Annotated in this window: 217 protein-coding genes, 9 tRNA genes and 1 other RNA gene (2 of these 227 only partly in view); 80 read left to right on the forward strand and 147 right to left on the reverse strand. The window is 70.7% G+C overall.

What is annotated here, in order from left to right:
- From KV097_RS10330 to selD, 3 genes are all read right to left on the reverse strand, one after another.
- Positions 1-237, reverse strand: partial view of a 4Fe-4S dicluster domain-containing protein gene (locus tag KV097_RS10330; RefSeq protein ID WP_220344291.1) — the start only. Its footprint begins 723 nt before the window's first position; 237 of the gene's 960 nt are visible here — the first part of the coding sequence; its start codon is at positions 235-237; its stop codon lies off the left edge, out of view.
- Positions 234-3,482, reverse strand: coding sequence for a formate dehydrogenase (fdh, locus tag KV097_RS10335; RefSeq protein ID WP_301022415.1), 3,249 nt, complete (start codon positions 3,480-3,482; stop codon positions 234-236). The genes KV097_RS10330 and fdh overlap by 4 nt, the downstream gene beginning before the upstream one ends.
- A 91-nt stretch (positions 3,483-3,573) precedes the next feature.
- Entirely contained in the window at positions 3,574-4,569 is a 996-nt protein-coding gene (selD, locus tag KV097_RS10345; protein WP_220344289.1) for a selenide, water dikinase SelD, read from the reverse strand.
- A 233-nt stretch (positions 4,570-4,802) separates the two neighbouring features.
- Here selD and KV097_RS10350 point away from each other — a divergent pair, with 233 nt between their 5' ends.
- Positions 4,803-6,236, forward strand: a complete 1,434-nt coding sequence (locus KV097_RS10350; protein WP_220346650.1) for a hypothetical protein — start codon at positions 4,803-4,805, stop codon at positions 6,234-6,236.
- 29 nt (positions 6,237-6,265) lie between these two features.
- Here KV097_RS10350 and KV097_RS10355 read toward each other — a convergent pair.
- A tRNA-Sec gene (locus KV097_RS10355) sits at positions 6,266-6,360 on the reverse strand.
- 75 nt (positions 6,361-6,435) lie between these two features.
- Here KV097_RS10355 and selA point away from each other — a divergent pair.
- The 3 genes from selA to KV097_RS10370 all read left to right on the forward strand — a co-directional run bounded on the left by selA (position 6,436) and on the right by KV097_RS10370 (position 10,346).
- Complete coding sequence (gene selA, locus KV097_RS10360; RefSeq protein ID WP_308289398.1) at positions 6,436-7,782, forward strand: L-seryl-tRNA(Sec) selenium transferase; 1,347 nt, start codon at positions 6,436-6,438, stop codon at positions 7,780-7,782.
- Positions 7,783-7,814: 32 nt separating this feature from the next.
- Complete coding sequence (locus KV097_RS10365) at positions 7,815-9,602, forward strand: SelB C-terminal domain-containing protein (RefSeq protein ID WP_220365816.1); 1,788 nt, start codon at positions 7,815-7,817, stop codon at positions 9,600-9,602.
- A gap of 222 nt (positions 9,603-9,824) precedes the next feature.
- The gene (locus KV097_RS10370; RefSeq protein WP_220365817.1) at positions 9,825-10,346 is read left to right on the forward strand and encodes a hypothetical protein; all 522 of its coding nucleotides are present in this window, start codon (positions 9,825-9,827) and stop codon (positions 10,344-10,346) included.
- An 8-nt stretch (positions 10,347-10,354) separates the two neighbouring features.
- On the opposite strand, the gene KV097_RS10375 is transcribed toward KV097_RS10370, so the two are convergent.
- Positions 10,355-10,963, reverse strand: coding sequence for a TetR/AcrR family transcriptional regulator (locus tag KV097_RS10375; protein ID WP_220346647.1), 609 nt, complete (start codon positions 10,961-10,963; stop codon positions 10,355-10,357).
- A gap of 122 nt (positions 10,964-11,085) precedes the next feature.
- Here KV097_RS10375 and KV097_RS10380 point away from each other — a divergent pair, with 122 nt between their 5' ends.
- Positions 11,086-13,278, forward strand: coding sequence for an ABC transporter permease (locus KV097_RS10380; protein ID WP_220365818.1), 2,193 nt, complete (start codon positions 11,086-11,088; stop codon positions 13,276-13,278).
- Positions 13,279-13,310: 32 nt separating this feature from the next.
- On the opposite strand, the gene KV097_RS10385 is transcribed toward KV097_RS10380, so the two are convergent.
- Positions 13,311-15,920, reverse strand: a complete 2,610-nt coding sequence (locus tag KV097_RS10385; protein WP_220365819.1) for a hypothetical protein — start codon at positions 15,918-15,920, stop codon at positions 13,311-13,313.
- Positions 15,921-16,008: 88 nt separating this feature from the next.
- Between KV097_RS10385 and ligD the strand changes: the two genes are divergently transcribed.
- Complete coding sequence (gene ligD, locus KV097_RS10390) at positions 16,009-16,896, forward strand: non-homologous end-joining DNA ligase (RefSeq protein ID WP_220344286.1); 888 nt, start codon at positions 16,009-16,011, stop codon at positions 16,894-16,896.
- A 10-nt stretch (positions 16,897-16,906) separates the two neighbouring features.
- Here the strand turns inward: ligD and KV097_RS10395 are convergent, their stop codons facing one another.
- Entirely contained in the window at positions 16,907-17,866 is a 960-nt protein-coding gene (locus tag KV097_RS10395) for a MerR family transcriptional regulator (RefSeq protein ID WP_220365820.1), read from the reverse strand.
- A gap of 246 nt (positions 17,867-18,112) precedes the next feature.
- Here KV097_RS10395 and KV097_RS10400 point away from each other — a divergent pair, with 246 nt between their 5' ends.
- Positions 18,113-18,367: a WhiB family transcriptional regulator gene (locus KV097_RS10400; RefSeq protein ID WP_308289415.1), complete on the forward strand. Its 255-nt coding sequence runs from the start codon at positions 18,113-18,115 to the stop codon at positions 18,365-18,367.
- Positions 18,368-18,499: 132 nt separating this feature from the next.
- Here KV097_RS10400 and KV097_RS10405 read toward each other — a convergent pair whose 3' ends face one another.
- Both KV097_RS10405 and KV097_RS10410 read right to left on the reverse strand, forming a co-directional pair.
- A complete protein-coding gene (locus KV097_RS10405; protein WP_308289399.1) occupies positions 18,500-21,457 on the reverse strand; it encodes a bifunctional [glutamine synthetase] adenylyltransferase/[glutamine synthetase]-adenylyl-L-tyrosine phosphorylase in 2,958 nt (985 codons plus the stop codon).
- Between the two features lies 1 nt (position 21,458).
- Positions 21,459-22,796, reverse strand: coding sequence for a glutamine synthetase family protein (locus KV097_RS10410; RefSeq protein ID WP_220344283.1), 1,338 nt, complete (start codon positions 22,794-22,796; stop codon positions 21,459-21,461).
- 73 nt (positions 22,797-22,869) lie between these two features.
- On the opposite strand from KV097_RS10410, the gene KV097_RS10415 reads away from it, so the two are divergent.
- Positions 22,870-24,630 carry an NAD+ synthase gene (locus KV097_RS10415; protein ID WP_220365821.1) on the forward strand — a complete coding sequence of 587 codons (1,761 nt, stop codon included), beginning with the start codon at positions 22,870-22,872 and terminating at the stop codon, positions 24,628-24,630.
- Between the two features lie 54 nt (positions 24,631-24,684).
- Here the strand turns inward: KV097_RS10415 and KV097_RS10420 are convergent, their stop codons facing one another.
- Positions 24,685-26,379 carry a M14 family zinc carboxypeptidase gene (locus KV097_RS10420; protein WP_220365822.1) on the reverse strand — a complete coding sequence of 565 codons (1,695 nt, stop codon included), beginning with the start codon at positions 26,377-26,379 and terminating at the stop codon, positions 24,685-24,687.
- A gap of 239 nt (positions 26,380-26,618) precedes the next feature.
- Here KV097_RS10420 and panB point away from each other — a divergent pair, with 239 nt between their 5' ends.
- Positions 26,619-27,494, forward strand: coding sequence for a 3-methyl-2-oxobutanoate hydroxymethyltransferase (gene panB / locus KV097_RS10425; protein WP_220365823.1), 876 nt, complete (start codon positions 26,619-26,621; stop codon positions 27,492-27,494).
- 36 nt (positions 27,495-27,530) lie between these two features.
- On the opposite strand, the gene KV097_RS10430 is transcribed toward panB, so the two are convergent.
- Together KV097_RS10430 and KV097_RS10435 are read right to left on the reverse strand one after the other, a co-directional pair.
- Positions 27,531-28,337, reverse strand: coding sequence for a thioesterase family protein (locus tag KV097_RS10430; RefSeq protein ID WP_220365824.1), 807 nt, complete (start codon positions 28,335-28,337; stop codon positions 27,531-27,533).
- Positions 28,338-28,399: 62 nt separating this feature from the next.
- Positions 28,400-28,606, reverse strand: coding sequence for a hypothetical protein (locus tag KV097_RS10435; protein WP_220365825.1), 207 nt, complete (start codon positions 28,604-28,606; stop codon positions 28,400-28,402).
- 79 nt (positions 28,607-28,685) lie between these two features.
- Here KV097_RS10435 and map point away from each other — a divergent pair, with 79 nt between their 5' ends.
- Complete coding sequence (gene map / locus KV097_RS10440) at positions 28,686-29,534, forward strand: type I methionyl aminopeptidase (RefSeq protein ID WP_220344277.1); 849 nt, start codon at positions 28,686-28,688, stop codon at positions 29,532-29,534.
- Between the two features lie 77 nt (positions 29,535-29,611).
- A complete protein-coding gene (locus KV097_RS10445) occupies positions 29,612-29,953 on the forward strand; it encodes a DUF3817 domain-containing protein (RefSeq protein ID WP_220344276.1) in 342 nt (113 codons plus the stop codon).
- A 3-nt stretch (positions 29,954-29,956) separates the two neighbouring features.
- Here KV097_RS10445 and rnpB read toward each other — a convergent pair.
- Positions 29,957-30,356: RNase P RNA component class A (gene rnpB, locus KV097_RS10450), an RNA gene on the reverse strand.
- A gap of 253 nt (positions 30,357-30,609) precedes the next feature.
- On the opposite strand from rnpB, the gene KV097_RS10455 reads away from it, so the two are divergent.
- On the forward strand, positions 30,610-31,191 hold the full coding sequence (locus KV097_RS10455; protein WP_220344275.1) for a TMEM165/GDT1 family protein: 582 nt from the start codon (positions 30,610-30,612) through the stop codon (positions 31,189-31,191).
- Between the two features lie 19 nt (positions 31,192-31,210).
- Here KV097_RS10455 and KV097_RS10460 read toward each other — a convergent pair whose 3' ends face one another.
- Positions 31,211-32,653: an RNB domain-containing ribonuclease gene (locus tag KV097_RS10460; RefSeq protein WP_220365826.1), complete on the reverse strand. Its 1,443-nt coding sequence runs from the start codon at positions 32,651-32,653 to the stop codon at positions 31,211-31,213.
- A gap of 77 nt (positions 32,654-32,730) precedes the next feature.
- Here KV097_RS10460 and KV097_RS10465 point away from each other — a divergent pair, with 77 nt between their 5' ends.
- Complete coding sequence (locus KV097_RS10465; RefSeq protein WP_220346637.1) at positions 32,731-33,492, forward strand: YaaA family protein; 762 nt, start codon at positions 32,731-32,733, stop codon at positions 33,490-33,492.
- Between the two features lie 131 nt (positions 33,493-33,623).
- Here the strand turns inward: KV097_RS10465 and KV097_RS10470 are convergent, their stop codons facing one another.
- From KV097_RS10470 to KV097_RS10505, 8 genes are all read right to left on the reverse strand, one after another.
- On the reverse strand, positions 33,624-34,766 hold the full coding sequence (locus tag KV097_RS10470; protein ID WP_220365827.1) for a bifunctional RNase H/acid phosphatase: 1,143 nt from the start codon (positions 34,764-34,766) through the stop codon (positions 33,624-33,626).
- Between the two features lie 2 nt (positions 34,767-34,768).
- Positions 34,769-35,611: a zinc ribbon domain-containing protein gene (locus KV097_RS19770; protein ID WP_220365828.1), complete on the reverse strand. Its 843-nt coding sequence runs from the start codon at positions 35,609-35,611 to the stop codon at positions 34,769-34,771.
- The gene (locus KV097_RS10480) at positions 35,581-36,732 is read right to left on the reverse strand and encodes a Nif3-like dinuclear metal center hexameric protein (RefSeq protein WP_220365829.1); all 1,152 of its coding nucleotides are present in this window, start codon (positions 36,730-36,732) and stop codon (positions 35,581-35,583) included. The genes KV097_RS19770 and KV097_RS10480 overlap by 31 nt, the downstream gene beginning before the upstream one ends.
- Before the next feature lie 10 nt (positions 36,733-36,742).
- A complete protein-coding gene (locus KV097_RS10485) occupies positions 36,743-38,257 on the reverse strand; it encodes a hypothetical protein (protein WP_220365830.1) in 1,515 nt (504 codons plus the stop codon).
- Positions 38,258-38,533: 276 nt separating this feature from the next.
- Positions 38,534-38,608, reverse strand: a tRNA-Val gene (locus tag KV097_RS10490).
- Positions 38,609-38,738: 130 nt separating this feature from the next.
- A complete protein-coding gene (locus KV097_RS10495) occupies positions 38,739-39,200 on the reverse strand; it encodes a peroxiredoxin (RefSeq protein ID WP_220344268.1) in 462 nt (153 codons plus the stop codon).
- A 9-nt stretch (positions 39,201-39,209) separates the two neighbouring features.
- Positions 39,210-40,835, reverse strand: a complete 1,626-nt coding sequence (locus KV097_RS10500) for an AMP-binding protein (protein ID WP_220365831.1) — start codon at positions 40,833-40,835, stop codon at positions 39,210-39,212.
- A 117-nt stretch (positions 40,836-40,952) separates the two neighbouring features.
- Positions 40,953-41,372: a DUF3052 domain-containing protein gene (locus KV097_RS10505; RefSeq protein ID WP_220344266.1), complete on the reverse strand. Its 420-nt coding sequence runs from the start codon at positions 41,370-41,372 to the stop codon at positions 40,953-40,955.
- A gap of 250 nt (positions 41,373-41,622) precedes the next feature.
- Here KV097_RS10505 and aceE point away from each other — a divergent pair, with 250 nt between their 5' ends.
- Complete coding sequence (aceE, locus tag KV097_RS10510; RefSeq protein WP_220344265.1) at positions 41,623-44,385, forward strand: pyruvate dehydrogenase (acetyl-transferring), homodimeric type; 2,763 nt, start codon at positions 41,623-41,625, stop codon at positions 44,383-44,385.
- 161 nt (positions 44,386-44,546) lie between these two features.
- Positions 44,547-45,650: a phosphatase PAP2 family protein gene (locus KV097_RS10515; RefSeq protein WP_220365832.1), complete on the forward strand. Its 1,104-nt coding sequence runs from the start codon at positions 44,547-44,549 to the stop codon at positions 45,648-45,650.
- Positions 45,651-45,683: 33 nt separating this feature from the next.
- Here the strand turns inward: KV097_RS10515 and KV097_RS10520 are convergent, their stop codons facing one another.
- Positions 45,684-46,679, reverse strand: a complete 996-nt coding sequence (locus tag KV097_RS10520) for an alpha/beta fold hydrolase (RefSeq protein ID WP_220344263.1) — start codon at positions 46,677-46,679, stop codon at positions 45,684-45,686.
- Positions 46,680-46,756: 77 nt separating this feature from the next.
- On the opposite strand from KV097_RS10520, the gene KV097_RS10525 reads away from it, so the two are divergent.
- The 3 genes from KV097_RS10525 to KV097_RS10535 all read left to right on the forward strand — a co-directional run bounded on the left by KV097_RS10525 (position 46,757) and on the right by KV097_RS10535 (position 49,199).
- Entirely contained in the window at positions 46,757-47,950 is a 1,194-nt protein-coding gene (locus KV097_RS10525) for a helix-turn-helix domain-containing protein (RefSeq protein WP_308289400.1), read from the forward strand.
- Positions 47,951-48,315: 365 nt separating this feature from the next.
- Positions 48,316-48,573 (forward strand): acyl carrier protein, encoded by a 258-nt coding sequence (locus KV097_RS10530; RefSeq protein WP_220344261.1) that lies wholly within the window; start codon positions 48,316-48,318, stop codon positions 48,571-48,573.
- A gap of 80 nt (positions 48,574-48,653) precedes the next feature.
- Complete coding sequence (locus tag KV097_RS10535; protein WP_220365833.1) at positions 48,654-49,199, forward strand: hypothetical protein; 546 nt, start codon at positions 48,654-48,656, stop codon at positions 49,197-49,199.
- 11 nt (positions 49,200-49,210) lie between these two features.
- Here KV097_RS10535 and KV097_RS10540 read toward each other — a convergent pair whose 3' ends face one another.
- A complete protein-coding gene (locus tag KV097_RS10540; RefSeq protein ID WP_220344259.1) occupies positions 49,211-49,708 on the reverse strand; it encodes a DUF3145 domain-containing protein in 498 nt (165 codons plus the stop codon).
- Between the two features lie 161 nt (positions 49,709-49,869).
- Here KV097_RS10540 and KV097_RS10545 point away from each other — a divergent pair, with 161 nt between their 5' ends.
- Positions 49,870-50,535, forward strand: coding sequence for an SDR family oxidoreductase (locus KV097_RS10545; protein WP_220344258.1), 666 nt, complete (start codon positions 49,870-49,872; stop codon positions 50,533-50,535).
- An 18-nt stretch (positions 50,536-50,553) separates the two neighbouring features.
- On the opposite strand, the gene KV097_RS10550 is transcribed toward KV097_RS10545, so the two are convergent.
- Both KV097_RS10550 and KV097_RS10555 read right to left on the reverse strand, forming a co-directional pair.
- The gene (locus KV097_RS10550; protein ID WP_220344257.1) at positions 50,554-50,820 is read right to left on the reverse strand and encodes a hypothetical protein; all 267 of its coding nucleotides are present in this window, start codon (positions 50,818-50,820) and stop codon (positions 50,554-50,556) included.
- A 96-nt stretch (positions 50,821-50,916) separates the two neighbouring features.
- A tRNA-Ile gene (locus tag KV097_RS10555) sits at positions 50,917-50,991 on the reverse strand.
- Between the two features lie 64 nt (positions 50,992-51,055).
- Between KV097_RS10555 and KV097_RS10560 the strand changes: the two genes are divergently transcribed.
- Positions 51,056-51,811, forward strand: a complete 756-nt coding sequence (locus tag KV097_RS10560; protein WP_220344256.1) for a PIG-L deacetylase family protein — start codon at positions 51,056-51,058, stop codon at positions 51,809-51,811.
- Between the two features lie 66 nt (positions 51,812-51,877).
- Here KV097_RS10560 and KV097_RS10565 read toward each other — a convergent pair.
- The 5 genes from KV097_RS10565 to KV097_RS10585 form a co-directional block, all read right to left on the reverse strand.
- Positions 51,878-51,950 (reverse strand) — tRNA-Asn (locus KV097_RS10565).
- 62 nt (positions 51,951-52,012) lie between these two features.
- Positions 52,013-52,528, reverse strand: a complete 516-nt coding sequence (locus KV097_RS10570; RefSeq protein WP_220344255.1) for a hypothetical protein — start codon at positions 52,526-52,528, stop codon at positions 52,013-52,015.
- 18 nt (positions 52,529-52,546) lie between these two features.
- Positions 52,547-53,410 (reverse strand): sigma-70 family RNA polymerase sigma factor, encoded by an 864-nt coding sequence (locus KV097_RS10575; RefSeq protein ID WP_220346595.1) that lies wholly within the window; start codon positions 53,408-53,410, stop codon positions 52,547-52,549.
- Between the two features lie 118 nt (positions 53,411-53,528).
- Positions 53,529-55,469 (reverse strand): DNA primase, encoded by a 1,941-nt coding sequence (gene dnaG / locus KV097_RS10580; protein WP_220365834.1) that lies wholly within the window; start codon positions 55,467-55,469, stop codon positions 53,529-53,531.
- 54 nt (positions 55,470-55,523) lie between these two features.
- Entirely contained in the window at positions 55,524-56,810 is a 1,287-nt protein-coding gene (locus tag KV097_RS10585) for a deoxyguanosinetriphosphate triphosphohydrolase (protein WP_301021765.1), read from the reverse strand.
- Positions 56,811-56,948: 138 nt separating this feature from the next.
- On the opposite strand from KV097_RS10585, the gene KV097_RS10590 reads away from it, so the two are divergent.
- Positions 56,949-57,926 carry an alpha/beta hydrolase fold domain-containing protein gene (locus tag KV097_RS10590; RefSeq protein WP_220346593.1) on the forward strand — a complete coding sequence of 326 codons (978 nt, stop codon included), beginning with the start codon at positions 56,949-56,951 and terminating at the stop codon, positions 57,924-57,926.
- Between the two features lie 24 nt (positions 57,927-57,950).
- On the opposite strand, the gene mutM is transcribed toward KV097_RS10590, so the two are convergent.
- The 9 genes from mutM to KV097_RS10635 all read right to left on the reverse strand — a co-directional run bounded on the left by mutM (position 57,951) and on the right by KV097_RS10635 (position 66,140).
- Positions 57,951-58,802 carry a bifunctional DNA-formamidopyrimidine glycosylase/DNA-(apurinic or apyrimidinic site) lyase gene (gene mutM, locus KV097_RS10595; RefSeq protein ID WP_220344251.1) on the reverse strand — a complete coding sequence of 284 codons (852 nt, stop codon included), beginning with the start codon at positions 58,800-58,802 and terminating at the stop codon, positions 57,951-57,953.
- A gap of 15 nt (positions 58,803-58,817) precedes the next feature.
- Complete coding sequence (rnc, locus tag KV097_RS10600) at positions 58,818-59,654, reverse strand: ribonuclease III (protein ID WP_220344250.1); 837 nt, start codon at positions 59,652-59,654, stop codon at positions 58,818-58,820.
- A gap of 10 nt (positions 59,655-59,664) precedes the next feature.
- Complete coding sequence (gene rpmF / locus KV097_RS10605; RefSeq protein ID WP_220344249.1) at positions 59,665-59,850, reverse strand: 50S ribosomal protein L32; 186 nt, start codon at positions 59,848-59,850, stop codon at positions 59,665-59,667.
- Positions 59,851-59,852: 2 nt separating this feature from the next.
- On the reverse strand, positions 59,853-60,440 hold the full coding sequence (locus KV097_RS10610) for a DUF177 domain-containing protein (RefSeq protein ID WP_220344248.1): 588 nt from the start codon (positions 60,438-60,440) through the stop codon (positions 59,853-59,855).
- A gap of 125 nt (positions 60,441-60,565) precedes the next feature.
- Positions 60,566-61,048: a pantetheine-phosphate adenylyltransferase gene (gene coaD / locus KV097_RS10615; protein WP_220344247.1), complete on the reverse strand. Its 483-nt coding sequence runs from the start codon at positions 61,046-61,048 to the stop codon at positions 60,566-60,568.
- A complete protein-coding gene (rsmD, locus tag KV097_RS10620) occupies positions 61,041-61,607 on the reverse strand; it encodes a 16S rRNA (guanine(966)-N(2))-methyltransferase RsmD (protein ID WP_220346592.1) in 567 nt (188 codons plus the stop codon). Before rsmD ends, coaD begins: the two co-directional genes overlap by 8 nt.
- On the reverse strand, positions 61,604-62,317 hold the full coding sequence (locus KV097_RS10625) for a DinB family protein (RefSeq protein WP_220365835.1): 714 nt from the start codon (positions 62,315-62,317) through the stop codon (positions 61,604-61,606). The genes rsmD and KV097_RS10625 overlap by 4 nt, the downstream gene beginning before the upstream one ends.
- A complete protein-coding gene (gene recG / locus KV097_RS10630) occupies positions 62,314-64,527 on the reverse strand; it encodes an ATP-dependent DNA helicase RecG (protein WP_220365836.1) in 2,214 nt (737 codons plus the stop codon). Before recG ends, KV097_RS10625 begins: the two co-directional genes overlap by 4 nt.
- The gene (locus KV097_RS10635) at positions 64,527-66,140 is read right to left on the reverse strand and encodes a DAK2 domain-containing protein (RefSeq protein ID WP_220365837.1); all 1,614 of its coding nucleotides are present in this window, start codon (positions 66,138-66,140) and stop codon (positions 64,527-64,529) included. The genes recG and KV097_RS10635 overlap by 1 nt, the downstream gene beginning before the upstream one ends.
- Before the next feature lie 126 nt (positions 66,141-66,266).
- On the opposite strand from KV097_RS10635, the gene rpmB reads away from it, so the two are divergent.
- Positions 66,267-66,452 carry a 50S ribosomal protein L28 gene (gene rpmB / locus KV097_RS10640; protein WP_220344242.1) on the forward strand — a complete coding sequence of 62 codons (186 nt, stop codon included), beginning with the start codon at positions 66,267-66,269 and terminating at the stop codon, positions 66,450-66,452.
- Positions 66,453-66,568: 116 nt separating this feature from the next.
- Here rpmB and KV097_RS10645 read toward each other — a convergent pair whose 3' ends face one another.
- Positions 66,569-67,537, reverse strand: a complete 969-nt coding sequence (locus KV097_RS10645) for a thiamine-phosphate kinase (RefSeq protein WP_220365838.1) — start codon at positions 67,535-67,537, stop codon at positions 66,569-66,571.
- 141 nt (positions 67,538-67,678) lie between these two features.
- Between KV097_RS10645 and KV097_RS10650 the strand changes: the two genes are divergently transcribed.
- Both KV097_RS10650 and KV097_RS10655 read left to right on the forward strand, forming a co-directional pair.
- Positions 67,679-67,915: an Lrp/AsnC family transcriptional regulator gene (locus KV097_RS10650; RefSeq protein ID WP_220344722.1), complete on the forward strand. Its 237-nt coding sequence runs from the start codon at positions 67,679-67,681 to the stop codon at positions 67,913-67,915.
- Entirely contained in the window at positions 67,894-68,376 is a 483-nt protein-coding gene (locus KV097_RS10655) for a DUF3515 domain-containing protein (protein WP_301021760.1), read from the forward strand. Before KV097_RS10650 ends, KV097_RS10655 begins: the two co-directional genes overlap by 22 nt.
- 21 nt (positions 68,377-68,397) lie before the next feature.
- Here KV097_RS10655 and KV097_RS10660 read toward each other — a convergent pair whose 3' ends face one another.
- Positions 68,398-69,522, reverse strand: coding sequence for a D-alanine--D-alanine ligase family protein (locus KV097_RS10660; RefSeq protein ID WP_220365839.1), 1,125 nt, complete (start codon positions 69,520-69,522; stop codon positions 68,398-68,400).
- 37 nt (positions 69,523-69,559) lie between these two features.
- Here KV097_RS10660 and KV097_RS10665 point away from each other — a divergent pair, with 37 nt between their 5' ends.
- Complete coding sequence (locus tag KV097_RS10665; RefSeq protein WP_220365840.1) at positions 69,560-70,627, forward strand: PLP-dependent aspartate aminotransferase family protein; 1,068 nt, start codon at positions 69,560-69,562, stop codon at positions 70,625-70,627.
- A 28-nt stretch (positions 70,628-70,655) separates the two neighbouring features.
- Here KV097_RS10665 and KV097_RS10670 read toward each other — a convergent pair whose 3' ends face one another.
- Together KV097_RS10670 and KV097_RS10675 are read right to left on the reverse strand one after the other, a co-directional pair.
- The gene (locus KV097_RS10670; protein ID WP_220344238.1) at positions 70,656-71,657 is read right to left on the reverse strand and encodes an NAD(P)H-dependent glycerol-3-phosphate dehydrogenase; all 1,002 of its coding nucleotides are present in this window, start codon (positions 71,655-71,657) and stop codon (positions 70,656-70,658) included.
- A gap of 5 nt (positions 71,658-71,662) precedes the next feature.
- Positions 71,663-72,433, reverse strand: coding sequence for a 1-acyl-sn-glycerol-3-phosphate acyltransferase (locus KV097_RS10675; protein ID WP_220344237.1), 771 nt, complete (start codon positions 72,431-72,433; stop codon positions 71,663-71,665).
- Between the two features lie 70 nt (positions 72,434-72,503).
- Here KV097_RS10675 and cofC point away from each other — a divergent pair, with 70 nt between their 5' ends.
- Entirely contained in the window at positions 72,504-73,127 is a 624-nt protein-coding gene (gene cofC, locus KV097_RS10680; RefSeq protein WP_308289402.1) for a 2-phospho-L-lactate guanylyltransferase, read from the forward strand.
- Between the two features lie 5 nt (positions 73,128-73,132).
- Entirely contained in the window at positions 73,133-73,324 is a 192-nt protein-coding gene (locus tag KV097_RS10685; protein ID WP_220365841.1) for a hypothetical protein, read from the forward strand.
- A 51-nt stretch (positions 73,325-73,375) separates the two neighbouring features.
- Here KV097_RS10685 and KV097_RS10690 read toward each other — a convergent pair whose 3' ends face one another.
- From KV097_RS10690 to leuC, 3 genes are all read right to left on the reverse strand, one after another.
- Positions 73,376-74,194: an HU family DNA-binding protein gene (locus KV097_RS10690; RefSeq protein WP_220365842.1), complete on the reverse strand. Its 819-nt coding sequence runs from the start codon at positions 74,192-74,194 to the stop codon at positions 73,376-73,378.
- Between the two features lie 194 nt (positions 74,195-74,388).
- Positions 74,389-74,988: a 3-isopropylmalate dehydratase small subunit gene (leuD, locus tag KV097_RS10695; RefSeq protein ID WP_220365843.1), complete on the reverse strand. Its 600-nt coding sequence runs from the start codon at positions 74,986-74,988 to the stop codon at positions 74,389-74,391.
- A gap of 23 nt (positions 74,989-75,011) precedes the next feature.
- Positions 75,012-76,418 carry a 3-isopropylmalate dehydratase large subunit gene (gene leuC, locus KV097_RS10700; protein ID WP_220365844.1) on the reverse strand — a complete coding sequence of 469 codons (1,407 nt, stop codon included), beginning with the start codon at positions 76,416-76,418 and terminating at the stop codon, positions 75,012-75,014.
- Positions 76,419-76,523: 105 nt separating this feature from the next.
- Between leuC and KV097_RS10705 the strand changes: the two genes are divergently transcribed.
- Positions 76,524-77,243, forward strand: a complete 720-nt coding sequence (locus KV097_RS10705; RefSeq protein WP_220344231.1) for an IclR family transcriptional regulator — start codon at positions 76,524-76,526, stop codon at positions 77,241-77,243.
- A 35-nt stretch (positions 77,244-77,278) separates the two neighbouring features.
- Here KV097_RS10705 and KV097_RS10710 read toward each other — a convergent pair whose 3' ends face one another.
- Entirely contained in the window at positions 77,279-77,980 is a 702-nt protein-coding gene (locus tag KV097_RS10710; protein WP_255559408.1) for a VOC family protein, read from the reverse strand.
- A gap of 78 nt (positions 77,981-78,058) precedes the next feature.
- Here KV097_RS10710 and KV097_RS10715 point away from each other — a divergent pair, with 78 nt between their 5' ends.
- The gene (locus KV097_RS10715; protein ID WP_220365846.1) at positions 78,059-78,280 is read left to right on the forward strand and encodes a hypothetical protein; all 222 of its coding nucleotides are present in this window, start codon (positions 78,059-78,061) and stop codon (positions 78,278-78,280) included.
- Between the two features lie 39 nt (positions 78,281-78,319).
- On the opposite strand, the gene KV097_RS10720 is transcribed toward KV097_RS10715, so the two are convergent.
- The 11 genes from KV097_RS10720 to KV097_RS10770 form a co-directional block, all read right to left on the reverse strand.
- Positions 78,320-78,799 (reverse strand): methylated-DNA--[protein]-cysteine S-methyltransferase, encoded by a 480-nt coding sequence (locus tag KV097_RS10720; protein WP_220365847.1) that lies wholly within the window; start codon positions 78,797-78,799, stop codon positions 78,320-78,322.
- Positions 78,796-80,286, reverse strand: a complete 1,491-nt coding sequence (locus KV097_RS10725; protein ID WP_220365848.1) for a DNA-3-methyladenine glycosylase 2 family protein — start codon at positions 80,284-80,286, stop codon at positions 78,796-78,798. Before KV097_RS10725 ends, KV097_RS10720 begins: the two co-directional genes overlap by 4 nt.
- A 76-nt stretch (positions 80,287-80,362) precedes the next feature.
- Entirely contained in the window at positions 80,363-81,271 is a 909-nt protein-coding gene (locus KV097_RS10730; protein WP_220365849.1) for an SDR family NAD(P)-dependent oxidoreductase, read from the reverse strand.
- Between the two features lie 106 nt (positions 81,272-81,377).
- A tRNA-Glu gene (locus KV097_RS10735) sits at positions 81,378-81,450 on the reverse strand.
- 44 nt (positions 81,451-81,494) lie between these two features.
- Positions 81,495-81,566, reverse strand: a tRNA-Gln gene (locus KV097_RS10740).
- 262 nt (positions 81,567-81,828) lie between these two features.
- Positions 81,829-83,322 (reverse strand): glutamate--tRNA ligase, encoded by a 1,494-nt coding sequence (gltX, locus tag KV097_RS10745; protein ID WP_220344225.1) that lies wholly within the window; start codon positions 83,320-83,322, stop codon positions 81,829-81,831.
- The gene (locus KV097_RS10750; protein WP_220344224.1) at positions 83,315-84,094 is read right to left on the reverse strand and encodes a fumarylacetoacetate hydrolase family protein; all 780 of its coding nucleotides are present in this window, start codon (positions 84,092-84,094) and stop codon (positions 83,315-83,317) included. The genes gltX and KV097_RS10750 overlap by 8 nt, the downstream gene beginning before the upstream one ends.
- Positions 84,095-84,150: 56 nt before the next feature.
- Positions 84,151-84,513, reverse strand: coding sequence for a YchJ family protein (locus KV097_RS10755; RefSeq protein ID WP_220365850.1), 363 nt, complete (start codon positions 84,511-84,513; stop codon positions 84,151-84,153).
- Positions 84,510-85,229 carry an isoprenyl transferase gene (locus tag KV097_RS10760; protein WP_220366019.1) on the reverse strand — a complete coding sequence of 240 codons (720 nt, stop codon included), beginning with the start codon at positions 85,227-85,229 and terminating at the stop codon, positions 84,510-84,512. Before KV097_RS10760 ends, KV097_RS10755 begins: the two co-directional genes overlap by 4 nt.
- Before the next feature lie 62 nt (positions 85,230-85,291).
- Complete coding sequence (recO, locus tag KV097_RS10765; protein WP_220344222.1) at positions 85,292-86,020, reverse strand: DNA repair protein RecO; 729 nt, start codon at positions 86,018-86,020, stop codon at positions 85,292-85,294.
- Between the two features lie 90 nt (positions 86,021-86,110).
- On the reverse strand, positions 86,111-86,500 hold the full coding sequence (locus KV097_RS10770) for a helix-turn-helix domain-containing protein (protein WP_220365851.1): 390 nt from the start codon (positions 86,498-86,500) through the stop codon (positions 86,111-86,113).
- Between the two features lie 104 nt (positions 86,501-86,604).
- Here KV097_RS10770 and KV097_RS10775 point away from each other — a divergent pair, with 104 nt between their 5' ends.
- Both KV097_RS10775 and KV097_RS10780 read left to right on the forward strand, forming a co-directional pair.
- On the forward strand, positions 86,605-87,492 hold the full coding sequence (locus KV097_RS10775; RefSeq protein ID WP_220365852.1) for an alcohol dehydrogenase catalytic domain-containing protein: 888 nt from the start codon (positions 86,605-86,607) through the stop codon (positions 87,490-87,492).
- A 36-nt stretch (positions 87,493-87,528) separates the two neighbouring features.
- A complete protein-coding gene (locus KV097_RS10780; RefSeq protein WP_220365853.1) occupies positions 87,529-89,160 on the forward strand; it encodes an MFS transporter in 1,632 nt (543 codons plus the stop codon).
- A gap of 50 nt (positions 89,161-89,210) precedes the next feature.
- Here the strand turns inward: KV097_RS10780 and leuA are convergent, their stop codons facing one another.
- Entirely contained in the window at positions 89,211-90,926 is a 1,716-nt protein-coding gene (gene leuA, locus KV097_RS10785) for a 2-isopropylmalate synthase (RefSeq protein ID WP_255559409.1), read from the reverse strand.
- A 193-nt stretch (positions 90,927-91,119) separates the two neighbouring features.
- Between leuA and KV097_RS10790 the strand changes: the two genes are divergently transcribed.
- The 3 genes from KV097_RS10790 (at position 91,120) to KV097_RS10800 (ending at position 93,502) form a co-directional block, all read left to right on the forward strand.
- A complete protein-coding gene (locus KV097_RS10790; RefSeq protein ID WP_220346575.1) occupies positions 91,120-91,620 on the forward strand; it encodes an NAD(P)H-dependent oxidoreductase in 501 nt (166 codons plus the stop codon).
- 34 nt (positions 91,621-91,654) lie between these two features.
- A complete protein-coding gene (locus KV097_RS10795) occupies positions 91,655-92,506 on the forward strand; it encodes a septum formation family protein (protein WP_220365854.1) in 852 nt (283 codons plus the stop codon).
- A gap of 84 nt (positions 92,507-92,590) precedes the next feature.
- Positions 92,591-93,502 carry a septum formation family protein gene (locus tag KV097_RS10800; protein ID WP_220365855.1) on the forward strand — a complete coding sequence of 304 codons (912 nt, stop codon included), beginning with the start codon at positions 92,591-92,593 and terminating at the stop codon, positions 93,500-93,502.
- Between the two features lie 13 nt (positions 93,503-93,515).
- Here the strand turns inward: KV097_RS10800 and era are convergent, their stop codons facing one another.
- The 7 genes from era to hrcA form a co-directional block, all read right to left on the reverse strand.
- Positions 93,516-94,433, reverse strand: coding sequence for a GTPase Era (gene era, locus KV097_RS10805; protein ID WP_220344215.1), 918 nt, complete (start codon positions 94,431-94,433; stop codon positions 93,516-93,518).
- Positions 94,430-94,786, reverse strand: coding sequence for a cytidine deaminase (locus tag KV097_RS10810; protein WP_220344214.1), 357 nt, complete (start codon positions 94,784-94,786; stop codon positions 94,430-94,432). Before KV097_RS10810 ends, era begins: the two co-directional genes overlap by 4 nt.
- Before the next feature lie 23 nt (positions 94,787-94,809).
- Positions 94,810-96,117, reverse strand: coding sequence for a hemolysin family protein (locus KV097_RS10815; protein ID WP_220344213.1), 1,308 nt, complete (start codon positions 96,115-96,117; stop codon positions 94,810-94,812).
- Positions 96,114-96,608, reverse strand: coding sequence for an rRNA maturation RNase YbeY (gene ybeY / locus KV097_RS10820; protein ID WP_220346572.1), 495 nt, complete (start codon positions 96,606-96,608; stop codon positions 96,114-96,116). Before ybeY ends, KV097_RS10815 begins: the two co-directional genes overlap by 4 nt.
- On the reverse strand, positions 96,589-97,581 hold the full coding sequence (locus KV097_RS10825) for a PhoH family protein (protein WP_255559410.1): 993 nt from the start codon (positions 97,579-97,581) through the stop codon (positions 96,589-96,591). The genes ybeY and KV097_RS10825 overlap by 20 nt, the downstream gene beginning before the upstream one ends.
- Positions 97,582-97,699: 118 nt before the next feature.
- Positions 97,700-98,845 carry a molecular chaperone DnaJ gene (gene dnaJ / locus KV097_RS10830; RefSeq protein ID WP_220344211.1) on the reverse strand — a complete coding sequence of 382 codons (1,146 nt, stop codon included), beginning with the start codon at positions 98,843-98,845 and terminating at the stop codon, positions 97,700-97,702.
- A 17-nt stretch (positions 98,846-98,862) separates the two neighbouring features.
- Positions 98,863-99,882, reverse strand: coding sequence for a heat-inducible transcriptional repressor HrcA (gene hrcA, locus KV097_RS10835; protein WP_220344717.1), 1,020 nt, complete (start codon positions 99,880-99,882; stop codon positions 98,863-98,865).
- A 122-nt stretch (positions 99,883-100,004) separates the two neighbouring features.
- Here hrcA and KV097_RS10840 point away from each other — a divergent pair, with 122 nt between their 5' ends.
- A complete protein-coding gene (locus KV097_RS10840; protein ID WP_220366020.1) occupies positions 100,005-100,859 on the forward strand; it encodes a DUF3097 domain-containing protein in 855 nt (284 codons plus the stop codon).
- A 12-nt stretch (positions 100,860-100,871) separates the two neighbouring features.
- Here the strand turns inward: KV097_RS10840 and KV097_RS10845 are convergent, their stop codons facing one another.
- From KV097_RS10845 to KV097_RS10855, 3 genes are read right to left on the reverse strand one after another with little or no spacing between them, the layout of a single operon-like run.
- On the reverse strand, positions 100,872-101,924 hold the full coding sequence (locus KV097_RS10845; RefSeq protein WP_220365856.1) for an ABC transporter permease: 1,053 nt from the start codon (positions 101,922-101,924) through the stop codon (positions 100,872-100,874).
- A complete protein-coding gene (locus KV097_RS10850; protein ID WP_220365857.1) occupies positions 101,921-102,820 on the reverse strand; it encodes an ABC transporter ATP-binding protein in 900 nt (299 codons plus the stop codon). Before KV097_RS10850 ends, KV097_RS10845 begins: the two co-directional genes overlap by 4 nt.
- Positions 102,817-103,209, reverse strand: coding sequence for a GntR family transcriptional regulator (locus KV097_RS10855; RefSeq protein ID WP_220344208.1), 393 nt, complete (start codon positions 103,207-103,209; stop codon positions 102,817-102,819). Before KV097_RS10855 ends, KV097_RS10850 begins: the two co-directional genes overlap by 4 nt.
- A gap of 92 nt (positions 103,210-103,301) precedes the next feature.
- Between KV097_RS10855 and hemW the strand changes: the two genes are divergently transcribed.
- Positions 103,302-104,528: a radical SAM family heme chaperone HemW gene (gene hemW, locus KV097_RS10860; RefSeq protein ID WP_220344207.1), complete on the forward strand. Its 1,227-nt coding sequence runs from the start codon at positions 103,302-103,304 to the stop codon at positions 104,526-104,528.
- A gap of 69 nt (positions 104,529-104,597) precedes the next feature.
- Here hemW and KV097_RS10865 read toward each other — a convergent pair whose 3' ends face one another.
- The 5 genes from KV097_RS10865 to lepA all read right to left on the reverse strand — a co-directional run bounded on the left by KV097_RS10865 (position 104,598) and on the right by lepA (position 110,626).
- Positions 104,598-106,433, reverse strand: a complete 1,836-nt coding sequence (locus KV097_RS10865; protein WP_220365858.1) for a long-chain fatty acid--CoA ligase — start codon at positions 106,431-106,433, stop codon at positions 104,598-104,600.
- 151 nt (positions 106,434-106,584) lie between these two features.
- Positions 106,585-107,514 carry a TIGR01777 family oxidoreductase gene (locus KV097_RS10870; protein WP_220365859.1) on the reverse strand — a complete coding sequence of 310 codons (930 nt, stop codon included), beginning with the start codon at positions 107,512-107,514 and terminating at the stop codon, positions 106,585-106,587.
- Positions 107,511-108,167 (reverse strand): TetR/AcrR family transcriptional regulator, encoded by a 657-nt coding sequence (locus KV097_RS10875; protein WP_220365860.1) that lies wholly within the window; start codon positions 108,165-108,167, stop codon positions 107,511-107,513. Before KV097_RS10875 ends, KV097_RS10870 begins: the two co-directional genes overlap by 4 nt.
- Positions 108,168-108,244: 77 nt before the next feature.
- The gene (locus KV097_RS10880) at positions 108,245-108,745 is read right to left on the reverse strand and encodes a GNAT family N-acetyltransferase (RefSeq protein WP_220365861.1); all 501 of its coding nucleotides are present in this window, start codon (positions 108,743-108,745) and stop codon (positions 108,245-108,247) included.
- Positions 108,746-108,751: 6 nt separating this feature from the next.
- Complete coding sequence (gene lepA, locus KV097_RS10885; protein WP_220344202.1) at positions 108,752-110,626, reverse strand: translation elongation factor 4; 1,875 nt, start codon at positions 110,624-110,626, stop codon at positions 108,752-108,754.
- A gap of 93 nt (positions 110,627-110,719) precedes the next feature.
- On the opposite strand from lepA, the gene KV097_RS10890 reads away from it, so the two are divergent.
- From KV097_RS10890 to rpsT, 3 genes are all read left to right on the forward strand, one after another.
- The gene (locus tag KV097_RS10890) at positions 110,720-111,094 is read left to right on the forward strand and encodes a YccF domain-containing protein (RefSeq protein ID WP_220344201.1); all 375 of its coding nucleotides are present in this window, start codon (positions 110,720-110,722) and stop codon (positions 111,092-111,094) included.
- Positions 111,095-111,195: 101 nt separating this feature from the next.
- A complete protein-coding gene (locus tag KV097_RS10895; RefSeq protein ID WP_220344200.1) occupies positions 111,196-111,420 on the forward strand; it encodes a DUF6458 family protein in 225 nt (74 codons plus the stop codon).
- A 211-nt stretch (positions 111,421-111,631) separates the two neighbouring features.
- Positions 111,632-111,892, forward strand: coding sequence for a 30S ribosomal protein S20 (gene rpsT, locus KV097_RS10900; RefSeq protein WP_220344199.1), 261 nt, complete (start codon positions 111,632-111,634; stop codon positions 111,890-111,892).
- 74 nt (positions 111,893-111,966) lie between these two features.
- Here rpsT and holA read toward each other — a convergent pair whose 3' ends face one another.
- The 4 genes from holA to KV097_RS10920 form a co-directional block, all read right to left on the reverse strand.
- Entirely contained in the window at positions 111,967-112,947 is a 981-nt protein-coding gene (gene holA / locus KV097_RS10905; protein ID WP_220365862.1) for a DNA polymerase III subunit delta, read from the reverse strand.
- Positions 112,948-112,990: 43 nt separating this feature from the next.
- Entirely contained in the window at positions 112,991-115,360 is a 2,370-nt protein-coding gene (locus tag KV097_RS10910) for a ComEC/Rec2 family competence protein (RefSeq protein WP_220365863.1), read from the reverse strand.
- 5 nt (positions 115,361-115,365) lie between these two features.
- Entirely contained in the window at positions 115,366-116,433 is a 1,068-nt protein-coding gene (locus KV097_RS10915) for a ComEA family DNA-binding protein (RefSeq protein WP_220365864.1), read from the reverse strand.
- 89 nt (positions 116,434-116,522) lie between these two features.
- Complete coding sequence (locus KV097_RS10920; protein WP_220365865.1) at positions 116,523-117,380, reverse strand: DegV family protein; 858 nt, start codon at positions 117,378-117,380, stop codon at positions 116,523-116,525.
- 520 nt (positions 117,381-117,900) lie between these two features.
- Between KV097_RS10920 and KV097_RS10925 the strand changes: the two genes are divergently transcribed.
- From KV097_RS10925 to araA, 8 genes are all read left to right on the forward strand, one after another.
- Entirely contained in the window at positions 117,901-118,875 is a 975-nt protein-coding gene (locus KV097_RS10925) for an ABC transporter substrate-binding protein (protein ID WP_301021690.1), read from the forward strand.
- Positions 118,876-118,954: 79 nt separating this feature from the next.
- The gene (locus KV097_RS10930; protein WP_255559412.1) at positions 118,955-120,535 is read left to right on the forward strand and encodes a sugar ABC transporter ATP-binding protein; all 1,581 of its coding nucleotides are present in this window, start codon (positions 118,955-118,957) and stop codon (positions 120,533-120,535) included.
- Entirely contained in the window at positions 120,528-121,556 is a 1,029-nt protein-coding gene (locus tag KV097_RS10935; RefSeq protein WP_301021688.1) for an ABC transporter permease, read from the forward strand. The genes KV097_RS10930 and KV097_RS10935 overlap by 8 nt, the downstream gene beginning before the upstream one ends.
- Positions 121,553-122,569 carry a galactofuranose ABC transporter, permease protein YjfF gene (gene yjfF, locus KV097_RS10940; protein WP_220365866.1) on the forward strand — a complete coding sequence of 339 codons (1,017 nt, stop codon included), beginning with the start codon at positions 121,553-121,555 and terminating at the stop codon, positions 122,567-122,569. Before KV097_RS10935 ends, yjfF begins: the two co-directional genes overlap by 4 nt.
- Positions 122,566-123,594, forward strand: coding sequence for a LacI family DNA-binding transcriptional regulator (locus KV097_RS10945; protein WP_301021687.1), 1,029 nt, complete (start codon positions 122,566-122,568; stop codon positions 123,592-123,594). The genes yjfF and KV097_RS10945 overlap by 4 nt, the downstream gene beginning before the upstream one ends.
- A complete protein-coding gene (gene araB, locus KV097_RS10950) occupies positions 123,591-125,270 on the forward strand; it encodes a ribulokinase (RefSeq protein WP_220365867.1) in 1,680 nt (559 codons plus the stop codon). The genes KV097_RS10945 and araB overlap by 4 nt, the downstream gene beginning before the upstream one ends.
- A complete protein-coding gene (locus KV097_RS10955) occupies positions 125,267-125,965 on the forward strand; it encodes an L-ribulose-5-phosphate 4-epimerase (RefSeq protein WP_220344191.1) in 699 nt (232 codons plus the stop codon). Before araB ends, KV097_RS10955 begins: the two co-directional genes overlap by 4 nt.
- On the forward strand, positions 125,962-127,458 hold the full coding sequence (gene araA, locus KV097_RS10960) for an L-arabinose isomerase (protein WP_220365868.1): 1,497 nt from the start codon (positions 125,962-125,964) through the stop codon (positions 127,456-127,458). The genes KV097_RS10955 and araA overlap by 4 nt, the downstream gene beginning before the upstream one ends.
- On the opposite strand, the gene KV097_RS10965 is transcribed toward araA, so the two are convergent.
- Positions 127,434-128,090 (reverse strand): MerR family transcriptional regulator, encoded by a 657-nt coding sequence (locus tag KV097_RS10965; protein WP_220365869.1) that lies wholly within the window; start codon positions 128,088-128,090, stop codon positions 127,434-127,436. The two genes, araA and KV097_RS10965, sit on opposite strands and share 25 nt — an antisense overlap.
- 106 nt (positions 128,091-128,196) lie before the next feature.
- On the opposite strand from KV097_RS10965, the gene KV097_RS10970 reads away from it, so the two are divergent.
- On the forward strand, positions 128,197-128,610 hold the full coding sequence (locus tag KV097_RS10970) for a hypothetical protein (protein ID WP_220365870.1): 414 nt from the start codon (positions 128,197-128,199) through the stop codon (positions 128,608-128,610).
- Here the strand turns inward: KV097_RS10970 and leuS are convergent, their stop codons facing one another.
- The 3 genes from leuS to KV097_RS10985 form a co-directional block, all read right to left on the reverse strand.
- The gene (leuS, locus tag KV097_RS10975) at positions 128,611-131,088 is read right to left on the reverse strand and encodes a leucine--tRNA ligase (RefSeq protein ID WP_220346561.1); all 2,478 of its coding nucleotides are present in this window, start codon (positions 131,086-131,088) and stop codon (positions 128,611-128,613) included.
- 168 nt (positions 131,089-131,256) lie between these two features.
- The gene (locus KV097_RS10980; RefSeq protein ID WP_220365871.1) at positions 131,257-131,541 is read right to left on the reverse strand and encodes a hypothetical protein; all 285 of its coding nucleotides are present in this window, start codon (positions 131,539-131,541) and stop codon (positions 131,257-131,259) included.
- 12 nt (positions 131,542-131,553) lie between these two features.
- Positions 131,554-133,269, reverse strand: a complete 1,716-nt coding sequence (locus tag KV097_RS10985) for a sodium:solute symporter family protein (protein ID WP_220365872.1) — start codon at positions 133,267-133,269, stop codon at positions 131,554-131,556.
- Positions 133,270-133,416: 147 nt separating this feature from the next.
- Here KV097_RS10985 and KV097_RS10990 point away from each other — a divergent pair, with 147 nt between their 5' ends.
- Together KV097_RS10990 and galE are read left to right on the forward strand one after the other, a co-directional pair.
- Entirely contained in the window at positions 133,417-134,547 is a 1,131-nt protein-coding gene (locus KV097_RS10990) for a sorbosone dehydrogenase family protein (protein ID WP_220365873.1), read from the forward strand.
- Positions 134,548-134,557: 10 nt separating this feature from the next.
- Positions 134,558-135,538 carry a UDP-glucose 4-epimerase GalE gene (gene galE, locus KV097_RS10995; RefSeq protein ID WP_220365874.1) on the forward strand — a complete coding sequence of 327 codons (981 nt, stop codon included), beginning with the start codon at positions 134,558-134,560 and terminating at the stop codon, positions 135,536-135,538.
- 52 nt (positions 135,539-135,590) lie between these two features.
- On the opposite strand, the gene KV097_RS19775 is transcribed toward galE, so the two are convergent.
- From KV097_RS19775 to KV097_RS11015, 4 genes are read right to left on the reverse strand one after another with little or no spacing between them, the layout of a single operon-like run.
- Positions 135,591-136,265, reverse strand: a complete 675-nt coding sequence (locus KV097_RS19775) for a TrkA family potassium uptake protein (RefSeq protein WP_220365875.1) — start codon at positions 136,263-136,265, stop codon at positions 135,591-135,593.
- Between the two features lie 13 nt (positions 136,266-136,278).
- Entirely contained in the window at positions 136,279-137,649 is a 1,371-nt protein-coding gene (locus KV097_RS11005) for a potassium transporter TrkG (protein WP_308289403.1), read from the reverse strand.
- Between the two features lie 10 nt (positions 137,650-137,659).
- On the reverse strand, positions 137,660-138,694 hold the full coding sequence (locus KV097_RS11010) for a LacI family DNA-binding transcriptional regulator (RefSeq protein WP_220344180.1): 1,035 nt from the start codon (positions 138,692-138,694) through the stop codon (positions 137,660-137,662).
- 15 nt (positions 138,695-138,709) lie between these two features.
- A complete protein-coding gene (locus KV097_RS11015) occupies positions 138,710-140,416 on the reverse strand; it encodes an alpha-amylase family glycosyl hydrolase (protein ID WP_220365876.1) in 1,707 nt (568 codons plus the stop codon).
- Between the two features lie 195 nt (positions 140,417-140,611).
- On the opposite strand from KV097_RS11015, the gene KV097_RS11020 reads away from it, so the two are divergent.
- From KV097_RS11020 to KV097_RS11060, 9 genes are all read left to right on the forward strand, one after another.
- Positions 140,612-141,868, forward strand: a complete 1,257-nt coding sequence (locus KV097_RS11020) for a maltose ABC transporter substrate-binding protein (RefSeq protein ID WP_220365877.1) — start codon at positions 140,612-140,614, stop codon at positions 141,866-141,868.
- 85 nt (positions 141,869-141,953) lie between these two features.
- The gene (locus KV097_RS11025) at positions 141,954-143,588 is read left to right on the forward strand and encodes an ABC transporter permease subunit (protein WP_220365878.1); all 1,635 of its coding nucleotides are present in this window, start codon (positions 141,954-141,956) and stop codon (positions 143,586-143,588) included.
- Entirely contained in the window at positions 143,588-144,469 is an 882-nt protein-coding gene (locus KV097_RS11030) for a sugar ABC transporter permease (RefSeq protein WP_220344176.1), read from the forward strand. Before KV097_RS11025 ends, KV097_RS11030 begins: the two co-directional genes overlap by 1 nt.
- Before the next feature lie 113 nt (positions 144,470-144,582).
- Positions 144,583-146,556 (forward strand): M13-type metalloendopeptidase, encoded by a 1,974-nt coding sequence (locus tag KV097_RS11035; RefSeq protein ID WP_220365879.1) that lies wholly within the window; start codon positions 144,583-144,585, stop codon positions 146,554-146,556.
- The gene (locus KV097_RS11040; protein ID WP_220365880.1) at positions 146,553-147,821 is read left to right on the forward strand and encodes an MFS transporter; all 1,269 of its coding nucleotides are present in this window, start codon (positions 146,553-146,555) and stop codon (positions 147,819-147,821) included. Before KV097_RS11035 ends, KV097_RS11040 begins: the two co-directional genes overlap by 4 nt.
- A gap of 71 nt (positions 147,822-147,892) precedes the next feature.
- The gene (locus KV097_RS11045; RefSeq protein ID WP_220366022.1) at positions 147,893-148,840 is read left to right on the forward strand and encodes a glutathione S-transferase family protein; all 948 of its coding nucleotides are present in this window, start codon (positions 147,893-147,895) and stop codon (positions 148,838-148,840) included.
- A 112-nt stretch (positions 148,841-148,952) separates the two neighbouring features.
- Positions 148,953-149,522 (forward strand): hypothetical protein, encoded by a 570-nt coding sequence (locus tag KV097_RS11050; protein WP_220365881.1) that lies wholly within the window; start codon positions 148,953-148,955, stop codon positions 149,520-149,522.
- A 22-nt stretch (positions 149,523-149,544) separates the two neighbouring features.
- On the forward strand, positions 149,545-150,378 hold the full coding sequence (locus KV097_RS11055) for a CDP-alcohol phosphatidyltransferase family protein (RefSeq protein WP_220365882.1): 834 nt from the start codon (positions 149,545-149,547) through the stop codon (positions 150,376-150,378).
- 42 nt (positions 150,379-150,420) lie between these two features.
- Positions 150,421-151,620 (forward strand): CDP-glycerol glycerophosphotransferase family protein, encoded by a 1,200-nt coding sequence (locus KV097_RS11060; protein WP_220365883.1) that lies wholly within the window; start codon positions 150,421-150,423, stop codon positions 151,618-151,620.
- Here KV097_RS11060 and KV097_RS11065 read toward each other — a convergent pair.
- The 4 genes from KV097_RS11065 to KV097_RS11080 are packed head-to-tail and all read right to left on the reverse strand — an operon-like array spanning position 151,571 to position 158,742.
- Positions 151,571-152,836 carry a polysaccharide pyruvyl transferase family protein gene (locus KV097_RS11065; protein WP_220365884.1) on the reverse strand — a complete coding sequence of 422 codons (1,266 nt, stop codon included), beginning with the start codon at positions 152,834-152,836 and terminating at the stop codon, positions 151,571-151,573. The genes KV097_RS11060 and KV097_RS11065 overlap by 50 nt on opposite strands.
- A gap of 20 nt (positions 152,837-152,856) precedes the next feature.
- On the reverse strand, positions 152,857-153,861 hold the full coding sequence (locus KV097_RS11070; protein ID WP_220365885.1) for a glycosyltransferase family 2 protein: 1,005 nt from the start codon (positions 153,859-153,861) through the stop codon (positions 152,857-152,859).
- Positions 153,858-157,352 carry a CDP-glycerol glycerophosphotransferase family protein gene (locus KV097_RS11075; RefSeq protein ID WP_220365886.1) on the reverse strand — a complete coding sequence of 1,165 codons (3,495 nt, stop codon included), beginning with the start codon at positions 157,350-157,352 and terminating at the stop codon, positions 153,858-153,860. Before KV097_RS11075 ends, KV097_RS11070 begins: the two co-directional genes overlap by 4 nt.
- Positions 157,345-158,742: a bifunctional cytidylyltransferase/SDR family oxidoreductase gene (locus tag KV097_RS11080; RefSeq protein WP_255559542.1), complete on the reverse strand. Its 1,398-nt coding sequence runs from the start codon at positions 158,740-158,742 to the stop codon at positions 157,345-157,347. The genes KV097_RS11075 and KV097_RS11080 overlap by 8 nt, the downstream gene beginning before the upstream one ends.
- 144 nt (positions 158,743-158,886) lie before the next feature.
- On the opposite strand from KV097_RS11080, the gene KV097_RS11085 reads away from it, so the two are divergent.
- Together KV097_RS11085 and KV097_RS11090 are read left to right on the forward strand one after the other, a co-directional pair.
- On the forward strand, positions 158,887-159,702 hold the full coding sequence (locus tag KV097_RS11085) for an ABC transporter permease (protein ID WP_220365888.1): 816 nt from the start codon (positions 158,887-158,889) through the stop codon (positions 159,700-159,702).
- 2 nt (positions 159,703-159,704) lie between these two features.
- Positions 159,705-160,568, forward strand: a complete 864-nt coding sequence (locus KV097_RS11090; RefSeq protein WP_220365889.1) for an ABC transporter ATP-binding protein — start codon at positions 159,705-159,707, stop codon at positions 160,566-160,568.
- A gap of 6 nt (positions 160,569-160,574) precedes the next feature.
- Here the strand turns inward: KV097_RS11090 and KV097_RS11095 are convergent, their stop codons facing one another.
- Genes KV097_RS11095 through KV097_RS11110 form a run of 4 tightly spaced genes read right to left on the reverse strand, consistent with a single transcriptional unit; the run spans position 160,575 to position 163,746 of the window.
- A complete protein-coding gene (locus KV097_RS11095) occupies positions 160,575-161,459 on the reverse strand; it encodes a glycosyltransferase family 2 protein (RefSeq protein ID WP_301022502.1) in 885 nt (294 codons plus the stop codon).
- 43 nt (positions 161,460-161,502) lie between these two features.
- On the reverse strand, positions 161,503-161,925 hold the full coding sequence (locus KV097_RS11100; protein ID WP_220365890.1) for a hypothetical protein: 423 nt from the start codon (positions 161,923-161,925) through the stop codon (positions 161,503-161,505).
- Between the two features lie 49 nt (positions 161,926-161,974).
- Positions 161,975-162,592 (reverse strand): FMN reductase, encoded by a 618-nt coding sequence (locus KV097_RS11105; protein WP_220365891.1) that lies wholly within the window; start codon positions 162,590-162,592, stop codon positions 161,975-161,977.
- A complete protein-coding gene (locus KV097_RS11110; RefSeq protein WP_220344161.1) occupies positions 162,589-163,746 on the reverse strand; it encodes an LLM class flavin-dependent oxidoreductase in 1,158 nt (385 codons plus the stop codon). Before KV097_RS11110 ends, KV097_RS11105 begins: the two co-directional genes overlap by 4 nt.
- Before the next feature lie 95 nt (positions 163,747-163,841).
- Here KV097_RS11110 and KV097_RS11115 point away from each other — a divergent pair, with 95 nt between their 5' ends.
- The gene (locus KV097_RS11115; protein ID WP_255559413.1) at positions 163,842-164,384 is read left to right on the forward strand and encodes a DinB family protein; all 543 of its coding nucleotides are present in this window, start codon (positions 163,842-163,844) and stop codon (positions 164,382-164,384) included.
- 3 nt (positions 164,385-164,387) lie between these two features.
- Here KV097_RS11115 and KV097_RS11120 read toward each other — a convergent pair whose 3' ends face one another.
- Both KV097_RS11120 and sigK read right to left on the reverse strand, forming a co-directional pair.
- On the reverse strand, positions 164,388-165,113 hold the full coding sequence (locus tag KV097_RS11120; protein WP_220344160.1) for an anti-sigma factor domain-containing protein: 726 nt from the start codon (positions 165,111-165,113) through the stop codon (positions 164,388-164,390).
- On the reverse strand, positions 165,110-165,709 hold the full coding sequence (sigK, locus tag KV097_RS11125) for an ECF RNA polymerase sigma factor SigK (protein WP_220365892.1): 600 nt from the start codon (positions 165,707-165,709) through the stop codon (positions 165,110-165,112). The genes KV097_RS11120 and sigK overlap by 4 nt, the downstream gene beginning before the upstream one ends.
- 127 nt (positions 165,710-165,836) lie before the next feature.
- Here sigK and KV097_RS11130 point away from each other — a divergent pair, with 127 nt between their 5' ends.
- Together KV097_RS11130 and KV097_RS11135 are read left to right on the forward strand one after the other, a co-directional pair.
- Positions 165,837-167,390, forward strand: coding sequence for a molybdopterin-dependent oxidoreductase (locus KV097_RS11130; protein WP_220365893.1), 1,554 nt, complete (start codon positions 165,837-165,839; stop codon positions 167,388-167,390).
- 29 nt (positions 167,391-167,419) lie between these two features.
- Positions 167,420-168,100 carry a fasciclin domain-containing protein gene (locus KV097_RS11135; RefSeq protein WP_308289404.1) on the forward strand — a complete coding sequence of 227 codons (681 nt, stop codon included), beginning with the start codon at positions 167,420-167,422 and terminating at the stop codon, positions 168,098-168,100.
- A gap of 83 nt (positions 168,101-168,183) precedes the next feature.
- On the opposite strand, the gene KV097_RS11140 is transcribed toward KV097_RS11135, so the two are convergent.
- From KV097_RS11140 to KV097_RS11155, 4 genes are all read right to left on the reverse strand, one after another.
- On the reverse strand, positions 168,184-168,816 hold the full coding sequence (locus KV097_RS11140) for a TetR/AcrR family transcriptional regulator (RefSeq protein WP_220365895.1): 633 nt from the start codon (positions 168,814-168,816) through the stop codon (positions 168,184-168,186).
- A 39-nt stretch (positions 168,817-168,855) separates the two neighbouring features.
- Positions 168,856-169,539, reverse strand: a complete 684-nt coding sequence (locus KV097_RS11145; RefSeq protein ID WP_220344155.1) for an ABC transporter ATP-binding protein — start codon at positions 169,537-169,539, stop codon at positions 168,856-168,858.
- Positions 169,536-170,666 (reverse strand): ABC transporter permease, encoded by a 1,131-nt coding sequence (locus KV097_RS11150; protein ID WP_220365896.1) that lies wholly within the window; start codon positions 170,664-170,666, stop codon positions 169,536-169,538. The genes KV097_RS11145 and KV097_RS11150 overlap by 4 nt, the downstream gene beginning before the upstream one ends.
- A gap of 76 nt (positions 170,667-170,742) precedes the next feature.
- Entirely contained in the window at positions 170,743-171,309 is a 567-nt protein-coding gene (locus KV097_RS11155; protein ID WP_220365897.1) for an HhH-GPD-type base excision DNA repair protein, read from the reverse strand.
- An 87-nt stretch (positions 171,310-171,396) separates the two neighbouring features.
- Between KV097_RS11155 and KV097_RS11160 the strand changes: the two genes are divergently transcribed.
- Complete coding sequence (locus tag KV097_RS11160) at positions 171,397-171,930, forward strand: methyltransferase domain-containing protein (RefSeq protein ID WP_220365898.1); 534 nt, start codon at positions 171,397-171,399, stop codon at positions 171,928-171,930.
- 44 nt (positions 171,931-171,974) lie between these two features.
- Here the strand turns inward: KV097_RS11160 and KV097_RS11165 are convergent, their stop codons facing one another.
- The 3 genes from KV097_RS11165 to KV097_RS11175 all read right to left on the reverse strand — a co-directional run bounded on the left by KV097_RS11165 (position 171,975) and on the right by KV097_RS11175 (position 174,963).
- Positions 171,975-172,502, reverse strand: a complete 528-nt coding sequence (locus KV097_RS11165) for a Dps family protein (protein WP_220344150.1) — start codon at positions 172,500-172,502, stop codon at positions 171,975-171,977.
- Between the two features lie 85 nt (positions 172,503-172,587).
- Positions 172,588-174,261 (reverse strand): serine/threonine-protein kinase, encoded by a 1,674-nt coding sequence (locus KV097_RS11170; protein ID WP_220365899.1) that lies wholly within the window; start codon positions 174,259-174,261, stop codon positions 172,588-172,590.
- 81 nt (positions 174,262-174,342) lie between these two features.
- Complete coding sequence (locus KV097_RS11175) at positions 174,343-174,963, reverse strand: LysE/ArgO family amino acid transporter (RefSeq protein WP_255559415.1); 621 nt, start codon at positions 174,961-174,963, stop codon at positions 174,343-174,345.
- Positions 174,964-175,032: 69 nt separating this feature from the next.
- Between KV097_RS11175 and KV097_RS11180 the strand changes: the two genes are divergently transcribed.
- Complete coding sequence (locus KV097_RS11180; RefSeq protein ID WP_220365900.1) at positions 175,033-175,908, forward strand: LysR family transcriptional regulator ArgP; 876 nt, start codon at positions 175,033-175,035, stop codon at positions 175,906-175,908.
- A gap of 7 nt (positions 175,909-175,915) precedes the next feature.
- Here the strand turns inward: KV097_RS11180 and KV097_RS11185 are convergent, their stop codons facing one another.
- Positions 175,916-176,305, reverse strand: coding sequence for a nitroreductase family deazaflavin-dependent oxidoreductase (locus KV097_RS11185; RefSeq protein WP_220365901.1), 390 nt, complete (start codon positions 176,303-176,305; stop codon positions 175,916-175,918).
- Positions 176,306-176,364: 59 nt separating this feature from the next.
- Here KV097_RS11185 and KV097_RS11190 point away from each other — a divergent pair, with 59 nt between their 5' ends.
- Together KV097_RS11190 and KV097_RS11195 are read left to right on the forward strand one after the other, a co-directional pair.
- On the forward strand, positions 176,365-176,589 hold the full coding sequence (locus tag KV097_RS11190; RefSeq protein ID WP_220344146.1) for a hypothetical protein: 225 nt from the start codon (positions 176,365-176,367) through the stop codon (positions 176,587-176,589).
- A gap of 4 nt (positions 176,590-176,593) precedes the next feature.
- Positions 176,594-176,890: a zf-TFIIB domain-containing protein gene (locus KV097_RS11195; RefSeq protein ID WP_220365902.1), complete on the forward strand. Its 297-nt coding sequence runs from the start codon at positions 176,594-176,596 to the stop codon at positions 176,888-176,890.
- A gap of 6 nt (positions 176,891-176,896) precedes the next feature.
- Here the strand turns inward: KV097_RS11195 and KV097_RS11200 are convergent, their stop codons facing one another.
- Positions 176,897-178,297 (reverse strand): MFS transporter, encoded by a 1,401-nt coding sequence (locus KV097_RS11200; RefSeq protein ID WP_220365903.1) that lies wholly within the window; start codon positions 178,295-178,297, stop codon positions 176,897-176,899.
- A 937-nt stretch (positions 178,298-179,234) separates the two neighbouring features.
- Here KV097_RS11200 and KV097_RS11205 point away from each other — a divergent pair.
- Positions 179,235-180,044 carry an MBL fold metallo-hydrolase gene (locus tag KV097_RS11205; protein WP_220365904.1) on the forward strand — a complete coding sequence of 270 codons (810 nt, stop codon included), beginning with the start codon at positions 179,235-179,237 and terminating at the stop codon, positions 180,042-180,044.
- Between the two features lie 16 nt (positions 180,045-180,060).
- Here KV097_RS11205 and KV097_RS11210 read toward each other — a convergent pair whose 3' ends face one another.
- The 14 genes from KV097_RS11210 to KV097_RS11275 all read right to left on the reverse strand — a co-directional run bounded on the left by KV097_RS11210 (position 180,061) and on the right by KV097_RS11275 (position 192,106).
- The gene (locus tag KV097_RS11210; protein ID WP_220365905.1) at positions 180,061-180,834 is read right to left on the reverse strand and encodes an MBL fold metallo-hydrolase; all 774 of its coding nucleotides are present in this window, start codon (positions 180,832-180,834) and stop codon (positions 180,061-180,063) included.
- Between the two features lie 103 nt (positions 180,835-180,937).
- Positions 180,938-181,013 (reverse strand) — tRNA-Ala (locus KV097_RS11215).
- A gap of 41 nt (positions 181,014-181,054) precedes the next feature.
- Positions 181,055-181,756: a histidine phosphatase family protein gene (locus tag KV097_RS11220; protein ID WP_220365906.1), complete on the reverse strand. Its 702-nt coding sequence runs from the start codon at positions 181,754-181,756 to the stop codon at positions 181,055-181,057.
- Positions 181,753-182,211 carry a ribosome silencing factor gene (gene rsfS / locus KV097_RS11225; protein ID WP_220346543.1) on the reverse strand — a complete coding sequence of 153 codons (459 nt, stop codon included), beginning with the start codon at positions 182,209-182,211 and terminating at the stop codon, positions 181,753-181,755. Before rsfS ends, KV097_RS11220 begins: the two co-directional genes overlap by 4 nt.
- The gene (nadD, locus tag KV097_RS11230) at positions 182,208-182,879 is read right to left on the reverse strand and encodes a nicotinate-nucleotide adenylyltransferase (RefSeq protein WP_220344137.1); all 672 of its coding nucleotides are present in this window, start codon (positions 182,877-182,879) and stop codon (positions 182,208-182,210) included. Before nadD ends, rsfS begins: the two co-directional genes overlap by 4 nt.
- On the reverse strand, positions 182,879-183,034 hold the full coding sequence (locus tag KV097_RS11235; protein ID WP_220344764.1) for a hypothetical protein: 156 nt from the start codon (positions 183,032-183,034) through the stop codon (positions 182,879-182,881). The genes nadD and KV097_RS11235 overlap by 1 nt, the downstream gene beginning before the upstream one ends.
- A gap of 65 nt (positions 183,035-183,099) precedes the next feature.
- Positions 183,100-184,359 (reverse strand): glutamate-5-semialdehyde dehydrogenase, encoded by a 1,260-nt coding sequence (locus tag KV097_RS11240; RefSeq protein ID WP_220365907.1) that lies wholly within the window; start codon positions 184,357-184,359, stop codon positions 183,100-183,102.
- A 17-nt stretch (positions 184,360-184,376) separates the two neighbouring features.
- On the reverse strand, positions 184,377-184,730 hold the full coding sequence (locus KV097_RS11245) for a hypothetical protein (protein ID WP_220344134.1): 354 nt from the start codon (positions 184,728-184,730) through the stop codon (positions 184,377-184,379).
- A gap of 109 nt (positions 184,731-184,839) precedes the next feature.
- Positions 184,840-185,928 (reverse strand): glutamate 5-kinase, encoded by a 1,089-nt coding sequence (gene proB, locus KV097_RS11250; RefSeq protein ID WP_220365908.1) that lies wholly within the window; start codon positions 185,926-185,928, stop codon positions 184,840-184,842.
- A gap of 9 nt (positions 185,929-185,937) precedes the next feature.
- Positions 185,938-187,449: a GTPase ObgE gene (gene obgE / locus KV097_RS11255; protein ID WP_220365909.1), complete on the reverse strand. Its 1,512-nt coding sequence runs from the start codon at positions 187,447-187,449 to the stop codon at positions 185,938-185,940.
- A gap of 148 nt (positions 187,450-187,597) precedes the next feature.
- On the reverse strand, positions 187,598-187,852 hold the full coding sequence (rpmA, locus tag KV097_RS11260) for a 50S ribosomal protein L27 (RefSeq protein WP_220344131.1): 255 nt from the start codon (positions 187,850-187,852) through the stop codon (positions 187,598-187,600).
- 21 nt (positions 187,853-187,873) lie between these two features.
- Positions 187,874-188,182 (reverse strand): 50S ribosomal protein L21, encoded by a 309-nt coding sequence (gene rplU / locus KV097_RS11265; protein ID WP_220344129.1) that lies wholly within the window; start codon positions 188,180-188,182, stop codon positions 187,874-187,876.
- Between the two features lie 142 nt (positions 188,183-188,324).
- Positions 188,325-191,138, reverse strand: a complete 2,814-nt coding sequence (locus KV097_RS11270) for a ribonuclease E/G (protein ID WP_220365910.1) — start codon at positions 191,136-191,138, stop codon at positions 188,325-188,327.
- A gap of 194 nt (positions 191,139-191,332) precedes the next feature.
- Positions 191,333-192,106, reverse strand: a complete 774-nt coding sequence (locus tag KV097_RS11275) for a TIGR03936 family radical SAM-associated protein (protein WP_301022401.1) — start codon at positions 192,104-192,106, stop codon at positions 191,333-191,335.
- Between the two features lie 64 nt (positions 192,107-192,170).
- Between KV097_RS11275 and KV097_RS11280 the strand changes: the two genes are divergently transcribed.
- Positions 192,171-193,370, forward strand: coding sequence for an MFS transporter (locus KV097_RS11280; protein WP_220344125.1), 1,200 nt, complete (start codon positions 192,171-192,173; stop codon positions 193,368-193,370).
- On the opposite strand, the gene KV097_RS11285 is transcribed toward KV097_RS11280, so the two are convergent.
- The 7 genes from KV097_RS11285 to KV097_RS11315 all read right to left on the reverse strand — a co-directional run bounded on the left by KV097_RS11285 (position 193,339) and on the right by KV097_RS11315 (position 201,632).
- Positions 193,339-193,821, reverse strand: coding sequence for a GNAT family N-acetyltransferase (locus tag KV097_RS11285; protein ID WP_220365911.1), 483 nt, complete (start codon positions 193,819-193,821; stop codon positions 193,339-193,341). The genes KV097_RS11280 and KV097_RS11285 overlap by 32 nt on opposite strands.
- On the reverse strand, positions 193,821-195,773 hold the full coding sequence (locus KV097_RS11290; protein ID WP_220344123.1) for a TIGR03960 family B12-binding radical SAM protein: 1,953 nt from the start codon (positions 195,771-195,773) through the stop codon (positions 193,821-193,823). The genes KV097_RS11285 and KV097_RS11290 overlap by 1 nt, the downstream gene beginning before the upstream one ends.
- A gap of 110 nt (positions 195,774-195,883) precedes the next feature.
- Complete coding sequence (gene rodA / locus KV097_RS11295) at positions 195,884-197,092, reverse strand: rod shape-determining protein RodA (protein WP_220365912.1); 1,209 nt, start codon at positions 197,090-197,092, stop codon at positions 195,884-195,886.
- A complete protein-coding gene (gene mrdA, locus KV097_RS11300) occupies positions 197,089-199,230 on the reverse strand; it encodes a penicillin-binding protein 2 (protein WP_220365913.1) in 2,142 nt (713 codons plus the stop codon). Before mrdA ends, rodA begins: the two co-directional genes overlap by 4 nt.
- A complete protein-coding gene (mreD, locus tag KV097_RS11305) occupies positions 199,227-199,742 on the reverse strand; it encodes a rod shape-determining protein MreD (RefSeq protein WP_220365914.1) in 516 nt (171 codons plus the stop codon). Before mreD ends, mrdA begins: the two co-directional genes overlap by 4 nt.
- A gap of 2 nt (positions 199,743-199,744) precedes the next feature.
- On the reverse strand, positions 199,745-200,593 hold the full coding sequence (gene mreC / locus KV097_RS11310) for a rod shape-determining protein MreC (protein ID WP_220365915.1): 849 nt from the start codon (positions 200,591-200,593) through the stop codon (positions 199,745-199,747).
- A gap of 4 nt (positions 200,594-200,597) precedes the next feature.
- The gene (locus KV097_RS11315; RefSeq protein ID WP_220344118.1) at positions 200,598-201,632 is read right to left on the reverse strand and encodes a rod shape-determining protein; all 1,035 of its coding nucleotides are present in this window, start codon (positions 201,630-201,632) and stop codon (positions 200,598-200,600) included.
- A 107-nt stretch (positions 201,633-201,739) separates the two neighbouring features.
- Between KV097_RS11315 and KV097_RS11320 the strand changes: the two genes are divergently transcribed.
- Entirely contained in the window at positions 201,740-202,423 is a 684-nt protein-coding gene (locus tag KV097_RS11320; protein ID WP_220365916.1) for an NIPSNAP family protein, read from the forward strand.
- Between the two features lie 13 nt (positions 202,424-202,436).
- On the opposite strand, the gene KV097_RS11325 is transcribed toward KV097_RS11320, so the two are convergent.
- From KV097_RS11325 to KV097_RS11345, 5 genes are read right to left on the reverse strand one after another with little or no spacing between them, the layout of a single operon-like run.
- Complete coding sequence (locus tag KV097_RS11325; RefSeq protein ID WP_220365917.1) at positions 202,437-202,991, reverse strand: phosphotransferase; 555 nt, start codon at positions 202,989-202,991, stop codon at positions 202,437-202,439.
- Positions 202,988-203,269 carry a hypothetical protein gene (locus tag KV097_RS11330; protein ID WP_220365918.1) on the reverse strand — a complete coding sequence of 94 codons (282 nt, stop codon included), beginning with the start codon at positions 203,267-203,269 and terminating at the stop codon, positions 202,988-202,990. Before KV097_RS11330 ends, KV097_RS11325 begins: the two co-directional genes overlap by 4 nt.
- Before the next feature lie 13 nt (positions 203,270-203,282).
- Positions 203,283-203,693: a nucleoside-diphosphate kinase gene (gene ndk, locus KV097_RS11335; RefSeq protein ID WP_220365919.1), complete on the reverse strand. Its 411-nt coding sequence runs from the start codon at positions 203,691-203,693 to the stop codon at positions 203,283-203,285.
- Positions 203,694-203,729: 36 nt separating this feature from the next.
- Positions 203,730-204,068 carry a DUF4233 domain-containing protein gene (locus tag KV097_RS11340; RefSeq protein WP_220344114.1) on the reverse strand — a complete coding sequence of 113 codons (339 nt, stop codon included), beginning with the start codon at positions 204,066-204,068 and terminating at the stop codon, positions 203,730-203,732.
- The gene (locus tag KV097_RS11345) at positions 204,068-205,411 is read right to left on the reverse strand and encodes a folylpolyglutamate synthase/dihydrofolate synthase family protein (protein WP_220344113.1); all 1,344 of its coding nucleotides are present in this window, start codon (positions 205,409-205,411) and stop codon (positions 204,068-204,070) included. Before KV097_RS11345 ends, KV097_RS11340 begins: the two co-directional genes overlap by 1 nt.
- 88 nt (positions 205,412-205,499) lie before the next feature.
- Here KV097_RS11345 and KV097_RS11350 point away from each other — a divergent pair, with 88 nt between their 5' ends.
- From KV097_RS11350 to KV097_RS11360, 3 genes are read left to right on the forward strand one after another with little or no spacing between them, the layout of a single operon-like run.
- Complete coding sequence (locus KV097_RS11350) at positions 205,500-207,638, forward strand: MMPL family transporter (RefSeq protein WP_220365920.1); 2,139 nt, start codon at positions 205,500-205,502, stop codon at positions 207,636-207,638.
- A gap of 55 nt (positions 207,639-207,693) precedes the next feature.
- Positions 207,694-210,315 (forward strand): valine--tRNA ligase, encoded by a 2,622-nt coding sequence (valS, locus tag KV097_RS11355; RefSeq protein ID WP_220344111.1) that lies wholly within the window; start codon positions 207,694-207,696, stop codon positions 210,313-210,315.
- Positions 210,316-210,326: 11 nt separating this feature from the next.
- Positions 210,327-210,764: a GNAT family N-acetyltransferase gene (locus KV097_RS11360; RefSeq protein WP_220344110.1), complete on the forward strand. Its 438-nt coding sequence runs from the start codon at positions 210,327-210,329 to the stop codon at positions 210,762-210,764.
- A 14-nt stretch (positions 210,765-210,778) separates the two neighbouring features.
- Here KV097_RS11360 and KV097_RS11365 read toward each other — a convergent pair whose 3' ends face one another.
- The 8 genes from KV097_RS11365 to KV097_RS11400 form a co-directional block, all read right to left on the reverse strand.
- On the reverse strand, positions 210,779-211,918 hold the full coding sequence (locus KV097_RS11365) for a trans-acting enoyl reductase family protein (RefSeq protein ID WP_220365921.1): 1,140 nt from the start codon (positions 211,916-211,918) through the stop codon (positions 210,779-210,781).
- 37 nt (positions 211,919-211,955) lie between these two features.
- On the reverse strand, positions 211,956-213,230 hold the full coding sequence (clpX, locus tag KV097_RS11370; protein ID WP_220344108.1) for an ATP-dependent Clp protease ATP-binding subunit ClpX: 1,275 nt from the start codon (positions 213,228-213,230) through the stop codon (positions 211,956-211,958).
- A gap of 111 nt (positions 213,231-213,341) precedes the next feature.
- On the reverse strand, positions 213,342-213,977 hold the full coding sequence (locus tag KV097_RS11375; protein WP_255559416.1) for an ATP-dependent Clp protease proteolytic subunit: 636 nt from the start codon (positions 213,975-213,977) through the stop codon (positions 213,342-213,344).
- A gap of 44 nt (positions 213,978-214,021) precedes the next feature.
- Positions 214,022-214,612: an ATP-dependent Clp protease proteolytic subunit gene (locus KV097_RS11380; protein ID WP_220344707.1), complete on the reverse strand. Its 591-nt coding sequence runs from the start codon at positions 214,610-214,612 to the stop codon at positions 214,022-214,024.
- 143 nt (positions 214,613-214,755) lie between these two features.
- The gene (locus KV097_RS11385; RefSeq protein ID WP_220344107.1) at positions 214,756-215,229 is read right to left on the reverse strand and encodes an SRPBCC family protein; all 474 of its coding nucleotides are present in this window, start codon (positions 215,227-215,229) and stop codon (positions 214,756-214,758) included.
- Positions 215,226-216,461, reverse strand: coding sequence for a triacylglycerol lipase (locus KV097_RS11390; protein WP_220365922.1), 1,236 nt, complete (start codon positions 216,459-216,461; stop codon positions 215,226-215,228). Before KV097_RS11390 ends, KV097_RS11385 begins: the two co-directional genes overlap by 4 nt.
- 123 nt (positions 216,462-216,584) lie before the next feature.
- Entirely contained in the window at positions 216,585-217,958 is a 1,374-nt protein-coding gene (gene tig / locus KV097_RS11395) for a trigger factor (protein ID WP_220365923.1), read from the reverse strand.
- Positions 217,959-218,021: 63 nt separating this feature from the next.
- Positions 218,022-218,095, reverse strand: a tRNA-Pro gene (locus KV097_RS11400).
- 181 nt (positions 218,096-218,276) lie between these two features.
- On the opposite strand from KV097_RS11400, the gene KV097_RS11405 reads away from it, so the two are divergent.
- Together KV097_RS11405 and KV097_RS11410 are read left to right on the forward strand one after the other, a co-directional pair.
- Positions 218,277-218,347, forward strand: a tRNA-Gly gene (locus KV097_RS11405).
- 502 nt (positions 218,348-218,849) lie between these two features.
- Entirely contained in the window at positions 218,850-219,026 is a 177-nt protein-coding gene (locus tag KV097_RS11410; RefSeq protein ID WP_220344104.1) for a hypothetical protein, read from the forward strand.
- Between the two features lie 21 nt (positions 219,027-219,047).
- Here KV097_RS11410 and KV097_RS11415 read toward each other — a convergent pair whose 3' ends face one another.
- From KV097_RS11415 to KV097_RS11440, 6 genes are all read right to left on the reverse strand, one after another.
- Positions 219,048-219,917, reverse strand: a complete 870-nt coding sequence (locus tag KV097_RS11415) for a zinc finger domain-containing protein (RefSeq protein ID WP_220365924.1) — start codon at positions 219,915-219,917, stop codon at positions 219,048-219,050.
- A 3-nt stretch (positions 219,918-219,920) separates the two neighbouring features.
- The gene (locus KV097_RS11420) at positions 219,921-220,403 is read right to left on the reverse strand and encodes a ribose-5-phosphate isomerase (RefSeq protein WP_220346518.1); all 483 of its coding nucleotides are present in this window, start codon (positions 220,401-220,403) and stop codon (positions 219,921-219,923) included.
- Between the two features lie 4 nt (positions 220,404-220,407).
- Positions 220,408-221,313: an alpha/beta hydrolase gene (locus KV097_RS11425; RefSeq protein WP_220365925.1), complete on the reverse strand. Its 906-nt coding sequence runs from the start codon at positions 221,311-221,313 to the stop codon at positions 220,408-220,410.
- Between the two features lie 46 nt (positions 221,314-221,359).
- Positions 221,360-221,965 (reverse strand): DsbA family protein, encoded by a 606-nt coding sequence (locus tag KV097_RS11430; RefSeq protein WP_220365926.1) that lies wholly within the window; start codon positions 221,963-221,965, stop codon positions 221,360-221,362.
- 77 nt (positions 221,966-222,042) lie between these two features.
- Positions 222,043-223,182: a glutamate--cysteine ligase gene (locus KV097_RS11435; protein ID WP_220365927.1), complete on the reverse strand. Its 1,140-nt coding sequence runs from the start codon at positions 223,180-223,182 to the stop codon at positions 222,043-222,045.
- Positions 223,183-223,206: 24 nt separating this feature from the next.
- A complete protein-coding gene (locus tag KV097_RS11440; protein WP_220346515.1) occupies positions 223,207-223,644 on the reverse strand; it encodes a DUF3224 domain-containing protein in 438 nt (145 codons plus the stop codon).
- Between the two features lie 66 nt (positions 223,645-223,710).
- On the opposite strand from KV097_RS11440, the gene KV097_RS19780 reads away from it, so the two are divergent.
- A complete protein-coding gene (locus KV097_RS19780; protein WP_220365928.1) occupies positions 223,711-224,517 on the forward strand; it encodes a helix-turn-helix domain-containing protein in 807 nt (268 codons plus the stop codon).
- 9 nt (positions 224,518-224,526) lie between these two features.
- Here KV097_RS19780 and KV097_RS11450 read toward each other — a convergent pair whose 3' ends face one another.
- Positions 224,527-225,423 carry an SMR family transporter gene (locus tag KV097_RS11450; protein WP_220365929.1) on the reverse strand — a complete coding sequence of 299 codons (897 nt, stop codon included), beginning with the start codon at positions 225,421-225,423 and terminating at the stop codon, positions 224,527-224,529.
- 55 nt (positions 225,424-225,478) lie between these two features.
- On the opposite strand from KV097_RS11450, the gene KV097_RS11455 reads away from it, so the two are divergent.
- The 3 genes in view from KV097_RS11455 to pepN are tightly spaced (at most 56 nt apart) and all read left to right on the forward strand, a layout consistent with a single transcriptional unit that may run on beyond the window.
- Entirely contained in the window at positions 225,479-225,724 is a 246-nt protein-coding gene (locus KV097_RS11455; protein ID WP_220366026.1) for a helix-turn-helix domain-containing protein, read from the forward strand.
- Positions 225,721-225,993 carry a hypothetical protein gene (locus KV097_RS11460; protein WP_220365930.1) on the forward strand — a complete coding sequence of 91 codons (273 nt, stop codon included), beginning with the start codon at positions 225,721-225,723 and terminating at the stop codon, positions 225,991-225,993. The genes KV097_RS11455 and KV097_RS11460 overlap by 4 nt, the downstream gene beginning before the upstream one ends.
- A 56-nt stretch (positions 225,994-226,049) precedes the next feature.
- Positions 226,050-228,172: the 5' portion of an aminopeptidase N gene (gene pepN / locus KV097_RS11465; protein WP_220365931.1), read on the forward strand. 424 nt of this gene lie beyond the right edge of the window; the window shows 2,123 of its 2,547 coding nt (coding positions 1-2,123); the start codon lies at positions 226,050-226,052; its stop codon lies beyond the right edge, outside the window.

Raw genomic sequence — 228,172 nt, forward strand, 5'->3', positions numbered from 1 at the left:
CCGCCACTGGTTCGCGTTGAGCGAGTGGCTGTTGTCGTAGGACGAGCCGAGCATGTCGAAGTGGTCGGCGGGGACGTCGTTCCACTCCTTGCAGGCCACCTCGCAGGCCTTGCAGCCGATGCAGATGCTGGTGTCGGTGAAGAACCCCTTGCGCTTCGGGCGGTCCTCGCCGTACCCCGCCTCCTCCGAGGGATCGAGCGGCCCCCACAGGTCGTTCTCCCGGAACAGGCTCGTCATGACTGACTCTCCTTCGTGTCCTCGACCGCGTGGGCGGTGGTGAGACCTGCATCGTTCTGGTAGTCCATGACCAGCCGTCGCAACGCCGGTCCCGTCGGCCGCCGACCCGGGCGTACGTCGCAGGTACCCACCTTCGACTCCTGGATGAGGACGTTGGGGTCGAGCGAGATCCCGATCAGGTCGTTGGCCGAGTCGCCCGTCACCAGACCGCCCTCGCCCCAGTGGTACGGGAGCCACACCTGGTGCACCGTCCTGCCCTCGACCTTGAGGGGCGTGAGCCGATCGGTGACCAGCACGCGCGCCTCGATCGCAGAGCGGGAGGTGATGATCGTCGCCCAGCCACCGGGCTCGAGGCCGCGCTCGTCGGCGAGCTCCGGCGAGACCTCGATGAACATCTCCGGCTGCAGCTCGGCCAACCGTGCGACGAAGCGGCTCATCCCTCCGGCGGTGTGGTGCTCGGTGAGCCGGCTGGTCGTGAACACGTACGGGTAGACCTCGCTGTGACCCTGCGACGGCGACGGGTTCGAGGGGTTGTCGGGCCGGACGTACTCCTTGCTCGTCGGGTTGGCCTGCTGGGCGTAGAACGGGTTGCGGAACGGGGACTCGACCGGCTCGTAGTGGGTCGGCATCGGACCGTCGATGAGACCCTGCGGCACGTAGAGTGCGCCCTTCCCGTCGCCCTGCATGATGAACGGATCGTTGCCCGCGAGTCCCTCGACACCGGCAGCGCCGTCCGGCGGCCGGTACGACGGCGGCTTGGTCTTCTCGAAGTCCGGCACGTCGTGCCCGGTCCACTCTCCGGCATCCTCGTCCCACCAGACGTAGGCCTTGCGCTCGCTCCACGGCTTGCCGCTCGGGTCGGCCGAGGCCCGGTTGTAGAGCATCCGCCGGTTCGCGGGCCAGGCCCAGCCCCACTCGGGTGCCACGAAGCTCTGGTCGCTCCCCGGCTTGCGGCGGGCGGCCTGGTTGACGCCGTCCTTGTAGACGCCGGTGTAGATCCAGCAGCCGCCGAGCGTCGAGCCGTCGGCCTTCATCTCGATGAAGCTGGACAGCGGTCGACCGGACTCCACCTCGAAGCCGTTGATCTCCATGAGCACCGCCTCGGCGCTCGGCTCCACCAGCGGACCGTGGGTCGGGTAGTCCCACGCGAGCTGCTGGATCGGCAGGTCGCGCTCCTCGGTCGAGTCCGCGTAGCGCTCCCGGACCATCCGGCCGAGGTGGTAGAAGAACCACAGCTCCGAGCGGCAGTCGTCGGGCGGCTCGACCGCCTTCTCACGCCACTGCAGCATCCTCTGGGTCTGGGTGAAGGTGCCCTCCTTCTCGACGTGGGACGCAGCCGGCATGAGGAACACCTCCGTCCGGCACTCCTCGGGCACGATCTCGCCGGTGGCGACCTCCGGAGACGTCTTCCAGAACGTGGCGCTCTCGATCTCGAAGAGGTCGCGGACCACCACCCAGTCCAGGTTGGCCATGCCCAGGCGCTGGGCGCGCCCGTGCGCCGACCCCACGGCCGGGTTCTGGCCGAGCAGGAAGTAGCCCTTCACCTTGCCGTCGATCATGTCCATGACGGTGCTGTAGGTGCCGTGGTCGCCGGTGATCTTCGGGAGGTAGTCGAAGCAGAAGTCGTTCTCCGGCGTCGCCGCGTCTCCGAAGTAGGCCTTCAGGAGGTTGACCCCGTACGCCGACGCGTTGGCCCAGAAGCCCTTGGCGTCCGGCTGGCTGACGGCCTCGATCCACTGCTCCAGGCTCTGGTGTTCCACGGCGTTGGGCATCGGCAGATAGCCGGGGAGGAGGTTGAACAGGGTCGGGATGTCGGTCGAGCCCTGGATGCTCGCATGCCCGCGCAACGCCATGACACCGCCGCCGGGCCGGCCCATGTTGCCCAGCAGCAGCTGGAGGATGGCCCCGGTCCGGATGTACTGCACGCCCACGCTGTGCTGGGTCCACCCGACGCTGTAGACCAGCGCCGTGGTGCGGTCCGGGTTCGAGTTCGCGGTCCACGCCTCGCACACCTCGCGGAACTGCTCCTCGCTCACACCGCACGTCCGCGCCACCATCTCCGGCGTGTAGCGGGCATAGTGCCGCTTGAGGACCTGGTAGACGCACCTCGGGTCCTGAAGCGTCTCGTCGCGCGGCGGATTGGCCTTCACGCCGCTGCCGTGGGACTCGTGCTGCAACGCGCTGGCGGTCTCTCGCTGCATCTCGGGGTTCTGCTCGTCGTCGGCCGCGGGCTCGTCGCCGGCGTACTGCCAGGACGTCGGGTCGTACGTCCGCGTCTCGGGGTCGTACCCGGAGAACAGCCCGTCGAGGTCGTCGGTGTCCTGGAAGTCGTCGCTGACGATCGCCGCGGCGTTGGTGTAGTTCACGACGTACTCACGGAAGTCCAGCTCGTTGGAGAGCACGTAGTTGACGATGCCGCCGAGGAAGGCGATGTCGGAGCCCGCTCGGATCGGCACGAAGGTGTCGGCCAGCGCGCTGGTCCGCGTGAACCGCGGATCGACGTGGATGATCTTCGCACCCCTCGCCTTAGCCTCCATCACCCACTGGAAGCCCACCGGGTGGGCTTCGGCCATGTTGGAGCCCTGGATGATGATGCAGTCAGCGTTGGCGAGGTCCTGGAGGAAGGTGGTGGCGCCTCCACGCCCGAACGACGTCCCCAGACCGGGAACGGTGGCGGAGTGTCAAATGCGCGCCTGGTTCTCGATCTGGATCGCGCCCATCGCGGTGAACAGCTTCTTGATGAGGTAGTTCTCCTCGTTGTCGAGGGTCGCCCCTCCGAGGCTCGCGATGCCGAGCGTGCGGCGGACCCGCTGTCCGCGCTCATCGACGTCCTGCCACGTGTCGTTGCGGGCCTTGACGACCCGGTCGGCGATCATCTCCATCGCCGTGTCGAGCGCGAGGTCGGTCCACTCGGTCGCGTACGGCGCGCGGTACTTGATCGTGGTCTGCCGCAGCGGGCTGGTGACGAGGTTCTTGCTCGCCGCGCCCTTCGGGCACAGCCGACCGCGGTTCACCGGGCTGTCCGGGTCACCCTCGATCTGGATGACCTTCTCGTCCTTGACGAAGACCTTCTGGGCGCACCCGACCGCGCAGTACGGGCAGACGCTCTTGGCGACCCGGTCGGCGGTCTCGGTGCGGGCGGTGATCTCGTCGGTGTTGCGGGAGCGTACGGCCGCGCCGCGTCCCAGCCGGTCCGCACCGGTCAGCTGTCGCAGCACAGGCCACGAAAGGAACGTCCTCGCCACCCGCCTCACCTCCGTTGAGGGCACGTTACCCCCGACGCCCCCCGTTCACACGTGGGTGAGGCGACCGCGTGCCGCTGTCAATCAACCGGTGTCAGCGCACCGCGACGACGAAGTCGGTGCGGGGTACGACCTCGCCCACCACCGGATGGCCCGGAATCTCACCGGCGACGAGGAGACCGCCCGACGTCTGCGCGTCCGCGAGCAGCAGGAGCTCGTCCTCCTCGACGCTCGCCTGCAGGTGCGGGCGGACCCAGTCGAGGTTGCGACGGCTCCCGCCGGGCACGAACCCGTCGCGGAGCGCGTCACGAGCGCCACCAACGTACGGGACGGCCGCCGCGTCGACCACGGCGCTCACCCCGCTGGCCCGGGCCATCTTGAAGAGGTGACCGAGGAGGCCGAAGCCGGTCACGTCGGTGGCTGCCGTGCACCCGCCGGCCACGGCCGCACGCGAGGCGTCACGGTTGAGGCCCGTCATCGTGGCGACGGCCTCCTCGAACCGCTCGCCCGTCGCCTTGTGCCGGTTGTTGAGCACCCCGAGCCCCAGCGGCTTGGTGAGCGTCAAAGGCGTCCCCGGCATGGCGGCGTCGTTGCGCAGCAGGCGGTCGGGGTGAGCCAGACCGGTGACCGCGAGGCCGTACTTCGGCTCCTGGTCGTCGATGCTGTGGCCCCCGGCCAGGTGGGTGTCCGCCTCGCGGCAGACGTCGCGGCCCCCACGGAGCACCTCGCGGGCCAGGTCGAACGGGATCCGGTCGCGCGGCCACGCCAGCAGGTTGAGCGCAACCACTGGCTCGCCGCCCATCGCGTAGACGTCCGAGAGGGCGTTCGCCGCGGCGATCCTCCCCCAGTCGTAGGGATCGTCGACGACCGGGGTGAAGAAGTCGGTCGTCGCGATGATGGCGCGTTCGCCGTCGATCCGTACGGCGGCGGCGTCGTCGCCGTGGTCGAGGCCCACGAGCAGGTCGCCCGACTCCTCACCGAGCCGCAGGTCACCGAGCACGCGTTCGAGCTCGCCGGGCGGAACCTTGCACGCGCAGCCGCCGCCGGCGGCGTACTGGGTGAGCCGGAGATCTGCAGCTGCGGTCGTCATGGTCCCAACCTAGGCGGGCGAGCGGGCGAGCGGGCGGTGGCGGAGGCGGACGGGAACACCGTCCGAGTGGCTCGCGCGGAACGGGACGCGACTGTGCGACATCTCGGAATGCTCTGGAAAGCGCTGGAGAGTGACGACGACTCTCCACGTTAAGGCGAAGACAAACCGGTCATTCGGATCGCTCCAACGGTAGCCTCGACGGCGCAGCGAAATCCTACGCACCGGGGGGACGTATGGCTGAGGAGAACTGGCATGAGGCGCGTTTGATTCCGACGTCCGGCATCAATGGGGCGGACGAACAGGAGCGCCGGGCCACGTCGGCGCTCCTCGCGGTCGTCTCGGCCGTGAAGGAGTTCGGACGGGCACTGCTGAAACCACTCGGCGCCCCCTCCGGCTCCATCGAGACCTTCATCGAGGTTCCGTTCCTGCTGGGCGAGAAGAAGCTGTACCCCGACGGACTGATCCGCGTCACTCGTGGCACCCGCTCGTGGACCGCGCTGGTCGAGGTCAAGACTGGCTCCAACGCTCTTCAGGCAGAGCAGCTCGAGAGCTATCTCGATATCGCGAGGGAGCAGGGCTATGACGCCGTGCTCACCATCTCCAACGAGATCCCGGCCATGGCTGGGCAGCACCCGACCAAGGTAGACAAGCGGAAGCTGCGCAAAGTTTCCCTCCATCACCTGTCATGGACCCAGGTACTAGCCGAGGCGGTGATGCAAAAGGAGTTCCGCGGTGTCGCCGACCCCGATCAAGCCTGGATCTTGGGAGAACTGATCCGATACCTCGAGCACAGCCGGTCGGGAGCTCTTGAGTTCGAGGACATGGGCGATACATGGGTCGCCGTCCGCGACGCCGTTGTCGCGGGCACGCTGCGGGCCTCGGACAAGGGACTGCCCGACGTTATCGCACGGTTCGATGCTCTTCTGCGATTCGCCAGCCTCCGCCTGGGCCGCCAGCTCGGCACCGAGGTGGTCCCGGTGCTGTCACGCAAGGAGCAGGCTGATCCCGCCCTGCGTGCCCAGGCGCTGACCACGATGCTGTGTCAGAGCGGGCAGCTGTCCGGCGCAATTCGTATACCTGACACCGTTGGTCAACTCGTTGTTACTGCTGACCTCCGCGCGTCCAAGGTCACCTGCCACGTCAACGTTGACGCGCCCCGAGAAGGACGGCCCAGCACCAGGGTCAAATGGCTGGTGCGGCAGCTGAAGGCCGCGCCGGACTCCGTGCGGGTCGAAACCTTCACCGCCCACGCTCGCGGCTCCAGTGCTGCTGAGCTGCTCGGCGTCGTCCGGGCGGACCCCACGGTTCTGGTTGTGGATCCGGCCAGAGAGATCCGGTCGTTCCGTCTGGCCCTGATCTCGCCGATGGGCACCAAGCGCGGCCGTGGCCGTGGATCCTTCATCGACTCGGTATTGAAGGCCTCCGATACGTTCTACGCCGACGTCCTTCAGTACCTGAAGCCGTGGGCGGCAACCCCACCGAAGCTGCGTCAGACCGGTCCACATCCGCCCAACGAGGAGCCAACGAAGCGTCCGAGCCTCAGTTCCACTGATTACTCCTCCCAGGACGGCACCGAGGCTGTCGAGCCGACACCGGCAAACGCCAACCAGGTCGGGTCCACTGATGTCACGCACGACGACGAGGCGGCGCCAGCGTCTAATGGCTGACCCCAACGGCTGAATTAGCGGGCGGGCGGTGGCGGAGGCGGACGGGAATCGAACCCGCCGGACCCAGCGACTGGGTCCCTACGGTTTTGAGGACCGCGCCCGTCACCAGACGAGGAACGCCTCCCCACGCACCGCGACCACTGTATCGACCACCGCTGTGTCGACCACCGCCCTCTCGTTTGGGACACAATGCCGATCAGTGGACCGCACGAGCGTCGAGGAGGACCACGTGGAGACAGACCCGCGGCGGCGTACGCCGCGCACAGACGCCGTGCTGTCCGACGAACGGCTCCGCAAGGCCGCGGACCGGCTCGGCGAGCACGTGGTGAAGCAGACGGTCAGGGCGACGCTCGAACGCTGCCGCGCGGGTGAGCTGGCACCGGAGGACGTCGTGGGGGCCGCGGTCGACGCCCTGCCGCCCGCGGCCACCAGCCTGCGTCGGGTCGTCAACGCGACGGGGATCGTCGTGCACACGAACCTCGGCCGTGCGCCGCTCTCCGATGCCGCGGTCGAGGCCCTCGGTGTCGCTGCCGGCGCCACCGACGTCGAGCTCGACCTGGCGACGGGTCGCCGCGGACGCCGGGGCCGCTCCGCGCTCGGCGCGCTCGCCGCGGCGGTGCCCGAGGCGGGCGGCGTGCACGTCGTCAACAACGGTGCCGCAGCGCTGGCCCTCGTCACCTGCGTCCTCGCCGGACGCGGAGGCACGGTCGTGGTCGCGCGCGGGGAGCTGGTCGAGATCGGGGACGGGTTCCGCATCCCCGAGCTGCTGGAGTCGGTCGGCGCGGTGCTGCGCGAGGTCGGGACCACGAACAGGGTCCGGCTGGCCGACTACGAGGCGGCCGTGGCTGAGGACCCCGACGGCACGGCCTTCGTCCTCAAGGTCCACCCGTCCAACTTCGTCGTCTCCGGGTTCACCTCCTCCGTGCCCGTCGAGGAGCTCGCGACGCTCGGGCCCCCGGTGGTCGTCGACACGGGCTCCGGCCTGCTGCGTCCGCACCCGCGTCTGCCCGACGAGCCGAGCGCGGCGGCGGCGCTGCGCGCGGGGGCCGACCTCGTCACCGCCTCGGGCGACAAGCTCCTGGGCGGACCTCAGTGCGGCCTGATGCTCGGGCGTGCCGACCTCGTCGAGAGCCTGCGCCGGCATCCGTTCGCCCGTGCCGTGCGTGTCGACAAGCTCACGCTCGCGGCGCTCGAGGCCACGCTCGTCGGGCCCCTCCCACCGGTCGTCGCCGCCCTCGAGGCGACTCCCGCAGAGCTGGCCCTGCGGGCCCAGCAGCTGGCCGATCAGCTCGGTGACCTCGGCCTGGACCCGCCGCCCGAGGCTGTCCCCTCCGTCGCCGCCGTCGGTGGCGGTGGTGCGCCGGGTGTCGAGCTGCCGAGTGCCGCGCTCGTGCTGCCCGCGCGGCTTGCTGGTCCGCTGCGTGACGACCCGTGCGTCCCGGTGGTCGGGCGGGTCGAGCGCGGCCGCCTCCTCCTCGACCTGATCGCGGTCCAGGAGAGTGACGAGGCCGACGTGCTCGCCGCGGTGCGACGCGCCGCTCGCTGACAGGGCCGGGCGACTCCTGCCAGAGTGGTCGCGTGCACGTCGTCGCCACAGCCGGCCACGTCGACCACGGGAAGTCCACGCTGGTCGACGCGCTCACCGGCATGCGTTCTGACCGGCTCCGGGAGGAGCGCGAGCGCGGACTCTCCATCGAGCTGGGATATGTCTGGACGTCGCTGCCACAGGTGGGTGACGTCGCGTTCGTCGATGTGCCGGGCCACGAACGGTTCGTCACCACGATGCTCGCCGGGATCGGACCAGTTCCCGCCGCGATGCTGGTCGTCGCCGCCGACGATCCGTGGATGCCGCAGGCTGCCGAGCACCTCGCGGCGCTCGACGCCCTGCAGGTCAGTCATGGCGTGGTCGCGGTGACCCGGGCCGACCTGGCCGACCCCCGTCCGATGATGGAGCGGGCTGCGGCGGAGGTGGCCCGGACGGCGCTGCGCGGAGCGCCCGTGCTCGCGGTGAGTGCTCCGACGGGCGACGGTCTCGCCGAGCTGCGCGTTGCCCTGGGCGACATGCTGGCGGCGGTGCCCGCCCCCGACCCAGGTGCCGACGTGCGGCTGTGGGTCGACCGCCGGTTCACCGTGCGCGGCGCCGGCACCGTCGTCACCGGCACACTGCCGGAAGGCAGGCTCGCACCGGGTGACGAGCTCGAGGTGCACGCAGCGAGCGGGGTCGGAGCCGTCAGGGTGCGGGGCCTCCAGGCGCTCGGTGGCTCCGTCGACCAGGTGATGGGCACGGCCAGGGTGGCCCTCAACCTGACCGGTGACGGAATGGGGTCGATCGATCGTGGAACGGCACTGGTGACCCCCGGCGCCTGGCGGCCCACCACGGTCGTCGACTGCAGAGTCCGGGGCGAGCCCGGCCGCCTCCCCGACCTCCCTCTCCTCCACGTAGGCGCCACCGCGGTGACCGCCCGTACCCGTTCCCTGGCCGGCGAAGGCGGAGACCTGGTGCGGCTGAGCCTGCGCGCGCCGCTCCCGCTCCGGGTGGGTGACCGCGCTCTGCTGCGTGACCCGGGGAGCCGGCGGATCTGGGGCGTCGACGTCCTCGACCCTGTCCCGCCGCCTCTGCGACGACGGGGCGCCGCCGCGGCGCGAGCCAAGGTTCTCGCTCCTCTCACCGCGACACCCGACCTGGCCGCCGAGCTCGACCGGCGTGGACTCGTCGAGGCCGATCTCCTGCATCGCATCGGTGTCCCCACCAGCCCACCGCCGCTGGGCACGGTCGAGGCCGCCGGCTGGTTCATGTCGCGGACGCGGGCAGAGGAGGCGGCCCTACGCGTCACCGATGCCGTCGCGACGCAGGCCGCGTCCCGGCCACTCGATCCAGGCGTGACCCCACGTGCCCTCGCGGACCGCCTCGGACTTCCGGCCCCCGAGCTGGTGCTCGCCGTCGTACGCCCTCCCCTGGCCGTCAAGGACGGTCGCGTGGTCCCCGGCGACGCCGCCGCGACGTTGCCGCCAGACGTCGAGCGCTCGGTCCGCGCGCTGGAGGCAGACCTCGCCGACGCCCCGTTCGCTGCTCCCACCGCCGGACGCCTCGCCGAGCTCGGTCTCGACGACCGTCGTACGGCTGCCGCCGCCAAGGCGGGACGGCTGCTGCGCCTTGCTCCCGGCGTGGTCCTCCTTCCGGGCGCGGACACGCTGGCGGCACGGCAGCTCGCCGACCTTCCCCAACCCTTCACCACCAGCGAGGCGCGACAGCGACTGGGGACGAGCAGGCGCGTCGTTCTGCCGCTGCTCGACCACCTCGACAGGGCCCGCCTCACGCGGCGGCTCCCCGACGACCGTAGAGAGCTTCTCTCAGCGCCGAGGTGACTGGTCTGCGCTCTCCGTCTGCTGCAGCATCGTTCCGTGCTGCGAGCAGGACTGACGTCGCCACGGGACGCTGATCAGCACCGGCCAGACAACCGACCGTGTCCATGAGGCCCCCTGCTCGGCCGACCGTTCCGCCACCCGCCCCGTCAAGAACACCTCAGGACGCATCAACACGGCGTCTGGAGGCAGGACCTCGGCCTGCGGATCGGGCACGGTGCAAAGGTGAACAGATACGCCGACATCGACGCTCTCCTGCGGAGCAGCAGTCACGCCTTCCACGATGCGGTGCGTGCGGCGCTGACCGGGGACCGGGAGCACGCAGGCGCGGTCCTGGCCGGTTCGCAGGCGCGGCACGACCTCGCCCGCGCGGCCGAGGAGACGCTTCGAGAGCGGACGTGGGTGCCCGCCCCTCAGCTCGCGCGCGAGCTGCAGCTCATCAGCGGGATCGTCCGCGTCGCCACCGTGACCGACCGGCTCGCCGCACAGGTCGTCATGAACCCCGAGCCACCCGGCCCGTGGCTGGCGCTCGAACTCACGGTCCTGCTCGATACCGGCGATCGTCGCTTCCGCCAGCTTCTGGACACCGGATCGACGGCAACCCTCGACCCATCCAGCCGCGGCTGCGCGGCGCGGCTCTTCGAGGTCGCCGACCACTCCGTCGGTGACGCCTCCCCGACGGCTGCGCTTTGCGGGGTGCTGGCAACGGCCCTGCTGCAGGTCTCGCGTCAGGCCGCGGCGGCGTGACGCGACGACTACGGCTCGGTGATCGGCGCCTGGAGCATCCCGGCGATCGCGTCACAGAGGAACGTCCCCGCCTCCGTCCAGCGCGCGGGCTCACTCGACCTCGCCGCGCGCTCCTCGATCTCCGCACAGGCCGTGCTGACGGCGTGGGCCACCAACCTGGCCCTCGCCTCGACGATCGAGCGGTCGAGGTACGCCAGCCGGTCCGCGACCGAACCGACGATCTGCGGGGTGCTCGAGAAGATGCCGGCGCCGCCGCGCGCCAATGCTCTGATCTCGGGGTCGTGGACGGCCTGATCCAGGAAACGGGCTCGCCATGACGGGGTCGGGAGGTCGGCGAGGGAGTCGACGAGAGGGATGACGAGGGCGCGGATGTCCCCGAGCAGCGAGTCGGACTGTGCGTACAAGCGCTGCTGCGCCGGCTCGACGGCGGCACGGTGCCGGTCCAACAACGTCTGCAGGAGCCCTGTTCGGCCACCGAAGTAGTAGTGGACGGCGGAGTGGTTGCTGTTCCCCGCGGCTTCTGCGACCTGCCGGTCGGAGACGGTGTGCACGCCCTGCTCGGCGAACAGGCGTTCGGCTGCATCCAGCAGGTGGTGCCGGGCGTCAGGACGGGGCATCGCATTCTCTCGCTCGGCGCTGTGACGGGCGGCTCACGTATCGCCCTCACGATAATAAGCCACGTGACTTAGGGTAGGGCGCGCGGCCCACTCCGTGCCGACCGCCTCTCGAGGAGATGACCTTGGCGTCCAGCGTCGAACCAGCACTGCCGGCTCCCACCGACCCGGCGACGAAGTACCCCCCTCCGCCACCGGAGACGCCGGCCGAGCGCAAGGGTCGCCTCGTCGCCCTCTTCGTGATGCCGTTCCTGATCGTCACGATGATGTACGCGACGTACATGGGCACCATGCACAGCCCGCACGCCCGGGACCTCCCGGTCGCCGTCGTGGGCGCGGACGCCACCGCTCAGCAGTTCGCCGACGATCTGCAGGAGAGCTCCGGCGACGCGCTCGAGGTGCGCACGGTGGACACGCTGCCCGAGGCGAACGAGCTCCTCCGCGAGCAGGAGATCGCCGGCGCGATCGAGATCCCCGCCGCCGGCGGGAGCGCGTCGATCCATCGCGCGATGGCTGCTGGCGCGTCACAGGCGACGCTCGTCGACAAGGCACTGACGCCCGCGGCTGCCGCCGCGGGTTGGCAGGTCGACACGGTCGACGTCGAACCACTCACCGACGGCGACGGGTCCGGCACGCTGGTGCTCTTCGCCGCCATGGGCATGATGCTCGCGGGGTACGTTCCGCTGAGCACGCTCCTGTCCGGTCTGCCGAACCTGCTGCGCCTGCGGCGGTTCCTCCCCCTCGCGGTCGGCTGGGGCGCGTTCACCAGCTCCCTGATCTGGTTGATCCTCGGCCCGATCGTCGGCGCCCTCGATGGCCACTACCCACTGTTCCTCGGGATCGGGACGCTGGCGGTCACCGCCGTCGGCATCACGCAGCTGCTGTTCACCAAAGTGCTGGGCCCGTTCGCCGTCCTGCTGGGCATGCTGCTCTGGGTCGTCTTCGGTGTCCCGGCGTCCAACCTCGCCATGTCGGTCCACTCGATGCCAGGGATGTTCCAGTGGCTGCACGGCGTGCTGCCACTACCGGCCGCGGGTGAGGCGCTGCGATCGGTCCTCTACTTCGACGGCGACGGTGTCGGCGAGCACGTCACCACCCTCGGCGTGTGGCTGGTCGTCGCGCTCGTGCTCGCAGCGCTCAAGGAACGTCGGTCCGGTGATCTCATCATCGCCGGCCCGCTCTACACGGCCCCGGACGCGCCGCTCCCGGCCCTGCCGGGCGGACCCGTTGCGCGCTACCGAACCCGGCTCGTCGCAGCCATGATGTTCCCCCTGACGATCGTCGTGACGGTCGTGACGCTCATGAGCTTCTCGATGCACGAGCCGGACGTGAGCGACATGCCGGTAGCGGTGGTGGCACCGGCCGCCCAGGCCGAGCCGCTCGTCGCCGCACTCGAACCCGACCTCGGCGAGTACCTCGACCTCAGCGTCGTCGAGTCCCGGGAGGAGGCCGACGACCTCATCCGCAGCCAGGAGATCGTGGCCGCGTACGTGCTGCCCGAGGCAGCCGGCACGAGCCCCACGCTCGTTACCGCCGGTGGCGCCGGCGCCAGCCAGCAGACCGCCGTCACCCAGATGTTCACGCCGATCGCCGCGGCGAGCGGCAGCGAGCTCGCCCTCGAGGACGCCGCACCGCTCACGGACGACGACGTCAACGGCAGCAACAGCCTGTACGCCGGCATGGCATGGATCATGGCTGGCTTCCTCTTCTTCGCCGTCATGCGCGGAGGCGCGCCCGACCTGACCCGGACCCGGCAGCTCCTCCCGCTCGTCGCGGGCTGGTCGGTCGGCATCTCGGTCTGGCTGTGGTTCCTCTTCGACGTGCTCATCGGCGCGGTCGACGGGCACGCCTTCGAGATGATCGGCTACGGCTCGTTGACCGTGTTCGCGGTCGCGTGGGCCAGCGCCGTGCTCACCCGGACGCTCGGTCTGTTCGGTCTGATCCCGGTGATGATCGTGGTGATGCTCGCCGGTGTGCCCGCCTCGGGGGGTGGCTTGTCGCTCTACATGGTTCCTGAGCTCTTCCGGCCTCTCGCGGAGATCCTGCCGCTCCCGGCCGCGGTCGACGTCGTCCGGTCGATGACCTATCTCGACGCGACCGGGATCGGACGCGACCTGCTCGTCCTGGGCATCTGGGGCGCGGTCGGGCTGCTGCTCAACGTGCTCGTCGTCGACCGGTGGCTGAACCGGAAGCACGTCCGGCCACCCGCCCCGTTGGGCCCGAAGTATCGGCCCGAGCGAAAGAGCAGGGCGGAGTCGACCGGCGATGGGGACGGCGACCTGGCTCCTGCCGCCCTCTCACCGGTGGGGACACCATGAGGGCGTGACGGCGGCCCCGCTCAGTCGAGCATCTAGCCGTCGACGCCGACCAGATCCTCTCCGTCCTTCCCGCCGGCGGGAGGGACAGCGGGGGGAGCGACCGCGTCCGTGTGCGGTGCGGTCCCCTCGCTGCGGGCGAGCCTCTCGGCCGCTGCGGCCATCGCGGCACGGTCCGGTGGCAGGACGCCACGGACAGTCGTCAGGCTCTCCTCCCAGTCGGGGTTGCGCGCGTACCAGGAGTGTCCGTAGATCTCGGCCACCGGCCCGTCCTGGAGGCGCTGGTCGTACGCGATCGGGTCGGCGAGCCGCCAGTCCGCGCCGCACCGACGGGTGCGGTACGGGCTGGTGTACTCGTCGTCCTGCTCCCCGCCGAACGCGTCCGGGAAGTGGTGGGACCGTGCCCGTGAGTCGGCGGTGTCGACCTGGTGCCCCCACGAGAGCACCGGTCCCGCCAGCTCGTCGGTGGTCCGGTAGAGGTTGACCCACGCGCCGTTGAGCTCGCGGTAGAGCTGGTTGATCGCGGCGAAGTTGACGTAGGCAGGGAAAGCCTTCGGGAAAATCACCCGGAGCTGCGAGCCGAAGGTGACCAGGCCGACGCGGTCGCGTTCGTGCTCGTCGAGCAGCATCATCGTGGCGAAGCTGATGAGGCTGCCCTGGCTGTGCCCGCAGACCACGACGCGTCGGGTGCCGTCGTCAGGGAGCCGCGCGAGGTGCCACCGGATCCGCTCGCGCAGGTCCTCGACGCACCGCTTGGAGTAGGCACGCGGAGAGAAGGGGTGCACAGCGTGGGGCCAGAAGGCCAGCACGTCCCAGACGACGTTGAGGCCGCGCCGCTTGCCTTCCTGAGCGACGGCCTTGCGGCTCTGGAGCAGCAGCCACCCGGCGGCTGTGATGAGCAGCCACGCCCCGAACAGCGCGACGACGTTCGACTTGGCGACCCCGTCCGCGCCGACGACGTACTTGGGCTGGCTGAGGACGTCGAGCCACCCCGGAGCGTTGCCGCACGTGCTGGGGTCACGTGAGTTGATGCAAGGGACGAGCTCGACGGCGAGCACCACGGCGAGGACCATGCCGGCGCCGGCGAACGCGAGGCAGATCGCGCCGATCGCGTTCTTGACGCGCGCCTTCTGCACCGCGAAGCGCACGCGGCTGACCCAGCGAGCAGGGACCAGGAGCGACCCGCCGTCGGTGTACATGGCGGTGACCCGTTCTCCGGTGCGCCGGCGTCGACGCATGCGCCACACCACGACGGCGACCGCGATCATCACGAGGATGACCACGTTGAGCCCCCACGCGTACGCGACGCGGTCGAGCATCGGCGTCGTGCCGACCGTCACCGAGGCGGCGTCGGACGACCCCTCGACCGGGGTCGAGAGATTGAGCACGGACGAGATCCCGGTGGCGACGGCAGCGGAGAACCCGACGCCGATGAAGGTCCCGACGGCGGTGAACAACGCGGCGCCCATCCCCCACGCGTACGGGGTGAAGTAGCGGGCCGGGCTGCCGTCATCCGCCCGCTGTGAACGCTGGGCGAGGACGAGCGCGAGGTTGACGACGAAGAGCGCGAGCAGCGCTGCGACACCGATCACGAGCAGCCAGTTGGCGATGATGTCGAAGGACTCGGGACGGTCCCGGACCATCGTCCACTCGGTCCGGCTGACACCGCGCAGGCCGACGAGGGCGGAGACCAGCAGGGCGACGCTGCCGGCGAGCGCGAGCAGGCCGAGCACGGCGGTCGTCTGCTTCCACACCTGCCGCCAGGTCGTGTGTCCGGACGGCAGGTGGTCACGGGTGCCCTTCTCCGGGTCGCCCAGCAGTGTGACCACGGCGACCACGGCGATCCAGCCGCACAGTGCGAGCTGGATCGAGACCATGTCGTGCTCCCACGCGAACGGGTGCCCCGCCCACACCCCCATCGCCGCCACGACGAGCAGGGCGGCGGCGAGGTGGAGGTCTCGCAGCGTGGGGGTGCGGGTGTCGCCGGAGTAGAACGACTCCTGGGCCAACGGCGTGACCGAGCGCTCCTTCGGCGGCTCGAACGTCTCGATCTCCGGCGGCGCGGCGCCGGTCCGCCGAGCCGCCAGGCGGTCCCAGAGCCTGCGGGGACGGCCCGTGCGGTAGCCCTTGCCGAGGTACGCGATCACGAAGACCACGAGTGCGGTGAGGATGACCGCGGTCCCGAGGACGACGCTCGGGTCGAGCGACCGGAGGAAGCGCACGTTCGGGGCCCAGCGCCAGGCGATGAGGTCGATGATCACCAGACCGGCGGCGAAGGCGAACATCGACGTGAGGAGCACGGCGACCAGCCGGAGCAGGGCGTCGCACACCGCATGGAGCGCTCGCGGGAGGCGACCGCCGGTGATCGGCGGAAGCATGTAGTGGGCCGCGTTGACCATGCCGAACGGCAGCAGGACGAGCCACAGCGCCTTGACCCTGCTCCCGGAGGTGAGTCGCCCCCAGTGATACGCCTCCAGCGTCTGCCCGGCGGTGCCCGGCAGCTCGCCGCCCGCGGCGTCGACCGAACGGAAGTAGCGGGACTCGTCGTCGCCGCCGACCTGACGGACGTACGGCCGGTCCAGCATCGAACCGGCGGGCGTCCCGCTGACCCCGTGCACGCGGAGCTCGACCCACTCGTCGGACATGGCAACCACCTCTTTCTCGGCTCGACAGTAGACCTCGCGAGGTCCTCTGGTGCCGTGCTTGCCGCACCCCGGCGTGCCAGAGTGGGGCATGGCGTCGAGCACTCTGGACGTAGACGGTCGGACCCTCAAGGTCAGCAACCTCGACAAGGTGCTCTATCCCGAGGAGGGGACGACGAAGTTCGACGTGATCCAGTACGTGCTGTCGGTCGCCGACCCGCTCCTCGGCCAGCTCGCCGATCGCCCCTGTACGCGCAAACGGTGGCCCGACGGCGTGGCGAAGGAGCCGTTTTTCGAGAAGAACGTCCCGCGAGGCACCCCGGACTGGGTGCGCACCGTCGAGGTCGCGACACCCGGGAGCTCGAGGGGTCGCGACTCGCTGATCTTCCCCGTGGTCGAGCATCCCTCCGACCTCGTGTGGCTGGCGAACCTCGCCGCGCTCGAGCTGCACACCCCGCAGTGGACGGTCGGTCCACGGGGCGGGGTCCGTGACGCCGACAGGCTCGTGATCGACCTCGATCCCGGCGAGCCCGCCGGGCTGGCGGAGGCGGTGGAGGTCGGCCACCTGGTTCGTGAGCGGCTCGAGGCCGACGGCTGGCGCACCGTCCCCGTCACGAGCGGCAGCAAGGGCGTTCACCTGTACGCGTCCCACGGACGCGACTCCTCACCCGACGCCCTGCGCGAGTACGCCCGCGGCATCGCCGACGAGCTGTCGGGCGAGCACCCGGATCGCGTCCTCTCGGTGATGAGGCGCGCGGACCGCCACGGCAAGGTCTTCCTCGACTGGAGCCAGAACGTCCGCGCGAAGACCACCATCACGCCGTACTCGCTCCGCGGCAGGTCGCGGCCCTGGGTGGCAGCGCCACGGACCTGGGACGAGCTCGACGACCCGTCGGCGGTGCGGCAGGTGCTCTTCACCGAGATGGCCGAGCGCCTCGAGCGCTTCGGCGACCCGATGACGGACCTGACCGACGTCTGATCGTGTCGTCTCAGCGCGTGGTGGGCGCGGCCTGCACCCGTCCGACGAGCAGATCGGCCGCGGCCGGAAGGTCGGACGCCACCTCCACCTCCACACCGTCGCGCGCGATCTCGGCGACGTCGGCGGCGATGGTGCTCCAACCCCCGCCGCCGAGCAGGATCGTCGTGGGCGTCCCCGCCTTCATGGCGGCGAGGACGGTGTCACGCGCCCCGTCCTCCGAGGTGGACCACAGATAGACCGCGGTGGGCGTGATCTGGCGCAGCAGGCCGACGAGGGCCTCGCACGGCACCCCGAATCCCAGCGAGACGGCGGCGATCCCCTTGCCCGCCAGCGCCGCCTCGAGCGCGAGCACGGCCAGCGATTCCGCTCGGCCGTCGAGTGCGGCGAGGACCACCGGGTGGCTTCCGACGAACCTCGGCGCGAACGCACGCGCGACCGATCTGAGCTCCGCCTCGACCCGCTCACGGAGGACGGAGGCGACCTCGATGCCGAGCTCACCCTTCTCGACCCGCTCGGTGACGTGGTCGAGTGCTGGAGAGAGCACGTTCGTCCACGCTCCGAGGGCGCCCCACTCGTGCAACGTGGTGGCGAGCACCGAGGTGACGCCGACGACGTCCATCGCGGCAGCGGCGACGACGATCCGCTCGACCGACTCGACGGGAGTGGCGATCATGTCGTCGGGTGACGTCGAGAGGACGTCGTCCGAGGCGAGGGCGGCGGCCAGCCCGCCGGCGTCGAGCGACAGGGCAACCTTGGCCGCCGACTCCGCGGAGACGCCGCTGCTGACCATGCGGTTCATCAGCTGGACCCGGCGGATGTCGATCTCGCTGTATCGCCGGTGCCCGCCCTCGGTGCGGCGGCTGGGCCCGATCCCGTAGCGGCGCTCCCACGTGCGCAGCGTCGGGGTCGCGATCCCGATGTGCTCCGCGACCGCTCCCACGCCCCACAGGAACTCTGAACCATCACTCATGCGCGTCTCCACCCCCGGTCGAACCGGGTGTCGTGCTTCGAGGACCCTCTCCGTAACCGGTCGGCGCCCCCTGCACTCATACCGATCCCAGAGTATCCCGCGTGAGGGAGTCACCCGCAGAAAACCGCGGCCGGCAGGACCTTGTGCGATGAATCAGATTTGGATAAGTTCTGAATCGGTTGCATGCCGCGTTGATTCATAGGGGGTACCAACATGGCAAGCATTGCCCGCCTACCCATGCCTCTGATGGAGGCTTACGAGTGGCAGTACGAAGGGGCATGCCGAGAGGCTGACCCTGAGACGTTCTTCTCTCCCGAGTCCGAGCGCGGCCCACGTCGGCACGCTCGTGAGCACCTCGCCAAGACCTACTGTGCACGTTGCCCAGTACGCGGTGAGTGTTTGCAGCACGCGTTGAAGGTGAAGGAGCCGTACGGCGTCTGGGGTGGCCTGACGACTGGTGAGCGAGCAGCGCTGCTCACCGGAGAGAGGACCGCTGGATAAGAAGCAGCACCGATGGGTTGGCCGGACCCCCGCTCCGGTTGCCCACGACGAGTACTGAGACGTTACGCATCGACATCACCGCTGCGAGACGGGCCGGATGTCGATACGCAAAGTCTCAGCCGAGGTCGTTCCTCAGCCCCAGAACACGTGCTCCACGACGTGACGTGCCCGACGCGTCGCGCGCAGGTAGTCGTCGACCATGTGCTCGCCGCCGTCGATGCCGTAGCCGAGCAGCCAGGCCACGCCGGCGCGGTCGTTGGCGTTCTCGGGCAGCGATGCGACCGGCCGGTTGCGCAGCAGCACGTAGGCGTTGCGGATGCGGCTCACCAACCGCCACGCCTCCTCCAGCACCGCTGCCTCCTCCGACGCGAGCAGACCGGCCTCGGCGGCCGCGTGCAGCGCCGGCAGCGTCTCGGTCGTCCGCAGGCCCTCGACCGTGGAGGCGTGCTGCATCTGCAGGAGCTGGACCGTCCACTCGACGTCGGCGATGCCTCCGCGGCCGAGCTTGAGGTGCGTGGCGGGGTCGGCGCCGCGCGGCAGGCGCTCGGAGTCGACACGCGCCTTGATCCGACGAATCTCGCGGACGTCGTCATCCGAGACCCCTGCCTCCGGCCAGCGCAGCGGGTCGACCATCTCGCGGAAGGCCGCGCAGAGGTCCGGATCGCCCACGACCGGCGCAGCGCGGAGCAGCGCCTGCGCCTCCCAGACCATGGACCAGCGAGCGTAGTAGGCGCGGTACGACGCGAGCGTGCGCACCAGCGGACCGGACCGACCCTCGGGACGGAGGTCGGCATCGACCTCGAGCGCCGGATCGGGGCCTGCCGTGCCGACCATGCGGCGCAGCTCGGTGGCGACGGCGCTCGCCGCCTGCGTGGCGGCCGACTCGTCCGTGTCCGGCAACGGGTCGTGGACGAACATCACGTCGGCGTCGGATCCGTACGCCGACTCGCGACCGCCGAGGCGCCCCATGAGGACGACGGCGATGCGGGTGCCCACCGGTGCTCCACGCTGGCCCTCGACCGTGCGGGTCGCGATCTGCAGGGCGGCGTCGAGCGTGGCTGCGGTCAGATCGCTCAGCGCGTGCCCGACCTCGACGATGTCGAGCCGACCGAGCACGTCCGACATGGCGATGCGCGACAGCTCACGACGGCGTACGCGGCGGACGGTGCGCAGCGCCTCGTCCGCACTCGCGTGACGCCGGACCGCCGAGCGGGTCTCGGTCGCTATCCGGTCGTACGTGCGCGGCTCGAGCTGGCTGTCGTCGCCGAGCATCGCGACGGCCTCCGGCGCGCGCTGGATGAGGTCCGTGACGTAGGCGCTGCCGGCGAGCATCTTGGCGAGCTGCTCCGCACCGGCGCCCTCGTCCCGCAGCTTGCGGAGATACCAGTGGGTGGCGCCGAGGCTCTCCGAGACCTTCCGGAACGCGAGCAGGCCACCGTCGGGGTTGGGTGAGTCGGCGAACCACGCGAGCATCGCCGGCATCAGGTGCCGCTGGATGGCGGCCGAACGGCGCACACCCGACGTGAGTGCCTTGATGTGGATGAGGGCCGCGCGCGGGTCTGCGTATCCCAGCGCCTCGAGCCGTGCCTGCGCCGCCTCCGGCGTGAGCCGCAGCGCATCGGAGGGCATGGAGGCGACGGCGTCGAGGAGCGGGCGGTAGAACAGCTTGTGGTGCAGCCGCAGGACCTCGCGACGTTGCGCCTGCCACTCCTTCACCAGGTTCTTGGCGGGGTCGCTGCGGAACGCGAGCGTGCGCCCGATCATCCGCAGCGTGTCGTCCTCGGTCGGGACCAGGTGCGTACGGCGCAGCGCGTCGAGCTGGATGCGGTGCTCGAACATCCGCAGGAACGTGTAGGCCTCCGTCATCGCCGCGCCGTCGGTACGGCCGACGTACCCGCCGTCGACGAGCGCTCGCAGCGCGTCGGTCGTGGAGCGGACGCGCAGCCGCTCGTCGGTACGACCGTGGACGAGCTGGAGCAGCTGCACCGCGAACTCGACGTCGCGGAGGCCGCCCGGCCCGAGCTTGAGCTCGCGGTCGAGCTGCGGCGCCGGGATGTTGTCGATCACGCGGCGCCGCATGCTGCGGGTGTCGGCCATGAAGTTGGGCCGGGTCGCCGCCTGCCACACCATCGGGGCGAGCGCGTCGACGTAGTCCTGGCCCAGCTCGGCGTCGCCCGCGACCGGCCGCGCCTTGAGCAGCGCCTGGAACTCCCAGGTGCTCGCCCAGCGCTCGTAGTAGGCCACGTGGCTGGACAGCGTGCGGACGAGCGGCCCGTCCTTGCCCTCGGGACGGAGGTTGGCGTCGACCTCCCAGATCGTCCCCTCGCGGGTGTGCTCGCCGCAGATCCGGATCAGTGCCGCCGCGAGCCGCGTCGCGACCTTCGTCGCCTTCTGCTCGTCGGCGCCGTCGGCCGGCGCGTGGACGAAGATGACGTCGACGTCGCTGACGTAGTTGAGCTCCCGGCCACCGCACTTGCCCATCGCGACGACGGCCAGGCGCGCCGCGTCGGAATCGTCGACCTCGTGCCGGGCGAGGCGGAGCGCCGTCGAGAGCGTCGCACCGGCGAGATCGGCGAGCTCGGCCGACGTCGTCTCGTACGGGCTGCGTCGGGTGAGGTCACGGGCGGCGATCTGGAGGAGCTGGCGCTTGTACGCCACCCGCAGCGCGTCCGGGTCGTCGACGTCGGCGAGGACCTGCTCGAAGGCGTGCTGGTCCCGGGGCGCGAGCGGCATCGTGGTCGCCCGCAGGTCGAGGACCGCCTCCGGATGGATGACGAGGAACTCCCCCAGTGCGCGACTCGCGCCGAGCACGGCGACCAGACGGGTCAGGAGCTCGGGGTCGGCCTCGAGGTGCGACACGAGGTCGGGGTCGTCGACCCCCGGCAGCTCGCGGTACGCCGCCGCGACCTCGCAGAGGTGGCGCAGCGCCAGATCGGGGTCCGCCCCGTGGGCGACCCGCTCGACGACGGCTTCGGAGCCCACCCCGCACTGGTGGAGCAGCCGGGAGGCGCCGTCGGCGTCAGCGAATCCGAGCCGAGCCAACCACCCCGACGTCGTCCGCAGCCGCTGCGGCCTCTGGTCGTCGGCCACCTCAGACCCGGGTGATCAGCCGGTCGAGCTCGAACTGCGTGACCTGCGTGCGGTAGTCGTGCCACTCCGCACGCTTGTTGCGCAGGAAGAAGTCGTAGACGTGCTCGCCCAACGTCTCCGCGACCAGCTCGCTGCTCTCGGCCTCGCGGATCGCCTCGTCGAGGTTGCGGGGCAGCGGCGCGATGCCGAGCGCACGTCGCTCGGTCTCGGTCAACGCCCAGACGTCGTCCTCGGCCTCCGGCGGCAGCTCGTAGTCCTCCTCGATGCCCTTGAGGCCAGCGGCGAGCACCATCGCGAACGCGAGGTAGGGGTTGCAGCCGGAGTCGATCGCGCGGTGCTCGATGCGTGCCGACTGCCCCTTCTGCGGCTTGTACATCGGCACGCGGATGAGGGCCGAGCGGTTGTTGTGACCCCAGCACACGTACGACGGCGCCTCGCCGCCGAAGATGAGCCGCTTGTAGGAGTTGACCCACTGGTTGGTCACCGCGGTGATCTCGGAGGTGTGCCGGAGGATGCCGGCGATGAACGACCGCCCGGTGCGCGACAGCTGGTATTCGGCTCCGGCCTCGTAGAAGGCGTTCTCGTCACCCTCGAACAGGCTCATGTGAGTGTGCATGCCCGACCCGGGGTGCTCGGTGAACGGCTTGGGCATGAAGCTCGCCCACAGGCCCTGCGAGAGCGCGACCTCACGGACCACCGTGCGGAAGGTCATGATGTTGTCGGCCGTGGTGAGCGCGTCGGCGTAGCGCAGGTCGATCTCCTGCTGACCCGGCCCACCCTCGTGGTGGCTGTACTCGACGGAGATGCCCATCGCCTCGAGCATCGTGATGACCTCGCGGCGGAAGTCCTGTCCGCCACCCTGAGCGGTGTGGTCGAAGTAGCCGGAGTCGTCCACGGGCGTCGGGATGCCGCCGGGCTCGGGCTTGCCCTTGAACAGGAAGAACTCGACCTCGGGGTGGGTGTAGAAGGTGAACCCCATCTCGGCGGCCTTCGCGAGCGTCCGCTTGAGGACGAACCGCGGGTCGGCGTACGAAGGGCTCCCGTCGGGCAGCTGGATGTCGCAGAACATGCGCGCGGTGGCGGGGGTCTCGCCTCGCCACGGGAGGATCTGGAAGGTCGACGGGTCGGGCTTGGCGAGCATGTCGGCCTCGTGGACACGCGCGAAGCCCTCGATGGCCGATCCGTCGAAACCGATGCCTTCGTCGAAGGCGCCCTCGAGCTCCGCGGGCGCGACCGCGACCGACTTGAGATGTCCGAGGACGTCGGTGAACCACAGCCGTACGAAGCGGACGTCGCGCTCCTCGAGCGCGCGCAGCACGAAGTCTTCCTGCTTACCCATGGGGTAAGCATGCCTGGGATTCATGACGAACGGGTGAACCGGGGTGGGAGGCCGCCACCGCTAGGCTCGACCCGTGCCTCAGCTCCGCGTCGCTCTCGCCCAGGTCAACGCTCGGGTGGGAGACCTCGACTTCAACGCCGCCCTCGTCCTCGAGCAGTGTCGTGCCGCCCACGAGGCCGGCGCGCACGTGGTCGTGCTCCCCGAGATGGTGCTCACCGGCTACCCGCTCGAGGACCTCGCGTTGAGGGCTTCGGTGGTCGCGGCGTCCCGTGCGGCGGCCGAGGACCTCGCCGCCCGTCTGGCCGACGAGGGTCTCGGCGACCTCGTCGCGTTCGTGGGCTTCCTCGATCAGGCCGACGGCGCCCCCGAGGGCCTCGGCATCCCCAAGAACGCGCCGCAGAACACCGTCGCGGTCATGCACGGCGGCCGGATCGTCGCCCGCCAGGCCAAGATCCACCTCTGGAACTACGGCGTCGGCGACGAGCTCCGCACCTTCGTCCCCGGCGACAGGCTGCAGGTCGTCGAGGTGCGCGGGGTCGACGTGGCCACCCTGATCTGCGAGGACCTCTGGCGCGACGGCATCGCCTCGGCGGTGCGCGCCGCGGGCGCCGGGCTGCTGGTCGTCCCGAACGGCTCGCCGTACGAGGCCGACAAGGACGACGTCCGGCTCGAGCTCTGCCGCCGTCGTGCGGTCGAGGGGGACGTGGCGCTGGCGTACGTGAACCTCGTCGGCGGGCAGGACGAGCTCGTCTTCGACGGCGACTCGCTGGTCGTCGACGCGGCCGGCGCGCTGCTCGGAAGGACCGCGCAGTTCGTCGAGGAGCTTCTGGTCGTCGACCTCGACCTCCCGGCGGCACGGCGCCTGATGCCGCCGGCGGACACCCGCTTCGCCGGCCTGCGCATCGAGCGCACGGTGATCTCCACCGACCCTGTCGAGCCGTACGAGCCGGTGACCTCCCCGATCCTCCCCCGCCTGGGCAACCTCGAGGAGATCTACCGCGCGCTCGTCACGGGCCTGCGCGACTACGTCGACAAGAACGGCTTCCGCTCGGTGCTGCTCGGGCTGTCGGGCGGGATCGACTCGACCCTGTGCGGGGCCATCGCGGTCGATGCGCTCGGTCCCGAGCGGGTGTTCGGCGTGTCGAACCCCAGCGAGTACTCGACCGAGCACTCGCGCTCCGACGCCGCGGAGCTGGCACGCAGGACGGGCCTGAACCTCCGCACCGTCCCCATCGCGCCGATGGTGACGTCGTTCCAGGACGCCCTCGGACTCACCGGCCTCGCCGAGGAGAACCTTCAGGCGCGGGTGCGGGCGGTGGTGTGGATGGGTCTTTCCAACCAGGAAGGCCACCTCGTGCTGGCCTGCGGCAACAAGTCAGAGGTCGCCACGGGCTACTCGACGATCTACGGGGACGCGGTCGGCGGCTACGCGCCGATCAAGGACGTGCGCAAGACGCTCGTGTGGGAGCTCGCGCGGTGGCGCAACGCGCACGCCGAGGCTCGCGGCGAGGAGCCGCCGATCCCCGAGAGCACGATCAGCAAGCCGCCCTCGGCCGAGCTCCGTCCCGGGCAGCTCGACACCGACTCGCTGCCGCCGTACGAGGTCCTCGACGGGATCCTCGACGCCTACGTCGAGCGCGACCTGCCGGCGGCTGCCGTCGTCGCGGAGGGCTACGACCCGGAGCTGGTCGAGCGGGTCGTCACGCTGGTCGACCGCGCGGAGTACAAGCGCCGCCAGTACCCGCCGGGCCCGAAGGTCACCCGTCGCAACTTCGGCCGCGACCGTCGGGTCCCGATCACGCACCGCTGGCGCGAGCACCTCGCCGAGGGCTGACGGCGGTGCGCCGGTGCCCGGGCTCTCCACCCCGGGCACCGACGCACTCCGCGCTCAGCAGCTCGGTGGCAGCGCCGTACGGTCGAGCGTCACCTCCTGGCCACGCGTCACCCGTACCGTCCCGGCGTCCTTCCAGGCACCGTTGCCTCGGCGACAGCTCAGGCTCCACGACTCCCTCACGTTGGCCGTGAACGCCTGGCTCGGGCGGTCCGAGGGATTGACGTGCCACGTGAAGCGGCCGCCCTTCGGCACGGTCATGGTCGTCTCGACGCGGTCGTCGACCGGGAGAACCAGCGGAACCGTCTCACCGGGCAGCGTCACGGGCGACGTCGTCAGGGACACGTCCTTCCGCAGCGCCAGCTCGGTGCCCGGCTTGGCCGCCCCCGAGACCACCGCGTGATAAGCAGGGTCGCTCGCCTGCCCGAACGCCGTGAGGAACGCCTCGCGTGCGGTCGACCCCTCGTACTCCCCCGTCCCCAGGTACTGGTCGATGACCGACGGGTACGGCGGGTGGAAGCGGTCGTTGTCGCGGTGACCCGGTGTGTTCTCGAACGTGAACGCGAACGTGCCGCTGGTGTAGAAGGACGTCTGCTCGGCCGTGCCGCTGGCGTCGTAGTAGATCTCAGGCCACGGGCCGGCGGGCCACCCCATGATCTGACCGAGGATCTCCGCGATCTTCTGGTAGACCGCCTCCTCGGCGGGAGTCGGCTCGTTCGGTGCACTCGGTACCCGCAGCACCCGCTCGTCGGGAGTGTGGTTGCTGATCGCCAGCGTGACGTGGTGGGAGTTCACCAGGTCGATCATGTTGGCGATCTCCGGCTCCGAGGCCGGTGCGGCACCGCGGTAGTTGCTGTCGGTCGCGCGTGCCCCGGACCCCGGACCGCCCCAGAACGCCGTGTAGTTGCGGTTCAGGTCGACGCCCAGGTTGGCCGCCCCGGCTGCTGCGCACTCGGCCCGTGTCGGGACGGCACCGTCGCGTACGCGACAGTTCTTTCGCTTCTGCTCGTGGACCAGCCCGCGTGACATCTCGTACCCGTCGGGGTTGACCACGGGCACGGCGACGAGACGTCCTCGCTCGAGCAAGGACGTGATGCGTGCGTCGTCGCCGTCGTTCTGGACGAGGTCCCAGAGGAACTCCATCGTCAGCTCGGTCGTGGGCCACTCCCGCGAGTGCGTCAGACCCGTGAGGAGGAACACGGGCTTGCCGCTGTCAGCCGTCACGTCGTGCGTGACCTCCACGCCGTACACGGGCGTGCCGAGCAGCGAGGGGCGTGGCAGCCGGAACAGCGACACCGTCCGGGGGTAGCGCCTCGCCAGCTCCTTCAGCTCGGCGTTGACGTCCTTCAAGGTCCGGTAGGACACCCGCCCGGTCGGGAGGTCCGAGCGCTCGGCCGGGTCGGCGGCAGCTGCTGCCGCCGCCTGTGCTTCGGCGGCACGCGCCTTGCGGTTGACGGCGTCGACGTCCTCGACCACCACGTCCCAGCCGAAGCCGGCCTTGCGCAACGCGCGTGCGTCGGACTCGCCGTGCAGCATCACCTCCACGTCACCACCGCGGTGTCCGGCGCCTCCGTGGTGTCCGACCTCGTCCAGTCCGAGCGCCGTGAGCCGCTCGTGGTCGGCCCGCCCGTCGAGCGCGACCTCGACGATCGTCGTTCTCCCGGGCTCGTACTCGCTCGGCTCGTCGGCCACCGCGGACCCTTGCCCGAGCGCGCCCACGGTCAGGGCGAGCGCTGCGAGCGACGCCACCATCCCTCCCCGTCGACTGCCGGGCCTCTGACGTTCCCTCATCGCTCCACCTCTTCGCTCGATGAAATCGTGTGGGCCCAATCTGGCGGCATTCCATTTCTCGCGCACGGCAAACGGTTAATTGCGTGTTACGCAAAACACATCAGGGTCGTCGTCCGGGGGTGCAACGAGCCGTTGACCCCGTGGCAGGCTGAAGGCGTCCGCGGACTCCGTCCGGGAGCTGCGAGAACGAAGGAACGACGATGACCGAACCCACAGGAACGCCACCCTCCGTTGAAGAACCCGCGCCGTACGGCACCGCGTCCACGCCGCCGCCGGCAGCACGCAAACGCGTCCGCACCCACACGCTCCAGCAGATGAAGGAGCGCGGTGAGAAGTGGGCGATGCTCACCGCCTACGACCAGTACGCCGCGGAGATCTTCGACGAGGCCGGCGTGCTCGTCCTGCTCGTCGGCGACTCGGCCGCCAACAACGTCTACGGGTACGAGTCCTCGCTGCCCGTCTCCGTCGACGAGCTGGTCCCGCTCGTGCGGGGTGTCACGCGTTCGGTGACGTACGCACACGTCGTCGCCGACCTGCCCTTCGGCAGTTATCAAGGATCGCCGGAGCAGGCCTACGACACCGCCGTCCGCTTCATGAAGGAGGGCCGTGCCCACAGCGTCAAGCTCGAGGGCGGGGCAGAGATGGCGCCGCAGATCCGGCGACTCACCCAAGGTGGCATCCCCGTGATGGCTCACATCGGCTTCACCCCGCAGTCGGAGCACTCGCTCGGCGGCTACCGCGTGCAAGGACGCGGTGACGCGGCCAAGAAGACGATCGACGACGCGCTCGCGGTCCAGGAGGCAGGCGCGTTCGCGGTGGTCATGGAGATGGTGCCGGGTGACGTCGCAACCGAGATCACCCAGCGTCTGACCATCCCCACGATCGGGATCGGAGCCGGCGTCGGCACCGACGCCCAGGTCCTGGTCTGGCAGGACATGATGGGGCTGCGCACTGGCAGGCTGCCACGGTTCGTGAAGACCTACGCCGACCTGCGGACGACGATGCTCGTCGCCGCGCGCGCCTACGTCTCCGACGTGGAGGGCGCGGCGTTCCCCACCGACGAGCACACCTTCTGAGGCCGTCGCCGGGCGCGCCCGGCGCGCGGGGGGCCGTCAGCCCAGTCGGATCCCCGCGAGCTGGGTCGCCTGCGCGACGAGCCGTCCGGTGCTGTCCCAGACGAACGTGGCCTCGTCGACCCTCTGGGCCGCGACGGTCTGGGCACGGTGCAGGATCGTGAGCGGACCCGGCGCGGGCAGCGCCCGCACGTAGACGGTCATCTCAAGCGTGGGCACCCAGCCCGTCGGCTCGATCTCGAACGTCGCGGGAGGGAATGCGTCGACGGCGTAGAGCAGCGAGACCGGGTCGAACGGCGCGTCGTCGAGGAACGACAGCCAGCCGCGCAGCTCCCCCGACCCGCTCGGACGACCGGCGGCGAAGCCCAGGGTCGCGGGGTCGAGGCGCAGGTCGACCTGCTCCATCACCGGCACCGGTACGCCGGTCGGGCTGGTGCCGGGCACCCGCACTCCCTCGTCACGGTCGCCGACCGGCCGGGGTGGCGCACCACGGTCCCAGTGGGCAGGGGCGCCGTCGGCGAGTCGCCCGACCATGAGCACCGCCTCGACGCAGGCCTGGCCGTCCTGCCGCATCGTCGCTCGTACGTGGTCGGCGCTGCGACCCTTGCGCAGCACCACGGTCTCGATCTCGACCGGCCCGGCATCGGGCGAGTGGAGGAAGTGTGCCGACGACGTGATCACGTGCTCGTGCCCGACGCTCGCGACCGCTGCTCGCCCGAGCAGCGCGAGCAGGTAGCCGCCGTTGGGCTTGTCCGCGACCGCCCACTCGGGGTCGACCTCAGCCGCGAAGCCGTCGTCGGTCGGACGGACGGCGCTGACGTCGGTGAAGGGCCGGAGCGCAGGCATGGGACTCCTCGGGTCGGCAGGATCCCATCATGACCCCGTCGACCGGCAGCCCGGTCACGAGGTCAGGTGGTGGACCGCCCGGGACCGGGAGCATCGTCGTTCCACTCGGGATCGTTGTCCCACCGCTCGTTGCGCTCCTGCGCCAGCTCGAGCGCGTGCTCGGCCTCCTCGCGGGTGGAGTACGGGCCCAGGCGATCGATCGCCTTGCAGCCCTCCTCGCCCTCGACCGTGTGGTGCCTGATGCAGTAGTAGAACTTCGCGTCCGCCATCATTGACCTCCTGCCCCCATCCTGCCCGAGCAGGACGAGGCTCGCCGAACGCCCCGGCGGTCCCGCCTACACTCGACGCGTGACCGTGCTGAGCCCCCACACCCTCTCCCCCCGTCGCAGCGTCCCCGCCTCGATCGAGGTGCCCGAGTACGTCGGCCGCAAGGCGCCCGCGCCGTACGAGGGCCCTGAGATCCGCAGCGCCGAGACGATCCGGGCGATGCGCTACGCGGGCCGGCTCGCCGCCCAGGCCCTGGACGCGGTCGAGGCAGCGATCGCGCCAGGTGTCACGACCGACGAGCTGGACGCCGTCGGCCACGCCTTCCTCGTCGAGCACGGCGCGTACCCCTCGACGCTCGGCTACCGCGGCTACCCCAAGTCGCTGTGCACCAGCGTCAACGAGGTGATCTGCCACGGCATCCCCGACGCCCGCCCGCTCGAGGACGGCGACATCGTCAACATCGACATCACCGCCTACGTCGGCGGGGTGCACGGCGACACCAACAAGACCTACCTCGTCGGCGACGTCGACGAGGAGTCGCGGCTCCTCGTCGAACGCACGGAAGAGGCGCTCATGCGCGCCATCCGGGCGGTGAAGCCCGGACGTCGCATCAACGTTGTCGGCCGTGTCATCGAGTCCTACGCCAAGCGCTTCGGCTACGGAGTCGTCCGCGACTTCACCGGGCACGGCGTCGGTCCGGCCTTCCACGACGGACTGATCGTGCCGCACTACGACGACCCGGGACACGACACCGTGATCAAGACCGGGATGACCTTCACGATCGAGCCGATGCTCACCCTCGGCACCATCGACTGGGACCTGTGGGACGACGGCTGGACGGCGACGACCAAGGACCGGTCACGCACGGCGCAGTTCGAGCACACGCTCCTGGTGACCGACTCGGGCGCGGAGATCCTGACGCTGCCGTGACCGGGGTCAGAGTGATCTACGACGCACTGTCGTAGGGACCGTGGGATGCTGCCGCACCACCAGGTACGGTCGGTGCCGTGACCGCACTCGCCACACCCCCGCAGACCCACGCCCGCACCCGGACCGCCTTCCGCGTGGTCGCCTTCGCCGAGGCGGTGTCGTGGGCCGGCCTGCTGATCGGGATGTTCTTCAAGTGGGTCCTCGAGACCACCGAGCTGGGCGTCAAGATCTTCGGTCCCATCCACGGCGGCATCTTCGTGGCGTACGTCCTCATGTGCCTCGTCGCGTGGCGCGCGTTCGGCTGGTCGTTCAAGGTGACGATCGCCGCGCTGGCGTCCGCCGTACCGCCGTTCTTCACCGTGGTCTTCGAGAGGTGGGCGGATCGCCGCGGCCTCCTCGGCCGCGCCGTCGGTCGCTAAGGGCGGATGAGCCGGCCTGTAGGCCGGATTCTGTCAGGGCGTCTCCGCCCCGGCGACCATCTCTCTCGGCGTCGCGTCACCACGACGCTCCAGCGACCTACCCGCAGGCTCGGCGAGCAGCGTCAGCGCCTGCGCGGACCCGAAGGTCCTTCTTGGTCTTGCTCCCGATGGGGTTTACCTAGCCGCCCCGGTCACCCGAGGCGCTGGTGGGCTCTTACCCCACCCTTTCACCCTTACCCGCACCTCACGCGTCGCGTGAGGCCGCTGGCGGTCTGCTCTCTGTGGCACTGTCCCGCACGTCGCCGTGGGTGGGCGTTACCCACCATCGTGCTCTGTGGAGTCCGGACCTTCCTCGGCGCCCTCGGTGCGAGACCGACGACGACGCGGCCGCCCGGCCGACTCATCCGCAGCAGCCACAGTAGCCGACATCACCCTCCCCGGTCTGGCCGCATCCCCCCGCCCGCCGTACGCTGGGTGGAGCGAAAGGGAGTAGTCCCCAACATCCGTGTCGACACACTGACCTCCGGGTCCGGTACGGACGGCGTCGCCTCGCGCGGCGCGGACGAGACTTTCGGCCAGCGACACGACCCTATGGACGTGCCTGGTCGAAGGGACTCCCTCGAGGCTCCTCGACCAGGTGCCGAGGAGCCCTTCTCATGCTGTACGCGTTCTTGCTGAGCACCGCGGTCATCTTCGTGGCCGAGCTCGGCGACAAGAGCCAGCTGATGGCGATGACGTTCGCCACCCGCTACCGACCCCGCGACGTGCTGATCGGCATCACGGTCGCCACCGCGGTCGTCCACCTCCTCTCGGTGGGCATCGGGTTCTGGGTCGGTGAGGCGTTCGCGGATGCGCAGCAGTGGATCACCCTCGCCGCCGGTCTGGCGTTCCTCTTCTTCGCCGCCTGGACCCTGCGCGGCGACGAGCTCAGCGCCGACGAGCGGGAGAAGGCCACCCGCAGCAGCGGGTCCGCGGTGTGGGCCGTCGGCGGGGCGTTCTTCCTCGCCGAGCTCGGTGACAAGACGATGCTCGCGACCATCACGCTCGCCACGCAGGAGGACTGGTTCGGCACGTGGGTCGGCAGCACGGTGGGCATGGTCGCCGCCGACGCGCTCGCGATCCTGCTCGGCGCCTGGATCGGCAAGCAGCTGCCGGAGAAGGCCATCCGCTACGGCGCGTCGGCGTTGTTCGCGGTCTTCGGGCTGTGGCTCGTCGCGGAAGGCGCCGGCCGGCTCTGAGGCAGCCCACGGGTTCCTGTCACGGCCCGTCCCACCGGAAGCGTACGGAGCGCGCGTCGACGTCGGCCCGCGCCAAGGTCAGCCGTACGGGCTCACCCAGGGGCAGCGGCACGTCCGCCGCGACCGGAGCCTCGACCGCAGGGTCGTCGAGGAGGGCCGTCCCGCGAGTCGGATCCTTGTCGTCGGCGTCGATCACCGTGCCGGTGAACGTGCGTCCGACGGCGTCGGCCAGCACGACGGCCTCCACCAGGTCGAGCACCGCTCGGTCGAACGACGAGGCGACGCGGCCGGTCCCCGCCATCACCGCGGGCAGCCTCGGAAGCCCGGCCCGTACCCACTCGGGCACGTCCACGCCCGCACTGACCGCGAGGCACACCTCGCTCACGTAGCGGTCCGCGAGCCGCCGCAGCGGCGCCGTCGCGTGGGCGTACGGCGCCGCGATCGCGCTGTGCTCGGCGTAGTCCGGCGGCGCCCCGTCGAACGCGGCGTAGTCCGCCCCGCGCAGCAGGCCCGTGCACGCCTCGAGCATCGCGACGTGCCGGGGGTTCGCCGGATCGAGGGTCCGGACGAAGTCGGGGTACGACATCGCCTCGGGCCACGGGACCTCGAGCCCACGCGCCGCCCTCTTCAACCGCCCGACCGCTCGCTCGTCCGCGGGCGGCAGCGTGCGCACCAGCCCGACTCCCGCCTCCAGCATGAGACCGGCCGCCGCCATCCCGGTGAGAAGCGAGATCTGCTCGTTCCACCCCTCCGCCGGCACCGGCTCGCGGAACGTCAAGGACCACGAGCCGTCCTCCGCGCGATCGATCTCCTGCGAGGGCAACGGGAGGCTCACACCGCCCCGTTCGGCCTCCAGCGCCTGTCGCCGCTCCCCCACCTCACGCAGCAGCGTCAGCGTCTCCGGGCCTGAACCGGCCACCACCTGGGCCTGCACACCCTCGTAGTCGAGCCGGGCCGTGCTGCGGACCCGTGCGCGCGTCACCGCGACGCCGACCTGACGGCCCGCGGCGTCGAGGTCGATCGACCAGAGCACGGCGGGACGCACGACGTCGGGAAGCAGGCTCGCAGCATCCTCGGACAGCACCGCAGGGTGGAGCGGGATCCGTCGCGTCGGGGCGTACAACGTCTGGCCGCGCCGGTGCGCCTCCTCGTCGACCGCACCGCCGGGGACGACGTACGAGGCGACGTCGGCGATCGCGTAGTGCACGGTCCACCCCTCCCCGCGACGCTCGATGAACATCGCCTGGTCGAGGTCGCGGGCCCCGGGTGGGTCGATGGTGAGGAGCGGCAGGTCGGTCCGGTCGAGGTCGGGGAGCTGGACCCTGGCCGCCGAGGTCGCTGCCTCCTCCAGGACCGCGGGCGGGAACGCCGCATCGATCCCCAGCTCCTGCGCGACCGCGTCGATGCGGCTCTCGAGGGCGGGCACGGCGGACGGGTCGACCGAGTAGTACGCACGGGTCATGCCGCCACCCTAGAGAGCGGTCGATCCCCGCGCGGGCCGACGCGATCGGTCCGATGCCCTCTCCGTAGGATCAGTGGGTGCTGGTCCTCCTCCCGCCGTCCGAAGGCAAGTCCGTCCCCCGGCGGGGTCGCCCGCTCGATCTCTCCACGCTGTCCTTCCCGACGCTGACGCCGACCCGTCGCCGGATCGCGGACACGCTCGTGGACCTGTGCACCCGGGACCCTGCCCGCGCGGCTGCGGTCCTCGGGCTCGGCCCGACCCAGGCCGACGCGCTCGCCCGCGACGCGAGCCTCTGGACCGAGCCGACCGCGCGGGCCGACTCGGTCTACGACGGCGTGCTGTACGCCGCGCTCGACCTCGGCACGCTGGACCCCGCCGCACGACGACGGGCCAGCCGGAGCCTGGCCTTCGCCAGCGCCCTCTTCGGGCTCGTCCGTCCGACGGACCGCATCCCGGCCTACCGGCTGTCGGGCAACGTGACGCTGCCCGGGCTGGGCACCATCGCGAGCCAGTGGCGCGACGAGCTCGGCCCGGTGGTCGCGGACACGCTCGGCTCCGGTCTGCTGATCGACCTCCGGTCCTCGACGTACGCCGCGCTCTGGCGACCCGACGGACCGAAGGACCGGGTCGCGACCGTCCGTGTCCTGCACGAGTCGAACGGTCGTCGGAGCGTCGTCAGCCACTTCAACAAGGCCACCAAGGGCAGGATCGTCCGGGCGCTCCTGCGCGAGGGCGCGTCACCGGCGACGGTGTCCGCGCTCGCCGCCGACCTGCGCGACCTCGGCTGGACCGTCGAGCAGCACGCGGGCCGCCTGGACGTCGTCGTGACCGAGGTCTGACCCCCCCGCTCCGTCCGCGCTGTGTGCAGTACGTCAAGGAATCCGGTACGCAATTCCTTGACGTACTGCACACAGCGCGGAGGGGACGGCCTGTCGGGGAGGGGAGGGACGGCCAGCCGGGGGCGGGACGGTCAGACGGGGACGACGTCGTACGCGCGCAGGGTCGAGATGCCGTCCGGCCAGACCCGCACCGTGCTCACCGACGCGGGCTGCAGCTCGAGCCGGTGGATGACCGGCATCGGTGCGTCGAGCGCCAGCCTCACGAACATCTTGATCGGCGTCACGTGGCTCACGAGCACGACGTGCTTGCCGCCGTACGACGCCACGAGCCGCCGCTGCAAGCGCTGGACGCGCGCGAACACGTCGTCGTACGACTCACCGCCCGGCGGCGCCACGGCCGTCGAGGCGAGCCACGCGTCGAGGGCCTCCGGGTCGCGCTCCCGGACCTGCGCGAACGTCAGGCCGTCCCACGCGCCGAACGACGCCTCGACCAGTCCGGGCTCCACGACGACCTCGACGCCGAGGTCGTTCGCCAGCACCTCGGCGGTCTCGCGGCAGCGACGCAGCGGCGAGCTCACGACGACGTCGACGGCCTCGGCGTCGGCACGGGAGACGTACGCCGCCGCACGGTGGACCTGGGCGCGGCCGACGTCGTTCAGGCCGGGGTCAGCGCCGTCGGACCCGGAGAAGACCTTCGCGAGCGTGCTGTCGGTGGCGCCGTGGCGGACCAGCGTCAACGTGGTCGGCGGGTCGGCCAGCGGATCGCGCCACCCGACCATCGGGTTGCGTGACCCGGCCGGGGCAGCGGTCGCCGTCGCCCCGGGGGCCTGGGGGGCCGGGTCTGCCGCTCGGCGCCGTTTGGGCTTGCCGGCCGCCTCGTCGAGCGCGTCGTTGAGGATCGCGTCCGCAGCCTTGTTGCGCTCGCGCGGCACCCACGTCCACTCGACGCCGAACGGGGCGAGCTGCTGGGCCCGCAGGGCGAGCGGCTTCATGTCGGGATGCTTGACCCGCCACCGGCCCGCCATCTGCTCGATCACGAGCTTGGAGTCCATCCGGACCTCGACCTCGGCCTCCGGGGCGTGCTCGGCGAGGAGCTCGAGGCCGGCGATGAGCCCGCTGTACTCGGCGACGTTGTTGGTCGCGATCCCGATCGTCTCCGCCCGCTGGGCGATGACCGCCCCGGTGTCGGCATCACGGAGGACCGCACCGTACGCCGCGGGGCCAGGGTTGCCGCGCGAGCCCCCGTCGGCCTCGATGACGACGCGACGCGGCACCGTCACAGGCCGGACTCGCCGGTCCGGACGAGGATCCGGTTGCACTCCGGGCAGCGCAGCACGACGTCGCTCGGCGTGGCGGCGATCTCGCGAAGGTCGGCACCGTTGATCTCGAGCCGGCAGCCCTCGCACCGCTTGTGGCGCAGGGCCGCGGCTCCGACGCCGCCGTGGGTGTCGCGGATCTTGTCGTAGAGCGCGAGCAACGGGTCGGAGACACGTCCGACCGTCTGGCCGCGCTCGGCACGCAGCGCCTCCGCCGCCGCGTCGAGGTCGGCTGTCGACTCCTGGAGAGCACCGAGCTCGTCGGCGATCCGTGCCTCGATCGAGGCCAGCTCTCCGGTTGCCGCGGCCAGCTCGTTCTGGGCCGCCTCGAGCTCCTCCATCACCTCGAGCTCGTCGTCCTCGAGCGAGCCGATGCGCCGGTCGAGCGCGACGATCTCGTCCTGGAGCCGCTGCAGGTCCTTGGGGCTGCCGACCTGACCCGAGTCGAGCCGGGTCTGGTCGCGGTCGCGCCGTGCCCGGACGTTGGCGACCTCGCGGTCGGCCTTGGCCTGGTCGGCCGTGAGGTCCGACACCCTGGTCTGCGCCTGGACGCTGCGCGCGTGGACCGTCTCGCGCTCCCGGCGCAGCTGCTCGAGCGTCGCGACCTGGGGCAGGGTCTTGCGGCGGTGGGCGAGCCGTGCGAGCTGCGAGTCCAGACTCTGGACGTCGAGCAGGGCAAGCTGGTCGAACGGGTCAGCCTTCAGCGTGGGCTCCTCTGACGGGTACGGACCGGTGAGTGCGTACCGCTGGACATGGCAGGTGCTCCACCGTATTACTCCGGCCACCCGAGGTGCGACGTCCACGGGTCGGTCACGGCGGTCGAGACCTGGACCTGAACCGTACTCCCTCGCTCGTCGAGCCAGCCTCGCAGCCGCTCGGCCAGCACGGGCAGCCAGGTCCACTCGGCCGCCCAGTGCGGCACGTCGAGGACCGCGGGGGCGTCGGCGTGCTCGCGCAGCTCCGAGACGGGATGGTGCCTGAGGTCGGACGTGACGTACGCGTCCACGCCGAGCGAGCGCGCGCGGTCCAGGAGGAAGTCACCGGACCCGCCGCAGACGGCGACCGTGCGCACCGGCGCGTCGGGATCGCCCGCGACCCTCACGGCGCTGTGGTGGGCAGGCAGCGCTTCGAGGACCTGCGTCGCGAACCGGCCCAACGGCACCGGGTCCGCGAGGATTCCCACGCGTCCGCTGCCCCGGTCGGGATCGGGGACCTCGGCGATCTCGGTGACGGTGTAGGCGACCTCCTCGTACGGGTGGGCCGCGAGCGCAGCGGCCAGCACGGCTTCGCGCAGCCGTCGGGCAGCGACCATCTCGACGCGGGTCTCCGCGACGTGCTCGACCGCACCGACCTCCCCGATCGCCGGTGCCGCCCCCTCCCCAGGCCGGAACGACCCCGTCCCGTCGCTGACGAACTGGCACCGGTCGTAGTCGCCGACCGACCCCGCGCCCGCGTCGTGCATCGCGGAGGCGACCGCAGCGGCGGCCTCGCGGGGAACGTAGACCACCCACGCGTCGAGCGGTTCGACCGGATCGGCGTCCAGCGGCCTGAGGTCGGTGAGCCCGAGTGCACGGGCGAGCGAGTCGGAGACCCCGAGCGCCGGCGAGTCGGCGTTGGTGTGGCAGGTGTGCAGCGTGATGCCGTGGCGTACGAGGTCGGTGACGACCCGGCCCTTCGGGGTCGTGGCCGCGACCGAGTGCACGCCCTTGAGCAGGAGCGGGTGGTGCGTGACGACGAGGTCGGCCTCGAAGGCGATCGCCTCGTCGACCACCGCGCGTACGGGATCGACCGCGAGCAGGATCCGACGCAGCGGGGCGTCGGGATCACCGACCGACGTCCCGACCGCGTCCCAGGAGTCGGCGTGACCCGGTGGGTACCACCTGTCGAGGAGGGCGATGACGTCGTGGACTCGCAGGTCGCTCACGCCCGTCAGCCTACGACCCCGGTGTCGTCCGTCCGTACAGCGCAGGACACCACGACGTCCCCGACCCGACGTCGCGCTCGACGTCGGAACGCAGGTAGACGCGGTGCCCGCAGACGTCGGCGACCTCGCGGTATCGCGTCGCGACCACCCGGTTGAACGCGTCGGTGTCGATCCCCCACCAGGTGAAAGACCCCATCTCCACCAGCCACTCCGGCGCCTCGGGGCCGGCCAGCAGCGCCGTCATCTCGTCGAGATCGGGGTCGAGGACGCGGACGGGCAGGCTCCACGAGTAGGGGTACGGCGCGAACAGCCCTGCGACCCGCAGGACCTGCGGCGAGCCGTAGGCGACCAGGCCCGCGTCGCCGGGCTCGGTCCGCTCGCCGATCCACTCCCCCACGGCCGTGCCGCTCGTCGGCCGGCCCTCGAGCGCTGCGGGAGTTCGCCACGCCACGGCCACGAACGTGGCCACGAGGGCCAGGGCGACGGCCACACGCGTGGTGCGCAGGAGCCCGCTGCGCACGGCGAGCGCCGCACCGAGGGCCAGCGGGAGCGCGAGCTGGAGCGCGTAGTGGCGCCACCAGGACCCACCGCCGACGATCCCGACAACGGCGCAGGCCAGGACCGCGAGGGTGGCGACCGCGACCGGCCGGCGGCGTTCGCGGACCGCCCCCCACACGGTCAGGACACCGAGGAGGAACGCACCCGTTCCCACGAGGGCGAGCACGAAGAGGCGCATCCGCAGCTCGGGCGCGACGGAGCTCGAGCTGATGATGACCTCCGCCGCCTGCTCGCGGAAGCCGTACATCGCCTCCCACAACCCCCCGAGGCCGGGTCCGGTCACCGCCCAGACGAGCGTGGCGAGGAGCGGCAGCGAGGCACCGGCCGCGCCCGCCGCCGCCAGCTTCCAGCCACGGCGACCGCTCATCGCCCAGAGCACCGCGGCGAAGACCAGTCCGTCGACGACGTTCTGCTTCATCAGCACGGCCACCACGCCGGTGACACCCGCCCCGGCCGCGAGCGCCGCGCGCACCCGTGGAGACGTCACCTCGTACGCCGCGGCGAGCGCGAGCGCGACGGTGACCGCGGCGAAGACGACCGCCGGGAACACCGTGGCCATGCGCGGCCCGCTGAACGCCGGGGTGGAGGTCACCGCGCACATCACCAGCGCGGCGGCCAGCGCGCCGCGCGTGCCGCCGACAGCTCGTCCCGCGTACCAGGCGGCGGCGACCGCGACGAGGGCGAGCACCAGCGCCACCAGGCGGAGTGCGACCCGGTCTCCGAGGGGGCCGGAGAGCAGATCGGCGAAGCCGAAGAGGAGGATCAGGCCGGGAGGACGGTCGACCCACTGGTTGCCGTACAGCGAACCGTCCGTCGTCCCCCACTGGTGGGCGACGAGAAGGAACCCGCCCTCGTCCGAGGACAGCGGCGCCCACAGGTACGGCAGGCGGAACGCGGTCGTGAGCGCCAGCACCGCGACGAGGACCGCGCCACGTCGCCTCTCGATCCGGTGGACAGCACGACGCACCGTCGACCACATCGCCGGTGCGTCCGCCCCACGAGCCTGCGCGCTCAGTACTCGATCACCACCCCGATGTCCCACCCCGTGATCGCGAGCGGCGCCGTGACGTCAGTGACGGTCGCGGCAGGCATAAAGTCGGGCACGTGTCCCCCTGGTGACAGTGTGCGGCGTCTCCGACCATAACCGCCGCGACCCCGCGACACGACCGCTAATACGTGGCATCAGGCTGCGCGCACGACGAGAGCCCTGCGCACACAGACAACGCGACTCTCGTGGGATTCGTGGTGGGCGCAGAGGGGATCGAACCCCCGACCGCCTCGTTGTAAGCGAGGTGCTCTACCGCTGAGCTATGCGCCCGACGCCGCGCGGCGCTCCAGAGTATCGGATGGCGCCCTGGATGAAGACAGAGGCGTGGCCGCTGGCGTCTCGGGTCACCAGCGGCCACGCGCTCATCAGTCTTGCACAGATCCGGGTCTGCGCGGCAGGATCATGCAGAGATTTCCTGCAGTGCGCCGAGGTAGCCGGCAAGGTCGCGCGCGTCGGGAAGTCCGTTCTCGATCTTCCACCGCACGACACCCTCCTCGTCGACCAGGAAGCTGCCTCGCAGCGCACACCCACGGTCGGCGTCGAAGACCCCGTACGAGGTCGCGACCGCACCGTGCGGCCAGAAGTCGCTCAGCAGCGAGAACGTGAGCCCGTCCTTCTCGGAGAAGGCCCGCAGAGCGAACATCGGGTCGCACGAGATCGCCAGCACGTCGGCATCGAGCTCGTTGAACGCAGCGAGGTTGTCGCGCAGCTCGCACAGCTCGCCGGAGCAGATCCCGCTGAACGCGAACGGATAGAAGACGAGCAGCGTCTTCTTGCCGCGGAGCGCCGAGAGGGAGACCTCCTCGCCATGCTGGTTCTTGAGGGTGAAGTCAGGGGCCGTGGTCCCGATCTCGATCGTCATGGAGGGAAGTCACTCGCTCTCGTCGGTGTGGGTCAGCCGGCGCTTCAGGATCTTGCCCGTCGCGTTGCGCGGCAGCTCGTGCAGGAAGCGTACTTCGCGCGGGACCTTGTACCGAGCGAGACGCTCGCGCACGTGGAGCTTGAGGTCGTCCTCGGTCAGGTCGTGCCCCGGCCGCAGGGCGACCCAGGCCAGCAGGCGGTGCCCGAAGTCGACGTCCTCCACGCCGACGACGGCGACCTCCAGGACGGCCGGGTGCCTCGCGAGACAGTTCTCGACCTCTTGCGGATAGACGTTCTCCCCGCCGGAGACGATCATCTCGTCGTCACGGCCCTCGACGAAGAGCAGACCGTCGCGGATGGTGCCGACGTCGCCGGTCGACATCAGACCGTCGACGACCTCCTTGCCGCCGCCGTGCGTGTACCCCTCGAACGGCAGGCCGTTGCGGACGAAGATGCGTCCGCTCGAGCCGGTCGCCGGACGCCCCTCGGTGTCGTAGAGGGCGATCACCGTCGCGATCGGTGGTGCACCCGCCGTGCCGGGGTGCGCGCGCATCTCGGCGGGTTGCGCGATCGTCACCCACGCGCACTCGGTCGAGCCGTAGGTGTTGTAGAGGTTGTCGCCGTACTGGTCCATCCACGCGGTCGCGAGGTCGCCGGGAAGCGACGAGCCGCTGGCCGCGACGATCGTGAGTGCGCTCAGGTCGTAGGAGTCGAGCTCTTCCTTCGGCAGCTGGAGCGCGCGCTGCAGCATCACCGGGATGACCACCGCCGCGTCGGACCGGGTCCGGGCCAGGGTGTCGAGGAAGTCACGCGGTGTGAAGCGGCGTCGCAGGACGAGCGTGGACCCGAGGAGCATCGCGAGGTTGAGGTGGCCCCATCCCCAGGTGTGGAACAGCGGGGCCGCCACGTGGACGGTCATCCGCGCGCGGAGCGGGATGCGGGACAGCAGCGCGGCTCCGGCGCTGAGCGAGCCGGACCCCCTGGCCGCGCCCTTCGGCGCTCCGGTCGTGCCCGAGGTGAGGATCACGGAGCGGCCCTCGCGCCGCGGGGCCGGCAGGTCGGTGCCGGGACGGGTGCTGACAAGCGATCCGACGGTGCCCGGACCAGGAACGTCGGCCCAGGCGACGACGCGGGCTGCGTCCGAGGGTGCCGACGCCACGACGTCGGAGAACTCGTCGTCGTGGACGATCGCCGACGGCTTCTCGCGCTCGAGCAGCTCGCGCACCTGAGGGCCGGAGAACGCGGTGTTGAGATAGAGGACGTCGGCGCCGAGCCGCGCGACGGCGATGGCGGTGATCACGAACCAGCGGTGGTTGCGAGCCATCAGCGCGACGCCGTCGCCCTCGCCGACGCCCAGGTCGGACAGCGCACGGGCGAACGCATTGGCCTGGGCACCGAGATCGGCGAAGGTGATGGACCCGAGATCGTCGTGGATGGCGACGGCGTTGGGGGTCCGCGCGGCGAGCGAGGCGTAGCCGCCGGCCAGACCGGTGCCCCAGCGGGCCAGGGCCCGCCCGACGCCGACGAGGGCACGGGGACCGTACGGTCGGACGACGCCGCACGTGGCGAGGGAGGCGAGAGTCAGCGCGGATGCAGCGGCGGGGTGCTGGCCCGGTCCGCGGAGCTGGTTCGTCATGGTGGTACCTCGGAAGTCGGGGGCACGTGGCCCTTAGTGTAACCATGAGTTACACCAAGGAGAACCCGCGCTCCTCCGGCGTCGGCCACCCGGCTTCGCGCCTCCCGGCGCGACGAGTCAGCGCTTGTGGGTGGACAGCTTCGTCGCGGCCCAGTCAGGGCCTGCCGACGCGGTCGTCGTGGTCGACAGCCCTGCGATCGGAGCTGCCTCGGCGATGTCCCCGTTGTCGACGTACCCGGGTCGGCCGACCTTGGGCGTCAGGAGCCATACGGTCCCGCCCTCGGCAAGGTCTTGGAGCGAGTCCATCAACGCGTCGGCCAGGTCGCCGTCGTCGTCCCTCCACCAGAGCACGACACCGTCCACGACCTCGCCGTAGTCGCCGTCCACCATCTCGCTGCCGATGCGACTCTCGATCGCTTCCCGAAGCGCGTCGTCGACGTCCTCGTCCCAACCGAGCTCCTGGACCACCATGTCGGGCTTGAAGCCCAGACGGTCCCCATGCCCCGGACGGTCCGCGTCCTGCGCGGTGGCGCTCACCGATGCCTCCCCAAGTGATGTGTTCCCAGGCTTCTTCCTGCCTAGGCGCCACACACTAGCGGCTCTCGGCGAAGGTGGGGCAGGGAGCGCTCCGCAGAGCCCTTAGGTCCGCCCGGAGGGGCGGCTACTCGCGGGTACTGGAACGCAGTGGAAAGATGGACGGCGGACGGCAGGCGACCCACCTGGAGCCGTCGACAGCGTTGCTGCCCACATCCGGCGCAGTCGCGATCTCGCGAGAAAAGGATTCGAAGTGGCCCAGTCATCCGACCGGCCCCCCGTCATCCACGAGGGCCTCCCGTCCCAGCTTCCCGACATCGACCCGGACGAGACCACAGAGTGGCTCGAGTCCTTCGACGAGATGGTCGAGGGACGGGGCCGCGGACGCGCGCGCTACATGATGCTGCGCCTGCTCGAGCGGGCCCGGGAGAAGCAGGTCGGGGTCCCCGCTCTCACCAGCACCGACTACATCAACTCGATCCCGCCCGAGCGCGAGCCCTGGTTCCCCGGAGACGAGGACGTCGAGCGACGCATCCGCGCCTACATCCGGTGGAATGCCGCCGTCATGGTCTCGCGGGCCAATCGAGAGGGCCTGGGCGTCGGCGGGCACATCGCGACGTACCAGTCCGCAGCCAGCCTGTACGAGGTCGGCTTCAACCACTTCTTCCGCGGCAAGGACCACCCGGGCGGCGGCGACCAGGTCTTCATCCAGGGCCACGCCTCCCCCGGCATCTATGCCCGCGCGTTCCTCGAGGGTCGCCTGACCGCCGAGCAGCTCGCCAAGTTCCGCCAGGAGGTCAGCCATGGTCCGGGCAAGGGGCTCGCGTCCTACCCGCACCCCCGGCTGATGCCCGACTTCTGGGAGTTCCCGACCGTCTCGATGGGGTTGGCGGCCCTCAACTCGATCTATCAGGCGCGGTTCAACCGCTACCTCCAGAACCGCGGCATCAAGGACACCAGCGAGCAGCGCGTGTGGGCGTTCCTCGGCGACGGCGAGATGGGCGAGCCCGAGTCCCTGGGCGCGATCGGACTCGCCGCCCGGGAGGAGCTCGACAACCTCACGTTCGTCATCAACTGCAACCTGCAGCAGCTCGACGGGCCGGTCCGAGGCAACGGCAAGATCATCCAGGAGCTCGAGTCGACCTTCCGCGGCGCCGGCTGGAACGTCGTCAAGGTCATCTGGGGGCGCGAGTGGGACGACCTTCTCGCCCGTGACGTCGACGGCGTCCTGGTCAACCAGATGAACCGCACGCCCGACGGGCAGTTCCAGACCTACTCGATGGAGGACGGCGCCTACACGCGCGACCACTTCTTCGGGGCCGACCCGCGGCTGCTCAAGATGGTGGAGCACCTCACCGACGACCAGATCTCCAAGCTGCCGCGCGGTGGTCACGACTACCGCAAGGTCTTCTCCGCCTTCGATGCGGCGATGAACCACACCGGGCAGCCGACGGTGATCCTCGCGCAGACCATCAAGGGCTGGACCATCGACGCGCTCGAGGGCCGCAACGCGACCCACCAGATGAAGAAGCTCACCAAGGCCGACCTCAAGAAGTTCCGCGACCGGCTCTACCTGCCGATCAGCGACGAGGAGATCGACGGGTCCGAGCTCGCGCCGTTCTACCACCCGGGCGAGGACTCCGACGAGATGCAGTACATGCGTGAGCGTCGCCGTCAGCTCGGCGGGTCGCTGCCCAAGCGCGTCGTCCGGGCCAAGCCGCTCGAGCTGCCCGGCGACGCGACGTACGCCGAGCTGCGGGGCGGGTCCGGCAACCAGCCGGTCGCGACGACGATGGCCTTCGTCCGCCTGCTGCGCAACCTCATGCGCGACAAGGGTGTGGGCTCGCGCGTCGTGCCGATCGCGCCGGACGAGTTCCGGACGTTCGGCATGGACTCGATGTTCCCGACGGCCAAGGTCTACAACCCGCACGGGCAGTCGTACGAGTCGGTCGACCGCAAGATCCTGCTTGCCTACAAGGAGTCGACGTCCGGCCAGCTCCTTCACGAGGGCATCAGCGAGGCCGGCGCCGTCGCCTCGATGACCGCCGCCGGATCGGCGTACTCGACCCACGGCGAGCCCATGATCCCGGTCTACATCTTCTACTCGATGTTCGGGTTCCAGCGCACCGGCGACTCGCTGTGGGCGATGGCCGATCAGCTCTCGAAAGGCTTCCTGATCGGCGCGACCGCCGGTCGGACCACCCTGACGGGCGAGGGGCTGCAGCACGCCGACGGCCACTCGCCGCTGCTCGCCCGCACCAACCCCGCGGCTGTGCACTACGACCCGGCGTTCGGGTTCGAGATCAGCCGCATCGTCCAGAACGGCATGGAGCGGATGTACGGCTCCACCGAGGACCACCCGCACGGCGAGAACATCTTCTACTACCTCACCGTCTACAACGAGCCCATCGTCCAGCCCGCCGAGCCCGAGGGCCTCGATGTGGACGCGCTGCTGAAGGGGATGTACCGCTACCGCGAGGCACCCGAGCGTGGCGAGGGGACCCCGCAGGCGCAGATCCTCGCTTCCGGCGTCGCCGTGCCGTGGGCGCTGGAGGCGCAGCGGATCCTCGCCGAGGAGTACGACGTCCGAGCCCACGTCTGGTCGGTGACGTCGTGGAACGAGCTCGCCCGTGACGCCGACGCTGCAGAGCGGGCGACCTTCAACGCCCCCGGAGACGAGCCTGCGACGCCGTACGTCACCAGGGCGCTGGCCGATGCCCACGGCCCGGTGTTGGCGGTGACCGACTACATGCGTGCCGTCCCCGACCAGATCGCCCGCTGGGTGCCCCAGCCGTGGACGTCCCTCGGCGCGGACGGGTTCGGCTTCGCTGACACCCGGGCTGCCGCGCGGCGGTTCTTCCAGATCGACACCGCGTCGATCGTGGTCGGCGTCCTCGAGGCCCTGGCCGCCAACGGCGAGGTCAAGGCCGAGACGGCGGCAGAGGCGTACGCACGGTTCCGGCTCGATGATCCGACCGCGGTCGCCGACGTCCCCCAGGAGGGCAGCGACGCCTGAGGGCGGCGGCACGGACGCGGTGGTGACCCCCGGCACACAAATTGGTTGCCGGGGGTCAACCCCCCGTCCTCTAAGATGTCCCCATGGCCCCCCGTGACGATTCGACGCCGGACAGCGCCACGGCAGGGTCCACGAGCTCGAGAGCGAGGGGTGGTCCGGTCATGGTCGAGACCGCGACACCGCCGGCGCTGCGACGGACCCCGACGTGGGTCCGCATCCTGCGCTGGCCCTACACCTTCCTGGTCGCCTTCTCGATCGCCGTGGGCGGTTTCACCATCTGGGCGTCCTACTACCTCGACCTGCCGATGCGGGACCCGGAGGGCTTCCTCGGGCCGGCCTACGTCCGGCTGCCGATGCTCGGGCTGCTCTTCATCGGCGGCGGCCTCGCCGTCCAGGCGTTCCTGCAGACCAGGAGTCTTCGGGGCCTGCGGTCCCGCGTCACGACGATCGTCCGCACGGAGTGGAGCTGGAGCCGGCTCATCCATGCCGCGCTCGGCCTGATCGCCTTCTACATCTCCTACGTCAGCTATCGCAACCTCAAGAGCTTCCTGCCGATCGTGCGCGAGGAGGTGCTCCACGACGCCGACCTGATGAAGATGGACCACTGGCTCTTCTTCGGTCACTACCCGGCACTTGTCCTGCACGACGTCCTCGGCACGGGGTTCATCGCGCTGATCCTGTCAACGATCTACGTCTCCTACCTGATGCTGACCCCGGTGTCGCTCGCGGCGGTGCTCGTCCTCAACAAGGACCTCTCGCTCGGCGCGTGGTACGCGACGGCGCTCAGCCTCAACTGGATCCTCGGCGTCGGCAGCTACTACCTCGTGCCGACGCTCGGACCGGTCTTCGCCAACCAGTCGCTCTTCGCCGACCTGCCTGGCGACAGCGGGGTGGCGGCGCTGCAACGATCGCTGGCGCACGCACGCTACGACGTCCTGAGCGACCCGTGGGCGACCGAGAAGATCCACGGCATCGCCGGGTTCGCCTCACTCCACGTCTCCGTCGTCCTGACCGCGTGCCTCTTCTTCGCCATCATCGGGATCAACAAGTGGCTGATGCGCGGCCTGTGGGTCTACTTCACAGGCACCGTGCTGGCCACGATCTACTTCGGCTGGCACTACGTCGCCGACGACATCGGTGGCGTCGTCATCGCCGTCCTGTCGATCGCGATCGGCGCTGCGGTTACCGGCAACTGGGGCTACCGCAAGACACGCAGTCGCGAGCGCAAAGCTCAGCAGGCCGCCCTCGACTCCTCGTCGGTCTGACGGCGTACGCGCGGGGCGGCCCGCGCCGGCGCGTCAGCCGGCGACCCCGAGGTCGTCGGTGGTGAGCTCGACGATGCTCGCCGCAGCCCCGACAGAGTCCTGCGGGCCCTCGGTCTGCGCTCCGTCCCTGAGCGTGGCCCCCCACCGCCGCGGGCGGAACCTCGCGGGCGGTGCTCCGTCGACGAACCGCGTGAGCACGTCGACGAACAGCTCCGGCTGATCCTTGTGCGGGAAGTGTCCGGAGTCGGGGAACAGCTCCACGATCGTGTGGGGCGACCGTCTCTGGGCGGCGAGCGCGTGCCGGGACGGGATGACGGAGTCACCGGCACCCCACACCAGGCAGAGCGGAATCACCTCGGCGAGGTAGGCGCGGTCCTTCATGGTGATGCGCTGACCGCGCCAGTCGACGACGTGACTCGTGACGGCGCGCACGGCGGCGCGGGCACCGGGGTCGCTGAGCGACTCGTAGATGTCGGCGGCCTCGTCGAGGTCGCGGGTGTAGGGAAGACCCGTCCGGGCGAGCGTGCGGAGCGCGACGCGGACCGGCACCCGCAGCGGTGGGATCGTGGCCAGCCCGAGACCCACGCCCGCTCCCGGGACGGTGATCAGCCTGATCAGCGGCGACACCTCGGTGCCGAGCCCGCCCGTGGCGACGAGGCAGATCCGCTCGGTCCGGTCGGGATACTGGTAGGCGAACTGCATGGCCACACCTCCGCCGAGGCTGTGACCGACGACCGTGACGCGATCGATCTCGAGATAGGTCAGGAGGTCGCGCATGCCGTTGGCGTAGCCGCCCAGCGAGTAGTCGGCCCGTGGCTTGTCGGACTCGCCATGGCCCAGGAGGTCGGGGATCACCACGGTGAAGCGTTCGGCCAACCGTTCGGCCACCGGCAACCACGTCGTCGAGTCGCAGCCCAACCCGTGCAGGAGCAGCAGCGCGGGCCCTTCACCGGTGATCCGGTACGCGCGGCGGTAGCCGTGCAGCCTGACGAACCGCGTCTCCAGCGAACCTGGGCTGAGTCCATTCATCGAGCAGCTCCTCGGCGCCGGGGGAAGTGGAGCCACGATACCGGCCGATGAGCCGTCCTGCACCTAGTCTGGGCCCTGTGACCGCCGGGACTCACGAGGACTACGCGCAGGTGCTGGACAAGGCATCCGGCGATCTGACGACGGCCGCGATCGCGACGATGGAGCGCGAGCTCCGGTGGTTCCACGAGCTCGACGCCGAGCACCGGTCGTGGATCTCCCTGATCGCGCACGCCGGGATCGCCCAGTGTGCCGAGTGGATGCGCACCGGCACGTCGGCTCTCGACGTGACGGGCTCGGTGTTCGGCGCAGCGCCGCGGGAGCTGACGCGCCACGTCACACTCCACCAGACGGTGTCGATGGTCAAGACGACGATCGAGGTCATCGAGCGCCACATCGACGACCTGTTCTCGGCCGACCAGGCCCAGGAGGTGCGCCGGCAGGTCTCGGCCTACGCGCGGGAGGTGGCGTTCGCGACCGCAGACGTCTATGCCCGCGCAGCGGAGTCGCGCGGGCAGTGGGACGCGCGGATGGAGGCGCTGGTCGTCGACGCCGTGGTCCGCGGCGAGCCCGAGGAGGTCATCCGGTCTCGAGCAGCGGCCCTGGGATGGGAGGCAGAGGGCGGCGTCACCGTGCTCGTCGGTGCCGCACCGCCCCCCGCAGGTGCCGGTGACGAGGGCGTCGAAGAGGAGGTTCGCCGTCGGGCTCGGGTGGCGGGGATGTCGACGTTGACCTCCGTGCAGCTCGAGCGGCTCGTCGTCCTCCTCGGCGACGTGGCTGATCTCGAGCACGCGGCGGGGGCGGTGGCCGACGCGTTCGGCCCCGGCGCTCTCGTCGTCGGCCCTGTGGTCGACCACATCGTCCACGCGCACCGCTCGGCGAGGGCCGCGCTCGCCGGACTCCGTGCTGCTCGCGGCTGGGCGGGTGCGCCGCGGCCGGTGCACGCCGACGACCTCTTGGTCGAGCGGTCGCTGGCCGGCGACGGTCATGCCCGGCGGGCGCTGGTCGACATGGTCCACACGCGGCTGTCCGGGACCGATCCCACGCTGCACGGGACGTTGGCGACGTTCCTCGAGCAGGGAGCGTCCGTGGAGGCCGCCGCGCGCCGCTTGTTCGTCCACCCCAACACCGTCCGCTACCGCCTCCGGAAGGTCCGCGACGCGACCGGGCTCGACCCGCTCAACCCTCGCGGCGCCTACACGCTGCGGGTCGGTCTCACGCTGGGCGGGCTGCTGTCGGTCCCCGACGAGACGCGACCACGTCCGTCGTTGTAGGAACCCCACAACCGACTCCCGCAATTTTGGGTCGAGTCTTCTTCGTGGTCAGAGTTTCTGGCAGGCAGTCTTGGTCTCGTGCTCGCGAAATGCCATTCGCGACCGACATCGCAGGGAATCCGACCTACGCGGCTCGGACCGGCCCGGCGACCAGGGAGCGGGGCATGGCGCGGCGGCCGCGAGAGCGGCCACAACGGGGGTCGTCCATCGCCGTACGCCGACGATGACGAGTCGCGCAACGAGCACACCTCGCAGGGGCGTTCGGGGGTCGCCCTTGTAGAGTCGTGGGGCGCGGCCCCACCCCGGCGCGGCCGCCCAGCCCACCCGCCGCGCGGGGCCGGGGCCCCCCCACCCCAGAGGTCACCATGCACGCGCCCCACGTCCCCGTGATCGACGAGCTCGCCGCGATCCTCGAGCAGATCGCTCCCGGATCGACCACGGCTCCGCTCAACCCGTCGTCGTCGTTCACCGAGGACCTCGGTCTCGACTCGCTGTCCCTGGTCCAGCTGGCGCTCGCCATCGAAGAGCGTCTCGGTGTGCGTATCCCCGACGCCGACCTCGCGACGTTGCGTACGGTCGGGGACGCGGTCGCCTACGTCGAGCGGCGTCTCGCCTCCTCCTGACGCACCCCTCCCGACGGCCCCGTGTGTGGTCCCCCGTGTCGTTTGTCATGATGGAGACCGATCACCGAGGAAGGGCCTTGATGGATCTCAGCAGGGAGACGGCGGACGGCGCGCGCAATCGTCTTGTCCTCAAGATCGTGCTCGGGCTCGTCGCGGCAGGGATCACGATCGGGCTCCTCATGGGGATCGCGGGTGCCTCCGCGATGCGGGCGCTGGGGTTCAAGGCGGACGACGCTCCGGCGGAGCCGGCCGCAAGTTCTCCCACCACCACGCCCAGCGCACCGGGCACGGAGCCGACGACACCCGCGCCGACCGCGCCCAGCGCGACGCCCGAGGCGACTCCGAAACCGAAGAAGGAGCCCGCGTTCCGCGCCAGCAGCAGCCGGGTCAGACCCGGGGAGCGCATCGAGTTCCGAGGCCGCGCACCCGGCCTCGGAGCAGGCGCCACCCTGACCATCCAGCGCAAGGGCGACGGCGGCGGGTGGTCGGACTTCCCGGTCCGCCTCGAGACCCGCAAGGGCGGAACGTTCTCGACCTGGATCGTGACGAGCCGGTCAGGGCGTTGGGAGTTCCGTGCGGTTGGTGACGGCTTCTCGTCCCCGTCCGCGACGGTAGAGATCGGCTGAGCGGGAGGCACTCAGCCGACGTGCAGCCAGCGAACCGGCGCCCCGTCCCCGGCGTACCGGAACGCCTCGAGCTCGTCGTCCCACGGACGACCGAGAAGCAGCGCCACCTCCTCCTCGAGTGCCGCGGCCCCCAGCTCGGCCTTGGCCATCGCCGCCTTCAGCCGCTCTTCGGGGACCATGATGTCGCCGTGGAGGCCGATCGCCGCGTGGAAGACGCCCAGCGACGGCGTGGACGAGAACCGCATGCCCTCGCTGCGCGCTGTCGCCTCCTCGGTGACCTCGAAGCGCAACCGGTCCCAGCTGCGCAGGGTCGACGTGAGCGTGGCCGCGAGACCGACCGGCCCCTGCCAGGACAGCTCGCAGCGGTAGGTGCCCTGCTCGGCCGGCTGCGGCGACCACGCCAAGGTCGCGGGCATGCCGACGACGCCTGCGACCGCCCACTCGACGTGTGGGCACATCGCCGACGGTGCGGAGTGAACGTACAGAACACCCCGGGTGGCGTTGCTCATCAGTGCCTCCTGGATCGAGATCCGCCTTCCCCAACGTCCTCGACGGCAGGCACTTCCCTCATTGTGCCGCATCGGGGGGCGACGCACCACGCCTGTTGTGGGTCGTGCCGCTCCGCGTGCAAGGATCGGATGGAACCGTCCCACGCTCGAAGGAGGATCCTGTGAAGGTCGCCATCGCCGGAGGACACGGCAAGATCGCCCTGCTGCTGGCCCGCCAGCTCACGGCAGCCGGTCACGAGGCCGTGAGCCTCATCCGCAAGCCCGAGCAGTCCGACGACGTCCGCGCCACCGGGGCGACGCCCGCGGTCCTCGACCTCGAGCACAGCACCGCGACGCAGGTCGCCGAGGCCCTCACGGGATGCGACGCCGCCGTCTTCGCCGCGGGCGCCGGGCCCGGCTCGACCATCGAGCGCAAGTGGGCGGTCGACCGCGACGCTGCTGTCCTCCTGGCGGCGGGAGCGCAGCTCGCAGGTGCCTACCGCTTCGTCGTGGTGTCGTCGATGGGCGCGGGCGAGGGCGATCCCGACAGTGACGACGTCTTCCAGGTCTATCTCGCCGCCAAGGGCCAGGCCGACGACGCCGTTCGAGAGAGCGGTCTCGACTGGACGATCGTGCGTCCCGGCGGGCTCACCGACGACCCCGGCACGGGCCGGGTCGCGGTGGGCGACCACGTGGGACGCGGCACGATCCCGCGGGCGGACGTCGCAGCGGTCCTGGTGGCGGTGCTCGAGGCCCCGTCCACGGCACGCACCACCTTCGAGCTCATCGGGGGTGACGTCCCGATCGACGAGGCGTTGGCCTCGCTGCCGCCGGGCCCGCCGGTCTGACGAGGTCTCCGTCCGGCCTCAGCTGCGGATCGTCGCGATGGCGGAGACGACGTACTCGCGCGGCCGGCTCTTGCCGGTGAAGGCGACCCGCATGCTGCTGTCGTCATCACCCGACCCGACGACGGTCACGTCGTGGCTCACCGCGACGATCTCTCCGCCGCCCTCGGCGGCGACGGTGTCCTGCAGGCGAACCGACACCTCGGCCATGGCGGTCTGGATGCTCGTGCTGGCCGACGAGACGGCATAGACCAGAGCCGTGCCTGCAGCGGTCGGTTCGTTCGACATGGATCGCGTCCTCCGGCAGGGTGAGGGCCCATCTCGGGGCCGCGTTGGTCACGCGCGGACGTCGGGCGTGTTGGCGCACCACCCTCGCGTCGCACGTGGGGCGGGTGGGGCTCGAACCCACGACCTGACGGATTATGAGTCCGCTGCTCTAACCGGCTGAGCTACCGCCCCGGGAAGGACAGCCTAGTGCGGCGAGGGAGGGCGCGAACAGCCCGGACAGGCCTACGATCGCGGGATGACAGACCTCCAGCGCGACGTTCCGCAGGCGCTCGAACCGCTCGACGAGAGCTGGTCCACCGCGCTCGCCGTCGTGGCCCACCCCGACGACATGGAGTTCGGCGCAGCCGCCGCCGTGGCGCGCTGGACCGGTCAGGGCAAACGTGTCGTCTACTGCATGGCGACCGCGGGCGAGGCGGGCATCGACGGCATGGAGCCCGAGACCACGAAAGAGGTCCGGACCGCCGAGGAGATCGAGTCCGCCCGGATCGTGGGCGTCGACACCGTCGAGTTCCTCGGTCTCCCTGACGGGACGATCGAGTACGGCGTGCCGCTGCGTCGTCTGATCGCCCAGATGGTCCGGACCCACCGACCGGAGATCGTGATCACCGGCAACTTCGACCAGTTCTTCCCCAACGGCATCCTGAACCAGGCAGACCACATCGCCGTCGGGCGGGCGACCCTCGACGCGGTGCGAGACGCCGGCAACCGCTGGGTCTTCCCCGAGCCAGGGCTGGAACCCTGGGGAGGCGTGCGTCAGGTCTGGGTGTCTGGCTCGCCGGGCGCTCGCCACGGCGTCGACATCACTGACACCTTCGATGCCGGTGTGGCGTCGTTGCGAGCGCACCAGGCCTATCTGGACGGGCTCGGCTGGGTGGACTTCGACCCGGCGGCATTCCTGGGGAGCATGGCCGAGCCGGCCGGCGCCCTCATGGGCACCCGGTATGCGGCGTCGTTCGAGGTGTTCTCCCTGGGGTTCCCCGACGACGACTGACGGAGGCTCCGGGACACGAGAAAGCGGCCTGACTGCGGAAGTCTCCGCCTGTCAGGCCGCTGCTTGCTCCCCCGACTGGACTCGAACCAGTAACCTGCCGGTTAACAGCCGGCTGCTCTGCCAATTGAGCTACAGGGGAACGCCCCGAAGGCGCGACCGCTAGCCTACCAAGCACGTCGCGGGCCGCCCAAACCGGGGTCGTCAGTCGTCGGACGCGAGCCCGAGGTCGGAACGCACCACCGCCAGCGCTCGGGCGGTCGCCTCCTTGACCGCGGCGTCCTCGGAGGAGAGGCCCCGGTCGAGCAGGTAGGAGAAGGTGACCGGACCCTGCCGGGTCGGGGATCGCCGTGCCACCACCGTCACCGCGTCGCGACCGTCACCGACCCGCTGGTGCGCGCGAGCGAGGATGCTCGCATCGACGCGCTCCCGGGCCAGCTCGACCAGCCGCCCCGACCCTTCCAAGGTGACGACGTCGCGTCGCAGGGCTCCCTCGTCCGCGGTGAGGACGGTGACGGTGGACGCCTCGGCGTCCCACGCGAGCGACTCCACCCGCTCCCACGGGATGCGCCGCCGGTCACCGTCACCGAGGTCGAGGTGCAGGGCGGCGTCCGTGCCCAGCTGCCAGGCGCCACGTAGGTCTTGCTGGGCAGCGAGCACCCGCTCACCGTGCTCGCGGGCGATGTCACGGCGGACCTGGCGGGGCAGGGTGGGGGCCATGTCCCCCATCATCGACCATCACCCTCCGAGCCCGGACACGGCGGGATGCGTCCGCAGCGCTCGCAGCACGCGTCGCTCGGTCGCCCGGACCCAGGCGGTGGTGCGCCCGAGCTCGTCGGCCACGGCGCGGGCCGTACGAGGACCGCCTCCGTCGAGCCCGAACCTGCGCTCCACCACCTCACGGTCGCCTTCGGGAAGCGTCCTCAGCGCCTCACGCACCGCTGCCTCGGCGGTGAGGTCACGGCTGGCGGCCCCCCCGACCACGGCCACGTCGAGACCCGCGGCGTCGAGAGACACGACTGGGGCATCGGCAGCCATCAGGCGCTCGACGACCGACACCGCGAGGCCCGTCCGAGCGGCGATCGCGGCAGGCGCGGGCACACGTCCGGCCTCGTGGACCAGCGCCTCCGCCGCCTCGCGGCACGAGACCGCGTCACGCTCAGCCCTCGGAGGCAGGCGCACGGCACGCCGAGTGCTCATGCCGTCGGACACGTGGCGGCGCACCCATGCGACGGCGTACGTCGAGAACCGCGTGCCGTGTGAAGGATCGAACCGGTCGACCGCGGCGATGAGACCCAGCGTCCCCTCCTGGACCAGGTCACCGAGAGGCACGCCACGGTGCTGGTGGGACCGTGCGAGCGCCACCACCAGCCTCATGTTGGCCAGGACGAGGTGCGAGCGTGCCCGCAGACCGATGTCGACGGTCTCCTCGAGGGCGACACGGTCGCCTGGAGGATCCTCGAGCGAGGTCAGCCGCGCAGCAGCGCGCCGCCCGGCGGCGCAGGCCTCAGCGAGGCGGCGTTCGTCCTCGGCGCTCAGCAGCGGTGTGCACGTCAATGCGCGCACCGGATCGAGTCTCAGCGGCACGGGGGCAGGAGGCATGCCCACAGTCTCGTGCCGGGGTCGCCGCCGTCGCGGGCCCGCGCACGGCCGCTGTGGACGGCGCCTGTCATGGCGACAGTGGGGACGAGGTCGCCGCGGGCTCGAGGGTGCTGGCGACTCAGGCCAGCGAGCCGCCGATGGCCCTCTCACGCAGCTGGCGGCGCTGCTGCTCGAGCGCCACCAGGTCGCCGAACATCGCGTTGTAGTCGGCCGTCGACTCCAGAGGATCGGTGCGCTGCAGCCTCGACTTGACCGCGGCGATCCTGCGCAGGATGGCGAGCTCCTGGACGCGGGCGGCGAGGGCGACGACGAGCGCGGCGTCAGGGACGCCCGACACCGGCAACGGGTCGACCGACAGATGGGCGAGCGTGCGCTGTGCCTGCGGGTCCCCGAGGCGGTCGCGAACCCGGGCGGCCCAGGCGTCGTCGGGCTTCGACGGCAGCCCTTCCGCCTTCGCCGCCGACCAGATCGCCGTCGCGTACGGGTGCGTGAAGACGTCGTCGTCGAGCGCGTCGGCGTACGGGGCGAGGAGGTGAGGGTGCTGGACGAGCACCTTCAGGAGCTCGCGCTCGTCGGTGAACCGCTGCTCCCCCAGGCTCGGCACCGGCGCCACAGGCTCGTCGGCCGCAGGACCCGACGTCGGGCTTGCCCCGTCGGTCACCCCTGCCTCGTCGGACCGGCCCGCGCCACGGCTGCTGCTCGTGCGCGTGGCGGGGCGCGGAGCGGGCCGGCGGCGGGCCTCACCCAGCTCGCGGCGGACCTCGTCGAGCTCGACGCCCACCGTGGAGGCGATCTCGCGGACGAACTGCTCGACCTTGCCCTGGTCGCGGACCGCCGAGACGAGCTCGACCGCCGATCGAAGGGCGTCGACCCGTTGGTCGGCGTGGTCGAGGTCATAACGGGCGACGACGTTGCGCAGCACGAAGCGGTAGAGCGGGATCCGGGACGCGACCAGCTCCTGCACCGCCGCGTCGCCCTGGTGGAGCCGTACGTCGCAGGGGTCCAGGCCGTCGGGCTGGACGGCTACGTAGGTCTGGGCGACGAACTGCGCGTCGCCCTCGAACGCGCGCATGGCGGCCTTCTGGCCCGCCTCGTCCCCGTCGAACGTGAAGATCACCTCACCGCGCATCGCCTCGTGGTCGAGGAGCAGCCGCCGGAGGACACGGGCGTGCTCCTCCCCGAACGCCGTGCCGCAGGTCGCCACCGCCGTGCCGACGCCGGCCTCGTGACAGGCCATGACGTCGGTGTAGCCCTCGACCACCACCGCCTGGCTGGACTTGGAAATCGCCTTGCGTGCGAGGTCGACCCCGTACAGGACCTGGCTCTTCTTGTAGAGCGGCGTCTCCGGGGTGTTGAGGTATTTCGCCTCGATCCGGTCGTCGTCGAAGAGGCGGCGCGCGCCGAAGCCCACCACGTCGCCGGACGCGTCGCGGATCGGCCACATCAGGCGGCCACGGAAGCGGTCGTACGGTCCGCGGTTGCCGCGGGCGACGAGGCCGGCGGCCACCAGGTCGTCGTCGGCGAACCCGCGCCCGCGGAGGTGCCGGTAGAGCGCCTCTCCGTCGCGAGGGGCGAACCCGACGCCGAAGCGTTCGGCCGCGTCGCGGGAGAACCCTCGCTCGGAGAGGAACTGGCGCCCCTTCACGGCGACCTTGTCGGACGCGAGCTGGTCGGAGTAGAACTCCTCTGCGGCGGCGTTGGCCGCGACCAGTCTCCCCCGCTGGGCGAAGTCCCGCTGCGGGCCTGCTGGACCATCGACGTAGGTCAGGGTGATCGCGTACTTGGCGGCCAGTCGCTCGACGGCCTCGCTGAAGCTGATCTGGTCGATCTTCTGGAGGAACGTGAAGACGTCACCGCCCTCTCCGCAGCCGAAGCAGTAGTACATCCCGCGCGACGGAGTGACGTTGAACGACGGCGACTTCTCGTCGTGGAACGGGCAGAGGCCCTTGCGGGAACCACCACCGGCGTTGCGCAGCGTCACGTACTGCTCGACGATCTCGTCGATCCGCGCACGCTCGCGCACTGCTGCGATGTCGTCCTCGCGGATCCGGCCTGCCACGCAGGCGAGTCTACGGTGCTCCCACGAGCCGGCCGCCGCCGTGCACGACGATGCCTAGAGCAGTCGTCGTCCCCAGGCGCGGGCCGAGTCGTCGGTGAGCGAGGCCACCTGGTCGACCACCACGCGCAGCCGCGACTCATCGGAGTCGGCCAACCGCAGATCGGCCGCGAACGGCGCCTCCAGCAGCTCCGGCCCCTTGGTGACCAGGACCTCGACGAGACCGGTGAGGAGGGTGCGCTGCTGCGCCAGCAGCTCGACTCTGGCGTCGTCACGCATGACGTAGTGCGCCGCGACCGCCTTCAGGACCGCGATCTCGTCGCGTGTCTCGTCGGGGACGACCAGGTCGGCCTCGTAGCGGGTCAGCGGGACCGACCCGTACGACGCACGGGTCGCGTCTCGCGCAGCCGCCGCGAAGCGTCCGACGAGCGCGCTCGTGAGTCCCTTGAGCGCGCCGAGCGAACGGCGGCTCCCGTCGTACGGCGAGGTGGGCCACTCGGGCATCGCGGTGAGCCGGGAGTACGCCGCGTCGAGCCGGCGGTCGGACGCGTCACGGACGTACCACTCGCGGACGGTCGACCAGATCACGTCGCGGTCGTCGGGGATGGCGAACAGGTCGACGCTGCCGGCGACGATCCCGTCCTCGACGTCGTGGACGCAGTAGGCGATGTCGTCGGAGAGGTCCATCACCTGGGCCTCCACGCAGCGGCGGTCGCCCGGGGCGTCGCGGCGGATCCAGCCGAAGACGGCGAGGTCGTCGTCGTAGACGCCGAACTTGCGCACCAGCCGCGGAGACCCGTCGCCGTGGGTCCCCTCCGGGACGGGCGCGGCGTCGCGGGTCCACGGGTACTTCGTGCAGGCGTCGAGCGTCGCCCGCGTGAGGTTGAGGCCGACGCTGACGCCGTGCGGGTCGAAGGTCTTGGCCTCCAGCCTGGTGAGGATCCGCAACGTCTGGGCGTTGCCCTCGAACCCCCCGCACGCCGCCGCCACCTCGTCGAGCGCGCGCTCGCCGTTGTGCCCGAACGGGGGATGACCGAGGTCGTGAGCCAGCGCGGCCGAGTCGACCACGTCGGGGTCGCAGCCCAGCGACTTCCCGAGCTCCCGGGCGACCTGCGCGACCTCGAGGGAGTGCGTCAGACGGTTGCGCACGAAGTCGTCGGTGCCGGGTCCGACCACCTGGGTCTTGGCGGCGAGACGACGTAGCGCCGCCGAGTGGAGGATGCGTGCCCGGTCACGCTCGAACGCGCTTCGGCCGGCCCGCTTGGGCGGCTCCGGCACGACCCTCTCGCGGGCCGATGCGGGGTAGGGCTCGCGCGAGGGGGCGGGCACGTCGGGCGGGGTCACGTCCACGAGCCTAGCGATCCGTCAGACCCTCTTGCGCATGCGTGCGGGAGGCCATACGTTTCGGAACGCCGTTCCACCGTCATCTCGGGAACGCGTCGGTCGGTGCCGTGTCCATCACCTCACGCACCAGGAGCACCGTTGAAGAACTCGTCACCGCGGCGTCTGCCGCGCCTGCTCGCCACTGCCGCCGGAGCCGTCGGCGCGATCGCCGCACTCCTCGTCGGCTCGCCGCCTCCGGCGTCGGCCGCCGTCGCCTGCTCGGGCTACTCCTCCTCCACCACCACCTGTGTCAGCTCCCCGATCACGGTCGGCGGCACGTCGTACGCCGCCGACTGGTACCTGCCCAACGGGACCGCCACCGGGCTGATGCTGGTCGAGCACGGCTTCAGCCGCAGCTGCAAGCACCTCCGCGGCACCAGCAAGGCGATCGCGCAGAAGGGCCTGATGGTCGTCTGCCTGAACGAGGACATGACAGCCGGCAACCCCGGGCTCGCCACGATCATCGGCAACGCCCTGGCCGACAGGGCCGTCGTCCCACCCAACGGCAAGCCCCTCCCCACGGCCTACATCGTCGGAGGCCACTCCGCGGGCGGGCACTTCGCCGCCCTCGTCGGGCAGCGACTCGCTCAGCGCGGCTACGCCGGGCTCAAGGGCGCCGTGCTCTTCGACCCGGTCGCGGCCGACGGGTTCACCGCCGCGCTCCAGGCGGTCTCTGCCGGCGGGTCGCGCCCGGTCCTGAGCATCGCTGCGCGCCCGAGCGTCATCAACCTCTTCAACAACTCGTTCGGTGCACTCACCTCGCTCGGCGCGGACTTCGTCGGTATCCAGCTGGTCTGGTCGAAGATCTCCCTGGGCACCCCGAGCGGCGGCAGCTGTCACATCGACAGCGAGGGCGAGAACACCGACTTCATCGGCGTGGCGGGAGCGCTCTGCAGCCCCAACGCCACGCAGACCGCCCGGCTGCGTGACTTCGCCTCGACCTGGGCGAAGGACCTCGCGACGGGCACACGCACGGCGTCGCACTACTGCACGGACGCCGACGTGGTCGCCACCTGCGGGTCGGTCGTGAGAGACCTCGTCGACCGGTCGCTGCCGCTCGCGGCACCGATCCGATGAGGTGACGTGTCCCCGCTGCCGGCCTCACCAGCGCCCGTTGCGCGGCCGGGGCTGGCAGCGGGGGCACGTGTACGACGAGCGGTTCATGAAGGAGTCGCGCCGGACGGGTGTCCCGCAGCGCGAGCACGGCTCGCCCTCCTGCCCATACACCTCCAGCGACCGCGAGAAGTAGCCGCTCTCGCCGTTCACCGCGACGTACAACGCGTCGAACGACGTGCCGCCTTGCGCGAGCGCCGCGGTCATCACCTCCCGTGAACCCTCGAGCACCCGCTGCGCCTCGGCCCGCCGGAGGGTGTCGGTGGGCCGGGCGTAGTGCAGCCGCGCGAGCCACAACGCCTCGTCGGCATAGATGTTGCCGATCCCCGAGACGAGCGTCTGGTCGAGCAGCGCACGCTTGAGCCCCGTCCGACGACGGCGCAACCGATCGACGAACTCCGCGTCGTCGAACGAGTCGTCGAGCGGGTCTCGCGCGATGTGCGCGATCTCGGAGGGGAGCTCGGCCCCGCCGTTACTGAGGGCCAGCCCGCCGAACATCCGCTGGTCCACGAACCGCAGCTGCACGCCGTCCTCCAGGTCGAGCACGACCCGGAGGTGTCGCTCTGTCGGGGCGTCCGGCGGCTGCACCAGGAACTGGCCGCTCATCCCCAGGTGCGCCAGGACTGCGTCGCCCGACTCCAGCGGCAGCCAGAGGTACTTGCCGCGACGTGAGGCTCCCAGCACGCGGTCGCCGGTGAGGCGCAGCGCGAAGTCCTCGGGCCCGGCGAGGTGGCGACGCACGGGGCGGGGGTGGAGCACCTCGACCCGCTCGATCCGGCGTCCCGACACGTGATCGGCGAGGCCACGCCGGACGACCTCGACCTCGGGAAGCTCAGGCATGGCTGGCCGACCGGCTCAGGAGTCGGCGCGTGACCTGGACGTGCCGGCGCCAGAACCTGCCGCGGCGGCCTCGGCCGACTCCGCGGCATCGACGACCTCGGCTGCCGGGGCGACGGTGCCGTCCTCATGATCGACCGCGTCGACGGTCGCCTTGATGGCCCGCCAGGCCGTCTCCGCGACCTGCTGCTCGGCTTCCTTCTTGGAGTGGCCGGTGCCCTCGCCGTAGACCTGCCCGCCCACGCGGACGTGGGCGGTGAAGGTCTTGTCGTGGTCGGGACCCTCCTCGGTGAGGCGGTACTCGGGCACGCCGAGGCGTCGGTCGGAGGAGAGCTCCTGAAGACTCGTCTTCCAGTCGAGGCCGGCGCCGAGCTCGGCAGCGCGCGCCATCACCGGGTCGAAGAGCCGGTGGACGACCGTGTCGGCGCCGCTGAACCCGTCCTGGAGGTAGACGGCCCCGATCACCGCCTCGACGGTGTCGGACAGGATCGAGGACTTGTCGCGACCACCGGTCGCCTCCTCGCCCCGCCCCAGCCTCAGGTAGGCGCCCAGCCCGAGCGTGCGAGCCACGTCGGCCAGCGCGCGGGCGTTGACGACCGCAGCTCGCAGCTTGGCGAGGCGGCCTTCGGGAAGGTCGGGGTGCGCGTTGTAGAGCGTGTCGGTGATCACCAGACCGAGAACGGCGTCCCCCAAGAACTCGAGCCGCTCGTTGTTGGGGATGCCGCCGTTCTCGTACGCGTACGACCGGTGCGTCAACGCCTGCGTCAGCAGCCCCGGCGCGAGGCCGGGCACGCCGAGGCGCTCCAGAAGGGCAGCGTTCGCTGCCCCGTCACCGTCGTCGACGACGTCGGACACGAGAGGCTTCTCAGACGACCTGGCGCAGCTCGCCGCGGGGACCGTACTGGCCGCAGTCCGGGCAAGCGCGGTGCGGCAGGTGCTTGGCGCGGCACGCCGGGTTGGCGCAGATCACGAGCTGAGGCGCGGAGGCCTTCCACTGCGAACGACGGTGGCGGGTGTTGCTGCGCGACATCTTGCGCTTCGGGACTGCCACTTCTACTCCTCGTTTGGGCCGGACTCACGCCCGGTCTGGTCCGTACCGCCCGCGGGGCGGTCGTTGCCTTGCTTCAGCTGGCTGAGCGCCGACCACCTCGGGTCGACGGCCTCGCCGTGTGTGTGCTCTGGGTCGTCCGCGAGCCGTGCTCCGCACTCGGCGCACAGTCCCGGACAGTCCGGGGCACACAACGGGTTGTGCGGAAGTGCGAGCACCACCGCGTCCCGCAGGACAGGCTCCAGGTCGAGCAGGTCTCCCTGGAGTCGGGCGATATCGTCCTCCTCGCCCTCGTCGTCATACACGTACAGCTCCTGAAGGTCGACGGTGACCTCACCGTCGATCTCCTGCAGGCAGCGTACGCACTCACCAGAGGTGTGCACCGAGGCGGTCCCTGTCAGCAGGATGCCTTCCATGACCGACTCGAGCCGGAGATCGAGATCGACGTCACTTCCCTCGGGCACGCCGAGCATGTCGACACCCATGCCCGCCGGAGCCTTCGCCGAGTAGGTGAACTCGCGCTGCGTTCCGGGTCGGCGCGCGATCTCGTGCGTGTCGAGAACGAACGGCGCCCGGGAGTCGAGCGTGGTCACACGTACTCCTTAAAGGCATGGCGAGGTGCGGCCCAGTTGCAGGCCACGGACCAGGATAGCGAACCCACCCACGCGAGCGCGAACCCGCATGCGCGGGTGGCCCGCCGGGCGCCAGGCCCCGCGGGCTACCCCTCGGCGGCGAGCTTGCGCTCGAGTGCCGCGAGGACTACCGGCGGCACGTGCGGAGACACGTCTCCCCCGTGTCGCGCGACCTCCTTGACGAGGCTGGAGGCGAGGAAGGAGTATTCCGGGCTGGTCGGCATGAACAGCGTGTCCACCCGGGCCAGCGTGGAGTTCATCTGGGCCATCTGGAGCTCGTAGTCGAAGTCGGAGACCGCCCGGAGACCCTTCACGACCGCCTGGATGCCGTGGGCGGTGCAGAAGTCGACGAGCAGCCCGGAGAACGTCATCACCCGGACGTTGGCGAGATCGCCCAGCACCTCCTCGAGGAGCGCGACCCGCTCGGCCGTGTTGAACATCACCCGCTTGGAGTCGTTGATCCCCACCGCGACGACAACCTCGTCGAAGAGATGGGACGTGCGGGCGACGATGTCGACGTGCCCGAGCGTCACCGGGTCGAAGGATCCGGGGCAGACGGCCCTACTCATGCGGCCGACCGTACCAAAGCGTCGTCTCGCCATAACGGCGGTCTCCGAGCGGCTCGACGGCCTCGGGCCACGCGAACGCGCCGTCGCGGGTGGAGCGCTCGACGACCACGATGCCGTCGCTCGACCACCATCTCTGGGACGTCACCACCGCGACCACGGCACTGACCTCGTCGTTCGGCACGTCGTACGGAGGGTCGAGGACGAGGAGGTCGTACGGCGCCGGCGGCGGCGTCCGGACGAACGAGCGCACCTTCTCCGCCACGACGTCGACGGCGCCGGAGACCCCCAGCTCACGCGCGTTGCGGCGGATCACCTGCGCCGTACGCCGGTCGGCCTCGACAAGCGTCGCGTGGACCGCCCCACGCGAGACCGCCTCGAGGCCGAGAGCGCCCGACCCGGCGTACAGGTCGAGCACCCGTACGCCGTCGAACCCGCCGAGCCGCGTCTCCAGCGCGGAGAACATCGCCTCGCGCACACGGTCGGAGGTCGGCCGCGTCGCGGAGCCGGGCGGGGTCGCCAGCCGCCGGCCGCCGAGCGCGCCCGCGATGATCCGTGTCATGAACGCCCTCGCTCGTCGATCTCCAGGTCCCGCAGCGCGAACCGGAGATGTTCCCACTCCTCGTTGAGGACGACGTGCAGGCACTGCAGCACGCTCACCCTGACTGTCGGCCTCCACGGGTCGACGCGTGGCTGGGCGAGGAGCTCGTGAGTCACGTGGTCGAGGAACTCTCTGACCAGCGCCTGGTGCTCGCCACGGACCGCGAGGATCTCCTCGTACGAGGTCGGCTCGCGGAAGATGGTGACGTCGCCGCCGGTGTCGGCGAACTCGGCGAACGGCTGGCCGATCGGGTGGTACGGCTGCTGCTCCCCGAAGATCGCGCCCTTCAGCCACACGTCCGTCGCCATGACGAGGTGGCGGAGGGTCTGGGCGAACGTCCACTCGCCGTCGACCGAGACGCCCCCGCGCCCGCGCGCCGTGACGAGCGCCTCGGCCCACGCGGCCTCCACGGCCGACCAGGCCTCGCGCAGCCCGTCGGGATCGGTCGCGTCCTTGAGCTCACGACCGGGGAAGCGCTTGGCAAGCTCGCTCTCAACGTAGGGCGCGACGTCGATCCCGTTGACGAAGAGCGGACCGTCGGCGAGGTCGGGCGTGTCGAGATCCATCCCCGCGACGTAGACCCCGCGCATCACCACATCGGCCAGGTCGGAGCGGAGGACCCTCGCCCCCGACAGGTCTTCGTCGACGAACTCCCTGCGCTCACCCGTCATGTCTTCTCCAGGTAGTCGGCCTGCGTGCTGTCCTCGAGCTCGCGCACCACCGCGGCCAGCGCCGCGTGGGCCGCGAGCGACGGGTCGTCGGCCACCACCTCGGCCGCGTCCTCTCGCGCGTCGGAGATCACCTGCTCGTCGCGCACGACCGAGAGCAGCCGCAGACTCGACCGGACCCCGGACTGGCGAGCCCCGAGCACGTCTCCCTCGCGCCGCATCTCCACGTCGAGGCGCGACAGGGCGAAGCCGTCCGACGTCGCGGCGACGGCGTCGAGGCGCTCGCGCGCGGCGCTCCCGACGGGCGCGCCCGTCACCAGCAGGCAGAGCCCGGCGTGCGCGCCGCGGCCGACGCGTCCGCGGAGCTGGTGGAGCTGAGAGACGCCGAAGCGATCGGCGTCCATGATCACCATCGCGGTCGCGTTGGGGACGTCGACGCCGACCTCGATCACCGTGGTGGCGACGAGGACGTCGATCTCACCCGCTGCGAAGGCGCGCATCACCGCCTCCTTGTCCTCGGCTGCCATCCGGCCGTGCAGCGCCGCGGTCCGCAGACCGGCCAGCGGCCCGTCTCGGAGCAGCTCGTGCAGCGCGAGGACGGAGGTCAGGGGGCGTGCGGACTCGTCCTCGGCGGGCTCGAGCTCCGCGCCGTCCTCGGAGGCGTCCGCGCGGTCGCCGCCGTCGCCGATACGCGGACACACGACGTACGCCTGGCGTCCGTCGGCGACCTCCTCACGCAGTCTCTCCCACGTCCGGTCCACCCACGCCGGCCTCTCCGCGACCGGCACCACCGTCGTCTGAATCGGCTGCCTGCCCCGCGGCAGCTCGGTCAGGGTGGAGGTGTCGAGATCTCCGAAGACGGTCATCGCCACGGTCCGCGGGATCGGTGTCGCCGTCATCACCAGCAGGTGCGGCGCATCGACGCCCTTGGCGGTCAGCGCCGCTCGCTGCTCCACGCCGAACCGGTGCTGCTCGTCGACCACGACGAGCCCGAGCTCGGCGAGCTGCACCTTGTCCTCGAGCAGAGCGTGGGTGCCGACGAGGATCCCCGCCTCTCCCGACGCCGCGTCGAGGAGCGCCTCACGTCGGGCCTTCTGGCCCATCGAGCCGGTCAGGAGACGCACCCGGGTCGCGGCGTCGGCCGACCCCAGCATCCCCGCCTGAGCCATCGGTCCGAGCATCTCCACCATCGACCGGTGGTGCTGCTGTGCGAGCACCTCCGTCGGCGCGAGCAGCACTGCTTGTCCACCGGTGTCGACCACCTGGAGCATCGCGAGCAGCGCCACGACCGTCTTGCCGGAGCCGACCTCGCCCTGAAGCAGCCGTTGCATCGGCTGGTCGCGGTCGAGGTCTGCCTCGATCTGGGCCGCGACCTCCTGCTGCCCGGCGGTGAGCGCGAACGGCAGCTGCGCCTCGAACCGGTCGCGGAGCCCGTCGGCCACGTGCGGGCGCCTGGTCGCCGGCGCCGACGACAGCGCGTGCCGGCGGACGGCCAAGGTGGTCTGGAGGACGAACGCCTCCTCGTACTTCAGGCGCTCCCGCGCCCGCTGGTAGTCCTCGAGCTCGCGGGGACGGTGGACGTCCTCGTACGCGGTCCTCAGGTCGACGAGCCCGCGCCGGCGGCGTACGGGCTCGGGGACGGGGTCGTCGACCTCGTCGAGCGCGTCCAGCACGATCGCCACCGTCTTCTCGATCGTCCACGACGACACCGCCTGGGTGGCGGGATAGATCGGCACGATCGTGCCGGCGTACTCCTCGGCCTCGTCCCGCGCCTCCTCCTCCGATCCGGTGGGACGGATCTCCGGGTGCAGCAGCTGCTTGCGGCCACGGAACTCGCCCACCTTGCCCGCGAACATGCCGAGGGTGCCCGGGCGCAGGCGTTGCGCGATCCACGGCTGACGGAAGAACGTGAGCACGAGCTCGCCGGTGCCGTCGGTGACGACAACCTCGCTGCGGACGTTCTTGCCGCCGGGCCGCCCGCCCCCTTTGGGCCGGAACGGGTACTCCTTGACGTGCACCACACGGGCGAGGACGGTGACGTGCTCGTCGACGCGCAGCGCGGCGAGGTCGGTCAGCGACCCCCGCTCGGCCAGACGTCTCGGGTAGTGGCGGAGCAGGTCGCCGACGGTCGTGACGTCGAAGCTCCGCTCGAACGCGTCGGCGGTGCGCGCGCCGACGACGTTGGCGAGCCTGGTCCGTGGTCCGACGCCCACTACTCGACCGCCACCAGCAGCGGGTAGCGCTCCTGCCCGCCGTCGTACACGACCAGCTCGACGTCGGGTCGCCGCGCCCGCAGCCAGCGTTCGACCCGCGGCACCACGTCGTCGTCGAGCCCGGCGCCGGTGACGAGCGTGACCAGCTCGGCGCGCCCGGTGATGAGGCGGTCGAGCACCTGGCGTACGACGTCGGCCTGCTCGTCGCCGATGATCGAGAACTCGGCGTCGACGACGCCGAGCACGTCACCGACCAGGCAGGGACCTGCCATCGTCATCCCGGACTCGGTCGCGACCGTGATGGCGCCGTGCTGGGTCCCGCGGGCCGCACTGGTCATCGCCACCACGTCGTCGTCGAACGGGTGACCCGGCTCGTGGACGGCGACCGCGGCGAGCCCCTGCACCTGCGTCCACGACGGGATCACGGTGGCATGCACGCCAGCCTCGCGGGCCTGGGAGGCGGCCGCGTCGCAGACGGCACGGAAGTCGCGGCTGTTGGGCAGCACGATGACGTCGTCGGCCCCGCAGTCGAGGATCGTGTCGAGGACGGTGCTGACAGCGAGCGGACCGCCGGGCACCGTGGTGACCACCACCGCGCCGGCATCGCTGAACAGGGAGGCGAGTCCTGGCCCGGCCGCGACGGCGACGACGGCCCGGCTGCCGGAGGTGCTCGCACGGACGCCAGCCTGCTCGGCGAAGTGGGTGACGGAGATCCGGTACGGCCGTCCGGCATCGAGCCCTGCCTCGATCGCCGCACCGACGTCGTCGACGTGGACGTGGACGTTCCACAGACGGTCGCCGCCGACCACCACGAGACAGTCCCCCAGGCCGTCCAGGCGCGAGCGCAGCGCGGGGACGGCCGCGTCGTCGGCCTCCAGCAGGTACATCACCTCGTACGACGGCCCCGCACCGTCGAGGGTGTGGGGGCCGGTGTCGTCGACGAGCGGTCGCGGGAGGTCGGCCGCCGGCTCGGGGTCGGGGACGAAGCGGCCGGTGATCAGGTGCTCGGTGGTGTCGAGCACGACGACCAGCGCACGTCCCCCGGCATCGACCACGCCGGCACGGGCGAGGCGGTCCAGCTGCTCGGGCGTCCGCAGCAGCGCCTCGCGAGCCGCCGCCGCGGACGCGCTGACCATGGCGGCCAGGTCTCCCTCGGCCGCGACGACGTCCTGCGCCGCCTCGGCCGCCCGACAGGCGACGGTGAGGATCGTGCCCTCGACCGGGTGGCCGACCGCCGCGTACGCCGCCGCCGAGGCCTTGCTCATCGCATCGGCGAGGCTGGCTGCCGACACCTCCGCACCCTCGGAGTCGGCCAGCACCGGCAGCGCGGCGCGGAGCAGCTGGGCCATGATCACGCCGGAGTTGCCCCGCGCGCCGAGCAGCGCACCGTCGACGTAGTCGCGCACGACCGTCGGGAGTGGCGCGTCGTGGTCCAGGGCGGAGACGATCGCCTGCGCCGCGGCCTCGAAGGTGACGTAGACGTTGGTCCCCGTGTCCCCATCGGGGACCGGGAAGACGTTGAGCGCGTCGATCTCGGCGCGCGCTGCGCCGAGAGCCTCGGTGCAGGCCCGCGCCCAGGTGGCGAAGGACTCCGAGGAGACGTGCGTCGTCATGGTCTGAGAGACTATCCCTGGGCAGGCCCGCACCGTGAGCGACAAGGCCGATTGGCTCCGGCCTTGCTCGATCAGATAATCTTGATCTTTGGTATCCCCCCTTCGACTCAACCGGGAGTGTTCGCTGTGGCTGCAGTCTGCGACGTGTGCGGCAAGAAGCCGGGTTTCGGCAACAACAAGCCGTGGTCGCGCAAGCGCACGCGGCGTCGTTTCGACCCCAACATCCAGCGCGTGCGTGCGGTCGTCGGTGCGACTCCGAAGCGCATGAACGTGTGCACCGGATGCCTCAAGGCCGGCAAGGTCAGCCGCTGACCGGATCGCCGGTCGGTCGCCGCTGACGCTGCGACCCCGCGTCCTCGCACGACGAGGCGGGCAACACCCTCTGGGTGGGCCCGCCTCTTTGGCGTCCCCCCTCGGCGCGTGGCGGCTCAGCGGTAGTGCTCGTGTCCTTCCGGGCCGTCCCACGCAGCACCGTCCACCGTGACGTCACCCTCGCCGTCCACGACCCGCCCGACGATGGTCCAGCCCTCCGGTGCACCCCGGTCTGCAGGAAAGGTCGCGGCCAAGGTGTGGTCGTCTCCACCGGTGAGCAGGAACCCCAGCGGATCGGCGTTGGTCGCCGCCGCCACGTCCGCGATCGGGTCCGGGACATCGAAGGCCGAGCCCACCAGCGCGATGCCGACGCCGCTCGACGTCGCCACGTGGCCGAGGTCTGCCAGCAGGCCGTCGCTGACGTCGATCATCGCCGTCGCTCCGTGCGCCGCGGCACGCGGTCCCTCGTCGTACGGGGGCTCGGGCCGCCGGTACGCCTCGACGAGCACCCTCGGGGACCGGAACCCACGCGCGAGGACGTGGAGACCCGCCCCCGCCCACCCGAGTCGGCCCGTGATCGCGACGAGGTCGCCGGGGCGAGCACCCGAGCGGAGGACCGGCGCCTGCGCGGACTCCCCCAGCACCGTGATCGCCAGGGTGACGGCGTCGGCGGCAGTCACGTCGCCGCCGACGACCTCCGCGCCCACGAGCGCGGCCTCCTCGACGATCCCCCGGGTCAGGTCCTCCGCCCACACGGTCTCGAGGTCTCCGGGAGCGGCGAAGCCCACGGTGAGCGCCGTGGCGACACCGCCCATCGCCATGACGTCGGCGAGGTTGGCCGCGGCCGCCCGGCGGCCCACGTCGTAGGGCTCGGCCCAGTCCCTGCGGAAGTGACGGCCCTCGACGAGCATGTCGGTCGAGACGAGCACCGAGCCCGCCCCGACGCGGACGGACGCGCAGTCGTCCCCCGGCCCGACGATGACCCGGCTCGACAGTGGTTCACGGACTACCCGGGCGATCAGCCCGAACTCGCCGAGCTCGCCGATGGTCCGCCCGCCGCTCGTCTCCGCGCGTGTCGTGTCCATCTGCCCATCCTGTCATCGCAGTCGCACCGCGACCCCGCCGCCGCGGCCGCGGCCGCGCGATCCCTCAGCGTCACGACGCCGTCACGATCCTGTAGCGTGTCGGAGGCGGTGAACGTTGTCGAGCCACGGAGGAAGCCCAACATGGTCGTGCAGGCCTACATCCTGGTCCAGACCGAGGTCGGCAAGGCTGCCGACGTCGCCACCGCGATCGCTGAGGTCAGCGGCGTGACGCTCGCCGAGGACGTGACCGGACCGTACGACGTCATCGTCCGCGCGGAGGCCAAGCACGTCGACGAGCTCGGTGAGATGGTCGTCGCGCAGATCCAGCGCATCGACGGCATCACCCGGACCCTCACGTGTCCCGTCGTGCACCTCTGACCCACCCCCGGCGGACCGCCCTCGCCCTCGGACTGGTCGCTCTGGCCGCCCTGACGCCGGCCTGCGCGGACACGGTCGCGATCGACCCTCCCACTCCGTCCGACGACGTGGCGGCGATCTGCTCCGCCATGCTCGACGACGCGCCGGCGACGGTCGCGGGACAGGACTCGGTCCGTGTCGCACCGGCCGGCTCGGGACGTGCGTGGGGAAGCCCGGCGATCGTGCTCCGGTGCGGCGTCGAACGCCCTGCCAGCCTCGAGCGGACCTCGCGCTGCGACGTGGTCGACGACGTCGGGTGGTTCAGCCAGAAGGACGACGAGCGCTACGTGTTCACGACCATCGGCCGCCAGGCGTACGTCGAGGTCGCGGTCCCGCGTCGCTACGATCCGCCCGCCGACGCACTCAGTGACCTGGCCGCCACGGTGGCCGAGCACGACCCGGTCGTCACGCCCTGCGTGTGAGGGGTCGAGCGCCGCCAGCCGTCAGCGCAGGTCGGTCGGACGCGCGAGCGCGTGCGCGATCAGGCGCTCGACCAGCTCGGGGTAGCCGAGCCCCTTCGACTCCCACACCTGGGGATACATCGAGTACGGGGTGAACCCGGGCATCGTGTTGACCTCGTTGATGTAGAGCGTTCCGTCGAGGAGGAAGAAGTCCACCCGGGCGAGCCCTTCGCAGCCCAGGGCCTCGAAGGCGCGAGCGGCCTTGGCGCGCACGCGCTCGACCAGGATGTCCTCGAGCGGAGCGGGGATCAGGTTCTTGGAGGTGCCGTCGAGGTACTTGGCGCTGAAGTCGTAGAACTCGTGCCCGGAGCCGAGGTCGACCGCGATCTCGCCCGGCGCGCTGACCTCCAGGGAGCCGTCCGGGTTCTGGAGAACCCCACACTCGATCTCGCGCGCGTCGGCCGCGGACTCCACGATGACCTTGGGGTCGTACTCCTCGGCGAGCGCGATCGCCGCGGCGAGGCCGTGCTCGTCGTGGACGAGCGTGCCGCCCATGCTCGAACCCGCACGGGAGGGCTTGACGAACACGGGGTAGTGGAGCGACGCGACGGTCTCCCTCACGGCCGCGGCATCGGTGCGCCACTCGTCGGCGGTCACGACGGCGTACGGCAGCTGAGGGAGCCCGGCAGCGGCGAAGAGCTGGTTGGCGACGGCCTTGTCCATGGCGACCGCGCTCGCCAGCACGCCGGAGCCCACGTAGCGGATCCCGGCCATCTCGAAGAGTCCCTGGATGGTCCCGTCCTCGCCCCACGGGCCGTGAAGCAGCGGGAACGCCACGTCGACGCGCGCCAGCACGCGGCTGGACCCGTCGGGCTCGAGGGCCAGCAGGCGCTCGCCGGCGAGGGCCACGGGCGTGCCGGTGGAGTGGACATCGGGGAGGCCGTCGGCGTCGGTGGTCATCGCGTCGTCGGCCAGCACCCAGAGGCCGTCCCGGGTGATCCCTACGGCGACCACGTCGTAGTGGTCGCGGTCGATCACCCGCAGGACCTCTCGAGCGGTCATGCAGGAGACCGCGTGCTCGCTCGACCGGCCGCCGAACACGATCAGGACGCAGGGGCGACCGGACGTGGGCGCCAGGGTGGACGTCTCGGAAGTCGTATCGCTCATCGGGGCGACCCTATCGTGAGGCTCCACAATGGTCGGCATGGCTCGCTCACACTCGTTCAGCCCAGAGACCCTCGTCGTCGCCGCCGGGCGCCCGGCCCGCACCCCCGACTCGCCCCTCAACGTGCCGCTGACACCCGCGAGCACCTATGTCGCCGGTGGCGAGCTCGAGTACGGACGCTTCGGCAACCCGACCTGGGCAGCGTTCGAGGACGCCGTCGGTGCGCTCGAGGGCGGACAGGCGGTGATGTTCGCCTCGGGGATGGCTGCCGCGAGCGCCACCCTGTCGCTGGTCCCCGACGGCGGCGTCGTCGTCGTTCCCCGTCACGCCTACAACGGTGTCCTGGGCCTCCTCTCGGAGGCGGAGCGGCGCGGGCGGATCCGTTTGCGGACGGTCGACGTCACCCAGCCCGGTGCGATGGTCGACGCCGCGGAGGGGGCGGCGATGGTGTGGATCGAGTCGCCGACCAATCCCGCCCTGGAGGTCGTCGACATCGTCGAGGTCGCGACCGCCGCGCGGGCTCGCGGCGCCCTGGTCGTCGTGGACAGCACCTTCGCGACGCCGCTGGTCCAGCAGCCGCTCGCGCTCGGCGCGGACGTGGTGGTCCACTCCGCGACCAAGCTGCTGGCCGGTCACAGCGACGCGCTCGCCGGTGTGGCGGTCGTCGCGGACGACGCGACGTACGCCCTGCTCGAGTCGTACCGCCGGGTGCACGGGGCCGTGCCGGGGACCCTCGAGGCGTATCTCGCGACCCGTGGGCTGCGAACCCTCGCCGTACGGTTCGAGAGGGCCCAGGACAACGCTCGGCGGGTCGTCGACGCCCTGCGGTCCCACCCGGCCGTCGGCGAGGTGCGCTATCCCGGGTTCGGGACGATCTTGACGTTCGAGCCGGTCGCCGGTGCGGACGCGGCGCACCGGGTGGTGACCTCGAGCCGGTTGGTCGTCTGCGCGACCAGTCTCGGCGGTGTGGAGTCGACCTGGGAGCGCCGCAGGCGGTGGTCCGGCGAGCCCACCACGGTGCCTGAGGCGCTCATCCGGATGTCGGTGGGCATCGAGGGGTTCGACGACCTGTGGGACGACGTCGAGGCAGCGCTCGGTCACGCCTGAGGCGTACGCCGCCTCGGCCGGGCACGCGTCAACGGACCTCAGGCTGCGGCGTACGCGAGACCAGCGCCGCGACGAGCTCCTTCGGCGTGGTCTCCCCGCGGATCAGAGCGGCGACCTGCTCCACGATCGGCATGTCGACGCCGTGGAGGCTGGCCAGCTCCGAGAGCGAGTCGCTGGACTTGACGCCCTCGGCGACCTGCCGGGTGGAGGCGACGATCTCGTCGATGCTCATGCCCCGGCCGAGCTTCTCTCCGAAGGTCCGGTTGCGCGACAACGGTGAGCTGCAGGTCGCCACCAGGTCCCCCATGCCCGCGAGCCCCATCATCGTCATGGGGTCGGCTCCCATCGCCATGCCCAGCCGTGCGGTCTCGGCCAGTCCGCGCGTGATCACCGACGCCTTGGCGTTGTCGCCGAACCCGAGACCGTCGGCGACGCCGACAGCCAGGGCGATCACGTTCTTGGTCGTGCCCGCCAGCTCGCAGCCCACGACATCGGTGTTGGTGTACGGCCGGAACGCGGGGCTGTGGCACCAGGACTGCAGACGCTTGGCGACCGCCTCGTCGGCACAGGCGACCACCGCGGCGGCCGGCTCGCGCTGGGCGATCTCGCGCGCCAGGTTGGGTCCGGTCACGACCGCGACGCGCTCGGGTCCGGCGCCGGTGAGCTCGGCGATGACCTCGCTCATCCGCAGGTGCGTCCCCAGCTCCACACCCTTCATGAGGCTCACGACGACCGCGTCCTGGGGGATGTGGCGGGCCCAGTCGGTGAGGTTGGCGCGCAGCTGCTGCGACGGCACCGCCAGGACGACGACCTCCGCGCCGGACAGGACGATCTCCGGGTCGTGACTGGCCTTGATCGTCTCCGGGAGCAGGATCCCGGCCAGGTACTCCGGGTTCTCGCGCGTCTGGTTGATCGCGTCGCAAACCTCCGTCCGTCGCCCCCACAGGTGCACCTCGTTGCCGGCGTCTGCCAGCACCAACGAGAAGGCGGTCCCCCAGGAACCGGCGCCCAGGACAGCGGTCTTCGCCATGCGTACTACTCCTTCGTGGCGTTCAGGCGTCGCGGTCGCGGACGCTCTCTGACCCGCGGATCGTCCAAGGACATGCGCTGCGTCGGCACCGGCAGGTCGCGGAGCTTCGCGAGCTGCTCGGTGACGGCATCCATGATCCGATCCGTGGCCGTCGCGAGGATAGCCGCCGAGACCTCCTGAGCGCGAAGGTCGTCCAGATCGACCGGCGGACCAGCCGAGATCTGCATGGTCTTGCGAGGCAGCAGGTGCGGCCGGCCGTACGGCTCGAGGAGCATGTTGGGACCCCACTGCGCGATGGGCACGACCGGCTTCCCGGTCGCGAACGCGACGCGAGCCGCGCCTGTCTTGCCCGACATCGGCCACTCGTCGGGGTCTCGGGTGATGGTCCCTTCGGGATAGAAGATCACTCCCTCACCGTCAAGGACCGCCTGCTTCGCGGCGGCGAACGCGTCCGTGGCCGTGGTGGTGCCGCGGTAGACCGGGATCTGTCCCGTGGCGCGCAGGATCTTGCCCACGACCGGGAGATCGAGGATCGCCGCTTTCGCGAGGTAGCGCGGGGGGACACCGTTGTCGTACAGGAAGTGCGCCAGCATCACCGGGTCGATGTGCGAGACGTGGTTGCAGGCGATCACGAACCCGCCATGAGAGGGAAGGTTCTCGACGCCGCTCCACTCCCGGCCCACCATCGCCGTCACCGGCACGCGCAGCGCCGCGACGATCGTCCGGAGCACCATCCCCGGGTCGCGCCCGGCGGACGCGGTGGCAGCGGTCTTCACCGGCCCGAGCCTAGTTCATCCCGGCGGGTGCGATGCCGCTCTTCTGGGCCCGTGGGGCAAGATCGATCCCGTGGCAGGACGGTGGGCCCTGGTGGTCCCGGTGAAGGACACCGCGGTGGGCAAGTCCCGGCTCGCGCCGCTCGGCGCGCAACGGCCGGCGCTGGCGCGCGCCATGGCGCTCGACACGCTCGAGGCCGTCGTCGGCAGCCCGCTCGTCGCCCGTGTGGTCGTGGTGACCTCCGACGGCGCGCTGGCCGATGCCGTCCTGTCCGAGGTGAGCACCGACGTGGAGGTGGTGCCCGATCCCGGCGCAGGTCTGCGTGCCGCGGTGCTCGCTGGCGCCGACGTCGCGGCCGACAGCGGTCTGCACCTCGCGGTCGTGACGGCCGACCTGCCGGGCATGCGCCCGGAGGACCTCGACGCTGCCCTGACCGAGGCCGATGGGTACGAGATGTCGATGGTCGCCGATGCCGACGGGGTGGGGACGACTCTTCTCGCGGTGACCGATCCGACGACGCTCGATCCCCGGTTCGGCGAGAGGTCGCTCGACGCGCACCGCGCAGCCGGGGCGGAGTCGCTCCCCGCCGCACTCGGGCTGAGGCGCGACGTCGACCTCCCCGTCCACCTCGACGAGCTTCGGGCGCTGCTCGGCCCGCGCACGGCCGCCGTCGTCGCTCGGCTCGCGATAGGGTGAGCGCCGTGCAGGCGACCATCGCGAGCTACGACGCCGACCAGGGCGGCACGCTCGTCCTCGACGACGGGGTCACCATGGACTACGCGGCGGACGTGGTCGTGGCGTCGCCGGTCCGCCACCTCCGTCCGGGGCAACGGGTGATCGTCGAGCTCACCGACGGGGCCGACGCGACGGTGCGCGCGCTGCGGATCCACTGAGGCGGGCACAGGTGCGGCCCCAGCGATGGCCGGGGCCGCTCCTGTGGCTCGTCAGACGCGTGCGGTTGCCCGAGCGGGAGCCCTCTTCGCGGTGCCGGATGCCTTCTTCGCCGCGGTCTTCTTGGCGGTGGACTTCTTGGCGGTGGACTTCTTGGCGGCGGTCTTCTTGGCGGCCGCCGCCTTCTTGGCGGCGGTGGTCTTCTTGGCGGCGGGCCGCTTTGCCGCGGTCGTCTTCTTGGCGGTGGACTTCTTGGCCGTCGACCTGGTGGCCGCGGTCGTCTTCTTCGCCGTGCTCTTCTTCGCGGTGCTCTTCTTCGCGGTGCTCTTCTTCGCGGTGCTCTTCTTCGCGGTGCTCTTCTTCGCCGCGCTTGTCTTCTTGGCCGGCGACTTCCTCGCCGTGCTCTTCTTGGCCGCGGTGCTCTTCTTCGCCGCAGTCGTCTTCTTCGCGGCGCTCTTCTTGGCTGCGGTCGTCTTCTTGGCGGCCTTCTTCGCCGTCGTCTTCTTCGCCGGCGACTTCGCCGTCCTCACACCTGCCACCACGTTCTTCAGCTCCCCTCCGGGTTTGAACTTCGGGATGGTGCGATCCGCGATCACGTGGATCTCCCCCGTCCGCGGATTCCGAACCTCACGGCCGGTGCGGATGGACTGGTGAAACACTCCGAACCCGCTGAGCACGACGCGCTCTCCCCCGGAGAGCCGTTCGGTCAGCGTCGTGATCACTGCGTCGAGAGCGCGGCGTGCCTCGGCGCGGTTCCCCTCGAAGGAGACCGCGAGTGCCTCGACGAAGTCGCTCTTGTTCAACGGTTCCTCCGTGAACGGTTCGGTATTTCGCTTTTGACGGTAAGCATTCCGCTTGTCCGTCTCAAACACCGTAGGGGTATTTGACCGAACGTGTTGCGTCGTGCCGCGGCGACGGTGTCGCGCCGCGTGGCGCCGCCGGTCCGCGAACGCGCACCGAGGCAACGACGACGAAGCCCGGAAACCACCGTGGCTGCGTAGTTTCCGGGCTTCGTCGAATCGACACTCTCAGCGACGTCACCTCGTCTGGGCGACGTCGCGCTCTGTCACATCGTCACGGGCTTGAAGGACGGTCGCGACGACTCGTACGTGCTGATCGCGTCCTCGTGCGAGAGCGTGAGGCCGATGTCGTCGAGACCCTCGAGCAGTCGCCAGCGGGTGTAGCCATCGATGTCGAACGAATCCTCGACGCGGTCGATGCCCTCGCCGGCGACGACAGTGCGCGCGACCAGATCGACGGTGACGGTCGTGCCCGGCTGCGCCTCGATCAGGTCCCAGATCTTCTGCACCGTCTTCTCCTCGACCTGTGCCGCCAGGAGGCCGGCCTTGCCCGAGTTGCTCCGGAAGATGTCACCGAAACGCGGCGAGATCACCACGGCGAACCCGTAGTTCTGCAAGGCCCACACCGCGTGCTCGCGCGACGACCCGGTGCCGAAGTCCGGTCCGGCGACGAGCACGGTCGCGCCGGCGTACGCCGGCTGGTTGAGGACGAATTCCGGGTCTTTGCGCCATCCGGCGAACAGCCCGTCCTCGAACCCGGTGCGCGTCACGCGCTTGAGGTACTCGGCAGGGATGATCTGGTCGGTGTCGACGTTGCTGCGTCGCAGCGGCGCGGCCACACCGGTGTGCGTGCTGAACTTCTCCATGAGGTTCTCCGTCCAGTCCGGGGTCAGGCGTGCGCGAGGTCGGCGGGTGAGGCGAGGTGACCGAGGACGGCCGTCGCGACGGCGACCTCGGGTGAGACCAGGTGCGTTCGTCCGCCCTTGCCCTGGCGTCCCTCGAAGTTACGGTTCGACGTCGAGGCGCTCCGCTCCCCCGGCATCAGCTGGTCGGGGTTCATGCCGAGGCACATGGAGCAGCCCGCGCCGCGCCACTCGGCTCCTGCCTCCTTGAAGACGACGTCGAGCCCTTCCTCCTCGGCCTGCAACCGGACCCGGACCGATCCCGGGACCACGAGAAGGCGGGTGTCGTCGGCCACCGTGCGACCCTCGATCCACCGAGCCGCCGTCCGCAGGTCCTCCATGCGGCCGTTCGTGCACGAGCCGATGAAGACCGTGTCGACGGGGATGTCGCGCATCGGCGTGCCGGCCGTGAGACCCATGTAGTCGAGCGCGCGCTGCGCGGCGATCTTCTCGCTCGGGTCGTCGAAGTCGTCGGGCGAGGGGACCACGGCCGAGAGCGGAACGCCCTGACCCGGGTTGGTGCCCCAGGTGACGAACGGGGTGACCGTCGAGGCGTCGATCGTCACGACCTTGTCGAACTCCGCGTCGTCGTCGGTGGCGAGGCTCCGCCAGTGCTCGACCGCAGCGTCCCAGTCCGCGCCCTTCGGCGCGTTGGGCCGGCCCTGGAGGTAGGCGAAGGTGGTCTCGTCGGGAGCGATCATGCCGGCCTTCGCACCCCACTCGATGGACATGTTGCACACCGTCATCCGCGACTCCATCGAGAGCGAGCGGACGGCCTCTCCGCGGTACTCGACGATGTAGCCCTGGCCGCCGCCGGTCGTCTCCTGCGCGATCAGCGTAAGGATCAGGTCCTTGGCGGTGGAGCCCTCCGGCAGCTCTCCGACGACGTCGACGGCCATCGTCTTGGGCGTGGCCTGCGGCAGCGTCTGGGTGGCCAGCACGTGCTCGACCTCGCTCGTGCCGATGCCGAACGCGAGGGCGCCGAACGCACCGTGGGTCGACGTGTGCGAGTCGCCGCACACGATGGTCATGCCCGGCTGGGTCAGACCCAGCTGGGGACCGACGACGTGGACGATGCCCTGCTCGATGTCGCCCATCGGGTGCAGCCGCACTCCGAACTCCGCGCAGTTGCGGCGCAGGGTCTCGACCTGGGTCCGCGACACCGGGTCGGCGATCGGCTTGTCGAGGTCGGTGGTCGGGATGTTGTGGTCCTCGGTCGCCAGCGTCAGGTCAGGGCGGCGTACGGCACGGCCCGCGAGCCGTAGACCGTCGAACGCCTGCGGGCTGGTCACCTCGTGGATGAGGTGGAGGTCGATGAAGAGCAGGTCCGGCTCTCCGTCGGCACGCCGTACGACGTGCTCTTCCCACACCTTCTGTGCAAGGGTCTTGCCCACTGCTCTCTCCTCCACCACCATGGCCCACGAAGGACCTTTCTCGGCGAGCGGCCTCACGCTCGACCCCTGCTTGCATTTCACAATGCGAGACGGCAATATCAAGGCATGGACAACTCTAGCGGAGTCGGCGTTCTCGACAAAGCCGCCCTCGTCTTGTCGGCGCTCGAGGCCGGGCCTGCCACACTCGCCGGTCTTGTCTCGAGCACCGGGCTCGCCCGGCCGACCGCGCACCGACTCGCGGTCGCGCTCGAGCACCACCGCCTGGTGGCCCGCGACATGCAGGGAAGGTTCGTGCTCGGGCCACGGCTGCTGGAGCTCTCCGCCGCGGCCGGCGAGGACCGCCTCCTCGCGGCTGCCGGACCGGTGCTCGCGAGGCTGCGGGACATCACCGGCGAGTCCGCCCAGCTCTTCCGGCGCCAGGGCGACTACCGGGTCTGCGTCGCCGCCGCGGAGCGACCCACCGGCCTCCGCGACACCGTGCCGGTGGGCAGCCAGCTGACGATGCGGGCAGGCTCTGCGGCTCAGATCCTCCTCGCCTGGGAGGATCCCGAGCGGATGAACCGCGGCCTCCAGAACGCTGCGTTCACCGCGGCCGCGCTGTCGCAGGTACGCCGCCGCGGCTGGGCGCAGAGCGTCGGTGAGCGGGAGCCCGGCATCGCGTCGGTGTCGGCCGGAGTCCGCTCGCCCTCCGGCAAGGTGATCGCCGCCGTCTCGGTCTCCGGCCCGCTCGAGCGGCTTACGCGCCAGCCGGGACGGATGCACGCGCCCGCCGTCGTCGCCGCCGCCGAGCGTCTCTCACAGTCGCTACGTCGCAGCGGCGAGTAGGCGCTGACGACCGCGAGCGCGGCAGCGCGTGGGGATCATCCGGCGCGGACCCAGAACTCGTTGCCGTCCGGATCGGCCATCACGACGACACCGTCTCGGCCGGCCTCGAGCCGGGTGGCACCGAGGGCGACCAACCGATCGATCTCGCGCTCCTGAAGGCCTGGGGCGGCGAGCAGGTCGAGACGCTGCCGGTGCGGCCGGGTCTCTGTGATGACCGGCGGACCTCCCCAGGCCACCTTCGTCCCGCCTCCGAGCGACTGGATGGCGGTCTCCTCGTCCTGGTCCCACACGAGCGGCCATCCCAACGCCTCGCTCCAGAAGACCCCGACCGCCCGGGTGCCCTCACACGCCAGCTCGCCGAGGAAGCCACAGCCGGCCAGGTACGCGTTGTCGGGCTCGATCACGCAGAGCGCATTGCCCTCCGGGTCTGCGAGGACGATGTGTCCCTCCTCGGGACGCTGACCGACGTCGAGGTGCGCTCCGCCGAGAGAGAGCGCCTTCGCCACCGTCGCGCGCTGGTCGTCGGGGTCTGCGCTGGTCAGGTGAAGATGCATGCGGCGGGGGCCGGTGGTGACGGTGGGGCTGGGCGCGAACCTCACCCCGAGTTGACCGTCCTCGCCCGGCAGCAGCGCGGCGTCCACCTCGTCGACGACGTCGCGCTCCAGCAACTGGGCCCAGTACCGTGCCAGCCGACTCGGGTCGTGCGCGTCGAAGGTCGCTGCTTGCAGGGTGACCATCATTCGAGGTTAGGTGTCGGCCATCGGCGACGTCGAACGACTTTCGGGGCGCCACGGAGGTGCCGTAGAGTCCGCGGGATGGGTGGTCGGGCAGCGGGATTCGAGTACGTCATGCGCGCCGACGGCAGCGTGATCATCACCCACCACGGCCGGGTGGCGGCAAAGCTGCGCGGCGGCCGCGCCGCCGAGTTCCTCGCGGAGGTCGAGAACGATCCGCAGCTCGTGATGGCCCGCTGGACCGGCAACTACCGGCACGGCAACGAACGGACGGCGCGCCAGCACCCTCGCAACCGCCGCTGAGTACGGGAGCGACCGCGGTGGTCGCTGCCCCACCCACACTCAGAACAGAGCAGGCCCCTGCTCGAGGTCGAGCAGGCGCTGCTTGCGGTCCAGCCCGCCGGCGTACCCGGTGAGGGTGCCGTTGGCCCCGATCACGCGGTGGCACGGGACGACGATGGGGATCGGGTTGGAGGCGTTGGCCGACCCGACCGCACGGGCTCCGAACGCCCCGAGCTCGAGCGAGGCCGCCAGCTGGCCGTAGGTCACGGTCTTCCCGTACGGGATGTCGCAGAGCGCCTGCCAGACCGCGCGCTGGAACCTGGATCCCTTCTGCGGACCCAGCGGAAGGTCGAACGTCATCCGCTCTCCGGCGAAGTACTCCTCGAGCTGGGCCACCGCGACGTCGAGCACCGCGTCGCGGGGCGAGTCCGGCTCCGCAGGGTCGGCACCGAAGTCGATCGCGACGACGGCCGAGCCGTCGCTGTGGACGCGGAGCCCGCCGATGGGGCTGTCGAGGTAGGCCGTGGTGGTCGTCGTCATGAGTGCCTCTCAGTGGTCGAGGTGTCGGGAAGGCGCCAGAGGTGCATCGCGGCGTACGAGCGCCACGGGCTCCAGCGGGTCGCGGGATCGGCAGCGCCGGTGCGTACGAGGAGCGCGTCGAGCCGTCGTCGGATCACCAGGTCCGTGGCCAGCAGGACGTCAGGGTCGCCCGCCGCGCGCATGAGGACGTAGTCCGCGGTCCACGGGCCGATCCCTCGCAGCTCGAGCAGCTGCGCCCGGAGAGCGGCACGGTCGGCGCTCGGCCCGATGTCGAGCTTGCCGACGGCGACGGCGTCCGCGAGTCCGGCGACCGTCGACGCACGCGAGCGTGGCATCCCCAGCGCCGCGGGGTCGACGGCCGCGAGGACGCCCGGCTCAGGGAAGACGTGAGTCAGCGCGTACGCCGCCGCGAGCGGGTGCGCCTCGGGGTCGAGGACGGCACCGTGCGCGCCGACGATGCGGGCCAGGGTCGTGCGGGCTCCCGCCACCGACACCTGCTGCCCGACCACGGCACGGACCGCCAGCTCGTAGCCGTCGACATGACCGGGCACACGGATCCCGGGCGTCGCTCGGACCCTGTCACCCAGCAGGGGGTCCGCACCGAGGACCTCGTCGACAGCGACCGGGTCGGCATCGAGGTCGAGCATGCTCCGACAGCGAGCCACCGCCGCCATCGTGTCGCGCAGGTCGCTCAGCTCCAGGACGCACTGCACGTGGTCGTCGGCCGGCGCGAGTGCGACGACGCCGGGACCGTGCGGGAGACGGAGCGTGCGGGCATACGTACCCTCGCGCACCGTCTCCAGCCCGGGCACCGCACGCGCGGCGAGGAAGTCGAGCAGCGGACCGTGCGCGAAGGGGCGGCGGACCGCGAGCCTGAGCTCGATCCGGGCGGAGGAGGACGTTCGCGGGGTACGGCGACCGCGGCGACGCGCGCTCACGCGCAACCCGCTCGGTGTCGCGTCGTACACCGTCCGGAGCGTGTCGTTGAACTGGCGGACCGAGGAAAACCCCGCCGCGAAGGCGACGTCGGTGACCGGGACGTCGGTCGTCTCGAGCAGGATGCGCGCGTGGTGGGCACGGTTGCTGCGCGCGATGGCGAGGGGTCCCGCGCCGACCTCGTCGACCAGCATCCGGTGCACGTGCCGGGCGCTGTAGCCGAGCCGGCCGGCGAGCCCCGGCACTCCGTCGCTCTCGACGACGCCCTCACGGATCAGGCGCATGGCGCGACCGACCGTGTCGGTGCGCATGTCCCACTCCGGCGACCCCGGCACCGCGTCGGGGCGGCATCGGCGGCACGCCCGGAACCCGGCGTCGTGGGCCGCGGCAGCGGTGGCGTAGAAGCGGACGTTGCGGCGCAGGGGGGTCCGGGCGGGACACGACGGTCGACAGTAGATCCCGGTGCTGGTGACCGCGGTGAAGAAGACGCCGTCGAACCGCGCGTCCTTGGAGCTCACCGCCCGGTAGCGGCGGTCGTCGTCGATCCTCATGGGTCCAGCATGCCTCGCGGGACCGACGGGTTACTCGCGGGAATCGGACACGACGGTCCGGGCGTCCGCTATCGTGTCAGGACGTCAACCCGGCGAGCAGCGCGCTGTCAGCCCACAGGGCCGCTCCCGTGGCGGCGTCGCGGGCACGCACCGACGGCTCCGGCCATGTGATCCGTCCGCGGCGGAGTGCGGCGTACGTGCGCCCGGCAGGGGGGCGCGTACGCCCGAGGGCGAGGTCGGCGAGCGCGTCACCCGCCGCCTCGCGCGTGTTGTGGGTCGCGTTGACCGCGCGCAGCGGCCGCCCCAGCACGGGTCCGCCCAGCGCGGACCAGGCCGCCCGCATGGGCAGCGGCAGGCTCCTCGCCAGCCCTGTCCCGAAGACCTGGCCCGGACAGAACGCCACCGCCGTCACACGGCGTTGACGGACGTCGGCGAGCACCGAGAGTGCCCGCACCGTGAGGACGACGCAGAGCTTGGACGCCGTGTAGGCGTGCTCGGCGGCCTTCCGGGCGCGATCGTGGGTGCCGGGATCGCGGTCGGGATGCGCGAGGAGCACGGCGTCCGCGTGTCGAGGAGCCTCGAGCCCCGCTCCGGTCGCCGGGTCGTGCGACCCGCTCGTGGTGATGACGACGGCCCCGTCCTCCGCGACGCGTGGCACCAGCCGCCGCAGCAGGAGGTAGTGCGCGAGGTGGTTCATCGCGAACGTCGTCTCGAACCCGTCTTCGGTCCGTCCCGCGACGTCGCGACCGATGCCGCCGGCGTTGAGGACGAGGGCGTCGATCGGCGCCTCGCCCAGCAGATCCTCGACTGCCGAGGCGAACCTCCGGGTCGAGGCGAGCCGGGTGAGGTCGAGCGGAAGCACCTCTCCGTACGGCGCCGTGCCCCGGGCACCGACGAGCAGGCGTGCGTCGTCGGACTGCGCAAGCTTCTCGGCGGCGGTCGCACCGATCCCGGAGGAGCCGCCTGTCATCACGATCGTCGGCACGCCAGTCCTCCGGACGTCGTCGCTACCCTCGCACCACCGTAGCGGAGACGCGGAGACCCTCGGAAACACCAAGGCGCCCGAGTCCTGAGGACTCGGGCGCCTGTTGTAGCCCCGACGGGATTCGAACCCGCGCTACCGCCTTGAGAGGGCGGCGTGCTAGGCCGCTACACAACGGGGCCTGGTGGTGAAAGAAACCTACCGGACGTGCCGGTGGACTCTCTCGCTGGGGTACTAGGACTCGAACCTAGACTAACGGTGCCAGAAACCGACGGGCTGCCAATTACCCCATACCCCATGGCTGTGGTCCGGATCCTTGCGTCCCCGAACCGAGAAGAACATTACCGGACGGCTTCGTGGCGCCCAAATCCGGGGGCCGCCTTGATGTCGTCTTCGCAGGTCAGCGCGCCGTTCTCGGGTCGCGACGCCGTCCCTGGCCGCCGCCGCGCCCGTCAGCGCCGAGCGCCGCGGCGGCGGGACCGCGACGACGCCTCCGGGCGGCGGGGTCGCGCAGCGCAGGCAGAGCGCGACCCCGTCGTGAGAATGTTCACGTCACCCGATCAGCCGACGGAGGTGAGGGCGCTGTCGAGGCGCGTGAGAGTCCGCTCCTTGCCGAGCAGCTCGATCGACTCGAACAGCGGTGGCGAGATCCTCTTGCCCGACACCGCGACTCGGACCGGCCCGAAGGCGTGGCGCGGCTTCAGGCCCATCCCGTCGACGAGCGCAGACCGCAGCGCCCCCTCGATCGACGCCGTGTCGAACGAGTCGAGCGCCGCGAGCGCGTCGCGCGCGGAGCGGACGACGGCGAGGCCGTCCTCGGTGAGGACCTTCGCGGCGTCGTCGGGATCGATCGAGAACGTGGCCTCGGAGACGAAGAGGAACGCGAGCATGTCGACGGCCTCGCTCAGCACGGTGATCCGCTCGTTGACCAGCGGTGTCGCGGCAGCCAGGAGGCCGAGGTCCTGCTCCGAGGGCTCCGCCGCGACCAGACCGGCGTCGACGAGGTACGGGAGCAGGCGCGTGGCCAGCTCCTCGACCGGCAGGTCGCGGATGTGCTGAGCGTTGACGGCCTCGCACTTCTTGGGGTCGAACTGCGCAGGGTTCGGGTTGACGCGGGCGATGTCGAACGCCTCCGCCATCTCCTGGAGCGAGAAGATCTCGCGGTCGCCGCCGATCGACCAGCCGAGCAGCGCGAGATAGTTGAGCAGTCCCTCCGGCAGGAAGCCGCGCTCGCGGTAGCCGGCGAGACCGCCGCCGGGATCGCGTTTGGACAGCTTGCGGTTGCCCTGCCCCATCACGAACGGGAGGTGCCCGTACTCGGGGACGACTCCCTCACCGACGCCGAGCTCCACGAGCGCACGGTGGAGCGGGATCTGACGGGGCGTGGAGCTCAGAAGGTCCTCGCCCCGGAGGACGTGGGTGATGCCCATCATCGCATCGTCGACCGGGTTGGTGAGGGTGTAGAGCGGCTGGCCGTTGGCGCGCACGATCACGTAGTCGGCGACGTGCTCGGGCTCGAACGTCACCTCTCCTCGCACCAGGTCGGTGAAGGTGATCGCCTCGTCGGGCATCCGGAACCGGACGACCGGCTTGCGGCCCTCCGCCTCGTACGCAGCCCGCTGCTCTGCCGTGAGGTCACGGTGCAGCCCGTCGTACCCGCTGGAGCGTCCCTCCGCTCGTGCGGCCTCGCGCCGCTGCTCGAGCTCCTCAGGGGAGTCGTACGCGTAGTAGGCGTAGCCGGCCGCGACCAGCTTCTCGGCGACCTCGGTATAGAGGCCCATCCGCTCGGACTGCCGGTAGGGCCCGAAGTCGCCACCGACCTCAGGGCCCTCGTCCCAGTCGAGCCCGAGCCACCGCAACGAGTCGAGCAGACCCTGGTAGGACTCCTCCGAGTCGCGGGCGGCGTCGGTGTCCTCGACGCGAAAGACGAACGTGCCGCCGTGGTGGCGCGCGTACGCCCAGTTGAACAGTGCGGTCCGTACGTTGCCGACGTGCAGGTTGCCCGTCGGGGACGGGCAGAAGCGCACACGGACAGCGCGGTTGGACTCAGTCACGGGAAACCACCTTGTTGGTCAGCGTTCCGAGGCCCTCGACGGTGATGCTGACCTCATCACCAGGGTTCATGGGTCCGACACCCTCAGGGGTGCCGGTGAGGATGACGTCGCCCGGGAGCAGCGTCATGAAGCTGGACGTGTACGCGATGAGGTCCGGGATCTTGTGGACCATGTCGGAGGTCCGACCGTCCTGGACGACCTCTCCGTTGACGGTCGTGGTGAGCCGCAGGTCGGACGGGTCGAGGTCGGTCTCGATCCACGGGCCGAGCGGACAGAAACCGTCGGCCCCCTTGGCCCGGCTCCACTGCCCGTCGGTCTTCTGCCGGTCACGCGCCGTCACGTCGTTGGCGACCGTGTAGCCGTGGATCACCCTCGCGGCGTCCTCGGCGGGCACGTCCTTGCAGATCCGGCCGATCACGACCGCGAGCTCACCCTCATAGCTGAGGAGCTCGGTGAAGCTTGGATAGAGGATCGGGTCGCCGGGCCCGGTGACGCTGGTGTTGGGCTTGAAGAACACCAGCGGCTCGTCGGGCACCTCGTTGCCGAGCTCGGCGGCGTGGGCGGCGTAGTTGCGGCCGATCCCCACCACCTTGCTCCGCGGCAGCACCGGGGCGAGCAGCCGGACGTCGTCGAGCGGGATCCGCTCCCCCGTCAGCTGGATGCCTGCATAGAGAGGATCGCCGGTGATCACCGCGATCACGGAGACGCCGTCGGCCTCGCCGACGACGCCGAACCGGGGGTCCTCGTCGGTCGTGAATCTCGCGATACGCACAGGGCTCAGCCTAGCCCCGGCGTGCAGGGCGAGACCGACCGCGCCGGACGACGCCCCTACGCCTCGCCCACGTAGACCCACCGGCCGGCGCGTCGCTCGAACCTGCTGCGCTCGTGCAGGACACCCGGCCCCGACGCGGTCGTGCAGTGCGCTCGGAACTCGACCTCGTCACCGACGGCGTCGACGATCTCGAGGCCGACCCACGTCACCCCCGGCGTGTTCGCCACGTCGTCGGGCCTGGTACGGGGATGCCAGGTACGGAAGACGTGGTCGAGGTCGCCGACGGCGTACGCCGCGTAGCGCGAGCGCATCAGCTCCTCCGGCGTCTCCGCCTCGGCCTCCCCGCGGTGCAGCCGCCCGCAGCAGCGGTCGTACGAGATGCCCGAACCACACGGGCACGTGCGCTCGAAGACGCTCATGCCGAGCCGTAGCGACGGTTGCGGCGCGCGTACTCCTCGATCGCCTCCCACAGCGCACGCCGGTCCACGTCCGGCCATGCGATGTCGGAGAACACCATCTCCGCGTACGCCGACTGCCACAGCAGGAAGTTGCTCGTCCGCTGCTCGCCGGAGGTGCGCCAGAAGAGGTCGACGTCGGGCATGTCGGGCTCGTCGAGGTAGCGGGCGAGGACGCGCTCGTCGATCTTGCCCGGCTTGACGCGTCCGTCGGCCACGTCACGCGCGAGCGCCGCGGTGGCGTCGGCGATCTCCGCGCGCCCGCCGTAGTTGACGCACATGGTCAGCGTGAGCACGTCGTTGTCCTTGGTGAGCTCCTCGGCGGTCTCGAGCTCGTCGATCACGCTGCGCCACAGCCGCGGTCGGCGACCCGCCCAGCGGACCCGGACGCCCAGGGCGTGCATCTCATCGCGACGGCGGCGGATGACGTCGCGGTTGAAGCCCATCAGGAATCGCACCTCGTCCGGCGAGCGCTTCCAGTTCTCGGTCGAGAACGCGTAGGCGGAGATCCACTTCACACCAGCCTCGATCCCGCCCTCGACCACATCGAACAACGACGACTCGCCGGCCTCGTGCCCCGCGGTCCGCGGCAGGCCGCGTTCCTTGGCCCAGCGCCCGTTGCCGTCCATGACGATCGCGACGTGTCGTGGGACCTGGTCGGGCGGCAGAGCGGGCGGCATCGCGCCGGAGGGATGCGGGATCGGCCGTCGTACGGGGTGGCTCACGTGCTCATTGTGTCCGGTCAGCGATCGACGTAGTCCAGCGACCGCAGTCCACGCTCGAGGTGCCACTGCAGGTATGCCGCGACGAGAGCGCTGGCTTCGCGCCGCGCCCGGTCGCCGGCCGCCTCGGCCTGGGGCCACGCGCCGCTGAGGAGGAAGCCGAGCAGCGCGACCGTGTCCGGCGCGGGATTCGCCGACCCCGGGACGCGGCAGTCGGCGCACAGCATGCCTCCGGAGCCGGGGTTGAACGAGCGGTGCGGACCACCGACGCCGCATCGCGCGCAGGCGTCGAAGCTGGGGGCGTAGCCCGCGATCGAGAGGGAGCGGAGGAGGAACGAGTCGAGGATCAACCCGCTGGGGTGGCGCCGGTCGGCCAGTGCGCGCAGCGCTCCGACGAGCAGCAGGTACTGCTGTGACGCCGGGTGGCCGTCCTCGCCGACGAGCCGGTCCGCGGACTCGAGCATCGAGGTGCCGCAGGTGTAGGCGCCGTAGTCGTTGCCGAGGCGTCCGGCGTACGCGTCGAGCGTCTCCACCTGCGTGATGACGTCGAGCGTGCGGCCCTCGGCGAGCTGGAGGTCGACGTGCATGAACGGCTCGACGCGTGACCCGAAGCGCGAGCTCGTCCGGCGTACACCTCTGGCGACCGCTCGGACACGACCGTGGCGCCGCGTCAGCAACGTGACGATCCGGTCCGCCTCGCCCAGCTTCTGGGTCCGGAGGACGACAGCCTCGTCACGGTAGAGCGCCACGGACCCATTGTGCCCGGCGGCGCACGGTCGAGGGTGGGCCGCGCCGGAGGCACGCTGCGCAACACCGCCGGTGACCGCGCGGTCGTGGCGCTAGCGCGGGGTGGCGTCGTAGGCAGCCCTGGCAGCATCGACGGCGGGCATGTGGAGCTCGGCCCACTCCTTGAGCTCGCAGACGACCGCCAGCAGCGACCGACCCAGGTCAGTCAGCGAGTAATCGACCCGGACCGGGACCGACGGAGTCACGCGACGGTGGACGAGGCCGTCACGCTCGAGGTTGCGCAGCGTCTGGGTCAGCATCTTCTGGCTGACGCCCTCGATCGTCGCGGCGAGCTGGGAGTAGCGCAGCTCGCCGCGGACCCCCAACGCCGCGATCGTCAGGCTGGCCCACTTGTCGCCGATCGTGTCCAGCAGACGCCGGCTCGGACAGTGGGCGCCGAACGCGTCGAACCGGGGCGCCTCGGGCGTGACATCTGCGGTCATGGCATACCTCCGGGTGCGTTGACCACCGAAAAGTCGGTACTTCCGGATAGAGAGTAGGTCTCCGATAGTGAGAGGGACAAGCCTCAAACCATCAGGAGTCCTCGATGCACGTCCTCGTCTCACGCACCGGCAACCCCATCCCCACCTGGGAGGCTGCTTCCCCCAGGTCTCTGGCTCCGCGCGACGTCCGCGTCCAGGTCGCGGCGGCGGGATACACGTTCTTCGACAACTTCGTCGCCGCAGACCACGCGACGCTCGGACTGCCCGATCTCATCGGCCTCGGTTTCGACTTCTCGGGCACCGTGGTCGAGGTCGGCCCCGGGGTCGACGCCGTCACCGTCGGCGACCGCGTGGCAGGTCTGCACGCCGACCCGACCGCGCCGGCTCGCGCCCACGCCGAGCAGGTGGTCGTCCCCGTCGACGACCTCGCGCGGGTGCCGGACGGCCTCGACCTGGAGACCGCCGCGGCCGTCCCGCTCAACGCTCTTGCGGCCCTCCAGGCGCTCGATCTGCTGCGTGTCACGGACGGGTCGCTCCTGGTGACCGGTGCCGCGGGCGGCGTCGGGACGTGGGCGACGGTGCTCGCAGCGCGCGCAGGGTGGGCCGTCGACGCACTCGTGACGCCGGGGACCGAGCACCTGGCGGACTCGCTCGGAGCCAAGCGCGTCCTCACGGAGGTGCATGGGCGGGGCTATGACGCCGTTCTCGACGCCGCCGGCCTGCAGCAGGCCGCGCTCGCGCCTGTGGTCGATGGTGGGCAGCTTGTGGGGTTCAAGCCGGGATGGCCGGTTCCGCCCGAGCGGGACATCACCGTCACCGCGGTCACGACCCGTCCGGACGGGCAGGCCCTCGCCGACCTGCTGCCCCTCGCTGCCGACCAGACCGTGCCCGTACGGATCGCAGCCCGACGCCCCATGAAGGACGCGGCCGCCGCCTACGCGGAGGCCGGAGCGGCCCGTGGATCCGCAGGTCGTTGGATACTCGTCCCCTGAACCCATCCCCGGTGGAACGCTGTTACGATCCGCCGGATGAGCACCACTCCGATCACCCCGCGCCAGTGGTTGGCGATGCTGACGCTGTCCCTCGGCGTCTCTCTCGTCGTGATGGACATGACCATCGTCAACGTCGCCGTCCCCGTGATCATCGAGGACCTCGGCCTGACCGCAGCGGGCGCGCAGTGGATGAACGCGATCTACCTGCTGATGCTCGCCTCGCTGCTGCTGGCGGCGGGCCGCCTGGGTGACCGGATCGGACGCCGCCGGGTGTACGCCGCCGGTCTGGTGCTGTTCATGGTCGCGAGCCTCAGCGCCGGCGCGGCCCAGAACCAGGAGATGCTGATCGCGGCCCGCTTCGTCCAGGGTCTGGGCGCCGCCATGATCGTCCCGGCCAGCCTCTCGACCCTGAACGCGACCTTCCAGGGCCGTGCCCGCGGGATCGCGTTCGCGATCTGGGGATCGACGGTCGGCGGCATGGTCGCGGTGGGACCGCTGCTCGGCGGATGGCTCGCGACCGAGTCGACGTGGCGGTGGGCCTTCTGGATCAACCTGCCGTTCGGGTTGCTCGCCTTGGTCGGCATCGTGAAGGTCCTCGACGAGACACGGGACGACGACATCCGGCCCGGCATGGATCTCCCCGGGCTCCTTCTCTCGACGCTCGGCCTCGGCGGCGTGGTGTTCGGCCTCATCGAGGGTCAGTACTACGGATGGTGGCGCCAGGAGTCCGGGGCGCTCTCCCCCGTCCCGTTCGCCCTCGCACTCGGTGCCGTGCTCCTGTCCGCGTTCATCGTCGTCGAGGCGCGCCGCGCCCGGGCCGGCGCGGTGACGCTGGTCGACCTCACGCTGATGCGCTTCCGCTCGCTGCGCTACGGGTCGATCGCCGCCATGGTGGTCGCGCTCGGCGAGATCGGGCTCATCTTCACCCTTCCGCTGCTCCTGCAGGGTGCCCTCGGCTACACCCCGCTCGGCACCGGAGTCCTCGTCCTGTGGCTGGCGATCGGCACCTTCCTCGCCTCGGGCGCCACCCCTCCCCTGACCCAGCGTCTCGGTCAGCGCGCGGTCATCCGGATCGGACTCGCCCTCGAGGTCGTGGCGATCGCAGGGACGGCGCTCGTCATCGCCGAGGACGTCAGCGGGCCCGTGATCGCGGCGCTGCTGTTCGTGTACGGCGTCGGCGTCGGCATGGCGACCGCACAGCTGACCAGCGCCATCCTCGTCGACATCCCGGTGGGGTCGAGCGGACAGGCCTCAGGGTTCCTGACGACGGTCCGACAGCTCGGCTCCGCACTGGGGATCGCTGTCCTCGGTGGTCTGCTCATCTCCACCCTGGCGGCGCAGACGGCCGACGAGCTCGCGGACACCGATCTTCCCGCCTCCCAGCAGGACGAGGTCGTCGCGCTCGTCCGCGACAGCGCGGGTGCGGTGATCCCCACGCTCGTCGAGGACCCGGCGACGGCCGAGGCCGGGCAGGCCGCCGAGGCCTCGATGATCACCGCCAGCAAGATCACCACCGGCGTCGCGGCCGTCATCCTCGTCGGTGGGCTCGCAGCAACGCTCGCGATGCCCGCCGCACCGATCGGACCGGTTGCCCCGTCGCCGTCAGCCCCCGGGTCGACGCCAGGCCGACCGACGGCAGGAACGAGCCGACCTCCCCGACGCGGGTGACCCCGTCACCGCTGGGGCGCCAGGAGGCGGCCCCAGCGGTGCACCACGAGTCAGTCGCGGGCGGCGGCCGCGCGGTTGGCTGCTGAGACGACGGCCTTGAGCGACGCCGTCACGATGCTCGGGTCGACACCGACCCCCCAGACGATCTGATCGCCGATCTCGCACTCGACGTACGCCGCCGCGGCCGCGTCGCCGCCGGAGGACAGCGCGTGCTCGGCGTAGTCGAGGACGCGGATGTCGCCGTTGACCGCCGCGATGGCGTCGACGAACGCGGCGACCGGGCCGTTGCCCTCGCCCTTGAGCGACTGGACCGCGCCACCGACCCGGACGTCGACGACGAGCTCGTCGAGGCCGTCCTGGATCGTCGACGAACGGAACGCCTCGAGGGCGTACGGTGACGTCCGCTCGAGGTACTCCGCCGAGAACGCCTGCCAGATCCCGTCGACCGACATCTCACCGGCCTCGCCCTCGGTCATCGACTGCACCACCCGGCTGAACTCGATCTGGAGCCGGCGCGGGAGGTCCATCTTGTGCTCGGACTTCATGATGTAGGCGACGCCGCCCTTGCCGGACTGGCTGTTCACCCGGATGACGGCCTCGTACGACCGACCGACGTCGTGCGGGTCGATCGGCAGGTACGGCGCCTCCCACGGCATCTCGGAGACCGGGATGCCACCCTCGGAGGCCTGACGGTCCAGGTCCTCCAGGCCCTTCTTGATGGCATCCTGGTGCGAGCCGGAGAACGCCGTGTAGACGAGGTCGCCGGCGTACGGGTGGCGCGGGTGCACGGGCAGCCCGGTGCAGTACTCGACGGTGCGGCGCACCTCGTCGATGTCGGAGAAGTCGATCTGCGGGTCGATGCCCTGGCTGAAGAGGTTCATGCCCAGCGTGACGAGGTCGACGTTGCCCGTGCGCTCCCCGTGCCCGAACAGGCAGCCCTCGACCCGGTCGGCACCGGCCATCATCGCCAGCTCCGTGGCGGCCACCGCCGTACCGCGGTCGTTGTGGGGATGCAGCGAGATCGCGACGTGCTCGCGACGGCTGATCGCACGACCGAACCACTCGATCTGGTCGGCGTAGGTGTTGGGGGTGGCCATCTCCACGGTCGCGGGCAGGTTGAGGATGATCTCGCGACCGTCCTCGGGCTGCCACACGTCCATCACGGCCTCGCACACGTCGACGGAGAAGTCGAGCTCGGCGGCGGTGAAGATCTCGGGCGAGTACTGGAAGCCGAAGTCGGTGCCCTGCAGGTACTCCTCGGCGTACTTCATGACGAGCTCGGTGCCACGGACGGCGATCGACCGGCACTCGTCGCGGTCGACGCCGAACACCACGCGCCGAAACAGCGGGGCGACCGCGTTGTAGAGGTGGATGGTGCCGTTCTTGGCGCCAACCAGCGACTGTGCCGTCCGGTCGATCAGGTCCTCGCGAGCCTGGGTCAGGACGGAGATCGTGACGTCGTCGGGGACCAGGTCGTCCTCGATCAGGTGGCGGACGAACGCGAAGTCGGTCTCGCTCGCGCTCGGGAAGCCGACCTCGATCTCCTTGTAACCCATCCGTACGAGCATGTCGAACATCCGCCGCTTGCGGGCAGGCGTCATCGGGTCGATCAGGGCCTGGTTGCCGTCACGGAGATCGGTCGACAGCCAGCGGGGGGCCTCGGTGACGGTCTTCGCCGGCCAGGTGCGGTCGGGCAGGTCGATCGGCGGGAACGGACGGTATCGCTCGTACGGCATACCGCTCGGCTGCTGCGGGGAGATGGCCATGGTGGGTCCTCGTTCGGTGCGGTGGGTTCGACGGTCGAGACGGGCGCCGCGGTGCGGCAGACGGTCGGCCATGACGAACCCCGCGACGAGGGGGTCCGACCTAGAGCGAACCCTCGCCGCGGCACCGAAGGAGGAGGCGCGCGAAGTACATGGCTACCGGCAGCATAGCCCACGCCGACGCTAGTCTCGCCAGGTGGCAACCCTGCTCCTCGTGCACCACGCCCCGACCCCCACCGTCTGCACCCTCGCCGACGCGGTCATCGAGGGCGCGCGCGACCCGAGCATCGAGGGCGTCGACGTCGTGGTGCGGCCCGCGCTCGAGGCATCGGCGTCCGACGTTCTCGCCGCCGACGGGTACGTCCTCGGGACGCCGGCCAACTTCGGCTACATGTCAGGGGCGTTGAAGCACTTCTTCGACACGATCTTCCTGGAGGCGGGAGGAGCGCTGACCGACGACGGCTCGGCGGGTGGCGCCACCTCCGACGGCCCTCCCCGACGGACCAAGCCGTACGGCCTGTGGGTCCACGGTCGCTACGACACCACCGGCGCCGTCCGAGCCGTGCAGTCGATCGTCGGGGCGCTGCCCTGGTCGCAGTCCGCCGCGGTCCTCGACGTCATGGGCGACGTGGGCGAGCGGGAGAAGGGTCAGGCGTACGAGCTGGGCGCGACCGTGGCCGCGCTGCTCTCGGCGTGATGCCGGGAACGGCCCCGGCTCCTACGGTGGAGGGGTGCCCGCTCGGACGCCCGTCGCCGGTCGTGCCGTCGTCGCTCTGGTCGCGGCGTCGGCCATCACCCTGTCGGCATGCACCGGGGGCGATGGGTCCGACGATCCGGGATCGCGTGCGACCGGCGACTCCCCGAGCGCGTCGCCGAGCCCGACGACGGCGCCCGAGCCGATCGCCGGCGCCTGCTACCGGCTCTCCGCCCCCCAGCTCGCCGAGGCCCAGGTCGGGGTCGCCCCGGTCCCGTGCACGCAGCCGCACACCACCGTCACGTACCTCGTGACGAGCCTGTCAGGCATCACCGAGCCGATCGACGCGACCGCCCTCGCCGCCAACGCCGAGCGCCGGTGCCGCGCTGCGCTGCGCACGTTCGTCCGCGCCACGCCGGCACGGCTGGCGCTGTCTCGCGTCCGGTCGGCGTGGTTCGTCCCGAGCGACCAGGACCTGGACGCCGGCGCACGCTGGTTGCGCTGCGACCTCGCCGTGTCCCGGACGGACACCACCCTCATGAGGCTGCCGGCCCAGGCCGCGGGCCTCCTGCGGCGCGACAGCGCACTCGACCGCTACGGCCGGTGCGCGCGGACCGATCTGGCCGGGGTCCGGGCAGGACGGGGTGGCCGGGTGTGTGCCCTCCCCCACACGTGGCGCGCCGTCGCGGCCCGCCGGCTAGGAACGGCCCGCACGCCGTTCCCCGGCCCCTCCATCCGCGGTGAGGTGCTCGGTCGCTGCGAGGGCGCTGCCCGTGCGTTCACCGACAACAGCACCCGTGACATCGAGGTCGGCTGGCTTCCACCCGACCGCGCGGCCTGGGCCCAGGGGCAGCGCTTCGGACTCTGCTGGACCCGTACGCGCAGGTGAGTCACCTCGCAACGGACGGCTCGGGTGCCCCACCCCCGTAGACTGGCACCCGTCGTGCCGTCGAACCCCCCGGAAGGACCTCCCGTGACGGCTGCCCGCCGCCTCCGCACCCGCGACCTCGCGCTCGCCGCGCTCGGCGCCGGAGCGCTCGTCCTCGTCACAGCGTGCGGGTCGGCGACCGACCTCGCGACCGACGAAGACTCCACGAGCGTGACCTCGCCCGAGGACCCGCCACTGCGCACCTTGCCGCCGACCACTGGGACCCCGGCCCCTTCGGCGACGCCTTCGACGCCGGCGGTGGTCCTGCCCAAGATCGGTGAGTGCCGCAAGCCGGGTCCGGTCGACGCCGCCCTCCGCGTGAGCGACGACGACGTCGCTCCGGTCTCCTGCTCGGGAGCCACCTCCGTCACCTACCTCGTCCGCTCGATGCCGACGGCGGTCCGCTCCGCGGTCACCGCGTACGACACCACCCGCATCCTGGGGTCGGCGCGGGGTATCTGCGAGAAGGCGGTGATCGCTCACCTCGGGGCCGACCAGTCGACCTTCAAGCGGTCCCAGTTCGACTTCATCGTGGGCGTGCCCAGTGCGGCCCAGACCGCCGCCGGGGCCGGCTGGATGCGCTGCGACCTCGTGCTGCCCGCCTCCCCGACCCGGCTCGCTGCCGTCCCGGGCAAGACCAAGGGGGCGTTGAAGGGGCGCGCGTCGTCGCGCTACATGCAGTGCGTCCGAGGCGACATCCGCGTGGCAACAGGGACCGTGCCGTGCACGACCAAGCACCAGTGGCGCGGGGTCGACAGCGTCAAGCTCGGCGCCCCCAAGGCCAAGTACCCCGGCGCCAAGAAGGTCCAGGCCACCATGCGCGACCGTTGCCCGGCCGGGGTTCGGCGCTACCTCGACACCAGGGGATCCTTCGACTACGGCTACATCTCGCCCAGTCGTACGGCCTGGCAGCGCGGAGAGCGCTGGGGCGTCTGCTTCGCCAAGACCCGCAAGTAGGCGGCGAGCCGCCTCAGAAGCCGAGGCGCCGCAGCTGCTTGGGGTCGCGCTGCCAGTCTTTTGCCACCTTGACCCGCAGGTCGAGGAAGACCGGGGTGCCGAGGATCCGCTCGATCTGGCCGCGCGAGTCCGACCCGATCTGACGCAGCCTCGATCCGCCCTTGCCGATCACGATGCCCTTCTGGCTGTCGCGTTCGACGAAGATGGTCGCGCGGACGTCGACGAGCGGCCGGTCCTCCGGGCGGTCCTCGCGGGGCACCATCTCCTCGATGACGACCGCGATCGAGTGCGGCAGCTCGTCTCGGACGCCCTCGAGCGACGCCTCGCGGATCACCTCGGCGACCAGAGTCTCCTCCGGCTCGTCCGTCAGCTGACCCTCCGGATACAGAGGGACACCCTCGGGCAGCTCGTCGATCAGCAGGTCACGAAGGTGCGCGACCTGGTAGCCCGACTTCGCCGACACCGGCACGATGTGCCGCCACTCCACGCCCAGCTCCTCGCCGGTCGTGGCGATGTCGGCGAGGTGTGCCATGAGCCGCTCGGGGGCGACCTTGTCGGTCTTGGTGGCGACCGCGATCATCGGCGTCCGGCGGATCTTGGCCAGCTCGCCGATCAGGTAGCGGTCGCCGGGGCCGATCTTCTCGTCGGCGGGCAGGCACACGCCCACCACGTCCACCTCGCCCCACGTGCTCCGAACGAGATCGTTGAGGCGCTCGCCCAGCAACGTGCGCGGCCGGTGCAGGCCTGGGGTGTCCACCAGGATCAGCTGCGCCTCGGGCGTGTGGACGAGACCTCGGATCACGTGCCGGGTGGTCTGGGGACGCGATGAGGTGATCGCGACCTTGTCACCGACGAGCGCGTTGGTGAGGGTCGACTTGCCGGCGTTGGGCCGCCCGACGAAGCAGGCGAAGCCGGACCGGAAGGCGCTCACGACTGCACCACACGCTGGGCCGAGCCCTGGGCGTCGGCGACCAGGACCGGCACGCCGCTGCCCGCGAGGTCGCGGACGACGGCGAGGTCCTCGTCGCGTACGCCGTCGGCGTCGGTGCTCACCGCCACCGCCTCGAGACCGGTCGCACCCGACGACACCGCCATCGCGACCGCGAGACTCAGCGCGGACAGCTGCAGCGACGGGAGGTCGACGGTCGAGGCAGCGTAGGTGCGTCCGTCACGGTCGCGGACCGAGGCGCCCTCTGCCGCCCGGGTCCGGGCGCGGGTGGCGCGTGCGAGGGTCAGGATCTTGAGGTCCTCGGGGTCGTCGACGCCAAGCGGTGCGGATGCCATGGAGCCAGGGTATCGGCGAGCCCTCAGCCGGACGCGGCCGCGCCGACCGACTCCGCGGAGTCGTCCTCGGTCTCCTCGCGGCTGACCAGGACCGTGCCGATGCGGTTGCGGCGTCCGCGAGGCGCCTCGGCGACGAAGCGCAGGCCGTCGAGCAACACCTCGCTGCCGGCGATCGGGACCTTGCCGAGGTGCTTCGCCATGAGACCACCGACGGAGTCGACGTCGTCGTCCTCGATGGGGACGCCGAAGAGGTGCTGAAGATCGTCGACGTCATAACGAGCGCTGATCCGCACCGAGCCGTTGGAGAGGTGCTCGACGTCCTCCGGCGGCGCGTCGTACTCGTCGGTGATCTCACCGACGATCTCCTCGAGGATGTCCTCGATCGTCACCATCCCGGCGGTGCCGCCGTACTCGTCGACGACGATCGCCACGTGTGTCCGCTCCGACTGCATCCCGCGCAGCAGGTCGGCCGCGGGCTTGGAGTCGGGCACGTAGGAGCACGGCCGCATGACCGACTCCACCCGCTCGGTGGTCTCGGCGTCACGGTTGTCGAAGACCCGCTTGGTGATGTCCTTGAGGTAGGCCATGCCGACGACGTCGTCGAGGCTCTCGCCGGTCACCGGGATGCGGGAGTAGCCGCTGCGCAGCGCGAGCGACATGGCCTGGCGAAGGGTCTTGGTGCGCTCGATGAACACCACGTCGGTCCGAGGCACCATCACCTCGCGCACGACCGTGTCGCCGAGCTCGAAGACCGAGTGGATCATCTGACGCTCGTCGGACTCGATGAGCGCGCTCTGCTCTGCCAGGTCGACGAGCTCGCGCAGCTCGGCCTCGGAGGAGAACGGCCCTTCCCGGAACCCCTTGCCCGGCGTCAGCGCGTTGCCGACCATGATCAGCAGCCGCGGCACCGGTCCGAGGATCCGGGTGATGGCGGCCAGCGGTGCGGCGGACAGCAGCGCGACGCGTTCGGAGTTCTGGCGCCCGAGCGTGCGCGGACCGACTCCGATCGCCACGAACGACACGACCGCCATGACCAGGGTCGCGACGACCACCTGCTCCCACTGCCCGTCGAGAGCGTGGACGAAGACGACCGCCACCATCACGACCGCGCCCGTCTCGGCGAGGATGCGGAGGAACAGCGCGGTGTTGATGTACGGGGCGGGGTCGCGGACGATCTTGGCGATCCTCGCCGCTCCGGAGCGGCCCTCGGCGACGAGCTCGTCGGCGCGCGCCTTGGAGAAGGTCGAGATGGCGGCGTCCATGCTCGCGAGGAGCCCCGCGAGGACGACCAGCACGATCGCCGACACCACCAGCCACACGTCGGAGCTCACGACTGCGCCTCCTCCGTCGTGCGTCCGCCGTCGCGCCAGCGCGCGAGCAGCGCGTCCTGCAGCGCGAACATCTCCTCGTACTCCTCGGGCTCGGCGTGGTCGTAGCCCAGCAGGTGAAGGATCCCGTGCACCGTCAACAGCTCGAGGTGGTCGGCGAGGACCAGGCCCTCGGCCTCGGCGTCGGCCGTGGCGACCTCGGGGCACAGCACCATGTCGCCGAGGTATCCCTCTTCGGCCTCCAGGTCGTCGGTGCCGGGTCGGAGCTCGTCCATCGGGAAGGACAGGACGTCGGTGGGGCCTGTCTTGTCCATCCACTTCTCGTTGTACTCGGTCATCGTGCCGGCGTCGACGACGATCATCGTCATCTCCGTCGCGGGCGCCAGTCGCATCTGCTCCATCACGAACCGCGACAGGCGGGTCAGGCGCTCGATGTCGACGGGGGCCCCGTCGGCATCACGAAAGCTCGACTCGTCAAGAATGTCGACGTTCACGACTCTCGCCCTCACCCTCGTACTCGTCGTAGGCGGCGACGATACGGCCGACCAGCTTGTGACGAACCACGTCGGCCGAGGTCAGCACCGGGAACGAGATGTCCTTGACGCCGTCCAGGATCTCGCGGACGATCCTCAGCCCGCTGCGCTGGCCGTTGGGGAGATCGATCTGGGTCACGTCGCCGGTCACGACCATCTTGGAACCGAATCCCAGGCGCGTGAGGAACATCTTCATCTGCTCCGGCGAGGTGTTCTGTGCCTCGTCGAGGATGATGAAGGCGTCGTTGAGGGTCCGCCCGCGCATGTACGCCAGCGGTGCGACCTCGATCGTCCCGGCCGCGAGCAGCTTGGGGATCGTCTCGGGATCCAGCATGTCGTGGAGGGCGTCGTACAGCGGCCGGAGGTAGGGATCGATCTTCTCGCTCAGCGTGCCCGGCAGGAAGCCGAGGTTCTCGCCGGCCTCGACGGCAGGACGCGTGAGGATGATCCGGTTGACCTCCTTCGCCTGCAGGGCCTGGACGGCCTTGGCCATGGCGAGATAGGTCTTGCCCGTACCCGCCGGACCGATCCCGAAGACGATCGTCTGTCGGTCGATCGCGTCCACGTAGCGCTTCTGGTTGAGCGTCTTGGGGCGGATCGTACGGCCGCGGTTGGAGAGGATATTGAGGCTCAGCACGTCGGCGGGGCGCTCTTCGGTCTCAGCCCGGAGGATCGCGATGCTCCGCTCGATCGTCTCGGGCGTCAGGCCCTGGCCGGTTCGGATCATGGTCACGAGCTCCTCGAGGAGACGCTCGACCATCGCCGACTCCGCGGCCGTCGCGCGGATGGAGACCTGGTTGCCGCGGACGTGGATGTCAGCGTCGAAGCTGGCCTCGATCAGGCGCAGGAACTCGTCGGTGGGGCCCAGCAGCGACACCATGGGGATGCTCGCCGGGATCGTGACCATGTGCTGCAAGGGTTCAGGCGTAGTCATCGGCGCTCCCGCGGGAGCAGTTCTCCTTCTGTGAGTTCGGACTCGTCCATCGTAGGCGGCATCGGCGGTCGCACGAAAGCACGATCTCGACCGCCGGGTGCCGCCTCGGTGGCTCCGATCAGCGGAAGGCGTCCCGGATGCGGTCGAACACCCGCCGGTGCGGTGCGGCGAACTCGCCCTCGACCAGCTCCTCGCCCCGCTCGGTGGCGAGGAGGCCGAGCAGCTCGCGCTGCCGGTCGTCGAGCTTGGTGGGTGTCTCGACGACCACGCGGACCTTGAGGTCACCGCGTCCGACCCCGCGCAGGTGCGGGACGCCGCGACCGCGGATCGTGACCGTCTCGCCGGACTGGGTGCCGGGGACGATGTCGAAGCCGATCGTGGCCTCCTCGGCCGGGACACCGGTGTCGGCCTCGAGCGTCGGCAGGTCGATCTGAGTGCCGAGCGCCGCAGCGGTCATGGGGACCCGGACGTCGCAGTAGAGGTCGTCGTCGGAGCGGGTGAAGACGTCGTGCGGCTCCACCTCGACCTCGACGTACAGGTCGGCGGCGGGACCGCCGCCGGGCCCGACCTCACCCTCGCCGGTCAGCTGGATCCGAGTGCCGCTGTCCACGCCGGCGGGCACCTTGATGGTCAGCGTGCGACGGGCGCGGACCCGGCCGTCACCGGAGCACTCCTCGCACGGGTTCGCGATCACGGTGCCGTAACCCTGGCAGGTCGGGCAGGGGCGGGCCGTACGGATGTCTCCGAGAAACGACCGCTGCACGTGCTGCACCTCGCCGTGCCCGCGGCACGTCTGGCAGGTGATCGGCTCCGCGCCGTCGGCCGAGCCGTTGCCGTGACAGGTCGAGCAGACCACGGCGGTGTCGACCTTGAGCTCGCGCGTGGTCCCGAAGGCCGCCTCGGCCAGCTGGACGCCGATGCGGATCAAGGCGTCGTTGCCGCGCCGGGCACGACCACGTGGGCCGCGCTGGGTCTGCTGCCCGAAGAACGCGTCCATGATGTCGTTGAACGAGAAGCCGGCGCCGAAGCCGCCGCTGGCACCCGCACCGGCGAGGGGATCGCCTCCGCGGTCGTAGAACGACCGCTTGTCCACGTCGGAGAGCACCTCGTAGGCGACGGTGACGGTCTTGAACCGCTCCTGCGCCTCAGGGTCTGGATTCACGTCCGGGTGCAGGCTGCGCGCCAGCCTCCGGTACGCCTTCTTGATCTCCTCCGGAGTCGCGTCGCGACTCACACCGAGGGTCTCGTAGTAGTTCTGGCTCATGCGTCGTTGTCTGTCTCTCAGTCGCTGAGGGTCTGGCCGACATAGCGTGCGACGGCGCGTACCGCCGCCATGGTGCCGGGGTAGTCCATCCTGGTGGGCCCGACGACGCCGAGGGTGGCGAGCGGCTCGTCGTCGGTGCCGTACGCGGTGGCCACGAGGGAGGTCGCCGAGAGCTCCTCGTACGGAACCTCCGTGCCGATGCGGACGGTGAGCGTGGTCGGAGAGGTGGCCTCGCCGAGGAGCTTGAGCAGCACCACGTGCTCCTCGAGCGCCTCGAGGACCGGCTTGATCGAGGTGTCGAAGTCGGTGCCGAACCGGGCGAGGTTGGCGGCCCCGCCCACGGCAACGCGTTCGTCGGCCCGCTCGTCGGAGAACGCCCGGGTGAGCGTCGCGACGACAGCGGTGGCGATGGGCTGCTCCTCGGGACGGAAGGTCGTGATGAGGTCGGCCACCGATGCCGAGGCGTCCGGCAGCCGCTGCCCGACCGCAGCGCCGATCATCCGCGCTCGCAAGTCCGCGAGGAGCATCTCGGACGGCTCTTCGGGGAGCTCCACGATGCGCTGGTCGACACGTCCGGAGCTGGTGATCAGCACCAGCAGGATGCGGCCGCGCTCCATCGGGACCAGCTCGACGTGACGGACGGTCGAGCGGGTCAGGGAGGGGTACTGCACGAGCGCGACCTGGTGGGTCAGCTGAGAGAGCAGCCGGACACTGCGCTGGACGACGTCGTCGACGTCGACCGCGCCGTCGAGGAACGACTCGATCGCACGGCGTTCGGGAGGACTCAGCCGCCGGACGGAGGCAAGCCGGTCGACGAAGAGGCGGTAGCCCTTGTCGGTCGGGATCCGGCCCGCGCTGGTGTGCGGCTGGGCGATGAACCCGTGCTCCTCGAGGATCGCCATGTCGTTGCGGACCGTCGCCGGCGACACACCCAGCTGATGGCGGTCGACGAGCGCCCGCGAGCCCACCGGCTCCTGGGTCGCCACGTAGTCCTCCACGATGGCGCGCAGGACCGCGAGCTTGCGTTCATCGAGCACGACGTCAGCCACGGTCCCTCCTCGTGTCGATGATCTTTGGCACTCCGGTGCCCTGAGTGCCAGTCTAGCCAGCCTCACCAGTCGCGTGTGGCTGCGAGGTGCCGCACGTTCTTTCGGCTAGTTTGCTCCTCGTGGCTCACGACCGATACGGATCCGATGTCCTGGCCGGCGACTGGCGCGTCCCCAAGCGAGGGCGGTCCACCGAGGTGGAGGCGGAGGCGGGGATGGTGCTCGAGGAGGTCCAGACCGACTTCTGCGGCGCCGTGACGCGCACCGACCGAGATCTCGACACCGTCGAGCTGGAGGACCGTCGCGGGAGGCGGCGTACCTTCCCCCTCGGGCCGGGCTTCCTCCTCGAGGGCAAGCCGGTCGTGCTCAAGGCGCCGGTACGACGCGCCGCGCCCGCACGCGCGACGCACACCGCGTCCGGCTCGGTCGCCGTCCACGACGCGAAGGCACGGGTCGCACGCGCGAGCCGCATCTACGTCGAGGGACGTCATGACGCGGAGCTGGTCGAGAAGGTGTGGGGTGACGACCTGCGGATCGAGGGGGTGGCGGTCGAGTACCTCGAGGGGGTCGACGACCTCCCGTCGGTCGTCGACCGCTTCAAGCCCGGTCCGGGACGCCGCCTGGGCGTGCTCGTGGACCATCTCGTCCCGGGGTCGAAGGAGTCGCGCATCGCCGCCTCGGTGCTGCGCGGACCGCACAAGGAGCACGTGCTCGTCGTCGGGCACCCGTACGTCGACGTCTGGCAAGGCGTGAAGCCCGAGCGCCTCGGGCTGGAGAAGTGGCCGGTGATCCCACGCTCGATGTCGTGGAAGCACGGCATCTGCCAGTCGCTCGGGTGGCCCCACCGGAACCAGGCCGACATCGCGCACGCCTGGAAGCGCATCCTCGGGTCCGTCCGCTCCTACGCCGACCTCGAGCCGGCGCTGCTCGGGCGGGTCGAGGAGCTCATCGACTTCGTCACGACCTGACCGCGCCCGCCCCTACGGTGCGTCGCCGCGGATCCGCCAGAAACACAGCCCACCGAGGCCGAGCGCGAGTACGAGGAGCAGCGCCGTCTCGCGCCACTGCAGAGTCCAGAAGGCGCTGGACGGGTGCCACGTGACCTGCTGCCGATAGCCCTCGTCCGCCAACCGGTCGAAGCACGCCGCCCGCGCACCCGCCTGCGCGCTCTCCCCTGGTGGCGGCCCGCCGCAGTCGGCCACCCACGCCGGCAACGACCGCATGCGCTCGTCGTCGGCATCGAGCGTGACGTTCGACAGCTCCCACGTGCCGGTGCGGCCCGTCTCGACACGGATCTCGGAGACGTTCTCGATCGGGTCTCCTGGACCTGAGGCTCCTTCGACCATCAGACCGACGAGGTTCTCCTGCGTGATCGAGCTCGTGGCCTTCTCGGGTTCGACGAGCTGGGCCCGCACGACGACCCCGACGAACAGCTGGACGCCAAGGACGAGGACGAGCGTCACTGCCATCGCCGCGACGGTCCGTCGCACCACGAGCCCAGCCAGCACGCCGATCACGAGCGCCAGCACGGCGTACCCGATCGGGACGAGGCCCCGGGCTCCGAAGACTGCGGGCTCGATGCGCGAGACCATGAACGGCCCCGTCCCCTCGCCGGTCGCGATCGCGCGCTCGATCGGTCCGGCCCACCAGGTCACACCCCACGACAGCAGCCCAGCGACCGACACCGTGACCAGGGCGGCGCCGAGGAGCTTGACGGCGAGCCACCGTGTGCGCGTGACCGACTGGCTCCACGCGAGGCGGTGCGTCCGCGCCTCCAGCTCGCGCGCGACCATCGGCGCCCCCCAGAACGCCCCGACGACGAGCGGGAAGACGTACGCCGCCGCGATGCCGACGTAGTAGAGCGTGACCTTGAACGCGTCGGCGCTCAGTCCTGTCAGGAACGAGCGTGCGCCGTCCTCTGCCGCGTCGACGATCCCGGGCCCGGTGATGGCCAGTGCCACGAGCAGCAGAGCGACGGCACCCGCGACCGGAATCGCCTGGACACGCAGCTGGCGCCATGTCAGCCAGATCATCGGATCACCTCGACGGTCGGGCGCGGGCGCTCGTACGAGGCGTCGCCGCGCAGGTAGGCGAGCACCAGATCCTCGAGCCCGAGAGGGGTCACGTCCCAGGAGGGATCGACCGCGGGTCCGCCGGTGCGGACGACGAACGTGCTCTGGCGGTCGGTATGGCTCGCCGTCACGACGTGGTGGCCGGCTGGGCCTGCGTCGGAGGGACGCCGCGCGCCGGTCATGCGGCGGTGCGAGGCCAGCAGATCGTCGAGGTCGCCCGCGACCCGGACCTCGGAGTCCACCAGCACGACGAGGTAGTCACAGGCGCGCTCGAGGTCCGAGACGAGGTGCGAGGACAGGACGACCGTGAGGTCCTGCTCGGCGACCGCCTCCATCAGGTCCTGCATGAACTCGCGTCGGGCGAGCGGGTCGAGGGCCGCGACGGGCTCGTCGAGGATCAGCAGCTCCGGCCGCTTGCCGATGGCCACCGTGAGCGCGATCTGGGCGCGCTGGCCTCCCGAGAGGCTGCCGGTGCGGCGCCGCAGGTCGATGCCGAGCCGGTCGATCCGGTCCCGGACGAGCACGTCGTCCCATCGCGGGTTGAGGTGCGAGCCAATCCGGAGGTGATCGGCGACACTCATCCCCCGATAGGTCGGCGCGTCCTGACTCACGTAGCCGACGCGCGCCTGGTGCTCAGCGCCGGACGACGGCCCCTCGCCCAGCACCTCGATGTGACCGACGGTGGGCACGAGCATCCCGGCCGCGAGGCCGAGCAGCGTGCTCTTGCCGGCGCCGTTCGGTCCGACGAGACCCACCACGCGGCCGGCCGGGAGCTCCAGCGTGCAGTCCTTCAGGGCCCAGTGGCGACTTCGGCCGTATCTCTTGCCGAGCTCATGCGTTCTCAGTGCTGTGGTCATGCGATGTCCTCCTCGGAGGCGGCCCGAAAGGTGGTCATGAACAACGCCTCGATGCTCTCGTCGTCGAGGCCGGCGCGGCGGGCCTTGGACAGCCACCGCTGGAGGTCGGTACGCAGCGGCCCGTGCGCCGCCAGCGTGTTGTCGGTGAGGGTCCGCGTGACGAACGTGCCGACACCCGGACGCGGAGCAACGAGGCCGTCGCGCTCGAGGTCGCGGTAGGCCTTCAGGACGGTGTTGGGGTTGATCGCCAGCGCACGCGCGACGTCCTTGACGGTCGGGAGCTGGTCGCCCTCGTCGAGGAGCCCGAGGCGGAGGGCGCGGCGTACCTGCTGAACGAGCTGCAGGTATGCGGAGACGCCCGACCGGGAGTCCAGGTGGAACTCGATCATTCGATACTCCTAATGTGCTATCTGAATAGCACTATAGGTAGCAGCGGATCCGACCGCAAGAGTCCTTGCAGCCGCCCTGCGACACTGGAGGCATGCCGTCCACGCTTCCCGAGGGACAAGCCGTCCCCGCTGACGGCGCCCTCCCTGCAGCCTCGCTCGACGCCCTCGGGGGCGCGCCCTTCGGCGTGTACGTCCACGTCCCGTTCTGCGTGACGCGGTGCGGCTACTGCGACTTCAACACCTACACGTCGTCCGAGCTCGGACCGGGCGCCTCGCACGACTCCTACGCCGACACCGTGCTCGCCGAGATCGCGCTGGCGGCTCAGGTGCTCCAGCGTGCCGACCGCCCGTTGCCGGAGGTCGAGACGGTGTTCATCGGCGGCGGCACGCCCACACTCCTCGCCTCCGACGACCTCGGACGCATCCTCGAGGGGATCGACAAGACCTTCGGGCTGGCGGCCGACTACGAGGCCACCACGGAGGCGAACCCTGACAGCGTGACCCCCGCGTCTCTCGCCACGCTCCGCTCACGCGGTTTCACCCGCATCTCGTACGGCATGCAGTCCGCGGTCCCTCACGTTCTCGCAACGCTGGACCGCACGCACGACCCGGCCAGACTGCCTGACGTCGTGCGGTGGGCCCGCGACGCCGGCTTCTCGCAGGTGAGCGTCGACCTCATCTACGGCACGCCCGGAGAGTCGCTGGCGGACTGGGAGCGGTCGCTCGACACGGCACTCGCACTCGGTCCCGACCATGTCAGTGCCTATGCCCTCATCGTCGAGGAGGGGACCGCGCTCGCACGCCGCGTCTCCCGCGGCGAGGTCGCAGCTCCCGACGACGACCTGATGGCCGACATGTATCTCGCCGCGGACGCGCGGCTCAGCGCCGCCGGCCTCGGGTGGTACGAGCTGTCGAACTGGGCCCGCGACGACGCCGCGCGGTGCCGCCACAACGAGCTCTACTGGACCGGTGCCGACTGGTGGGGCTTCGGGCCGGGGGCGCACAGCCACGTCGCCGGCACCCGCTGGTGGAACGTCAAGCACCCCGCCGCCTACGCCCAGCGGCTGGCCGAGGGCCGATCCCCCGGGCACGGGCGCGAGATCCTCGACCTCGAGACCCGTCGTGTGGAGCAGGTGCTGCTCGAGTCGCGCCTGCACGACGGCATGCCGCTCGTCCGGCTGGATGCCGCGGGACGTGCCGCCGTGCCGGGGCTCGTCTCCGACGGGCTCGTCGAGCTCTCCGACGACAGCCACCGTCTCGTTCTCACCGTCCGCGGCCGCCTCCTCGCGGACGCGGTCGTGCGCCGCCTCCTGCCGTAGGCGACCCCGCTCTCATGCAGAGGAGGGCCGCACCCCGACGGGGGGCGGCCCTACTGAGACAGCTGCCGGTCAGGTGGCGGCGTAGAACACGTCCAGGATCGGGCGGTACTTGTCCTCGACGAACTTGCGCTTGAGCTTGAGGCTCGGCGTCATCTCGCCCTCCTCGACCGACAGGTCGCGGTCGAGGATCTGCCACTTCTTGATCGTCTCCCAGCGGTTGAGCTTGGAGTTGAGCTCCTCGACGTAGCCCTCGATCGCCTTGTGCATCTGCGGCGACGTCACGATCTCGGCGTACGACTTGCCCGCCAGGCCGTGGTTCTCGGCGAAGAGCGTCGCGGCGTCGGGATCGATCGTGATGAGGGCGCTCACGAAGTTGCGGTTGTTGCCGTGCACCACCATCTGGCTGGCGAGCGGGCACACACCCTTGAAGACGCCCTCGACGTGCGACGGCGCGACGTACTTGCCGCCCGAGGTCTTGAAGAGGTCCTTCTTGCGGTCGGTGATCCGGAGGAACCCGTCCTCGTCGATCTGGCCGATGTCGCCCGTCGCGAGCCAGCCGTCGTCGGTCACCGTGGACGCGGACTCGGTCTCGAGGTTGTGGTAGCCCTGCATGACACCGGGACCCTTGATGAGGATCTCGCCGTCCTCCGCGATCTTGACCTCGGTGCCAGGCATCGGCAGGCCGACGGTGCCGAGCTTGTACTGGTCGGGGTGGTTCACGAAGGAACCGGCCGCACTCTCGGTGAGGCCGTAGCCCTCGAGGATGAGGATGCCGGCAGCCTCGAACCACTCGGCGACCTCCTGCGACAGCGCGGAGGCTCCGGAGATGAAGAAGCGCACGCGTCCACCGAATCGGTCCCGCACCTTCGAGAGGACGATCTTGTCGGCCAGCCGGTGCTGGAAGGCCAGCCCGGCGGGGACCTTCTTGCCCTCTCGCTCGAGAGCCTTGACCTGGGCCGCCACCTTGGTCGCCCAACGGAAGAGCTTGAGCTTGGCGCCGCCCTCCTCCTCCATCATCCCGACGATGCGGCCGTAGGCCTTCTCGAAGATGCGCGGTGCCGCGCCCATGAACGTCGGCTTCACGACGGCGAGGTTGTCGACGATCTTGGGGATGGCGCCGTCGACGGCGGTCGGGAAGCCGATCTGCAGCTGCGTCGACAGGAGCACCTTGCCGAAAGAGTGTGCCATCGGGAGCCAGAGGTACTGGAGGTCGTCGATGGTGATGTAGCCGCCCGCGGCGACCGCTGCTCCCTCGTACGTCCACGAGTCGTGCGTGAGCCGGACTCCCTTGGGACGGCCGGTCGTGCCGGAGGTGTAGATCAGGGTCGCGAGCTGGTCCGGCGAGATCGCGGCGACGCGCTCCTCGACGACCGACGGCTGCTCGGCGAGCAGCTTGTCTCCGAGCTGCTCGAGGTCGGAGAGGGTGATCACCCAGTCGCTGTCGTGGTCACCGTCGAACAGCACGACCTTGATCACGTCGGGGAGCTCGCTGCGCTTGTCCTGGAGCTTCGCCAGCTGGACGGCGTCCTCGGCGAAGACGATCCGGCTCCCGGAGTCCGCGAGGATGTAGGCGACGTCGTCGGTCACGGTCGTCGGGTAGACGGTGGTCGTCGCAGCCCCCGCCGCCATGATGGCGAGGTCGGCGAGGATCCACTCGTAGCGGGTCCCGGACGCGATCGCGACGCGCTCCTCCGGCTTGATGCCGAGCGAGACGAGACCTGCCGCGATCCGGGAGACGACGTCTCCGGTCTCGCCCCAGGTCAGGGAGCGCCAGTTCTCGCCGACCGGGTAGCGGTAGGCCTCACGAGTGGGGGTCTCGCGTACTCGGGCGAAGAACATCTCGCCGACGTTCTTGGCACGGGACTCGACAATCTCCAGATGCTCGGGTGTCGGGGCGTTGGCCATGAAGGGTGCACCTCATCGTTAGGGGTGGTGATGGCGATCACAGGATGGCTCGAATCGTACGTGATCGACGTGATCCGAGGCACATCCACCAGATAATCGTTATCGATCAGCACCCCTGGTGACGCAGGGTGCCCGTCGGCCGCGGACCAGGTCAGCCGAGCGCGACCGGAAGGAGCCCTCGCCGCGTGCGCGACGCGATCTCGCCGAGCGCCCCGTCGAGGTCGGGATGGGCGAACGCGAACCCGGACCCTCTCAGGGTCGCCGGGTCGACCCAGCGGCTCTTGAGCACGAGCTCGGCCTCGGTCCTGATGAGCCGCGCTCCAGCTTCGAGCGCCCAGGTCGGCAGCGGGACACCGTGCGAGCGGCCGAACGCCCGGCGCACCGATCGCATCATCTCCGCGTTCGTCACCGCGTCAGGGGCGGCCACGTTGACCGGTCCGGCGATCTCGGGGTGCTCGGCGAGATGGTCCACCACGCGCACGACGTCGTCCACGTGCACCCAGCTGAACATCTGACCGCCGTCCCCCATCGGTCCACCGAAGCCGAGGCGGGCCAGGTTGATGAACGGGTTCACGGCACCACCGCCGGCACCGAGGACGATCGCCATCCTCAGCGCCACCTTCCGTACGGCCGTGGGCGCGTCGAAGAGCTCGTGCTCCCACGCCCGCGCGACGGCCACGGAGAACCCGGCGCCACGCTCTCCTGTCACCTCGTCCATGGGACGGTCTCGCGCATCGCGGTAGATCGTCGCCGTGCTCGCGTTGACCCACAGCGACGGCGGGGACGCCGACGCGGCGAGGGCCCGGCCGAGTAGTGCGGTGGTCTCCGTACGTGAGGCGAAGATCGCGTCAGCGTTGGGCTTGGAGTAGCGGCAGCTCACCGAGCGCCCGGCGAGATTCACGAGGAGGTCGGCACCGCCGAGCACGTCGGCGAGCCCCGCCGCGTCGCCCCAGCTCGCGTCCGCGTCCGGACCGCGCCCGATCGTCCGCACCACCGCCCCGTGGCGCGACCAGGCGCGAACCAGGTGCTGACCGATGTATCCGGAGGCTCCGGCGACGACGGCGACCGCACCGCGCCTCATCGCAGCGCACCGGAGGACGGCTGGGTGAGCGCCACGACGTCGTCGACCAGGCCCCGCGCCACCGGGAGTCGGGACAGGGCGACCGCCTTCGAGACCACCGGTGCGAGCCGATCCACGAGCGACCGTGTGCGCTGCTGCTCCGGCGACGGATCGACGACCCAATGGAGCGTCACACCGAGGTAGAGCAACCAGAGCAGGTCCGGGAGCCGGTCGCGTAGTCCGCTCGGCAGTCGCACCTTGGAGGTGGCGACCACGTGCTCCATGAGGTCGACCGCCATTGCCCTCGCATTCCCCGACTCCGCGGAGAACGGGCTCGCCGACGACGAGGCGGGGAGCGCCTGCTGCACGAACGTGGTGCCGAAGCCGTGGTAGGGCGTCATCACGTCGAGGCCGGCGTGCAGGGCCGCGCGCAGGTTGTCCGCGAGCGGAGCCCTTTCGACGAGGCGCGGGAGCGCAACGTCACGGTGCTCGCGCTGGACGCTGACGTAGAGCTCGTGGACAAGCTCGTCCTTGCCCGAGAAGTAGTAGTAGGCGTTGCCGAGCGACAGCCCGGCCTCGTCCGCGATGCGGCGCATGGTCGTCGCCTGGTAGCCGTCCTCGCGGAACAGCCGTAGCGCGGCAGCGGTCAGCCGGTCGCGGGTGTCCTTGGCCATCAGAGTGCGCCGTCAGGAGACTTGAACATGTTCGAATCTAGCATCAGCCTTCGAACGTGTTCAAGAGTCGGCGCAGATCAGCGCAACGGCCTCGCCATGACGATCCGTGGCCAAGGGCGGAAGTACGCCGACTCGGCGACATGACGCTCACGCAGACCCGCGCTCCACCGCGCCTCGGGCACCACCTCGAAGCCGAGGCGCCGGTAGTACGGCGCGTTCCACGGCACGTCGGCGAAGGTCGTCAACGTCAGCTCGGCGTGCCCGCCTGCGAGTGCCCACCCCGCGACCACGTCGACGAGCGCTGCACCGATCCCCTGTCGGCCGTACTCCGGGAGGACGGAGAGCTGCTCGAGGAAGGCCCGGCCGTCCAGCACGTCTGCGAGCGCGTACGCCACCGGCGCGCCGGCGTCCCCGACCTCGACCCACGCCGTGCCGCGACCGACCGCCGCGGCCACCGTCTCGTACGGCGCGGGTTCACCGTCCGCGACCAGGTCCCGGCCGATCTCCCGGAACCGCTCGTCCGCCGCTCGCTCGATGTCTCTGAGGAGCTCGACGTCGGCGAGCGTGGCGGCCCTCACGGGAGGCTACTTCTTGCCCTTGTCACCCGAGTCGCCGGTGGAGAGCGCGGCCACGAACGCCTCCTGCGGCACCTCGACGCGGCCGACCATCTTCATCCGCTTCTTGCCTTCCTTCTGCTTCTCGAGCAGCTTGCGCTTGCGGCTGATGTCACCGCCGTAGCACTTGGCGAGGACGTCCTTGCGGATCGCGCGGATGGTCTCGCGGGCGATGACCCGAGCACCGATCGCCGCCTGGATGGGCACCTCGAACTGCTGGCGCGGGATGAGCTCCTTGAGCTTCTGCGCGAGCGCGACGCCGTACGAGTAGGCGTTGTCGCGGTGCACGATGGCGCTGAAGGCGTCGACCGGGTCGCCCTGGAGCAGGATGTCGACCTTGACCAGGTCGGCGGCCTGCTCGCCGGTCGCCTCGTAGTCGAGCGAGGCGTAGCCCTTGGTGCGGCTCTTGAGGTTGTCGAAGAAGTCGAAGACGATCTCTCCGAGCGGGACGGTGTAGCGGATCTCGACCCGGTCCGCCGAGAGGTAGTCCATCCCGAGGAGGGTGCCGCGTCGCGTCTGGCACAGCTCCATCACGGGTCCGATGTAGTCGGTCGGCGTCAGGACGGTCGCCCGCACCACCGGCTCGTAGACCTCGGAGATCTTGCCCGTCGGATACTCGCTCGGGTTGGTGACCCGGTGCTCGCTGCCGTCCTCCATGACGACCCGGTAGACCACGTTGGGAGTCGTCGAGATGAGGTCGAGGTTGAACTCGCGCTCGAGCCGCTCCCGCACGATCTCCATGTGGAGCAGGCCGAGGAAACCGATGCGGAAGCCGAACCCGAGGGCTCCGGACGTCTCCGGCTCGTACTGCAGCGCGGCGTCGTTGAGCTGGAGCTTGTCGAGCGCGTCACGCAGCGTCGGGTAGTCGTCGCCGTCCATCGGGTAGAGGCCGGCGAAGACCATCGGGTTGGGGTGCCGGTAGCCGCCGAGCGCCTCGGTGGCCGGCTTCTGCGCCGAGGTCACGGTGTCGCCGACGCGGGACTGGCGCACCTCTTTCACCCCGGTGATGAGGTAGCCGACCTCCCCCACGCCGATCCGGTCGGCCTTGTTCGGCTCCGGCGAGATGACGCCGACCTCGAGCAGCTCGTGCACGGCACCGGTGGACATCATCTTGATCTTGTCGCGGTGCGACAGGTGGCCGTCGATCACCCGGATGTAGGTCACCACGCCGCGATAGGTGTCGTAGACGGAGTCGAAGATCATTGCGCGGGCCGACTCGTCGGGCTTCCCGACGGGCGCGGGGATCTGGTCGACGACCGCGTTGAGCACCGCCTCGACGCCGACCCCGGTCTTGGCCGAGACCCGCAGGACCTCGTCGGGCTCGCAGCCGACCAGGTGCGCCAGCTCCTCGGCGAACTTGTCCGGCTGCGCGCTCGGGAGGTCGATCTTGTTGAGCACGGGGATGACCGTCAGGTCCGCGTCGAGCGCGAGGTAGAGGTTGGCCAGCGTCTGGGCCTCGATGCCCTGCGCGGCGTCCACCAACAAGATGGCGCCTTCGCACGCCGCGAGGCTGCGACTGACCTCGTACGTGAAGTCGACGTGGCCGGGGGTGTCGATGAGGTTGAGGACGTACGTCGTCCCCGCGTCCTCACCGGTCGACTTGGTGAACGGCAGCCGTACGGCCTGGCTCTTGATCGTGATGCCGCGCTCGCGCTCGATGTCCATCCGGTCGAGGTACTGCGCGCGCATCGCGCGACCGTCGACGACGCCCGTGTGCTGCAGCATCCGGTCGGCCAGCGTCGACTTGCCGTGGTCGATGTGGGCGATGATGCTGAAGTTGCGGAGGATCGCCGGATCGGTCGCCCCGGGAGCGGGCGCCGAGGAGGCAGGAGAGGTCTTGGCCATGGTGCCTCCCATCCTCCCATGACGGCCCCAGGTTCCCGAATGCATGAGGGCACAGGTCGTACGTCGCCACGCAATGCGCCTTACAGTTCGAGCGTGAACGTGATCCTCAACGTCATCTGGCTCCTGCTCAGCGGGATCTGGCTCGCGATCGGCTACACGCTCGCCGGTGTCCTGCTCTGCATCACGATCATCGGCATCCCCTGGGGGATCGCGTCGTTCCGCATCGCCTCCTACGCGCTGTGGCCCTTCGGGCGCACCATCGAGCCGAACCCGTCCGCCGGGGTGGCGTCGATGATCGGCAACGTGATCTGGATCGTCCTGGCCGGAGTCTGGCTCGCGATCGCCCACCTGGTCAGCGGGATCGCCCTCTGCCTCACCATCATCGGCATCCCGCTCGGTCTCGCGAACTTCAAGATGATCCCGATCTCGCTGATGCCGCTGGGCTACCGGATCGTGCCGGTGCGCTGACGCCCCGGGCTTTTCTCGCCCCGGCGGCGGCCGCGGTGGCCTGACGGCCGGGACCAGGCCGGGTACGTTGAGCGCCACCATCCCCCAGAGAAAGGACTGTCGTGGTCATCGGACTCGGCATCGTTCTCATCGTCCTCGGCCTGATCTTCGCCCTGGACGTCATCAACATCGACACGACCGTGGTGGACACGGGGACGCTCGGCTGGATCCTGCTCCTCGCGGGCGTCGCCGCCATCGTCGTCTCGCTGATCGTCAACCACCAGCGCACGCGCTCGACGCACGTGGTCGAGGAGCGCCGCGACGGCGGTTATCCGCCGCCGCGCTAGTACGGAGGCGACCCGACGCGGCCCTCGTCCACTGCACGCGTGCGGTGGCCGGGGGCCGCTGGCTTCGGCCATCCCGGCTCGTCGTCGGACGGCTCCCGGCAGGATCGAGGCGCGTTTTGGCCGACCGGTCTGCCGCTGATACAGTGGGTGGTCGCGTGTCCGTGTCCGCGCGCGCACCCATCCACTTCGACAGAACAACGAGGCTTGCCCCGTGGCAAACATCAAGTCGCAGATCAAGCGCAACCGGCAGAACGAGCGTGCGCGTGAGCGCAACAAGGCCGTGCGCTCGGAGCTGAAGACCGTCGTCCGCCGGTTCACCGACGCCATCGACGCCGGCAACACCGACGAGGCGCAGCAGCTCGCGAGGGCAGCGACCCGCAAGCTCGACAAGGCTGCGTCCAAGGGCGTCATCCACAAGAACCAGGCGGCTAACCGCAAGTCGTCCATCGCGAAGAAGTCAGCAGCGCTCTGAGCGCCTGACCTCACCGACGCAACGGCACCTCCCGGCGGGGGGTGCCGTTCGTGCGTCCGGGCGAGATCGCGCCGTCACTGGACGCGCGAGGCGGCGACGGTGAGGACCATCCGCTCCAGCGCGTAGTGCGGGTCTGACGCTCCCTTGACGTCGAGGTCTGCTCGGGCGACGGCGCCGATGGCCGTCGTGAGCCCTGCGGTGTCCCACCCCCGCAGCTGCGCACGCAGCCGCTTGAGCCGGAACGGCGGCGCACCGACCTCGCGCGCCAGCTCGGCCTCACGGAGGCCCTTGCTCGACGCCACGCCGTAACGGGCGAGCGAACGGAGCCCTGTCGCGAACGCCGAGGTGATGAGCACGGGGGCCACGTTGTTGTTGAGGGCCCACCTCAGCTGTTCGAGCGCGCGAGCCGTCTCACCGTCGATCGCCGCGTCGGCGATGTCGAAGCCCTTCACCTCCGCGCGTCCACCGAAGTATTGACGGACGAGCTCGAGGGAGATCGGTGCGCGCTTGCCGTCGGCACCGGTCGCGGCGTCGACGAGCTGGTCGGCGGCCGCGGCGAGGGAGCGAAGGTCGTGCCCCACCGCGTCGACCAGGTAGCCCGCCGCCTCCTCGGAGATGGAGGCGCCGAGGTGACGGACCTCTGCGGCGACCCAGCGCGAGACCTCCCAGGGCTTGGGTGCCGTGGTCGTGACCTCCTTGACGGCCGCGAGCTTGCGGAGCTTGTCGAGGACGCCCTTGCCCTTCTGGCCCCCGCCGTGGGTGAGCACGACCGCGACGTCGGGCGCCGGCGCTGCGGCGTAGGCGAGCAGCTCGTCGGCCGCGGTCGCGTCGAGGCTCTCGATCCCGCGTACGACGACCGCGCTGTGGGAGGAGAACAACGATGGACTGGTGAGCGCGGCCAGCTCGCCCTGCCCGATCGTCGAGCCCTCGACGTCGGAGACCGACACCTCGGGGTCTTCGTCGTGGAGCTGAGCGAGAGCACGTCTCATCGAGCGGTCGGTGAGGAACTCGACACCGCCGGTGACGAGGAGCACGGTGCTGAACAAGGACGCCATCGCCGCTCAGCATGCCACGTCGCGAGGACACCGCCGACGACGGTCAGCGAACGACACCGGACACCTGGCCGTCGCGTACGACGACCGCGACGTCACGACCCGGATCGGTACGCAAGATCGTGGCCCCGGCGTCTCGGAGGTGCTGCAACGTCTCCGGTGCCGGATGGCCGTGGGTGTTGCCCTCCCCCGCGCTGACCGTCGCCCAGCGCGCACCGAGCCCGGTCAGCCACGCCACCTCTTGGTGCGCGCTGCCGTGGTGCGGAACCTTGAGGACGTCGACCTGGAGTGTGGGGTAGGCCGCGGCGAGAGCCCGCTGCGCGGGGGGCTCCACGTCCCCGGTCAGCAGGACCCGGACGTCCGAGGTCTCCGCGAGCAGGACGAGGCTCGCGTCGTTGGCGGTGTCCTCGGTCACCGCCGCGGGGGCGACGCCAGAAGGCCCGGGGCGGGCAAGAGGCCCGAGAACGGTCAGCGTGACCTCGCCTGCGCGCCAACGGTCTCCGGCCGTCAGCTCACGCACGGGCGCGTCCGTGACGTCGGGGCGGCTCGGACCGGCGCCGATCCAGGCGAGCGAGCGGCGACGCGTCACGCCGGGCAGGCCGTCGACATGGTCGGCGTGGTCGTGCGTCACGAGCATCGCGGGCACGTTGCGTACGCCGAGGTCGCGGAGACAGCGGTCGACCGAGCGCGCGTCGGGGCCGGCGTCGACGACGACCGCTGAGCCGGGACCGACCTTCAGGACCGTGGCGTCCCCTTGCCCCACGTCGCAGGCCACCATCACCCACCCGCGAGGGGGCCAGCCCGGGCGAAGGGGGGCGACGGTGACCGCCGTGACAGCGGCCAGGACCAGGCCGGTGAGAACGGGTCGTCGCAGGAGACGGTGGCCGGTCACGGCGATGGCGGCACTGACGACCACCAGCGCGCTCACCGCCACCGGCCCGTCACCGACGGTCGCGGCGGCACCGGGGAGGTCAGCCGCACGACGACCCACCAGGACGATCCAGCCGGCGGGGAGCGCGGTCACCAGGCCCACCGCAGCACCCGAGGGCGCCCACACGAGCCCGAGCAACCCACCCGAGAGACCCAGCACGGTCGCGGGTCCGACGGCGGGTGCGGCGAGGAGGTTGGCGACGACGGCCACGACCGAGACCTCCCCGGACAGCGCGGCGACGGGTGCGGTGCAGGCGAGCTGCGCGGCGGCCGGCACCGCCACCGCCTCGGCGAGCCAGCGCGGCATCCACCGGGCCAGGGCATCGCGCCAGACAGGCGCGAGCAGGAGGATGCCGCCGGTCGCGACCGCCGAGAGCAGGAATCCGGCCGACGTCGCCAGCCAGGGGTCGAGAACCACCACGGCGACGACGGCCCAGGCGAGGCAGCGGGCACCACGCCTGCGTCCGCCGGTGCTCAGCCCAGCGACCCCGACCAAACCCATGATCGCGGCGCGGACGACCGACGGCTCCGGACGCGCCAGCAGCACGTACGCGACCGTGGCGAGCACGGCGAGCACTACCCGGCTCCCCGGGCCTGCACCGAGGGGTCGTGCGAGGGCGAGCAGGAACCCGACCAGCAAGGTCAGGTTGGTGCCCGAGACGGCGAGGAGATGGGTGAGTCCGCTGGTCTGGAACGCCGCCCTCAGGTCGTCGGGCAGAGCGTGGTCGTCGCCGTGCACGAGCGCCGGGACCAGCGCCGACACGTCGTGCCCCCGGGATGCGACCGACGCACTCACCGCCGCGCGTGCGGATCCGGCAGCGTCCCACCACCACGCGGGGTCGCCCCCGGGACGAGGACGCACGCTCGTCGCGGACAGCGTGGCGGCGTGGGCGGAGTCGTCGGCCGGACGCGTGCGGCCGACGACCTCGACCTCCTCGCCGACCCCGATGATGGGTGGGTCTCCGCGCACCCACACCGTCACTGGCGCGCGCAGGGTGACCGCCCGGCCCCGTGCCTCAGCCCGCACCAGCGTCGCCGCGAACACCGTGGCCGAGCCGAAGGTGCCGCGGACCACCCGAGGGTCCGTCGTCACCCGCGCGACAGCGCGGACCGTCGCTCCGTCCTGAGCGAGCTCGGCGACGAACGACCGCCGGTGGGACTCCGCCCGGACCGACCCCAGCACCACGGAGGTGAGGAGCAGCACCAGCGTGAGCCCGACCCACGCCGAGCGCCGGCGCAACGGCGTGAGCACCCGGGACAGCACGAGACACACGAGAACGGCCGCCGTGGTGACGGAGACGGCGGTGACCAGCTCGAGCCGCGTCGCCACCACCGCACCGGACCACGCACCCAGAGCGGGCCCGAGCATCCGCAGGTCGACCTCGTCGTCACGGTCGACCGCGACAGCGGCACGGGGCCGAGGTGCAGGCGCACGCGGCGACCGGTGAGGGTCGCCCGTCCCGGGGTGGGGCGTACGAGTCGACACCGTGCTCAGACGGTGACGAGGTCGCGCAACCGCGCCAAGGTGGCGTCACCGATCCCCCGGACCTCGAGGAGCTCCTCGACCGCGGTGAACCGTCCGTGCTCCGTCCGCCAGTCGAGGATCGCCTGCGCGGTCACCGGGCCGACCTGCGGCAGCGTGTCGAGCTGCTCGAGCGTCGCGGTGTTGAGGTTGACGACCCCGCCAGGGCCTGACGGACCTCCGCCTGGCGCCGTCTGAGGAGCCGGCGCGGGAAGGCCGGTGACGGCCGGGAGCCCGACCACGACCTGCTCGCCGTCGACGAGCACGCGCGCCAGGTTGACCGACGACAGGTCGGCGCCGCGCCGCGAGCCGCCTGCCGCCGTGATCGCGTCGGCGACGCGCGAGCCGGACGGCAGCGTCACGATGCCGGGCCGCCGGACGCGCCCGGTGACGTCGACGACGACCTGCGCCGGCGCGGTCGCGCCGGGCACTGCGGCGCCGGCAGCCGGCTGTCCGTCCGCCTGGGGCACCGCGACGTCCGAAGGGCTCCCGGACGCCCCTGGCGCGACCGGCTCGGCGACGACCGCCTGCGGCTGCGCGCGCAGCACCCACCAGATCACCGCCCCGGCCGCAAGGAGCACGACCACGATCGCGACTCCGACGTGACGAGGCGTCACCCCGTCGCCGAGCACGCTCAGGCGAGGAAGGGGTGGTCGACTGCCCTCGACCGGTGACTGCCCGGTCGCTCGCACCGTGCCCGAGCGGTGACGCCCCCACCCCCTCTCGTCGAGCTCGGTCGAGTCACTGGACAGTCCGCGCGATCTGCGCGACGACCCGGTCGCCGGACCCGGGATCCGGGTCGCCGGAAGCATCCCGGTCGGCCAGAGCTCGTCCAGACCGTCGCCTGCCGCGTCCGCACCCACCTCGTCGAACTGGTCATCGAGCTGGTCACCGAACCGGTCACCGAGCGGATCGCCGGCGGTCGCGGCGGTGGAAGGGGCGTCCCACGCGCCCCCGCGATGGTCGAGCTCGCGCGCCAGCAGCTCGAGGCGCCGCCTCGCCGCCTCGCTCGCTCTGTCTGCTCCCCGTCGCTCCACACGACAGACGCTAGAGCGGCGGACCGTTGCCGCGCCGTCTCCGACCGCTCACCTGTGGACAAGCAGCACGGACATCAGCCTGGGGGCGCTCAGCCCAGCGACGGCATCTGCGCCGAGACCGTGACGGCGAGCAGACCTGGACCGACATGGGCGCCGATGACCGCACCGACCTCCATGACGTCGATCGACTCGCGCCCCAACGACTCCCCGAGACGCTCAGCCAGAGCCCGCGCCTGCGCGTCCGCATCGAGGTGCTGCACCGCGACGTCCACCTCGTCACCGTGGCTCGCGACGGCCTGTGCCGTGAGCTCCTCGAGACGGGCGATGGCGCGCGTCGAGGTCCGGACCTTCTCGATCGGCCGCACCCGTCCGTCCTTCACCCCGAGGATGGGCTTCACCGACAGGGCGGAGCCGAGCAGCGCGGATGCCGTCCCGATGCGACCGCCTCGGCGCAGATAGTCGAGCGTCGCGACGTAGAAGTACGTCGTCGCGCGTTCCGACCGGTCGCGGGCAGCCTTGGCGACGTCGTCGGCGGACTTCCCCGCGTCGCGCGCGTCCGCGGCAGTCAGCACGGCGTACCCGGTGGCCATCCCGACCTGGAGGCTGTCGACGCAGGTGACCGGCACGGTGCAGTCCTGCGCGGCCAGCTGCGCCGACTCCAGCGTCGCGGAGACCCGGGAGCTGAGGTGCACGGAGACGATCGCTTCCGCACCTCGTTCGGCCAGGCCGGCGTAGACGCGGGAGAAGCGCTCGGGCGCGGGCCGCGAGGTGCCGACGGCGCGCCCCGCACGAAGCGCCCGCGCGAGGTCGGCCGACGTGACGTCGAGACCCTCGGTGTACGAGCGGCCGTCCACGACGACCTCGAGCGGCACGACCGTGACGTCACGCGCCGACGCGATGTCGACCGACAGCGATGCCGTCGAGTCGGTGACGATGGCGAGGGTCATGGGGGTGAGGGTAGTCGGACTCTCTCTGAAGCACCCCCGGTCCGGTGCCGGGCTCCCCTGACCGGATGTCATCGAAGCGACGGGACGCGAGCCCAGGAGGAGCACCAGCGCGGCGCCTCGCGATGTGATCGTTAACACCCGAGAGGTTGTCATGACACGGCCCGCCCGCGCGGGCGGGCACCGCCGCCAGGACGGCCACCTTGCGCGGCAGCGCGTGTGACCGCGTGTGCCGAGGCGAGAGGCGGGCGGCGGTGACGGCCATGACCTGCGCTGATGCCGTGATCGAGCCAACTCGCACCCTTCCCGTACGGACTGCAGCCAGGACCGCCGCGCGCCCGTCGGGCGACGGCGAACTGCCACGCCTCTTGACGGCAGCGAATGTGAGCGTTAACAATCTCTTCTTATCAGTGTGGCGTCCGTCACATTGAGAGCGACTGGGGAGCAGTTGTCCGCCTGCGCCCCTGGCCCGCACCAGAGCCGGTGCCGGCCCCGTAGACGGAGGAACCTCATGATCAGGAGAGTGAGCGCAGCCGCCGTCGGCGCCGTGCTCGTCGGCAGCCTCGCCGCGTGCGGGGGCGGCGACAGCAGCGACGCGTCGGACGACGACAGCATCACCATGGGCTTCGCCCAGGTCGGCGCCGAGAGCGGGTGGCGCACAGCCAACACGAAGTCCATCAAGGACACCGCGAAGCAAGAGGGCGTGACCCTCAAGTTCTCCGACGCCCAGCAGAAGCAGGAGAACCAGATCAAGGCCATCCGGTCCTACATCCAGCAGAAGGTCGACGTGATCGCCTTCAGCCCGGTGGTTGAGACGGGGTGGGACACCGTCCTCCAGGAAGCCAAGCGGGCCAAGATCCCGGTGATCCTCACCGACCGCTCGGTCGACTCCGACGACACGTCACTGTACGAGACCTTCCTGGGCTCCGACTTCGTCCTCGAAGGCGAGAAGGCCGGCGACTGGCTCGTCGAGAACGCCGACGCAGCAGACACCGACACCAACGGCTCGATCAACGTGGTCCAGCTCGAGGGGACGACCGGCGCGGCACCCGCGATCGATCGAGCCGACGGATTCAAGGAGAAGATCGGCGCGGACCCGAGGATCGAGGTCACTGCGTCGCAGACCGGTGACTTCACCCGCGACGGGGGCAAGAAGGTCATGGAGTCGTTCCTGAAGTCGCAGCCGGACATCGACGTGGTCTATGCCCACAACGACGACATGGGGCTCGGCGCCATCGAGGCCATCGAGGCGGCCGGCAAGAAGCCCGGGACCGACATCAAGATCATCACCGTCGACGCCGTCAAGGACGGGATGACGGCGCTGTCCCAGGGCAAGATCAACTTCATCGTCGAGTGCAACCCGTTGCTCGGCCCGCAGCTGATGGACCTCGCCCAGAAAGTCGTCGCCGGCGAGGAGGTGCCCGAGCGCGTGGTCACCGAGGAGACGACGTTCGACCAGGAGCAGGCCAAGGCTGCGCTGCCCGACCGTCAGTACTGAGCGCTGACAGCCGGTCGGCGCCACCGCCGACCGGCTGCCCGGCCGCCACACCCGTCCCGACACGAGGCGAGGACTCGAGATGACCCACATGTCCGCCGACGCGTACCCCTCCTCGGGGACGTCGCCCCGGGGACGGACGCCGGTCGACCCGGTGGTCCAGATGACCGGGATCACGATCAGGTTCCCCGGGGTGACGGCGCTCGACGACGTCGACTTCCGGCTGTTCCCGGGAGAGGTGCACGCACTGTTGGGCGAGAACGGCGCGGGGAAGTCGACGTTGATCAAGGCCCTCACCGGCGTGTACGCGACCGACTCGGGCACGATCTGGGTCGGTGGAGCCGAGCATGCCTTCACCGGGCCCGCGGCTGCGCAGGACGCAGGGGTGAGCACGGTCTACCAAGAGGTCAACCTCTGCACCAACCTGAGCGTGGCCGAGAACATGCTCCTCGGTCGGGAGCCTCGTCGGCTGGGGCGCATCGACCACCGGGGGATGAACCGTCGCGCGAGCGAGGTGCTCGGCCGGCTCGGGCTCGACATCTCGCCCCGTTCCCGCCTCGGTGACCATCCGATCGCCGTGCAGCAACTGGTCGCGATCGGTCGTGCGGTGGACATCGAGGCCCGCGTCCTCGTGCTCGACGAGCCGACGGCAAGCCTCGACAGCGAGGAGGTCGCCAAGCTGTTCGAGGTCGTCCGGTCCCTGCGCTCCCAAGGTGTCGCGATCCTCTTCGTCTCCCACTTCCTCGAGCAGGTCTTCGCGATCTCCGACCGGATGACCGTGCTCCGCAACGGTCGCATCGTCGGTGAGCACCTCACGCGTGACGTCACGCGCCTGGAGCTCGTCGAGGAGATGCTCGGGCGCGAGCTCGAGGTCCTCGAGCGGCTGCACCGTGAGCCCTCCCGCCAGCCGGACGAACGCCGTACGCCCGTCCTGCGCGCGAGGGGTCTGGGGCGCAAGGGGTCGCTCGCCCCGACCGACCTCGACGTCTACGACGGTGAGGTGATCGGTATCGCGGGCCTGCTGGGCTCGGGCCGCACCGAGCTGGCGCGGCTCCTGTTCGGTGCCGACGCCTCGGACAGCGGAAGCGTCGAGGTTCGCGGGCGACGGGTCGCGCTTCGGTCACCGCGTCGGGCCGTGGACCACAAGATCGGCTTCTCCAGCGAGAACCGCCGTTCCGAGGGGGTGATCGGCGACCTCACGGTCGCCGAGAACATGATGCTCGGTCTGCAGGCCGCTCGCGGCTGGCTCCGTCCGGTGCCACCACGTACCCGCGACCAGCTCGTGATCAAGCACCTCGAGATGCTCGACATCCGCCCGGCGAACCCGGACGCGCTGATGCGCAACCTCAGCGGTGGCAACCAGCAGAAGGTGCTGCTCGCGCGGTGGCTGATCATGCAGCCCGACGTGCTTCTGCTCGACGAGCCCACCCGCGGCATCGACGTGGGCGCCAAGGCACAGATCCAGCAGGTCGTCGACGATCTCGCGTACGAAGGGATGGGCATCGTCTTCATCTCGGCCGAGCTCGAGGAGGTGCTGCGGCTGAGCGACCGGCTGGTGGTGATGCGCGACCGTCACAAGGTCGATGAGATCCCGAACACCGGGGTGACCACCGACGACCTCATGGCGATCATCGCGCGTGAGGAGGAGTCCGCCCGTGCGTGACCTCGCCCGGCACCGCCTCTTCTGGCCCGTGCTCGCACTGGTCCTCCTGCTCGCCGTCAACGTGGCCGCCACGCCGTCGTTCCTCCAGATCCGGATGCAGGACGGCCACCTCTACGGGAGCCTCGTCGACATCGCCCGCAACGGCGCGCCCGTGCTCCTGGTCGCCCTGGGCATGACCCTGGTCATCGCGACCCGCGGCATCGACCTGTCGGTCGGGGCCATCGCGGCCATCGCGGGCGCGGTCGCGTGCGTCCATCTCGCCGGGTCCCCCGCCCCCGCGTCGACCGGGACCGCGATCACCGCGGTCACGCTCGCCCTCGCCGTGTGTGTCCTCCTCGGCCTCTGGAACGGCTTCCTCGTGTCGGTGCTCGGGATCCAACCCATCATCGCGACGCTCGTGCTCATGACCGCCGGGCGCGGCCTCGCGATGCTGGTCACCGGAGGCCAGATCACCACGGTGAACAACTCCTTCTTCCGAGGACTCGGCGCCGGCTACCTCCTGACGCTCCCGATCGCGGTCCTCATCGCCATGGCGGTGTTCGCGGTCACCGCGCTGGTCACCCGCCGTACCGCGCTCGGGATGCTGGTCGAGTCCGTCGGGGTCAATCCCGAGGCGAGTCGGCTCGCCGGCGTGCGCTCACGGACGATCCTGTGGACCGTCTACGTCTTCTCTGCGTTCTGCGCCGGCCTGGCCGGACTGATGATCGCGGCCAACACCAGCGCGGCCGACGCGAACAACGCCGGTCTGTGGATCGAGCTCGACGCGATCCTCGCCGTCGTCATCGGGGGTACGTCGCTGGCCGGCGGGAGGTTCTCGCTGGCGGGGACGTTGGTGGGCGCCTTGTTCATCCAGACGCTCTCGACCACCATCCCGACCATCGGCATCCCGGCGGAGACCAACTACCTCTTCAAGGCCGTCGTCGTCATCGCGGTCTGCCTCCTCCAGTCGCCCAAGGCACGGGCTGCGGTCTGGCGTCGTCGACGCGACCGATCCGCCCTCGTGAGAGCAGGTCGAGCATGAGCACCGTGACCAGGCCGGAGATCGCCACGCGCTCCCTCGCCGACCGGGTGAAGGGCTACTCCCCTCCGTCCCAGCTGCTCCCCGTCCTGGCGACGTTCGCCCTGCTCGTCGGGATGTTCGGAGTCGGCGCGGTCCGCTACGAGGGCTTCGCCTCGCCTCAGGTCGTCCTCAACCTCTTCGTGGACAACGCGTTCCTCATCGTGCTCGCGGTCGGCATGACGTTCGTCATCCTGACCGGCGGCATCGACCTGTCGGTCGGCTCGGTCGTCGCCCTGTCGACGATGATCGCGGCGGCGACGTTGCGCGCCGGCTGGCCGCCGGCGCTGGCGATCCTGGCGGTCCTGCTCACCGGGACCGCGCTCGGGCTGGCGATGGGCCTGGTCATCCACTACTTCGAGGTGCAGCCGTTCATCGCGACGCTGGCGGGGATGTTCCTGGCCCGCGGGCTCTGCTACCTCATCAGCGTGAAGTCGATCCCGATCAGGGACGAGACGTTCCAGTCGATCTCCGCTGCGTCGATCACGCTTCCCGGGGAGCTCTACGTGACCCCGACGGTGTTGATCGCGCTCGCCGTGGTGCTCGCCGCGGCGTGGGTGCTGCACCTGACCCGCTTCGGGCGCAGCGTGTACGCCGTCGGCGGGAGCGAGGCCTCTGCGGTGCTGATGGGTCTGTCCGTCGCACGCGTGAAGGTGGGCGTGTACGCGATCAGCGGCTTCTGCTCCTCGCTCGGCGGCCTGCTCTTCTCCCTCTACATGCTCTCCGGCTACAGCCTGCACGCGGTCGGCATGGAGCTCGATGCCATCGCCGCGGTCGTGATCGGTGGCACGCTGCTGACCGGTGGGTACGGGCTGGTGATCGGCTCGCTCCTCGGGGTGCTGGTGCTCGGCACCATCCAGACGTTCATCTCCTTCGACGGGACACTGAGCTCGTGGTGGACGCGGATCTCGATCGGCGCGCTGCTGCTCGTCTTCGTCGTCCTGCAACGCTTCTTCAACCGCCGGGAGATCTCGTGAGCACCGATCGTCAGAGCCCACCGGTGATGGCGGACGTGGCCCGGGCTGCGGGGGTCTCCCACCAGACCGTCTCCCGCGTCATCAACGGCTCCCCCAACATCCGCCCGTCCACCCGTGAGCGCGTCGAGTCGGTGATCCGCCAGCTGGGCTACCGACCCAACACCGCCGCGCGGGCACTGGTCACTCGACGGTCCTCGACGATCGGCATCATCAGCACCGGCAGCGGCCTGTACGGGCCCAACAGCATCCACCGCACGGTCGAGGACGCCGCCCGCGGTGCGGGATGGTTCGCCGGGTCCGTGAGCCTCGCGTCGGTCACCGAGTCCACGCTCACCGACGCGATCGACCACCTGCTGCGCCAAGCGGTCGAGGGGATCGTCATGATCGCCGGGCAGGTCGAGGCCCTCGAGCTGGTGAGCCGCCAGGACTTCGGAGTGCCGTTCGTCGTGGTCGAGGGCGACCTCTCGAAGGCGCCGAACGTCGTCGGGGTCGACCAGCGTGCGGGGGCGTACGCAGCCACGTCGCACCTGGTCGAGCTCGGTCACACGCGGATCGCCCACGTACGGGGTCCCCGCAGCTGGACGGAGGCCGACGGACGTGAGACCGGATGGCGGGAAGCCCTCGCCGACGCGCGGCTCGACCCGGGCACGCTGCTGCTCGGCGACTGGTCGGCCCGCAGCGGCTATGCCGCAGGCAGGACGCTCGTCGCCGCCCAGGAGACGACGGCCGTCTTCGTCGCCAACGACCAGATGGCGATCGGCCTGCTTCGCGCCTATCAGGAGGGCGGACGCCCGGCACCGCAGCACGTCAGCGTGGTCGGCTTCGACGACACTCCAGAGGCGGAGTACCTGCAGCCACCCCTCACGACGGTCCGGCAGGACTTCGCCGAGGTCGGCCGTCGGGCGATCGCGTTCCTCGACGCCGGCATCAAGGGGGTCGAGCCCCCGCTCGAGCGCCTCGTCTCCCCCGACGTGATCCTGCGCGCGAGCACCGCGCGCCCGTACCGGCCGGAGGTGTCCTCGTGAGCAGGGCAGAGTACGTGGTGGGGGTCGACTTCGGGACGCTGTCAGGTCGCGCGCTCGTCGTCGCGGTCGACGACGGCCGAGAGGTGGCGAGCGCGGAGTCCGTCTACGCCCACGGGGTCGTCACCGACGCGCTGCCGGGACGACCGGAGCGGCGGCTGCCGCCCGCCTGGGCGCTCCAGGTGCCGTCCGACTACATCGACGTCCTTCGGACGGCCGTGCCCGAAGCGATCCGGCAGGCCGGCATCGACCCCGCCGACGTGATCGCGATCGGCACCGACTTCACCGCGTGCACGATGGTGCCGACCACCGCCGACGGCACCCCGCTGTGCGAGGTGGAAGGGTTCGAGGACCGCCCGCACGCGTACGTCAAGCTCTGGAAGCACCATGCGGCGCAGCCGCAGGCCGACCGCATCAACGCGTTGGCCGCCGAGCGCGACGAGCCGTGGCTGTCCCGGTACGGAGGACTGATCTCGTCCGAGTGGGAGTTCGCCAAAGGGCTCCAGGTGCTCGAGGAGGATCCGGAGGTCTACGCCGCGATGGACCGGTGGGTGGAGGCGTCGGACTGGATCGTCTGGCAGCTCTGCGCGACGTACGTGCGCAACGCGGGCGCCACCGGCTACAAGGCGATCTATCAGGACGGGCGCTATCCGGACACAGACTTCCTCACGACCCTCCATCCCGCGTTCGGTGGGTTCGTCGACGACCACGTCGATCAGCCGGTCGCCGAGCTCGGAGAGGCGGCGGGCACGTTGACGGCCGCCGCGTCGGCGTGGACCGGCCTGCCGGAGGGCATCCCGGTCGCCGTGGGCACCGTCGACGCGCACGTGAGCGCGCCGGCGGCACAGGCGATCGACGACGGTCAGATGGTCGCGATCATGGGGACCTCGACGTGCCACGTGATGAGCTCGTCGGTCCTCCGCGAGGTCCCGGGGATGTGCGGCGTGGTCGACGGCGGCATCGTGCCGGGACGCTGGGGCTACGAGGCGGGCCAGAGCGGCGTCGGTGACATCTTCGCCTGGTTCGTCGACCACGGGGTGCCGCCGTACGTGCACGAGGCTGCGGCCGCGGCGGGGGTTACCGTCCACGAGCACCTCAGCGCGCTCGCGGCGGAGCAGGCCGTCGGTGAGCACGGTCTCGTCGCGCTCGACTGGCACAGCGGCAACCGCTCGGTCCTCGTCGACCACGACCTCTCCGCCGTCGTGCTCGGCCAGACCCTCGCGACGCGCCCCGAGGACGTCTACCGCGCGCTCGTCGAGGCGACCGCGTTCGGGACGCGCACGATCATCGATGCGTTCGGGCGCAGCGGGGTGCCCGTCGAGGAGCTGGTGGTCGCGGGTGGTCTGGTCCGCAACGCGATGCTGATGCAGATCTACTCCGACGTGACCGGGCTCCCGCTGTCCGTGGTCGGGTCGGCACAAGGCCCCGCCTTGGGCGCCGCACTCCATGCCGCCGTCGCGGCCGGCGCGTACGCGGACATACGCGCTGCCGCGAAGGCGATGGGGTCGGTGCGCAAGGCGGTCTACGTCCCCGACGAGGAGCGTGCGCGTGCGTACGACCGGCTCTATGCCGAGTACGTCACGCTGCACGACTACTTCGGTCGGGGTGGCAATGACGTGATGCACCGGCTGCGCACCCTGCGAGACGACGCCTCACGATCACGCGGAGGTGCCCGATGACGGTCGCCGATGAGGTCCGCCGGACCATCGAGAGGTTGCGCCGCGAGGTGTGCGACCTGCACGCCGAGCTGACGCGCTACGGCCTCGTCGTGTGGACGGCTGGCAACGTCTCGGCGCGGGTCCCCGGTGAGGACGCGTTGGTGATCAAGCCCAGCGGGGTCGCGTACGACGCGCTGACCCCGGAGTCGATCGTCGTCACGGACCTGCACGGCCGGTTGCTCGACGGTGACCTGGCTCCGTCCAGCGACACGGCCGCGCACGCCTACGTCTATCGCCACCGACCGGACGTCAACGGCGTCGTGCACACCCACTCGACCTACGCGACGGCGTGGGCGGCGCGCGGCGAGCCGATCCCGTGCACGCTGACGATGATCGCCGACGAGTTCGGCGGGGAGATCCCGATCGGTCCGTTCGCGCTGATCGGCGACGACTCGATCGGTCGCGGCATCGTCGTCACGCTGGCACGGAGCCGGTCGCGCGCGGTCCTGATGCGCAACCACGGCGTCTTCGCGGTCGGCGCGGATGCGTTGGAGGCGGTGAAGACCGCCGTGATGTGCGAGGACGTCGCTCGGACCGTCCACATCAGCCGCCAGATCGGGGAGCCGGTGCAGATCGCCCCTGCGGACGTCGATCGCCTCTACGAGCGCTACCAGAACGCCTACGGCCAGGGGGCCGGAGAGAGAGAACACCGATGACCGATCGCGTCTTGTGGTTCCTGACCGGCAGCCAGACCCTCTACGGCGAGGACACCCTCCGCCAGGTCGCCGCCCAGTCGCGCGACATCGCCGACGCGCTCGACCGCACCGACGACCTGGCGCTCCCGGTGGTGTGGAAGCCCGTCCTGACCTCGTCCGACGCCATCCGCCGCCTCGTGCTCGAGGCCAACGCCGACGACGCCTGCGCCGGCCTCGTGGCGTGGATGCACACCTTCTCGCCGGCGAAGATGTGGATCTCCGGCCTCGACGCGCTCGCGAAGCCGCTCCTCCACCTGCACACGCAGCACCACGTCGAGATCCCGTGGGCGACGATCGACATGGACTTCATGAACCTCAACCAAGCGGCGCACGGCGACCGCGAGTTCGGGTTCGTGCAGACCAGGCTCGGCATCCCCCGCAAGACCGTCGCCGGCCACGTCACCGATCCCGCCGTCGGCGCCCGGGTCGCGACCTGGGCGCGCGCGGCGGCGGCGTTCGCCGACCTCCGCTCCCTGCGGCTGGCGCGCTTCGGCGACAACATGCGTGACGTCGCTGTCACCGAGGGCGACAAGGTGGAGGCCGAGCTGCGCCTCGGAGTCTCGGTCAACACCTACGGCGTGAACGACCTGGTCGCCGTCGTCGACCAGGTCGGCGACGAGGAGGTCACCAAGCTCGTCGCCGAGTACGACGACCTCTACGCCGTCGCCCCCGCTCTGCGCGCCGACGGTGAGCAGCGCGCCGCACTGCGGTATGCCGCTCGGCTCGAGGCCGGCCTGCGGGCCTTCCTCATCGAGGGCGGATTCGGTGCGTTCACCACCAACTTCGAGGATCTCGGAGGTTTGCGGCAGCTCCCGGGCATCGCCGTCCAGCGGCTGATGGCCGACGGCTACGGCTTCGGCGGCGAGGGCGACTGGAAGACGGCGGCGCTGGTCCGGGCGACCAAGGCGATGGCGGGCGGCCGGCCGGGCGGCACCTCGTTCATGGAGGACTACACGTACAGCCTGGCGCCGGGCCGGATGAAGTCCCTCGGCGCCCACATGCTGGAGGTCTGCCCGAGCCTCACCACGGAGCGCCCGACCGTCGAGGTTCATCCGTTGTCGATGGGAGGGCGGGAGGATCCGGTGCGCCTCCGCTTCGTGGCCGATCCCGGCGAGGGCATCGTCGTCGGTCTCTCCGACCAGGGCGACCGGTTCCGCCTGAGCGCCAACGACGTCACGCTGGTGGAGCCCGACGAGCCGCTCCCCCGGCTCCCCGTCGCCTGCGCGGTGTGGGAGGCCCACCCGTCGCTGACGGCGGCGGCCGAGGCCTGGCTGATGACGGGCGGGCCGCACCACACGGTCCTCACGACCGCGGTCGGGTTCGAGGAGTTCGACGACCTGGCCGAGATGCTGCGCACCGAGATCGTCCACATCGACGCCTCGACCACGACGCGCGGGCTGCGCCACGAGCTGCGTTGGAACCAGGCCTACTACCGGCTCGCCGCAGGGTTCTGACCGTCGTCACCAGCGGCGTGGCGTTCGCGGAACAGCGCGGCGTGGACGATGCGTCGCAGCGCGAGGATGACGGGCTCGACGAGCACCGTCCCGAGCACGACGTCCTGGACCACGGTGGCCACCGGATCCTGGGCGCCGCTGCCGTCGGGCTCGACCGACGCGACCTCGCGCCGAGCGATCGCCGCGACCTGCTCGGCGTACCGGCCGACCGCCTCCGCGTCGAGCGGCCGTCCCGCCGCCTCGAGACCGGCGAGCGCCGCTTCGAGCTGGGCCACCGCCGCTGATCCGGGATCGTGGGCGAGGCCGATGGCTTCGAGCGCCGCCGTGGCGCGGGCGTACGGTGGTTCGTCGCGGACGTACGGCGGCAGGGCCGCGAGCGCGTCACCCACCGCCGCGTACGGGTCGGGACCTGGGTCGTCGATGACCGCCAGCACGGCGCGGACCTTGGCCAGCGGAAGCCCGCCGACCTCGACGAGCGAGCGGACCAGGCGGAGCCTCTGGAGGTGGCCCTCGTCGTACGTCGCCTGCGTCGCGCTCGTCGATCGACCGGGCGGGAGCAGGCCCTCGCGCAGGTAGTACTTGATCGTCGCGACGGCGACGCCGGATGCGTGGGCGAGCTCGGAGATCCTCACGACGTGTCCCCTTCGAGAAGTCCCTTAACGTACTGGAGAGTATCACTATCTAATATTGGATAGTCGCACTCTCCAAAAACGGAGGGTTCACACGTCAGGAGAACGTATGAACGCCGCATCCACGCTCACCGCGGGCATCGTCGTGCTCACGGTGATCACCATCGAGTCGGGCGGGGTGTTCCTCCTGCGCGTCGTGGGCGGTCGCAAGCCGGCCAACGCCCTGCAGACGTCGTTCTTCCGGGCGGGCCACGCCCACGCGGGCGTGCTCGTGATCCTCGGGCTCGTGACCCTCCTGCTCACCAGCGCCGCCGACGTCGCCGACCCGTGGGCGTGGCTCGGCCCGCTCGGCGTCCTCGTCGCGGCGATCGTGATGCCCGCCGGCTTCTTCCTGTCGGTCCTCGGGCACGACCCGCAGCGCCCCAGCCGACTGGTCGCCCTGATCTGGACGGGCGCCGCGGTCCTGACGCTCGGGCTGGCCACCACGGGGATCAGCCTCGTGGTGACCGGCGCGACCGCGTGATCAGACGACGATGTTGACGAGCTTCGGAGCGCGGATGATCACCTTGCGGATCACGGCGCCCTCGAGGTGCCGAGCGACGTTGGGCTCGGCCAGCGCGAGCGCCTCGAGCTCGTCGTCGGAGATCGAGGGCGCGACCTCGAGCTTGCCGCGCACCTTCCCCTTGACCTGGACCACGCACGTGACGGTGTCGTCGACCAGCAGGGCCGGGTCGACCGTCGGCCACGGCTGCTGCGAGACGGAGGGAGCGTGGCCGAGCTCCGCCCACATCTCCTCGGCCACGTAGGGCGCTGCCGTGCTGAGCAGGATCGCCGTGACCTCTGCCGCCTCGCGGACCGCGGGATCGGCCGCACCCGCACCGGAGTCGATCGTCTTGCGCGTGGCGTTCACGAGCTCCATCACACGCGCGATCACCACGTTGAAGCGCTTGGACTCGTAGAGCTGCTCGGCGTCGGCCACCGTCTTGTGCGTGACCCGACGCAGCGCGACGTCACCGGCGGTGACGTCGGCACCCGGATCGCTCGCCACCTCGTGCGCAACGCGCCACGCCCGCTGCAGGAACTTCGACGAGCCTGTCGGTGACACGTCGGCCCAGTCGATGTCGTCCTCGGGTGGCCCGGCGAACAGCAGCGTCAGGCGCACCGCGTCGACGCCGAACTGCTCGATCTGCTGACCGAGGTCGACGCCGTTGCCGAGCGACTTGCTCATCGCCTTGCCCTCGTTGATGACCTGGCCCTGGTTCATCAGCGACGTGAACGGCTCGACGAAGTCCACCAGGCCCATGTCGTGGAGCACCTTGGTGAAGAAGCGGCTGTAGAGCAGGTGCAGGATCGCGTGCTCGACCCCACCGACGTACATGTCGACCGGCATCCACCGGTTGACGTCCTCGGGGGCGAACGGCGCGTCGGTCCGGTCGGGCGAGCAGTAGCGCAGGAAGTACCACGAGGAGTCGACGAACGTGTCCATCGTGTCGGTGTCACGCTGCGCGGCGCCACCACAGCGGGGGCAGGTGGTGTTGACCCAGTCCGTCGCGGCGGCCAGCGGGGAGGTGCCCTTCGGCGCGAGGTCGGCGCCGGTCAGGTAGGGCAGCTCGACCGGCAGCTGCTCGTCGGGCACCGCGACCTCACCGCAATCGGGGCAGTGCACGATCGGGATCGGGCAGCCCCAGTAGCGCTGACGGCTGAGCAGCCAGTCGCGCAGCCTGAAGTTGACCGTGCCCTCGCCCAACCCCTTCTCGGTCAGCGTCTCGATCGTCACCTCGATGCCCTCGGCCTTGTCGGTGACGCCCTCCAGCACCGGCGAGCCGACGTACGCCCCGTCACCGGTGGTCGCGACGCCGGTCTCGGCCGGGTCACCCTCCCCCGGCACGTCGACGACGCGGCGGACCGGCAGGTCGTACGTCCGGGCGAAGTCGAGGTCGCGCTGGTCGTGGGCCGGCACGGCCATCACGGCGCCGGACCCGTAGTCGGCCAGGACGTAGTCGGCGGCCCACACCTGCATGGGCTCGCCCGTCAGCGGGTTGGTCGCGTGGACGCCCAGGAACACCCCGGTCTTCGGACGGTCGGTGGACTGGCGCTCGATCTCCGTGGCCTGCTTGGTGCGCTCGAGGTACGCCTCGAAGGCGGGCCGCTGATCGTCGGACACCAGCTCACCGGCCAGCGTGGCGTCGGGGGCGACGACCATGAACGTCGCGCCGTACAGCGTGTCGGGCCGGGTGGTGAAGACCCGCACGGGCTCCTCGCGCCCCTCGACCACGAACGACACCCACGCACCCTCTGAGCGTCCGATCCAGTTGCGCTGCATGGTCAGCACGCGCTCGGGCCACCGGCCCTCCAGCTGCTGCATGTCGTCGAGCAGCCGCTGGGCGTAGTCGGTGATCTTGAAGTACCACTGGGTCAGCTCACGCTTGGTGACCACGGCGCCGCAGCGCTCGCAGAACCCTTGGACGACCTGCTCGTTGGCGAGAACGGTCTGGTCGTTGGGACACCAGTTGACGTAGGACGCCTTGCGGTAGGCCAGGCCCCGCTCGAACAGCCGCAGGAACAGCCACTGGGTCCAGCGGTAGTACTCGGGGTCGGAGGTGTGCAGGCGACGCGTCCAGTCGAAGCTCACGCCGTAGCGCCGGATCGACTCGGCCTGCGTCTCGATGTTGTCGTACGTGAACGTCGCTGGGTTCTCGTTGCGCTTGATGGCAGCGTTCTCGGCGGGCAGCCCGAAGGAGTCCCAGCCGATCGGGTTGAGCACGTCGTAGCCCTTGAGCCGCCAGTAGCGCGCCAGCATGTCGTGCAGCGCGAAGACCTCGCCGTGGCCCATGTGGAGGTCGCCGGACGGGTAGGGGAACATCGTGAGCGCGTAGCGCCGCTCGCGACCGGGGTCGGTGCCGTCGGCGTCGTACGGCCGCAGCTCGTCCCACACCGCGCGCCACTTGTCCTGGACCGCGCGGACGTCGTACGACGCCGCCTCGCCCTGCTGGGTGCTCACCTGGGTCTCCTCCGCAATGACGTCCTCGTACGACCGGGTGATCTGCGACACCGAACCGTGCCCGTACACAGAACAGCCCCTCTGGGCAGAGGGGCTGCCACGCTGACGGGGTCGGGATCAGCGTGGCTCGACAAGGTGCAGGTCGTACACGGCTCCCATGCTAGCGCGCTACTCGGCGCGCTGGTCGCGGTCCTCCAGCGCCTCGGGCGGCACGTCCTCGACGACCAGCGGCCGCAGGATCGCCCAGGTGACGAACACGGCCGAGACGCCGAGCAGGATCAGCCCGTTGACGAGGTTGACGTTGAAGCCGTCGGCCTTGCTCAGCTCGGCGTCGGAGGCGTTGAAGATGCCGAGGAAGGTCAGGATCACGCCATAGATGCCCATCAGGGCACCGATGATCGTCCGGATGTCGAACGCCGACGCGATCTTGAAGCGGCTCTTGCCCTCAGCCATCGTTGCTCCTTCTCACCAGAAGATGATGTTCAAGGCGATCACCATGACCAACGAGATCGCGGCGAGCACGGTCGGGCGCTGGTACCACGGGAGCAGGTGCGCGAGCGGGTCGCGCAGCTGGTCCTTGGGCGTCAGCGAGTAGACGAAGCCACGCAGCGAGGCGGCCGGCTTCGGCTGGGTCATCAGGCTCACGACGTAGCTGACCACGATGTCGACCACGAACGCTGCGCTCGCCGCGACGAAGCTCGCACCCTGGCCCCCGAGCGGGATGACGCCCACACTGGCGCTGCCGAAGGCGTCCTCGCTGAGGAAGGCGACGACGACCGCTGCTGCCGTGCCGGACACGAGACCGACCCAACCGGCGGTGGCGGTCATCCGCTTCCAGAACATGCCGAGGATGAACGTCGCGAACAACGGCGCGTTGAAGAACCCGAACAAGGTCTGGAGGTAGTCCATCAGGTTCGAGTAGCTCGACGCGATCAGCGCGGTGAAGATCGCCACCACGGTCGCACCGACCGTGGCCCAGCGGCCGACGCTCGTGTAGTAGCCGTCCGGCTTGTCCTTGCGGACGTACTGCTGCCAGAGGTCCACGCTGAAGACCGTGTTGAACGCCGAGATGTTGGCTGCCATGCCGGCCATGAACGACGCGAGGAGGCCTGCGATCGCGAGTCCGAGCATGCCGTTGGGCAGCAGGTCGCGTATCAGGAGGAGGATCGCGTCGTTGTACGCGACCCCGGAGCTGTCGTCGCCGGCCTTGAGGTCGATCATCTCCGGGATCAGCACGGCGCAGATCATGCCGGGGACGACGACGATGAACGGGACGAACATCTTGGGGAAGGTGCCGATGATCGGGGCGCTGCGCGCGGCCGACATCGACTTCGACGCCATCGCCCGCTGCACCTCGACGAAGTTCGTCGTCCAGTAGCCGAACGACAGCACGAAGCCGAGTCCGAACACGATCCCCACGACGGACCAGAACGGGTCGTCGATGCCCGTGAGGTTGGTGCCGGGCCAGGACGAGAGCTGTTCGCCGCCGCCCGGGGTGGCCGAGATCTTGTCGGTGAGCCCGCTGACCCCGCCGACCTTGTGCAGAGCCACGAGCGTGAGCGGCAGCAGCGCCGCGACGATGACGAAGAACTGGAGGACCTCGTTGTAGATCGCCGCCGACAGGCCACCGAGGGTGGTGTAGGTCAGGACCACGATCGCTGCGGCGATCAGCGACACCCACAACGGCCAGCCGAGGATGACGTTGACGATGCGGGCGAGCAGATAGAGGTTGACGCCGGCGATCAGCAGCTGGGCCACGGCGAAGCTCAGCGCGTTGACCAGGTGCGCGCCCGTCCCGAAACGCATCCGCATGAACTCCGGCACGCTGCGGACCTTGGAGCCGTAGTAGAACGGCATCATCACGACGCCGAGGAACAGCATCGCCGGCACCGCGCCGATCCAGAAGTAGTGCATCGTCGGGAGGCCGTACTGTGCACCGTTGGCCGACATGCCCATGATCTCGACCGCGCCGAGGTTGGCTGAGATGAAGGCCAGACCGGTCACCCACGCGGGCAGCGAGCGCCCCGACAGGAAGAAGTCGATGCTGCTGGAGACCTGGCGCTTGGCGAGGAGGCCGATGCCGAGGACGAAGGCGAAGTAGATCAGGATGATCAGGTAGTCGGAGAAGCCGGTGTCCAGACGAAGCCTCTCGTCTGCCGCCCAGACCACGGTGCCGTCCATCCGCCCTCCCGGTCGTCGGTGGTGTCGGGTCAGAGGTCTGTCCCGAACGGCACGTTACTCCCGAAGCGCAGCATCGGCAGGGCAGAAGAGAACGTCGTCGGAGGTCGTGCCACGGTCCCGTCACCACCGGTGGGCCACACTCTCCCCATGACGCTGACTCGCCGCGAGCTTCTCGTTGCGCTCTCCGTCGCCGGAGCCGGCCTGGCCACCGGCTGCCGCGGAGACGGCTCCACCGACCCGACTCCGACGACCGTCCCCACCACCGACCCGTCGTCGGTGCCCCCGACGACGCCCGCTCCCCGCGGCCCCGACGACCCGACCCGTCTCCGGATCGACGGTGTGGTCGCCGACGGACTGACGGTGCCGTGGGGGCTCGCGTTCCTCGATGCTGGCCAGGCCCTCGTGACCGAACGAGACACCGCGCGGGTGGTCAAGGTCGGGGGCGGCAACGCGACGACGATCGGTGAGGTGCCCGACGTCGACACCGACAGCGGCGAGGGCGGGCTCCTGGGGATCGTCCTCGTCCCCGGCGGCGACGCCGTGATCGTGTACCTCACGTCCCCAGACGACAACCGGATCGTGCGGATGTCGTACGACGGACGCCGCCTCGGACGCCCGCAGGTGCTGCTCGACGGGATACCGCGAGCGTTCAACCACAACGGCGGCCGCCTCGTGATCGGACCCGACCGGATGCTCTACGCCAGCACCGGTGACGCCGGCGAACGCGACCGAGCCCAGGACGTCGACTCACCCTCGGGCAAGGTGCTGCGGATGACCCTCGACGGCCGTGCCGCCGAGGACAACCCCTTCGGCAACCGCGTCTGGTCCTACGGCCACCGCAACGTCGAAGGGCTCGCGTTCGATGCACAGGGCAGGCTGTGGGCGGCCGAGTTCGGCGACCAGACCACCGACGAGCTCAACCTCGTCGAGCGTGGCGGCAACTACGGGTGGCCCCAGACGGAGGGGCCCACGGACGAACGCGGTCTCGTCGGGCCGAAGGCGTGGTGGAGCACCGACGACGCGTCGCCTGCGGGTGTCGGCGTCGCGTACGGGACGGCGTACGTGGCTGCGCTGCGCGGTCAGTGCGTGTGGGCGGTGCCGCTGTCCGGGGCCGACGCCGGCCGACCGCGCCGCCTCCTCGGCGACGCCGGCCTCGGGCGCGTGCGCAACGCCGTGCCGGCACCCGACGGAAGCCTGTGGGTGACGACCAGCAACACCGACGGTCGCGGGGAGCCGGGAGCCGACGACGACCGGATCCTGCGCGTCGTGGTCGGTTAGGGTCGATCGCATGACCTGGCTCGTGACCGGCGGCGCCGGCTACATCGGTTCCCACGTCGTCCGCGCGTTCACCGACGCCGGGATCGGCGTCGTCGTGCTCGACTCGCTCGAGTCGGGCCACCGCGAGTTCGTCCCCGCCGACGTCCCGTTCGTCGAGGGCAACGTCACCGACACCGAGCTCGTCCGTACGGTCCTGCGCGAGCACGGGGTCGTCGGGGTGGTGCACCTCGCTGCGTTCAAGTACGCGGGCGTGTCGGTCCAGCGGCCGATCCACACCTACGAGCAGAACGTCACCGGCACCGTCCACCTGCTGCAGGCGCTGGCTGAGGTCGGCGTGAACTCGGTCGTCTTCTCGTCCTCGGCCGCGGTCTACGGGACTCCCGACACCGACCTCGTCACCGAGTCGACGCCGACGGCTCCGGAGTCGCCGTACGGCGAGAGCAAGCTCGTCGACGAGTGGGTGCTGCGGGCGCAGGCCCGAGCCACCGGGCTGCGGCAGACCTCGCTGCGCTACTTCAACGTGGTCGGCTCCGGCGACGACGACCTCTACGACTCCAGCCCACACAACCTCTTCCCGAAGGTCTTCAAGACGTTGACCGACGGCGGCGTCCCGGTCATCAACGGCGTCGACTACCCGACGCCGGACGGCACCTGCGTGCGCGACTACGTCCACGTGTCGGACCTCGCCCACAGCCACGTCGTCGCCGCGCGCTCCCTCGCGGAGGATGCCTTGCTCGAGGACGTGTACAACCTCGGGAGCGGCGAGGGCGTCTCGGTGCGCCAGATCATGGACACCATCGCGCACGTCACCGGTGTCGACTTCGTCCCCGAGACCGGTCCACGACGCCCCGGCGACCCTGCGCGCATCGTCGCCTCGGGCGACCTCGCCGCTCGGGACCTCGAATGGCGGATGCGTCACTCTCTCGAGGAGATGGTCCGAAGCGCCTGGGGGTCGTGGGTGCACGTTCTCGGCCAGGACGTGCCGGACTGACCCGCGAGCGCAAAAGAGTGACCCGCGAGCGCCAGGGAGTGACCCGCGGGTGTCAGGAGAGGCCGGCGAACCGCTCGACCTTCTTGGTCGGCCCCGAGATGATCAGCTCGTCGAACTCACCGAGGAACGTCTCGGGCCGCGCGTAGGTGAAGTCCGACCCCGGTCGCTTCACGCCGACCACGGTGATGCCGTACTGGTGGCGGAGCGCGGACTCCGCGAGCGTGCGCCCGACCGCTCCCGACGGTGCCGCCGTACGCGCGATGGCGAAGCCGTCGTCGAACTCGATGAAGTCGATCATCGACCCCGAGACCACGTGCGCGACCCGCTCGCCCATCGCCGACTCGGGGTACACGACGTGGCGCGCGCCGACGCGCTCGAGGATCTTGCCGTGCTTCTTGTTGATCGCCTTGGCCCAGATCTCACGAACGCCGAGCTCGGTGAGCGTCAGCACGCTGAGCACGCTCGCCTCGATGTCGGTGCCGATGCCTACCACGGCGCGGTCGAACTGGTCAGCACCGATCTGGCGCAGCGCCTCCTCGTCGGTGGAGTCGGCCTGGACCGTGTGGGTGAACTCCGTCGCCCACTTCTGGACGAGCTCCATGCTCTCGTCGATCGCCAGCACCTCGTGTCCCAGCCGGGTCAGAGACGACGCCACGGCGGTGCCGAAGCGACCGAGGCCGACGACGAGCACGGGGGCGTCGGGCGGAGGGGTCGAGTTCTTGGGCACGGGTCATCTTCTCCTAGCCGATGATCGGTCGCTCTTCGGGCAGGTGGAAGCGACGCGGGCGGGCACGCAGGGCGAGTGCTGACGCCGTCGCGACCGTACCGACACGGCCGATCAACATCAAGAACATCAGCACCGCCTGGCCGGCAGGCGGGAGATCACCGGTGACGCCCATGGAGAGACCGGCGGTGGCGAACGCCGACGTCGCCTCGAACAAGGCCTCGTCCAGGCTCACCTCCGCCACCACGAGCAGCGCCAGTGTCGAGGTCACGACGAGCATCACCGCCAGCAGGGCGACGGTGAGCGCCTGCCGCAGGGTGCTGACCCCGATCCGCCGCGAGCCGATGGTGACGTCGGGGTCACCACGCACCTCCGCGAGGATCACGTAGCCGAGCAGGAGAAACGTCGTGATCTTGATGCCACCGGCGGTGCTGGCCGACCCGCCGCCGATGAACATCATGATGGTTGTGATCAGGGTCGTCTCGGACCGGGCCTCCCCGTAGTCGATGGAGTTGAACCCGCCCGAACGCGGCATGATGCCGCCCTCGAACGACGTGACGAGCTTCTCGCCGAACGACTGGCCGCCCATCGTCGCGGGGTTCGACCACTCCACGACCCCGAACAGGACCGTCCCGGCGCCCAGCAGGAGGAACGAGCCCCACACGGTGAGCTTGGTGTGGATCGACCAGCGGTCGGGGCGCCTCCACCGGCGTGACAGCTCCGCGAGGACGGGGAAGCCCACCGCCCCCACGAACACCGCGATCGAGATCGGCAGGATCAGCGCGGCGTCGCCGACGTACTGGACGAGGCTGTCGGGTGCCAGCGCGAAGCCGGCGTTGTTGAACGCCATCACCGAGTAGAAGATCCCGTGCCAGATCGCCTCGCCCCAGCCTTCGTCGTGACGCGACTCGAACCCGAAGGTCAGCACCACGGCGACCACGGCCTCGAAGCCCAGCATCGTCACGAGGATCCGCCGGACGAGCGGGATCACCTCGCCGAGGTTGACGAGGTGGAGGTCCATCTGGGTGGCGAGCCGCGAGCGCAGGCCGATCCGGCCCCCGACGACGACACCCAGGATCGTGGCCAGGGTGACGAAGCCGAAGCCGCCGACCTGGACCAGCACGAGGATGACGACCTGCCCGAGCGGCGTCCAGTAGGACGAGACGTCGACCGTGCTGAGTCCGGTCACGGTCACCGCGGACACCGACGTGAAGGCGGCCGGCAGGACCGCGCCACCCTGCTGACCGTCGGTCCGCATGCCTGGGAGGAGCAGGAGGAGGGTGCCGGCGACGCTGCCGAGCACGAACGTCGCCGGGAGGATGCGGACGGGGTGCGCCAACGCCGTCAGCATGCCGCTCATGCCCGAACGCCGGGAGGACACAGCCACCCGAGGCACGCTACCGCGTGCGTGGCCCGTCCGGGCGTGGAGCCATCGTGCTCGAGCGGATCACGAGGTCCAGGCCGAGCTCGGTGTGGACGGGCTCGCGGTCCACGGAGTCGTCGTCGAGCTGGCGGAGGAGAAGGTCGGCGGCCTGGGTCGCCTGCTCGCGCACGTGCTGGTCGACCGTCGTCAGACCGAACACGCCGCCGAGGTCGTGCCCGTCGATCCCCACCACCGACACGTCACGCGGCACGTCCAGACCGAGGTCCCGCGCGGCGGTGATCGCCCCGATGGCCAGCTCGTCGGAGGCGGCAGAGATCGCGGTCGGACGCAGTCGTGGGTCGGACAGCAGACGCTTGGCGGTGGAGTAGCCCTCCTGCATCGTGAAGTCTCCGAGGGCGACCAGCTCCGGTGCGACCTCGAGGCCCGCATCGCGCAGCGCGCGCGCATAGCCGTCCTCCCGGGTCGCTGCCAGAGCGAAGTCCCCGGCGCCCTCCCAGCCGATGTGCGCGATGCGGCGGTGTCCGAGCGCGACGAGATGGTCGGTGGCGAGACGCGCGGTCGCGAAGTCGTCGACGCTGACCGTCGACACGCCGGGGATCACGCCGCCGATGCAGACGACCGGGGTGCCGACTCGCAACAGGTCGACGCGCTCGGTGTCGTCGAGCTCGAGCGCCACGGCAAGGAGCCCGTCGACACGCTTGCGGAGCAGGAAGTCGCTGAAGACGAGCCCTCGCTCGCGCTTGCCGCCACCGAGGTAGTAGAGAGTGACGTCGTACCCCGCCGCCGCCAGAACCGTCGACGCGGTCTCGATGATCGTGCTGAAGAACCAGCGGTTCACCCAGGGCACGACCAGCCCGACGTTCTTGCTGCGTCCCGAGGCGAGGCTGGCCGCGTTGTACGAGGCGACGTAGCCGAGGTCACGAGCAGCCTGGGCGCTCAGCGTCCGGGCGGTCTCCGAGACGTGACCGCGCCCGCTGAGCGCGCGCGACACGGTGGCGACCGACAGACCCGCCCGTTCGGCGACGTCCTTGATCGTCACTCCCGCCACCGGATCAGCCTTCCGTCAGACCGTGCCGGCCGGCGCGCGGAACCACGCGGTCGCGTCCGGGGCCAGGAGTCCGTCGCTGACCGCACCCGGGACGCTCTCGAGCACGATCTCGCCGGCCTCGGCGGGGACGGGGTGGTCGGAGAGGTTGGCGACCACGAGGACCTCCCCGTTGACGAAGGCGAGCACCGCCGGCTCGTCGGCGCGGACCCACCGTAGCGAACCCGCGCCGAGCCCGAGGACCTTTCGCGTCGCCAGGGCGTGGGTGTAGAGCGCCAGGGTCGACGTCGGTTCGGCGCCTTGGACGTCGCGGGCGTAGCGGGCCCACTGCGCGGGCTGTGGCAACCAGGAGGAGCCGCTGCCGTTGAAGCCGTACGCGGGGGCGTGCGCCTCCCACGGGATCGGCACCCGGCAGCCGTCGCGGCCGACCACGGCGCCACCGCTGCGCAGGAAGTAGGGGTCGTGCCGCTGGTCGTCGGGGATCTCCAGCACCTCGGGCAGCCCGAGCTCCTCGCCCTGGTAGAGGTAGACGGCACCGGGCAGCGCCAGCATGAGCGCCGTGGCGGCACGAGCCCGCCGCTCCCCCCGCTCGGGGTCGAGGGGCGTGTCGGCCCGGAAGCCGTGCCCATGGGCGACGTGAGCGGCGTCGACCAGCGCGAAGCGCGTGGCGTGGCGGACGACGTCGTGGTTGGACAGGACCCACGTGCTCGGTGCGCCCACGCCACCGAACGCGGCGAGCGACTCGTCGATGACGCGGCGCAGGGCGACGGCGTCCCACGGCGCGTGGAGGTAGGCGAAGTTGAACGCCTGGTGCATCTCTCGCGGACGGACCCACTTGGCGGCACGCTCGAGGGGCGCGACGTTGGCCTCGGCGCACAGGATGCGGTCGGGCCCCCAGCGCTCGAGCCGCTCGCGCCAGCGCTCGTAGACGGCGTGCACGCCGGGCTGGTCGAACATCGGGGCCTCGTGGCCGGGGAACCCGGGTGAGCTGGCGCCATCGGCCCGTCCGCCCCAGTCGGGCAGGCCGGGGGCCTTGACGAGCGCGTGGGCGACGTCGACGCGGAAGCCGTCCACACCCCGCGCGAGCCAGAAGTCGAGGACCTCGTCGAAGAAGGTGAGGACGTCCTCGCTGTCCCAGTTGAAGTCCGGCTGGGTGGGGTCGAAGAGGTGCAGGTACCACTGCCCCGGGCGCCCGTCGGGCTCGGTGACACGGGTCCACGCGGAGCCGCCGAAGTGCGACTGCCAGTCGTTGGGCGGGAGCTCACCGTGCTCGCCACGGCCGTCACGGAAGTGGAAACGCGCTCGCTCCCTGCTGTCCGGAGGCGCCGCGAGAGCCGACCGGAACATCGGGTGGTCGCTGGAGCAGTGGTTCGGGACGAGATCGATGATCACCCGCAGGCCGTGGGCGTGCGCGACGTCGACGACACGGTCGAGGTCGGCCAGGGTCCCGAAGGCGGGATCGACGTCGCAGTAGTCGCTCACGTCGTAGCCCCCGTCACGCTGCGGCGACGGATAGAACGGCGACAACCACACCGCGTCGACTCCGAGCTCGGCGAGCGCCGGCAGGCGGTCGCCGATGCCCATGAGGTCACCCGTCCCGTCCCCGTCGCCGTCGGCGAAGGAGCGCGGATAGACCTGGTAGACGACGGCGTCACGCCACCAGTCACGCTGCGGCACAGGGGTGTCGGCGGGTCCGTCGGCGCGAGGTGCCACGTCGATCGCCATTGCTGCTCTCCTTCGAGGCCGGGTTTGTGGAAGCGATTACACCATAGTCAACACCCATGGCTTATCCGGCCATCCGGCCCGTACGGAGGCCCGTTATCGAAATGTTGCGATCAGGTTTCGTCGCGCGACTTGCTTGAGGTGACTCTTGTCGCTTAGAAATGGAACCGATTCCACTCTTACGAAGGAGCACACCTCATGCTCGTGAACCGCAGAGGCGTCCTGGCCGCAGGTGCCCTGGCCGTCGCCTCGTCTCTCCTGCTCGGCGCCTGCGGCGGGTCGTCCGACGACGACGCCGCCGACGACTCCTCGAAGTCGTCGGAGTCGACCCTCACGATGTGGGTCGATGCCGAGCGCGCGCCGGCTCTGAAGGACGCGGTCGCCTCCTTCAAGAAGGACAAGGACGTCGAGGTCAAGCTCGTCATCAAGGACTTCCAGTCGGCTCGTGACGACTTCATCACCCAGGTGCCGACCGGCAAGGGTCCTGACATGATCGTCGGCCCGCACGACTGGCTCGGGAAGTTCGTCCAGAACGGCGTCGTCGCCCCCCTCGAGCTCGGCGACAAGGCCGGTGAGTTCGAGGACGCGGCCATCCAGGCGATGACCTACGAGGGCAAGACGTACGGCCTCCCGTACGCGATCGAGAACGTGGCGCTCGTCCGCAACACCGCGCTCCTCCCCGAGCCGACCAGCACGATGGACGAAGTCGTCGCCGCCGGCACGAAGGTCGTCGACGCCGGCAAGGCGAAGTACCCGTTCCTCGTCGGGCTCGACCCGAAGCAGGGCGACCCGTACCACCTCTACGGCATCCAGACCTCGTACGGCGTCCCCGTGTTCGAGCGCAACGCCGACGGCGACTACGACCCGAGCAAGCTCGGCCTCGGCAACCCCGGCGGCATCGAGTTCGCGAAGGACCTGGCGGCGTGGGCGAAGGCCGGTGCGCTGAACCCGAGCATCACCGCGGACATCGCGAAGGAGACCTTCAACAAGGGTCAGTCGCCGTACTTCCTGACCGGACCGTGGAACGTCCCGGACATGCAGAAGGCCGGCCTCGAGATCGCCATCGACCCGATCCCGACCGGTGGCAGCGAGCCGGCGACCCCGTTCATCGGCGTCAACGGGTTCTTCATCAGCGCGAAGGCCACCAACGCCCTCGCCGCCAGCGAGTTCGTGCTCAACTACCTGAGCTCCGAGGACGCCCAGGACGCGCTCTTCGCCCAGGGCGGTCGTCCGCCGGCGCTGAAGGCGTCGTTCGAGAAGGCGGCGTCCGACCCGATCGTCGCGGCGTTCGGCGCGATCGGCAAGAGCGGTTCGCCGATGCCGGCCATCCCGCAGATGGACGCGGTGTGGGCCGACTGGGGCGCGACCGAGCTCGACATCATCAAGGGCAAGGCTCAGCCTGCCCAGGCGTGGCCCAAGATGGTCGCGAGCGTCCAGACGAAGGTCGCAGGCTGACATCTCTCACTGACGGCCGGGGAGCGGTTCCGCTCCCCGGCCGGTCTGCTCTCCCCCGCTCTCACCCCAGGAGGGGCACGCCCTGATGACGCTCACCGACGAGCACCGCAGCGAGGACTCGGGCTCTCCCGACCAGCGACCGGGGCGCCGGGGCCCGTGGGCACGGCTGCGCCGGCCCGGAGAGACCGACGGGCTGATCGGCATCCTCGTGAAGATCGCGCTCCTCGCTCTCGTCGACGCGCTCGCGGTGTACGCGGTCTTCATGCTGGCCGCCCAGGAGAAGTGGCTGGTCCTTGCCGTCACGGTGGTCGTGACCGTCGCCGTGAACGTCGTCTACCTGCGCCGCGACGGCCTGCCGGCCAAGTACCTCGCGCCCGGGATCACGCTGCTGCTGATCTTCCAGGTCTTCGTCATGGTCTACACCGGCTACATCGCCTTCACCAATGCCGGCGACGGGCACAACAGCACCAAGGAGGACGCGGTCACGGCGATCGCGACCAAGGGCCAGGAGCGTGTCCCCGACTCCCCGCAGTACCAGCTCGCCGTCCTCGAGAAGGGCGACGACCTGTGGTTCCTGGTCACCGCTCCCGACGGCACGGTCTCCCTCGGCTCGGCCGACGAACCGCTCTCCGAGGTCGAGGACGCCGAGGCCTCCGGCGGCGGAAAGGCGACGCAGGTCGACGGCTACGCCCCCCTCGCGTTCGAGGACCTCCTCCAGCGCCAGGACGAGATCCTCGACATCTCCGTCCCCGTCTCCGACAACCCCTCCGACGGCACACTGCGCACGGCCGACGGCAGCAGCGCCTATGAGTACCGCTCGAACCTGCGCTACGACGAGGACGCCGACAGCTTCACCGACGTCGCCACCGGCACGGTCTACACCGACGGCGGCGAGGGCGCGTACGTCTCGGCCGAGGGCGAGGAGCTGGTCCCGGGCTGGAAGATCAACGTGGGCCTGGAGAACTTCCGCCGCGCGGTCGAGACACCCCAGCTGCGCGACTCCCTGGTCTCCGTGATCGTGTGGACGTTCGCCTTCGCGACCCTGTCGGTCGTGCTCTGCTTCGGGCTCGGGCTGTTCCTCGCGATGGTCTTCAACGTGCCGAGCATGCGTGGCAAGAAGGTCTACCGGGTGCTGCTGATCCTTCCCTACGCCTTCCCCGCCTTCCTGTCGGGACTCGTCTGGTCGGGGATGCTCAACACGGAGTTCGGGTTCGTCAACCAGGTGCTGCTGGGCGGCGCCGAGATCGAGTGGCTCACAGACCCGTGGCTGGCCCGCTTCAGCGTGCTGTTCGTCAACCTCTGGCTCGGCTTCCCCTACATGTTCCTCGTCTGCACCGGGGCGCTGCAGTCGATCCCCGACGAGATGACCGAGGCCGCCCGCATGGACGGCGCCGGCCCGTGGCGGGCCTTCCGGTCGGTCAAGCTCCCGCTGCTGCTCGTGTCGGTCGCACCGCTGCTGATCACGACGTTCGCCTTCAACTTCAACAACTTCAACGTCATCTACATGCTGACCCGCGGCGGGCCGCGGTTCGAGGACACGAGCAACGACATCGGAGCCACGGACCTGCTGATCACGATGGTCTACAAGGTCGCGTTCGGCACCGGGACCGGTCGCGACTACGGCCTCGCCAGCGCGCTGGCCATCATCATCTTCGTCGTCATCGGCGTCATCGCGGCGATCATGTTCCGCCGTACCAAGGCCCTGGAGGACATCCACTGATGAGCACCGTCCACGCTCCGCGCCGGCGCAGCTTCCGGCGCTGGTTCACCGCCCTGGGCTGGCGGCACCTCGTCGGCATCGCCGTCGTCGTCTATGCGACGTTCCCGATCCTCTATGTCCTGTCCGCCTCGCTCGACCCCGCCGGCACGCTGTCGGGGAGCAGTCGGCTCTTCAGCACGTTCGACCTCACCAACTACCGTGCACTCTTCGACGACCCGAGCCGGCCGTACGGGCGGTGGTTCGTCAACACGCTCGTGGTCGGCACGGTCACAGCGCTCGGCACGGTGTTCCTCGGTGCGCTGGCAGCGTATGCGTTCTCGCGGATGCGGTTCACCGGGCGGCGGTTCGGGCTGCTGTCGCTGATGCTCGTCCAGATGTTCCCGCAGATGCTGGCGGTCGTCGCGATCTTCATCCTGATGTCGAACGTCGGTGACGTCTTCCCCGCGCTGGGCATCGGCACCCACGCGGGGCTGATCCTCGTCTACCTGGGCGGCGCGCTCGGCGTGAACACCTACCTGATGTACGGGTTCTTCAACACGGTGCCGGTCTCGATCGACGAGGCCGCCCGGCTCGACGGAGCCAGCCATGCTCAGATCTTCTTCGGGATCGTCCTGCGCCTGGTCACGCCGATCCTGGCGGTCGTGGGCCTGCTGGCCTTCATTACCGCCACCAGCGAGTTCATGATCGCCAGCGTGTTCCTCACCGACCCCGACAACCAGACGCTCGCGGTCGGGCTCTTCGGGTTCGTCTCCGAGCAGACGTCGTCGAACTGGACGATCTTCGCGGCCGGCGCGGTGCTGGCCGCCCTCCCCGTCACGATCCTCTTCCTCGCGCTCCAGCGCTACATCGTCAGCGGACTCGTGTCGGGATCGGTCAAGTAGGACCGGCAGCAGGCGTCGCCATAATGCGTGAGGTCTCGGAGACCCTCCCTGCCTAGACTGACGAGGGCGTGAGGCGAGAGCCGCCGCCACGAGGTCGATGACGAGGAGTACGCGTGAGATCAGGGATCGACGGCCGCGGCAGCGACCAGGCGGTGCGTCCCCAGGACGACCTGTTCCGCCACGTCAACGGGGGCTGGCTCGCCACCGCCGAGATCCCGCCGGACCGCGCTGTCGCCGGCTCGTTCGTCACCCTCGTCGACGAGGCCGAGGTGCACGTCCGCGCCATCGTCGAGGAGTGCCAGGCAGACCCGGCCGGAGACCCGGCCGGTGGCAGCGTGAACGACGAGGGCGCCAAGATCGGTGCTCTCTACGCCAGCTTCATGGACGTCGACCGGGTGGAGGCGCTCGAGGCGGCCCCGCTGGCCGACGACCTCGCCCACGTCGACGAGGTACGCGACCTCGCCGCCGTCGTCGACGCGCTCGGCCGGCTGGAGCGCCAGGCCGCCTCCGGCGCCTTCGGGATGTACGTCGGGCCCGACCCAGGTGCGCCCGAGCGCTACGTGGTCACCGTCGTGCAGGGCGGCCTGGGTCTTCCTGACGAGGCCTACTACCGCGAGGAGCAGTTCGCCGCGGCGCGCACGGCCTACCAGGCGCACGTCGCGATCATGCTGGGCCTCGCCGGTTTCGACGACGCCGACGCCCGGGCGGCGCGGGTCTACGGCCTCGAGGAGCGGCTGGCGAAGGGGCACTGGGACCGGGTGGCGAGCCGCGACGCGGTCGAGACCTACAACCTCCTCGACCTCGACGCCCTCCAGGCGCTCTCCCCGGCCCTCGACTGGCACGCGTGGGCCGCCGCCGCACGCTTCGACCCGGCGGTGCTGTCCGAGGTCGTCGTCTCCCAGCCGTCCTACCTCCAGGCGCTGTCCGACGCGCTCCGCGAGGAGCCCGTGGCCGCGTGGCAGGACTGGCTGCGCTTCCGCCTCGTGTCCGCGGCGGCCCCGTACCTGTCGGGTCCGTTCGTCGACGCGAACTTCGACTTCTACGGCAAGACGCTCTCGGGCACCGACGAGCTGCGCGCCCGCTGGAAGCGCGGCGTCGCGTTCGTGGAGGGCGCGATCGGCGAAGGGCTCGGCCGGCTCTACGTCGAGCGTCACTTCCCCCCGACCGCCGCGGCACGCATGGACGCCCTCGTCGCGAACCTCGTGGCGGCCTACCGGCACAGCATCTCGACGCTGCCCTGGATGAGCGACGAGACCAAGGAGCGCGCGCTCGAGAAGCTCGACGCGTTCACCCCCAAGGTCGGTTTCCCGAAGCGCTGGCGTGACTACGCCCCGCTGGCCGCCGACCCCGCGGACCTGCTCGGCAACGTCCGCCGCGCCTCCAACGTGGCGACCGACCGCGAGCTCGCCAAGATCGGGAAGCCGATCGACCGGGACGAGTGGCTGATGACGCCGCAGACGGTGAATGCGTACTACAACCCGACGATGAACGAGATCGTCTTCCCCGCGGCGATCCTTCAGCCGCCGTTCTTCGACGCCGAGGCCGACGACGCGGTGAACTACGGCGGGATCGGCGCCGTGATCGGCCACGAGATCGGCCACGGGTTCGACGACCAGGGATCGCAGTACGACGGTTCCGGAGCCCTGCGCAGCTGGTGGACCGACGCGGACCGGGCGGCGTTCGAGAAGCTCACGAGCTCGCTGATCGCTCAGTACGACACGCTCTCCCCCGACGGTGCCGACGGCAGAACGGTCAACGGTGCCTTGACGATCGGCGAGAACATCGGGGACCTGGGCGGGCTGGGGATCGCGTACCAGGCCTACCTCCTCGCCCTCGACGGACAGGAGCCGCCCGTGCTCGACGGTCTGACGGGCGCGCAGCGGTTCTTCATCTCGTGGGCGCAGTGCTGGCGGGGCAAGGTGCGCCCGGCCGAGGTCGTCCGTCGCCTCACGATCGACCCGCACTCCCCGCCGGAGTTCCGCACGAACCAGGTGGTCCGCAACCTCGACGCCTTCCACGACGCGTTCTCCGTGACCTCCGACGACGGCATGTGGCTGGAGCCGCACCAGCGCGTGACGATCTGGTGACGACGACGTCCTGGTCTCCCGAGCACGTCGCCGCCGTCCAGCGGCGTACGGTCGGCGTCCTCTCGTCCGCCCAGGTCATCGGTGGGCTGGGAGCGGGCGCCGCGCTCTCGATCGGGGCGCTGCTGGTCAAGGAGGTCTCGGGCTCTGCGGCCGTCGCCGGACTGGCGACGACGATGCTGACTCTCGGCGCGGCCGTGCTCGCGCTGCCGCTGGCTGGTCTCGCCTCGGCTCGTGGGCGGCGGACGAGCCTGGCCACCGGATGGCTCGTCGCCGCGATCGGTGCGGTCGTGGTGGTCGCGGGCGCCGTCGCCGACTCGACGTGGATCCTGCTCGCCGGGCTCTTCGTGGTGGGCGCCAACAGCGCGACCAACTTCCAGTCGCGCTACGCCGCCACCGACCTCGCCGAGCCGATGCACGTCGGCCGCGCGTTGTCCCTGGTCGTCTGGTCGACCACGATCGGATCGGTGATCGGGCCGAACCTCACCGGCCTCGGCGCCCAGGCGGCCGGTGCTCTCGGCATCCCGGACCTCGCCGGCCCGTTCGTCTTCGCCGCGGTCGGGTTCGCGCTCACCGCGCTCCTCATGGCCGTCGCCCTGACGCCGGACCCCCTCCACGTCGCCAAGGAGATCCGTCCGGCGACCGACGGGCCGCGCCCGCGGTCTCGCATGAGCGACGCGTGGCCGCTGCTCCGGTCGAACGCGGCGGCACGGACGGGCGTGGTGACCGTGGCGGGGGCCCACGCACTGATGGTCGCGGTGATGGCGATGACGCCGGTCCACATGGAGGACCACGGATCGAGCCTCACCATCATCGGCCTGACCATCAGCCTGCACATCGCCGGCATGTTCGCGATCGCACCGGTCATGGGCCTGCTCACCGACCGGTGGGGGCGCGGGCGCACCATCATCCTCGGTCAGGCGACGCTGCTCCTCGCCGCCCTCGTCGCGGGCACCGCCGGCGCGTCGGAGCCCCAGATGATGGTCGGCCTCGTGCTGCTGGGGCTGGGTTGGTCGGCGTCGACCATCGCCGGGTCCTCGCTCGTCGCCCAGTCGGTCCTGCCGGCGTCCCGTCCGGCCGTCCAGGGTGCCTCCGACCTCCTCATGAGCCTGGCCGGTGCGTTCGGCGGCCTGCTCGCGGGCGTGGTCGTCAACGTCTGGGGCTTCGGCCCGCTCAACGTCGTCGCCGCCTTCCTGACCGTCCCCGCGATCCGGATGGTGGTGGCACGGCGGCACCGCATCACCGGAGCAGGCAGACTGGGGAGGTGAGCACCACGACGGACGACCCCAACTCGACCAAGGGCGCGTACGTGCACGTGGGCGAGGACTTCACCCGCGACATGCGCTACCTGACCACTCGCATCACACGCGACGGCCGTGACGGCTACCCGGTGGAGCCGGGCCGGTACCGGCTCGTCGCCGCCCGCGCCTGCCCCTGGGCGAACCGGACAATCATCGTCCGTCGCCTCCTCGGCCTGGAGGACGCGATCTCCCTCGGCCTGTGCGGACCGGTCCACGACGCACGGAGCTGGACCTTCGACCTCGATCCCGGCGGCGTCGACCCCGTCCTCGGCTACGAGCGCCTGCAGCAGGCCTACTTCGCCCGTGTCCCCGACTACCCCCTCGGCATCACCGTGCCCGCCATGGTCGACGTGCCGACCAAGGCCGTGGCGACGAACGACTTCGACCAGATCACCCGTGACCTGTTCTTCGAGTGGTCCGACCACCACCGCGCCGGCGCGCCGGACCTGTGGCCCGAGCACCTCCGCGACGAGATGGAGACCGTGATGAAGCGCGTCTTCACGGAGGTCAACAACGGTGTCTACCGGTGTGGCTTCGCGGGCTCGCAGGCCGCGTACGACGCGGCGTACGAGCGCCTGTGGACCGCGCTCGACTGGCTCGAGGAGCGGCTCGCGACACGGCGCTACCTGATGGGCGAGACGATCACCGAGGCCGACGTCCGCCTGTTCACCACCCTGGTGCGCTTCGACCCCGTCTACCACGGCCACTTCAAGTGCAACCGTCAGAAGCTGACCGAGATGCCGGTCCTGTGGGCGTACGCACGAGACCTGTTCCAGACGCCTGGCTTCGGTGACACGATCGACTTCGACCAGATCAAGGCGCACTACTACGTCGTCCAGACCGACCTCAACCCGACGCAGATCATCCCGGCCGGTCCGGACCTCACGGGCTGGCACTCCGCTCACGGACGTGAGGCGCTGGGCGGCTCGCCCTTCGGGGAGGGGACCGCTCCGGACGCGCTCCCCGAAGGCGTCCTGGCGCACTGAGGTAGTGACCGGCCGCGGTCGCCACGTTCACGCAGCCCTTGCCAGCCGCCGAGCAGCGACCTAACGTCGTGCTCAGGCTGCTGGGGGGCAGCGCTGAACCTCGGGGGACGTTATGAAGGACGAGATGCCATGGGGGCCGTCGCCGGCTCTCGGTCACTACACGTACTGGGTGCGCGACGACCGGTGGGAGTTCTCCGACGGGCTGTACGCGATCCTCGGTCTCGGGCCGTCCGACGGCATCACGACGGAGCTGTTGCTCCGCCACCAGCACCCCGACGACATCGAGCGCACCCGCGCGCTGATCGCGGGGGGCTTCAATGAGTCGGCCGGCTACAGCTACCAGCACCGGGTCGTCGACACCGCGGGCTTCGTCCACGAGGTCATCGCGGTGGGGAGCAACGTCGGCAGCGAGGACGACGAGGGCGGTCCGCGAAGCGAGGGCTTCGTGGTCGACATCAGCGAGGTGGGCGGCCACCCGGCAGTCAGCACACCGATGATGCCGGTCGAGTTCGATCCGGACGACCTCGTGATCACACCGTGCCCGCACTGTCCGCACTGGTGGGCGGAAGTGGTCCCGTCGGCCGGCTCGACCGTTCTCCGCGAGTGGCACGCGCCCTTCTGCCCCGAGGTGCTGCACTGGACCACCCCCGACCCGGCGACGCTGACGCGCGGACCACGCTGAGGCTGCTGCTACGGTGGCGGCCGTGCCCGACTCGACCGCTGCCAGGCCCGATCGCCCGACCCTCGCGGAGTATCGTGCGGTCGCCCAGCCACCCGAGGTGCGCGCCAGGCGCAGCGCCGAGCACTGGGTCGCCGACCTCTACCTGAGAGACATCTCGCCCTACGTCAGCCGTCCGCTGGTGCGCCTCGGTCTGAGTGCCAATGCGGTGACGGGTCTGATGATCCTGAGCGGCTGGTTCGCCGCGGGGTCCTTGCTTGTCCCCGGCATCGTCGGAGTGGTGCTCGCCGTCCTCTTCGGACAGCTCCAGATGCTGCTCGACTGCGCCGACGGCGAGGTCGCGAGGTGGCGTCAGACGTTCTCCCCCGCGGGAGTCTTCCTCGACAAGATCGGCCACTACACGACCGAGTCGCTGATCCCCATCGCGCTCGGCGTACGAGCGGCCGGCGGCCTCCCCGACCTCGACGACCACTACGGGTGGACGACGCTCGGTGCGCTGCTCGCGGTGATCATCCTGCTCAACAAATCGCTCAACGACTTCGTGCACGTCTCCCGGGCCTTCGCCGGCCTCCCCCGGGTGCCTGACAGCGCCGAGGCCTCGGCGCCCCGGCCGGGCGTCGTCGCGCGTCTGCGCCGGGTCGCCCGCTTCGTCCCGTTCCACCGCCTCTACCACTCCGTCGAGCTGACCCTGCTCGCCCTCGTCGCCGCGGTGGTCGACCTCGTCGCGGGCGACGCCTGGGGCGGCCTGGCCGGGACGCGGACCCTCGTCGTCGTGCTCGTGCCCCTCGCGCTGGCTGCGGTCGTCGGCCACTTCGTGGCGATCATGGCGTCCTCCCGGCTTCGCGCTCCCGCGCCGTGACGGGCGGCGAACGCCGGTGCGACCGGCGGTAGAGTGACCGGCGTGCATCGGATCCGCCGCCTCGCCTCTGTCGCGCGCCGAGGCGTCGCGACGGTGCGCAACCGCCTCGACCGCGGGGCGTTCGCCGCTCGTTGCAACACCGACCCGGCTGCCCTCGAGGCGCCGATCGTCCTCTACTTCGCCGACGGCCCGGAGAACCTCTACCAGCTGCACCAGTGGGACCGCGTCCTCGCCGCGCTCCCCTGGCCGGTGGCCGTGGTGGTCGCCCGACCCGACACGGGACGGCGGGTTCTCGAGGAGACAGCGTTCCCCGTCTACTTCGCGCCAGGGTCCTCGTACCTCGAGGACCTCGTCGGTCGAGGCGCCGTCAGGGTCGTGCTCTACGTCAACCATCTCCCCCTCAACTTCCGCATGCTGCGGTTCGCACGCCCCGTGCACGTCCACCTCGGGCACGGTGAGAGTGACAAGGACTCGAGCGTCACCAACCAGAACAAGGCGTACGACCGCGTCCTCGTCGCCGGCCCGGCGGCGCGCGAACGCATCACCGGAGCGCTCCGGGAGTTCGACGCGACGACGCACGTCCGCGAGGTGGGCCGCCCACAGCTCGATCTCGACTACCCGGGGGCGCCGTCCTGGCCCGCCGACGGCAGTGTCCGCGTGCTCTACGCGCCGACGTGGGAGGGTGACCGGGCGAGCATGGCCTACGGGTCCGTGGCTTCCCACGGGGTGGCGCTCGTCACCTCGCTGGTGGCCGACCCCCGCTACCGGGTGATCTACCGACCCCACCCGCGCAGCGGCGTGCAGGACACCGCGTACGCTGCCGCGGACCGCCGGATCCGCGGCCTGCTCGCGGACCACCGAGACCGTCACCTGGTCGACACCGGCCCGTACGGCTGGCAGTGGTCGTTTGCGGACGTGTGCGTGACCGACCTGTCGTCGGTGGCCTACGACTGGCTCGCCACAGGCAAGCCGATGGTCGTCACCGTCCCGAGCGAGCCACGGACGACCCTCCCAGCGTCGCGGTTCCTGGACGAGGTGCCACGACTGTCGGCCGAGGATGCGTCCCGGACCGCGGAGATGCTCGACCGTCCGTGGCCGCGCGAGCGGATGCACGCGCTGTCCTTCCACTACTTCGGCGAGACGGCCGACGGGGCGAGCACCCGCCGGTTCACCGACGCGCTCGACGAGGCCCTCAGGCTCGCTGACGATCCGGTCGGACCACCCTCCGCGCCTTCGACCTGATCCGGTCGGCCAGCGCACGGGACCGTCCGACCCCGACGACGGGCTCTCCGACGGGCGGCGGGAACGTCTTGCGGGCGATCCGTTCGTCGAACGCCTGGGCACCGGCGGCCTGACCGGGGTCGAACACGTGCGAGAGGCCGTGGGCGTGGAGGAACGCGGAGTAGCGCCCGAAGCGCTCGGCGTGGCCGGCCTGCATCGGGGTCCAGTCCGCCTCGGCGTACAGGGCCGCCGCATCCACACCGTCGATGTCCACGTCGATCCGACGGTGCGGGATCTGGTGGTAGCGCGCCAGCTCCAGGGTGCGGGCGTCGTGGGCGAGGACGTAGGCCGGCGTGCCCGCGAGGAGGGCCGCGATGTTGCCATGGATCCGCGTGCCGTACGAGAAGGGGTACGTCGCGAGCGCCTCCATCCACGTCGTCGCGTCCAGCGGGAACCGGGTCCGGCCCTCGGCGATCAGAGGATGGTCGGCGTGGATCGGCAAGCGCTCATCGATGACCGTGCGATCGCTGCTGCCCTCGAGCAGGAGCCCGAGGGTCTGGATGTCCTGGGCGAAGTAGACCAGTCCCGGGTAGCGCGCGACCTGGTCCTCGACGACGGGTGCCATCTGGGGCAGATACGTCGAGAGGTTGAACGCGACCGGCCCACGGGGGTCGAGCGGCCGCGTGGAGCGGCGCAGGGGGAGCTGGTCGCCGTGGAGGAACATCGACGGACAGCCGATGACCTCGACATGGTCAGAGCCGAAGCCGAGCCCTTCGAGATACTCGGCGGTCCACTCGCCACGGACGCCGATCGACGGCGAGTGCTCGAGCACCGCCCGGACGAACCGGGTGACCGACTCGCCGACCTGCCGAGGGGCCCTCACGCGCTCCCCCACCGCCGACTGCACCCCGACCCCGACCACGGTGACGGGGATCTCGAGCTTCTCGATCGTCTCGCTGATCGCGTCGAGGTTGGGCAGGAACCGTTTGCGGAAGGCGTTCGCCAGCGGGATCACGACGTGGTCGTACCGCTCGGTGATCTCCTCAGGGCTCAGCGTGCGTGCACGGTTGAGACGCGCCACGTCGACCGACGACCCCGGCACGGACAGCGTCCGCTGGACCGCATAGCTGAAGACGAGGTTGCCCACGTTGTCACCGACCAGGTTGCGCGCGAGGACCCGCGCCGCGGACGGCGTCGTGAACGGGTTCCGGTGAGCCCGCAGCAGCAAGCGCGTCATTTGTCTCCTAGATTAGTCGACTAACTTGTGAGAAAGCCTATCCCCCAGGCACCGTGCATCGTCACCATGGCCACCGGAAGCCGCCGGCGCGCCTGCGGATCCAGGTCACGGCCCTCCCACAGCGCCGCGGCCGTGACGCCCGCCAGGTAGCCTGCGGGAGCCGCGAAGCCGAGGAGCAGCCACGGCGTCGTGAAGAGGCCCGCGACCCCTGCCGCGAGGCCCAGGCCCGAGGCCACCACGACCGCCGGAGGCGCGAGATAGCGTACGGAGGCCGTCTCCGGGTGCTCCTTGATCACGCGACGCCGCCAGCCGCCCGTGCGGTACTGCTGCGTGGCGAAGGCCTTCCAGGTCTCCCTCGGATGATACGTGACGGCCACGTCGGGCAAGAACCAGACGATCTCGCCGTTCTCACGCAGCCGGTGGTTGAGCTCCCAGTCCTGAGCCCGGACGAAGCGCTCGTCGTAGCCACCGACCTTCTCGAGCGCGCTGCGGCGGAAGGCACCGAGATACACGGTGAGCTGCTGGCCGGGCTCGCCGCCGGTGTGGAAGGCAGCACCGCCGATCCCGAACCGGGAGGACATCGTCCGAGCGACCGCACGGCCGAACGCGCTGTGACCGACCGGGTGCATGCGGCCCCCGACGTTGGCCGCGCCGGTGGTCACCAGTGCCGAGACCACGCGTTCGAGGTAGTCCCGCGGGAAGAGGGCGTGCCCGTCGGCCCGGACGAGCCACTCGTGCCGCGCGGCGGCGACCGCGGCGTTGAGACCGTGCGGGGTGAGGCCCGTCGGGTTGTCCACCACCGTCACCGTGGGGTGCCTCGACGCGAGCTCGTCCGCGATCTCGCGCGTCCGGTCCTCCGACGGACCCACCGCGACGACGACCTCGACCTCTCCGTCGTAGTCCTGCGCCAGGATCCGCTCGACGCACTCGGCCAGGTCACGCTCCTCGTTGCGCACGGCCATGAAGACCGAGACCGGCGGCATCGACGTCGCACGCTCGGGGATCAGGGTCTCGTCCGTGGTCATCGCAGTCCTTCGTCGAGGGGCCCGGCATCGACGAGACGCCGCGCTCTGGTCAGGAACCCGTCGGCGTACGAGCCGGCAGGGAAGTCGCCGAGGTAGTACGTCCGCGTCTTCTGGCGGTCTGCGGCGAGCGGGTCGTCACCCAGCATGGCGTCGAGCGCCTCCTCGACGTTGGACAGTGCGCCGTCCACGACGTACGCGGCGCGCGCCGCCGGGGCCTCCGTCCGGAGCTGCTCAGGCGACCTGCCGACCGAGATCATCGCGAACGGCTTGCCGGACTGCAGGTAGTCCGAGACGACCGCGGAGACGTCGGCGACCATCGCGTCGGAGGCGTTGAAGCAGTCGACCAGCGACATCGCCTCCTCCGCGGCCGGACCCCAGACGTGCTGGCGACCGGTGCGAGCACGATCGGCGTCGAGCAGCGCACCGATCTTCGTGATCATCCGCTCGGCGTCGGGGAAGCGGTAGTTGAACGGGTGCGACCGGAAGATCACCCGCGCACCGCGCTCGAGCAGCGCGGAGACGATCTCCTTGCCGCGAGGGAGGGAGTAGACCTCGGAGTCGGCGTACGGACCCCTCCAGGTCGGTGCGTAGAGGACGGTGAGGTCCTCCAGCGAGTCGACCGGACCGCGTGCGGGCGTGATGTCCTCGACCTGGGGCCGGCCGACGATCTCGAACTTCTCCCGCGGGATCTCCACGCCGTGGCGTGCGTACCGGTCGATCCCCGCCTGCCCCGCAGCGAAGATCCGGTCGTAGATCGCGTGGACCGGGTTGTAGCACGCGGGCTTCTCCGAGTCGCCGTGGTTGAGCCAGACGTGCACCATCTGGCGCCGCTCGAGGAAGTGAGTGTTGTTGGGGGCGTTGTTGACGTAGAACGACGCCCGCATGCTCGGGACGACGACCTCCTGGAGGCTCCTGATCGTCGGCCGGTGGACCAACGGCGCGTCGGTGAGGCCCTCGATCGCCCGGAACATCCCGAGGTTGCGGGTGACCACCACGAAGGGTCGACCGATCCGTTCGAAGTACGGCATCCACATCCCGAGCTGGTACTGCGCGCCCACGTTGGACCCGAAGTAGACGGCGAACTCGGGGGCGACACCCTCCAACGTCGCATACAGGCGGTCCTCGGCGTCGACGCAGCGGTGGACCCGCCGCAGGCCCGTGACCAGGGCGACCACCGTGGCGGCAGCGACGACGAGGGCGAGCAGCACGAGCGCAGCCGTCAGCCCGGCCATCCCAGCGAGCCAGGCGAGGGCGAGGGCAGCCACGTCCACCACGCCGACCGTGCCCCGCGAGACGATCTCCCGTGTGTCGACACGCAGCGACGGCAGGTTGCGCGCCTCGAGTCCCACCCGCTCCCAGCAGTCGAAGATCGTGGTCTCGACCGCGGTCGCCGCGCCGATCACCGCCAGACTCACCGCCACCGCCCAGGACGCGCCGTGCCAGTCGAACCATCCGACGAGCAGCGCGAGCACGAGCAGGAGCCGCGAGAGCTGCAGGGTGCCGGCGATCTCCGGATAGTTGCGGTTGCCCGGTCGGGCCCGACGGTGCAGCACCACGAAGAGAGCCAGGGTCACCAGTGCGCCGGCCAGCGGGAGGACTCGTGAGGCCCCGACGAGGGTGGCCACGAAGGTCAGGAGCGCCAGGCCGCCCGTCACGACGTCGCGGGCGGCCACGGCGAGCTGGCGACGGACCGCCCCGAGTGTCAGCCTGACCCCGGCGTCCTCCGTCTCCCCCTCGGCAGCCTCACCCTCCAACGACGAGGCCCGCGGATGGTCGATGATCTCGCGGGCACGCTCGACGAAGACCTCGGAATATCCCTCCGCCGGGAAGTCACCCAGGTAGTCCTCGCGGACGGCGCGGCGTTCGAGCGCGAGCGGATCACTGCCGAGCATCGCGTCGAGCGCCTGAGGGAGGGTGGAGGCGTCCCCCTCGATGACGTACGAGGCAGCGGCGATCGGGTAGTGGGCGACGAAGTCACGACCGTTCTCGGTCATCGCGGTCATCGCGAACGGCTTGCCCGAGAACAACCAGTCCACCACGACGCTCGAGACGTCGGACACCATCGCGTCGGCGGCGTTGATGCAGTCGAAGACCGACATCTCGCGCTCGGCCCGGTGGCCGTAGACGTGCTGGCGCCCGGTGCGCTCCGCGTCCTCGCGCAGCATCTGGTGGATGGTCCGGATGGTCTCGGTGTCGGTCTCGAAGCGGTAGCTGAACGGGTGCGGCCGGAAGACGACCGTCGCCTCCCTCTCGAGCAGCGCCGCGACGATCTCGGTGCCGATGGGAAGCGAGTGGTACGCGGTCTCGTCCACGTGCCCGCGCCACGTCGGTGCGTACAAGACGGTGGGGTCTGCGGGGACCGGGCCTTCGACCTGCCGGACGCCCTCGACCTGCGGTCGGCCGACGACGTCGAAGGTGTCGCGCGGGATGGCCACCCCGTGGGCCGCGTAACGGCGGACGGCCGCCTCGCCTGCGGCGAAGATGCGGTCGTACATGGCGTGGGTCGGGTTGTACGACGTCGGCTTGTCGGAGTCGCCGTGCCCCAGGAAGACGTGGGTGATCTGGTGGTGGCGGACGAAGATGCTGTTGCCCGACGACGCGTTGACGTAGAAAGCGGTGGTCAGCGACGGGACGACCAGGTCGTCCAGATCACGTGATCCGTGTCGCATGACCACGGGAAGGTCGGTGTGCTGAGCGAGGAGCTCGGCCGGGTAGTTGTGGCGCGTGACGACCAGCAGTCGTCGGCCCGTCCGCTGGAGGTACGGGAGCCACATGGTGACCTGGTGCGTGCCGTCGTCGGGCCAGGCGGTGTAGACGATCGCCTGGGGCGCGTAGGCCTCGACGGCCGCCGGGAGGTCGGCCTCGATGCGCCGGCCGGCGCGCATCCGCGCCACGGCGTTGATCCCCATGATCACGTCGGGCAGGGCGGCGGCGAGCGTCACCGCTGCCCACCACCACGCGGACAGGCCCAGCCCCGCGGCGATCGCGCCGAACGCCAGCGCGCCGAGGTGGGCCCCTGTGGCGGCGGCCTCGAGGTCGATCTGCTTGGGCGCTGGTGTGAGTCCGGGGACGTTGGCCACGAAGGTCACGCGGTACTGACGGGCCTGGCTCAGGACGGGCTCGAGGACGACGATCCCGATGCTCGTCAGCGCCGCGAGCGAGGCGACCCAGGCCGAGGAGTCACCCCACGCGACGAAGCAGACGGTGACCGCAGCGCCGACGGCGCCGCGCAGCGCGCCGTCGTGCCCGAGGAGCAGTCGCTCCACGGTGGGCGGCAGGTCGTCTCGTCGCACGAAGCGCCACGCGTCGAAGCCGAGCGCGGCCACCACGGCCAGGAGGACCGCGACGACCACGGCGTGGACGGCGCCCGTCAGGGCGGCCGCCGTGGCGATGGCGATCGCCCCGGCATTCCCGACCTCGGTCAGGGCGTCCCCCGCCCGAGCGGCGGTGACCCGCCCCGCCTCGGGCGGCGCCAGACCGGCGTCAGCCATTCGTGATTGCCGCGGGGCCGTTCTCGCGGCGGATGTCGATCACGTGCCCGGTCTGTGCCGAGAGGAGGACGTCCAGCGACTGTCGGGCGACCTCCTCGGACGACAACAGCGTGCCCGCCGGCTCGTCGCCGAAGGCCTTCGTACGCATCGGCGTGCCCGTGCGCTCGGGGTTGACGCAGTTCACGCGGACCTGCCCCGCCCACTCGTCGGCGAGCGCCTGCGTCAGGTTGACCACCGCCGCCTTGGCGGACGAGTAGAGCGAGTAGCCCGAGCGTCCGCGGGTGTAGGAGGACGAGGTGAAGAGCAGGAGCGCGCCCGACGTCTCGGCCAGGTGGGGATAGAACTCCTGAGCGATGAAGATGGGCCCGAGGTAGTTGACCTCGGTCGCGTTGTAGATGGTCTCCTCGCTCGTCTCCGACAACGGAGCGATCGGCAGGACGCCGGCGGTGTTGACGACGTAGTCGATCCGCCCGGTCTTGGCCAGGACCTCGGCCGCGGCCGCGTGTACCTCGTCTCGGCGCTCGACGTGCGTCCCGGTCGTCGAGCGAGAGAAGGTGAAGACTGTCGCGCCGGCCCGCTCGGCCGCCTTGGCGATGTCGCCGCCGATGCCGTACGACCCTCCGAAGACCACCATCGTCCTGCCCTCGAGCGCGGCCGCCTGCTCCGACTCGGACAGGGCCGCCGGACGCTCGGCGGACGCGAGCTGGAACAGCTTGTCGGCGATGTACACGTCGATCGGCTCGGTGACCTTCATGTTGCGCTCGTGCCCGTCGACCACCGTGATCGGGACGTCGGGCGTGTAGCGCAAGACCACCGTGCAGTCGTCCGTGGCCACGAAGTCGGGGTCCTTGGCGGCCTCGGCGTAGGCCGCACGGATCACCGAGAGCCGGAAGGCCTGCGGCGTCTGTCCGCGCCGCAGCAGGTGTCGGGGCAGCACGTCGGCGATGGTGCCGGAGTCCTCGTGGACGGAGACGATCGTGTCGGCCGACGGGATCACGGTGTCGACGGCCTCGTACTTCTCGAGCGCCGACACCACGTCCTCGATGATGGTCTGGGAGACGAGCGGGCGCACGGCGTCGTGGAGGAGGACGTTGCACTCGGTGTCGCCGAGGGCCGCCAGCGCCCGCTCCGTCGTCGCGTTGCGGGTCTCGGCGCCCTCCAGGATCGCGGTCACCTTGTCGTATCCGCCGTTGCGGACGATGGCCCTCACGGGATCCAAGTGGCCCGGCGCCATCAGGACCAGGATCTCGTCGATCAGCGGCGACCTCTGCATGGACGCGATCGTGTGCTCGATGATCGGCTTGCCGGCGATCTTGATCAGCTGCTTCGGGATCGACAGCCCGACACGCGTGCCGGTCCCGCCGGCTAGCACGACGGCCACGTTTCGCATCTTAGTCACGACCAAGAGAGTAACTTGTGGCGCGAGGCCAGACCCGGAGGGTGTGCGTGGACCCGCGGGATATCGCGCGTACAGTAGCCGTGCGACACGGGGTCTGTCCCCGAGCGGGGCTAGGCTTCGGACGGAAAGGGACCGATGGTCGACTCGAGCTACACGCGGTCGCCCTGGGCGCGGACACGCGCAATCTGGGGCGCCCGCAAGATCTTCTTCCTGCTGGTACGCCGCGACCTGAAGGTCCGGTACGCCGACTCCGTCCTGGGATACGTCTGGACGGTCCTCGACCCGCTGCTGATGAGCCTGGTCTACTGGGCGGTCTTCTCCATGCTCTTCATGAGAGACGGGGTGCCCGGTGACGATCCCTACATCGTGTTCCTCCTCGCGGGCATGCTCCCGTGGCAGTGGTTCAACTCCACCGTGTCGCAGGGCGCCAAGGCGCTGCGGAGCTCCTCGCGCCTGATCCGGTCGACGAACCTGCCGCGCGAGATCTGGGTGCTTCGGGTCGTCGCCTCCAACGCCGCCGAGTACGTCTTCGCGCTGCCGGTGCTCGCCGGGTTCCTGATCGCCTTCCAGGTCCCGATCCACTGGAACATGCTGGTCACCCTGCCCCTGGCGTTCCTGCTCATGTGCGTGCTGCTCTCCGGCATCGGACTCGCGCTCAGCGTGCTCACCGTGCTGGTGCCGGACCTGAACCGGATCGTGGCGATCTTTCTGCGGCTGTTCTTCTACGCCTCGCCGGTCCTCTACTCGACGACGCGGTTGCCCGAGGAGATCCGGTGGGTCTATGTCGCGAACCCGGTCTCCGACCTCCTCCAGCTCTTCCGCGCGGGGATCTTCCCGCACTACCTCAACTGGCTCCACGTCGGATACGCGGCAGCGGTCTCGGTGCTCGTCCTCGCGCTCGGCTGGTGGGTCTTCGCCCGCCTCGAGCGCACAGTCCTCAAGGAACTCTAGGCATGGCCGAACCCATCATCTCCGTCCAGGACGTCTCCGTCCGGTTCCACCGGTCACGGCGGCACCGCAGCATCCGTGACCTCGTCTTCCGGGGCGAGGGCGGGGTGCGCGCGGGCGAGTTCTGGGGCCTGCGCCACGTCTCGTTCGACGTGCAGCCGGGCGAGGCGATCGGTGTCGTCGGTCGCAACGGTCAGGGCAAGTCCACCCTCCTCAAGACGATCGCGGGTGTACTCATCCCCGACGAGGGACGCGCCGTGATCAATGGCGGCGTGGCACCGCTCATCGAGATCACGGGCGGGTTCGTCGGTGACCTCACGGTCCGCGACAACATCTATCTGGCAGCCGGCCTCCACGGCATGAAGAAGAAGCAGATCAAGGCGTCGTTCGACGACATCGTCGAGTTCGCCGAGATCGAGAAGTTCGTCGACACGCCCTACAAGCACCTGTCGTCCGGCATGAAGGTCCGCGTGGCGTTCAGCGTCGTCTCGCGCCTCGACGAGCCGATCATGCTCGTCGACGAGGTGCTGGCCGTCGGTGACCGCGCCTTCCGCGAGAAGTGCTTCGAGCGCATCGACGAGATGCTCGCCGACGGGCGGACGCTGTTCATGGTGTCGCACAGCGAGGCGAACCTGACCCGGTTCTGCAGCCGCGGTCTCTATCTCCGCGAGGGCAAGCTGATCAAGGACGGCCCGATCGACAAGGTGGTCGAGGACTACTTCAGCGACTCCGGCAACGAGGCTGCTCTGCGACGCCGCCACGAGCGCCGGATGCGTCGGATGCGAAACCTCGGTCTCCTGAACGACGGCGACAGGGACGAGGACGACGACGACGACGACGGTCAGACCGAGGGCCGGCGCGTCGGCTGACGCCGGTCAGACCACCGGCGGGCGGCCTCGTCGCGTCATCGCAGCGATGGTCCGCCATCGCATCGGACGCCTCGGGCCCGGGTCGCCGCGCCACCCCTCGGACCACCCGGCGAACCATGGCCGCAGCGCCGCGCGTCCCGACGCCGTCCGCACACCGCGCAGCACCGCCACGGCCGTCCAGGTCGCGACGTACGCCCACGTGAACGGCCACGGCAGGTTCCGGCGCGCGAGCCACACACGGTTGCGCGCGTTCAGCCGGTAGTAGAAGTCGTGCCGGGCCGGGTCGATCGCCGGGTGGGCGCACCGCAGGTCCCCTCGGTACCAGACCTCGTACCCCGCGTCCCACACCCGCCATGCGAGCTCGATGCCCTCGTGCGCGTAGAAGTACTCGTCGCCCCAGCCGCCCGCGGCGTCGAAGGCCGCTCGCCGGACGACCAGCACGCCCTCCCACAGCGAGAACGCGGGCGAGGAACGGCGCGGGTCGCCCTTGCGCATCCGGGGGATCCACCGCGTCGGCGCCTCCTCCCCCGGGCTCTCGACGCGAGGCTGGACCACCCCCAGCCGCCGGTCGTCCGCGAACAGCTCCGAAGCCCTCGCGAGGAAGTCCGGGTCGACCAGGCGCGCGTCGTCGTCGACGAAGAGCAGCAGGTCGCCCGTGACGTGGGGCACACCGGCGTTGCGGCCCGCCGGGATCCCGAGGTTCTCCGGGAGCGCGAGCGTCGCGACGCCCTCGGGCAGGTCGACCGGAGCCCACCCGTTGCCGACGCACACCACGTCGACGTCGACCCCCTGCTGGGCCAGCACCGAGTCGATCGCGGCGCGGAGGTCGTCAGGGCGCTTGCCCTGGGTCAGGATGACGGCTCCGACACGGGGGCGTACGGCGGTGGTCACGCGAGCCACCGTACCCGCGGGCCTCAGGGAGGCTCGCTGCCGGTCAGGACGCGACAGCGTCGCCGCACGTCACGGCGAGGCGCCCCGCGGGTGCGACGTCGACGATCAGCGCAGAGGCCCGGACGGCGAGCTGGCCCGAGGTGTGGAGGATCCGGAAGCGCCCGCCCCGTCCACGGCTGAGCTCGACGACCTCGGGCAGGTCCGTGGGGCGTCGGCGCAGCCGCTCGCGCCACGACGGACGCCAGACCGGCACTCGGACGCCGTCGAACGTGAGCACGACGTGGACGGGCACGTCCCCGAGCGGCGAGGAGTCCTCCGAGATCGCCAGCGACACCGACAGCTGCGGCGTCATCCCGCCGTGGAAGGAGACGTGCTGGAGCCGCGAACCAGGGATGCGGGCAAGGATGTCGCCCGCCCACAACCCGTATCCGCGCGCCCGGTCGGAGAGTGTCACGGGCCGTCGCATGAACGCATCACAGCACATCGAGCGGTCACGCTCGCGCTGCCACGCGGGCTCACCGACCCGCCAGCATGTCCTCGAACGAGGACGTCAGGGTGAAGGGATCGGCTGCCGGAGGCGCCTCCCGTGCCGCGACAAGCGCTGCCAGCTCGCCGCCCGCCCGCTCGATCCGTTCCTGCAGAGGACCGGTCGCGCCGTCCGCCCCGCCCCAGTCCTCGGCCGCGGCGAACACCGCGGTCGGCACGACGACCGCGCGCAGGTAGGCGAACAGCGGCCGCAGGGCATGCTCGAGGGCGAGCGAGTGGCGTGCGGTCCCGGCGGTGGCCGCGATCAGGACCGGCTTGGCCGCCAGTGCGTCCTTCTCGAGGACGTCGATGAACGACTTGAACAGCCCTGAGCACGAGGCCGTGAAGATCGGCGTGGCGACGACGAGACCGTCTGCGGCGACGACATCGTCGATCACGGTCTGCAGCCCTGCCGGGGCGAACCCCGTCAGCATCGCGTCGGTGATGTCGTGCGCGTGCTCGCGGAGCCCGTGCACCCGCACATCGGCGTCGATGCCTCGGGTGAGCAGTCCGTCCCGGACGGCCTGCGTGAGCCGGTCGGCGAGCAGTCGCGTCGAGGACGGATCGCTCAGACCGGCACTGATGACGGTGATCGTGCGGCTGGTCATACGGTCGCCTCCTCGGTGCTCTCCTGGACGGACGTCCCGGTGACGTCGTCGCCGTCGGCATGGACGGTGGCGTCGTGGCCGCCGCCGGCAGCGGCCACCAGCGACGCGTGGGTGGGTGCGTCGGGGACGTGGTCGGGCTTGAGCGCCGCGAACTCCTTGCGGAGGACAGGCACGACCTCCTCGCCGAGGAGGTCGAGCTGCTCGAGGACCGTCTTGAGCGGCAGGCCCGCGTGGTCCATGAGGAACAGCTGGCGCTGGTAGTCGCCGACGTACTCCCTGAACCCGAGCGTCCGCTCGATCACCTGCGCGGGACTGCCGACGGTCAGCGGCGTCTCGCGGGTGAAGTCCTCCATGCTCGGTCCGTGCCCGTAGACGGGCGCGTTGTCGAAGTACGGTCGGAACTCGTCGACGGCCTCCTGGCTGTTCTTGCGCATGAAGACCTGTCCACCGAGACCCACGATGGCCTGGTCGGCGGTCCCGTGTCCGTAGTGCTCGAACCGCTGACGGTAGAAGGCGATCATCCGCTCGGTGTGGCTCGCGGGCCAGAAGATGTGGTTCGCGAAGAAGCCGTCACCGTAGTACGCGGCCTGCTCGGCGATCTCGGGACTGCGGATCGATCCGTGCCAGACGAAGGGCGGCACCCCGTCGAGCGGGCGCGGCGTCGAGGTGAAGCCCTGCAGCGGCGTACGGAACTTGCCTTCCCAGTCCACGACGTCCTCGGTCCACAGGCGTCGCAGCAGGTGGTAGTTCTCGATCGCGAGCTCGATGCCCTGCCGGATGTCCTTGCCGAACCACGGATAGACCGGGCCGGTGTTGCCGCGGCCCATCATCAGGTCGTTCCGGCCGTCGGAGAGGTGTTGCAGCGTCGCGTAGTCCTCGGCGATCCGGACGGGATCGGTCGTCGTGATGAGCGTCGTCGACGTCGAGAGGATCAACCTCTCGGTCTGTGCGGCGATGTAGGCCAGCGTCGTGGTCGGCGCGGACGGGATGAAGGGCGGGTTGTGGTGCTGCCCGGTGGCGAAGACGTCCAGTCCCACCTCCTCGGCCTTCGTGGCGATCGCGACGGTCGCCTTGATCCGCTCGTGCTCGGTCGGTGTCCGGCCCGTCGTGGGGTCGGTCGTGACGTCACCGACGGTGAAGATCCCGAACTGCATCGTGTCCTCGTCTCCGACCGCGTCTGCGGTCTCACACCAAAGTAGTGCACAGTTCAACTAAATGACAACGCGCGCTATTCCCCTACCGTGGGTGGATGGCGACAGACTCCGCGCTCGATGCGCTGCGATCCATGCTTCTCGACCGCGTCGACCGCACCGACGAGCTGGTCGATGCCCTCACGGACGACCTCCCGACACCGATCGGCACCTACCGCCCGGACGGCGAGGCCAACACCGTCTGCTGGTTGCTCTGGCACCAGGCACGCGTGCTCGACGACCACGGCGCGGATCTCGCGGGCACGCTCCCGGTCTGGACCGACGGCGGATGGTACGACGAGCTGCGCCTCCCCTTCACGAAGGAGGCCACCGGGTACGGCCAGTCCGCCGACGAGGTGGCCCAGGTCGTCGCGAGCGGCGGACAGCTCGCCGGCTACCACCACGACGTCACCGCGCGGGTGCGCGACTACCTCGCAGCGGTGGACGTGGCCGAGCTCGAGCGCGTCGTCGACCGACGGTGGGACCCGCCGGTCACGGCGGCGGTCCGGATCGTCAGCATGCTCGACGACAGCGTCCAGCACCTCGGCCAGGCGGCATACGTCCGCGGCCTGGCCGAGCGTGCAGGTCTCGGCGACGAGTGACCGTCAGGCCGTGTCGATCAGCACGATCGGGTCTGCCGTCGGCTCCTTGGAGCCGCCGGCCGGCTCGACGCTGATCGCGACCGCGGTGACGCCCGAGACGTCCTCCATGACGTGCGCGCCTCTGCCACCCTGCTCATCGCGTGGCAGCACGCCGGCGCTGTGCATCGTGCCGTCGCTCTGGGTCCACATCTGGTAGTCGTACCCGTCGGCGAGCTTCGGCAGGTCGGCGACGACCATGACGGCCTTCGCGAGATCGGCCGACTGCACCACGCTCACCGTTCCGCCACCCGCGACCGGCGCCGACACCATCGCGGCGTCGGGGGCCGAGAGGACCTCGGTGATCGCGGCCTGCTGCGCCTCGATCTGGTCGGCCTGGTCGCGCTGGGACACCCCGAAGACCGCGGCACCGACCACGAGGGCGAGCGCGGCCGCAGCGACGAGCACGCGGGTGGGCCAGCCCTTCAGCCGGCGCCGGCGTCCGCCGAGCTCCACGACCACCGGACGCTCCTGCGGCGTCCGAGCGATCGCGTCGAGGACGCCCTGCCGCAGGTGCGGAGGCGCCACGACCTCCTCGGCGGCACCGAGCCGAGCGGCGGTCACGAGGAACCCTCCGACCTCCTCAGCGCAGTCGGAGCACCGGCTGAGGTGAGCCTCGTACGCCTCGCGCTCCTCGGTGTCGAGGGCGTCGAGGGCGTAGGCACCGGCGAGGTTGTGGGGGTCCGTGGTCATGCCGTCACCCCCAGGCAGTCGCGCAGCCGGATCAGGCCGTCGCGCAGTCGTGTCTTCACCGTCGCCGGATTCGCCTCCAGCATCACCGCAACCTGGGCGTAGGTGTGGCCCTGATAGTAGGCCAGTCCCACGGCCTCTCGCTGCAAGTCTGTCAACGTGCCGAGGCAGCGACGAACCTGTTCGTGCTCCAGCCGCACGGTCACCTCGTCGGCGACCTGGTCGTACGCCGGACCACCGGACCAGTCGTACCGCGCGTCCCGGTCGGCCGCCGCCTGGTCGTGGCGGACGGCGTCGACGGCCCGCCGGTGGGCCAGGGTGAGCACCCACGACCGCGCCCGGCCCCGGCCGGCGTCGAAGTTCGGCGCCTTCTGCCACACCTGCAAGAACACCTCCTGCGTCACCTCCTCCGAGCGGACCGGGTCGCGCAGGACCCGGCGTACGAGACCGAAGACCGCCCCGGACAGGGCGTCGTAGACCGAACCGAAAGCGTCCTCGTCCCCCCGCGCGACACGCGCCATCAGGGCCTCGAGGTCGTCGGTCGCCGGTGGAGGGACCGCGTGCGGGTCCCCGCGTCGATCGTGCTCCGGATCTGGCATCCGTACTCCTGCGCTCGGGGGGTCTCACTGGTGATTCGTCACCGCCCACCACGTGGATGGTCCGTGGCCCGATCACATTCTCGCCCGTCGCGCCCATCCCTGTCGCGGGCGGCCGCGAAGCAGGAGCATGGTCCACCACCAAGCATCGCGCCAGGCGCTCGCAGCAGGGTCGGGCGTCCTCGCCGCCCTTGCCGGCACGGCGGCGGGTGCTGCGGTCGCGACCCTGACCGGTGGTCCCTCGCCGGTCGTGGCCGTCGGCAACGCCTTCGTCGCACGGACACCGGGGTGGCTGAAGGACTTCGCCGTGCGCCAGTTCGGGGAGGACGACAAGGCCGTCCTGCTGGCCGGTACCGCGGTCGTGCTGGTGCTGATCGCGGCAGGTGCCGGCTGGATCGGGCTGACTCACGCGAGGATCGCGGTCGGGCTCGTCGTGGTGACAGGCGTGCTCGCCGTGGCCGCGACCCTGGCGGACACCACGACGTCGGTTCCGCCGGACGTGGCGGTGCTGGCACCGCTGGCGACGGTCGCCGTCGGCGTCGCCGCGCTGGTGGTGCTGCTCGCCCCCTTGCGCACCCCGTCGCCGCTGGGCCTACGTCGCGAGGACGACCTCCCGTCGGGGTTCGACCGGCGCGCGTTCCTGGTGGCAGCGCTCGGGACGGCGGCGGTCGCCACGGTCGGCGGGGGCGTGACGCGGCTCCTCGGGACGTCCGACGCTGCTGCGTCCCGGGCGACCGTGACGATCCCCCGGCCGATCGACGCCGCGGTGCCGGTGCCCGCAGGCGTCGACCCGCTGCGAGGCATCTCTCCGTACCTGACGGACAACCACGACTTCTACCGCGTCGACACGGCGCTCACGGTCCCCGACGTCCCCGCCGACACATGGCGGCTGCGGATCCACGGCGACGTCGACGAGGAGCTCGAGCTGACCTTCGCCGACCTGATCGCCGAGCCGCTGATCGAACGGCGCATCACCTTGACGTGCGTGTCCAACGAGGTCGGTGGAGAGTACGCGGGCAACGCGACGTGGATCGGCGTCCCCCTCGCAGGCCTGCTGCGGCGTGCCGGCGTGCGCGACGGCGCCGACGCGCTGAAGTCGACGAGCGCGGACGGCATGGTCATCGGCACTCCGCTCGAGGCGGTGCTCGACGGCCGCGACGCCATGGTCGCCGTCGCGATGAACGGCGATCCCCTCCCGCTCGAGCACGGCTTCCCCGCCCGGATGGTCGTCCCCGGACTCTACGGTTACGTCTCCGCGACGAAGTGGCTCGTCGACCTCGAGGTCACGCGGTTCTCCGACTTCACGGCGTACTGGACCTCCCGCGACTGGGCCGAGCAGGCGCCGATCAAGCTCGCCTCCCGCATCGACGTCCCCCGAGGATTCCAGTCCTTCGAGTCCGGCGACGTGCGCGTCGGCGGTGTCGCGTGGGCACAGAACGTCGGGATCAGTGCCGTCGAGGTCCGCGTCGACGACGGCTCGTGGGAGCCCGCGCGGCTGGCGCCTGAGGACGGGATCGACACCTGGCGGCAGTGGACGTGGCGATGGGCCGACGCCACCTCCGGCGACCACACGCTCGCCGTCCGTGCCGTCGACGCCGACGGCAACACCCAGACCTCCGACCGCGCTGACCCGCGTCCGGACGGCTCCACCGGCTGGCACAGCGTCCAGTTCTCGGTGGAGTGATCACACCATCGAAGGAAAAGGAAAAGATGATGCGCACCACCACACGCAGGACCCGCTTCATGGCGACGGCGGCGCTGCTCGCCTCGCTCACGCTCGTCACTACCGCGTGCGGCGGTGACGACTCCGACTCCGACTCGAGCTCCAGCGACTCGACGTCGAGCGCCTCGGCCTCGCCGTCGGAGTCGGCGACTGCCGACGACGCCGCGTCCGAGCTCGTCGGTCCCGGCTGCGCGGCATACGCCGAGCAGGTGCCGGACGGCCCCGGGTCGGTCGAGGGCATGTCCCAGGACCCGGTCGCGACGGCGGCAAGCAACAACCCGCTCCTGAAGACTCTCACCGCGGCCGTGAGCGGACAGCTCAACCCGGAGGTGAACCTCGTGGACACGCTCAACGGTGGTGAGTTCACGGTCTTCGCGCCGGTCGACGATGCGTTCGCGAAGCTGCCGAAGGACACCGTCGCGTCGCTGGGCACGCCCGCCGGCGCCAAGACCCTCGAGTCGGTGCTGACGTACCACGTCGTTCCCGGCCAGCTGAGCCCCGACGAGGTCGTCGGCACTCACAAGACCGTGAACGGCGCCGAGGTGGAGGTCGCCGGCTCGCCCGACGCGCTGACGGCCGGTGCGGAGGGTGCCGCGGTGGTCTGTGGCGGCGTCAAGACCGCGAACGCCACCGTGTACCTCATCGACACGGTGCTCATGCCGCCGGCGTGACCTGAGGAGACCAGACCGCCCGCCGGCCCTCCCCCACGACTCGGGGGTGGGGAGGACCGACGGGCGGTCCGTCGCGTCCGCCCTCAGCCCGAGGAACCCCGCTCGGCCTCGGACCCGGGAGACTCCGGCAGGTGCAGGTAGCCGCCGAGCAGCCGGCGGAGCCGAGCGAGCGCGCGATCCTTGGCCGGCACCGGCGACTCCGGGTCGGTCGACGAGAGACCGCGGGATGCCTGGACGATGAGCGAGTCGATGTGCTCGGCGACCGCCTCCGGCTCGGGCTCGCCGAACTCGCTGAGCGCCTCGCGCAGCGGCACCTGGAGCTGGGCGTGGAACTCCGTCATCGGACCGGCCAGGACGTGCGGTTCCACGACCCGGCTCAGCGCCTGCGCGACGGCCTGCTCCGAGCTGGCGAAGAGGTCGATGTTGGCCTCGATGTAGGCCCATACGCGGCCGCTCGGCGTGGAGGCTTCCGCCACCCTGCCCAGGACCTTCCCGGCCCAGTCGGGGAACAGCTCCTCGACGAGGGCGCCCAGCAGCTCGTCAGCCGACGCGAAGTACTGGTACACGCTGCTTCGTGCGAGGCCCGCCCGGCGACCGACCTCGCCCATCGAGGGCGCCTCGCCGGTCTCGGCCAGGATGGTGTGTGCCGCGTCCAGGAGTGCCTGGCGCTGGCGAGCGTGGTGCTCGGCCACCGTCGGCGCCGCGATCCGTGGCATGTCACTCCTTCAGCAGTGTCGGAACCTCCGACGATCCCATCAGACCGACTCGGCGACGACGGGCCCGAGTCGGCCGTCGACCATCTCGAGGACACGGTCGCAGTGGTGGAGGACGTCGTGGTCGTGGGTGACCATGATGCTCGCCACCCCGTGCTCGTGCGCCTCCCGGGCCAGCAGTCCCACCACCTCCTGGCTGCGACGGCGGTCGAGGGCCGCGGTCGGCTCGTCGACGAGGAGGACCTCGGGGCGGGTGACGAGCGCGCGGGCGATCCCGACGCGTTGCCGCTCCCCGCCGGAGAGCTCGTGCGGACGGCGCCGCGCCTTGTGCTCCATGCCGACCTCGGCCAGGAGCTCACGCGGGTCGCGGGCGTCGGCGACCTTGCCGAACGTCAACGGCAGTCGGACCTGGTCGAGGCTGGTGAGCGCCGGGACCAGGTTGCCGCTCTGGAAGACGAAACCGATCCGCTGGCGACGTACGCGCGTGAGCTCACGCGGTGACGCGGTCGTGAGGTCGACGTCGCCGAGGCGGACCTGGCCGGAGGTCGGCGTGGTGAGTGCGCCGGCCACCGCGAGGAGGCTCGACTTGCCGGAGCCCGAAGGTCCGACCACGGCCACGAGCTCGCCCTCGGCGACCTCGATGCTGACCGAGTCCAGGGCTCGGACCGTCTCGTCACCGTCTCCGTGCAGGAGCGTGACGTCGGACAAGGACAGGACGGCGGTCATCGGCTGCCTCCCAGGGCAGTGAGGGGATCGATGCGGGTGAGGCGCACGACGGCGACCGCGGCGCCGGCGAGACCCAGCACGAGCAGCAGCACCGTGGCACCGATGACCGGACCGGCCTCGAGGGCGAACGGCATGGACGTCGTCGCGAGAGCGGCGCCGGCGGCCAGGCCGATGCCGATGCCGATGCCGGCGGAGGCGACGAGCAGGACGATGGACTGCATCAGGCTGTCGCGCAGAAGGTAGCCGGTGCTCGCCCCGAGCGCGCGGAGCACGGCGATCTCCTGTCGCCGCTGGATCGTCAGCACGGTGAAGAAGGCACCGACGACGAGCGCGGAGATGGCATAGAGGAAGCCCTGGATCAGCTGGAGCGTCGAGGTCTCGGCGGTGTAGCCCGGAGAGCCGCCGTACGACTCCTCGCGGGTCAGCGAGGTGGTGCCTGCCGCCTCGTCACCTGCGGCCAGGTCGACCTCGGCGCTGTCCTCGGCCTTGACCGCGACGGCGGTGAACTCGTCGTAGACCCGGTCGGGCACGGCGTCACCGGCGCGGACGCCCGCGCGGATCTCCTGCCACGTCTTGAGCGCGATGTAGCCGAGGTCGACGTGGCCGAAGGTGTGCTGGTCGGCGAGCACGCCGACGACCTTCAGCTCGGTGCCTGAGGGTTGCAGCACGACGGTGTCGCCGATCTTCACCCCCTCCTCGGCGGCGGTCCCGCTCACGACGACCTCCCCCTCACCGGCGATGGGTGAGCCCTCTGCCACGTCGGGATCGAGGAAGGATCCGACCTCGACACCGAACAACGCAAGGTCGATCTCGAGACCCTTGTCGGTGCGGGCGTTGACCAGCGTGTTGCCGAACGGCTCGGCCTCGGCGACGCCGTCCTGCTTCGACCAGGACTCGACCGCGTTCTCGCCGACCACGCTGCGAGAGAAGGCGGAGTCCTTGGAGACGTCCTCCTGGAAGGCGAGGGAGGTCACCGGCATCCGCTGGAGACCGGAGACACCGTCGTTGGCGAGCCCGACCGAGAGGCCGCTGAGGAGCACCATCAGGATGGCGATGAGCGCGACGACGGCTCCCATCAGAGCGAAGCGACCGCGGGCGAAGACGAGTTCGCGAAGGGCTAGGAACATCAGGACCGACCGTCCTGGCAGTTAATCGACACCATGTCGACATGATACCAACAGCATGTCGACAAACCCCCGCAGGCTACTCCTTGTCCGCGGCGGCCCGCTTCTTCTGCTTCTTGAAGTCACGGACCTTCTGCAACGAGTCGGCGTCGACGACGTCGGCGACCGACCTGTAGCCCTCCAGGGCGTAGTCCCCGGCCACCCCCTCCCAGCCCTCCGGCCGTACGCCGAGCTGCTTGGCGAGCAGCGCGACGAAGATCTGGGCCTTCTGCCGGCCGAAGCCCGGCAGCTCCTGGACCCGTGCGATCAGCTCCTTGCCCGTGGTCGGCTCGGTCCACAGGCGGGTCACGTCGCCGCCGTACCTCGACTCGACCAGGGCCGCGAGCGCCTGCAGCCGCGCGGCCATCGACCCGGGGAACCGGTGGATCGCCGGCGGCTCGCTGCACAGCTCCTTGAACGCCTCAGGGTCGGCGGCGGCGATCGCGGCCGGCTCGAGAGTGCCGAACCGGCTCAGCACCTTCCAGCCGCCGCGGAAGGCGTGCTCCATCCCGTACTGCTGGTCGAGCATCATCCCGACCACGACGGCGAAGGGGTGCTGGTCGAGGACGTCGTCGGCTTCGGGCAGCCCGGTCATCTCGAAGGACATGCCCCCATCCTCTCTCATCAGAACGGATGGCCCGCCGACGGCGACGGCGCGTACGGCGGTGGCCCGGCCGGCGCCGTACGCTGAGACATGCCCGCCCCAGTACGTCACGCCACCGCGGTCGCTGCACTCCCCCTGCACCCCGACAGCGACGTGCTCGAGGTCGGCGGCGGCGGCGGGGTGGCGGCGCAGCTCGTGCTCGAACGCCTGGGTCCGGACGGAAGCTATCTCGGCGTGGACCGCTCGCCGGTTGCGGAGGAACGCACTCGGCGGCGCTGCGAGGCGACCTCGGGCGACGCCCGCTGGGACGTCGTCCGCGGATCGGTCGAGGACGTCGCCCCGAGCCTTCTCGAGGCCTCGCGCGACCTCGTCTTCGCCGTGAACGTCAACCTCTTCTGGACCGGCGACGCTGCGGAACCCAGCCGCGCGCTGCGGCGGCTGCTGCGGCCTGGCGGCTCGTTCTGGCTGTTCTACGAGACGCCCTCGGGCTCGGTCACCCGCAGGGTTGCCGACGCGGTCGTCGCCTCGCTGCGCGGCGGGGGCTTCGACGTGGTGACCGCGTTCGTCTCGGGTCCGCGGCTCGCGGGCTTCACCGCCACCTGCCAACGAGACCGGCCGTCATGACGCGGCGACCGACGGACGTGTCCGTCGGTCGCCGCGTCAGACCGTCACTCGTGGATCGGGCGCGGGATGCTGCGGTTGGCGATCCGGTTCTCGGCCTCCACCATCCACGCGAGCTGCTCGATGCGCTCGAGAACGGCGTGGAGGAGATCGGCCGTCGTCGGGTCCTCCTCGTCGACGGCGTCGTGGATGCGCCGCGCTGTCGCGGCGACCGCGTGGAGCGCGCTCGTGATCAGGTCGACCGTCTCGCCGGTGTCGACCTCGTCGGACGGGAACTCCGGCAGGCTGCTCTGCTTGGCCACCGTCGCTGCCCGACCGTCCGGCGTCACGTAGATCGCCCTCATCCGCTCGGCGACGTCGTCGGAGAACTGACGTGCGGCCGCCACGATCTCGTCGAGCTGGAGATGGAGGTCGCGGAAGTTCTTGCCGACCACGTTCCAGTGCGCCTGCTTCCCCTGGATGTGGAGGTCGATCAGATCGACGTGGATCTGCTGGAGGTGGTCGGCCATCTGCTTCGACGCGCGGTACGGGGCATCCACCGTGGTGCTGTCGCCGCGGCTCATCGTCTTGCCCATGCTTCCTCCTACGTCATCGCTTGTGCTGGCCCTCCCAGGCAAACACGGATGTGAGGACCTTTCCACCGGTGTGGCCCAGGTCTCGTCAACCCGCCAGGCCCGTCACCACGAGCAGGGCGGCCACCGCGACGACCGTGACACCGGTCGTGATCAGTCCCGGGGCCAGGCGGAGCATCTGTGGTGGCCCCACGCCGCGGTCGCGGCGGGCCTCTGCCGACCAACGAGCCGCGAGCACGAGGAGCCCGACGACGACCAGCAGGAGTGCGAGGAGGTCCCAGGCGATCGCCCGGCCACCGACCTCGACGACCGGCAACACGCGGTCGATCCAGGCGAACGGCGCCCGGACGGCAGCGTCGGCACCGGAGAGGCAGCCCACCAGGACGGCGAGAATGCCGACGAGAGCGACCAGACCGGCCCCCTTGTCGCTCCACCATCCGCGACGGATCAGCGCCCGCTCCTGCTTCCAGCCCTCGTCGGTGTCGGGGAAGCGGCGGCGCTGGGCGAACTGGCCGTCCCACCACCGGTTGCGACGCCAGATCGTGGCCTTCACACGGGCGGGATCCAGCGCGCGGACGGAGCGCCGGTGCGTGTGCCGCTGGGCTCGCGACACCACCTCCACAGCCGCCCGGTCGTACCCCCGGGCGTGGGCGGCCTCGAGCTCGACCGCGAGACGGCCGTTGTCCAGCAGCCGCTGGAGACCGTCGGGAGGGAGCGAAGCGGCCGCTGGCGCGGGGACGGCGACCGTCTGCGGCGGGGAGGTCACGCTCCGCGGAGGGGGCGCGGCCGGTGTCACGACAGGCGCGACCACCGGCCGGGGCTCGGGCGGCCGAGGGGCCGTCGGCTTGGCGACCGGCCGCTCCTCGTCCGGGGCCAGCCGTACGAGCTCGGCGACCACCTCCTCCATCGGAGGACGGTCGCCCGGTGAGACCGCGGTCGCCGAGCGCACGAGAGGGGCCAGCGCGTCAGGAACGCCCCGCAGGTCGATCCGGCCCTCGGCCACGGCGCTCAGCGTCGCCGCGTCGTCTCCTCGCGGGAACGGGGTGCGACCGGAGGACGCGAACGCGACGAGCAGGCCGAGACCGTACACGTCCGTGGCCGCGGTGGCCCGGTCCCCGGTCAACCGCTCGGGCGCCGCCCACGCGACCGAGCCCACCATCTCGCCAGTCGAGGTGAGGTCATGGGTGTGGTCGCCCTTGGCGATGCCGACGTCGATCAGCGTGGCTCGTCTGCCGGCGAGGACGGCGTTGGCCGGCTTCACGTCACGGTGGACGTAGCCGAGACCGTGGAGCCGCCCGAGCGAACGCCCGACGTCGAGCGCCGCCACCACGACGGTCGGGACAGCGAGCGGTCCGGCATGGCGTACGGCGTCACCCACCGTGACGCCCTCGAGGAGCTCCATCGCGAACCACGGGCGCGCGGCCTGCAGGTCTCCGTCGATGTAGCGGGGGAACCCGTTGCCGCCGAGCCGGTCGAGCAGCGCCGCCTCTCGGGCGAACCGCTCCCGCGCTCCCGACCCCTGGAACGTCAGCACCTTCACGGCGACGGGCGGACCGCCCGCGGCACTTCCGACGTACACGGCACCGAAGCCACCCGACCCGAGGAGCACCCGGAGCTGGTAGGGCCCGACAGCGGCCGAGGTGGGGTCGCGGGGAAGCGTGGCGCCCGTCGCGAGGTGCACCGTCGGGGCAGCGCCGTCCGCCCGAGGGTCCGGACCCTGGACCGTCGGGACGTGGTCCTCCGCGGTGTCGCCCGCTGCCATGTGCCCCTCTCAACCGTCGTCGATGCTCGTTCGAGCGTAACAACGAGGCGATCTCCGAGACGTCCGTCACGGCACGCCGCGTCAGGCGTGGCGGACCAACGAGACGGCGATCGCGAGCATCACCACGGCGATCCCCGCGTCCAGGACGCGCCAGGCGCCCGGCCGGGAGAAGACGGGACGCAAGGTCCGCGCGCCGTACCCGAGGCCCAGGAACCAGGCCCAGCTTCCCGCTACGGCGCCGATCGCGAAGAGCCAACGGTCACCTCCGTACGAGCTCCCCACCGACCCCAGGAGCAGCACGGTGTCGAGATAGACGTGCGGGTTCAACCAGGTGAGCGCGGCGGCTGTCGCGACCACGGCCCCGCGCGACGCCGGGGCGCCACGGTCGTCGACCTCCAGCCGGCCGCCGACCCACGCGCGCCGTGCCGCGAGCACACCGTACGCGGTGAGGAAGGCAGCCCCGCCCCAACGTGCCACCGCGACCAGAGCTGGGGCCTGGACGACGAGCGATCCCACGCCGGCGACCCCCGCCGCGATCAGGACGGTGTCCGAGGCGGCGCAGACGAGGACGACAGCACCGACGTGCTCGCGACGCAGACCTTGCCGGAGGACGAAGACGTTCTGGGCGCCGATCGCCACGATGAGCGAGAGACCCGTGACCATCCCTGCCACGACGACCGACATCGCATCTCCTGTCTCCATGCTTCGACGGTAGGTGCGGCGCGCCATCCAATCCAGCTAAACTTCCTTCAGCAGATGAAGGAGCGCTTCATGACCGACCTGGCCCTCGACCAGCTCCGCACGCTCGCGGCCGTGGTCGGCGAGGGCAGCTTCGAGGCGGCCGCCGCGTCGCTCCACGTCACCCCCTCCGCCGTGAGCCAGCGCATCAAGGCGCTGGAGGCGGCGACCGGTCGCGTGCTCGTCCGCCGTACCCGTCCCGTCGCGGTGACCGAGCAGGGCTCCGCCGTGCTGCGCGCCGCCCGCCAGGTCGACCTCCTCCTGGCCGACCTCGTGCCGTCGGTCGCACACCCAGGACCGGTCACGATCCCCGTCGTCGTCAACGCCGACTCGCTGGCCACCTGGTTCGTCCCCTCGATCGCGGTCGTCGCCGACCAGGTGTGCGTCGACGTCCACCGGGAGGACGAGCAGCACTCGCTCGGACGGCTGCGCGACGGTACCGTCCTCGCCGCGGTCGCCGCGGACCCAGGACGCGTGCCCGGGTGCACCGTGACGAGTCTCGGGACGATGCGTTACCGGGCCATGGCCACGCCGGGGTTCGTCGCACGGTGGTTCGCCGACGGCGTCTCGGCTGCCGCCCTCGCGACGGCGCCGGTCGTCCAGTTCGACCGCCTCGACGATCTCCAGCACCGGTTCGTCCGACGGGTCACCCGCCGCCGCGTCGATCCTCCGCACCACTACGTGCCCGGTTCGGAGGCCTACCGCGACGCCATACGCCTCGGGCTGGGATGGGGGATGCTTCCCGACCTCCAGTCCGCCGCGCTGGAGCAGACGGGAGCGGTGCGGGAGATCGGCGAGCGCACGCGGATCGACGTCAGGCTCTTCTGGCACCTGGCGCAGCTCGAGTCGCGACCTCTGGCGCTGCTGTCGGACGCCGTGCACGCAGGCGCTCGCCGGCACTTGAGCTGATCGGCGCTCATCCGGCGGCAGGGACGGTCCCCGCCGTCAGGAAGCTGTCGGCGCCCAGCGCGCGAAGGAACGGGCGGACCAGCGCCGGCACGGCGCGGTGCTGCGGGTCGCGCGCGATCCTCGGGGAGACGAGCGGGAGCGTACGTCCCCGCGTCACGACCGCCGACTTGCCGGGTCCCAGCACGTTGCGGACCCAGTCGGTGTCGTCACCGTACGGCAGCGCGACCACGATCTGCTCACCGTGGCGGAAGACCATCACTGGTGTGCGGTAGACATGGCCGGACCGGCGGCCGCGATGGACGACCATCCCCAGTCCGGGCAGCCGCGGGGCAACGTGCACGACGAGCCGGTTGAGCCCGACGCGGTTGACCCGACGAAGGCGTCGCGGGAGCACCATGGTCGTACGCTCTCATGCGCGCGGCCCTCACGCCACGAAGAACGGCGCATGATGGGCGCATGACCGAGGAGCCTGTCGAGGTGCTGACCCGCTGGGAGCGCGCGGGCGGGACGTGGCGCGTGGTCGCGCACAGCTCGTCGGCGGCGACCGTGACACTGTGCCGGTGCGACGGCGGCGAAGAGGTCGACCGCCTCACATCGACCGATCCACGACTCCTCGCCTTCCTCGGCTCGCGCAGCAGCAGCGACGACGCTTGGCAAGGCTCCTCCGACCCCCGAGGATGAGCCCATGAGATGCCCGAACGACGAAACCACCCTTGTGATGAGCGAACGCAGCGGGATCGAGATCGACTACTGCCCCGAGTGCCGCGGGGTGTGGCTCGACCGTGGCGAGCTCGACAAGATCATCGACCGCGCCAGCTCCCAGTCGGCCCCCGCCGCACCGTCACCGCCGTCTCCGGGCTCGTACCAGCAGGCGCCGCCGCAGCAGCAGTACCAGCAGCGCGGCTACGACGACCGCCGCTACGACGACCGGTCCCCCAGGCGCAAAAAGAAGGAGAACTGGCTGTCCGACCTCTTCGACTGAACGGCCTCACCGAACATCACGGGCGGGGCGGCACGTCAGCACGACGGCCGCCCCGACGAGCGAGAAGGCCGCGGTGAGGAGGACGGCGACGTTCCACCCGTCGAAGAGGTCCTGTCGGCTCGTGCCGTGGCTCGCGACGATGACGGCGACGACGGTCACGCCGATCGCCGAGCCGACGTAGCGGGCGGTGTTGTTGGCCCCTGCACCCATCGCCTCGCGGCCCACGGGCACGGCCGCCACAGCCTCGCGACCCAGCGCGGCGTTGAGGACACCACTCGCGACCCCTGCGACGAGCAGAGCGGGGACGAAGCGGGGCCACGACGTGTCCGGCCCGACCGCCGCGAGCCCCGCCTGACCGACGGCGACGCCGACCAGACCGATCGCCAGCTGGACCCGGCCCGAGACTCGGTGCTCGGGGATCCGACGTGCGAGCAGGGACGCCGCCACGCTGGTCGCCGACCACGAGAGCAGGAGCAGGGAGGCACCGAGCGCGTCGATGCCGAAGCCGGTGTCGAGGAAGACCGCCATGAACGAGAACAGGGCGATGATCCCCATGCCCGTGGCGAACGCCGCGACCGTGACGGCCAGGAACCGACGATGGCGCAGCAGCATCAGGTCGAGCATCGGCGCCCGGCCTCGCCGTTCGACGGCGACGAAAGCCACCAGCGCGAGGACGGCACCACCGAACAGCGCGAGCGCCGACGGATCACCGAGATCCTGACGGCTCTCGACGAGACCCGCGAGAAGGCTCCCGAGCCCGACAGCGAGGAGCAACCCGCCCCACCGGTCCACCGGACGCGGACGGGCCGCGCGCGACTCCCTCACCACGCCCAGCGCGAGCGCCGCCGTCGCGACGCAGGCTGCTGCCAGCAGCGCGTAGGCGAGACGCCATGACACCCACGCGTCACAGAGCCCGGCGACCACCGGTCCGACGGCGATGCCCGCGCCCAGCGCGGCACCCCACACGCCGCTGGCCGACGCGCGTTCAGGTCCCGCGGGGAAGGTATGGGCGATGATGCCGAGACTCGAGGCGGTGACGGCGGCGCCACCGACACCTTGCAGGACGCGCGCGAGCACGAAGGTGACTGTGTCGGGCGCGACCACGCACACGACGCTCGTGAGGGCCATCAGGAACAGCCCTGCCACGAAGGTGCGGCGACGGCCGAAGTCGTCAGCGACCGCCCCGCTGGTCAGCAGCGCGGACGCCAACCCGATGCTCATCGAGCTGAGGACCCAGGTCCGGCCGGCGACTCCGGCGTCCAGAGAGGCAGCCGTGGGGACGATCGTCGCGAGCGGCATCGTGAAGGCGACGAGCATCAGGAAGGTGCCGCAGGCGACAGCGGCAAGGGTCCATCCTCGCGACGGCACCCCACGAGGGACGCTCACATCGCCCTGCGGCAGCGACATCGCGGTCCCCCGGCTGCTCTCACGAAAGGTCTTGCACGAACACCGACCTCGACCTCGACCTCGAGACCGCCCTCTTCGCCGAGCGGATCGGATCTACTGGGTGTTCCGCACGACCCGGTTCGGCACGGTCAAAGGCTTGTTCAACGCCTCCGGCCCCGCCGGCACCTGGACCAACCTAGCCGGTACCCGTATGTCGTCAAACGGCGTTTCGGTGAGGATGTACGGCCTTAAAGGGCGGACGTTGGTGCTACCTACCCGATCGTCGCCGACCCTTCCTCGGCACGTTCGACCCATTTCGAGTACGCGCTCTTGACCACCCGGGTTTCTTCGTGACCCCAGCACGTCGTAGGGGGCCGGCGCATAGGGTTGGAGAGAGCTCTGTGCGAGTGGCGCCGCGGCGCCTCAACAGGAACCTGGACACGATGCGCGATCAGTACATGTGCCCGCGGGGTGGCGCATATGCCTGTTGACCTCGTCCTCGACCTTGCGTGCGTCGTCGGCGCCTTCGGAAGTCCACTCTGGCTCGCGATGGGCATCATCACGACCCTGACAGATCGGACTCCGCACGCATGGCGCGTCGGAAACGGGGCACTCACCGTCGTAGGAACCGCTTCCCTGCTCGCCTACATGTGGCTTTGGGCACAGGGGTGGAAGTACGTCGACACGCCGGAAGAACGAGGCCCCTCAGCGATCGAGAACGGTCTCTTGCTCGCCACCGCTGCTGCTGGCATCGCCGTCATCACACTGGCCACGTGGTGTCTCACCCACTTTCGAACACCAACGGCAAAGTTTGGCGGACAGTGACCGAACAACACCGAGCGTCGAACGACATCGCATCTCTAGAGCGACCCGTCTACGCGATGCACCGCAACGAGCCCAGCCCTCGATGTGTCGTCGCCCGCGAGATCCGGCCGGCTCTCGCGACCCGGGAGGACCGATGAACGAGCGCGAGCGCCTCGTCGAGGTGGCCGACGGCGTCTTGGTGATCACCCACCCGTTCTGCGCCACGACCACCACCGTGGTCGTCGGGCACGACGGACGGGAGTGCGTGGTGGTGGACCCGGGTGTCACGGCCGACGAGATCGACGCGCTGGCGACAGCACTGGCGTCACGCGGCCTCACCGTCACCGGAGCGTTCTCCACCCACCCGCACTGGGACCACCTCCTGTGGCGTCCGTCCCTGGGGGACGCGCCACGGTGGGCCACCGACGCCGGCGCGGCGAGGGCGCTCGCCGTCGTGGACGACAACGCCCGCAAGGCGCGTGCTGCTGTCGAGGAGGTCGACACCTCCGGACTCGGGCGGGTCGTCGCCCTCGAACCCGGCGCGATCGTGCTCCCCTGGACCGGCCGCCACGTCCGCGTGCTCGAGCACCGCGCGCACGCGCCAGGCCATGCCGCGCTGATGGTGACCGACGTCGGCGTCCTGGTGGCCGGCGACATGCTCTCCGACGTGGAGATTCCGTTGCTCGATCTCGAGGCCGGTCGCCCCTGGGACGACTATGCCGAGGCTCTCGACGTCTTCGACGAGGTCGCACGCTCGGTGGCAGTCGTGGTGCCCGGGCACGGGTCGACGGGGGACGGTGTCGAGCTTCGGCGCAGGATCGACACCGACCGCGCCTATCTCGCGTCGCTCCCGCTGGAAGGCGAGGGCGACCCTGACCCTCGCCTCGCCGGCGCCGCGGACTGGCTCCTCGCCGAGCACGAGGCCGCCGGTCGCCGTGTCCGTCACGACCTGGGCGCTCAGTGACCGGATCACCGGAGATCTAGACGGCGAGCTCGACACGGTCTCCGGGAGCGAGCAGGACCGCCCGCGTGGGCGACCCCTCGGTGGCGTCGACGAAGCGCTCGCCCGGTGTGTCGAACAGGTGGTGACGAACCGCGGGAGCGACGCGCCCCAGACCCACCGGCCAGAACGTCCCCCAGTGCACCGGTACGGCCCAACGAGCTCCCACCCGTGCCACCAGCTCAGCCGCCTGCTCGGGATCCAGGTGGTCCTCACCGAGCGTGGGGCCCCACCCGCCGATCGGCACCAGTGCGAGGTCGACCGGCGCGATCCGCCTCACGTCCGCGTGCGGGCCTGTGTCACCGGGGAACCAGAACGTACGGTCACCGACGATCCGGAACCCGAGCGGCTGCGAGGCTCGGCGGGACCAGCGGTGGCGCGACGCGGGATGGTCGGCGTCGGTCACCTCGACGTCGAGACCGGCCACGCGGAGCCTGTCGCCAGGAACCGCCTCGTACACGTCGAGCCCCAGCCCTCCGAGCAGCCCTCCACCGGCCTCGGGGACCACGACGGGCGTGCCCCGCGGAAGGCGTCGCAACGAGGGGACGTGGAAGTGGTCGAGGTGGAGGTGGGAGACCAGCACGAGATCGGCCCGTGCCGCAGACGCCGACGGCGACATCGAGCGGCGGCGCAGGTGGACCACCCGGTCGAGGAGCACCGGGTCGGTGAGGACGCGGGTGTCACCGATCTCGACCGTCGCTGTCGAGTGCCCCCACCAGGTGACGGCCATCGGCGTCACGGGCGCGCGGTCCACACGCGCCATCGTGCCACGGGCTCACGACAGGGACGTCCAGAAGCCCGTCAGACGAAGAAACCCTGTCCAGCGTCGCGGGACAGGGTCGGGACTTCAGAACACGTGGTGGAGCATAGGGGATTCGAACCCCTGACCTCTTCCATGCCATGGAAGCGCGCTACCAACTGCGCCAATGCCCCGTGCTTCGAGCGGTCTCCCGCTCATCGAGCCGAGGTCGATCTTAGCGGGTCGCCCCGGTCGGACCGAAATCGGGGTCCCCCTGTCGCAAGGGCCCACGGTCGTCGGTGTGCGCCGCGTCATCGCTCATCTCCGGGACGGGCAGGTTGCCGGCGTTCCACTCGGTGACCTGCCAACGGGCGAAGCCCTCCTGGAGGACGGCCCAGCAGCCGTTGCTGAAGCCGCCGAACGAGCGCCAGTGCTCCTCGGGCAGCCCGATGAAGGCACAGATCCCCACCCGGATGACGGCACCGTGCGCGACGACGACGACCGTCTCGTCCTCGCCCATGGCCTGGACGATCTCCTCCAGGGCCCGGCTGAACCGGACCGCGGCTTCGGCGTGCGTCTCCCCGCCGGGCGAAACGATCTCCTCACCACGCCGGAAGCGACCCTCCGCCTCGGGATAGCGGCGCGCGATCTCGTGCCGCGTCATCCCCTCGCGCTCTCCGAAGGCCACCTCTCGCAGGCGTTCGTCGGTCTCGACCGGAAGGTCGACGATCCGGCCGAGCGCGGCCGCGGTGGCCGACGCCCGCTGGAGGTCCGAGCTCACGATGCGCACGGGGCCGAGCACGGCCAGCCGCGCCGCCATCTCCGCCGCCTGGGCTCGGCCGGCGGCATTGAGGGGGGTGTCGGTCTGGCCCTGCAGGCGTCCCGCGACGTTCCAGTCCGTCTGCCCATGGCGCCAGACGATGATCCTGCGACTCATGCGTCCGCGACCGGTGGCTCGCCCGCCAGCGGGACCTCGTCCTGCTCGGTGGACTCGCGCGACGTGGGCGCCGAGGGGACGCGCCCCGCAGCCTCGCCGATCTCGGGCAGCGCCACGGCCGGGCAGTCACCCCACAGCCGCTCCAGCGCGTAGAACGACCGGTCCTCGTCGTGCTGCACGTGAACGACGATCTCGGCGTAGTCGAGCAGCACCCAGCGCCCCTCACGCTCCCCCTCACGGCGTACGACCTTGGCGCCGTGCTCGAGGAGCTTCTCCTGGACCGCGTCGCTGATCGCACGCACCTGGCGGTCGTTGCCGGCCGAGGCGAGGACGAAGACGTCGGTGATGACGAGCTGCTCGGAGACGTCGTAGGCGATGATCTCGTGCGCGAGCTTGTCCGCTGCGGCAGCCGCCGCGGCATGGGTGAGCTCGAGCGCCCGCTCGGATGCGGTCACTGGGGTGCCCCCTTCGGGTGGCGTTCTGGGTGGTTCGACGCGGCGACCGCGTCGATGTAGAGACGATGCTTGGCGATGTACTGGACGACCCCGTCAGGGACGAGGTACCAGACGGGTTCGTGTCGCGACACCCGCTCGCGGCAGTCGGTGGACGAGATGGCCAGGGCCGGGATCTCGACGATCGTGACGCGGTCCTTCGGGAGTCCGTCCAGCGTGTGGGGGTCGATCGCGTGCCCTGGTCGCGTACACCCGACGAACTGGGCGAACTCGAACATCTCCCCCGCGTTGTGCCACGTCAGGATCTGGGCCAGCGCGTCGGCGCCGGTGATGAAGAACAGCTCCACGTCACCGCCATAGTGGGCGCGGAGGTCCCGCAGGGTGTCGACGGTGTAGGTGGGGCCGGCGCGGTCGATGTCGACGCGGCTCACCCAGAAGCGAGGGTTGGAGGCGGTCGCGATGACCGTCATCAGGTAGCGGTCCTCACCTGGCGAGACCTTGCGGTCGGCCTTCTGCCACGGCTCACCGGTAGGGACGAACACGACCTCGTCGAGGCCGAACCACGCCTGCACCTCAGATGCCGCAACGAGGTGGCCGTGGTGGATGGGATCGAACGTTCCACCCATCACCCCGACGCGGGGGCGGCGGCCGACCTCGAGCGGCAGGCTCATCAGGTGTGCTGACGTCCCTTGCCGAACGCGAAGAGACCGATGATCAGGAGGAGGAAGAAGACCAAGGTCGCCCCACCCACGACGAACGGCGAGAGGGCTTCCTCGTGCTCGGCGCCCTGCGCCACCACCTGGGTGAGGACGGACCCGTTCAACACTGATTCAGTCAACGACATGGGGTCAATCTACCGTCCCACCCCGGCTCACACGCGGGCCACCCCGGTCAGCGGACGTGCCCGTCACCCGTGACGACAAACGTCGTCGTGGTCATCTCTGGCAGACCCATCGGTCCGCGGGCGTGCAGCTTCTGCGTCGAGATGCCGATCTCGGCCCCCATCCCCAGCTCTCCCCCGTCGGTGAACCGGGTCGAGGCGTTGACCATGATCGCCGCGGCGTCGACGGCCGCGGTGAACCGCTGGGCGGTCGCCAGCGAGCGGGTGACGATCGCCTCGGTGTGGCCGGACGAGAAGGTACGGATGTGGGCGACCGCGTCCTCGAACGAGTCGACCACCCGCGCGGCGATGTCGAGCGAGAGGTATTCGGTGGCGTAGTCCTCGTCGGTGACCGCCACGACATCGGCGTCGGCCGCGGCGAACGTGGCATCCCCGTGGATCGTGACGTCGCGCTCGTGCAGCGCAGCCACCACCCGCGGCAGGAAGTCGTCGGCGACCGCCTTGTGCACCAGCAACGACTCGGCCGCGTTGCAGACGCTGGTCCGGTGGGTCTTGGCGTTGACGACGATCGCGAGCGCCATGTCGAGGTCGGCGTCGGCATCGACGTACACGTGGACGTTGCCCGTCCCCGTCTCGATCACCGGCACCTGGGCGTCGCGGACGACGGCCTCGATCAGCCCAGCGCCGCCGCGAGGGATCACGAGGTCGACGAGGCCGCGCGCCTTCAGCAGCGCCGTCGAGCTCGACCGGTCGGACGGGTCGATGGCCTGGACGGTGTCGACCGGCAGACCCGCCGATGCGACGGCGTCACGGAGCACCGACGCGATGGCGGCGTTGGAGTGCTCGGCGGAGCGCGACCCTCGCAGCAGGACGGCGTTGCCCGCCTTCAGGCAGATCGCGGCGGCATCGGCGGTGACGTTGGGTCTGCCCTCGTAGATCATCCCGATCACCCCGATGGGCACCCGGACCTGGCGAAGTTGCAGACCGTTGGCCAGGGTCGAGCCGCGGACCACCTCACCGACCGGGTCGGCCAGGGCGGCGACGTCGCGGATGCCCTCGGCCATCGCGGCGATGCGGTCGGTGTCGAGGAGGAGTCGGTCGATGATGTTGTCACCGACCCCGGCCTCACGGGCGATCGTGATGTCTCTCGCGTTGGCCTCGACGATCTCGGCGGCGTGAGAGACCAGCGCGTCGGCCATCGCGTGCAGAGCCGCGTCCTTGCCGGCCCGCGGGACCGCCCGCAGGTCGAGTGCGGCAGCGCGGGCCCGCCGGGCGGACTCGTGGACGTGGTGCTCGAGGTCGTGGCTCACGTCACCAGGATAGTGACTCAGAAATGGACGGGGACCGGAGCGACCATGCCCACCGCAGGAGGCGACTCCGCGCGGCTGCGACGGTCACGTGTGTCCCGCTCGAGGATCTCGAGACCCACGACCGCCCAGGGAGGCAGTCCGGCCGAGTCGCGGTGCTCCGACCACACGCGCATCGCCATCGCAGCGACGTCCAGCATGTCGGGAGCCTGCTCCCAGTAGCAGATCTCGGCGCGGTCGACGTCGTAGCGAAGGGAGTGCAGGAACGCGTGCTCGTCACGCAGGCGCAGCATCGCCGAGCGCACCGCTTCGTCGGCGAACGGCGTGCCGGCCACCGTCAGGGTGACGTGCCACATCTTGTCCTGCGCAACCACGGATCCTCCTCACCGACGGCCTGTCCGCGGCCACCTTAACCGGGGCTCGGCAACGCAAGCCCCGGGTTTCCTCGATTGGGTCGAGCACCACGCTCGGACCGCGGCCGGTTCAGTCCAGGAGCACGAGATCGTCGCGGTGGACGAGCGCGCGCGCGTACTCCCCGCCCATCTCGGCTGCGAGGTCGTGGGTCGAACGACCGACCATCTTGGGCAGCTCGGTGCTGTCGTAGCCGATCAGCCCACGGGCGACCAGACTCCCCGACTCGTCCACGAGGTCGACCGGGTCCCCAGCCTCGTACGTCCCCTCGCTGGCGACGACACCTGCGGGGAGCAGGGACGCACCCCGCTCGACGAGCGCGCGGACCGCTCCTGCGTCGAGGACGAGGCGGCCCTTGCCGGTCGTCGCGTGCGCCAGCCATAGGAGGCGGGTGGGGCGGCGCCGTCCCGTGGGGTGGAACGTGGTGCCGACGTCGCGTCCCTCGAGCGCTCCGTTGACCTCCGAAGCGCTCGTGAGGAGCACGGGGATCCCGGCGCCGGTCGCGATCCGGGCGGCCTCGACCTTGGTGACCATGCCACCGGTGCCGACCTTCGACGGGCTCGGCCTGGCGATGTCGAGCCCTTCGAGGTCGGCGTCGCCGTGGACGTGGCGGACGAGCCTGGCACCCGGGGCCGCCGGGTTCCCGTCGTAGAGTCCGTCGACGTCCGACAGCAGCAGGAGCCGGTCGGCGTGGACGAGGTGGGCCACCAGCGCAGCGAGGCGGTCGTTGTCACCGAAGCGGATCTCGCTCGTGGCGACCGTGTCGTTCTCGTTGACGACCGGGACGACTCCGAGGTCGAGCAGACGAGCGAGGGTCCGGTACGCGTTGCGGTAGTTCGTACGGCGCACGACGTCGTCGATGGTGAGAAGGACCTGACCGACGACGAGGTCGTGCCGCGCGAACCGCTCGGTGTACCGCGCCACCAGCAGGCCCTGTCCGACGCTGGCGGCAGCCTGCTGCGTCGCGAGGTCACGCGGGCGCGCCGTCAGGGCCAGCGGCGAGAGCCCGGTCGCGATGGCACCGGAGCTGACGAGCACCACCTCGTCACCGCGTACGCGCGCTGCGGCGAGGGCGTCGACGAGGCCGTGCAGGCGCGCCAGGTCGAGGCCGCCACGCGGTGAGCTGAGCGACGACGAGCCGACCTTGACGACGATCCTCACCTCAGGGCCTCACACGTCCTCGTCGCCGTCCGGCGCCGGTTCCTCGGACCAGAGCGTCTCGGGCGGCACACGCCCGGCCTCGCGATCCCTGCGGGCCGCACGCTCGTACTCGCGCTTGCGTGTCAGGTCCTCGCGGCGCTGCTTGTTGGTGCGCCGGTGGTTCTCGATCAGCCGGTCATCCTCGCCACGTCGCGAGCCGAGCAGCTCAGCGCCGGCGTTCACCTGCGGGTCGAAGTCGAACACGACCGCGTCGTCGACGCCACCGATCACCACGTCGTCGCCCGCCTCCGCGCCCATGGCGATCAGGCGGTTCTCGACGCCGAGACGGTTGAGCCGGTCTGCGAGGAACCCGACGGCCTCGTCGTTGGTGAAGTCGGTCTGGCGAACCCAGCGCTCCGGCTTCTCGCCGCGGACGACCCACTGACCGGCGGTGTGCGTGATCGTGAAGTCGTCCTCGCCGTCGGCCGAGCGCGGCCGGAGGACGATGCGCGTCGCTGGGGCCGCGGTGACGCTCTTGCGCGAGGACGCGACGACCTCAGCCATCGCGTACGAGAGGTCCTTGAGGCCCTCGTGGGAGGCGGCCGAGATCTCGTAGACGTCGAGACCGCGCGCCTCGAGCTCGCCGCGGACGAACTCGGCGATGGTCTTGGCGTCGGGGACGTCGACCTTGTTGAGTGCCACCAGACGGGGGCGGTCCTCGAGGCCGCCGTACGCCGCAAGCTCGCTCTCGATGACGTCGAGGTCGCTCAAGGGGTCTCGCCCGGGTTCGATCGTCGCGCAGTCGATGACGTGGACCAGCGCAGCGCAACGCTCGACGTGACGCAGGAAGTCGTGACCGAGGCCGCGCCCGTCCGCCGCGCCCTCGATCAGGCCGGGGACGTCGGCGACGGTGTAGGTCACGTCGCCGGCGACCACGACGCCGAGGTTGGGGACGAGGGTGGTGAAGGGGTAGTCGGCGATCTTGGGCCGAGCTCGCGAGAGCGCGGCGATCAGGCTCGACTTGCCGGCGCTCGGGAACCCCACGAGACCGATGTCGGCCACGACCTTCAGCTCGAGAGAGATCGTCCGCTCGTCGCCCGGCTCGCCCTTCAGCGCGAAGCCGGGGGCCTTCCGCTTGCTGGAGGCGAGCGCGGCGTTGCCCAGCCCTCCACGACCACCCTCGGCGATCACCAGCTCCGAGCCGGGCCCGACCATGTCGGCGAGGATCTCGCCGTCGGCCCCGCGGACCACGGTGCCGTCGGGCACGGCGAGCACGATGTCCTCGCCCTGGGATCCGCTGCGGTTGCCACCGCTGCCGTGATGCCCCTTGCCGGCTCGACGGTGCGGCTCGTGGTAGAAGTCGACGAGCGTGGTCACGTCGGAGTCGACCCGCAGGATGACGTCACCGCCACGGCCGCCGTTGCCGCCGTCGGGCCCACCGAGGGGCTTGAACTTCTCGCGGTGGACCGAGGCGATGCCGTTGCCGCCGTCGCCACCCTTGACGTGCAGGGTCACCTTGTCGACGAAAGTCGGAACTGCCATCCGTGCCACCTCCTCAGTACGCCGCGCTCAACCTGCGCTGATGCGCGGTCCCGTACGACGGGCGCGGACGCCGTCGACGGGGCTGGAACGAGACGAGGGGCGAGCCCGCGCGATGCGGACCCGCCCCTCGTCGTGGAAGTCCTTCAGGTCACTCCGCCGGGACGATGTTGACGACGCGGCGGCCGCGACGCGTGCCGAACTCGACCGCGCCCGCGGCGAGGGCGAACAGCGTGTCGTCGCCACCACGGCCGACGTTGGTGCCCGGGTGGAAGTGCGTGCCGCGCTGACGGACGATGATCTCGCCCGCGCCGACCTGCTGGCCACCGAAGCGCTTCACACCGAGGCGCTGGGAGTTGGAGTCACGGCCGTTCTTGGTAGAAGCGGCGCCCTTCTTGTGTGCCATGTGCTCGAGCCTACTTTCGCGTCACTTCGAGATGCCGGTGATCTTGACCTGGGTGTAGTGCTGACGGTGACCCTGGCGCTTCTTGTAACCGGTCTTGTTCTTGTACTTCTGGATGATGATCTTCGGGCCCTTGGTGGCGCCGAGGACCTCAGCCGTGACCGAGACCTTGCCGAGGGAGTCGGCGTCCGACGTCACCGCGTCACCGTCGACGAGGAGCACGGCGGGGAGCTCGACCGACTCGCCGACCGTGGTCTTGATCTTGTCGATCTCGATGATGTCGCCGACCGCGACCTTCTGCTGCTGGCCGCCACTGCGCACGATCGCGTACACCGCCGACTCACATCCTCACTCGTTGCTGCTCCGCTGTCGGAGCTTGGCTGTCTTGAAACTCTGGGGTGGTGCCGTCACCAGGCGCGAGGCGCTCGTGCGGGCACACAGACCGACACGCTCACAGGCGCGCCGCTCATCTAGTCTACGGAGTCTCCCTGTCACCGGTCAAAGCGGGGTCCGGGGCTCCTCCGTCGAGCGTACCGGGGGCCTCAACACCGGCCTCGGCCGACGGGCCGTCGCTCGACTCCTCCGAGCCGCTGCGGCGACGGCGACGCTTGCGCGGGGTGGTCGCCTCCGGGGTCTCCTGCGTCGCGGCGTCTGCCGTGTCGTGAGACGTCGGCTCCGGCGCCTCGGGCTGCGCGTCGTCCGCGGGCTTCGGCTCCTTCTTCGCCTTGGAGTCGGCGCCCTTGGCGGGCTTGTCTCCCTCGTCGCTGCGCCCACGACCTCGGCCGCTGCGACCGCGCCGGCTCTCCTCCGAGCCACGCTTGGACTCGACGGGGTGGTCGTGGATCATCAGGCCGCGGCCGTGGCAGTGCTCGCACGGCTCGCTGAACGCCTCGAGGAGGCCCGTCCCGATCCGCTTGCGGGTCATCTGGACCAGCCCGAGGGAGGTCACCTCCGCCACCTGGTGCCGGGTCCGGTCGCGGCCGAGGCACTCGACCAGACGGCGGAGCACGAGGTCGCGGTTGCTCTCCAGCACCATGTCGATGAAGTCGACCACGATGATGCCGCCGATGTCGCGCAGCCGGAGCTGACGGACGATCTCCTCGGCGGCCTCGAGGTTGTTCTTGGTGACCGTCTCCTCGAGGTTGCCGCCCGATCCGGTGAACTTCCCGGTGTTGACGTCGACGACGGTCATCGCCTCGGTACGATCGATCACCAGCGAGCCGCCGGACGGCAGCCAGACCTTCCGGTCTAGTGCCTTGGCGATCTGCTCGTCGATCCGGTAGGCGGAGAAGACGTCACCGGACTCGGATCCGCTCCACGCCTCCACCCGGTCCTTGAGATCGGGGGCGACGTGGCTGACGTAGCCGTCGATGATCTCGGTGGCGTCGGTCCCCTCGACGACGAGGCGCGCGAAGTCCTCGTTGAAGAGGTCACGGACGACCTTGATGGTGAGGTCCGGCTCGCCGTACAGCAGCTGCGGGGCCGATGCGGAGGCGGCCTTCTTCTCGATGTCCTTCCAGCGGGCGTCGAGCGCCTCGACGTCGCGGGTGAGCTGGTCCTCGGTCGCGCCCTCGGCGGCGGTCCGGATGATCACGCCCGCGTCCTCGGGGAGGATGCCCTTGAGCAACGACTTGAGCCGGTTGCGCTCGGTGTCGGGCAGCTTGCGGGAGATCCCGCTGGTCTGGCCGCCGGGCACGTAGACCAGGAAGCGACCGGGCAGGCTGATCTGGCTCGTGAGCCGCGCGCCCTTGTGCCCGACCGGATCCTTCGACACCTGGACGAGGACCGACTGGCCGGACTTGAGCGCCTCCTCGATCTTGCGCGGCTTGCCGTCACCGAGCTTGCTCCAGTCGACCTCGCCGGCGTAGAGCACCGCGTTGCGGCCCTTGCCGATGTCGACGAACGCCGCCTCCATCGAGGGCAGGACGTTCTGGACCCGCCCGAGGTAGACGTTGCCGATGAGCGAGGTCTGCGACTCGCGCGCCACGTAGTGCTCGACGAGGACGTCGTCCTCGAGAACGGCGATCTGCGTGAGGTCCTCGCGCTGGCGGATGACCATCTCGCGCTTGACCGACTCGCGCCTGGCGAGGAACTCGGCCTCGGAGACGATCGGCGTGCGGCGACGACCCGCCTCACGACCCTCGCGGCGGCGCTGCTTCTTGGCCTCCAGCCGGGTCGAGCCCGAGACGCTCGTGATCTCGTCCTCGGCGCTGCGGCGCTCGCGCACACGGACGACGGTGTTCTCGGGGTCGTCCGCGGCCGCGTCGCTGTCCTCGCCGCGACGACGGCGGCGACGACGACGACGGCTCGAGGTGCCGCTGTCGTCCTCACCGGTGCTCGAGGACTCGTCGTCGGACGTGTCGTCGTCCTCGGACTCGTCAGGGGTCTCATCGGCTGCCGTCGTCGCGCCTTCTGCGACCTCGCCGGAGTCGGACTCGGCGTCGAGGTCGAGGTTCTCGACGTCGTCACCGTTGCCCGAGCGACGTCGACGACGGCCACCGCGGCGGCGACGGCGACGGCCGGGCGTGCTGCCGTCGCTCTCGTCCTGGCCCTCGTCGGAGTCGGAGTCGGAGTCCTCGTGGTCGCGCTCCGGCAGGTCCGCGTCGTCACGGCTGCGTCCACGGCGGTCGTCCGAGCCGTACCCGCGGCCGTCCTCCTCGCGGTCCTCCGTCTCGTCGGCCACGTCGGCTGCACGGCGGCGGCGGCGCGGCGCGGCCTTGGGCTCGGGCGCCTGGAAGAGCGGTGCGACGAAGGGCGCGCGAGCCGAGGTTGCCGGTCGAACCTCCTGCTCGTCCTCCTCGTCGACCTCGTCGACGCGCTCGACCACAGCCGGAGCGGCTTCGGCGGGCGCGACGGGGTCGTCGTTGATAGGGAGCTCGTCGGCCGGCTCGACGGCGGGCGTGTCGCCGGACGGCACGTCAGCGGCGACGGGCGCAGGATCTGCGGGACCTGCCGACCGCGAGGCGGCCTTCTTGCGGGTCCGGGTCGTACGGGTGACCTTGGGCGGCTCGGCGGCCTCGGGAGCGGCCGTCTCGACCGAGGTCTCGGGCTTCTCCTCGGACACGCTCTGCGCGGCGCCGGCGCTCGCGGGAGCCTTGCGTGACCGGCTCGAACGCGCGGGCTTCGCAGGTGCCCCGGGCTCCGAGAACACGGCGGCGGTCGGGGGGCCAGCCGGTCGGGAAGCGGTGCGACGCCGGCGGGTCACGGCAGCGACCGGCTGATCACCGGGGGCCTGTGGGGTGTCGACGTCTTCCGAGGTCGAGTTCGGCGGGTTCTGCTCGTCGAGCATGTGTGCTCCTCCGGCCCCGCGGCCGCCGAAGCTGCACGCGAGGCGATGTCGTCGCCGCGTGCAACGGGGTCGCACTGCGGACGCAAGCCTGCGGTCGGCCCGGCTACCCGGGCTACGGCGACGCTCCCCACTTAGGTCGGCCTGTCACGGGCTCTCCCCTCGCCGCCGCGGTCGTCGCCGCAGGCATCGTGCGCCTACGACGCGTCGCGGTCGGGCGCGAGTGGATCGCCGACCGTGCCGGACTGCGCATCGAGTGGACCTTGTGCCGTCCGGGTGGCCACAGGGACCTCCGAGGGCACGAGACCCGCGATGGCGCGGAGCCCGGCGAGAACATCGTCGGGTCGTACGGACGGGGTTCCGTGACGCACGACCACGTCCAGTATCGCACACGTGCCCTGAGTGTCAGGGGACCTCCGGCTCTCCAGGCGCACCACGGCGGCGCGGCTGTCGAACGTCCGCAGGCCCTTCTTGGTCATCCGGTCCACCAGAACCTCAGGGGCCGCGAGGAAGGCATCGACCGCCGAGGCGGCCGTCTCGGGCGACACGGTCGGCAGCACCAGCGTCCATGCACTGGCCTCCAGCCGATCGGCCAGACTGCCGCTCCCCTCGCGTACGGCGACGACCTCGAGGATGTCCAGGCCCGGCGGGAGCGCGGTGTCCAGCGCCCTCGCGAGCTCGTCCGGGTCCACGTGGCGCACCACGCCGATCTCGAGGTACTCGGCCTCGCTGGCGGCACCGGTCGGCGAGGCGCCGGCGTACGAGATCTTGGGGTGAGGGGAGAAGCCGGAGGAGTGGGCGATGGGGACACCGGCGCGACGCACCGCGCGCTCGAAGGCACGTCCGAAGTCCCGGTGGCTCGTGAAGCGCAGCCGACCTCGCTTCGCATAGCGGATCCGTAGCTTCTGGACGCTCGGGAGCTGCGGGTTCGGCGCCTCCGGGTTGGCGGGGACGCGGTCAGGGCTGGTCACCGTGCGAGGGTACCCAAGGGCGCCCCTCCGCCGGCTCCCGCGCGTCCCGTGACAGATTTGTCCGGTGACGTCCCCCACTCTCGAGTCTCGTGGCAACCGAGCCTTCGTCCTCGCGTGCATCATCCTGCTCGCGCTGAACCTGAGGGCGTCGGTGGGCAGCGTCGGCGTGGTCCTCAACGACATCCGCGGTGACCTCGACATGTCGGCGACCGCCGCCGGCGCGCTCACCACGCTCCCGGTGATCTGCTTCGCCCTGGTCGGCTCGCTCGCGAACACGATCGTGCGCGCGATCGGCCTGCACACCACCGCTATCGCGTCGACCGCGGTCGTCGCGGTCGGACTCGCGGCACGGACGTTCGCCGAGAGCGGCGGGCTCTTCCTCATCGCCTCGGCTGTGGCACTCGCGGGCTGCGCGATCGGCAACGTGATCCTTCCGCCGTTGGTGAAGGTCCACTTTCCCGACCGGATCGCCCTGGTGTCGTCGATCGCCGGCGCCGCCATCGTCGGAGGGGCGACGCTGTCGGCCGCCCTCACCGTTCCCATCGCGGAGGCGACGGGTGACTGGCGGTGGGGCCTGTTCACGTGGGCCCTGCTCGCGGCCGTCACGCTCGTCCCCTGGCTCCGGCTGCTCCGCCACGACGTCCGTTCCACCGACGCGGCGACCCCGATCACGATCGGGGAGCTGGTCCGCGCTCCGCTGGCCTGGATGATGGCGGTCTGCTTCGGGGCACAGGCCGCGCAGGCGTACGCCCAGTTCGGCTGGTTCCCCGCGATCCTGGAGGATGCCGGGCTCAGCGACGCCTATGCGGGCAGCATGCTGGCGATCGTCACCGGGATCGGGATCCCGGCCGCGCTCCTGCTGCCGGCGGTCATCGGCTGGTCACGCGACCGCGCGTGGTTGCCCTGGTCGTTCGCCGTGGTCACGGCGGCCGGCTGGCTCGGCGTCCTCTGGTGGCCGACCGCGGCGCCGTGGGCCTGGGCGGTCCTGCTGGGCATCGGAGGCGCCGCCTTCCCCTGGGTCCTGACGATGATCGCCAAGCGGTCCCGCACGCACGAGGGCACGGTCGCGCTCTCGGGGTTCGTGCAGGGACTCGGCTACCTCATCGCGGCGCTCGGCCCGTTCGGGACGGGACTCCTCCACGACTCGACGGGTGGGTGGGGCGCCCCGGTCGCGATGCTCGTCGCGCTCGCGCTGCTGATCGGGGTCGTCGGGACCTACGTCGCCCGGCCCGTCATGGTCGAGGACCAGCTCCACGCTCGCTGAGTCCTTCCTGGGGCCGCAGCATGAGGTCGTGGTCGCCGCTGAACCCCGCGCGTGCGTAGAGCGAGACCGACCGTGCGGTCGGGCTCAGGACGAGACGGACCAGGCCGGTCTCGTCCGCGTACGAGGTCAGTGCCCCCATCAGCCGCCCTCCGACACCCGCGCCCCGGTGCGCGGGCACCACGTAGACGTTGGCGACGTAGCCCCAGCTGCCCGTGGCCCGGCCCGGCCGCGGCATCCGCTCGAAGATCATCACGTTGAGCATGCCGACCGGCGAGCCCTCGCCGGTCTCGGCCAGCCAGACCACCCGCTGCGCCGACTCGCGGGCGAACCACGCGTCGAAGCGGTCGAGGAACGACGGGTCGTCGGTCGGACCGTCCCGCTCCTCGGTCCACCGCGCCCGGAGACCGGAGAGGGCCCGCACGTCGGCCGCCCCGGCGCGGCGTACCCGCATCAGAGGACGCTGAGCGGGAGCAGCGTCTTGCCGGTGGGGCCGATCTGGATGTCGAGGTCCATCTGCGGGCAGACGCCGCAGTCGAAGCAGGGGGTCCAGCGGCAGTCCTCGACCTCGCGAGCCCCGTCGGGGTCGATGGCGTCCTGCCAGTCCTCCCAGAGCCAGTCACGGTCGAGCCCGGAGTCCAGGTGGTCCCAGGGGAGCACCTCGGCGTACTCGCGCTCCCGCGTGGTGTACCAGTCGAGGTCGACCGGCTCGTCGGCCAGCGCCTCGTCCGCGCAACGCTCCCAGCGCTCGTACGAGAAGTGCTCGCTCCAGCCGTCGAATCGGCCGCCGTCACGCCAGACCGCCTCGATGATGCGGCCGACCCGTCGGTCACCCCGCGAGAGGAGGCCCTCGATCGTGCCCGGCTTGCCGTCGTGGTAGCGGAAGCCGATCGCCCGGCCGAAGCGCTTGTCGGACTGCACCGAGGAGCGCAGCTTGCGGAGTCGCTCGTCGGTGGTCTCGTGGTCGAGCTGGGCGGCCCACTGGAACGGGGTGTGCGGCTTCGGGACGAAGCCGCCGATCGACACCGTGCAGCGGATGTCCTTGCGGCCGGACACCTCACGGCCGGTCTCGATGACCTTCTTGGCGAGCTCACCGATCTGCATGACGTCCTCGTCGGTCTCGGTGGGGAGGCCACACATGAAGTAGAGCTTGACCTGGCGCCAGCCGTGCGAGTACGCCGCGGAGACCGTCCGGATCAGGTCCTCCTCGGTGACCATCTTGTTGATCACCTTGCGCAGGCGCTCCGACCCGCCCTCGGGAGCGAACGTGAGGCCGGACCGGCGCCCGTTGCGGCTGAACTCGTTGGCGAGCGTGATGTTGAACGCGTCGACGCGGGTGCTCGGCAGCGACAGCGAGGTGTTGGACCCCTCATAACGGTCGCCGAGCTGCTTGGCGACCTCTCCGATCTCGGTGTGGTCGGCGCTGCTCAGCGAGAGGAGGCCGACCTCCTCGAAACCGGACTTCTTGAGCCCGTTGTCGACCATCTCTCCGATGGTCTGCAGGCTGCGCTCGCGCACCGGGCGGGTGATCATGCCGGCCTGGCAGAAGCGGCAGCCGCGGGTGCAGCCGCGGAAGATCTCCACCGAGTAGCGCTCGTGGACGGTCTCGGCGAGCGGGACCAGCGGGTTCTTCGGGTACGGCCACTGGTCGAGGTCCATCAGCGTGTGCTTCGTGACGCGCCACGGGACCCCGGGACGGTTGGGGGCCACCCGCTGGATGCGACCGTCGGGGAGGTAGTCGACGTCGTAGAACATGGGAACGTAGACGCTGCCGGAGCTCGCGAGGCGCATCAGCAGCTCCTCGCGACCACCGGGACAGCCCTCGGCCTTCCACTCCCGCACGACCTCGCTGATCTTGAGGACGATCTCCTCGCCGTCACCGAGCACCGCCGCGTCGACGAAGTCCGCGATCGGCTCGGGGTTGAAGGCGGCGTGCCCACCGGCGAGGACGATCGGGTCGGCGTCGGTGCGGTCGGCCGCGCGCAGCGGGATGCCCGCGAGGTCCAGAGCCGTCAGGAGGTTGGTGTATCCGAGCTCGGTGGAGAACGAGACACCCAGCAGGTCGAACGCCCTGACCGGGCGGTGGCTGTCCACCGTGAACTGAGGGATCCCGTGCTCGCGCATCGCGGCTTCCATGTCGGGAAAGACCGCGTACGTGCGCTCGGCGAGGAGCCAGTCGCGCTCGTTGAGGACCTCGTACAGGATCTGGACGCCCTGGTTGGGGAGACCGACCTCGTAGGCGTCGGGATACATCAGGGCCCACCGGACGTCGACGGCGCTCCAGTCCTTGTTGACGGAGTTGAGCTCCCCGCCGACGTACTGGATCGGCTTGCTGATCGTGGGAAGGATCGGCTCGAGCCGGTCGAAGACCGACGCGACGGAGTCGTCGAGGTGGTTGACGGGCATGCCACCAGGGTAACGAGGGATGTCCCGCCCACCGAATCCCTCGCGGGTCACCGTCTGGCGGCCGCGGGTCACCGTGTGGCGGCCGCGGGTCACCGTGTGGCGGCCGCGGGTCAGCGGGAGCGGATGGCCCGGGACCGGACGACCACGGCCGGAGGCGCACTGCGACGGCCGATCGCGACCAGCAGGCCCACGGCCATCGCCGAGGCGAACAACGCCGTGCCGCCGTACGACACGAACGGCAGCGGCACGCCGGTGATCGGCATGATGCCCAGCGACATCCCGATGTTCTGGAACGCCTGGAAGCCGAACCAGCACCCGATCCCTGCCGCTGCCAGCCGGTCGAAGAGGTCGTCGGCCCGTGCGGCGATCCGCAGGCACCGCCACACCAGGACCCCCAGGAGCAGCACGACGAGCCCGGCGCCGAGGAGACCGAGCTCCTCCCCCGCCACCGTGAAGACGAAGTCGGTGTGCTGCTCGGGGACGAAGCCGGCCTGCGTCTGGGTGCCGTGGAAGAGTCCTTGACCGAGCAGACCACCGTTGCCGATCGCGATCCGTGCCTGCACCGTGTTGTAGCCGGCCCCGCGCGGATCGAGCTCAGGGTCGGTGAAGGCCTCGAAGCGCAAGACCTGGTACTCCTCGATGACCCCCACGGCGATCGCTCCGAGGACCACCGCCAGCCCGACCGTCACGAGTCCGCCGAGCCACAGGAGACGGACACCCGCGACGGCGAGCACACCCAGGACGATCGCGGCCATCACCATCAGCGTCCCGAGGTCGGGCTGGGCGAGGATCAAGGCAGTCGGCACGGCAGCGCAGGCCAGGGCCAGCAGGACGTCGGACGAACGGACGACCCGGCGCATCCTGCCCTCGGTCCGCTCGGCGAAGAGCAGGGCCATCACGAGCACCACGCCGAGCTTCGCGAGCTCGGCCGGCTGGAGCGAGAGCCCGCCCACCTGCAGCCACGAGCGTGACCCGTTGACCACGGCGCCGACACCGGGCACGAAGACCAGCACCAGCCCCAGGACCGCGGCGCCGTAGACGACCGGCGCCCACAACCGGATCCACCTCCGGTCGGTCGACGCCATGACCACGCCGAGCCCGACGGCGATCACGACGTTGGTCGCCTGCTTGACCAGGTACGCGGTGGGATCGCCACCGGTGAGGTCGTCGCGCGACGCGGTCGCCGACCAGACCAGCAGAGTCCCGACGACCGAGAGCGCGAGGGCCGACGCGACCAGAGGCAGGTCGACGTCGCCCCACGAGGTCCGCACCGAGGCGCCAGGCCGCAGCGCCGGGCGTACGGTCCCCCGGCCGCTCACCGGTCGTCCTCCTCGTCGGCATCGGCCTTCGTGCGCTTCGTGACCGGCGGCAGGATCCTGCCGTCGTCGGCGACCCGAGGGAGCGAGACCGGCGGTCTGGCTCTCGGCATGAGTGCCCGGTCCCGCCGGACCTTGCCGCCCTCGATGCCGTACAGGCCCTCCCAGATCGCCCGCACCGCGTCGCCGGACGACCCTGAGCCGGTGCCCGCCTGCTCCATCATCATCACGACGACGTAGTTCTCGTCGTACGAGGCGACCCACCCGGTCGTCTGACGCCCTGTGACCTCGGCGGTCCCGGTCTTGGAACGGACCTTCACCTGGTCGAGCGGGAAGCCGCCCATCTTCCAGGCCATCGTGCCCGTCTTGGCGGTGTCGAGGAGCGCGCCGTCGATGTAGCGCAGGTGCTTCTTGCTGACCGGCACGCGTCCGGCACGCTCCGGAGCGATCTCGCGCACCACCGAGCCGTCGGCGTCCAGCACCGCCTTCGCCACCCGGGGCTCGTAGAGCGTGCCTCCGTTGGCGAGCGCGGCGTAGCCGACAGCGAGCTGCAGCGGCGTCACCAGGGTCTCGCCCTGACCGATCGAGAAGTTGACCGCGTCTCCCGCTCGGTAGACGTAGCCGTCGGCGCAGAACTCGCGCGCGAACAGGCGCAGGTAGGCGCTCTTCACCTTCTCGGGCTTGCGGGCGATCGCGCAGTAGCGGTCCTTGTTGGCCTTCCAGTAGTCCTGGCGCCACTGCCGGTCGCCGAGGCGCCCGCCGGCCTCGCCGGGGATGTCGATGCCGGTGCGCTCGGAGAACCCGAACGCGCGTGCCATCTCGACCAGCGGGTCGTGGACGCCGGTCTTGGCGTCGGTGCCGCCCTGGTCCGTCCATGCGGCGTATGCGATCCGGTAGAAGAACGTGTCGCAGGACGCCGCGAGCGCCCGGTCGAAGCCGATCGGCCCGTACGAGGCCGACTCGTAGTTCTTGAACCACCGGTTGCCCACCTGGAGCCCGGAGGAGCAGTCGAGGCGCGATCCGGTGTCCCACCGGTCCTCGAGCGCTCCCGCGGCGACGAAGGGCTTCCACGTCGACCCCGGCGCGAGCTGCGCCTGCGTCACGCGAGACAGCAGCGGGGTCCCGGAGTCCTCGGCGTAGAGCGACTCGAGCTGCCGGTTGGTGATGCCGTCGACCCAGACCTGCGGGTCGTACGACGGGTAGCTCGCCGCCGCGATCACTCGCCCGTCGTCGGGGTCCAGGACGACGGCGGCCCCGGCGGTCGCCTCGTAGCTGCGTCCGGTGACGTCGTCGTGGGTCGTGCGGGCCTTCTCGATCGCCTTCTTCAGCTGCCCCTCGGCGAGCGCCTGGACCCGGGAGTCGATGCTCGTGACCAGGGTCCTGCCCGCCTGCGGGTCCACCGCCGTACCCTCCGCGATGACCCGACCTCGCGAGTCCACCGACTTGCCGGTCGTCCCCGGGACTCCACGCAGGTCGGCGTCGTAGCTGCGCTCGACCCCGGCCCGTCCGACCACGGAGGCCGCGTTGAGGCTCTCGTCGTCGCGCTCGCGCGCCGCGTCGTACTCGTCAGCGGTGATCGGCGTGACGTAGCCGAGCAGCTGCGCGGCGTTGACCCCCTCGGGGCGCGGGTACGCCCGCACCGAGCGCTGCTCGGCGGCGACCGCGGGGAACTCCTCGGCCCGCTCCGACAGCGACAGCGCCACGTCCCGGGGGACGTCCTGCGCGACCGGGACCGGCTCGTACGGCGAGCCGTTCCAGCAGGCCGGGGGCTCCGGCGCCCCCTGCTCGCCACACAGCTTGATCCGGTCGAGGAGCACGTCGTAGTCGAGGTCGACCAGCCGGGCGAGCCGTCCCAGCACGTCGCTCTGCTCCTCGGACTCGAGCCGCGTCAGCCGCGAGCGGTCGACCGTGACGACCCAGGTGACCTCGTTGGCAGCCAGCGGGCGCCCCATCGCGTCGACGACGAGGCCGCGCTGAGGCTGCACGAGGACCTGGCGGTTGGCGTTGTTCGCGGCACGCGCTTGGTATTCGTCGCCGCCGACGACCTGGACGTACCAGAGGCGGGCGCACAACGTCGCGAACAGCGCGACCACGAGCACCTGCACCACGACGATCCGTGCCCGCCCCCGCCGCACCGTCACCACCTGACCTGTGGGGCAGGCTCGACCCTGCCGAGCAGAGCACGGACGCCGGGCACCAGCGCCAGGCCCAGCACCACGTCGTAGACGACGGCGAGCGCGACGACCGGGAGCACCATCGCGAGGTGCGCCCCGGGCTCACCGAGGGCGAGGCTGCTCAGCGCGAAGATCGAGGTGCCGACGAAGGCGGCCGCAGCCACGGTGAGGCTGTCGCTCAACCACGACGGCCGGCTCCCCCGGTCGACGGTCCCGGCGAGGTAGCCGACCACCGTGAGCGATAGCGCCCACTGACCGAGGACGTGGTCGGAGGGCGGCGCGGCGTCGAGCAGCAGGCCGCCGGTGAACCCGGCCCACGCGCCTTCGGTGGTCCCCCCGCACAAGCCCACCGCCACCACGAGGACGAGCACGACGTCGGGAACCACCGCGGTCGGGACCAGCGGCGCCAGCACGCTGGTCTGAGCGACCACGCCGACGACGAGCAGGGCCACGACGAGGGCGACCCGACGGCCGTCCACCGTCACGATCCCTTCCGGGCGCCGACGACGACCGAGACCGTGTCGAGGGCGGAGAAGTCGACGTAGGGCGCCACCGTCACCGATGCCGTCTCGTCACGCGGCGACTCCACGACCTTCTCGACGCGGCCGATCGGGACCCCGGCGATGTACGGGACACCGTCGCGCGATCCCCACGAGACGATCGGGTCACCGACCTTCGGCACGGCGGAGCGGTCGAGCACCTCGAGGTTCAGCCGCCCCGTGCCCGACAGGCTGCCGTCACCACGCAGCATCCCGAGCTCGTGCTCGGCTCCGAGCCGCGCACCGACCACCGAGTCGGCGTCGACGAGCAGGAGCACGACGGCGTTGCGCGAGGTGGCGCTGATGACGCGACCGACGAGGCCGTCGGGACCCAGCACGGTCATGTCCCGGCGGACACCGCGTGACGTGCCCGCGTCGAGGACGACCGTGCGCCGGAAGGACTGCGCTGCACCGATCCCGACGACGTGGGCCGTCACCGTCTCGAGGTCCGCCGAGGTCGCGAACGCCGCGAGCGCGTCGTACTCGGCGAGCCGCGTCCGGTCGACGTCGGACGAGGCCACCAGCCCTCGCAGGCGGGCGTTCTCCCCCTCGAGCGCGGCCTTGTCGTCGCGGAGCTGGTCGCGGGTGGCGAAGCTGTCGACGCCGAACGGCGACAAGAGCCGATGGGCGCCCGACTCCAGTGGTCCGAGCACGGAGCCGGCGAGCGTACGGGCGGGCGATCCGGCTCCGGACAGGTCGACGCTGATCAGGGCGACGGCGGCGAGCAGCAGCACGAGCAGAACCGTCCGCGGACGGTGCTGCTGGTCGGGGCGACGACGGGTCCTGGCCACGCCGTCACCTGCGGGGCTCGGAAGTGAGCACCTGCTGCAGGGCGTCGAACTCCTCCACGCACTTGCCGGCGCCGAGCGCGACCGAGTGGAGGGGGTCGTCGACCACGTGGACCGGGATCTGCGTCTCGTGGCGGATCCGGTCGTCGAGGCCCGGCAGCAGCGCCCCGCCGCCGGTGAGGACGATGCCCCGGTCCATGATGTCGCCCGCGAGCTCGGGCGGCGTCAGGTCGAGCGTGCCCCTGATGGCGTCGACGATCGCCGCCACGGGCTCCTCCAACGCGCGACGGACCTCGCCGACGGTGACGTCCACCGTCCGAGGGAGACCTCCGACGAGGTCGCGGCCGCGGACGTGGACGGTCCGTTCGTCGGGCAGGGGGAAGGCTGATCCGGCCGTCACCTTGAGGTCCTCGGCCGTACGGTCGCCGAGCAGCAGCGCGTGCTCCTTCTTGAACCACGCCACGATGGCCTCGTCCATGTCGTCGCCCGCGGTGCGGATCGAGCGGCTGGCCACGATGCCCCCGAGCGCGATCACCGCGACCTCCGTCGTGCCTCCGCCCACGTCGACGATCATGTTGCCGGTCGGCTCGTGCACGGGCAGACCCGCACCGAGCGCTGCCGCCATCGGCTCCTCGACGATGAACACCTGGCGGGCTCCGGCCTGGTAGCCGGCCTCTCGGACCGCACGCTGCTCGACCGAGGTGATGGCGCTCGGGACGCACACGACCAGGCGAGGCTTGGTGAAGTAGCGACGCCGGTGGACCTGCTGGATGAACAGCCTCAGCATGTGCTCGCACGCCTCGAAGTCGGCGATCACGCCGTCCTTCATCGGTCGGACCACCGAGATCGCGTCAGGCGTGCGCCCGTGCATCCGCTTGGCCTCAGACCCCACGGCGAGGATCTCATGGGTCTGCGCAGCGAGGGCGACGACCGACGGCTCGTCGAGCATGACGCCCTTGCCCCGCACATAGACGAGGGTGTTCGCCGTGCCCAGGTCGACCGCCATGTCGCGCCCGAGCAGGCTGCGCAAGGGGAAGGACATGGGCTCAGGCTAGGTCGGCGTCGCAGTCTTCCCGGGCAGACACGCCCGCGAACCGCCGTACGGCCCGTCCGAGCGGGGATGTCGGTGCCTGCTGCCAGGGTGTGGTCATGTCCTCTGCGCCTGCCCTCGTCGAGCTCCGCCGCTACGCGCTGCACGCGGGTCAACGCGAGACGCTCGTCCGCCTGTTCGAGTCGGAGCTCGTGACCCCGCAGGAGGAGGTCGGGATGTCGGTCCTCGGACCGTTCCGAGACCTCGACGATCCCGACCAGTTCGTCTGGATACGCGGGTTCGACGACGCCGCGAGCCGCGGGCCGGCACTGCGCGCGTTCTACGAGGGGCCGGTGTGGGCCCGGCACCGCGACGCCGCGAACGCCACGATGATCTCGTCGGACGACGTCCTGCTGCTCCGTCCGGTCTCGGGACGTGCCTTGTCCCCCACCGCCGACCTCGCCGCGGACATCGTCGTCGTCACGCTGTACGAGCCGGACGACGTCGACGACTTCGCCGCACTCATGGCAGAGCAGGGCGACGACCTCCTCGCCGAGCTGGGCTCGGTCGCCGTCGCGGCGTACGCCACCGCCGACGTCGTCAACGCGTTCCCGGCGCTGCCGGTGCGCGAGGACGTCGACGTCTACGTCCGCGTTGCACGGTTCGCCACGGCGTCGGAGCACGCCGCCCACCGACGGCGGCTGGAGTCCGCCCAGCAGTCCGACGGACTGTTGTCCGCGCTGCGCGCAAGTGTCACCGGCGAGCTCCGGCTCGTGCGGACGGAGCAGTCCGCCTCGCGCTAGGTGGCGCGAGACCTCAGCCGGCCACCGCCCGGTGCAGGGCGTCGCGGTGCTCGGCCAGCCAGACCTGGCGACGTCGGATCGCCTCGCCGACACCCTCGTCCCACATCCGCGCCCAGCCGCCACCGAGCGTCTCGGCGTTGTGCCGCATGCGGAACCATGCCCGCGCCGCGGCGTTCTCGACGACGTCGACCAGCCGTGCGCGGTCGGCCGCGGCGAGCCCGTACGCGTCGACCAGCAGGCGGGCCCGCGCGAAGACGTCCACGTCGGCGAGGGGGCGAGGTCGGTCCTGCACAGGGACGAGGGGAGCCCACCAGAGCAGGAGGTTCTGCACCTCCTCCGTCCGGGTGGCCGGACGAACGAAGTCGAAGTCGATGAGAGCACGGGCCTCGCCGTGGTCGAAGACGACGTTGTCCGGCGTCACGTCGAGGTGGCCGATCAGCTCGGGTGTCCCGGCGACGCGCGCCGGGGTGCCGGCTGGGTCGGCAGTCGGCAGGCCGGTTGCCGCGGCCGGGACGCCGAGGGTCTCGACGGCGTCGTCGTAGCGGCGAAGCAGCCGCGCGACGCTCACGATCCGTGCCTCGTCGGCGATCCAGCCCGGTCGCGGGCGTGAGGCGACCTCCCCCGGACGTACGAGACCACCTGCCGGCCGGCCTCGTCGATCCCGAGGTGGCGCGGGGCACCGTCGAAACCGACCCGCTCGAGGTGCGTCAAGACATCGATCACGAGCGGCGTCTGCGGACCGGTGGGTCGGCGTACGGTGTCGCCGACGCGCACCAGGCCCTCGGTGACGTCACCGCCGAGGAGGGGGACCTCGGGGAGCGAAGGGTTGGGCTCGCGATATCTCACGCGGCCCGCGCGGTCAGACCAGCTCGGGGAACCACAGGGCGATCTCCCGCTCCGCCGACGCGGTGGAGTCCGAGCCGTGGACGAGGTTCTCGCGGTTGGACAGCGACAGGTCGCCGCGGATGGTGCCCGGCGCCGCGACCCGGCCGTCGGTCGCACCGTTGAGCACGCGCACGACGTCGATCGCCGCGTCGCCCTCGAGGACCAGTGCCGCCATCGGGCCGGACGTGACGAACGCGCGCAGCGGCGGATAGAAGTCGCGCTCGACGTGCTCGGCGTAGTGGGCGTCCGCCTTCGCGCCGTCGATCATGCCGAACCACATCGCGGCGATGCGGAGCCCCTTGGACTCGTAGCGGCCGAGGATCTCACCGACGAGACCGCGGCCGACGGCGTCGGGTTTGAGCAGGACCAGAGTGCGTTCGGACATGGACCGAAGCCTAGCGAGCCGGGGTGGAGCGGCTTCTCAGCGGGCGTAGAACTCGGGGTTGGCGGCCCGGTCGCGCTCGATGCGGCGGCCGAGCACCCACGCCGTGGCCCAGATCGCCGCGAACACGCCGCCGACGAAGAACGCGATCGGGAGCAGGAAGCCCATCGCCACCGCGCCCACCTGGACGAGCCACCCCAGGGCGTACGCCCACGGGAAACGCAACAGACCGGCTGTCACCAGCGCCAGGGCAGCCAACCCCAGGCCCCAGGCGAGCGCCACGCCGGTGGACACGCCCTCGACCTGGATCATCACCGGCGTCGCCAGTGCGAGGACGATCGCCTCGAAGAACAGCACTCCGGCACACATGCCGCGCATCAGTCCACCGTCTCTCTCGGGGCAAGCAGCACTCGCGCCTCTCCCACGGTCACCACCGAGCCGGTGACGAGGACACCCCCGCTGCCGACGCCCTCGCCGTAGCGCTCGCTCTCGGCCAGCGCGACGGCCTTCTCGATCGCGTCCGGGAGCCGTCGCGCGACGTGGACCCGATCCGAGCCGAAGATGCCCTCGGCGACGTCGGCGAGCTCGTCGGCGGGCATCGCCCGGTCGGTCGCGTTCTGGGTGCAGACGATCTCGGCCATCACCGGCTCGAGCGCCTGCAGGATCTCGTCGACCTCCTTGTCGGCCATCACGCCGACCACCCCGATCAGAGGGGTGAAGGAGAACGCCTCCTGGACCGCCTCCGCGGTCGCACGTGCACCGGCCGGGTTGTGGGCCGCGTCGAGGACGACGGTCGGGCTGCGCCGTACGACCTCGAGCCGGCCCGGCGAGGTCACCGCGGCGAAGGCGTCGCGCACGATCGTGCCGTCCAGCTCCTTGGACCCGGTGAACGCCTCGACGGCAGCCAGGGCGTACGCGGCGTTGTCGGCCTGGTGGCTCCCGAACAGCGGCAGGAAGACCTCCGGGTAGGTCCCCCCGATGCCCTTGAGCGTCAGGAGCTGACCACCGAGGGCGGGCGTCCGGTCGATCACGCCGAACTCCACGCCCTCACGGTGCAGCGTCGCTCCGACCTCGGTGGCCCGCGCCGCGATCTCGGCGGCGGCATCCTCGGGCTGGCGGGCCACCACGACCTGGGCGCCGGGCTTGATGATCCCGGACTTCTCGACGGCGATGTCGCCAGGCGTGTCACCGAGGTAGCTGGCGTGGTCGACGTCGATGGGAGTGATGACCGCGACCGCGGCGTCCACGACGTTGGTGGCGTCCCAGGTGCCGCCCATGCCGACCTCGACGACGGCCACGTCGACCGGGGCGTCGGCGAAGGCCTGGTAGGCGATCCCGACCATGAGCTCGAAGTACGACAGCGGGACCGGCTGGCTGTCGTCGACCACCTGGGCGTACGCGGCGACGTCGGCATAAGCCTCGACGAAGAGCTCCTCGCTCAGCGGCTGGCCGTCGATGCTGATGCGTTCGGTCATCGAGACCAGGTGCGGGCTCGTGAACCGGCCGGTGCGCACTCCCAGCTCGCGCAGGAGTGCGTCGATCATGCGGCCGGTCGAGGTCTTGCCGTTCGTGCCGGTGAGCTGGATCACCGGGTACGCCGTCTGGGGGTCGCCCATCAGACGGCACAGGGCGCGGATGCGCTCCAGCGACGGCTCGAGCCTGGTTTCGGGCCAGCGCGCCAGCAGGGCCTGCTCGACGTCGGCGTACGTGGGGTTCGTCATCGCGTCCAGTATCCCAGGGATGCAAACGATGACTTCCTGACGCCCGGCCGGTCGTAGGGTCGAACAGCTGCTTTTCAGGGGGAACACCATGCACCGATCGATCGCCGGATGGATCAACCACCGCTTCACACCTGTACTTGCGATCGTCTTCTGGGTCGTGGTCGTCGGTCTGCTCGGCTCGACGGCCGGCCAGCTGACCGACGTTCAGGAGAACGAGGCCGAGAACTGGCTGCCCACCAGCGCGGAGTCGACGAAGGCGCTCGACGCTGCCAAGAGCTTCTCCTCCCCCAACCTCATCCCGGCGGTGGTGGTGTACGAGCGCGAAGGCGGCCTGCAACCGGCCGACACGGCTGCCGCACAGGAGGACGCGGCGACGTTCGCCCAGCGCGACGACATCGACGGGAAGGTCGTCGGTCCGATCCCGTCCGAGGACGGCGAGGCCCTCGAGATCATCGTCCCGCTCAACCTGGGCGAGGACGGCTGGAACAAAGCAGCCGAGGTCGTCGACGAGCTGCAGGCCACCGCGGGCGACGGTGATGACGGGCTCGAGACGTACGTGACCGGCCCTGCGGGGCAGGCCGCGGACTCCGCCGCGGTCTTCGAGGGCATCGACAGCACCCTGCTGCTCGCGGCCGGCGGCGTGGTGACCATCCTGCTGCTGCTCACCTACCGCAGCCCGGTCCTGTGGCTCCTGCCGGTCGTCTCGGCCGCCGTCGCGCTCGTCGTCGCCCAGGCGGTCATCGTCCTGCTGGCCAAGTACGCGGACCTCACCGTCGACGGTCAGAGCGCGAGCATCCTGACGGTCCTGGTCTTCGGCGCCGGCACCGACTACGCCCTCCTGCTGGTCGCCCGCTACCGCGAGGAGCTCCGACGGCACGAGAGCCGTCGTGAGGCGATGGCGAGCGCTCTGCACCGCGCGGGACCCGCGATCGTCGCCAGCGGCGCGACCGTCGCGATCGGCATGCTGTGCCTGCTGCTCGCCCAGATGACGTCGACCCGCGGCCTCGGTCCGGTCGCCGCGATCGGCATCGTGTGCGGTCTCGCGGTGATGCTCACGATGCTGCCCGCGCTGCTGGTGGTCCTGGGGCGATGGATCTTCTGGCCGCGCATCCCGCACTTCGGCGACGTCGACCCGAGCGCGCACGGCGTGTGGGCCGGCGCCGGTCGCCGCATCGCCCGGCGCCCCCGGCGGATCTGGGTCGGAACCTCGCTCTTGCTGGCGGTCGCGAGCATCGGCATCATTCAGCTCAACGCGACCGGTCTCAGCACCGAGGAGGCGTTCCTCGGCACGCCCGACTCCGTCGCGGGCGAGAAGGTCCTCTCCGACCACTTCCCGGGCGGTGCCGGCGCGCCGGTCGTCGTGGTCTCGAGCCCCGAGACAGTCGATGACGTCCGCGCGGCGTTCCAGGCCGACGACGGGATCGCCGACCAGAGCGTGACCGAGCCGACGGTCAAGGGCGACCTGGCCTACATGGAGGGCACCCTGGAGTCCGAGCCCGACAGCGACGCCGCCTACGACGCGATCGAGAACCTCCGTGACGACCTCGACGCCGCCGACCCCGACGCGCTGGTCGGTGGCACCACCGCTGTCACCCTCGACATCCAGAACGCCTCGGCCCGCGACAACCGGGTGATCATCCCGGCGATCCTCGTGGTGGTCGTGCTCATCCTGATGGCACTGCTGCGCGCCCTGGTCGCGCCCGTCATCCTGCTCGCCACGGTGGTGCTGTCCTTCGGGGCGGCCCTCGGCATCAGCGCGCTGGTCTTCCGTCACGTGTTCGGGTTCGCGGGGACCGACACGGCCTTCCCGCTGTTCGTGTTCGTCTTCCTCGTCGCGCTCGGGATCGACTACAACATCTTCTTGATGACCCGGGTGCGCGAGGAGGCGCACCGGGTCGGCACACGCAGGGGTGCCCTCATCGGGCTCGCCGCGACCGGCGCCGTGATCACCTCGGCGGGTCTGGTGCTCGCCGGCACGTTCTCGGTGCTGGCGACGCTCCCGCTGGTGTTCTTCGCGCAGATGGGCTTCACGGTCGCGTTCGGCGTGCTGCTCGACACCCTCGTCGTACGGTCGGTGCTGGTGACCGCTCTGAACCTCGACGTGGGGCGCCACATGTGGTGGCCGAGCGCTCTCGCGCGCCAAGAGGACGTCGCCGGCGAGGACGCGCTCGGTCCGCACGCAGATCCGGTCGCGGTCGGAGGCGAGGGTGGACCACGGACCCCGTGACGGGAGGTTGCAGCCGGGTCACGGTCGAGGATCGCCGCACTCCTAGACTGGCGTCATGAGCAACGTGCCGGAGAAGCCTGCCCTGGAAGGGCTCGAGCAGAAGTGGTCCGCGCTGTGGCAAGAGCGTGGCACCTACGCGTTCGACCGCTCCAAGACGCGGGACCAGGTATACGCGATCGACACACCGCCGCCGACCGTCTCCGGGTCGCTGCACGTCGGCCACGTCTTCTCCTACACGCACGCCGATCTCATCGCCCGCTTCCAGCGCATGCGTGGCATGGAGGTCTTCTACCCGATGGGTTGGGACGACAACGGTCTGCCCACCGAGCGCCGCGTCCAGAACTACTTCGGTGTCCGCTGCGACCCCTCGCTGCCGTACGACGAGGACTTCACGCCGCCCGAGAAGCCCGACCCGAAGCGCCAGATCCCGGTGAGCAGAGAAAACTTCATCAAGCTCTGCGAGGAGCTCGTCGAGATCGACGAGAAGGCGTTCGAGGACGTCTGGCGCACCGTCGGCCTGTCGGTCGACTGGGAGCAGACCTACACGACGATCGGTGACACCTCGCGGACCGCGTCGCAGCGGGCCTTCCTCCGCAACCTCGCACGCGGGGAGGCCTACACCTCCGACGCCCCGACCCTGTGGGACGTCACCTTCCAGACGGCGGTGGCGCAGGCCGAGCTCGAGGCCCGCGACTACCCGGGGCACTACTACCGGGTCGGTTACACGCTCCCCGACGGCTCGAAGGTCCACGTCGAGACGACCCGGCCCGAGCTGACCCCGTCGGCGGTCGCGCTGATCGCCCACCCCGACGACGAGCGCTACCAGCACCTGTTCGGCACGACGGCGACCTCGCCGATCTTCGGCGTGGAGCTGCCGATCATCGCGGATGCCGCCGCCGATCCTGAGAAGGGCTCAGGCATCGTCCACTGCTGCACCTTCGGCGACCTGACCGACGTCCAGTGGTGGCGCGAGTACGACCTGCCGACGCGGACGGTCGTCGGTCGCGACGGCCGCATCCTCCGGGAGGTCCCGGGCTGGATCTCGTCGCACGACGGACGCCGGGCGTACGAACAGCTGGCCGGCAAGACCGTCTTCTCCGCGCGCGAGGCGCTCGTCGCCGCGCTGCGCGAGTCCGGTGACCTCGACGGCGAGCCCAAGCCGACGACCCGCATGGCGAACTTCTACGAGAAGGGCGACAAGCCCCTGGAGATCGTCTCGACGCGCCAGTGGTACCTCGCCAACGGCGGTCGGGAGCCGGAGCTGCGCGGTCAGCTCGTGGCGCGTGGCCACGACATCTCGTGGTCCCCGGCCTACATGCAGACGCGCTACACCAACTGGATCGACGGTCTCAACGGTGACTGGCTGCTCAGCAGGCAGCGCTTCTTCGGGGTGCCCATTCCCGTCTGGTACGCCCTCGACAACGAGGGTGAGCCCGACTACGAGAACCCGATCGTGCCGACCGAGGCCGACCTACCGGTCGACCCGCAGGCACAAGCACCGAGAGGCTTCGAGGAGTACCAGCGCGGCAAGCCGGGCGGGTTCGTCGGCGACCCGGACATCTTCGACACCTGGGCCACGTCGTCGCTCACCCCGCAGATCGCCTGCGGCTGGGAGCGCGACCAGGACCTGTTCGAGCGGACGTTCCCGATGGACCTCCGGCCCCAGGCGCACGACATCATCCGCACCTGGCTGTTCTCCAGCGTGGTGCGTGCCCACCTCGAGAACCACACCGCGCCGTGGTCGCACGCGCTGATCTCAGGCTTCGTGGTCGATCCCGACCGCAAGAAGATGTCCAAGTCCAAGGGCAACGTGGTCGTCCCGACCGACATCCTCGAGAAGTTCGGGGCCGACGCGGTGCGTTGGCGCGCCGCGGGCGCACGACCCGGTGCCGACTCGCCGTTCGACGAGGCCCAGATGAAGGTCGGGCGCCGCCTCGCGATGAAGGTGCTCAACGCGTCCAAGTTCGTGCTCGCCGCGCCCGAGGCGTACGGCCTGGGGGTCGACGCCTCCTTCCTCGAGCCGCACCGGGTGACCGAGCTCCTCGACCTCTCGATGCTGCGCCGGCTCCGCCAGGTCGCCATCGAGGCCACGGAGGCGTTCGAGGCCTACGACTACACGACGGCGCTCGAGGTGACGGAGCGGTTCTTCTGGGACTTCTGCGACGACTACCTGGAGCTCGTGAAGGACCGCGCCCGTGGCGAGGGCGCGGGCGCGGACTCGGCACGCTGTGCCTTCGCGATCGCCCTGTCGGTCCAGCTGCGCCTGCTCGCACCGTTCCTGCCCTACGTCACCGAAGAGGTCTGGTCGTGGTGGCAGGAGGGCTCGATCCACCGTGCTGAGTGGCCCGTGGCCGACATCGAGATCACGACCACTCCCCACGATCCTGCGCTGCTGGTGGCGGCCGGTCAGGTCCTCGCCGGCATCCGCGGCGCGAAGTCGACGGCGAAGGTCAGTCAGCGCACCGCTGTCACCGGACTGGTCGTGCGCGGCGCCGAGCAGCGCCTCGAGATCGTGAAGCGGGCCCTTCCCGACCTGCGTGCCGCCGGCAACGTCACCGGCGACGTCGAGTTCGTCGTCGACACCTCGCAGCAAGGTGACGAGATCGCGGTCGAGGCCGAGCTCGCGGACCCGGAGCCGAAGAAGCCCGCCGAGAGCGCGGCGAAGCCGAGCGAGTGAACGACCCGGCGATGCGGGACGCCGTCCCCGACGACGTCCCGCAGATCGTGGCCATGCTCGCCGACGACCCGCTCGGCGCGACCCGTGAGTCGCCTGACGACCTCAGGCCCTACTACGAGGCGCTCACCGCGCTCACGGGCGACCCGAGCCAGCGCATCGTGGTCGCAGAGCGCGGCGGAGAGGTGGTGGGCACGCTCCAGCTCAGCTTCCTGCGCGGGCTGGGGCGGCGTGGAGCGACGCGAGCCCAGATCGAGGCCGTACGCGTTCGGCGGGACCTGCGCGGTGACGGGCTCGGGTCGACGATGATCCAGTGGGCCGTCGACGAGGCCCGTGCTGCGGGCTGCCACCTCGTGCAGCTCACGTCGGACGCCTCACGTGAGGGTGCACACCGCTTCTACGAGCGGCTCGGGTTCACGGCGAGCCACGTCGGGTTCAAGCTCACGCTCTGACGGGGCGCGACGTGTCAGATCGTGTGGAAGTACGGCAGGCGCGCCAGCAGCGCGTCCCCGGCCGCCACCGCCGTCGTGACCTGGCCGGCCGTCTCCGGCAGGTCGTCGTACGACAGCGCCAGCATCGTCTCGCCGAGCATGCGCGCGGTCTCGGTGTATCCGGGGTCGCCGCCGGCAGCCTCGGTGATCAGACGGGTGTCACCCGCCTGCGCCTCGAACCGGACCCGGAACCACGAGCGCGCACGTCGTGCCTCGCTGGGCCCCTCCCCCGACCCCCTCATCCCCAGCAGCGCCTTGCGGACGGGCGGGACCTGCACGCCGACAGCGAGCGCACCCAGCCCGAGCGTCGTGGCGACCGCCGTCGGCAGATGACGGAACTGCGCATAGTGCCCGTAGGAGAAGTCAGGTCCGTACGCGGGCAGGGCTCGAGCGGACCTCAAGACGACCTGCGGGTCGATGGTCGGCAGCGGGAGCGCCCACCCTCTGCCCGACGCTCCACGCCCGGGCCGCTCCGACAGAGAGTGCACCCTCCTACCCTCGGGACGTGGCTCGCGCCGGCGGCGTTCCTGCGCCGTCGACCGGCTCGTACGGACCGCGGCGAACCCGCCGAGTGCGGACTGGTAGGTCCCACCCGAGACCTCGCCCGAGGCCCGGACGTACCCCCGGATCGTGATCGGCACGCCCGTCGGGAGCTGCCTCACCGTGTAGAGCACGCCGATGTCGTGCGGTACCGAGTCGAAGCCGCAGGAGTGCACGAGACGCGCGCCCGTGCCTACGGCGGTGTCGTGGTGCTCCAGCCACATGCGGTTGACGAAGTCGGGCTCGCCGGTGAGGTCGCAGTAGGTGGTGCCGGCCCCCGCGCAGGCTGCGACGACAGGCCCGCCGTGGAGGGCGTACGGGCCGACCGTGGACGCCAGGACGGCGGTGGACTCCGCCAGCGCGCGGAGAGAGCGCGGATCGGTCACGTCGGCGACGACGACGTCAGGTGTCGCCCGACCGGTCGCGGCGATGCGATCAGCGACGGCGTCGAGCTTGGCACGGCTGCGTCCCGCGATCGCCCACGAGGCACCGTCTGGCGCGTGCGCGGCGAGGTAGTCGGCAGTGAGGCCGCCGGTGAACCCGGTGGCACCGAGCAAGGCGAAGTCGTAGGTCACGCGGCGAGTCTAGGCTCACCGACGCGGGCGGTCCGACTCAGGAAGCCTTGTCGCGACGCTCTTCGTCACGGTGCGGCACGAGCGTCGGGTTGACGTTGTCGAGGACCGTCTCCTTGGTGACGACGACCTTGGCGACGTCGTCACGGCTCGGGACGTCGTACATGACGTTGAGCAGGACCTCTTCGATGATCGCGCGCAGTCCTCGGGCACCGGTGCCGCGCAGCAGCGCGAGGTCGGCCATCGCGTCGATGGCGTCCTCGGTGAACTCCAGCTCGACGTGGTCGATCTCGAAGAGCTTGGCGTACTGCTTGGTCAGCGCGTTCTTGGGCTGGGTGAGGATCTCGACGAGGGCTTCCTTGTCGAGGTTCTCGACCGTCGCGATGACCGGCAGACGCCCGATGAACTCGGGGATCAGACCGAACTTGAGCAGGTCTTCGGGCATCAGTTGGTTGAACGACTGCCCGGTGACGCGCTCGGCGGCCGCCTCCTCGCGGTTGGGGTTGAAGCCGAGCGACATCTTGCCGTTGCGGCTCTCGATGATCTGCTCGATGCCGGCGAACGCGCCGCCCACGATGAAGAGGATGTTGGTGGTGTCGATCTGGATGAACTCCTGGTGCGGGTGCTTGCGCCCGCCCTGGGGCGGCACGGAGGCCGTCGTCCCCTCCAGGATCTTGAGCAGCGCCTGCTGCACGCCCTCGCCGGACACGTCACGCGTGATCGACGGGTTCTCGCTCTTGCGGGCGATCTTGTCGACCTCGTCGATGTAGATGATGCCGGTCTCGGCCTTCTTGACGTCGTAGTCAGCGGCCTGGATCAGCTTGAGGAGGATGTTCTCGACGTCCTCACCCACGTAGCCCGCCTCGGTGAGCGCGGTCGCGTCGGCGATCGCGAACGGGACGTTGAGCATCCGGGCGAGCGTCTGCGCGAGATAGGTCTTGCCGCAGCCGGTGGGACCCACGAGCAGGATGTTGGACTTGGCCAGCTCGACCACGTCCTCCTTGTGACGGCCGGCGGCGGCGCCGGCCTGCACCCGCTTGTAGTGGTTGTAGACCGCCACCGCGAGCGACTTCTTGGCCGGGTCCTGGCCGATGACGTACTGGTTGAGGAACTCGTAGATCTCGCGGGGCTTCGGGAGCTCGTCGAGCGAGACCTCGGACGTCTCCTGCAGCTCGTCCTCGATGATCTCGTTGCACAGCTCGATGCACTCGTCGCAGATGTAGACGCCCGGCCCGGCGATCAACTTCTTGACCTGCTTCTGACTCTTGCCGCAGAACGAGCACTTGAGCAGGTCACCGCCGTCGATGCGTGCCACCGCTTCCTCACCCTTCGTCGTGCGGGGCTGTGTCCCCCGCCGCTGCTTCTTCGACCGTACCCTGTGCCGGGCCGACGTGTGGCCGACCCGGCGTCGGGCGTGTCAGTTCTGTCAGACCGCCGGAGTCTTGAGCGTCTCCAGGATCTGGTCGACGAGGCCGTACTCGACGGCCTGGTCGGCGGTGAGGATCTTGTCGCGCTCGACGTCGCGGCTGACCTCGTCCTTCGGCTTGCCCGAGGCCTCGGAGATCATCGTCTCCAGCAGGTCGCGCATGCGCAGGATCTCGTTGGCGGTGATCTCCAGGTCGGAGCTCTGACCGTAGGTGCCCTCGGTGTAGGGCTGGTGGATCAGGATCCGGCTGTTGGGCAGTGCGAGGCGCTTGCCCGGGGTGCCGGCCGCCAGCAGGACAGCCGCGGCGGAGGCCGCCTGCCCGAGGCACACCGTCTGCACGTCGGGCTTGAGGTAGCGCATCGTGTCGTAGATGGCCGTGAGCGCCGTGAACGAGCCGCCGGGCGAGTTGATGTAGAGCGAGATGTCGCGATCGGGGTCCATCGACTGCAGGCACAGCAGCTGTGCCATCACCGCGTTGGCGACGTCGTCGGAGATCGGCGTGCCGAGGAAGATGATGCGGTCCTCGAACAGCTTGGCGTACGGGTCGATGCGGCGGAAGCCGTACGACGTCCGCTCCTCCCACTGAGGGATGTAGTAGTTCATCGAGGGGGCGAACTGCTGGTGGGGCATGGTCATGCCGGCTCCTGGGGTCGGGCCGCTGATCGGGAGGACGGAGGCGGTCACGACGCCTCACCCCGTGTCACGTCGTTCACGCGGGCGATCACGTGGTCGATGAACCCGTAGTCCTTCGCCTGCTCGGCGGTGAACCACCGGTCGCGATCGGAGTCGCGCTCGATGGTCTCGAGCGTCTGGCCCGTGTGGGTGGCCTGGAGCTGGTTGAGCTGCAGCTTGAGGAGCAGGCTCTGCTCGGCCTGGATGCGGATGTCGGAGGCCGAGCCGCCGAGACCGCCGGACGGCTGGTGCATCATGATCCGCGCGTGCGGGAGCGCATAGCGCTTGCCTGGAGCGCCGGCGGCGAGGAGGAACTGCCCCATCGAGGCGGCGAGCCCCATGCCCACGGTCACGACGTCGTTGGAGATGAACTGCATGGTGTCGTAGATCGCCATGCCGGAGTCGACGGAGCCGCCGGGCGAGTTGATGTAGAGCCGGATGTCGGTCTTGGGATCCTCCGCGTTGAGCAGCAGCATCTGCGCGCAGATCGCGTTGGCGTTCTGGTCGCGCACCTCCGACCCGAGGAAGATGATGCGCTCCTTGAGGAGGCGCTGGTAGATGTGGCCGTCGAGATCGTTCGGGCCGACCTCGCCAGCCATGCGCGGTGTCATCTCTGTGTTCACGCCCTCGACCCTAGCGGGGCCGGGAGACGAACCCGAGGGGAACCCGGCCGATTTCGCTACGGGCGCACAACCCGACCCGCCGCGACCCTGGACGTGGTCGCGGGACGGAGGTGAGGCATTCACGGACGACGCTCGACCGCAGCCTTGATCCGATCCAGCGTCGCTTCCATGTCACGCTCGAGCTGGGAGCCGTAGGCGGCGTCCCCGCCGAGGAACCGCTTGATCAGTGCGCGCGAGACCGGCGTCGTGCCCTGCGGCGCCTCACGGCGCTCGACGAGACGGGTGCGGCCCTCGCCGAGGTCCTCGAGGTGGTAGGACCACACCGTGCCGTTGACCGGCACCGAGAACGCGATCGCCCGCTGCGGGTCGTACCTCACGACGGTGGAGGTGGTGGGCCACACCCTCCACCCGTACTTGTTGATGTTGAGCGTGCGGGTGCCCTTCCCGATCCGCCCGCGCACGATCATCCGCCGGGTCTGCGGGCTCCACTCCGGCATCCGCCGGAGGTCGGAGACGACCTCCCACACGGCGCGGGGCGGCGCGTCGACGTCGGTGCTGACCTCGAGGAGGTACGGGTCGGGGGCGACGTTCATGGTCGTCCTTCCTGGGTGGGGGTGGAGTGCGGGTGGTCTGAGCCGGTGACGAGCGCGGGAGGGCGGCCGTTGACCCACCCGACGAGCCGCTCGGCGATGCGGGGATGGTTGAGAAGGCCGAGGTGGCCGCCGGGGACGCGGGAGGCCGACGCGTGAGCCACCACGACGGCGCCGTCGCGCCCTGCTCCGGCCGCCGAGCGACCGCTGACGATCAGGTCGGCCGCCGCGGCGACGAAGTGGTAGGTCGCATGCGGCAACGGTGCCACGGCAAGCCGGCCGTCGCCCCAACGGGCGGTGAGGTCCTGCCCGTGCCACTCGTCGCGGGTGACGTAGCCGTGGCGGAGGTCAACGATCCCGGCCGACCGGGCGCCGAGGACGGTGGCGAACGGGAGGCTCTCGGGGACGGCGCTCAGGACCCGCGAGCCCGCGTGCGCGGCGCGTTCCATCGCGGCGCCGAGGTGCGGTGTGCCGAGGCAGACGACCGTGGCGACGATCTCGGTCCACGCTGCTCTGCCCGCGACCCCGTGGGCCGTCGCGGACCGGACCACGAGACCACCCATCGAGTGCCCCACGAGATGGAGCCGGGTGACCGGAACCGGCCACGCGGCGACGAGGTCGGCGAGCAGGTCAGACAGCTCGGCGCCGTTGTCGGAGACGTGGCGGCCGGTGTTGTAACGCAGGCGGACGGGGGTCGCGGCCGTCTGCTCGTGCAGGGCGTCGTCGTACGTCCGTCCGTGCCGCTGCGCCCGGAAGTCCCAGGAGTCGTCGTTCTCCCCGAGCCCGTGGACCAGCACGGCGACCTCGCCGGTGGCGGCCGGGTAGGCACGGGCGAAGCCGGCCCCATCCGGCACGACGTCGGCGCCATCGCTGCGGAGCACCATCGGCAGCGCGTACGGGTCCTTCCCGTCGGCGAGCCGGTCACCGACGAGGGCATTGACGGCAGAGCGCAGCAGCCGCGTGCGCGGCGTGCTCTCGACCGACCGGCCGACTCCTCGGTCGGCGAGGCGCCGCAGCCCGCGGCTGGCCCCACGGAGCCCGCCGGAGACACCCGCGTAGGCCACCGAGGCCACGGCGTCGTGGGCCACCTTGGGGACGTGACCGCCCCACCACCTGCCGAACACGCGGCGCGCGACGGCGTCGTGGACCTCGCGGACGCACCGGACCACCACGTCGTCGGCGTAGCCGAAGGCGACCGCGGCGGTGTGCGCGGTGCGGGGAGCGGTGGACGTCACGCCTCACATACTCGCGGTATCCGACCGCTCGCCGCTACCCCGCCCCTGGACGGCCAGCCCGAACACGGCGACGGCCCCTCCCCGCAGCGCGGGAAGGGGCCGTCGTACGGTTCAGGACCGACGTCAGCTCTCGTCGGAGTCCTCGGCCGCGGCTGAGTCCTCGTCGTCGGCGAAGCTGCCGTCGCCGCGGAGCTTGGCGAGGTCGATGACGTTGCCCGACTCGTCCTTGACGGTGGCGTTCTCGACGACCGCCGCGAGCGCCTTGCCGCGCACGACCTCGGCGACGAGCTCGGGGATGTGGTTGTGCTCGACCATGTGCTGCATGAACGACTGGGGGTCCTCGCCCGACTGCTGGGCGCGACGCAGCATGTGCTCGGTGAGCTCGTCCTGCTCGATGCCGATCTCGGAGTCGGCGGCGACCTGGTCGAGGAGGAACTGTGCAACGAGCGAGTCGCGGACGCGCTTGTCGAGATCGGCCTCGAACTCGTCGGCGGTCTGCTCCTCGGACTCGAGGTAGGCGTCCATCGTCATGCCGGCGTAGGCGAGCTGCTGCTCGATCTGCTGGCGACGGCTGGCGATCTCGGCCTCGACGACCGAGTCGGGGACCGGGACGTCCAGCTTCTCGAGCGCGGCCTCGAGCACCGCGTCGCGGGCATCGGCGGCCTGCTCGATGCGCTTGCCGCGCGTGAGCTTCTCGCGGATGTCAGCACGCAGCTCGTCGACGGTGTCGAACTCCGACGCCGTCTGCGCGAAGTCGTCGTCGAGCTCGGGAAGCTCCTGCTCCTTGACGGTCGTCACGGTGACCTCGACGTCGACGTCCTCGCCCTTGAGATCGCCACCGGCGAGCTGGGTCTGGAACGTCGTGCTCTCGCCGGCGGACATGCCGGTCACGGCGTCGTCGAGCCCGTCGAGCATCGAGTCCTTGCCGACCTGGTAGACGATCCCGCTGGCCTGCGCGACGTCGAGCTTCTCGCCGTCCTTGCTGGCGGAGAGGTCGATCGTGACGAAGTCGCCGTCGGCGGCCGGGCGGTCGACCTCGGTCAGCGTGGCGAAGCGCTCACGCAGCGCCTGCACCTGCTCGTCGACGTCGGCGTCGTCGACCGAGACGTCGGGCACGGTGACCTCGACGTCGCTCAGGTCGGGCGTCTCGAACTCGGGGCGCACGTCCACCTCGACGGTGAACTCGACGAGCTCGCCGTCCTCGAGGCGGCTCACGTCGACCTCAGGCTGTCCGAGGGGCTGGATCTCGGCCTCCGCGACGGCCTGCGAGTAGATCCCCGGAAGGGCGTCGTTGATCGCCTGGTCGAGGATGGTGCCCCGTCCCACGCGCTGGTCGACGACCTTCGTGGGGACCTTGCCCCGACGGAAGCCGGGGACCGAGATCTGCGACCCGATCGTCTTGTAGGCCTTGTCGAGGCTCGGCTTGAGCTCCTCGAACGGGACCTCGATGGTCAGCTTGACCCGGGTCGGGCTCACTGTCTCCTGGGCACTCTTCACGAGTACGTTCTCCTTGGTCGTCGTGCAGGACAGTCGCCGGATGTGGCGACACGTCGTCGGCTGTCGGGATGACAGGATTTGAACCTGCGACCCTCCGCTCCCAAAGCGGATGCGCTACCAAGCTGCGCTACATCCCGGTACGCACCGTTCCAGCGGTGCGGGCGCCCGCTCCACTGTAGTGGACGAACACCTCGCACCCAGAACTGCGGGCACACGCGACGCCCGCGAGGATCGGCGCCACCGGGTCGCGAGAGTGCGGCAGGGGTGTGGCATCATGGTCGCGGTCGGCCGCACGGCTCAGTGCCCCGAAGTCGACACGCGGACGTAGCTCAATGGTAGAGCCTCAGTCTTCCAAACTGATTACGCGGGTTCGATTCCCGTCGTCCGCTCTCAGTACGAAACCGCTGGTCAGAGCCACTTTTCGGTCGGCCCCTGACGGTCATCCAGCGGCGCGTCTGAGGCACTCCGTGCCCTACGTGCCCTAACGACCGCAGGAGCAGCGCCATGAGCATCCCGACTGATGATCCCCGCGTCTTCGTCCTCGTTTCGGCAGACGACAGTTTTCTGTCATCCTTCATGCCGGCGGGTGACAGTGACGTCGTCTCACCACACCCGCTTCCGGGACCACGAAGGGCGCGTCAGACTGCGGCTCAACCGGATATCCCGCTCACACTGAACGAAACTCTTGGCCCGTGATGTCCGTATTGACACTGTTAACCCCGATGTCACCGCGGGCTAACCGGTCGGAATCCTCGGCCGTCTAACGTGACGAGCGTCGGTCGGTGATCACGCATCACCAGGACGACGCAGCACGCGGCGCCTGGCCGGTCTGGGCAAGGGTAGGCGGACCAGGCGCCGCGTCCGAGTCCCGACAATCCTCTGGAGGAATCGATGAGACCGCTCAGCTTCGCCTGGCATGTCGCGACCTCCGGGCTCGCGCGGTTCGCGTCCACCGACGTGGCGTGCGCCAACGCGCTGGGGTCCGCCAACGAGCTCGCCGCCGTCCGCCGTGAGCGCGAGGAGATCAGCGCGCTGCTCGCCGCCCGCGCCCTTCCCGACGTCAGCTGACCGACACCACGCTGTGACGGATCAGAGGCGGACGGGGGTGCGCCGTCGGCTCCTTGGCTGACACCGCGGACACCAGAAGAGGTTTCGGCCCGCCACCACCTCGGTGCGCACCGGCGTACCGCACACCAGGCACGGCAGGTGGGTGCGCCGGTAGACGTAGACCTCGCCGCCGTGGTCGTCCTTGCGCGGTGGCCGGCCCATCGCCTCCGGCTCGTGCTCGGGCCGGACCGTGTCGATGCGGTTGTGGACGACGCCGTACGCCATCAGCTTCACGAGGTCGCCCCACACCGCGTCCCACTCTGCTCGTCGCAGGAACCGCCCCTCCATGAAGGGGTCGAGGTTGTGCCGGAACAAGACCTCTGCCCGGTAGACGTTGCCGACCCCGGCCAGCACCGACTGGTCCATCAGGAGCGCGGCGATCGAGACCCGCGAGCGGGCGATCCGCCGCCACGCGGCGGACGGGTCGGCGTCGTCGCGCAGCGGATCGGGTCCCAGCCTGGCGACGTACGCAGCCTTCTCGTCCGGCGTGAGCAGCGTGCAGACCGTGGCACCTCGCAGGTCCGCCCACGCCCGCACCGACTCGAGCCGCCAGCGGACCTGTCCGACGACCGGCCGGGCCGAGACACCACCGACCGCCCCAGGCTCGGGCAGCCCGTCGTGGATCGTCAGCCCGCCGATGAGTCCGAGGTGGACCCGGACCTCGTCCTCCAGCCCGGCGAACCGGACGAAGAGCTGCTTGCCGTAGGCCTCGGCGCGCTCCATCACACGTTGCCCGATCCGGGCAGCGCCGTCGGCGAAGCGTCCCTGCGGGCTCGACGACCACGTCGTGTCGCCGGCGAAGGTCGCGTCGAGGTCCAGCGCGAGGCGGTGGAGAGTGTGGCCCTCGGGCACCCCTCAGAAGTCCTCGCGCCGGTCCGCGACGTCGGTGCCGCGTGACTGCTCGTAGGCGGTCAGCAGCGACACGCGCCGCGCGTGACGCTCCTCGCCGCTGAACGGCGTCGCGAGGAACGTCTCGACCAGGGCCACGGCATCCTCCGTCGAGTGCATCCGCGCGCCGACGGCGACGACGTTGGCGTTGTTGTGCTGGCGGGCGAGCCGCGCGGTCTCCGGTGACCAGGCCAGCGCGGCGCGGATCCCGTCGACCTTGTTGGCGGCGATCTGCTCACCGTTGCCCGAGCCACCGATCACGACACCCAGGCTGCCCTGGTCGTCGACCACGGCCTCCCCCGTCGCGAGGCAGAAGGGCGGGTAGTCGTCCTCCGCGTCGTACGTGGACGGGCCATGGTCCACCACGTCGTGGCCCTGTCGGCTCAGATGGTCGACGAGGTGGTTCTTGAGCTCGAATCCGGCGTGGTCGCAACCGATGTGAACGCGCATGCGGTCAGTCTCTCAGCGAGGCGGCGAGGTCGCGCAGCGTCCCCGCCACCAGCCGTACGGCCGAGCGCGACGCGTCGAACTCCCACGGGCGTCGCCAGAAGCCGTGAGTCATGCCGAGCGCCCGCCAAGCCACGGTCGAGACGCCCGCGTCGGCGAGCCGTGCCGCGTACGCCTCGCCCTCGTCCCGCAGCAGGTCGTGCTCGGCGGTGATCACGAGCGCCGGCGGGAGGCCGCTCACGTCGACGGCCCGCAGAGGCGACACCTCCGGCTCGGCCCTGACCTGCGCCGACGGGACGTACTGGTCCCAGTACCAGTCGATGTCGGCGGCCACGAACCCGTTCTCCGCGACGCTCTCCGTGCGGCGCGACTCCGTGTCGGCGAGCGCGTCCAGCACCGGGTAGACGAGGACCTGGTACGCCAGCGCACCGGGGTCGCGCACGCAGAGCCCGGCGATCAGGTTCGCGCCGGAGGAGTCTCCGATCCCGGCCACGAGCGTCGTGTCCACCTCGAGCTCGTCACCGTGGGCGCGCAGCCACGTCAGTGCCGTGGCGACGTCGTCGAGCGGAGCGGGATACGGGTGCTCCGGCGCGAGCCGGTAGCCGACCGCCAGCAGCGACCACCCGGTCGCGTTCGCGAGGTAGCGGCAGAACGCGTCGTGGGTGTCGAGGTCGTGGAAGACCCAGCCGCCGCCGTGCACGTAGAGGAGGACCGGAGTGTCCTCCTCGGGGCGGTAGAGGCGCACAGGCACCCCGTCCGCGTCGAGGTCGGCGACGTGGGCGACGTCGATCCGGATGGTCTCGGCGAGCGCGGCCTCACGGTCGGCGAGGCGTTCGGCCGCGAGGTCGCGGACGCCGGCGCCAGCGTCCACGTCGGCATCCGCGACCGCGGTTCGTGCCTGTGGATAGAGCATGTCGCGACCCTAGCCACTCGGCACGCGATCCACCGTGTGGTGACGGTCAGTCGAAGATCGGCTCCCGCGTACGGGTCCGCTTGAGCTCGAAGAACCCGTCGGTGCCCGCGACGAGGAGACAGCCGTCCCACAGCCTGCCGGCAGCCTCGCCCTTGGGAGCCGGCGAGACGACCGGGCCGAAGAAGGCGACGCCGTCGATGGCGACCACCGGGGTGCCGACGTCCTCGCCGACCAGGGTGATGCCGCGCTCGTGGGACGCACGGAGCGCCTCGTCGTACTCCTCGGAGTCGGCCGCCTCGATCAGGTCTGCCTCGAGCCCGACCTCCTCGAGCGCCTCGGCGAGCACGGTGCGGTCGAGCGTGCGGCCGCCGGGGTGAACGCGGGTGCCGATCGCGGTGTACAGATCGCGCAGGACGTCGTCGCCGTGCTTGTGTGCGGCCGCGACGGGGACGCGGACCCCGGCCCAGCCACGGGTGAGCATGTCGCGGTACTGCTCGGGAAGGTCGTCGTTGCCCTCGTTGAGGACCGACAGACTCATCACGTGGAAGCGGACCTCCACGTCACGGACCTTCTCGACCTCCAGCAACCAGCGCGATGTCATCCAGGCCCACGGGCACAGCGGATCGAACCACATGTCGACGGTCTTGGACATGCTCACCTCTCGGTCGGGGAGCCCGAGTCGTGGATCGCTTCGGGCACAGGCGCAGAAGGATGATCCCCTGCACCACGTCACAACACCGGGCAACCGGCGTACATTTCCTCGACCAACGAGAACACCACCGGTTGAAGGTCTCCCCCATGACGGCCCGCGATCTCGCGCTGCCGCTGGTAGGAGGCACCGACGCGCAGGATCGTCTCCACGTCAGCCAGCTCCTCGGTGCAGCCCAGCCGCTCGGCGGCGGGCGCGAGCACCTCCAGGAGCCGGCGTACGTCGGTGGTCACCAGGTCCTCGTCACCCTTCGCGTTCAGGATCAGGATGGCGTCCATCCCGTAGCGCGCGGAGCGCCACTTGTTCTCCTGGAGGAACCACTGCGGCAGGTCCGGCAGCTCCCGGCCGGCGTCGAGCTCCCCGGAGAAGTGCTCGACGAGGCACTGGGTGAGCGCGGCGATCGCGAGCAGCTCGGTGAGCGTGGGAGTGCCATCGCAGATACGCACCTCGAGAGTGCCGAACCGCGGGGAGGGTCGGATGTCCCACCGCACCTCGCCGAACTCGTCGATGACGCCGGTGTGCAGCATGTCGTCGGTGTAGCGCTCGAGGTCCTCCCACTCCTCGAGCCGGAAGGGCAACCCCGCCGTGGGGAGCTGCTGGAACATCAGCGCGCGGTTCGACGCGTACCCGGTGTCCTTCCCTCCCCAGAACGGGGACGACGCCGACAGCGCCTGGAGGTGACCGAAGTAGGCGAGCACCGCCCGCATCAGCGGCAGCACCTTGGCCCGGTCCTCGATGCCGACGTGCACGTGGACGCCGTAGATGAGCATCTGGCGCCCCCACCACTGCGTACGGTCGATGAGCGTGTTGTAACGCTCCTTGTCGGTGACCTTCTGGTGGTCCCACTGCGCGAACGGATGGGTGCCCGCGCACATCAGCTCGACGCGCAGCGGCCCGGTGACCGCCCGCACCTCCTCGATGCTGCGCTGGAGGTCGCGCCCGGCGTCGCCGATCCGCTGGTGCACACCGGAGACGACCTCGACGGTGTTGAGGAGGAGCTCCTGGTGGACGTGCGGGTGCGGCGCACCGCCGGGGCCGGCGAGGCCCTCGAGCACGGTCCGGGCCACCTGACGGAGGTCACCCGTATCCGCGTCGACGAGTGCGAGCTCCCACTCGATGCCGACGGTGGAGCGCCGAGACTGCGCGAAGGGCAGGACCATGTCTCCATCCTGCCAAGCGCCCCCTCAGAGCGTGTATCGCAGGGTGAACCTGTATCCCGTCTCGCTGTGGCCCTCCACCTCCGGGACGCCCGTGCCGCGAAGGGTCTGGAGGCCGCCCGTCCCCATGCCCTCGACCACCTCGACCGCGTCGACGACGGACTCCGCCTCGTGCGATCCCCGGTGCAGCATGACGCAGGTTCCCTCGTGGCCCCCGATCGATCCGGTGAAGCGCTCGAGCGCCACGACGGGTGCGGGCCCCTCCTTGTAGGTCATCAGGTAGTGGACGACGCCCTCCCCCTCGAGATCACCGCTGTAGGCGTACCGGACGGTCGCGCGGGTGATCCCGCGATCGGGGTAGTAGGTGCCGTTCCGCTCGCTGCCGGTCCCGTCGATGTCCTCGACCACGGACTCCTCCCAGCCCGCCACCGTGAACATCGCTTCTGCTGTCTTCTCGTCGCTCATGCCTCGAGACTAGGACCGACGACGCGGCCGGGTCTTGAAGGAACGCGACAGGTCTAGGCTGAGGCGGTGAGCGCTGGACCGTCCGACGAGCCACGGGGCTATCCCGCGGCGATCGTGGGGCCCGCCGGTCCCATCGCCGTCCGCCGGATCGAGCCCTCCGCCGACACTCCCGGTGTCGACTACCTGTGGCGGGTGCGCTGGGAGGTCGCCGAGCCGTACGACCAACGGGTCGTGCCGCAGCCGCGGCTCCACCTGGCTGCCGAGCAGGGCCGCCTGCTGGTCCACGGCGTCACCCGGCGACCGTTCTCCCGCCACCTGGTCGGCCGCGGTCACGTGCTCGGCGCGTCCTTCCGTCCGGGAGGCTTCCACGGCTACCTGCGCGCGTCCGTCGGTACGCTGACCGACGCCGTACGCCCCGCCGGTGACGTGCTCGGTGTCGATGACCGCCCGCCCGCCGCCCGCATCCTCGACGCCGAGGCCTCCGACGAGACGATGGTGGCCGCGCTGACGGACTACCTCCGGGCAGTGGGCTACGAGGCCGAGCCGCGGGCTGCCGAGATCGAACAGCTGGTCGCGCTCGCCGAGCACGACCGGAGCCTCGTGCGCGCCGACGCTCTTGCCGACGCCGGCGGCGTGAGCCTGCGGACGCTGCAGCGCGAGTTCGCGACCTACGTCGGCATCGGCCCGAAGTGGGTGCTGCAGCGGTTCCGCCTGCTCGACGCCGCGGCGGCGGCGCGTAGCGGCACGGTGGTCGACTGGGCAGCGCTCGCCTCGGAGCTCGGCTTCAGCGACCAGGCACACCTCGTACGGCGCTTCACCGACGTCGTCGGCACCCCGCCGGCGACGTACGCCCGCGAGGTGACCGAGGGCTGAGCGCCCGTGTCACACGGTGACGCGGGCGGCCACGACCCCGGCGACGATCAAGGCCAGAGCGGCGATACGCCCCGGCGAGACCGGGTCGCCGTGGACGACGACGCCGAGCGAGACGGCGCCGACGGCGCCGATGCCGGTGAACACCGCGTACGCCGTCCCGACCGGCACGGTCTGCATCGCGCGAGCCAGCAGGTAGACCGCGCTCGCGCCGAGCAGGACACAGACGACGGTCGGGCCCAGCCGTGTGAAGCCGTCGGTCGGCTTGATGCTCTGGCTCCACACGATCTCGGCGAGCGCTGCCGCTCGCGAGGCTCGGTGCGTGCCCAGAAGGTCGCTCAGCAACGGGTCGACGAGCGCGTTCACCAGCTCGGTCGTCAGGAACCGGACGTCGTCGATGCCGAAGTGGCCCGCGATGAAGTCCCGCAGGTAGCTCTCCTGATACTCGTACGGGGCGCGGGGTGCCCCTTCGGCGTACGAGCCGCCACGCGCTCCGACGACGACGAAGCTCGTCCCGGTCAGTGACATGCGTGGGAACGTCACCTTGTCGATCCAGGCCTTCAGTGCGGCAGGGATCCCGAAGTTGTACATCGGCGCCCCGACCAGGACCACGTCGGCCTCGAGCAGCTCGTTGAGCAAGGGCTCGGCGATCGCCCAGGCCTCGCGCTCTGCGGGCGTGCGCACCGCGCACGGGTAGTCGCCGGGGTCGGTGATCTGCTCGGCGAGGAGGGTGTCACAGATGCTCGTCCAGGCCTCCCCGATCACCGGGACGGGCTGACGTGCGAGGTCGCGGTAGACGTAGTCGCCGTCCGGACGAGCCTCTCGCCATCGTGCGGCGAAACGTGCGCCGAGCTCGCGCGTGTGCGACTGGGTGCGGGCGCTGGAGTCGAGATGGAGCAGGCGTGGCATGGTGGCCCTTCGCTAAGCGGACACGACGTCCGGATGCTGTCGACAGGACACTCGCCTGGACGCCGCAGCACGGCTGTACGCCGAGCGAGGCGCCGCGCACGTGACGATGAACGACATCGCACGCGCGGCAGGGGTGGGCCGCGGCACGCTCTACCGCCGCTATCCCGACCGTGCCTCCATCGCCACCGCCCTGCTGGACGAGCACGAGCGCAGACTGCAGGAGGCGCTCCTCTCCGGGCCGCCGCCGCTCGGGCCCGGCGCCCGCCCGCCGATCGGCTCGCCGCGTTCTACAACGCGATGACGCAGCTCCTCGAGGACCACGCCCCTCTCGCGCTCGGCGCCGAGGTCGGACGCTCACGGTTCATCGTCGGCGCGTACGGCTTCTGGAGAGTGCACGTGCGCATGCTCGTGGCGGAGGCGGGCGCCGCGGATCCGGACGCCATGGTCGAGCCGCTGCTGGCACCGCTCGCTCCGGAGGTGTTCGTGCGGCAGCGCGAGCTCGGCCTCTCGGTCGAGCGCATCGCCGCGGGCCTCGGTGTCCTGGCGCACGGCGTGCTCGGCCATCCCTGAGCCATGCGGTCGTCCGCCCCGGAACGGCGAGCCGCCGCGCGTGGAAGGATGGGCGCATGCCTGGAACCAACCTCACGCGCAACGAGGCGCAGGAGCGGGCCGCGCTCCTCGACGTCCATCACTACGCCGTCGATCTCGACCTGACCGTCTCCGACACCGAGTTCTCGTCCACCACCGTCGTCCGGTTCTCCAGCCGTGAGGCCGGCGGCGCGACGTTCGCCGACCTGGTCGACGCGCGCGAGCCTCGGATGTGGCTGAACGGCACCGAGCTGGACGCCGCGGCGTACGCGGACAACCGCATCGCGCTGAGCGGGCTGGCCGAGGGCGACAACGAGCTCCGGGTCGAGACGCGTCTCCCCTACTCGCGCACCGGCGAGGGCCTGCACCGCTTCGTCGATCCCGCCGACGACCGCGTCTACCTCTACACCCAGTTCGAGGTGCCCGACGCCCGCCGCGTGTACACGACGTTCGAGCAGCCCGACCTCAAGGCGACGTTCACCTTCACGATCGACGCCCCCGAGGGATGGACCGTCGTCTCCAACTCTCCGACCCCGGAGCCAGAGACGCTCGGTGAGGGCGTGAGCCGCTGGGCCTTCGCCGAGACCAAACGCATGTCGACCTACATCACCGCGCTCATCGCCGGCGAGTACGACACCGTCACCGACACCTACCGCGGCGACTACGACGAGATCCCGCTCGGCATCCAGGTCCGCAAGAGCCTCCGGGAGCACCTCGACCACGAGGAGATCTTCGAGATCACCAAGCAGGGCTTCGCCTTCTTCGAGAACACCTTCGAGATGGGCTACCCGTTCGGCAAGTACGACCAGGCGTTCGTGCCGGAGTACAACATGGGCGCGATGGAGAACGCCGGCGCGGTGACCTTCCGCGACGAGTACATCTTCCGCAGCCGCCAGACCCACGCCGCGTACGAGAGCCGTGCCAACACGATCCTCCACGAGATGGCGCACATGTGGTTCGGCGACCTCGTGACCATGAAGTGGTGGGACGACCTCTGGCTCAACGAGTCGTTCGCGGAGTTCGCCTCGCACCATGCCGAGGTCAACGCCACGAAGTACACCGGCGCCTGGACCGGCTTCACGAACCAGCGCAAGAACTGGGCGTACCGCCAGGACCAGCTCCCCTCGACGCACCCGATCGCCGCCGACAACTACGACCTGCACGCGGTCGAGGCCAACTTCGACGGCATCACCTACGCGAAGGGCGCCTCGACCCTCAAGCAGCTCGTCGCCTGGGTCGGCGAGAAGGACTTCTTCGCCGGACTGCGGTCGTACTTCACCAAGCACGCCTTCGGCAACACCGAGCTCAAGGACCTGCTGGCCGAGCTCGAGGCCGCCTCGGGCCGTGAGCTCGGCTCCTGGTCGCAGGAGTGGCTCCAGACGTCCGGCGTCAACACGCTCCGGCCCCGCTTCGTCGTGGACGAGCAGGGCGGGTTCACGTCGTTCGCCGTCGAGCAGACCGCCACCGACGACTACCCGACGCTGCGGCGCCACCGCATCGCGATCGGTCTGTACGACCACACCGACGCCGGTCTCGTCCGGCGCGCGCGGGTCGAGACCGACATCGAGGGAGCACTCACCTCCGTCGACGCCCTCGTCGGGCAGCCGCAGCCCGACCTCGTGCTGCTCAACGACGACGACCTGACCTACGCCAAGATCCGTCTCGACGAGCGGTCGCTCGCGACGCTGACCAGCTCGATCGCCGACATCCCCGACTCGCTGGCGCGCGCGCTGTGCTGGGGTGCGGCGTGGGACATGCTGCGCGACGCCGAGCTGCCGGCGCGCCAGTTCGTGCCGATCGTGCTCGCCGGCGTCGGCACCGAGTCCGACCTCACCGCCGTGCAGACGCTGCTGCGTCAGGGCGGATCTGCCGTCGCCCTGTACTCGGCGCCGGACAACCGGGCCGCGCTGGCCGCCGAGTGGGAGCACGGCGTCCGCGCGCTGCTCGATGCCGCTGCACCCGGTTCGGACCACCAGCTGGCGCTCGTCAGGGCCTACGCCGGGGCCGCGGAGTCGGACGAGGCGATCTCGTTCGTCACGGGTCTGCTCGACGGGTCGACGACGCTGGAGGGCCTGACCGTCGACACCGACCTGCGCTGGTCCCTCGTCACCGGCCTCGCCCGCGCCGGCGCGTACGGGGACAAGGAGATCGACGCGGAGCT

The sequence above is a fragment of the Mumia sp. zg.B17 genome (genome assembly GCF_019550915.1).
Lineage (GTDB): Bacteria > Actinomycetota > Actinomycetes > Propionibacteriales > Nocardioidaceae > Mumia.

Bases quoted from the DNA above. Each gene is read 5' to 3' on its own strand.
- KV097_RS11460 (WP_220365930.1), top strand. From the start codon at position 225,721: ATGACGCAGCTCCTCGAGGACCACGCCCCTCTCGCGCTCGGCGCCGAG.
- KV097_RS10875 (WP_220365860.1), bottom strand. From the start codon at position 108,167: ATGGCCAAGGACACCCGCGACCGGCTGACCGCTGCCGCGCTACGGCTG.
- KV097_RS10385 (WP_220365819.1), bottom strand. From the start codon at position 15,920: ATGTCCGACGAGTGGGTCGAGCTCCGCGTGCACGGGGTCAGCGGGACG.
- KV097_RS11130 (WP_220365893.1), top strand. From the start codon at position 165,837: ATGGTCCACCACCAAGCATCGCGCCAGGCGCTCGCAGCAGGGTCGGGC.
- KV097_RS10870 (WP_220365859.1), bottom strand. From the start codon at position 107,514: ATGAGGCGCGGTGCGGTCGCCGTCGTCGCCGGAGCCTCCGGATACATC.
- KV097_RS10990 (WP_220365873.1), top strand. From the start codon at position 133,417: ATGACGCTGACTCGCCGCGAGCTTCTCGTTGCGCTCTCCGTCGCCGGA.
- KV097_RS10710 (WP_255559408.1), bottom strand. From the start codon at position 77,980: ATGGTCACCCTGCAAGCAGCGACCTTCGACGCGCACGACCCGAGTCGG.
- KV097_RS11315 (WP_220344118.1), bottom strand. From the start codon at position 201,632: ATGTCCTTCCCCTTGCGCAGCCTGCTCGGGCGCGACATGGCGGTCGAC.
- KV097_RS11155 (WP_220365897.1), bottom strand. From the start codon at position 171,309: ATGTCCTTCGAGATGACCGGGCTGCCCGAAGCCGACGACGTCCTCGAC.
- ligD (WP_220344286.1), top strand. From the start codon at position 16,009: ATGGCGTCGAGCACTCTGGACGTAGACGGTCGGACCCTCAAGGTCAGC.
- KV097_RS11050 (WP_220365881.1), top strand. From the start codon at position 148,953: ATGAAGGACGAGATGCCATGGGGGCCGTCGCCGGCTCTCGGTCACTAC.
- KV097_RS11180 (WP_220365900.1), top strand. From the start codon at position 175,033: ATGACCGACCTGGCCCTCGACCAGCTCCGCACGCTCGCGGCCGTGGTC.
- KV097_RS11080 (WP_255559542.1), bottom strand. From the start codon at position 158,742: ATGCGAAACGTGGCCGTCGTGCTAGCCGGCGGGACCGGCACGCGTGTC.
- KV097_RS10970 (WP_220365870.1), top strand. From the start codon at position 128,197: ATGAACGCCGCATCCACGCTCACCGCGGGCATCGTCGTGCTCACGGTG.
- KV097_RS11290 (WP_220344123.1), bottom strand. From the start codon at position 195,773: ATGCCCGTCAACCACCTCGACGACTCCGTCGCGTCGGTCTTCGACCGG.
- KV097_RS10670 (WP_220344238.1), bottom strand. From the start codon at position 71,657: ATGGCGAAGACCGCTGTCCTGGGCGCCGGTTCCTGGGGGACCGCCTTC.
- KV097_RS10420 (WP_220365822.1), bottom strand. From the start codon at position 26,379: ATGGTGGCGTCGCTCGCAGCGCTCGCCCTGACCGTGGGCGCGCTCGGG.
- KV097_RS11090 (WP_220365889.1), top strand. From the start codon at position 159,705: ATGGCCGAACCCATCATCTCCGTCCAGGACGTCTCCGTCCGGTTCCAC.
- KV097_RS10985 (WP_220365872.1), bottom strand. From the start codon at position 133,269: ATGGACGGCACCGTGGTCTGGGCGGCAGACGAGAGGCTTCGTCTGGAC.
- KV097_RS10920 (WP_220365865.1), bottom strand. From the start codon at position 117,380: ATGACCCTCGCCATCGTCACCGACTCGACGGCATCGCTGTCGGTCGAC.
- KV097_RS10980 (WP_220365871.1), bottom strand. From the start codon at position 131,541: ATGGCTGAGGGCAAGAGCCGCTTCAAGATCGCGTCGGCGTTCGACATC.
- KV097_RS11340 (WP_220344114.1), bottom strand. From the start codon at position 204,068: ATGCGCGGCATGTGTGCCGGAGTGCTGTTCTTCGAGGCGATCGTCCTC.
- leuD (WP_220365843.1), bottom strand. From the start codon at position 74,988: ATGGAGAAGTTCAGCACGCACACCGGTGTGGCCGCGCCGCTGCGACGC.
- KV097_RS10550 (WP_220344257.1), bottom strand. From the start codon at position 50,820: ATGTCGAACGAACCGACCGCTGCAGGCACGGCTCTGGTCTATGCCGTC.
- coaD (WP_220344247.1), bottom strand. From the start codon at position 61,048: ATGAGTAGGGCCGTCTGCCCCGGATCCTTCGACCCGGTGACGCTCGGG.
- KV097_RS11165 (WP_220344150.1), bottom strand. From the start codon at position 172,502: ATGGGCAAGACGATGAGCCGCGGCGACAGCACCACGGTGGATGCCCCG.
- dnaJ (WP_220344211.1), bottom strand. From the start codon at position 98,845: ATGAGCCAGAACTACTACGAGACCCTCGGTGTGAGTCGCGACGCGACT.
- KV097_RS10430 (WP_220365824.1), bottom strand. From the start codon at position 28,337: ATGCCTGCGCTCCGGCCCTTCACCGACGTCAGCGCCGTCCGTCCGACC.
- KV097_RS11270 (WP_220365910.1), bottom strand. From the start codon at position 191,138: ATGCTCGACGAGCAGAACCCGCCGAACTCGACCTCGGAAGACGTCGAC.
- KV097_RS11375 (WP_255559416.1), bottom strand. From the start codon at position 213,977: ATGACCATGCCCCACCAGCAGTTCGCCCCCTCGATGAACTACTACATC.
- panB (WP_220365823.1), top strand. From the start codon at position 26,619: ATGACCGAACCCACAGGAACGCCACCCTCCGTTGAAGAACCCGCGCCG.
- KV097_RS11115 (WP_255559413.1), top strand. From the start codon at position 163,842: ATGGCGACAGACTCCGCGCTCGATGCGCTGCGATCCATGCTTCTCGAC.
- KV097_RS11205 (WP_220365904.1), top strand. From the start codon at position 179,235: ATGAACGAGCGCGAGCGCCTCGTCGAGGTGGCCGACGGCGTCTTGGTG.
- KV097_RS10760 (WP_220366019.1), bottom strand. From the start codon at position 85,229: ATGCCGCCCGCTCTGCCGCCCGACCAGGTCCCACGACACGTCGCGATC.
- rpmA (WP_220344131.1), bottom strand. From the start codon at position 187,852: ATGGCACACAAGAAGGGCGCCGCTTCTACCAAGAACGGCCGTGACTCC.
- KV097_RS11150 (WP_220365896.1), bottom strand. From the start codon at position 170,666: ATGTTCCTAGCCCTTCGCGAACTCGTCTTCGCCCGCGGTCGCTTCGCT.
- KV097_RS10570 (WP_220344255.1), bottom strand. From the start codon at position 52,528: ATGGCCCCCACCCTGCCCCGCCAGGTCCGCCGTGACATCGCCCGCGAG.
- KV097_RS10410 (WP_220344283.1), bottom strand. From the start codon at position 22,796: ATGGGTAAGCAGGAAGACTTCGTGCTGCGCGCGCTCGAGGAGCGCGAC.
- KV097_RS10540 (WP_220344259.1), bottom strand. From the start codon at position 49,708: ATGAGCAACGCCACCCGGGGTGTTCTGTACGTTCACTCCGCACCGTCG.
- KV097_RS11015 (WP_220365876.1), bottom strand. From the start codon at position 140,416: ATGGCGATCGACGTGGCACCTCGCGCCGACGGACCCGCCGACACCCCT.
- KV097_RS10930 (WP_255559412.1), top strand. From the start codon at position 118,955: ATGACCCACATGTCCGCCGACGCGTACCCCTCCTCGGGGACGTCGCCC.
- rsmD (WP_220346592.1), bottom strand. From the start codon at position 61,607: ATGACACGGATCATCGCGGGCGCGCTCGGCGGCCGGCGGCTGGCGACC.
- KV097_RS11425 (WP_220365925.1), bottom strand. From the start codon at position 221,313: ATGCTCTATCCACAGGCACGAACCGCGGTCGCGGATGCCGACGTGGAC.
- KV097_RS10435 (WP_220365825.1), bottom strand. From the start codon at position 28,606: ATGGCGGACGCGAAGTTCTACTACTGCATCAGGCACCACACGGTCGAG.
- KV097_RS10715 (WP_220365846.1), top strand. From the start codon at position 78,059: ATGGGTGGTCGGGCAGCGGGATTCGAGTACGTCATGCGCGCCGACGGC.
- KV097_RS10455 (WP_220344275.1), top strand. From the start codon at position 30,610: ATGCTGTACGCGTTCTTGCTGAGCACCGCGGTCATCTTCGTGGCCGAG.
- KV097_RS10865 (WP_220365858.1), bottom strand. From the start codon at position 106,433: ATGGCCAACGCCCCGACACCCGAGCATCTGGAGATTGTCGAGTCCCGT.
- KV097_RS10825 (WP_255559410.1), bottom strand. From the start codon at position 97,581: ATGACTACGCCTGAACCCTTGCAGCACATGGTCACGATCCCGGCGAGC.
- KV097_RS11185 (WP_220365901.1), bottom strand. From the start codon at position 176,305: ATGGTGCTCCCGCGACGCCTTCGTCGGGTCAACCGCGTCGGGCTCAAC.
- KV097_RS10520 (WP_220344263.1), bottom strand. From the start codon at position 46,679: ATGAATGGACTCAGCCCAGGTTCGCTGGAGACGCGGTTCGTCAGGCTG.
- KV097_RS11360 (WP_220344110.1), top strand. From the start codon at position 210,327: ATGCGGGACGCCGTCCCCGACGACGTCCCGCAGATCGTGGCCATGCTC.
- KV097_RS11085 (WP_220365888.1), top strand. From the start codon at position 158,887: ATGGTCGACTCGAGCTACACGCGGTCGCCCTGGGCGCGGACACGCGCA.
- KV097_RS10855 (WP_220344208.1), bottom strand. From the start codon at position 103,209: ATGATCGAGTTCCACCTGGACTCCCGGTCGGGCGTCTCCGCATACCTG.
- KV097_RS10660 (WP_220365839.1), bottom strand. From the start codon at position 69,522: ATGAGCGATACGACTTCCGAGACGTCCACCCTGGCGCCCACGTCCGGT.
- KV097_RS11345 (WP_220344113.1), bottom strand. From the start codon at position 205,411: ATGACGAACCCCACGTACGCCGACGTCGAGCAGGCCCTGCTGGCGCGC.
- hemW (WP_220344207.1), top strand. From the start codon at position 103,302: ATGCCGTCCACGCTTCCCGAGGGACAAGCCGTCCCCGCTGACGGCGCC.
- KV097_RS10515 (WP_220365832.1), top strand. From the start codon at position 44,547: ATGGTCGAGACCGCGACACCGCCGGCGCTGCGACGGACCCCGACGTGG.
- obgE (WP_220365909.1), bottom strand. From the start codon at position 187,449: ATGGCAGTTCCGACTTTCGTCGACAAGGTGACCCTGCACGTCAAGGGT.
- KV097_RS10500 (WP_220365831.1), bottom strand. From the start codon at position 40,835: ATGACGAACCAGCTCCGCGGACCGGGCCAGCACCCCGCCGCTGCATCC.
- KV097_RS11025 (WP_220365878.1), top strand. From the start codon at position 141,954: ATGACGCTCACCGACGAGCACCGCAGCGAGGACTCGGGCTCTCCCGAC.
- KV097_RS10665 (WP_220365840.1), top strand. From the start codon at position 69,560: ATGGCTCGCTCACACTCGTTCAGCCCAGAGACCCTCGTCGTCGCCGCC.
- KV097_RS10725 (WP_220365848.1), bottom strand. From the start codon at position 80,286: ATGAGGATCGACGACGACCGCCGCTACCGGGCGGTGAGCTCCAAGGAC.
- KV097_RS10560 (WP_220344256.1), top strand. From the start codon at position 51,056: ATGACAGACCTCCAGCGCGACGTTCCGCAGGCGCTCGAACCGCTCGAC.
- KV097_RS11385 (WP_220344107.1), bottom strand. From the start codon at position 215,229: ATGAACGTCGCCCCCGACCCGTACCTCCTCGAGGTCAGCACCGACGTC.
- KV097_RS10395 (WP_220365820.1), bottom strand. From the start codon at position 17,866: ATGAGTGATGGTTCAGAGTTCCTGTGGGGCGTGGGAGCGGTCGCGGAG.
- KV097_RS11160 (WP_220365898.1), top strand. From the start codon at position 171,397: ATGCCCGCCCCAGTACGTCACGCCACCGCGGTCGCTGCACTCCCCCTG.
- KV097_RS10780 (WP_220365853.1), top strand. From the start codon at position 87,529: ATGAGCACCACTCCGATCACCCCGCGCCAGTGGTTGGCGATGCTGACG.
- ndk (WP_220365919.1), bottom strand. From the start codon at position 203,693: ATGTCCGAACGCACTCTGGTCCTGCTCAAACCCGACGCCGTCGGCCGC.
- KV097_RS11070 (WP_220365885.1), bottom strand. From the start codon at position 153,861: ATGACCACGGACGAGACCCTGATCCCCGAGCGTGCGACGTCGATGCCG.
- KV097_RS10955 (WP_220344191.1), top strand. From the start codon at position 125,267: ATGACGGTCGCCGATGAGGTCCGCCGGACCATCGAGAGGTTGCGCCGC.
- KV097_RS11135 (WP_308289404.1), top strand. From the start codon at position 167,420: ATGCGCACCACCACACGCAGGACCCGCTTCATGGCGACGGCGGCGCTG.
- leuA (WP_255559409.1), bottom strand. From the start codon at position 90,926: ATGGCCATCTCCCCGCAGCAGCCGAGCGGTATGCCGTACGAGCGATAC.
- KV097_RS10530 (WP_220344261.1), top strand. From the start codon at position 48,316: ATGCACGCGCCCCACGTCCCCGTGATCGACGAGCTCGCCGCGATCCTC.
- KV097_RS11195 (WP_220365902.1), top strand. From the start codon at position 176,594: ATGAGATGCCCGAACGACGAAACCACCCTTGTGATGAGCGAACGCAGC.
- KV097_RS11220 (WP_220365906.1), bottom strand. From the start codon at position 181,756: ATGAGTCGCAGGATCATCGTCTGGCGCCATGGGCAGACGGACTGGAAC.
- KV097_RS10635 (WP_220365837.1), bottom strand. From the start codon at position 66,140: ATGACGACGCACGTCTCCTCGGAGTCCTTCGCCACCTGGGCGCGGGCC.
- KV097_RS11140 (WP_220365895.1), bottom strand. From the start codon at position 168,816: ATGCCACGGATCGCGGCGCCGACGGTGGCCGAGCACCACGCTCGCCAG.
- KV097_RS11380 (WP_220344707.1), bottom strand. From the start codon at position 214,612: ATGGCTGGCGAGGTCGGCCCGAACGATCTCGACGGCCACATCTACCAG.
- KV097_RS11175 (WP_255559415.1), bottom strand. From the start codon at position 174,963: ATGGAGACAGGAGATGCGATGTCGGTCGTCGTGGCAGGGATGGTCACG.
- KV097_RS10810 (WP_220344214.1), bottom strand. From the start codon at position 94,786: ATGGCATCCGCACCGCTTGGCGTCGACGACCCCGAGGACCTCAAGATC.
- KV097_RS10850 (WP_220365857.1), bottom strand. From the start codon at position 102,820: ATGACCACAGCACTGAGAACGCATGAGCTCGGCAAGAGATACGGCCGA.
- selD (WP_220344289.1), bottom strand. From the start codon at position 4,569: ATGACGACCGCAGCTGCAGATCTCCGGCTCACCCAGTACGCCGCCGGC.
- KV097_RS10495 (WP_220344268.1), bottom strand. From the start codon at position 39,200: ATGACGATCGAGATCGGGACCACGGCCCCTGACTTCACCCTCAAGAAC.
- araA (WP_220365868.1), top strand. From the start codon at position 125,962: ATGACCGATCGCGTCTTGTGGTTCCTGACCGGCAGCCAGACCCTCTAC.
- KV097_RS11110 (WP_220344161.1), bottom strand. From the start codon at position 163,746: ATGCAGTTCGGGATCTTCACCGTCGGTGACGTCACGACCGACCCCACG.
- KV097_RS11200 (WP_220365903.1), bottom strand. From the start codon at position 178,297: ATGTCGCTGCCGCAGGGCGATGTGAGCGTCCCTCGTGGGGTGCCGTCG.
- KV097_RS11410 (WP_220344104.1), top strand. From the start codon at position 218,850: ATGAGACCGCTCAGCTTCGCCTGGCATGTCGCGACCTCCGGGCTCGCG.
- yjfF (WP_220365866.1), top strand. From the start codon at position 121,553: ATGAGCACCGTGACCAGGCCGGAGATCGCCACGCGCTCCCTCGCCGAC.
- KV097_RS11105 (WP_220365891.1), bottom strand. From the start codon at position 162,592: ATGACCAGCCGCACGATCACCGTCATCAGTGCCGGTCTGAGCGATCCG.
- KV097_RS11320 (WP_220365916.1), top strand. From the start codon at position 201,740: ATGTCCTCTGCGCCTGCCCTCGTCGAGCTCCGCCGCTACGCGCTGCAC.
- galE (WP_220365874.1), top strand. From the start codon at position 134,558: ATGACCTGGCTCGTGACCGGCGGCGCCGGCTACATCGGTTCCCACGTC.
- KV097_RS10705 (WP_220344231.1), top strand. From the start codon at position 76,524: ATGGACAACTCTAGCGGAGTCGGCGTTCTCGACAAAGCCGCCCTCGTC.
- KV097_RS11020 (WP_220365877.1), top strand. From the start codon at position 140,612: ATGCTCGTGAACCGCAGAGGCGTCCTGGCCGCAGGTGCCCTGGCCGTC.
- KV097_RS10645 (WP_220365838.1), bottom strand. From the start codon at position 67,537: ATGGACACGACACGCGCGGAGACGAGCGGCGGGCGGACCATCGGCGAG.
- KV097_RS11170 (WP_220365899.1), bottom strand. From the start codon at position 174,261: ATGGCAGCGGGCGACACCGCGGAGGACCACGTCCCGACGGTCCAGGGT.
- KV097_RS11030 (WP_220344176.1), top strand. From the start codon at position 143,588: ATGAGCACCGTCCACGCTCCGCGCCGGCGCAGCTTCCGGCGCTGGTTC.
- KV097_RS10400 (WP_308289415.1), top strand. From the start codon at position 18,113: ATGGAGGCTTACGAGTGGCAGTACGAAGGGGCATGCCGAGAGGCTGAC.
- KV097_RS11430 (WP_220365926.1), bottom strand. From the start codon at position 221,965: ATGTCCAAGACCGTCGACATGTGGTTCGATCCGCTGTGCCCGTGGGCC.
- KV097_RS10535 (WP_220365833.1), top strand. From the start codon at position 48,654: ATGGATCTCAGCAGGGAGACGGCGGACGGCGCGCGCAATCGTCTTGTC.
- KV097_RS10775 (WP_220365852.1), top strand. From the start codon at position 86,605: ATGCACGTCCTCGTCTCACGCACCGGCAACCCCATCCCCACCTGGGAG.
- KV097_RS11450 (WP_220365929.1), bottom strand. From the start codon at position 225,423: ATGCCACGCCTGCTCCATCTCGACTCCAGCGCCCGCACCCAGTCGCAC.
- KV097_RS10625 (WP_220365835.1), bottom strand. From the start codon at position 62,317: ATGACGGGTGAGCGCAGGGAGTTCGTCGACGAAGACCTGTCGGGGGCG.
- KV097_RS11100 (WP_220365890.1), bottom strand. From the start codon at position 161,925: ATGCGACGGCCCGTGACACTCTCCGACCGGGCGCGCGGATACGGGTTG.
- KV097_RS11440 (WP_220346515.1), bottom strand. From the start codon at position 223,644: ATGAGCGACGAGAAGACAGCAGAAGCGATGTTCACGGTGGCGGGCTGG.
- mutM (WP_220344251.1), bottom strand. From the start codon at position 58,802: ATGCCTGAGCTTCCCGAGGTCGAGGTCGTCCGGCGTGGCCTCGCCGAT.
- KV097_RS11285 (WP_220365911.1), bottom strand. From the start codon at position 193,821: ATGCGGGTACGCCGCGCCGGGGCGGCCGACGTGCGGGCCCTCTCCGGT.
- KV097_RS11045 (WP_220366022.1), top strand. From the start codon at position 147,893: ATGCGCTACCTGACCACTCGCATCACACGCGACGGCCGTGACGGCTAC.
- KV097_RS11145 (WP_220344155.1), bottom strand. From the start codon at position 169,539: ATGACCGCCGTCCTGTCCTTGTCCGACGTCACGCTCCTGCACGGAGAC.
- KV097_RS11065 (WP_220365884.1), bottom strand. From the start codon at position 152,836: ATGACGCGCTTGCTGCTGCGGGCTCACCGGAACCCGTTCACGACGCCG.
- KV097_RS10575 (WP_220346595.1), bottom strand. From the start codon at position 53,410: ATGCCTCCTGCCCCCGTGCCGCTGAGACTCGATCCGGTGCGCGCATTG.
- holA (WP_220365862.1), bottom strand. From the start codon at position 112,947: ATGGCGTCCTTGTTCAGCACCGTGCTCCTCGTCACCGGCGGTGTCGAG.
- KV097_RS11420 (WP_220346518.1), bottom strand. From the start codon at position 220,403: ATGCGCGTTCACATCGGTTGCGACCACGCCGGATTCGAGCTCAAGAAC.
- KV097_RS10770 (WP_220365851.1), bottom strand. From the start codon at position 86,500: ATGACCGCAGATGTCACGCCCGAGGCGCCCCGGTTCGACGCGTTCGGC.
- lepA (WP_220344202.1), bottom strand. From the start codon at position 110,626: ATGGCCAAGACCTCTCCTGCCTCCTCGGCGCCCGCTCCCGGGGCGACC.
- KV097_RS10350 (WP_220346650.1), top strand. From the start codon at position 4,803: ATGGCTGAGGAGAACTGGCATGAGGCGCGTTTGATTCCGACGTCCGGC.
- KV097_RS10650 (WP_220344722.1), top strand. From the start codon at position 67,679: ATGGTCGTGCAGGCCTACATCCTGGTCCAGACCGAGGTCGGCAAGGCT.
- KV097_RS10845 (WP_220365856.1), bottom strand. From the start codon at position 101,924: ATGATCTGGCTGACATGGCGCCAGCTGCGTGTCCAGGCGATTCCGGTC.
- KV097_RS11350 (WP_220365920.1), top strand. From the start codon at position 205,500: ATGCACCGATCGATCGCCGGATGGATCAACCACCGCTTCACACCTGTA.
- KV097_RS10375 (WP_220346647.1), bottom strand. From the start codon at position 10,963: ATGCCCCGTCCTGACGCCCGGCACCACCTGCTGGATGCAGCCGAACGC.
- KV097_RS10460 (WP_220365826.1), bottom strand. From the start codon at position 32,653: ATGACCCGTGCGTACTACTCGGTCGACCCGTCCGCCGTGCCCGCCCTC.
- sigK (WP_220365892.1), bottom strand. From the start codon at position 165,709: ATGCCAGATCCGGAGCACGATCGACGCGGGGACCCGCACGCGGTCCCT.
- KV097_RS10720 (WP_220365847.1), bottom strand. From the start codon at position 78,799: ATGACGACGACCACCACGGCCTACCTCGACAGCCCCATCGGCGGGCTC.
- KV097_RS11435 (WP_220365927.1), bottom strand. From the start codon at position 223,182: ATGGTCCTGCCCTTCGCGCAGTCTCGGCGCTCCACCGTCGGCATCGAG.
- KV097_RS10755 (WP_220365850.1), bottom strand. From the start codon at position 84,513: ATGAGCGTCTTCGAGCGCACGTGCCCGTGTGGTTCGGGCATCTCGTAC.
- KV097_RS11120 (WP_220344160.1), bottom strand. From the start codon at position 165,113: ATGACCACGGACCCCCACAACCTCGCCGGTGCCTACGCCCTCGACGCC.
- nadD (WP_220344137.1), bottom strand. From the start codon at position 182,879: ATGAGCCTGCCGCTCGAGGTCGGCCGCCGCCCCCGCGTCGGGGTGATG.
- valS (WP_220344111.1), top strand. From the start codon at position 207,694: ATGAGCAACGTGCCGGAGAAGCCTGCCCTGGAAGGGCTCGAGCAGAAG.
- KV097_RS11190 (WP_220344146.1), top strand. From the start codon at position 176,365: ATGACCGAGGAGCCTGTCGAGGTGCTGACCCGCTGGGAGCGCGCGGGC.
- KV097_RS11075 (WP_220365886.1), bottom strand. From the start codon at position 157,352: ATGGCTGACGCCGGTCTGGCGCCGCCCGAGGCGGGGCGGGTCACCGCC.